The sequence below is a fragment of the Leisingera sp. M523 genome (genome assembly GCF_025141335.1).
GTDB lineage: Bacteria > Pseudomonadota > Alphaproteobacteria > Rhodobacterales > Rhodobacteraceae > Leisingera.
The window spans coordinates 606,397-835,368 of the sequence record NZ_CP081036.1; the positions used below are offsets into that span (position 1 = coordinate 606,397).

The window sequence follows — 228,972 nt, forward strand, 5'->3', positions numbered from 1 at the left end:
CTGTCCGGGATTATCCTGCCGTTTCAGCCAGGCCTGTTCCCGCTCCGAGCAGATTGCAGGCAGCAGTTCGTCCTTCAGCGGCGTGTCCTCTTCCACGTCGATCCCCAGACCCTGAACGTCGCCCTCATGGGCCAGCACGGCCATGGCGCAGCTCTTGGTATGGGTGATTGAACCAACCAGCCCCTTGGGCCAGACCGGTGCCCGGTCGCGGCCCACGGGCACAGGAGCAGGCGCCAGCCCAAGCTGCTGCATCGCCTGATGCGCGGCACTGCGGCCCGCGGCAAATTCGGTGCGCCGTTTGGCGACCGCATTCGGCGACAGCCCCGCGGCTTCCTCTGCCAGCGGTGCGGGCGGGGCAGCCAGCGGATCCGCCCCGGCCAGCGCCACATCGGCGGCAAAAAGCGGCCGGACCAGTGCCAGCCGCTCTGCCAGTTTGTTTTCGGCTTCTGTCATCCGGTCCTTGCTCTGCGGTTTGCACGCATGGCCCGCCGTTTCGACATGGTGCCGGCGCGGTCGGGTCCTTCGCTGTCCTGCGGCTGTTGTTCCGCATTTGCAGGTGTGCCTGCAAGCCCTTCGATATGGGCCGCCAGACCGGCCAGCGTCGGGAAGCGGAAGATATCCGTGATCGACAGGCTCGCAGTCCCCAGTGCCTCGCCCAGTTCGTCGCGCAATTCCCGGTGCGCCTGCACCGCCAGCAGCGAATGGCCGCCAAGCGCAAAGAAGTTGTCCTGCGCACCAATGCCGCTGATGCCCAGAATGCGGCTCCAGACGGTTGCGATCCTGGCTTGCGCGCCTGCATCCAGCGCAACAACCGCAGGGGCATCGGCCCGTGCCGGCTGCGGGTCAGGCAGCGCGTTGCGGTCGATTTTCTTGTTTGGTGTCAGCGGGAAGGCCTCCAGCGTGACGATCCGCGCGGGGACCATCGCCTCGGCCAGTCTGGCCGCCAAAGCTTGTTTCACAAGGTTCTCGTCAACAGGTGCAGCGGCGGTGACATAACCTGTCAGTTGCTCGCTGCCGGCATCGCCGCGCGGCACTACTACAGCCCCCGTCACACCGGGGAAGGCGGCCATTGCGGCTTCGATCTCGCCCAGCTCAATCCGCTGGCCGCGGATCTTAACCTGATGGTCGGTGCGGCCCAGAAAGGCCAGCGTGCCGCCTGCTGTCCAGCGCACCAGATCCCCGGTGCGGTAAAGCGGGGTATCAGCGAACGCTGTGTTTACGAACCGTTCAGAGGTCAGCTCTTCCCGCTGCCAGTAGCCGACTGTGACACCCGCGCCACCGATATACAATTCACCGGGCGTCCCCGCGGGGACAGGCATCTGTTTTTCGTCCAGAACGTAAACCTGCGTATTGGCAATCGGCGTGCCGATCCCGGTTGTCCCCGCCGGGACAGCCGTGACTTTCTCCACCGTCGACCAGATCGTCGTCTCGGTCGGGCCGTACATGTTGTGGATCTCCGCGCAGGTTGCCTCGCGCAGCGCTTGCACCAGATCCCCGGGCAGCGCCTCGCCCCCCACCAGCAGATGCTGCAATTGTGCCAAACAGGTGCCGGCGTCTTTATCCGCGGCAATCATCCGTGCCATCGACGGGGTGCACTGCATATGGCTGACGCCGTGGCGTACAATCTGTGCAGCCAGCGAGAAGTCATCCGCCGCCAGCTCCTGCGGTGCGTTGGACAGGCGCAGCACTTCGGCCAGCGGCCTTAGCCCCTCCAGTACCACATCCGGTGCGATGCCATAGTCGATCAGGCAGGCAATCTCATCCACACCGATGCGCTTCAGCTGCTCGACCCGCTGGCAGGCGTCTTGAATGGTGCCGAACAGGCCGGAGTCCTCAAAATACCGCTCGAAAGCGAAGTCGAGGATCGCTTCCAGCTCCTCCTCCGACAGCGATCCCAGATCCATCTCGAACGGGTTCTTTACACCTTCGGGTTTCTTGAAGGCCGGGAAGGCCCAGGCATATTGCTTGATCAGCCCGGCGGCCGAGCGCAGGTAGTTCTTCATCGGCTCGCGCGCCACTTGGCGGGCTTCCTCGCGGGTGGCTGCCAGATAGCTGTGCAGCATCAGGGTGACCTTGAAATCCGCAGGGTTATGGCCGACATCGCGCAAAGCGTCATGATAGATACGGATTTTGCCCGCGACCTCGTCGATGCTTTGGCCCAAGAGATGGGTCAGCACGTTTGCCCCGATCGCCCCGGCCTCGCGCCAGGTCTCGGGGTTGCCCGCGGTGGTGACCCAGACCGGCAGTTCGGCTGAGACTGGACGGGGCTGGGTGACCACGCGATGATCGCTGCCATCCTTGCGGGCAAAGGCAACCTCCTCGCCGCGCCAGAGTTTGCGCACGGTTTCAATGCTCTCAAACAAGGCAGGTTTGTTTGCAGGCGGCGTGTTTTCGGGCCGCAGGATAAAATCATCCGGCTGCCAGCCTGAGGCAAAGCCGATCCCGGCGCGGCCTGCTGTCAGGTTGTCGATCACCGCCCATTCCTCGGCGATCCGCGCGGAATGGTGCAAGGGGGCCACACAGGAGCCGGCCCGCACGCCGATGTTTTGCGTCACCGCTGCCACCGCAGCACCCGTTACCGACGGGTTCGGATAGGGGCCGCCAAAAGCGTGGAAATGCCGTTCCGGCGTCCAGACCGCGTTGAAACCGTGGCTATCGGCAAACTTGGCGCCTTCCAGCAGCAGGTGGTATTTCTGCGGCCCCGGCCCATCATCATTGCCCCAGTAGAACAGGTTGAAATCCATCTTGCGGTCGCTGAGGGCCACAGGCCCCTTGGACAGTTCCAGCCGGCTTTCGTCGCTGGACAAGACCAGCTTCAGCCCGCGCGACAGGGTCCAGAACAGCTCCAGCACCGAGATGTCAAAGCTAAGGCTGGTCACCGCCAGCCAGGCATCGCCGGGCTGATGCGGGATGCGCTGATCCATGCCAGCAAAGAAGTTCGCGACATTGGCATGGGTGACCATCACCCCCTTGGGCAGGCCGGTGGAACCGGAGGTATAGGTCAGATAGGCCAGATCACTGCTGGCCGCACCGCCATTGATGGTATCTTCGGCTGTCCCCGCGGGGACGGTTTCGATTTCCAGCACTTGCGCGGCTGAGGCGGGCAGGGCGCTGGCCAGTGCGGATTGCGTCACGATCACCTGCGCCTGGCTGTCGCTGATATAGTGCGCAATCCGGTCTGCAGGATAGGCCGGGTCGAGCGGCACAAAGGCGCCGCCGGCCTTCATCACGCCCAAGGCGGCAAACACCAGCTCGGGCGCGCGGCGGATATGGATGCCTGCATGTGCACCCGGTTTCACGCCCATTTCACGCAGGCGTGCGGCCACGGCATTGGCGCGGGCGTTGACCTCGGCATAGGTGAAGCTTTGGTCCTCGAACACCAGTGCAGCGGCGTCCGGGGTGCTGGCTGCCTGGGCCTCGAAAGCGGCGTGAATGGTCAGATCTGCGGAATAGTCCGCGGCGGTCTGATTCCAATCCTCCAGCAGCAGCTTGCGCTCGGCTTCGGGCAGGATGGGGAGGGTTGCGACCTCTTGGTCCGCGTCACCGGCGAGGGCGCCCAGCACCAGTGCCAGCCGCGCGGCCAGCAATTCTGCGGTCTGTTCGTCCAGCTGGGCGTTGTCCGTGTGCAGCGCCAGTGCGCCATCGCAGAAAACGACGGTGGCGGCGCAGCCTGAAACCGGGCCGTCCCAGTCCAGAGACAGGCCTATGGCTGGTTGGGAAAAGGAAGAAATTTCCGGTGCGCGCGCGACCAAGTCCTCGGCAAAACCGCCGTATTTCCGTGCTTTTTCAATGCCCTGAATTGCTTTCGCCTGGAGGCCGGACACGGTCTGTTCCCGCCGCGCCTGCAGCGGAACCCAATCGGATATCAGCCCTGGAACCGCGTTCATACCGGCGATGGACAGCGCCACATCAGCGGATTTCTCGCCGCTGCTGAGCAAGGCCCAGATCAGCACCCCGGCGGCGGCCTGTTCTTCGCTGAGGGGGGCAGGCATGGCGATCTTCCGGCGGGTTATCCCTGCGCCGCCGGTATCTGTGGCAAGCGGTACCTGGACTGGCTGCATCGCGGCAAGCGCCTTGCGCCAGTGGCTTTCGCCGCCCTGCGCAGCGGCCATCTGAGCGGTGAGGGTCCCGGCGTCCTCCCCGGACAGCGCCGGCAGCACATCGCCGGCTTTGACCAGCCCGGTTGCGTCCAGCGGTTTGCCTGCCGGCGTGGTCAGCCGCGACAGCATCAGCGCGCCGTCCGCGGTGGCGATTGTCACGCTGTCTTTGCGGACGTCAAGCACTGTGCCGGGGGCGCCGGAGCCTACTGCTGGTTCCGCGGCCCCGGTGAGAGCGACCTGCCCGCCAATCCGCAATTTGGCGGCGCACAGCGGGTTCCAGTATCCGCCGGTGTCCAAGGCACGGACCAGCCGCGCCAGTTCGGCGGCGGGGCGGGAGACGTCCAGCAGCCCCCCTGCGGCGGGGCGGTCGGATTTGGCGAACACGCGGCGCTGGCTCAGGTCTTGAGGCTGGCGGTTCAGATCGCCGGTTTCCAGCTGCGCCATCACCTCGCCAAAGCTGTCCATCGCGGCGGCGTAGCATTTGGAATTCAGGCTGAACGCGGTTTCATCCGCCGCCACATCGAACAGCCGCTGGGCCAGGATGTCGCCCTCATCGACGCCGCTGTCCATCAGGTGCCAGGTGATGCCATGCTGTGTTTCGCCATTGATCAGTGCCCAGTTCGGGGTGTTAAGGCCCGCGTAATGGGGCAGGGGGCCGTCGTGAAAGTTCACCGCGCCTTTGGCGGCCTGCGCCAGAACCTTGTCAGGGATCACTGTCAGGTTGGCGATTGACAGCAGCCAGTCGAACCCGCCTTGCAGCTGCTGCTGGGTGTCCAGCAGGGGCAGGCCCTTGCCATCGGCCCAGCTGCCGATATCGGGGTCTTGCGACACCACGGCCCGGATCTGATGGCCGCGTGCCAGCAGCGCCTCGGCGCAGCCGATCAGAAGGGATTCATTGCCAATCAGGGCACATGTGAAGGACGTCATTTCTGCTCCTTTGCGATCGGAGAGGGCGCGCGTGTTTCTTTTGATGGGTTTGGCCGCGGTGCAAATGCCGCACGCAGGCTGTACAGGACCAGATCGCGCAGGAAATGCGGCGGATCCGCCTGTGGTTTATCCGAGGTCAGGCGGCGCAACCCATAGATCAGGCTGCCGGTGATCCGTGCCAGCGTGGCGGCGGCGGCGTAGGCATGCCCGTGGTGTTTCACGAAGTAATGCCGCCGCGAGTCGAACCAGTATTGCGGCGTGCGCTGCCAGGCCTTCATGCCGGTGGACGCCGACCCCACGTGGGCGATTTCGCTGGTTGGCACATAGTGGGTGCGCCAGCCCGCACGGGCGGCGCGGCGGCAGAGGTCGGTTTCCTCAAAATACAGAAAGAAGGTCTCGTCGAAACCGCCAACGGCCTCGATGACTTCGCGGCGGATCATCAGGCTGGCGCCGGCGGTCCAGTCAACCTGCAGCTCGTCCTGCGGCATGTCCATGGCGACCACCCAGGGTTTCAGCAGCCGGGTGAAAATGCCGGTGCGCACGCTGGCCTCGAACTCACCCGCTATGGAGGGGAAGCGGAAGGCGGTGCGATGCGGCACACCGTCGGTGCCGCGCACGTATGAGCCTGCCAGACCGGCGCCGGGACGCTCCAGCAGGAAGTCGCGCAGGGTACGGATGGTGCTGCCCTGCACAAAGGCGTCGGAGTTCAGCAGGTAGTAGAATTCCGGCGCGCTGCCGTCCGATAGGCCGGTCTTCAGCCCCAGGTTCATGCCCGCACCAAAGCCGCCGTTCACTGGCGAGGCGATTACCCGGAGCCGTCCGCTGCCAAGCCAGCCGCGTTTGTCTGCTTCGGCGCGGATCTGATCATAGGAGCCGTCGCCGGATCCATTGTCGATGATCAGCAGCCCGCCCGGCAAGTCCTCCATTTCGCGCAGTGCGGCCTCGGCGGCCTGCAGGGTCATCTCCGGCGTGCGGTAGTTGAGGAGGATGGTGAGGATGCGTTGCGGGTTCATGGGCGTCACTCCGCGGCCGTGGCATAGCGGGGCCGGCCTGCCGCCGCATCGGCGGCGTCGAGCCGGGCTTTGACGCCGGCGGCCAGCACGCTGACATTCGGCACCAGAACCATGCTGTCGTGATCGCCCGGCACTTCGGCCACCTCTGTTTGCGCAGCCCATCGGGTCCAGTCGTTGTCATCAAACACATATTCGCGCGCGGTGCTGACCCAATTGCCGCCGCTGACCTGCCATTTGCGGTCCAGCGGCGGGCGGAACAGGGTGAACGGGCCGGTCCATGGGCGCAGGGGGTAGGTTTCAACGGCGGTGCGGAAGGCCAGCTCAATCTTGCGGTTGTTGAATTCGGGCAGGGTGCCGGTCTCAACCGGGGCGGCGCGGCGTTTCTCAACCTCCCAGGCGATGCGGTTTCTAGCCCATTCGCCAATGTAGACGGCCCCTTTGCTGCGCAGTTCTGCCAGTTTGATCAGTGCCTTGTCGCGGCGGCTGATCGGCGGGCGGACGGGCAGGGGCGTATCCAGCAGGATCAGCGCGGCGGTTTCCTGGCCCTGATCCTTCAACTGCTGTGCCATCTCATAGGCGGTGATGCCGCCGCCGGAAAAGCCGCCCAGAAGATAGGGGCCCTCGGGCTGGATCCGGCGGATTTCATCCAGACAGCTTCGGGCTGCGTCCTCAATCCGGCTGTGCGGGGCGTCATTGCCGACCAGCCCTTTGGCCTGCAGTCCATAGACCGGGCGGTCCTTCCCCACGAGCAGGGCCAGTTGGCGCAGGTTCAGAACGTTGCCGAACATTCCCGCCACCAGGAAGAACGGCCGCCGCCCGGTACCGTCGCCCGGATGCAGCGGCACCAGATGGGTGAAGGATGGCGTGTCCTCTGCAGCTGCGGCAGGTGCTCCTGGTTCCGCAGCAACGCCGCCGCCGGTGCGGTCTATGATCCGTTCTGCCAGCGCGGCGACGCTGGGGGCCTCGAACAGCACCGACAGGGGGAATTCCACACCAAAGCCGCGCTTCACCTGGGCAAACAGCCGCACCGCAATCAGGGAATGGCCGCCGAGGTCAAAGAAACTGTCCTCGATCCCCACTTGCGACACCCCAAGGAGGGCGGCAAAGAGGCCGGCCAGTTCCTCCTCTACCGGGTTGCGGGGGGCGGCATAATCAGTATCCAATTGCGGGCGTTCAAACGTCTGCGCCTCCTGGGCGGGGGCGGCTGTCTGCCCTGCCTGTGCGATCAGTGCGGGCAGGTCCAGAGAGGATACCACCACCTGCGGCAGACCGGTGGCTAGGGCGCGGGCCAGCGCCTCGCCGCCTTCTGCGGATTTGATGCCGTTGGCGATGTTCAGCTGCAGGCGCCGTTCCTCGAGAGACAGGGGATGCGTGCCGGCGGCAGGTTCCAGGCCCAGCTCTGCGGCGGTGGCGTCGGCTTGCCCTTCGGCTGCTGCGGCGTCGAACCCGCCGGTCAGGCGCTGCATCCGGAAGCCTTCGATCCGGACCAGCACAGTGCCGTTCGGATCGGTCAGCGTGATATCAAAACCGGCAGAGCTGCCATCCGGCGCATCCGCCAGCCGCACATGGCTGCAGATGCTGGAGGTGAGCGGGGCAAAGATCCGGATCAGGTGGTAGGACACCGGCACCCAAAGCGCGCTGGCGTCATAACCGGGGATCAGACCCATCGCCCAGCCGGTGGCCAGGTCCAGCAGGCCGGGATGCAGCAGACAGCCGTCCTGCGCCGCGATGTCCGGCAGTGAGAGAGTGGCGAGGCCTTCGCCATTGCCCAGTGCCGCGCACCTTAGCACATGCCAGCGCGGACCAAAGCGCAGATGCGCCTCCTGCGCGGAGCGCAAGCGCCCGTTGATTGGCGCCTGCTCCTCCGGGCATCGGGTGAAAATCTTCTGGAGGTTGAGTGCGACGGGGCGTTCTGCCGCCGCCGCTGAGGCCAGCATAGCCTGACAATTTAGAGAGTAACCATTTGTACATGCCGAGTAAACAAACAGTTCATAACCATTTTCATTAGCTTCGAGTTTTACCGCAAGCTTTGCCGGGGCTTCATTTTCTGCAACCAGGGGGCGCATGAAGTACAGGTCGCGGATTTCAACCGGCCCTTCAAAACCGGTTTCTGATAGCGCTTCTGCCGCCATTTCGATGTAGCCGGTGCCGGGCACCAGGGCGGTGCCATCGGCGGTCCGGTGTTCGTCCAGCAGCCAATCAGCGGTTTCAAAGCGCGGTGTGAAGATGCGGTTGCCAGCCGTGTCATTGCCGCATTGCTGTAACAGCGGCTGGGGACAGGGGGCCATCGTGCCGGCAGCGGTGGCGCCGTTGCGGCTGGCCATGGCGTCGGCGGCCATGCCGGTATCGGACCAGACACCCCAATCGACGGCCATCACACGGGTAAGGCCGCCGGTGCGGTGCTTGGCCCAGGCGTTGAGGAATTCATTGGCGGCAATGTAATCCACTTGGCCCGCAGGCCGGGTCACGGCGGAGGAGGAGGAAAACAATATCATCAGCTCCAGGCTGCCATCGGGGAAGACCGCATCAAGCGCGCGCAGCCCGCTGACCTTGGGGGCCAGCACCAGGGCAATCTGGTTCTCGTCTTTGGCCAGCAGCGGGCCGTCATCGATGACACCGGCGCCGTGGATCACGCCGGTGACGGGACCAAAGGCAGCTTCGCCTTGCGCGCGGGCGCGGCGCAGCTCGCCGCTGTTGCAGACGTCGGCGGCCAGCGGCAGGATCCGGCCCTTGCCGGTCTCCTCAAGCGCCATCACCGCGCGGATGCGCAAAGCGGTGCGGTTGGCCGGGCTGTGGCTGCGCAAGTAGCGCTCCCAGGCGGCGCGCGGGGGCAGTCCTTCGCGGGAGATCAGCGAGATTTTGGCGCCGTATTCGCGCATCAGATGGCCTGCGATGGTCAGGCCGATACCGCCATAGCCGCCGGTTATCAGGTAATGGCCGCCCTGTTTGAACGGCGGCGTTTCCGGCGCGGGCAGCGGCAGCGGGCGCCACGTGAGTTCATACCGCTTTTCACCGCGCCAGGCGGCGGAGGTATTCGCGGGGTCCGCCATCAGCTCTTCCAGCAGGCGCGGGGTAATGTCTGCTTGTGCCGGTTTGCGGCGTGCAAACAGCGCCTTGGGCGGCTTTGGCAGTTCGATGTCGATGGCGGCGCAGGTAACGCCGGGCAGTTCACGCGGGATCACCCCCAGCGGCCCCGCGATCATCGCCTTTTCGGGATAGGGCAGCGCTTCGCTGCGGACCTGTGCTGCGCCGGTGGTGAAGACGTTGATATGCAGTGGGCCGGGCAGATCGGCATTACCCAGTTCCTGCGCCAATGCGGTGAGGGAGTGAAAGCCCATCTCCAGATTGCGGTCAAAGAAGGAGGAGCCGGGGCGATAGGTTTCTTCCCCGGTCACCAGCCAGAAATGGGCGATGCGGTCCGGCAGCAGCCCGGCGCCTGCCAAGTCTGCCAGCAATGCGCCATAGGCGGCGCGGCCCTGTTCCGGCGGCAGGATGTATGAGGCCGGGGACAGTTGCGCATAAGTGTCGCCAGCGCGGACGCGGGTGACGCTGTGGCCTGCGGCCTGCAGCTGGTCTGCCGCACGGGTGGCGTGGCCTGTTTCATCCTCGAAAATCAGCCAGTTGTGCGGTGCCTGGTCCAGTTCATGTTCCACGTCCAGGGTGCAATCGGCGAACCTGGGCCGCCAAGCGGGGCGGTAGCCCCAATCGGCCAGATCTTCATGCCGGGCCGGGGGCGTGTCTTCTTCAACCGCAGGCTTGCCGGGTTCGATGAAATAGCGGCTGCGCTGAAAGGCGTAACCGGGCAGGGGCAGGCGGTTGCGCCGTGCCTCGCCCCAGATCTGCTGCCAGTCGGCCTCAACCCCGCAGGCCCAAAGCTGGCCGATGACGCCGAAGAAGTAGCTGTCATCCATCACGTCCTGATCCGGGTGGCGCAGCGAGCTGAGCACCTGGCCCGGCTGCACGGCAGGCGACATTTGCGCCAGCGCGCTGAGGGCTTTGCCGGGGCCGGCCTCAAGGAACACACGGTTCGGGGTTTTGGCGAGGGTTTCAATGCAATCGGCATAGCGCACGGTGTTGCGCAACTGGCCAACCCAGTAATCGGCGCTGGTGGCCTGTTCCGCAGTCAGCGCAGCACCGGTGCGGTTGGAGATCACCGGCAGGTTCGGCGCCGACAGGGTCAGCGAGCGGATGAAATCGCCATATTGCTGCAGGATTCCGTCCAGCATGCGCGAATGGGCGGCAATGTCGATTGGGATGCGCTGGTGTTCGACCTCGCGCGCGGTCAGGTCGGCGGACAACCGGTCCAGCGCGTCTTGCGGGCCGGAAACGGCAGTCAGCGCGGGCGCGTTGACGCTGGCAATGTCCAGATCATCGCCGATGATCGCCTCAACCTCGGCCAGCGGCAGGGCGATAGACAGCATGCCGCCCGCGGGAACGGTATCAAACAGCCGTCCGCGCAGCAGGACCAGATCAATGCAATCCTCGAAACGCATAACGCCGGCCAGGCAGGCGGCAGTGTTTTCGCCCATCGAATGGCCCGCAAGTGCTGCCGGTTTGACGCCCCAGCTGATCCACAGCTGCGCCAGCGCGTATTCGACGATCATGATCAGCGGCAGCTGAACAGAGGGCCGCTGCAGCTGGGCGTTGGCGGCATCTTCCGCGCCCTCTTCGGGCAGCCAGATGGCGCGGATGTCGTAATCCAGGTTCTGTTGCAAGTGGTCCAGCCCGCGGTCCATCCAATCGGCAAAGACCGGCTCGGTCTCGTACAGGTCGCGGGCCATGCCGGCATATTGCGCGCCGCCGCCGGGGAACAGGAAGACCACCTCGGGCGCGTCGCCGAGGCGGTCATGGGTGAAGACCTTGCGCGGGTCGTTTTCCGTCAGAAGATCAGCCGCTTCGGCGGCGGTTTCCGCCACTAGAACGCGGCGTTTGGCAAAGCCGCGGCGGCCTTCTTTCAGCGTATAGGCCACGTCGGCCAGATCGGCCTCGGGGTTGGCGTGGAGATACTCGGCGAGTGTCTGGGTATTAGCGTCCAGCGCGGCCTTTGACTGTCCTGAGATGCACAAGATCTGGAACGGAAAATCGCTTTCTTCCGAGGCTGCGCGATCTGGCGCTTCCTCCAGGATCACATGGGCGTTGGTGCCGCCGACGCCGAGCGAGTTGATGCCGGCGCGGCGCGGCCCCTTGTGGGGCTGCCACGGCGTGAGGGCGGCGTTCACGCGGAACGGCGAGCTGTCGAAATCTATTGCCGGGTTCGGCGTCTCAAACCCCAAAGAGGGCGGGATTTCCCTGTGGTGCAGCGCCAGGGCCGTTTTAGTCAGGCTGGCAACCCCCGCTGCGGTGTCCAGATGGCCAATGTTGGTCTTGACCGAGCCGATGCGGCAATAGCCGTTGTCCGGCGTGGTGGCGCGGTAGGCGTCGGTCAGGGCTGTGACCTCAATCGGGTCGCCCAGATAGGTGCCGGTGCCGTGGCATTCGACGTAATCTATGGTCTCCGCCGGGGTGCCTGCGGCCTGCAGTGCGGCCTGTACCGCCGCCGACTGGCCGCCGACCGAGGGCGCCAGGTAGCCGGCCTTGTCTGCACCGTCGTTATTGATGGCGGAGCCTTTGATGACAGCCCAGATGTGGTCGCCGTCGGCGATGGCATCCTCCAGCCGCCGCAACGCCACGGCACCGGCGCCAGAGCCGAATACGGTGCCTTGCGCCCGGTGATCAAAGGCATGGCAATGGCCGTCCGGGGACAGGATTTCGTTTTCCTTGTACAGGTAGCCGCGGCCCTGCGGCAGCTCGATGGTGACACCGCCTGCCAGCGCCATATCGCATTCGCCTTCCCGCAGGGCTTTGCAGGCGTAATGCACCGCAACCAGCGAGGTGGAGCAGGCGGTCTGCACGTTGACCGAGGGCCCGTGCAGGTCGAACACATGGCTGACGCGGGTCGATAGGAAGTCTTTGTCGTTGCCGGTATGGCGCAGCAGGAACATGCCCACATCGTCCACAAGGGCCGGGTTTGAGCAGATGTTGAAGTAGAAATAGCTGCCCATGCCGCAGCCTGCATAAACGCCGATGGGGCCAGCGATGCTTTCGGGTGGGTGGCCCGCGTTTTCCATCGCACCCCAGGCCACTTCCAGGAATTTGCGGTGCTGGGGGTCGAGGATGGCGGCTTCCTTGGGGCTGAAGCCAAAGAACTCGGCGTCGAATTCATCAAACCCCCGCAGCCGGGCTGAGGCAGGCACATAGTCCGGGTCGGCCAGCACAGACGCCCGTTCGCCGTTTGCCAGCAGGGTGTCGCGGTCCAGAACTTCAATCGATTCAATGCCGTCGCGCAGGTTCTGCCAGAAAGCGTCAGCAGAATTTGCGCCGGGGACTGTCACTGACAACCCGACAATTGCTATATCTCCGGCAGCGCCCCCCGCTGCGGGTTTCCCATCCTGCATCGCCAATACCTGACCCACTGGCCCCTTAAAAACAGTCCGGCACAACGATGCCAGACTGCTTTGCAGAGCTGGCAAGTGCCCGCCGGACGGGTTGGTTTATGGTGCCGGAGTTCTCCCCGGCGGGTTATCCCGGCCTTGCAGCACCAGATCCCCATCTGTGCTGCAACCCGGAGTCAATCATTTCATTTTCGTCAATCCATAGGGCCAGCCTGTGGACGCAATGTGTTGAATTGGGCCTGAAAAGCGGAAAGATTGCGGCATCACAGAATACTTCGCTTCTCCGGCCCGGCGGTGTCAGGCATCAGCGCTTGCGCCCCGCCGAACAGGGCAGGTTTCCTGCTGAACAGGTTCGGGTAGAGCAACCGCTCAGCGTAGCCCAGCACCGAGCCGGCGCACATCCAGGTGATCGGGATCAGAGTCGCGTTGAGCAGCATATCCACCATGGTTGCGGCCAGGATGAGGGCAATCGGCGCGGCAAACGGCGAGACACTGCCCTGCGGCGCGTGCCGCGCGGCCTGTGCCAGCAGAACCAGCGGCGCTGCCAGCAAGCCCATCTCAGCGATGTATCCGAGCCAGCCGAAGGTGCCGAACACAATGATCCAGCGCCCGTCCGGGATTGACAGGATCTGCCCGGTCTCGGCGTGGCGCACCAGGTTGCGGCCCCAGCCGCCCCAGCCGAACCAGGGTTTTTCCGCAGCCTGCGCCAGCAGCTGTGTCTCGTTCTCAAACCGGTAGTTCAGCGATTGCGCGCGTTCGGCGCTGATTGCCTCGGCCTGCGCCACCAGCGCTTCGGTCGGCACCAGCCCGGTGTTGCGCAGCATCGGATAGACCACTGCGATCAGCGCCAGCAGCAGCGCGGCCCGCAGCTGCCAGCGCAGGGGCGCCAGCGCCACCACAGGCGTGAAGGCCAGCGCATAGGCCAGCGAGGCGAGGCTCTTGCAGAGTACCAGAACGGTAAACAGATATACCGCAGCCAGGATCAGGCGAAGCCTTTGGCCGGTTGCGGCCGTGCGGGCCAGGGCTGTGGCGGCCAGCAGCGCCGACAGCATGAAAAACGCCAGCCACAGCGCATGCGGCAGGAATACGATGGGGCGGAAGCCGCCCTGGCGGATCATCTGGCTGAAATCATGCTGGAAGAAGCCGTAGATCCAGACGTTCATCTGCGGGCTGAGCCGGATTTCAATCAGCGACGGGACGGTATAGGCTAGCCCGCCGATCATCAGCGCCAGCAGCAGCTCGCGCTGCGCTTCGGGGGTAGAGAGGTAACGCCGCGCCAGCAGAAAAGGTATCAGCACGATCATCTGGTTGATGATCACGGATCCCAGGTCGCGCCAGCGCAGTCCCGGCAGCTGATCGGTCAGAAATATGATCGGATCGGAATTGGCGATCCTGCGGAACAGGATCGGCTCGCCATTGGTCAGCACTGTGGGGATGACGCCGAACACAAACAAAAGCGCCAGAACCCGCACCGCAGGATGGCGCGGCAGCAGCGGCACCGGCCTGTGCAGCAGCAGCAGGCACAACAGGAACGCCACCACCGAAGGAATGGCGAATTTGTCCATATCCGGCACCAGCGGCAGGTCGAACTCGGCCAGCGGCGGCAGCAGCAGATAGCCTGCGATGATGCACCACAGGATTGCCCGCTCCAGCGGCAGGCGCCGGAACAGGACCAGGCTGGCCAGCGGCCAAGCCAGCAGCATCAGATAGGCCAAAGCGTTGGGCAAAGCCTTCGTGCCCCCTCAATTCCCCGGATTTGCATCAAAGTTTACCGGTTGCGGACGTCCCTGTCCCGCGGATTTGCAAGAAGAGGTAAACAGCGTGCAGCTTTGCCACGCTCAGGGAGCAGCGGATGCGGGTCTGCTGGCCTGGCCGCCGTGCCGGCGGTATGAGGAGATGGCATTGTCGTTGGAGGCTGCATTGTATTTCGAATTTCACGGCCGCCGGGTTGCGGTGACCATGCCGGCGCGTTCCATGCTTGAAGCCGAGGTCCGGGCCCGGTTCAAGGCCTCGCAGGGGTTTGCCTTGGCCACGGTAAATCTGGACCACCTGGTCAAGATGGCGGAGTCTCCGGGCTTTCTGGCGGCCTATCAGGCGCAGGACCTGGTTGTTGCAGACGGGCGTCCGGTTGTCTGGCTGTCGCGGCTTGCCCGCCGCCCGGTGGAATTGATGCCCGGCTCGGACATGGTGCTGCCGCTGTGCCGCCTGGCGGCAGAGGCCGGGGTTCCGGTGGCCCTCGTGGGCAGCACGGATGCGGCGCTGCAGGACGCCGAGGCCGCTTTGCTGGCACAGGTGCCGGGACTGGACATTGCCTGGGTCCATGCGCCATCAGGCGGGTTTGACCCGGACGGGCCAGAAGCGGATCAGATCCTGCACCGCCTGGAAGGGACCGGCGTTGCATTGTGCTTCCTGGCGCTGGGCGCGCCAAAGCAGGAACGGTTTGCCCAACGCGGCCGCCGGATGTCGCCGCGCACGGGGTTTGCCTCGATCGGAGCTGGGCTGGATTTTCTTGGCGGCCATCAGAAGCGGGCGCCCGCCTGGGTGCGGGCGGTGGCGATGGAGTGGCTGTGGCGGGCGTTGTCCAGCCCGGCGCGGCTGCTGCCGCGCTATGCCAAATGCCTGATGATCCTGCCTGGCCAGATGCTCAGGGCTTGGCGCATCCGGGCGCGGTGACGGGCGGCAATGCCCAGCCTTTTGGCGAGGCTATGCCGCGTACTCAGGGAAGATTAAGGGCCAGATGAGGACTGGATCCATTATTCTTCTGGCCGTAAATATCCTGGGGTGAATTGGCCGCGAGGCGAAGAGGGGCAAAGCCCCAGCCGGCGCTACTTATACTCGAGAATGCCGCGAGCCCTGCCATGCCAGCGGCGCCAGTAGAACTCCACAGCGCCGGCAGCTTCGGCGAATTTTCCGATGACGGCAAACAGCGCCTGCGTGTTTCCCATGCGACGAGCCAGGCGCAGAAACTGCGCCGGGTAGATCAGTATAGCAATCATCAAGAACGGGTTCATCAGACCAGCCAGGATGATACCCGCCGGCAGTGCCGCCCCCCAGAACAGCGCGCGGCGGGTTTCGGCGGCCCAATGGCGTTCCGGTCCCGCCCCATGCAAGGCGGCGCCCTCGGCGAATGCATGGCCGGCCCGGCGGCTGCGCCGCCACCACTGGCCAAAGTGCTGCATCTGCGCGTCATGCAGGGTCATCTCCGCATCGATCCGCCAGATCCGCCACCCGTCCCGCCGCAGCCGCAGGCACAGTTCCGGCTCTTCCCCGGCGATCAGGCTGCCGCGGTATCCGCCCGCCGCACGGACCGCCGCAACCCGCATCAGCGCGTCGCCGCCGCAGGCCTTGGCTTCGCCCAGGGGGGTGTCCCATTCCGCATCGCACAGCCGATTGTAGACCGAGGCATCGGGGAACCGCTCCCGCCGCCGCCCGCAAACCACGGCCGCCTGGGGATGCGCCTGCAGGAACGCTGCTGCAGTGGTGATCCAATCCGTGTCCACCTCGCAATCGCCGTCCACGAACTGCACGCAGCCGGCTCTCTCACCCAAAACTGCCAGCCCGGCATTGCGCGCACGCGCCGCCGTGAACGGCTGGGACAGGTCCAGATCAACCACTTCGGCGCCCAGTGCCCGGGCTGCAGCTGCCGAGCCGTCGCTGGAGCCGCTGTCCACATAGATCAGCGGCTGCGCCTGGCCTTGCAAGGAGCGCAGGCAGCGGATCAGGCGCTCGCCCTCATTGCGGCCTATGACCACCGCAGCGACGGAGGGCGCAGTCATGCGCTGCCGCCCGCCAGAAAGGCGCTGTAGTCAGCCGTCCGGCGCAGGAACCCGCGCTGCTGGAGGGTTTCGATACCGGCGTCTTGCAGGGCTGCATCCGACCACAGGCTCAGGTCAGGCCGGGCCTGAAGAGCACCGTAACGCAGCCTGTCTTCGCCATGTTCGGACCGGGCCTCGGCCTGGGTTTGCATATCGCGCGCCAGGCTATCGCCGGCAAATTTGTAATGGCGGATCAGCCCGTCCATATCCGCCAGCCGCACACCGGCGGAGAGATGCGGATGCACTGCCGCTTGCACACCCGGCCCGTTGAAGATCAGCGGGTGCTTGCTTAGACAGCAATTCTCGCCAAAAACCTTACCGCGCACGCCGCCGTACAGCATCTTTGCACCGCCCGGCGGCAGGCGGTTCTGGCGCAGATAATAGGCCAGCCCCGTGTCCTTAGACCCGTAGTCCACCGCCCGCACCGCACTGATGTCGGCATAGCGGAAGGCGTCCACAGCCTCAGCGTAGCTGAGACCGCAGGCTGCCGCCAGCGGGCCTTTGGGGAACATTTCCAGCATTTGCGCCTGCAAGGCGGTATAGTTTTGCGATGCCATGTAGCGGGTCAAACCGGCCAGCCCCGCGGTGCTGCTGCCTTCGAAATCAAACAGCTCGTCCATATCGGCAAACAGGCACCAGCGGTCCCGGCCATAGCGGTTGGCGGCATATGCGCGGAAGGTGTTCTCGTATTCCAGCCAGGGCATGGCCGAGCGCAGCACCGCCGTGTCCGGTTCCTGCCGGATGCGGTTCAGCGTGCCATCGGTTGAGCCATTGTCGAAGAACACAAAAGCCGAGACGCCCAGCCGCCGGTAGTGCTCAAAGAACACATCAAGGTAAAAGGCGCCGTTGCGCACCAGGGCGATCAGCACCACCTGATCCGCTGCGGCAAAGCGGCGGGCGGGCCCATGCAGATGGCGCAGCGACGCGCGGAACCTTGCGGCATGTGCCATGCGCCCGCTGCGGGCTGCCAGCCTTTGACCGAATGATCTTTGCACAATGCGTTCCATGTTGCGGTTGCCTGGAATTTTCCTGTCAAAGTGCAGACTTCCGCCGATGGCTGCAAGCACTGCGGGTGCGCTCAATTGCAATTGCGGCGGGATTGCTGCAGTCTTGATTGTACGAAATTGATCAGAAAAGGACCGCGGCAGATGGCGGCTGAGCTGACCGTTTTGGCTGGCGATGTTGGTGGCAGCCGGACCCGGCTGGCTTTGGCGGCCCCTGGCATCGGGGTCACAGCATTGCAGAGCTTCGCCAATAGCAGTTTCGCCAGTTTGGAAGATGTGCTGAAGGCCTATTGCGCGCAGCCGGGGTTTCCGCCCCTGCAGGGGGCTTGCCTGGCGGTGGCAGGTCCGGTCCGGGAGGGGCAGTTTCACCTCAGCAACAGCAATTGGCAGGGCGATGCAGGCAGCATAGCCGTCGCATTGCAACTGCCAGCAAGTGCCAAGGCCAATGTAATCAACGATCTTGCAGCCCAGTGCCATGCCTTGCCTGCGCTGATCCCGGGACAGCTGTCCTGTCTGCACCCGGGGCGGCATAGCGGCGGCCAGGCACTGGTTGCCGGCATCGGTACCGGGTTCAATGTCTCAGCCGCGCTGAACGGCGAGGTGCTGGCAGCCGAACTTGGCCGCGCCAGCCTGCCGCAAACCGTGCATCGCCGCCTGCAGGGGGTGCTGGGCCATGAGCCAGAGAATGCGGCCAGCACCGAAATGCTGTTCTCGGGTGCTGGTCTGGTGCGGTTTCATCAAGCCCTGACCGGCTCGGCAGCCAGCAGTGCCGAGGGGGTTGTGGCCGCCTGTCTGGCAAGCCCGGACTCGCCCGAGGCACAGACGGTCTGCGAATGGGCGCATTTACTGGGTCTGATGGCGCGCGAGCTGACAGCGGCCTACCTGCCGGCGCAGGGTCTGTTCTTTGCCGGAAGCGTCGCGCGCGGTGTGCTGAACTCCCCCGCGCGGCCGCATTTCCTGGAGAGCTATACGGCGCCGGGCGGCCAGCTGGGGGCTGTCTGTGCCGGTACGCCGTTGTGGCTGATCACGGATGATGCTGCGGGTGTCGGCGGGGCTGCGCGGGTGGCGCTGGCCGCCGCCGGGGCAGACGTGTGAAACACGCCGCCGGGCCATCCGTCAGTAGTCGCGTTTGAAGAACAGGCCAAATCCGGTTTCGCCCTCGCTGTCCACCGTGCCTTGCACCGTCAGGCTGTCCGTCATGTCGAGGTTAATGCTCAGCTCGCTGTCGCCGCGGGTGTTGACGTTGAAATCGGTATAGACGTTTTCCGCCACATAGCCGCCGAGGCCCAGCTGCCCGGACCCCAGATTGTCGGCGCCGATATCGACGTCATCCGCACCGGTAGCATTGCGCAGCTTGTTTTGCGCACTGCCGCCGCGACCGCTGAGGGTCAGCGCTGACCCCGCCAGACGCGCCAGCGCCAGCGGCGAGATGTCCTGGATATTGTCGCCGAACAGCAGCAGCGCCAGGGCTTCCTCGCTGGGGCGGGGCGGGTCCGAGGTGACCTTGATCTCGGGCGCGTCGACCCGGCCCGAGATTTCCAGCGTTGCGGTGCCTTGATCCGTGGCCGCCGAGGATTTGAACTCCAGATAGGGTTTCAGATCCCCCAGCAGGGTGATCCGGCCTTCATCCAGCTCCAGCCGCCGCCCCAGAATATCAAAGGTGCCGCGGATCAGGCTGATCTGGCCGGAGGGCGACAGCCGTGCGGTGGTGCCGCGCAGGCGGATCTCGCCGCCCAATTCCGAGCGCAACCCGCGGCCGCGGGCAAAGATCCTGGAGGGCGCGCTGATCAGAATGTCCAGCTCGGTTCTGCCGGAGCCGCCGCCGCCGCCGCTGCTGCCGGTCAGCCCGGCGCGGGCCAGGGTCTGGCGCACATCGCGCGGTGCCCCCCTATTGCGAATTGGCGGGATCGGCGCCGCTGAGACCGAACCGCCGGCGGTGTTCAGGTTGATATTGGTCTCGCCCACATCGATCCGCCCCTCGATCCGGTTGTTGCCCGCCATCGCACCTGACATCGCCAGGCTGCCGTTCAGCAGGGTTTCGTAAGACAGGTGGTCGGTCACCACCACATCGCCGATGGCAATCTGCAGGTTGCCGTTGAACGGGGGCAGCAGCCCGACCGGCCCGCTGATCCGCACCGTGCCGCCGTCACGCGGGCGGGCCGAGACCTGCAGCTGCGCGCTGGAGCGGGCGATGGAAACAGTGGCGTTGATATCGTCCACCCGCTGTGCTGCCGCCGGAATGGCCAGCGAGGCGCCGGGCACCGAGATGGTGCCGCTCACGCCGTCCAATGCCGGAGTGCCTTTCAGCGCAAGGTCAAAGTTTGCTGGACCCTGCAACAGGTTGGGAGAGATGAACGGGTTAAGCCCCTCCAGCCGCAGCGTGCCCTTGGCGGTCACATCTGCGGTGCCCTTGGCCTCGCTCCAGCTGCCGGCAACGCGGCTGTCGATGCCTGCGGGGCCGCTGGCGGTGCTGTCGATGGTCCAGGTGCCGTCCCGCCGCGCCGCGGTGCCCTTGGCAGCGAGGCGGCCGGGCAGGTCAGGGACCAGCCGCTGCAGCTGGCCGATCGCCGCATCAAAGCGCAGATCTGTGCTGCCGTTGTTTTCCATAAAGCGGCCCTCGATATCCGCGGTGATGGCGGCAGGACCTGCAGCCTGACCCGCAATCTGCCATTCCCCGTTGCGGCGCGCGGCGGTGCCTTGGGCGGTCAGCTTGCCCGCCAGCTGCGGCACAAACCGCTCCAGCTCGTTCAGGGCGGCGGCAAAGGTGAAATCGGCATCGCCTTCCAGCGTGACGGAGCCATCCAGTTTGGCGCTGGAGGTATGCGGCCCTTTCAGCTCTGCCACCCCATCCAGGGTATCGCCATTGCGGATGAGGGTGGTGGCCAGCTCCAGCGCGCCGGGCGTTTGCGGCAGCAGCACCTCCAGCCGGTTCAGCCTGGCGGTGATCTCCATCCGCCCGGCATCGCTGTTGAGCGTGCCTGCGGCGCTGGCCAGCAGCGCGCTGCCCGCCAGCTCAAAGCGGTCGATTGCGATGCCGTTCTCATCCCGCGCCGCCTTCAGCGCCAGCGTGGTTGTGCCCTTCAGCAGCTCATCAGCCTGGGCAATGCCTGCCGACAGGTCCTGCGCCCGCATCGACAGATCGGTGTTAAACGCCCCCGAAAGAGGCGTGAAGGAACCTTTGACCTTGGCCTGCACCGCGCCGCCCAGCGGGCGCCCGGCCAGATCGGAAAACCGGGCCAGATCAGCCAGGCCCGCAGTCAGGTCGGCACTGACTTTCAGGCCGTCTTCCAACCCGTCAAAACCCACATCCCCCGCGGCCTGATAGTCGCTGCCCCGCAGTTCCATATCCGTGATCTGCAGCGCGCCGGGGCCTTCGGTGCTGAGCGTGCCTTCAAAGCGGATTTCATTGCCGGTGGCCTTGGCCAGTGCCGGATCACGCGGCTGTAAACCGCTGAGGCCGGCAGTCAGCCGTCCCTTCAGTGCAAAGCCGGTGCTTTGGTCCAGCGTGCCCTGTCCGGAAATCTCGGCCCGGCCCACCAGGGCGCCGGGGTGGCTTAGCTGGTCCAGCACCCCGTCCAGGGTCCAGTTGCCCCCGGCGGTCTTTTTCAGTTGCAGGTCTGCCGCCGCCAGCGTCGTCAGCCCGCCGCCAAAGGGCAGGGTGACAGCTGCCTGGCCGGCAGGCGCGGTGATGGCGGTTTTCAGATTTGCAGTGTCCAGCTTGCCGCGCGCATCCAGCGCCGCGGCGCCGGTGACCTGCAGCGCATTGGTGCGCAAGGCCAGCGTGTCCAGCGCCACCGCGCCGCTGCCTGCGCGCGTGCCCTTTACATTGAGCCGCAGACCAGGGCCAAAGAACGGCCGGTGCACCGGCGGCAGCAGTACGTCGATATTGCCGCCCAGGTCGGCAGAGAAGCCGATATCGCGCGGCGCTTCGGGTGCGGCGTCGGCGGGCAGAGGCACAGCCGCCAGCACCACCTGGCCTGTCAGCCGCTCTGCGCCATTGGTGCTGAACCGGATATCGGCGGTGAAATCACTGACCGGGCCGCTGCCTTGGGCAGTCAATTGCAACTCGGGGCTGCCCGGCAGATCCAGGCTGCGCGAAATCAGACCGCCCGGGCTTTCCTCCACTGCCAGATCCAGGGTGATTTGCCGGGTTTCATTGGCATACCCTGCCTCCAGCCGGAAATGATCGCCGGGTTTGTCCAGCCGGGTTGCCGCCAGCTTGGTATCCAGCGTCCCGTCCGCCAGCATCAGCGAGCCTTCGACCGACAGGCTGGCCGCCGAACCGGCCAGGTCCTCGCCCAGTTCGATCCGGGCTGCCTTGATCTGGCCCAGCTGAATTGCTACCGGCAGCTCCGGCAGCGCAAAGGGCGTGGCCTCTGGCTCCGGCAATTCCGGATCCGGCGGCAGCGGTTTGGGCGCGCGCGCCACTTCGATGCGCTCCGCCGACAGCTCATTGACAGAAAACCGCCCGCTTAACAGCGCCAGCCGGTTCCAGTCCAGTTCGGCGCCCTCAACGGTCAGCCAGATACCGTCTTCATCCGCCACAGTGATCCGCTTGATCTTGGCCTGCGAGGAAAACGCGCCCTCAAGACCTGTCACGCTGATATAGCGGCTGTCGCCGGACAGGGTGTCCTCCAGGAAATCGACCAGCAGCCCGCCGGCATCCTCCGTCGTGGTGTCCTGCGCCGCTGCCGGTGCAACCGTCAGCCCAAGGGCCAGGGCAAGGCCAAGAAACTGTCTCAAAACGCTTGTCCGATCCCGATATAGAATTGCAGCCCGTCCTCGGACCCGCCGTCCACCGGATAGGCGAGGTCAAGCCGGATCGGGCCGATGCCCGCAACATCATAACGCAGGCCAAAGCCAGCCCCGGCGTGGCGCGCGGATGAGCCGGAAACAAAACTGTCTGCATCGACAAATCCAAGGTCGTAAAACCCGACCAGCGAGATCTTGTCGGTGACTTTGCCCCGCACCTCGCCCGAGAGGGCCAGAAAACCGCGCCCGCCGGCGGTGCCGCCATTGGCAGGCACGCCCAGCGACTGGAATTCATGCCCGCGCACCGATCCGGCGCCGCCGGAAAAGAACAGCAGGGTGGGGGCGGTCCCGCTCAAGGACGGTCCGATCACCGATCCCATCTGCAGCCGCCCGGCCAGCACGATCCGGTCATCGGCGCCCAGCCCGTAATAGGCGCGCCCGTCAGCTTTGATTTGCAGACCAGAGTCGTTGCCGTCAATGCCGATGAAGGGGGTTGCGCCGCCCTGCAGGAAATAGCCGCTGGCCGGGTTCACCCGGCTGTCGCGGCCATCGTACTCCGCCCGGATCCGGCCTGCCAGGTATTTGAAACGCCGCTTGCCGAATACATCCTCTGCCAGGATGGAGGTCACGCCCAAGGCGGCCTCGGCATAGAAATGGTCCGAAAACGTCCGCCGCACACCGATGGCGCCCAGCAGCTGGGTGGCGCTGTAGTGTTCCTCGTCCAGCCGTTCGGCCTCGGCCAGATAGAAGATACTGTCATCCGGCCCCAGTGCTGCAGGCCGGTCCAGACGCACCGCAATGCGTCCGTCAATGTCATTGCTGCTGCCGATACCGCTGAGCCGTGCCTCGATCCGCAGCTTTTCCGCGGCACCGAACAGGTTCCTGTGCATCCAGCTGCCCGACAGTTCAATTCCGTCGGAGGAGCTGATCTCGGCCCCGAAAGTCAAACGGCGCGGCGGCAGATCCTCGACCCGAGCCACAAAATCCAAGGTGCCGTCCGCGTTCGGCTGCTCGGCCTCGCGCAGGACCAGGGTGGAAAACGTGCCGGTGCGGCGCAGCCGGGTCGCGGATTTGGAGACCAGATCGGGGTGGAACGCGTCGCCTTCCGGGAAACCTGCGATCCGGCGTATGGCGTCCTCGCGGACGTTGGTGTCGCCGGTGATCCGCAACTGCCCGAACCGCAGCTGCGGCCCCGGCGCCAGCCGGAGTTCTGCATCCAGCCGGGCTTGCACATGGTTGGCGGTGATCTTCTGGTCCGCCACCGTTGCCTTGGCGTGGCCGCTGCGGCGCCAGGCCCGCACGCCGGCAATTGCCGCGTCGCGGATCGCGCCGGTGCTGGCGGGCTGGCCAGGGGCAAAGCCCGCAGGGATCTCCACGTCACTGGATTGCGGCAGCGGCGCCAGCTCTGCCGTGCCAAAGCTGAACCGCGGGCCGGGCTGCACGGTGATTTCCACCTTGCTGACGTTCTTTGGCGGGTTCAGCGGCTGGATCCGCGCCGCCTCGCGCCCGTCCAGGCGGATATTCACCACCGGCGAAAAATGGCCCGCATCATACAGCACCTGCACCAGAGTGCGGTAATCCGACAAAGCTGCCGCCAGCAGCTCCTGCACATTGGTTTCGCCGCTGGCGGCCACCGAAGACGAGGCGCCGCGCAGCCGCCCGGCCAGGGCTTCATCCGCTCCGGGCGCCTGCAACGTGGCCTCGGCGCCAAAGGCGGCAGGCGGCAGAAAGGTCAGTAGGCTGAAGGCAATGGTGCTCGCCAATAGTCGCGGGCGGAAAGGAAAATTCATGTCTGCTCCCGGCGGCGGGCGGAAAATCGGCCTCTAAGCCCGGCAGGGCCGCAGGCGGCTGGGTCAAAGCCTAACACGGGAAATTTGCAGGATGGAACCTGTAAAGCAGCAGCTTTCCGCCGGGATTCGGTCTCCACCGGCCGGCAGCGGATTGCCGCGCATGGCGGCGGCTGGCAGGCGGCGGCACTGGAGGAAGAGTGCAAAGCCGCGGGCACAATCCTGCCGGTTTGGCGTGTGCGCGGTAAAATTGGCTGCAAAGGTGGTTGGAAACCGAAAAAGAAACTGTACTATTCAGTTCAGCTCCGGCAGTTGAAGCTGCCGGAGCTGGCACTGGTTAACAAAGCTACTTCGAGTAAACGTCAGACGCAGCCACCACTCACATGCAGCCTAGTCTGACGGGAATGATATCACGCGGAATTTTACTGTCCAGATAATTGTCGGATTGATAATTTTCGCGTGGTGTCATCTAATGCTGGCAGATTAAATGCTGCTGAAGCAGCAGCTTGTGTTCCCCGGAGGTACAATTGTGGATCGGTTAAAGTCAATTTTTGAACTTCGGGATATGCTCCATAAGATGGAACGCGACCTTGGCCTGGACCGGTTGAACAGGGCCGAACGGGATGTGCTGCTGGCCGCGCATGCGCTGACCAGCGTGCCAGGCGCCCCGGTTCAGTCCGAGCAAATCCGCAGCCACCGGCTGGTGACGGAAATTGCCCAGGCGACTTTTCACCGGACACTGAAGTCGCTGCTGGCCTTAGGATTGCTGGAGCGGGCGGGCGGCAGCAAGGCCAAGCATTACGTGGTTTGCTTTGATCCCGCCGCAAGGTGATCGCAGCCTGTCAGGCGTCGAACATCCGATTGCAGCTTCTCTGCACGCTGTCTAAACGGGCGGCATGATACGAGTATTGCAGTTCCTGCCCGGGTTTCAGAGTTTTGCGGTGATCGCCGCGGCTTATGTCATTTGCCATGGTCTGACGGCCTGGGCCGTCACGCCGGTGCAGAATCTGTTCCTGCCGGAGATCACCGTCTTTGCCAGCCTGATCTACCTGCCGCACGGGGTGCGGGTGCTGAGCGTCTGGCTGTTCGGCTGGAGAGCGGTTCTGCCTCTTGCCAGTGGTGCGTTTCTGTCTGAGCTGATGTTCACGTCATCCAATGTTCAGCAGCTAATGGAGCCGGTGCTGCTGGAATCCATCGCTGTCGGCGCCTTTGCCGCATTTGCGGGTTTTAAAATCGCATGGCTATTCGGCTGGGATCTTTCTGCCGGCCAAGCGCGCCGGATTGCCTGGACCGGGTTGCTGGCCGTGGGGGCGCTGGCCTCTGTCATCAATTCGCTGGGGCAATCGGTGGTGTTTTCCGGTCTGATCTTTCCCAGTGATCAGCTGCCGGTCATGGCTGTTTATGCAGCTGGCGATCTGATCGGTCTTGCGGTCTGCATGGTTGCGCTGATGCTGATTTTCCGCTGGATCCGGCTGTCTGGAGCAGGGCGGAAACCGCAGGAATAGCCAAGCCCGCCAGCGGCGGGCTTGCAAACCGGTCTTCGGACAAGGGCGGATCTTATCCCGCCATCAGCCTGGCTACATCCAGCATCCGGGCCGAAAAGCCCCATTCATTGTCATACCAGCCGAACACCCGCGCCTGATGCTCGCCGGCCATGCGGGTTTCGGGCCCGGCAATCACCAGCGATTCAGGCCGCGCCCGCAGGTCCGAGGAGACCAGCGGCATATCGGTCCAGCCCAGCACTTTGGATGCTGCCACGCCTTCGCGCAGGGCGGCAGTGAACGCGTCTTCGCTCATCGGGGTTTTCAGCTGCGCCACCAGGTCCACGGCGGAAACGCTGGCCGTCGGCACCCGCACCGCGGCACCGCTGACCCGGCCTTTCAGATGCGGCAGCACCTCGTCGATCAGATGCATCGCCGAGGTCGTTGTTGGGACCATTGATTGCGCGCCGCCGCGCGAACGGGCAAAATCACCGCGCGGCGCATCCACCATCGGCTGCGAGTTGGTGTAGCAGTGGATCGTGGTCATATGTGCCGTATCGATGCCGGCGATCTGGTCCAGCAGCTTGACCAGCGGAGTGAGCCCATTGGTGGTGCAGGAGGCGTTGGAGACGATGCGCGCATCGCCCAGCTGCTCTTCGTTGGCGCCCAGCACCACGGTCAGCTCGGCGGCGGGGGAGGGGCCGGAGATCAGCACCTTGGACGCACCTGCCTTGATGCCGCGCTCGGCCACATCAGACGTCCGCGCAATGCCGGTGCATTCCAGCACCAGATCAACGCCTGACAGGTCCACCGATGTCAGATCCGGCGCATGGCTGACGGGGATCGAGCGCCCCATCACCTGCAGCGCTCCGCTGCCATGCTCCACCGGATGGGCAAAGGGGCCGAAGGTGCTGTCGTACTGGAACAGATAGGCGCACATGTCCAAGGGTGCGATATCGTTGATCCGCACCACGTCGATGCCGTCTCCGCGCGGGGTCGTCAGAATCTGGCGCAGGATGGCGCGGCCAATGCGGCCGAATCCGTTGATTGCAAGTCTCATGCGCAATCTATGGCAGGCGCGCCGGGGCCGCTCAATCCATGGCCTCCCGGAAAATGATCACATTTCCCAAGAGGATGTTTCAGAAATACGCCGCAAAACTGCAGGGCCGTCAGCCATGCCCCTATTTGCGGCAGATCACATGGGCGTAATAGGTGCTGTTGATGCTGCGCACCATCGTGTCCATGTTGACGCTGCAACCGGTGGCGGTGCGCAGGGCCTGCACTGCCTGGCGTGCAGTCAGCACCGCAGGCGGGCGGAACGGCAAATGCTCCAGATTCATCCGCGTGGCGCTGTAGCGGCCCGGTGTGTCCGCGACCGGGAAAACCGCCCAATCGCGGCCCAGAACGGTGACCATGGTGCCTTCGGCGTCCGTGGCCGATGCAGCCGGGGCAAGCGCGGCGCACAGGGCCGCTGCCAAAACAGTCTGTTTGATCATCAAAATGCTCCTGCGGAAATATCTTGCTTCAGCCTAGCAAGGGCGGCGTGCAATGCAAAGCAGGCTTTCCCGCAAGGCGGGGTTACAGGTGGTCCACGGCCTCGGCCTGGCGCAGCTCTGCGGCGCAGAGCTGCAACCCGCGCAAAAGACGCTCGGCGTCCGCCTCCGGCTGCAGCCCGCGCGGTGCTGAACAGCCCGCAACTATCGGCGTCTGGCCGGGCCGCGAGACGGGCACGGCGTAACCGGTGATCCCGGCCTCGAATTCGCCGCTGGTGAGGCAATAGCCCTGCGTGCGGGCCTCACCCACGCAGTCCAGAATGCGGCCGGGGTCGGTGAGCGAGGCCTCGGTGTGGCGCGGGATTTCGGTTGCGGCCAGCACCGCAGCCGCCGCGGCCTCCGGCAGTCCGGCCAGCAGCATCCGCCCCAGGCTGGTATGGGCCAGCGGAATATGGGAACCAGCAGTGAATCCATAAGTTATATGGCCATGCTCGACGGTGGATTGCGCCAGCAGCAGCACCCGGCCCTGATCCAGCATTGCCAGCGTCACCTCGATCTCCATTTGCCGGGCGTGGCGGTTCAGAACCGGCTGCACCCGGCGCCCGAACTGATTGGCCTGCAGGAAACCGCCCGCCAGCGCCAGCACCCGCGGGGTCAATGACAGCATCCGCCCGTCCTGGCGCAGATAGCCTGCCTGCACCAGCGTCAGCGCGCCGCGCCGGGCAGTGGCCCGGTCCTGGCCGGTGCGCCGGGCGATCTCGGCCAGGGTCATGCTGGGGGAGGCCGCGTCAAACACCGCCAGAACTGCCAGCCCTTTGGCAAAGCTCGACGAAATATTCCTGTCCTGTTCAACTGCTGTCATCTGAAACCGCTGTCCTGATCTTGAATGGCACCGCCCGGGGCAGTGGCTTTGTGCGAATATTCGACACAATGTTCGCCCTGCGAATGCTGTCAAGGCGCAAAACCCCCGCAATATCCGGATTGCGCACCGGGTTGCGTCAAAATCTGCCGTGGACTGGACGCCGGGGTATTTCCGGTGCAATTTCAAGCAGCTCGCTACCCAGGAGGCCGCCCATGGCACAAGACTTCACATCCGGCAAACTGGCCCGCCTGGGGCTGCTGTCGTCCGAAGATTGCCGCAAGGCAGCCGAGATCACCTCCCGCGCGCAGTTCGACGGGATAGAAACCGTGCGGGTGCTGTTCCCCGACCAGCACGGGATCCTGCGCGGCAAGACAATGATGGCCGAGGCCTTTGCCAGCGTCTTTGACCGCGGACTCAACATGCCGGCGACCTTGCTGCTGAAAGACACGTCCCACCGCAATGCCTTTCCGGTCTGGGACGGCGGCACCGGCCTGTCCGGCCCGATGCAGGGCGCCGGCGACGTGCTGCTGGTGCCGCGCCCCGAGACCTTTCGCGCGTTGCCCTGGTCCGGCCATTCCGCCTGGATCTTCTGCACGCCGGTCTATCCGGATGGCAGCCCGGTCCCGTTTGCGTCCTGCGGCGTGCTGCAGCGGGCAGTCGATGCGCTGGAGGTGCAAGGGATGGCAGCCATCTTTGGCTTGGAGGTGGAATTCCACATTTTCGAGCTGGCGGACAAGGCATTGGCCCATGAACAGGCCACTTGCCCCGGCGCGCCGGTTCAAACCCGCAACCTGACGCAAGGGTATCAGTACCTGAGCGAAACCCGCTATGGCGAAGCGGAGGGGGTGCTGGACCTGTTGCGCCGCAACGCCCAGAAACTGGGGCTGGTGGTGCGCTCGGTGGAAATTGAAATGGGGCCCAGCCAGGTTGAATTCACCTTTGCACCGGATGGCGCCATGGCCCAGGCCGACGCGATGGTGATGTTCCGCACCATGGTCAAGGAGGTCTGCGCCCGCAACGGGCTGCACGCCAGCTTCATGGCCAAACCGCGGCTGGCGGGTGCCATGGCCAACGGCTGGCACGTGCATCAGTCGCTGCTGGATCCGGCCTCGGGGCGCAATCTGTTCATGCCGGAAACCGCCGGGCTGCTGTCTCCGCCTGCCAGTGCCTGGATAGCGGGGCAGCTGAAATACGCCCCTGAGACCTCACTGCTGATCGCGCCGACGGTGAACAGCTACAAACGCTATCTGCCGTTCCAGCTGGCCCCGAACCGCATCGGCTGGGGCGAAGACAACCGCGGCGCCATGCTGCGGGCGCTGATGCAGCCGGGCGATACCGCCAGCCGGATCGAGAACCGCGCGCCGGACAGCACTGCCAATCCTTATTACGCGCTGGCCGCCCAGATCATCGCAGGCATGGCCGGCATCAAAGAAGGGCTGGAGGCGCCCAAGCCCACAGTGTCGCCCTACAGCGAAGACGCGGAGCGCCTGCCGCGTTCGCTGGGCCAGGCACTGGAGGGGTTCGGCGGCTCGCAGATGTGCCGTGCAGCGCTGGGGGAAGAGGCCGTCAGCTATTTCCTGCAGCTCAAGCAGTTCGAATGGGAACGTTACCTGGACACAGTCAGCGAATGGGAGCAGGCGGAGTATTTCAATCTGTTCTGACCGAACAGGACGTTCGAGGCCTGTGCCCATAAAAATGCAAGACCCCCATAATTTGCCATCTTGATCGGAGACCGGCACCGTTGTTAGCGTATACCCGCGCATGCAGGGCCCGGCAGGACCGGCTTTCTTCTTCCCGCGGTATCCGTTACGGCGGCACAACCCGCACTAAGTACCAACCCGCACTGAAAACCCAAGCCTCTTCCAAGGGAATAAACGATGATGAAATACACCGAAGAACACGAGTGGCTGCTGCCCGAAGACGATCTGATCACCGTTGGCATCACCGCCCATGCCGCCGAACAGCTGGGCGAAGTCGTCTTTGTGGAGCTGCCGGAAGTGGGCACCGAGGTCTCCAAGGATGAAGAAATCGTGGTGATTGAATCGGTCAAAGCCGCCTCCGACATCCTGTCGCCGCTGGACGGTGAAGTGGTCGAGGTGAACGAGGCGCTGACCGATGATCCCGGCAAGGTGAACGAAGACCCCGAGGGCGGCGCCTGGTTTTTCAAGCTGAAGCCCTCGGACTTGTCACCGATGGACGACTACATGGATGAAGCCGGCTACAAGAAGTTTATCGGCTGATCCCCTGCGGCCCCGTTTGGGGCCGCTTTGGAATCCCGGTGCGGGTTCCCGGAAGGGAGCAAAGCGCAGCCTCAAACAAACAAGGATGGAACGTTGCTGCCTGTGATAGGGGCGCGTACCTGGCGGTTTTGCGTCTGTTCAGGGCCTTTTTCGACTTTGCTGGAGGGGCAGGCTATCCACGCCCAATCAGCAGGTGCCTGCTAGGAGGCCTCTTCACGAACTCGTCTTCAATCCAGCGAAGAACGCGCCTTTGCCCGCCAAAGGCAACCATTTCTGCCGCTTCATCAAAACTCACCCAGCAGTAATCACTGTGTTCGTGGTTCAAGGTTACTCTCGCGGTGTTTTCGATGAAGCCGGCAAAGACCGGAGCGAGCGTTATGCTATCCCTGTCCGCTTCATAGAATTGCTCGCAGGTATCAGCTGAATACAAGGCAGTAGGCTTCAGGCCAGTCTCTTCTTCAAGCTCGCGCAAAGCGGCCTGCCAAGCGGTTTCCCCCTCTTCAATGCTTCCTGCTACCTGGCACCACTCGCCGGCCAGCGTCTGGGTGCGTTTGAGCAGAAGCACCTCATGCCGGACATTGGTTTTCCTGATGGCGACAAGGGAGACAAGGAACGCGCGTATTGGAATTTCCGGCATGATCAATCTCCTTCCAAGTACAGTACCGTTTCGGATTTCAGGTGATCACGGACAAAGTTGCCAAGGCCGGGTTTGCCCCGCTCAGCTGACTTTGCGGGGATGCGCCTAAGTCTGAACACCGGGAGTTTGCTCCGCTGGACTTAGCGGAGCGGATACTTCTTCAGCGCCACCGTCTGAAAAGACTGTGCAGGGTGCCAGGATCAGTACCCGCGCTGCCGGTCCACTTCGTGCAGCAGCTCTTCGCCGGCTTCCAGCCGCCGGTAGTTCTCCACCACATCCCGCAGCGCATCACCCAGATGCCAGCCTGACACATGCGGGGTGACCGTGACCTGCGGATGCGTCCACAGCAGGCTATCTGCGGGCAACGGTTCTTTGCTGACCACATCCAGCACCGCATGGCCCGGCGTGCCCTTGTCTAGCGCTTCCAGCAAGGCAGCTTCATCGACCAGATCGCCGCGGCCTGCGTTGATCAGCGTCGCGCCCGGTTTCATTGCGGCCAGCATTCCCGCATCCATCAGCCCGCGGGTGGCCGGGGTGGACGGCAGGATCGCGCAGACATAGTCGCATATCCCCAGCATCTGCGGCAGCGCCTCTGCGCCATGGCGGCAGTCCACACCGTCGATCTCCTTGGGGGAACGGCTCCAGCCCAACACCCGGAACCGCATGTCGCGCATCAGCCGCGCGGTCATGCCGCCGATATGGCCAAGCCCCAGCACGCCTACGGTGGTTTCCGCCGGGCGCCCCGGCGCCCGCGGCTCCCAGGCGCTGCGGGATTGTGATGCTGCGTGCGTGGCCATGTTGCGCTGGCCGCGCAGCACATAAGCCAGGCAGTAATCTGCAATCTCATAGGCCGGCTCTTGCGGCTTCAGGCGGGTCACACGCACTTGCGGAGCGACGCTGGGGTGCGCCACGATGCTGTCCACACCGGCGCCCAGTTTCTGCACCAGCTGCAGGTTCGGCAGCTGCGCGGCCAGATCGCCCTTCAGTGCAGAGACCGCCAGCATGGTGATGTCTTCCAGATTGCCGGGGTCGGAAACGGGCCGGATGTCGGCCCCGGGGGCAACCGAGCGAAGCTCATCTGCCAGCTGTTCCTCGGTGTACCAGCCGTCGTGGCCGATGCTGATCAGCAATGCCATGCGCGTTCTCCCTGTCCGCGACCCATTTGCCGGACTAAGCCACGGTTCAGGACCAAGGGAAAGCGGTATTTGCCGCAGGTATTCCGGCAGCGCCGCGGCGCGTCAGTCCAGCCGCCGCACCAGAATCTGGTTGCCGTCGCCGCGTTTGGTCTCAAACAGTTTCAGCGAGGCAATCAGGTCGCTCAGCTTGCGTTTGCCATAGCTGCGGGTGTCAAAATCCGGCGCGGCTGCGGTAATGTACTGGCCGATCTGGCCCAGCGTGAACCATTCGTCATCCTGGTCGATCGCATCCATCGCCCGGACCACCAGCTTGGTCGGATCCGCCAGTTCCGCCGGAGCATTTCCGTTGCCAGCGCCGTCTTCTTTCTTAGGCTTCGGCTTCGGTTTGCCCGGCTCTTCCAGCAGGTTTTCCACATAGATGAACCGTTTGCAGGCCTGAACAAAGGCCGCCGGTGTCTTGCGCATGCCCATGCCGAAGACATCCACGCCTTGTTCGCGGATGCGGCTGGCCAGCCGGGTGAAATCGCTGTCCGATGAAATCAGCACAAAGCCGTCGAACCGGCCCGAGTGCAAAATATCCATCGCGTCGATCACCAGCGCGATGTCCGAGGCATTCTTGCCGGTGGTGTTGGCAAATTGCTGATGCGGCACAATCGCCAGGGCTGCCAGCTTCTCCTTGTTCCACCCCTGCGGGCTGCCGCCGGCAAAATCGCCATAGATGCGGCGAATGCTGGCCTCGCCAAAGGAGGCGATCTCCTCGAACATTGCCTCGGCGAACTTGGCCGAGATGTTGTCGGCGTCGATCAGGACGGCCAGAAGCGGCGGTTTGGTTGGGTTTGCCATTGCGGATGTCTGCCTGTGTGTTTTGCGGGCGGACCGCCAGCGATTGAGCTGCCGAAAGGCCCTGATGGGTGGGTTGCGCCGATTATGCGGTGTGCCCGCGGTTATGCAAGCGGGCTGCGGCTGCTGCTTTCAGCGGGTTCAGTCAATGCCCGGGGCGCGCAGGAGTTGCCCGTCCCCGGCGGCGGTTCAGGCAAAAGGGTCTTCCGGGTATCCCACCCGCGCCAGATAGAGCCCGTGACCTGGGCAAACCGGACCGCAGGCGGCGCGGTCACAGGCCTCCAGCGCGGCCTTCACATCCGCAGTCTCCCAGGCCCCTGCGCCGACCCGTTCGAGTGTGCCGACAAAGCTGCGGACCTGATTGTGCAGGAAGCTGCGGGCGCGGACGTGGAAATGGATCTCCGGCCCCGAGAACCCCTGTACGGGTTCCACCGTCAGCTCATCCAGCGTCTTTACCGGGCTTGCCGCCTGGCAGATTGACGACCGGAAGGTGGTGAAATCATGGTTGCCGATCAGATGGCTGGCGGCTTCCTGCATGGCGCCTGCGTCCAGATCATGGCTCAGCTGCCAGACCTGGCCCGCCTCATGGGTGGCCGGCGCACGGCGGATCAGGATGCGGAACAGATATTGCCGTTCAACGGCCGAGAACCGCGCGTGCCAGTCGCCGTCCACCCGGGCGCAGTCCACAATCGCCACCGGGTCTGGCTTCAGATGGTAATTCAGCGCCTCCGACAGGCGGAACGGATCCCAGTCCTTGGCCAAGTCGCAATGGGCCACCTGTCCCAGCCCATGCACGCCGGTGTCGGTGCGCCCGGCGGCAGCAATCGTATGCTCCCCCGGCTCCAGCCGCGCCAGCGCAGCCTCGATCGCGCCCTGCACCGAGGGCTGGTCCTTCTGCCTTTGCCAGCCGGCAAAAGGCTTCCCGTGATATTCGACTTTCAAAGCAAAACGCGGCATGGACGGGCACCTAGCAACAGGGCCGGGCCGGGGCAAGCCCCGTGTGCGCTCTGGTATCTCAGCAACATGCTGCCTATCTTGACAGCAGCAAGAACAGAGCAGGATCAGGGCCTTGGTGATAACCTCCCTCGCTGATGGGGTGATGAGCAGTGTGGAACGTGCCGCCAGCGGTGTTTCTGCGGCGCTGTTCGACCGGCCCTTGCGGCTGGGCGTGACGGGACTGGCACGCTCCGGCAAGACCGTGTTCATCACCTCGCTGGTCGCCAACCTGATGGACCGGGGCCGGATGCTGCAACTGGGTGCCGCGCGTGAGGGGCGGATTGAGGCTGCATTTCTGCAGCCCCAGCCTGACGACACCGTGCCGCGGTTTGACTATGAAAACCACCTTGCGGCGCTGACCGGGCCGTCACCCCATTGGCCGGACAGCACAAGGGCGGTGTCTGAACTTCGTCTCAGTTTGAAGGTGCGGCCCGCCGGCCTGCTGTCGGGGCTGCAGGGGCCGCGCACGCTGCATTTGGACATTGTCGACTACCCGGGCGAATGGCTGTTGGATCTGGCGCTGCTGGATAAATCCTACGGCGAATGGTCTGCCGATGTCCTTTCCCGCATTGCCTGCCGCCCGCAGGCACAGGGGTTTCTGGCGGAGAAATCAAAGGCTGCCCCCGCGGGAACACATGACGAACCGCAGGCCCAGGCGTTGGCCGCCGCCTTCACGCAATATCTGGCCGCCGCCCGCGCCGCCGGATTCTATGACTGCACCCCGGGCCGCTTCCTGCTGCCTGGCGACCTTGAGGGCTCGCCGGTGCTGACATTTGCGCCGCTGCCGCCTGAGGCCAGCCCGCCGCGCGGCAGCCTGTGGCGCGAGATGGAGCGGCGGTATGAGGCCTATAAATCCAAGGTCGTCAAACCCTTCTTCCGCGACCACTTTGCCCGCATCGATCGCCAGGTGGTGCTGGTGGATGCGCTGTCAGCGATTCATTCCGGTCCGCAGGCGGTAGAGGATCTGCGCCTTGCGATGGCGGACATCCTCAGCACGTTCAAGCCAGGCCGCAATCATTTCCTGACCCGGCTTCTGGGTGGCAAGCGGGTGGAGAAGATCCTTTTTGCTGCCACCAAGGCCGATCACCTGCATCACGCCCAGCACCCGCAAATGACCGCCATCATCGAGGCGCTGACCCGCGAAGCGCAGGACCGCGCCCGCTTTGCCGGCGCCGCAACCGCGGCGCTGGCGCTGGCTTCCTTGCGCACCACAACCGAAGAGATGCGCGCCCACAACGGAACTGATCTGCCCTGCGTCCGCGGAACCTTGCTGAAGAGCGGCAAGCAGGCGGCGTTCTATCCCGGCGCCTTGCCCGAAGATCCTGCCCAGCTGCTCACCCCGGCGCGGCAAGGGGCTGAAAAATGGCTAAAAGGCGACTATCAGGCGATGGGTTTTGCGCCCGCACCGCTTACCCTGAAGCACGGCAGCGGCCCGCCGCATATCCGGCTGGACCGCGCCGCTGAATTTCTGATCGGAGACGCCCTGTGACACTCTCCTTGCGCCCTGCAAACCCTCTGGACGCCGGAACCGCCGGCGCGATCCTCTACCGCTTCCAGCAGGGTACGGAATGGATGCCTGAACTCTATACCTGGGCCGAGGCGATTGCCTTCTGCGGTGTCATGATTGACCGCGGCTGGGTTACAGTGGCTGTGCGGGGGGGGCGCGTGCAGGGCTTTCTGGCGCGTGACGGCGCGGAGGTCTGCGCACTTTACCTGGCGCCCGGCGCCTGCGGGCAGGGGGCGGGCAAAGCGCTGCTGGACGCAGCCAAGGACGCCATGCCGCGGCTGACACTGCGGACCTTCGCAGCCAATGAAATGGCGCAGCGGTTCTACCGGCGCGAGGGCTTTGCCGAGACGGGCCGCGGTGACGGCACAGACAATGAGGAAGGCTTGCCCGACATCGCCTATGAATGGCGCAGCCACCTGGAGGCGGTGGCATGAGCAAGAAGCCGGTTCTGTTCGACCTTGAGGACGAGACGGATGGACCTTCCGTAACTGAGGCGCCGCCGGTGCCCGAGCCGCAACCCGCCGCACCCCAGCCGTCAGCGATGGAGCAGACGGCCCGGATTGCCGCCCGCCGCCCGTCGCGGCTGGCCCGCTGGTTCTGGGCGCTGCTGGCTGCGGTCATTGGCGCCATCGCCTCGGTCGCGGCCTGGGATTTTGCGGCCGGGCTGATTGCACGGGTTCCGCTGCTGGGCTGGGCCGTAAGTGCCGGGCTGGCACTTCTGCTGCTGCTGGCCCTCGCGATGGCCCTGCAGGAACTGGCGGCGCTGTCCCGGCTGCGGCGCGTCGATGCCTTGCGCCATCAGGCAGAGGAGGCCGCAGACCTGGCCGCGGCCCGCGCCTTTACGGCGCGGCTGGAAAGCTTCTACAAGACCCGCGAGGATCTCGGCTGGCATCAGGCGCGGCTGGCTGAGCGCAAGGCAGAAGTCATGGACGCCGATGCCCTGCTGATGCTGGCCGAGGAAGAGCTGCTGGTGCCGCTGGACGTGCTGGCCCTGCGCGAGGTCGAGGCCGCGGCCCGGCAGGTTGCCGCGGTGACGGCGCTGGTGCCGATAGCACTGGCGGATATTCTGACCGCGCTGGTCTCCTCCCTGCGGATGATCCGCCGGGTGGCAGGGATTTATGGCGGCCGGCCCGGCTTCTTCAGCTCCTGGCGGCTGACCCGCGCGGTGCTGGCGCATCTGGCCGCCACCGGCGCGGTGGCGGCGGGTGATGACCTCTTGGAGCCGGTGCTGGGCGGATCGGTGCTGTCGAAGCTCTCCCGCCGCTTCGGCGAGGGGCTGGTCAATGGCGCGTTGTCAGCGCGGGTCGGCATAGCTGCAATGGAGGTCTGCCGCCCGATGCCGTTTTCACCGCAGCACAGGCCTGGGACGCGCAGGGTGATACAGCGGGCGCTGACCGGCCTGTTTTCCAAGGATAAGTAACGCGCTTCCAGGCTCATGCGCAGCATGAGCCATGCCCAAGGCTGCAAAGGTGTTCTGGCAAGGCCAGGACACCGGCAGGCACGGGAGCGCCCCGCTGGCGGTGCTCAGAACAGTTTCGGCGGCTGATCTGCCGGCTGGCGCATCGCCACGATGCCGGTGCGGAACCCTTCGCCGATCCGGTCGGCCAGGGCACCCCATTGCAGCGCAGTGCGCTCCGGCAGTTCGGCCCGCAGCACCTCGTGAAACAGGCCCAGCCACAGCGGGAAATGTTCTGCTTTCACATCTGGCCGTGAGACATGCACCCGCATCGGATTGCCGCTGTAGCTCCGCTCCCGCAGAATCGCATTGCGCCAGAAGCCCGCAATCTTTTCCTCATGCTCCACCCAATCGGCGACATGTGCGGCAAAGACCGGCCCCAGCACCTCATGGGTCCGCACGCGGGTGTAGAAAACGGCCACCACGCGCGAAATTTCCTCAGCGGTGATGTCAAACCGCGCGAGCGGGTTTGCGGTATCTGCGTCGGTCATTTCGGGCTCCTTTGACTGGCCGCGCAGATACCGGATTATGCAACTGGCTGCAAATTCCTGGCTGTTAATGAAGGCTTAACGACTTGTTAGCCTTTTAATTGAGATAAGGCGTGGCAGTACTAATTAAGGTTGAACTATGACTCTTGGAATTTCTCTGCAAGGAACCAGCGGTGCAGACACCCTGAACGGCACTTCTGACGATGATACGCTGATTGGTCTCGCAGGCGATGATCTGCTCGACGGCGCTGGCGGGAACGATTCACTGGAAGGTGGCAACGGGAATGACACACTCAGCGGTAGCGGCGGGAACGACACGCTTGACGGCCACTATGGCGATGATGTTCTGAGCGGCGGCAGTGGCAATGATTTGTTGGAAGGCGGCAATGACGATGACTCGCTCGACGGAGGTGCGGGCGATGACACACTGTGGGGCGGCTATGACAATGACACGCTGATTGGCGGCGCTGGCGATGACTCGTTGAGAGGCAACGAAGATAAGGACTGGCTGGAAGGCGGCCAAGGCATCGATACGTTGGAAGGTGGCGCTGGGAACGATACCATTGCCCTGTATTCCGACGATGAAGGTGGAGATTGGCTAAATGACTCAGTCGACGGCGGCGGTGGGTCGGATGTGCTGTTACTGGAGAGAAGAGGTTCCGACATCCGCCTTGGCACTGGTTTTAGTTTCAAGAGCGTTGGGGTTATCGATACTGCCGACAATGAGATTTTCCTGCAGGGCGGCGGGGACTATTCGTTTGCTCGTGTGACGTTCAAAGATGGTGATGACGTGGTTGATGGCCGGCTCACCGTCTCCGGAAGCAGCAATACGACGGTCACCGGCACTGGTTTCAACGACTCGGTCACTGGCGGCGGCGGTAACGATTCACTGCTTGGTGGCAAGGGGCATGACACGCTTAGCGGTAGCGGCGGGAACGACACTCTTAACGGCCACTATGGCGATGATGTTCTGAACGGCGGCAATGGAAATGACTTTTTAGATGGAGACTATGGCGACGATTCGCTTGATGGCGGTGCGGGCAATGACACGCTGCTGGCAGGCGATGACAATGACACGCTGGTTGGCGGCGAGGGCGATGACTCGCTTGCTGGAGACTATGGCAAGGACCAGCTGGAAGGGGGGGCAGGCGACGACTATCTGAATGGCGGACCCGGTAACGATACCATCATCTTGAATTCCGATGATGAGAATGGTGCTTGGCTAAACGACACAGTCGACGGCGGTAGCGGCTCAGATATTCTGCTGCTGGTTGAAGTAAGCGGTTACGACATCCGCCTTGGCACTGGTTTTGATCTCAAGAGCGTTGGTGTTGTCGATGCCGCTGACAAAGAGATTTTCCTGCAGGGCGGCGGGGACTATTCGTTTGCTGGTGTGACGTTCAAAGATGGTGATGCAGTAGTTGATGGCCGGCTCACCGTTTCGGGCAGTGGCAGCACAATGGTCTTTGGTACCGGAAACGACGATGTGATCACTGGCGCTGGCGGCAACGATACCATTGAAGGCAACACTGGTGATGACACTCTCAGCGGTAAGGGCGGGGACGACACTTTGACCGGCCACTATGGCGACGACGTGTTGAACGGCGGCAATGGAGATGATTCACTGGATGGCGGCTATCATCACGACTTGCTGACTGGCGGGGACGGTGATGACACGCTGTTTGGAAGTTACGGCAAGGACACATTGATTGGCGGTGCGGGACATGACGACCTGAACGGCAGTAATGATATGGACACGCTGGACGGCGGCATCGGCAACGACACGCTGAAGGGCGGGCCTGGCAGCGATACGTTTATTTTCCACGCATCTATGGACAATGACGTCATTACGGATTTCGGTAACGGTGGAGACAAGCTGTCTTTTGACAAAGCGGCCTTTGATGTCGAGACCGCCAATGACATAATCGCAATGGGTGTATCGATGCCGAACGGTAGCACGATTTTTGATTTCGGCGGAGGAAATACTCTCACTGTCTACGGGCACAATGTGGATAGCGGAGATATTTTGCTGTTCTGAGGAGGCTCTGCTTTCTGAGTGCGATGATGCATGTTGCAGGGAGCTTTTTTGATTGAAATCATGGGTGCCGTTCGCTTAGGCGGCGCCCATTCCTGTTTTGCTATCCATCTGCCGCTTTACCCTCCAGCGGGACCATCCTATAAGGCGTTCATGTCCCTATTCGCGGTCATCATTATTCGAATTATATCCCCGGCGCTCTGAAAGCATCGAGCCGCCGGGCAAAGGCGCTTGAGCCATCGCGCCGAAACGAATATCCCGATTTCCAGCCTTGATCATCCAAAGGACGCCCCAGATGTGCGCCGACACGCCCCAGACGCCTGACTACAAAGACACCCTGAACCTGCCGAAAACCGATTTTCCGATGCGCGCAGGCCTGCCCAAGCGCGAGCCTTCATGGCTGGAGCGCTGGGCGCAGATCGGGGTCTATGACCGCTTGCGTGACAAGGCCGCCGCAGCCAAGGGCAGTGACACCGAGCGCCAGCCCTTCACCCTGCATGACGGCCCGCCCTATGCCAACGGCCACCTGCACATCGGCCACGCGCTGAACAAGACCATCAAGGACATGATCGTGCGCTCGCATCAGATGATGGGATTTGACGCGCGCTATGTGCCGGGCTGGGACTGCCACGGTCTGCCGATCGAGTGGAAGATCGAGGAGCAGTACCGCAAGAAGGGCAAGAACAAGGATGCGGTGCCGGTGGTTGAATTCCGCCAGGAATGCCGCGCCTTTGCCGATGCTTGGGTGGATATCCAGCGCGAGGAATTCAAGCGCCTGGGCATCACCGGCAACTGGGATGATCCGTATCTGACCATGAACTACCACGCCGAAGCGGTGATCGCGGATGAGTTCATGAAATTCTTGATGAACGGCACGCTGTATCAGGGCTCGAAACCCGTGATGTGGTCGCCGGTCGAGAAAACCGCACTGGCCGAGGCCGAGGTGGAATACCACGACAAGGAAAGCTTCACCATCTGGGTGAAGTTCAAGGTGGCAGAGCCTGCTGATCACAAACTGGCCGGCGCCAATGTCGTGATCTGGACCACCACGCCCTGGACCATGCCATCGAACAAGGCCGTGGTTTACGGTGAAGAGATCGCCTATGGCCTCTATGAAGTCACCGGCACTCCGGATGAGTGCTGGGCTGCTGCGGGCGAGAAATACATTCTGGCCGACAATCTGGCGGCAGATGTGTTCAAACGCGCGCGCCTGGCTGAGGATCAGTACACCCGCGTCTCTGATGTTCCGGCCTCTGATCTGGCGGGCATCGGCCTGACCCACCCGCTGCACGGCGCCGAAGGCTCCAACGGCGAATGGGACGATATCCGCGACTTCCGCGCCGCTGATTTTGTGACCGATACCGAAGGCACCGGCTTTGTTCATTGCGCGCCGTCGCACGGGATGGAGGAATTCGAGCTTTACCGCGATCTCGGCATGCTGGAACAGGTGATCACCTATAACGTGATGGACGATGGCGGCTTCCGCGCCGATCTGCCATTCTTTGGCGGCAAATACATCCTGAACCGCAAGGGCGGCGAGGGTGATGCCAACAAGGCGGTGATCGACAAGCTGACCGAGGTTGGCGGCCTGCTGGCGCGCGGCAAGATCAAGCACAGCTACCCGCATTCCTGGCGCTCCAAGGCGCCGATCATCTACCGCAACACGCCGCAGTGGTTTGCCAGCGTTGACCGCAAAATGGACGACGGCATGGACCAGATGGGCGATACCATCCGCGAACGAGCGCTGCGCTCGATCGACGAGCTGGTGAAATGGTACCCGCAAACGGGGCGCAACCGTCTGCATTCGATGATCGAAAGCCGCCCCGACTGGGTGCTGAGCCGCCAGCGCGCCTGGGGCGTGCCGCTGACCTGCTTCACCAAAAAGGGTGCGCTGCCGACCGACGCGGACTTCCTGCTGCGCAATGACGAGGTGAACAAGCGCATCGTGGCGGAGTTCGACGCGCATGGTGCGGATGTCTGGTACCAGGACGGCTTCAAGGCCAAGGTGCTGGACGGTATCGTTGATGCAGACGCCTATGATCAGGTGTTTGACGTGCTGGATGTATGGTTCGATAGTGGTTCGACCCACGCCTTTGTGCTACGCGACCGTGAGGACGGCACCGAAGACGGCATTGCCGACGTCTATATGGAAGGCACCGACCAGCACCGCGGCTGGTTCCACTCGTCCCTGCTACAGGCCTGCGGCACCAAGGGCCGCGCGCCGTACCGCAACGTGGTGACTCACGGGTTCACGCTGGACGAGAAGGGCATGAAGATGTCCAAGTCGCTGGGCAACACCATCGTGCCGGAAAAGATCGTGCAGCAGTACGGCGCCGATATCCTGCGCCTGTGGGTGGCCCAGACCGACTATACTTCGGACCAGCGGATCGGGCCGGAAATCCTGAAGGGCACTGCCGACAGCTACCGCCGCCTGCGCAACACCATGCGCTTCCTGCTGGGCAGCTTGAGTGATTTTACCGAGGAACAGCGCGTGGAGCCGGCGGATATGCCGGAGCTGGAGCAGTGGGTGCTGCACCGGCTGGCCGAACTCGACCACAAGGTGCGCACCGGCTATCAGACGTTTGATTTCCAGGGCGTGTTCTCGGCGGTGTTCAACTTTGCCACGGTGGATCTGTCGGCCTTCTATTTCGACGTCCGCAAGGATGCGCTCTATTGCGATGGCGACACCCTGAACGCCCGCGCCGCGCGCACGGTGCTGGATATCCTGTTCCACCGGCTGACCACATGGCTGGCACCGGTCCTGGTGTTCACCATGGAAGAGGTCTGGCTGGAGAAATACCCGGGCGAGGGCAGCTCAATCCATCTGCAGGACATTCCCAACACCCCCGCTGACTGGCTGAATGAGCCGCTGGCGGCGAAATGGTCCAAGATCCGCCAGGCCCGCCGGGTGGTGACGGCAGCGCTTGAAGTGCAGCGCACCGACAAGGTGATCGGTGCCTCGCTTGAGGCCGCCCCGGTGGTGCACGTGCGCGACGGCGAGGCGCTGGAGGCGCTGAAATCGGTGAACTTTGCCGATATCTGCATTACCTCGGACATCATGCTGACCAATGATCCGGCCCCGGCCGAAGCCTTCCGTATGCCCGAGGTTGACGGTGTTTCGGTGGTGTTTGAAAAAGCCGACGGCGGCAAGTGCCAGCGTTGCTGGAAGATCCTGCCGGATGTGGGCAATCACGTCCATGACGGTGTTTGCGGCCGCTGCGATAGCGCGCTGGGATAACCCGGCTTTCAGCTCTGGCTTGTGTGTGGCGCCCGGCTTAATTGCCGGGCGTTCTCATTTTTGCGCTATTGTTGCGGGATTTCCTGCACTTTTTCCGGGTGCGGCCTTGTGTATTGGCAAATTGAATTCCTCTAGATGTTGACCGGTTTTCTACAATTGGTTAAGAATTCGTTAATTCCATGTAGGTTTTCAGCCGACTTAAAAATATGGCATGGGGCAGGGGGGCAGTTTATTATGCTGAAGCGGAAAGCGGACGCGCAACCGGCAGGTGAGCCGGGCAAGCCGCGCAGTGCATCTATCCGGATTGACGGGGTATCGGCCCCAAAGAATATGAAAATCGGGCTGGTCGCGGACAGCTCCGGGTCTAAACCGGAACCCGCGGCAGCAATTGCAAAGCCTGCCGCGCCCAAAACCGCTGCTGTCAAAACGGCCAAATCCGCCAAGGCAGCGAAACCTGCCAGTGCCGCATCGGATCAACGGAAAGTTGTGCCAGGCCCGCAACCCTTTGCACCGGTACCCGCGGACGGTGGCAGTGCGCTGCCAAAGCTGGGCCTTGCGGCAGCCGGCTTGGCGGTGGCGGCGGCGATGCTTTTGTATTTCCAATTCAGCGGCGGAACCCCGGCTGAAACGGCTGAGCAGGCCAGCCTGCAAGCGGCGGCAGAAGCGGAGCCCTCTGCCGGTGGCGTGCAGCCGGCCGGTGCCGCTGCGGCGGGGGGGCTGCAGAAGGACGGTGCCGGCGGCGAAGACGCCATGGTCGCCCGCATCACTGCCGGAACCCTGGCCGCGCTGCGCAGCAAACAGGCAAATCCGGAAAGCCTGAACCAGGCGGCAGCTGCGGCCCCGGCGGCAGGAACTGCGCTCTACAAGATGGTGCTGACCGCCGCGGCCCAGGGCCAGTCCGAAGCCTATATCGACCAGCTGGTGAACGGCGCTTATGAGCGCAAGGAAATCACCGTGCCCGCCAGCCTGATCGGGGCTGACGGGCGGGTTGATACGGCGACGCTGCTGGCCTTGTTTGTCGGCAACTGATCTTTTTGCTCCGGCGGCTGCGCCGGGGCCGTTCCCGTTTGCCCCTTGGGCGCGCTGCCGGTGCAGGCCGGGGACCTCTCATAACAACCAGAACAACGGGCGCTGCAGACCGGAACCGGCTGCGGTGCAGACTATTTCCCGGGGGGACTATGAAGACATACATTGCAGCCGCTGCCATGGGCCTGTTTGCCTTTGCAGCCAATTCTGCTGCGGCCGAGACTTGCGGCGGGGTCTATTCCGTGCAGCCGGGCGACAGCCTGTCGGTGATCGCTGACAAGCTGTATAAGGATGCGGGCAAATGGAGCGCGATCCACAGCCGCAACATTGATACCATCGGCCCCAAGCCCAGTGCCCTGCGCGTCGGCATGAAGCTGTCGCTGGCCTGCCTTGAGGGCCTGCCCCTGGGTCTGGAAGGCGGCAAGGAAATCTCTGCCAGCGTGCCTGTGGCTGCCAAACCGGTGCAGATCGCCTCAGGCAGCGCCGAGGTGCGACACCGCATCAACCTGCTGACTGCGGATGACTTTGCCCCCTTTACCGGCAAGGACCTGCACAACGGCGGCATGATGACCGATGTGCTGAACGCGGCAATGCGCCATGCCAATCCAGAGCAGGGATACGCCGTTCATTGGGTCGACCTGTGGACGGCGCATGAAGAGCCGCTGCTGTCCAATGCGCTGCTGGACGCGGGCTTCCCCTGGTACAAGCCGGATTGCGGAAACAACCCCGAAGAACCGCGCTGCAAGAACTTCCTGTTCTCGGACCCGCTGTTCGAAGTGCTGGTGCTGATGTTCACCGACAAGGCGCGGCCTCTGACCTTCACCAAGGACGAAGACCTGTTCGGCAAGACATTCTGCCGCCCGCAGGGCTATGAGACCTATCTGTTCGAACAGCAGGGCCGCCACTGGCTGCGCGACGGCAAGATTGAGGTGGTGCAGCCGCTGACCACAGCCGAATGCTACGAGATGGTGCTGGCGGGCAAGGCGGATGCGGTCGTGATGAACGAATTCACCGGCCGCGCGCAGATCAAGGAGCTGGGCCTGTCGGACCGCTTTGACGCGGTGCCCGAACCGATCTCGATCCAGGCGCTGCACGTGATCGTCCACAAGACCCACCCCCAGGCACAGCAGCTGATGCAGATGGTCAACGCGTCGCTGCAGGGTATCCGCGAGGACGGCACCTATCAGGCGATCATCGAAGACCACATGGCCCGGGTCTGGGCCGGATTTTGAGGGGGAAGAGCATGCTGAACAGCTTCTGCCGCCGCTTGCTGGGCTTAGGCGCGCTGCTGGGGCTGCTGCCCTCGGCGGCCCTGGCGATCTGCGATGTGGACTATGTCGTGCAGCCGGGGGACAACCTGTTTTCGATCGCCGAGACCCATTACGGCGACCGCGAACGCTGGACCATGATTTACTACCGCAACCAGGATGTTCTTGTCGGCTCGTCGGTGGTGCCGGGCCGCAAGCTGCAGATCCCCTGCATCAAACAGGCGACCGCCCCGGACGCCACCCCGCTGCGCAGGCAGGAGGCCGAGATGACGCTGCTGACCGGCGGTGGCTATGCGCCCTTTACCGACCGCAGCCTGCCGGGCCAGGGCATGGTGACCGAGCTGGTCAATGCGGCGCTGGAGCTGGCGCCTTCGCCGGTGTCCTACGCGATCAACTGGGAGGACGACTGGTCCAAGCATCTGTTTCCGATGCTGGACCAAAAGGAGTTCGATATGGGCTTCCCTTGGTTCAAGCCTGATTGCGCGGCCGAGCCGGACAATGAGCGCTGCGTGAACTTCCACTTTTCCGAACCGGTGATGGCGCTGCCGATCATGCTGTTTGTGCGGGTTGAGGACCAGTTCGCCTATGCAGACGACAAGGACATCGAGGGCAAGACCCTGTGCCGTCCCAAGGGCTATTTCACCCACGACTTGAACCGGCAGGGGCGCCGCTGGCTGGATGACGGCAAAATCACCCTGGTGCAGCCGCAATCACCGGCCGACTGTTTCCGCATGGTGTCCGAGGGGCAGGTGGATGCGGTGGCGGTGAACCTGTTCCTGGGCGCCAGCACGATTGTCCGGGAAGGTCTGCGCGACACTGTGCTGCCGCTGGAAAAACCGCTCTCCGAAGAAGGTCTGCACGTGGTGATTTCCAAGCGTCACTGGCGCGGCACGTCGCATCTGTACCGGATCAACGCAGGCCTTAAAAAGCTCCGTGACAGCGGCCGCTTCGAGGAAATCATGTCACGCCATCTGGAACTGTTCTGGGCTCAGCTGCAGTAATTTCAGGCCGCCATGCCGACACGGACCTGGCGGCCTCATAGCCATGATAGGCAGCTTCGGATCCCGCCTCGGGATGCGGGTCTTGCCCCGCACGTTGCAGCAGCAAATGGGCAGCCAGAACGTCGTTTTCCTGAAACAGGGCCGGTATCCGGCCTGTATCGCGCTGATTTCCTCCCGCCCGGATACGGCGGCTGCCCTGATCGCCGGGCGGATCTTGCGAATGGCCGTCCGGGTGCCGCTCACGCGGACTGGTGCTGGCAGATTCGCTGCGCTCCGGATCGTCCGAGCGGACAACCGGGCGGGCGGTCAAAAGACCGCGGTTCGGTTTGGCAGGATTAACCCGTCCTGATACTGGTATAAACATTGAGCGGAACCTTCGCGGTGGCTGAGAACCGGTCTTGCAGAAAAGTTAACATAGCGTGTTTAACACAGGGTTAATGCAGTCCGCAGCGCATCGGCAGAACGGATCAGCCGGTGATGCGCCGGGCTTTGGCATACTGGTTTTCCGCCTCCAGGGCACTGACCGGCTTGGGGCCGGCCTGGCAGCCGCTGGCCAGATCCAGGAAATAGGCGGCCATGTCGATACCATTCATCTGCCTGAGGTCCAGCGCCGCGGTGCGGGCTGCTGCGCGGGCAGGGCCGACGTACTGGGCTGTCAGGGCATCCGGGCGTTCACCGCTCAGCGCCTGTTCCCGGGCAGCGGCCCGGGCGAGCCCTTGGGCAGTGCCCTCGATCAGCGGTGCATCCGCCGGCTGGCCGCCTGCTTGCGCGATTGCGGGCTGGCGCTGATAGGCGGCCTGCATCTGTTTCATGCTGTTGTACAGGCTGGCGGTGCTGGAAACTGCAGTAATCATCTTGCTGACCTTTAGGATCGTTCTTGATACTCACTTTATTATAATTTGATGCAATGTGGCGGCGAAACCTTAACACTGGTTAACATGGTGTTAATGCGGCGCTGCGGGGGTGCGGCCGGCGGGGCGGAGACGCGCTTGCCTCTGATGCCATTCCTGCAGAAGATGCACAGGCAGAAGACGCTCCGGGGAGGACCCATGATTTCAGCAAGCCTTGATACACCCGTGGGTGCGCTCAGCGTGACAGAGCGGGACGGCGCCATTGTGCGCCTTGCCTGGTCAGCTCAGGCGGACGGGCAGTCGGCGCTTTTGGACCGCGCGCTGGCGCAGTTGCGTGCCTACTTTTCCGGTGAACTGACGGCCTTCGATCTGCCGTTGTTTGTAGAGGGCTCGGACTTTCAGCGCGCGGTCTGTGATGCGATGCTGGCAATCCCGCTTGGCGAAACCCGCACTTATGGAGAAATCGCCAAGGATCTCGGCGCCCCGCCGCAGCCGGTTGGCAATGCTTGCGGCGCCAATCCGATCCCGGTGATCATTCCCTGCCACCGGGTGCTGAGCGCCACGGGACTGGGCGGCTTTTCGGGCCAGGGCGGGGTAGAAACCAAAGTCGCGCTTTTGAAACATGAAGGCGCTGCGGGCCTGCTGATCTGAACGCAGGGTCCGGCCTGCAGCGCCCCTCTGTCAGCTACGCATCAAACCGCTGTGGATTTGCGCCGCCGTTCCGGCACGATCTGCTGGGCAATGCCGACAAACAGCAGATAGACCGACGTCACCACCAACCCCCAATGCGCCCAGCTGGCGGGGTGGAAGTCAACCCAGGCGGCCCAGCCGGCAAAGAAGGTCCAGGCCAGCGCCATGGGCAATGACACCTTGCGCCAGCGCGCGGTGCGCACCGGGTGAATGAACTTCAGCGGCAGGAACATGGCGGCGGACAGCAGGGTCACCAGCACCAGGATGGTCCAATGGCTCGGCTCCAGCGCAAAGATCACCAGCACCAGCATGTTCCAGCAGCCGGGAAAGCCGGCAAAGGAATTGTCCTTGGTCTTCATCCTTGTGTCAGCAAAATACATCGCGCTGCCAAAGGTGATGACGATGATGGCAAACCAGCCGGTCCATCCTGCCATCAATCCCGATTGGAACAGCGCAAAGGCCGGAATGAAAACATAGGTCAGGTAGTCGATGATCAGATCCAGCAGCACCCCGTCGAATTCCGGCGAGTAGCGTTTGACATGGTAATGCCGGGCCAGCGGGCCGTCGACGCCGTCAACGGCAAATGCAATCACCAGCCAGACAAACATCAGGCTCCACTTGCCGTCCGCCGCTGCCAGCATCGCCAGCATGGCGAACACGGCACCGGTTGCAGTCAGCAGATGAACGGAGAGGGCGCGGATCTGAGGTGTCATGCGCCCCTGATGGCGAATTTGGCCGAATCCCGCAAGCATTCAATGCAGCTTTGGGCGGAAATCCGTACCGTTGGAGAACTGGATGCGGGCCATGCGCTGGCCAAAGGGGGCTGGCGCTGTGATGTCAGGCGAGGAAAAGGGGGCTTTGGAAGGCATATCGCGGGCCCGCTCCCAGGGGTGCGTCCCGGGCGGCGGGGCAGGGGCCGCAGGGGCGCCATCGGCAAACAAGGCTGAATAGCCGTTACAGGTCATAGCAGAATCCTTTCTGGATCGGTTTCTGCCATCAAGCCCGCGGCGCCTTAACAGCAGCTTTCCCGCCGCCGTGAAAATAGAGCGCATTTTAGCGAAAGCACATGCGCGGCCGCGCTAGCCGCAGCAGTTACCGCCTGTCTGTACCGGCGGGCAAGGAATGCTGCCATAGGAGCAGAAAACGCAGCAATCCCCATGTTTTGGCCGCAGCAGGGCGCTGCAGGCCGGGCATTCATGAAACCATTGGCAGGCGTCTTGCGGCATCTCTTCTGCGGCCTCATGCCCGCAAGCAGGGCAGGTAAGAACACTGGTCAGGACGGGTTTTGCGGGGTCAGTTGCAGACATTCGGCAGGCCTCCCTGGCTTCAGCAAAACCCAGCCAGGACCTGGGGTCAAGTCATGCCTTGGGGTGGGTCCGCATGTAGACGTCCATCAGATGCGTGGTGTCCACCGCCGTATAGGCCTGAGTGGTCGACAGGGACGCGTGCCCCAGCAACTCCTGAATGGCCCGCAAATCGCCGCCGGCCTCCAGCAGGTGGGTGGCAAAGCTGTGGCGCAGCGCGTGCGGTGTTGCCGTCGCGGGCAGCCCCAGCTGGGCGCGGGTCCGGGCCATCACCCCTTGGATCTGGCGCGGGTTCAGCGCGCCGCCCCGCACACCGCGGAACAGGGGCGCTTGCGCCTCCTGCGGATGCGGGCAGAGCGCAAGGTAGCGGTCCACCGAGTCGCGTGCTGCTGGCAGAACCGGCACAATCCGCTCCTTTTTACCCTTGCCCAGAATACGCAGCACCGGCGGCAGCGGCGCGTCGGAACCCGTCAGGTTCAGTGCTTCTGAGATCCGCAACCCGCAGCCGTAAAGCAGCGTCACCACCGCCACGTCGCGGGCTGCAACCCAATCGGTCTGCGATTGCAGCTCCACCGTTTCCAGCACTGCCTTGGCGGCATCCGGCGCCAGCGGGCGGGGCAGTTTCTTTTGGAATTTCGGCGCCCTGGCAGAAAGCACTGCGGCAGGCTCAAACCCTTCGCGCTCCGCCAGCCAGCGGTAAAAGGTTTTCACTGCCGATAGCTTGCGCGCCAGCGAGCGGGCACCGGTGCCCGAACCGCGCTCCGAGGCCATCCAGGCACGCATATCGGCAGTGGTGATCCGTGCCAGCGCACCCAGCCCTTGCGGGCCGCCGGAGTGTCCGGTCATGAAGGCCAGGAAAACGCTGACATCGCTGCGGTAGGCAGCCAGCGTGTTGGCCGAGGCAGCCTCCAGCCCGCCCAAGCGCTCCAGCCAGAGCTGCAGGGCATCGCGGCAGGCCGGGGAGATCAATGTCATGACAGCCAGCAGCGCATCGCGCGTTCAAAGACGCCGGCAAAGAAAGCGAGCAGATCGGTGCCCTGCATCGGCGAGAACTGATGCGGATCTTCGGAGCCCATCACCAGCATGCCGGGCAGGCGGCCTTCGCCCAGATCCAGCATCAGGCAGGCCTCGGAGCGGATCCATTCGGCTTTTGCCCCATAAACACGCGGGCTGCCGCCCTGGGTCTGGCGCAGGGTCACAATGCGCTGGCTGACGGGCTGGCCGGCATAGCTTTCGGTAAAACCGGGGCCTGACAGCTTCAGGGCACCGGACTTGCGTTCAATCTCGGCACCGCCGGGCTGGGCGGTCTCAAGCACCAGCGCCAGGGACTGCACGCGCAGGATCTCCGGCATATCCTGTTCCAGGCAGGCCAGAAAGCCGGCAAAGTCCTGCGGTTCCAGCAGCCGCAGCACGGCGCGGTGGATCAGGTTGGTGCCGGCCAGATTGTCATAGGCCGCGGCAATCACCGAGCGGTGGGTATCCTCCAGCCGGTCGAGCCGCGCCGCCATCCGCTCCATCGCGATGCCGCGCAGATCAACAACGTTGGAGCCCATTGCCCGCTCATTGGCGGCGACAAGGGCATTCATCAGGTGCTGGTCTTGCAGCACGGCGTCGGGTTTGGCGAGGATCGCCTCGCGCAACTGGGTTTCCAGGTTGGCTGAACTGCTCATGTCAATAACTCTTGCGGATCCGGACCTCTGACGGGTTTGGTGACGTGTATAGCATGGGAACCGGGCTTTGCTGCGGAAAAATGCAGATGCAGCGGAAATTGCAGCGGCGGCGCTGCTCCCGCCCGCCGGCAGTGCATTGGCATGCACAGCGTCCGTTGGGCGGGGCGCCGGGCAGAGTGCCCGGCGCGGCGGCGTGAAACGCCGCTGCAGCGCGCCGCAGGCGCGCTGCCGGGCCCAAGACCCCATGCGGTCCGGCGTCAGCCGGGGAGTGCGGGGACGCGGGAGTGCTTCGCTGCGGTTATGAAGGCGCAGGTAAAAACACTGTAAAAAAGTTCGCAAAGAAAAAGGCGCCTCGATCAGGGGCGCCTTTCCCGGTCCTGGATCCGCTAAACGGGATCAGAGGATCTTGATCTCCGCCGCCTTGATATCGGCCAGGAACGCATCCAGGCCTTTGTCGGTCAGCGGGTGGTTCACCATCGACTTAATCACCGCCGGCGGCGCGGTAATCACATCGGCGCCGATGCGGGCCGAGTCCAGCACGTGGTTCACCGAACGGATCGAGGCGGCCAGGATCTGGGTTTCAAAGCCATAGTTGTCATAGATGGTGCGGATGTCTTCGATCACTTCCATACCGTCCAGGTTGATATCATCCAGACGCCCGATGAAGGGAGAGATGAAGGTGGCACCCGCCTTGGCCGCCAGCAGCGCCTGATTGGCAGAGAAGCACAGGGTCACGTTCACCATGTGGCCGTCGCCGGACAGGGTTTTGCAGGCTTTCAGGCCATCCCAGGTCAGCGGCACCTTGACGGCGATATTTTCGGCGATCTCCACCAGCTTGCGGCCTTCGGCGATCATCGTCTCGGCATCGGTTGCGGTGACTTCTGCCGATACCGGGCCGTCGACCAGGTTGCAGATTTCCTTGGTCACTTCGATGATGTCGCGGCCGGATTTCTTGATCAGCGACGGGTTGGTGGTGACACCGTCCACCATGCCCAGATCGTTCAGCTCGGCAATCGCGTCGATCTCGGCGGTATCTACGAAGAATTTCATGGGGCAGTCCTTTGGATGGGTTGGCCTCTGTCGCTTCTGCCTTTACCTCATGGGATTACGGGCGGCAACATGGGCAGCAGCATGAGCGGGCAGGAGTTCTTTCAGGCAGGCGAACGGGTCGGGGTGCTGACCACGCAACCCCTTGACCGGCTTTTGGATTACCGCGCCCCGGAGGGCGGCTGTTACTTAGGCGCCTATGTCGAGGTGCCGCTGGGGCCGCGCAAGGTTCTGGGCGTGGTCTGGGGGCCGGGTGCGGGCGATTTCGATTCGGCCAAACTGCGTGCGGTGATCCGGGTTCTGGATGTGGCCCCGATGCGGACCGAGATGCGCCAGTTTTTGGGCAAGGCCGCCGACTACACGCTGACGCCCATGCCCGCCATGCTGCGGCTGGCGACCCGGGCGCCGGGGCTGTCCGATCCGCCCTCAATGCGCAAGATCCTGCGCCGGGGCGAGGGCATGCCCGACCGGATGACCGAGGCCCGAACAAGGGTGCTGGAGGTGCTGGAGGAGTATGGCGGCCTCGCCTTCACCCCGCGCGAGCTGGCGGATATGGCCGATGTGACGCCCTCGGTGGTGAAAGGGCTGGTAAAGCAGGGCGCCCTGCGCGAGGAGGAGGCGCCGCGTGACACGCCTTATCCGCTGCTGGACCCGGAGCTGCCCGGCAAACAGCTGACCGAAGATCAGGCAAGTGCCGCCGCCGCTTTGGCCGAAGGCGTCCACAGCGGGCGCTACGGCACCACGCTGCTGAAGGGCGTCACCGGTTCCGGCAAGACCGAGGTATATTTGGAAGCGGTCGCCGCCGCCCTGCGCGCCGGGCGGCAGGCGCTGGTGCTGCTGCCGGAGATCGCGCTGACAGCCGAATTCCTGACCCGGGTGGAGGCGCGGTTCGGGGCCAATCCTGCCGAATGGCATTCCGGCGCCACCATGACCGAACGCCGCCGGGTGTGGAAAATGGTCGGGCAGGGGGCGGCGCAGCTGGTGATCGGCGCGCGTTCGGCCCTGTTCCTGCCGTTCCGTGACCTCGGCCTGATCATCGTCGATGAGGAGCACGATACATCCTACAAACAGGAAGACGGGGTGCTTTATAACGCCCGCGATATGGCGGTGCTGCGGGCGGCGATGTGCTCGGCGCAGGTGGTGCTGGCCTCCGCCACACCGAGCCTGGAAAGCTGGGTCAACGCCGAAGCCGGGAAATACAAACGCTTGGATCTGACGGCTCGCTTTGGTGCCGCGGTGCTGCCGGAGATGCGCAGCGTCGATATGCGGTCCGAGGATCTGCTGCCCTCCACCTGGATCTCGCCCACTCTGAAACAGGCGATGAAGCTGCGGATGGAACGGGGCGAACAGTCGCTCTTGTTCCTGAACCGCCGCGGCTTTGCGCCTGTCACCATCTGCCGCGCCTGCGGCGCCCAGGTGGCCTGCGATCATTGCGACGCGCGGATGGTGGAGCACCGTTTTATGAAGCGGCTGATGTGCCACCAGTGCGGCGAGACCAAGCCGGTGCCGGAGGCCTGCCCGTCCTGCGAGGTGGAGGGCAAGATGGCGCCTGTCGGCCCTGGCATTGAACGGCTGGCGGAGGAAGCCACTGCCCTGTTCCCCGAGGCCCGGATCGCGGTTCTCAGCTCCGACCTCTTCGGCTCCGCCCGTGCCCTGAAGAGCCGGATCGAGGAAATTGCGAAGGGGGAGGCGGACATAATCCTCGGCACCCAGCTGGTGGCTAAGGGACACAACTTCCCAATGTTGACACTCGTGGGGGTGATTGACGCCGACCTGGGCCTGCAAGGTTCTGACCTGCGTGCGGCCGAACGCACCTTTCAGCTGATGCGCCAGGTGGCGGGCCGGGCCGGGCGGGCAGAGCGGCCCGGCGAAGCATTGATGCAGACCTTTCAGCCTGAACATCCGGTGATCCGGGCAATCCTGTCGGGGGACGAGGAGAGCTTCTGGAAGGCCGAGGCTGCTGAGCGCCAGGCCGCCGGCGTGCCGCCTTACGGGCGGATGGCGGGCATCATTCTGTCGGGGCCGGACCTGGCAGCAGTCTTTGATCTGGGCAATGCGATGGCCCGCAACGACGGTCCGTTGCGCCAGATCGGTGCCCAGGTCTTCGGCCCGGCCCCAGCGCCCATCGCCCGCGTCCGCGGCCGCCACCGGGTACGGCTGCTGATCAAGGCGGCAAAGGGCGTGCCGTTGCAAGCGGCGATCGCCCGCTGGACCGCGCCCTTGCGTCTCAAAGGGGACTTGCGCCTGAGCATTGATATTGATCCTCAGAGTTTCTTTTGATGCCGGAATGAAGGGGGCTCTGCCCCCGGCCTGCGGCCTCCCCCGGGATACTTGGGGCCAGATGAATAACGGATCCCTTCTTCATCTGGCTGAAAATATCCCGGAGCGCGAGGCAGAGCCTAGCATCTATCGTTTGATCAAACCCGCAGGCTTTCGGCGTGATCTCTGGTCAGCATGCTGGTAGCGACCGCCCCGGCCCACATGCAGAACAGCGCGGCCCAGGCGGTGCCAGTGAAAATCGAACCGCCGGTGACGCCTGCTCCGATCGCGCAGCCGCCGGCCAGCATGCCGCCAAAGCCCATCAAAGCCGCGCCAATCATTGCCTTGCGCATGGTGGAGGGGCTGTCAAAAGCCTGCAACTTCATTTCTCCGGCCAGCGCAGCGGCCAGCATTGCGCCGATGAACACGCCGGGAACCAGGCCGATGTCAAACTCGAGAACCGCATTCCGGTCGAGGAAGAACATCAATGTGCGCGCTGATGGTCCGGTGAAGGTGGCGCTCTCGATTTGCACCGGATCAAAGCTGACCTGACTGAGCGCATAAGTCAGCGCCCACCCCAGCGCGACAGCAAACCCAACGCCGGAGGCAAAGACCAGTCTTGCCGCGCCGATCCGGTTGCGCTGCGCTAGCACCAGCGCCAGGGCGGCGGTGGCTAGGCCCAGTACCAGCCCGCCCGCCTTCGGCAGCCCAAGCGCGGCCAGGAGATCCAGATTGCGCCCGCCTTCGGTAATCCAGAGCCCGGCAAGCCAGTCCCGGGCAGGTGACAGCAGGCCGGACAGGCTGATCTGCGCGACGACGGCAAAGATCAGCCCCGACACAACCGAGCGCAGGTTGCCGGTGGCTGCCAGCACCAGTAGCCGCCCCGAGCAGCCGCGCGCCAGCACCATGCCGCCGCCGAACATCAGCCCGCCCAGGATGGCGCCGGACCAGCTGCCGGGCACCGCCATCATCCGGGCATCGGCGCTGTCCATCAGGTCAAGCATCTGCGCCGCCTGCACCCAGACAACCGCCGTGGAGAAGGTCAGCAGCCAAACCGCAACCTTGTCCCCCAGGCGGCCGCTGGCGAATTCCACCGTAGCTGCCCGCAGGCAGAAGCGCGATCTTTGCGCCGCCACCCCGAAGACAGCGCCGGTCAGAAGCCCGAACAACGCGGCGGCAGGGGCCTCGCCGATATGTTCAACCAGAGGAACCAGATCCATCACATATCTCCCATTCACGAATGGTAATATGTTTATGCGGCCACCTCTGCATTGATGCAGATCAGATGTGCATTGGCCGCTGCCCTCTCGCCAAATCCCGTTGGGGGGCGTAGATGCTGGTTATGTTCAAGCCCATGCCCCTGCTTGAGGCGCAAAGCCTCCCCTTCTGGCGCCGTCCAACGGTGCTGCTGTTTGTGATGGCGCTGGCGATGCCGATCGCCTTTAACGCCTGGAGCGCATTGCTCAACAATTTCGTAATCGAGGCAGCGCAATTCGACGGCGCCGATATTGGCCTGTTGCACACGGTGCGGGAGATCCCGGGTTTCCTGGCCGTCGGCGTGATTGCGGTGATCCTGTTTGTGCGCGAGCAGGTGCTGGGGCTGATTTCGCTTGCCTTGCTGGGAGTGGCCACGGCTGTCACCGCTTGGTTCCCGTCGCTGGGCGGGCTGCTGATGGTGACGCTGCTCAGCTCCATCGGCTTTCATTATTATGAGACGGTGAACCAGTCGCTGCAGCTGCAGTGGCTGTCCAAGGAGAAAGCGCCGCAGACGCTGGGATGGCTGGTGGCTGCGGGATCAGCGGCAACGCTGGTGGTCTATGGCCTCATCGTGCTGACCTGGGACCGGTTTGATCTGGCCTATAACACCGTGTTTCTGGCTGCAGGCGGGGCAACGGCGCTGATCGCCGTGTTTGCACTGTTTGCCTATCCGCAGTTTGATGCGCCGCACCCGCAGACCAAGAAGCTGATCCTGCGCAAACGCTACTGGTTGTACTACGCGCTGCAGTTCATGGCCGGCGCACGGCGGCAGATCTTTGTGGTTTTTGCAGGCTTCATGATGGTCGAAAAATTCGGCTTTGATGTGCATGAGCTGACCGGGCTTTACCTGATCAATCTGGTGATCAACATCGTCTTGGCGCCAATGCTGGGCAAGGCAGTGGCCATGTTCGGCGAACGGCGCACGCTGATCTTTGAATATGCCGGATTGGCAATTGTCTTTGCGGCCTATGGCGGGATCTACTGGTTCGGCTGGGGCGTGGCTGTTGCGGCGGTGCTCTACGTGATCGACCATGTGCTGTTTGCCTTGGCGCTGGCGCTGAAAACCTATTTCCAGAAAATCGCCGATCCCGGGGATATTGCACCGACCGCAGCGGTGGCCTTTACCATTAACCATATTGCAGCGGTGTTTCTGCCGGTGCTGCTGGGTCTTTTGTGGGTATTGTCGCCCGGAATGGTCTTTGTCCTGGCGGCGGCCATGGCGCTGGTGTCGCTGTCCCTGTCGCTGCTGATCCCGCGCCATCCGGAACCTGGCAATGAGACCATCTTCAGCAAATACGCAAGCCCGGCGCCGGCGGAATAGTCCTGCAGCCCCGTGGCGCCAGCCGCGGGGCGGGCGCCCGCGCACACAGTGAGCGCGGGCGCTGCCTGGCCTGCGGCCAGGCCGGGGTGCTTGACGCGGGCGGCGCGGCGACCTAGGCGCTGGGCAACAGTTTCAGGAGAGACGCCATGCCCACATTCACTGCCCTCACCACGCTCACCGGAAAAACCCAGGCCGAAGCGCTGGGCGAAGCCATGGAACGCCTGACCCCGGAACCCAGCGGCGTGGGCGTCTTTGAGATGGAGGACGGCTCGGGCCTGTGGGAAGTGGGCGGCTACTTTACCGATGCTCCGGATGCAGCGGGCCTTGCCCTGCTGGCCTCGATGCATGAAGCCAAACCCTTTGTCGTTTCGGAACTGCCGGAAACCGACTGGGTCGCCCATGTGCGCCGCGAACTGGCGCCGGTCGAAGCGGGCCGCTTTTTTGTCTATGGCTCGCATGACGCGGACAAGCTGCCTGCGGACCGGATCCCGCTGCTGATCGAGGCGGCGATGGCCTTTGGCACCGGTCACCACGGCACCACGCTGGGCTGCCTCAAGGCGCTGGATCATCTGCTGGATCAGGGCTTTCATGGCGAAAAAGTGGCCGACATCGGCTGCGGCACCGCGGTGCTGGCAATGGCGGCAGCCCGGGTCTGGGACGGCACCATTCTGGCCAGTGATATCGACCAGGTTGCAGTTGAAGTCGCCGAAGCAAATCTTAAGGCCAATGGCATGGAAGGCCAGGTTGCCTGTGTGGAAGCCGCCGGTTTTGATCACCCGGATCTGCAGGCGCAGGCGCCGTTCGACCTCATCTTCGCCAATATTCTGAAGGGCCCTCTGGTGGCTTTGGCGCCGGATGTCGCTGCGAATCTGCGCCCCGGCGGCTATGCGATTCTCTCGGGCATCCTGAATGAGCAGGCCGAAGACGTGGTTAACGTTTATGCGCAGAACGGCATCAATCCCGAGCGCCGGGATGAAATTGGTGAATGGACAACGTTACTTCTCCGTAAAGCGGGCTGATTGACTTAACTTTGCGGCGAATTTGAATGGTTTGCCGCATTTTCGCCCCAATTCGAGCCAAAGATGGGCCATCCGCTGGTGGGGGCCAGTTCGGAGGCTCGTAATGGGCGAACATCGTGATCAGTTCCAGGCGCGTTTGAAGCATATCAACCGCAAACATGAAGCTCTGTCCGCGGGCTATTCCGCAAGGCTGCGGCCGGACGGGCTGCTGGTGGTAAAGCCGCAGCGGCTGCAATCCCGGATTTCAGGACGCTCGCTGATTTTCTTCGCGGCGGCGTTTTTGCTGTTCAAGGGCTTCCTGATGGCCGCGCTTGGCTTTGGCAGCTATGATGCGCGGGTGCAGACACTGGCCGGCGGCAGCGGCATTGAACGCGCGGGCGCCTTCCTGATGCAGGCAGACCCGGTATCAGTCTTCCTGGCCCGGAAAATCGGACCCGTTCTGCGCTGACAGCAATGCCAGCAAAGGACCAAAAGGCCGCTGGCAGGGGGAGCCGGCGGCCTTTTTGTTCGGCGCGGCCCTGCCGCGCAACCCGGCAACAAAAAACGCCGCGGCCCTGTAAGGTCCGCGGCGTTTCCCTAGTCGCCCCGAGGGAGGAGGCAGGGCGTTAAAAGGGTGTCTCAGAAAACAGTTTTGCCGGTTGCAACGGTCTCGATGTCGCCGCGCGACATGCCGATGTCGGCCAGCTCGCGGTCGGACAGGCCCGACAGGGCGTTGCGGGTTGCACGGGCGTCATTCCAGGCAGCAAACATGCCGGTTGCGGTTGCAACCAGTGCGCCGAAGCGGCCAAACAGGCCGGTGTAACCATAGGTGGTGCGGGTGGTGTCAAATGCGGCCATATCCGTGTCCTCTGATCTGGTATTGGCTTCGTCGCGATGTTGCGATGGCGGGCATCTAGTGAGGAAAATCCAACCCGGCAAGATCCGAAATTGCATGCGTCATATGCACGGTGCGCATAGCTTTGCGCCTTAGTAACAAGGGCGGTTTGCCTGCGCACTGCTTTTGCCGGGAAATGTCGTTCCGCCTATTGCGGAAGGTCGGTTTCAGGACAGGATTTGTCTCCTTGGCGGCGGGCAGCGCGTAGGGAAAGCAATTGGACATGTTCGCGTTTTGTGCTAATCGTTGGAAAAATAATTGCAAAGAGCAGACGGGGACCGGGCACATCATGCGGATTCTGGGAATTGATCCGGGGCTGCGCACCCTTGGATGGGGGGTCATCGAATCAAATGGCCCGCGGCTGAGCCATGTTGCCAACGGCCATTGCTGTTCGGATGGCGATGATCTGGGTGAGCGTCTGCTGTCGCTGCACAATCAGGTCACCGAGATCATTGAAGCCTATGCCCCGGATCAGGCCGCGATCGAACAGACCTTTGTGAACAAGGACGGTGCCGGCACCCTGAAACTGGGCCAGGCGCGCGGCGTGGCGCTGCTGACGCTCGCCAAGGCTGGCTTGCCGGTGGGTGAATATGCCCCCAACCGGGTCAAAAAGACCGTGGTGGGCGTGGGGCACGCCGAAAAGGAGCAGGTCATGCATATGGTCAAACTGCAGCTGCCCGGCTGTGCGCCCAAAGGTGCCGATGCAGCGGATGCACTGGCGATTGCTATCTGCCATGCCTTTTACGGCGGTACGCAGCAGCGGCAGCTGAGGGAGAAACGCGCATGACCGGAGAATTGGCATGATTGGCAAGCTGACAGGACGGCTCGACTACCGGGCGCAGGACCATGTGCTGATCGACGTGCGCGGCGTCGGCTATATTGTCTATTGCTCCGACCGCACCATGGCGGCGCTGCCGGGCACGGGCGAGGCGGTCGCGCTTTATACCGAGATGGTGGTGCGCGAAGACCTGATGCAGCTTTATGGTTTCACCTCTTTGGTGGAGAAGGAATGGCACCGGCTGCTGACGTCGGTGCAGGGGGTGGGGGCCAAGGTCTCGCTGGCCATTCTTGGCGCACTGGGGCCGGATGGCGTGAGCCGTGCGATTGCTTTGGGCGATTGGGCCTCGGTTAAGGCGGCCAAGGGCGTCGGCCCCAAGACCGCGCAGCGCATCGTGCTGGACCTCAAGGACAAGGCGCCGGGTGTGATGGCCATGGGGGGCGCTGTGGCGGATGCGATGGACGGCCCCGGACTGGAGGTGGTCGAGGACGCCGGGCCGGCACCTGCTGCCAGGCCGGCCCGCAAGGCGCCGCCAAAGAAACCCACGGGTGCCGCTGCTGCCTCTGCCGGGGCGCTGTCGGCTTTGGGCAATCTGGGCTATGGTCCCTCGGACGCCGCTGCTGCGGTGGCCGAGGCTGCGGCCACCTATCCGGATGCGGATGAGGCCGAGCTGATCCGCGCGGCGCTGCGGCTGCTGGCGCCGAAGGGGTGAAGATGAAACACCAAGGGCAGCGCCCGACCCTGGGTGGGTGCGAAGCGCCCTCCCGTCAAACCAAAGGTTTGCCTTCGGCAAAACGGGAGGGCCGGGCGCTGCCCGGCCTTCAGCCGGGCGGGACATATCAGAGAGACCCGTACCATGATTGACGCCGACCCTGCCCTGCGCCCTGAGCCGCTGCCGGAAGACAGTGCTGCGGACAACGACCGCGCTCTGCGCCCGCAGGGGCTTGGCGAGTTCATCGGCCAGGCCGAAGCCCGCGCCAACCTGAAGGTCTTTATTGAATCCGCCCGCCGCCGCGGCGAGGCGATGGACCACACGCTGTTTCACGGCCCTCCCGGTCTTGGCAAGACCACTCTGGCCCAGATTATCGCCCGTGAACTGGGGGTGAATTTCCGCATGACCTCCGGCCCGGTTCTGGCCAAGGCCGGCGACCTGGCAGCGATCCTTACAAATCTTGAAGCCAGCGACGTGCTGTTCATCGACGAAATCCACCGGCTGAACCCGGCGGTGGAGGAAGTGCTTTATCCGGCGATGGAGGATTTCGAGCTGGATCTGGTGATCGGCGAAGGCCCCGCGGCGCGCACCGTGCGGATCGAGTTGCAGCCCTTTACCCTGGTCGGGGCCACCACCCGGATGGGCCTGCTGACCACACCGCTGCGCGACCGCTTCGGCATCCCGACCCGGCTGCAGTTCTATACCATTGACGAGCTGTTCGAGATTGTCCGCCGCAATGCCCGCAAGCTGGGTGCGCCTGCGGATGATGCTGGCGCCCGCGAGATCGCGCGGCGCGCCCGCGGCACCCCCAGGATCGCCGGCCGGCTCTTGCGCCGCGTTGTGGACTTTGCGGTTGTGGAGGGCGATGGCACGATCTCCCGCGAATTGGCCGATGGCGCGCTGACCCGGCTGGGGGTGGATCAGCTGGGGCTGGATGGCGCCGACCGGCGGTATCTGACCCTGCTGGCCGAGAATTACGGCGGCGGACCGGTGGGGATCGAGACAATCTCGGCCGCCTTGTCCGAGAGCCGCGACGCGCTGGAGGAGGTGATAGAGCCCTACCTTTTGCAGCAGGGCCTGATCCAGCGCACCCCGCGCGGGCGGATGCTGGCGCAAAAGGCCTGGACCCACCTGGGGATGGCGCCGCCGCGCTCCCGGAACGATCTGTTCGGGTAGGCAGCGGGAAAACCACTATAAGTTGTGTCAGCCTAGCTTTCCAAATGTTTCGCGCGCGAAACATTGTGTCAGGAGTGATGACCTATTCTGCTGATGCCGGGCGAGCCGGGTAGAGGCGCTGCTGCGATGCGCGGGCGGGGCGCCGCGCGGCCGCGCGGCGCTGCCTCCGGCGGGAGTATTTCCACCCAGAAAGAAGCTGTGCCGCATCCGCTTGCGATGATGCGGGATGCGCCGCGCCAGCGGTGCCCGGCCCAAGGCTGTTTGCGGCGGCCTGGCGCAGCCAGGGGGCCGGACAGGCGCGGGAGCCTCCCCCTTGCCGCCGCGCGGCACAGACGGCATAGACAGGGCAGGATCAAGGAGACGCATATGACCGCCCAGCTGCCAGACCTGACGCCCGAACAGATCGAAGCCCTGTTCACCCGCCAAGACGGCTCATACGCTTGTGCCCGCTGGGGCCGGCCGGTGGCGCCGATCGTCTTCGGGGTTCAGGACGAGACACTGAAAACCGTTAAGGGAGCGCTGGAAGCGGTGATGACGCTGGCAGGACATCAGATGGCCGAGACCGACCCTGAGCTGGGCTCGAATCTGATGTTCTTCTTTTTCCTGGACTGGGACGAACTGCTGGAAGTGCCTGATCTGGACCGGCTGATCCCCGGGCTTGCGCCGCTGGTGGCACGGCTGAAGGCGGCGGAGGCCAGCCAGTACCGGGCGTTCCGGTTTGACGATCAGGGCGGCATCAAGGCGGCGTTTGTGTTCCTGCGGATGCAGGGGGCGATGGCGCAGATGCCCGCCGAAACGCTGGCGCTCACCCAGGCGGTGCAGGTGGCGCTGATGTGGGGTGATGCGGCCTTTGCTGAAACCTCCCCCTTGGCGGTGCTGCCGGAGACCGGCGCCACCATTCTGCGCCCCGAAATTGCAGGGATCATAGCGGCAGCCTATGACCGGATGATGCCGGTGGCCGCGGACGACAAGTCCCACGCCCTGCGCTTGTTTGCACGGTTGCAAGCGCCGGCGGCGGGGCAACCGCAGTCCTGATGCGGTCTTTCGCGGGCTTGCCGCTGCCTGATGCAGCCCGGATTGCGCTGGAGCGTGTGCAGGAAGAGCTGCCCGCAGGGCGGCCGGTAGCTGCAGAGAATATGCATCTGACGCTGGCCTTTCTGGATGATCAGCCGGAACAGATGCTGCAAGCCCTGCATCAGGACCTCGCAGGCATCCGCGCGCCGGTTCTGACCCTCAGCATTCAGGGGCTGGAGACCTTTGGCGGCAGGCAGCCGCGGGTGCTGGCTGCGGTGGTGCAAAAGACACCGGAGCTAAGCCGCCTGCGGAACCAAGTGCGCAGTGCCTGTCAGGCGGCGGGAATTGCTTTGGCGCGGGAACGGTTCCGCCCGCATGTGACGCTGGCCCGGTTCCCGCGGTATCTGCAGCCGGGGCAGCTGGAGAAGATCGCCGGTTTCCTGCAAGCGGCGGCGGGGTTCCGGCTGCAGGCCGATGCGGACTGTTTTGCACTTTACCAGTCCACGCTGGCCCCCGAAGGCGCGCGCTATGATGTCCTGGCGGAATACCCGCTGGAGGGCTGAGGCGCTTGCAGCGGCCCGGCCCCAGCCATAGATTGCCCGCCAAACCACAGGAGCGCAGAGCATGATCCACGAATTCCCGGTGCGGGTCTACTACGAGGACACCGACATGGGCGGGATCGTCTATCACGCCAACTACCTGCGTTTTATTGAACGTGCGCGCAGCGACTGGGTGCGCGGCATTGGTGTCGATCAGAACGCCATGCGCGAGGCCGGGCGGATCTATGTTGTGCGCCGGATTGAGGCGGATTACCTGGCGCCCGCCAAATTCGACGAGGAACTGCTGGTCACTACCGCGCTGCACAATGTGACACCGGCCCGGATGGTGCTGATGCAAGAGGTCACGCGCGGCGGCCAGCCGCTGTTCCGGGCCCAGGTCACCATCGTCTGCATCACCACAGGCGGCCGGCCTGCGCGGCTTCCGGCAGAGATTCGCGCATTGCGGTAACATTTGGCGCAGTGGCGCCTGTTTTAATGGCCTTTGACATTGAACTGGGCTAGCCTTTGGCCAAATAAGGCCGGAGAAACGGCCGGGAAATCGTAGAGCAGGCGAATGGAAGCAGAAACTCTGGCGCTGGCGCAGGAGATTGATTTCTCCATGTGGGGCCTTTTCGCGCGGGCCACCGTAACCGTGAAACTGGTGATGCTGATGCTGATCGGGGCTTCGGTCTGGTCGTGGGGCATCATCGTTCAGAAGACCATCAACTACCGCAAGGCGCGCGGCGAGGCGGATGCCTTTGACCGGGCCTTCTGGTCCGGCAATCCGCTGGATGAGCTGTTCGACCAGGTCGGGGCAAGGCCGCCGGGTCAGGCGGCCCGGATCTTTTCCGCGGGCATGACTGAATGGCGGCGCAGCCACCGCAGCGACGGCGGGCTGATCCCTGGCGCGCAGGCACGCATCGACCGGTCGATGGATGTGGCCATCGCCAAGGAGACCGAAGGGCTGCAAAGCGGCTTGTCGATCCTGGCCACCGTCGGCTCCACCGCGCCGTTTGTGGGTCTGTTCGGTACTGTCTGGGGCATCATGACCGCCTTTATCGAGATTGCAGAACAGCAGAACACCAACCTTGCCGTGGTGGCGCCCGGCATTGCCGAGGCGCTGATGGCGACCGGGCTGGGTCTGCTGGCGGCAATTCCGGCGGTGGTTTTCTATAATAAGCTTAGCGCTGACAGCGATCGCATCATTGGCGGCTACGAGGGCTTTGCCGATGAGTTCGCCACCATCCTCAGCCGCCAGTTGGATTCCTGAGCTATGGGCGCCGCAGTCCAGCAGCCTTCAGGAGGCAGCAACCGCCGCCGCGGACGCCGCCGCGGACGCGGCAGGGTGATGTCGGAAATCAATGTCACGCCTTTTGTGGATGTGATGCTGGTGCTGCTGATTATCTTTATGGTGGCGGCACCGCTGATGACGGTCGGCGTGCCGGTAGAGCTGCCCAAGACCGCAGCGGGCGCCTTGCCCGGCGATGAGGAAGAGCCGCTGACCGTCACGATGACCGCCGAGGGCGGGGTGGAGATCCAGACCACGCCGGTTTCGCGCGATGAACTGGTGCCCAAGCTGCGGGCGATTGCGGCCGAGCGCAGCTCGGACCGGGTGTTCCTGCGGGCCGACGGACGCATCGCCTATGCGGAGGTCATGCAGGTGATGGGCGCGCTGAACGCAGGCGGGTTTTCCAATGTTGGGCTGGTGACGGACACCGGCGGCCCGGCCCTGGACGGGCAGCCGTCTGAGGGCGCAGGGCAATAAGCGGGGACGCGGGCGGTGCAGACCGGAACCAGGATCTCTCTTGCCGGACACGGGCTGTTGATGGGGTGGGTTGTCTTTGGCGCCTGGTTCCCCTCCGAACCGTTGCCGTCCCGGGTGCAGCAGGTGGCGCTGATATCGGCAGAGCAGTTTGAAAAGCTCAGCCAGCAGCGCCAGGCGCCGCAAGTTGCCCCTGAACCTGCACCGTTGAATGAACCGGCCGAAGTGCAGCCCGCACCGGAGCCCGCGCCGCAGCCGGACCCGGAACCTGAAACTGTCCAGCCCGAACCGGTCACGCCGCCGGCGCCGGATCCGCAGGTGACAGAGATCCCCGAGCCGCAGCCCGAGCCGGATGTGCCGGACACGCCGCCTGCAGCGGCTGAGGAGCCGGAGATAGCTGCACTGGTGCCGCAGGTGCGCCCTGAAACTGCGCCTCGCCCGGTGGAGCGTGTCGCGCCTGAGCCTGTTGCGCCGCCAGAACCGGACACCAGGGTTGACGATACTGCCCAGCCGGAAGTGGCACCGGAGGAGGGCGCCGAGACCGAGCAGGAGGTGCAGGAGGCCACCGCGCCCGAGGCCGCCAGCGACCGGATCGTGACCGAAGAAAACGAAGGCGAGGACGTTGCAGCCTCTGCTGCGCCAGAGGTCTCGGTGCGGCCCAGGACACGGCCGGCCCGGCCGCAGCCGCAACCGGAAGAGGCCGTGGAAGCAGCCCAGCCGACCGAGCAAGCGCAGCCGGAGCCGGAGACGGAGACGGCGGATACACCCTCCGCAGTGGAAGATGCCTTGGCGGAAGCCCTGGCAGGCGGCGCCGATGTCGAAGCGCCGGAACCATCCGGCCCGCCGCTGACACTGGGCGAAAAGGATGCCCTGCGGGTTGCGGTCTCGCAGTGCTGGAACGTGGGGTCGCTGTCGACGGACGCGCTGAACACCACGGTGGTGGTGACGGTGTCGCTGGCGCAGGACGGCAAGCCGGACAGCGGCAGCATCCGGATGCTGTCAAGCACTGGAGGGTCGTCATCGGCGGCACAACAGGCCTTTGGGGCCGCCCGGCGGGCAATAATCCGCTGCGGAGCCAAGGGGTTTCAGCTTCCCCCTGAAAAATACGCGCAATGGCGTGATATTGAGATGACATTCAATCCTGAAAGGATGCGGATCAAATGAGGAAAATTCTGGCAGCTCTGCTGATCGGGGCTTCGGCACTGGCCGGGGCGGGCGCCGTTGCGGCGCAGACCGGCCCGCTCCGCATCGAGATCGATCAGGGTGTGATTGAGCCGTTGCCCTATGCGGTGCCGGATTTTGTGCCCGAGACCCCTTCGGCTGCGGAGCATGCGGCGCAGATCGCGCGGGTGGTGGCGGAAGATCTCAGCGGTACCGGATTGTTCCGCGAAGTGCCCGCCAGCGCCCATATCTCCAAGGTGACCGGCTTTGACAATCCGGTGAAATATGCCGACTGGAAGGCGGTGAACGCGCAGGCGCTGATCACTGGTGCTGTCAGCGTCACCGGCAACCGGCTGACGGTGCGGTTCCGCGGCTATGACGTGTTTGCGGAAAAGGAACTGGAAAGCGCGCTGCAATTCTCCGGCACTACCGGCGGCTGGCGGCGGATGGCGCATAAGGTGGCTGATGCCATCTACAGCGAAATCACCGGCGAGAGCGGCTATTTCGACAGCCGGGTGGTCTATGTCTCCGAAAGCGGCCCCAAGAACGACCGCCGCAAACGGCTGGCGATCATGGATTACGACGGCGCCAATGTGCAGTATCTGACCAACAGTGCGTCTCTTGTGCTGGCACCGCGGTTCTCGCCCACTGGCGACCGGGTGCTGTACACCAGCTATGAAAGCGGCTTTCCGCAGATCCATGTGCTGGACGTCGGCCAAGTGCAGCGCAAGATCCTGTCCAGCGGCGACGGCATCATGAGCTTTGCGCCGCGGTTTGCGCCGGATGGGCGCACGGTGGTCTACTCGCAGACCCAGGGCGGCAACACCGATCTGTTCTCGATGGATATCGGGACCGGGGGCAAGACCCGGCTGACCTCGGCGCCCTCGATCGAGACGGCGCCGTCGTTTTCGCCGGACGGGTCGCAGGTTGTTTTTGAAAGCGACCGCTCCGGCAGCCAGCAGCTCTATGTGATGCCCGCAAGCGGTGGCGAGGCGCGCCGGATCAGCTTTGGCCAGGGGCGCTATGGCACCCCGGTGTGGTCGCCGCGCGGCGACATGATTGCCTTTACCAAACAGAACAAGGGCCGGTTCCATATCGGCGTGATGCGCACCGACGGCAGCGAGGAGCGCTTGCTGACCGCCTCGTTCCTGGACGAGGGGCCGACATGGGCGCCAAACGGCCGGGTGATCATGTTCACCCGTGAAAGCCAGGGCAGCACCGGGCGGGCGTTGCTCTATTCGGTGGACATTACAGGGCGCAATCTGAAGCCGGTAAGGACGCCGGACGGTGCCTCGGACCCGGCCTGGTCTCCGCTGCAGCAGTAAATGGGCCGTTAAGGCGGGGATACCCGCATAGTACCACCCCCGGGCTTATGCTAGTTTCGGGTTAAGAAACGCAAAGGGATAGGCAGACGATATGAGCGGTTTGAAATTGGCAATGGCGGCGGTGGCCGTGCTGGGGCTGACAGCCTGCAGCAGCAACCCATGGAACGACGATTTGAATGGCAGCGGGGCCGGGGCAGGCGGTGCAGGCGCCGGTGCAGGCGCGCTGGATCCGGCCAGCCCGGCCTATTTCCAGCAGACCGTAGGCGACCGGGTGCTGTTTGCAATCGACCAGTCCACCCTGTCGCCTGCGGCCCAGGCAACGCTGCAAGGCCAGTCGCAGTGGCTGGCCCGGAACGCCGATTATGTGGTCACCATCGAAGGCCACGCGGACGAGCAGGGCACCCGCGAATACAACCTTGGCCTGGGTGCGAAACGCGCCAATGCCGCCCGCGAATACCTGATGTCCCAAGGTGTCGCCGGCAGCCGCATCAAGGTGGTAAGCTTCGGCAAGGAACGCCCGCTGGAAATCTGTTCGGACGAGGTCTGCTATTCCAAGAACCGCCGCGCGGTGACGGTGCTGGCAGGCGGGTTGACGGGGTAACGCCATGAAATCTTTGCGCATTGCGCTTTTGGCCTCTGCCCTGCTGCTGCCGCTGCCGCTGGCGGCGCAGAATCAGCAGACCCTCGCCGATATCCGCCAGGAGCTGACCGTTCTGCATGTCGAGATTCAGCGGCTGAAGCGGGAACTGTCGACCACTGGCGCGCCCTCGGCGGATCTATCCGGCAATACCGTTCTGGACCGGGTCGGGGCGATTGAAAGCGAGCTGCAGCGGCTGACCCTGCAGACCGAGGAGATGAACCACCGGATCGACCGGATTGTCAGCGATGGCACCAACCGGATCGGCGATCTGGAATTCCGGCTGGTCGAGCTGGAAGGCGGCGATATCGGCGCCCTGGGCGAGACAACCACGCTGGGCGGCGGCGAGCTGCCGGTTGCCGGTGCAGGCGCCATTGAGGCGGAGGGCGCGGGCGGCCCGGCAGCAGGTGAGCTGGCAATCGGCGAGCAGGCCGATTTCGATGCCGCCGGAAAACTGCTGTCCGAGGGGCTTTACCAGGATGCGGCGGAGAAATTCGCGGCCTTCAATCAGGTCTACCCGGGCAGCCCGCTGGCGCCGGCCGCCGAATTCAGCCGCGGCAAGGCGCTGGATGGTCTCGGTGACACCCGCGAGGCCGCGCGGGCCTATCTGGCGGCGTTCTCCGGCAATTCCGCCGGGCCGGTGGCCCCCAAGGCGCTGTTTGAGCTGGGCGCGGCACTGGGCCGCCTTGGCCAGACCGATCAGGCCTGCGTGACGCTGACCGAGGTCGGCGTGCGCTTTCCGGGTGCGGCAGAAGAGGCCGGGGCCGCGGCGGAAATGGCCAAGCTGGGCTGTTCTTGACGGGCGCGCGGCAGAATATCCTGCCCCTGGTGCGGAGCCAGTTCCGCTCCGCCCTTCCTGACCGGCTGGGAATCGCTGTCTCGGGCGGCGGTGATTCTATGGCGCTGCTGCATCTGCTGCACGACTGTTTCGCCGGCGGCGAGGTCGTGTTGTTTGCCGCCACTGTTGATCACGGGCTGCGTCCGGAAGCAGCAGCAGAGGCCGAAGCCGCGGGGGCGGCAGCAGCCCGGCTTGGCATCAGCCATGAGGTGCTGCGCTGGGAAGACGGGCCGCAGAACGGCAATCTGCAGAATCAGGCCCGCGAGGCGCGCTATGATCTGCTGACCGGCTGGGCACGGCGCCACGGCATTCCGGTGCTGGCACTGGGCCACACCGCAGATGATCAGGCTGAAACGGTTCTGATGCGGATGGCGCGTGCCTCTGGTGTGACCGGGCTGTCGGGGATGGCAGAGCGGCGCACGCACAACGGCGTGACGCTGCTGCGGCCGCTGCTGGATGTAACCCGTTGCGAATTGCGGGACTATCTGGAAAGCTGCGGCATTGCATGGTCCGAAGACCCGAGCAACGAGGATACCAGATTCGAACGGGTCCGGGTGCGCCGGGCGCTGCAGGAACTGGCGCCGCTGGGCCTGACCCCTGCGGTTTTTGCCAAGATTGCCCGCAACATGGCCAAGGCCCGTGAAGCGCTGGACTGGTATGTGTTCCTGGCCGCCCGCGACTTGGCGCATGTGCAGGCGGGCGCTGTTGCCCTGTGTCAGCGCAAATTCCGCACTTTGCCCAGTGAAATCAGCCACCGGCTGCTGGTGCGCTCCATTCAGTGGATTTCCGGCACTGCTTACCCGCCGCGCCGTGTGCCGATGGAAAAAGCCGTTCTGGCGGCCCGCAACGGCGGATCGGCCACATTGGCGGGCTGCCGTCTGGTCACCACCAGCAAACAGATATGGATCTGCCGCGAATATAATTCCGTGCGCGGCGAGGTCTCTCTGCCCGGGCAGGCCTGGGACGGCAGGTGGAAGGTTTATGGCGGCGACGCAAAGGGTTGCGAGATTCGCGCGCTAGGCCAAAAGGGTCTGCAGCTATGCCCGGACTGGCGTGCTGCAGGGATGCCGGGCGCCGTGCTGCAGGCCACTCCTGCAGTGTGGCGGGGCGGGGAATTGGCGGCTGCACCAGCGGCTGGATTCGCCAATGGCTGGTCGGCGGAAACGGCAGGAACCGAAGAAGAGTTCTTTGCATCCCTTTTATCGCATTGAACCTGCTCGAATGATCCTTATTTTAAGCACAACGCAGGCGGCCCGTGTGGCGCGCCTATCTGATAGGGAGAACTTTCCTTGGGCAACGCTCGCAATATCGCCTTCTGGGTTGTTCTGTTTCTGCTGATTCTGGCGCTGTTCAATTTGTTCAGCGGTTCCGGCAGCACGATGCAGAGCCGTGAACGCACTTTCTCGGACTTCGTCAGCTCGGTTGAGACCGGCAAGGTCAGCACCGTCACTCTGGACGGGGAACAGGTGCGCTACACCACGACCGATGGGCAGAACTATGTCACCATCAAACCGGCCGATGCCGAAGTCACCGCACTTCTGATCGACAAGAACATTCCGGTGCGCGCCGAAAAACAGCAGCAGTCGGGCTTTCAGTCCTTCCTGATCACGCTGCTGCCTTTCATTCTGCTGATTGGCGTCTGGATCTATTTCATGAACCGGATGCAGGGCGGCGGCAAAGGCGGCGCCATGGGATTCGGCAAGTCCAAGGCCAAGATGCTGACCGAAAAGCATGGCCGGGTGACCTTTGACGATGTGGCCGGCATTGATGAAGCCAAGGAAGAGCTGGAAGAGATCGTCGAATTCCTGCGCAACCCGCAGAAATTTTCGCGCCTGGGCGGCAAGATCCCCAAGGGTGCGTTGCTGGTGGGCCCTCCGGGTACTGGTAAAACGCTGCTGGCGCGCGCGATTGCGGGCGAGGCGGGCGTGCCGTTCTTCACCATCTCTGGCTCCGACTTTGTCGAAATGTTCGTGGGCGTCGGTGCCTCCCGTGTGCGCGATATGTTCGAGCAGGCGAAGAAAAACGCGCCCTGCATTGTTTTCATCGACGAGATCGACGCCGTCGGCCGCCATCGTGGCGCCGGTTATGGCGGCGGCAATGATGAGCGTGAGCAGACGCTGAACCAGCTGCTGGTTGAGATGGATGGTTTTGAGGCCAACGAGGGCGTGATCATCCTGGCGGCGACCAACCGCAAGGACGTTCTGGATCCCGCACTTCTGCGTCCGGGCCGCTTTGACCGCAACGTGACCGTCGGCAACCCCGACATCAAAGGCCGCGAAAAGATCCTGGGTGTGCATGCCCGCAAGACGCCGCTTGGTCCCGACGTTGATCTGCGCATCATCGCCCGTGGTACGCCCGGTTTCTCGGGTGCGGATCTGGCCAACCTGGTCAATGAGGCGGCGCTGATGGCGGCCCGCGTCGGACGCCGCTTTGTCACCATGGAAGATTTCGAATCGGCCAAGGACAAGGTGATGATGGGAGCCGAGCGCCGCTCGATGGTGCTGACCCAGGATCAGAAGGAAAAGACCGCCTATCACGAAGCCGGCCATGCGGTTGTCGGCCATATACTGCCGGAATGCGATCCGGTTTATAAGGCGACAATCATTCCGCGCGGCGGCGCGCTGGGGATGGTGGTGTCCTTGCCCGAAATGGACCGGCTGAACTGGCACCGTGACGAATGCCAGCAAAAACTGGCCATGACGATGGCAGGCAAAGCGGCTGAAGTGATCAAATACGGCGAGGACCATGTGTCGAACGGTCCGGCCGGCGACATCCAGCAGGCCAGCCAATTGGCCCGCGCCATGGTGATGCGCTGGGGCATGTCCGACAAGGTCGGCAATATCGACTATGCCGAAGCGCATGAGGGCTATTCGGGCAACACTGCCGGCTTCTCGGTCTCCGCAAATACCAAGGAGATGATCGAGGAAGAGGTGAAGAGCTTCATCCAGGCCGGTTATGACCGCGCGTTCCAGATTCTGACAGACCATCATGAAGAGTGGGAACGTCTGGCGCAGGGACTCCTGGAATACGAGACGCTGACCGGTGAAGAGATCAAGCGCGTCATGAATGGCGAGCCGCCGCAAGCCGGCGATGACGAAGATGGCGGCGAGGATGAGGGCAATGCCTCGGTCACCGCAATCCCCAAGGCCAAGCCGAAAAAATCCCCGCCGGAAGGCGGCATGGAGCCTGAGCCGACGGCGTAAGGATCCTAACCTGAAAATGAAATGTCCCGGAAACCAGCTGCGGTTTCCGGGACATTTGTTTTTGGGACGAGTGGCGGGGGCCGCGGCGGGCAGCAAAGCTGCCCGCCGCGGCCCCCGCCCGGATCGGATCGCCATTGCGATCCGATCCTTTGGACGGCTGTGCGATTTCTTCATACGGAAACAAAGGGGTATCAGGCATTTTCGCGCTGGCAACCATTGTCAAAGCGTGTAGCCTTCGCCGGGATTGATCAAACTTCAGCAGGAGAAACAGGCAATGCCGGTATTGCGGGACAGCGGATTCAAAGGGGAAATCACCTGGCTGGGCATGGTTCCGGCTGGCGATAGTCTGCGGGCGGAACCGGTCGGCCAGTTGCAGCTTGGGTTTTCCGGCATTGCCGGTGAACGCCACGAGGGGGAGAACCGCGCCTCCTGCGTGCGGGTCCGCAATCTCTATCCTGAAGGCACCGAGATCCGCAATGTCCGCCAGTTGACGATCCTGTCCGAGGAAGAGCTGGCTGTGATTGCCGCGGACATGGGAATGGAGCGGGTCGACCCGGCCCATCTGGGCGCCACTATCATCCTGCGCGGCATCCCGGACTTTACCTTTGTGCCGCCTGGTTCCCGGCTGCAGGGACCGGACGGGGTGACCTTGACTGTCGATATGGAAAACCGGCCTTGCGTGCTGCCAGGGCGGGAGATTGAAAAAGATCACAGCGGATGTGGCGCCCGGTTCAAGCCTGCCGCAAAGAACCGCCGGGGAATCACGGCCTGGGTTGAACGGCCGGGAAGTGTGAACCTGGGCGGCGAATTCGCCCTCTTTGTGCCGGATCAACGCGTCTGGGCGCCATGAATCCCTTCCTTAAAGGGAAAGCGTTTCCTTTAAGGAACCTCTGCAGGGCCTGCGAAAGACCTCACGCCGCTTCGAGGCAGGATAATGTCGGAAATCACGCGCGTGTTTTGCCGCATATTGGCTAAGTCTATCGCGAAACCGGCATCTCTGTGCCGGCGATTGTATGCAAACTCAGCAGGAACCTTGCCATGAGCTACAAGAGTGACATCGAGATTGCGCGTGAAGCGCAGAAGAAGCCGATCCAGGAGATTGGTGCGAAGATCGGGATTTCCAGCGACGATCTGCTGCCCTACGGCCACGACAAGGCAAAGGTGTCCCAGTCGTTCATCAACTCGGTTCAGTCCAAGGAAGACGGCAAGCTGATCCTGGTGACCGCGATCAACCCGACACCGGCGGGCGAAGGCAAGACCACCACCACCGTGGGTCTGGGCGACGGCCTGAACCGGATCGGCAAGAACGCGATGATCTGTATCCGCGAGGCGTCCTTGGGTCCGAACTTCGGCATGAAGGGCGGCGCGGCAGGCGGCGGTTACGCGCAAGTGGTGCCGATGGAGGAAATGAACCTCCACTTCACCGGCGATTTCCACGCCATCACCTCGGCGCATTCGCTGCTGTCGGCGATGATCGACAACCACATCTACTGGGGCAATGAATGCGACATCGACACCCGCCGCGTCGCCTGGCGCCGGGTTGTGGACATGAACGACCGCGCCCTGCGCACCATCACCGCGTCCCTGGGCGGCGTCTCCAACGGTTTCCCGCGCGAAGCCGGTTTTGACATCACCGTGGCCTCCGAAGTGATGGCGATCCTGTGCCTCGCGAACGATCTGAAGGACCTGGAAAAGCGCCTGGGCGACATCATAGTGGCCTACCGCCGCGACAAGACCCCGGTCTACTGCCGTGACATCAAGGCCGAAGGCGCGATGACCGTGCTGCTGAAGGACGCGATGCAGCCGAACCTGGTGCAGACCCTGGAAAACAACCCGGCGTTTGTGCACGGCGGCCCGTTTGCCAACATCGCTCACGGCTGTAACTCGGTTATTGCAACCAAGACCGCGCTGAAAGTCGCCGACTATGTGGTGACCGAGGCAGGCTTTGGTGCGGATCTTGGTGCCGAGAAGTTCATGAACATCAAATGCCGCAAGGCAGGCATCGCACCGTCCGCGGTTGTGCTGGTTGCCACCGTGCGCGCGATGAAGATGAACGGCGGCGTCGCCAAGGCTGACCTGGGTGCTGAGAACGTCGAGGCTGTGAACAACGGCTGCGCCAACCTCGGCCGCCACATCGAGAACATCAAATCCTTTGGTGTGCCGGTTGTCGTCGCGATCAACCACTTTGTCACCGACACCGATGCCGAAGTGGACGCCGTCAAAGCCTACGCCGCCACCCATGGCGTCGAGGCGGTGCTGTCGCGCCACTGGGAGCTGGGCTCGGAAGGCTCCGCGCCGCTGGCCGAGAAAGTGGTTGAGATCGTCGATGCGGGCCAGGCCAACTTTGCGCCGATCTACCCGGACGAGATGTCGCTGTTCGACAAGATCGACACCATTGCCAAGCGCATCTACCGCGCCGACGAGGTGCTGGCCGACAACAAGATCCGCAACCAGCTGAAGGAATGGGAAGACGCAGGCTACGGCAATCTGCCGGTCTGCATGGCGAAAACCCAGTATTCCTTCTCGACCGACCCGTCGTTGCGCGGTGCGCCCACCGGCCATTCGGTGCCGGTGCGTGAGGTCCGCCTGTCGGCCGGTGCCGGCTTCATCGTGGCGGTCTGCGGCGAGATCATGACGATGCCGGGCCTGCCGCGCAAACCGGCCTCGGAAACCATCCGCCTGAATGACGACGGCCAGATCGAAGGCTTGTTCTAAACGGCGATATGCGGCACTCACGGCCCGGGACCCATCCCGGGCCGTGAGAGTTTTAAGACATGAGCACACGCACCCCGCCAGATGCCTGCAGCGATATGGCCAGCCTCCGGCTTCAGATCGACCATCTGGACCGGGAGCTGGTGGCGCTGCTGGCCGTGCGGGCTGGATACATCGACCGGGCGATCGCGCTGAAGCAGGCAAACGGCTGGCCGGCGCGGATCCCGGACCGGGTTGAGGAAGTGGTGCTGAATGCCCGCGCCGCGGCTGAGGCCCAGGGGCTGGACCCCGATCTGGCTGAGCGCCTGTGGCGGCAGCTGGTGGAGTGGTCGATTGCCCGCGAGGCGCGGGTGATCCGTGAGGAGTGATGCTGAGCAGGGCACCTGCGGCTCGGGCATCGCGACCGCTAAAGAGGAATAGGGCAGGCATCCGGGCGGAGGCCCGCGCCTGCGGCAAAGAGGAAGAGATCAAATGGCAGCAACTCTGATTGACGGCAAGGCCTTTGCGGCCAAGGTGCGCGGCCAGGTGGCCGAACACGTGGCGCGGCTGAAAGAGGAAAACGGCATCACCCCGGGCCTCGCCGTGGTTCTGGTCGGCGAAGACCCGGCCTCTCAGGTCTATGTGCGCTCCAAGGGCAAGCAGACCGTTGAGGCCGGCATGAACTCCTATGAGCACAAGCTGGATGCGGACACCTCGGAAGCGGACCTGCTGGCCGTGGTCGAGCAGCTGAACAACGACGCTTCGGTGCATGGCATCCTGGTGCAGCTGCCGCTGCCCAAGCACATGAACGAAGACCTGGTGATCAACTCGATCGCGCCGGAAAAGGACGTCGACGGGTTCCACATCTCCAACGTCGGCCTTCTGGGCACCGGCCAGAAATCGATGGTGCCCTGCACGCCCTTGGGCTGCCTGATGATGCTGCGCGAGCACCACGGCTCGCTGTCGGGCATGGATGCGGTTGTCATTGGCCGCTCCAACATCGTCGGCAAGCCGATGGCGCAGCTTCTCTTGGGCGACAGCTGCACCGTGACCATCGCGCATTCGCGCACCAAGGACCTGCCCGAGGTGGTGCGGCGCGCCGACATCGTTGTGGCCGCCGTGGGCCGCCCGGAAATGGTGCCGGGCGACTGGATCAAGGAAGGCGCCACCGTGATTGACGTGGGCATCAACCGGATTGATGCGCCCGAAAAAGGGGAAGGCAAGATGAAGCTGGTCGGCGACGTCGACTTTGCGAGTGCCGCCGAGCGCGCCGGCGCCATCACCCCGGTTCCGGGCGGTGTCGGCCCGATGACGATTGCCTGCCTGCTCGCGAACACCGTCACCGCCTGCTGCCGCGCCAACGGTCTGAAAGAGCCCGAAGGCCTGACCGCCTGAGGCAGCGCAGAACGCTGAAACCTGTACCAAACATCTCCCGCCGGACGCCTCCGGCGGGAGTATTTTTGAAAAGATGAAGGGGTGGGGTTCAGGAAGAGACTGGCACCATGGTGCCTTGCAGGATGGCAATCAGCTTTTTGTCTTCTCCTGAAACGGCGTGGACATCTGCGGTGACAATGACCAGACGGCGGCCGGGTTTGATGACTTTGCCGGTCGCGCGCAGGTAGTCTCCGGCACCCGGCGCCAGCAGGTTGATCTTCATCTCAGCTGTCATCACTTCGCTGTCTTCCGGCATTTTTGTCAGCGCCGCATATCCGGCAGCGGTGTCGCCGATGGCAAAGCTCAGCGCCGCATGGGCCGCATCGTGCTGCTGGCGGCTGCCGGGCAGGATCGGCGCAGTGATCACCACTACGCCATCCGAGACGCTTTGGATGTTTGCGCCCAGGGTTTGCATCATGCTTTGCTTGGCGAAACTGCTGCGGATGCGGTGTTCCATTTTGAGTGTCCTTCTTTTGCTGAGGTCAAGCATAGAAGAGAACGGGCGGCCCTATGGCGGTGACGCTGCGCCACTTAGCGGGGCATCGGTACCGGCAGGGCTTGCGGACCGGTCAGAATGGCCAAGGCATTCGGCGCCATCAAGGATGCAAGCGCCGGATCGGTGCTGCGCAACCCGCCGGTATAGGTGCCGAAGGCCGGCAGGATCAGGCGGGAGGCGTCCAGCAGGAAACAGGGGCGTGAATTGCTGCGGACGCGGGCCTTGGGATGGTAGTGGCCGGAGATTTCCGCCGTTGCCGGCGGATTAGCAATGTGGCGGAAGGTGAGGGGGCCAACCCGCAAATCCGCCAAATGCTCCCCGCCAAGACCGGTTGGGGCGGGGTCGTGGTTGCCCTCGATCCAGATCCAGCGGCGGTTTTGCATCAGGTCTTGGGTTTGGCGTCTTTCCGGGGCCGGCAATGCTGTGGCTGCGGTATCATCGTCGAAGCTGTCGCCGAGGCAAACCACAGTTGCCGGGTTGAGGTCTGCGACCAGTCTCTCAAGGCGGTTGAGTGTGTCACGGCCTTCGTAAGGGGGCAGGGCACTGCCGCCGCGCCTCGCATGGCGTGCGGATTTTCCAAGATGCAGGTCGGAGACGCAAAGCAGCCGGTGGTCCGCCCACCAGAGCGCGCCGGAGCCGAGCGCGGTCAGGCGGGCGCCGGCGAGGTTGAAATCAAATCCGTTCATGCTGTGGTCTTAGACGCGCTGGCCGAACAGGCAAGTGCTATTGCGCCAGCCGGTCCAGTCCGGATAGCCGCATCAGCGCTTCGGCCTCGCGTTGCAGCAGCTTTTCCTGCGCTGCGCCTTTGACCGGAACCTTGCCAGCCTCCAGCAAAAGCGGCGCTGCAAGCGGTGAGATCCGGTCCAGCCGCCGCAGGGTGATCCGGCCATTGATCCGTTCCAGCATCTGCTCAACGCGGCCAAAATCCACCAGCCCGCGCAGGGCTTCGTCGCGGGTGATGCCCATCAGCAGGTGGCCCGGGTCGTATTTCCTGAGCGTGTCATAGAGGATGTCGGAGGAGAATGTTGCTTGGCGCCCGTTCTGGCGTTGCCCGGGTGTGTTGCGTTCAATCAGCCCGGCAATGGTCGCCGCGCCGCGGAAGGCGCGTTTCATTACTGCGTTGCCGGCCAGCCAGCCGTCCAGCCCCTCGCGCAGGGCAGTGACATCGAACAGCGGGGCCGGGTCGGTCAGCGGCTCCAGCCCCCAGATCAAGGTGGCGTAGTCGGTCGAGACAAAGCCAAGCGGATCAAGGCCAAGCTCCTCCATCCGCTTGGTTAGAAGCAGTCCCAGCGTTTGCTGTGCGTTACGGCCGGCAAAGCCGTAAATGCAGGCATGCTCGCGCCCGTCGCGGGGGAAGCTTTCGATCAGCAGCGACCCGGCGCGGGGAAGGTCCGAGACGTCGCGCTGCAGTTCCAGCCATTCGGCGGTGTGGCGGGGCAGATCTGGCCAGCTGTCCTGACTGAACATCTCCAGGATGCGCGCGCTGAGCTGAGTGGAGGTGGCGAATTTGGTGCCGGAGAACACTGCGATCTTCGGTTTCCTGCCGGGGGTGCGGGTGACCTCGACGGTCATTTCGCGCAACCCCTCGTATCGCACGGTCCGGCCGCCGATCAGGAAGGTGTCGCCGGGGGTGAGGGTGGCGGCAAAGGCTTCCTCGATCTCGCCCAGGGGCTTGCCGCCGCGGCTGCGCTTCAGGCGCACCTTGACGAGGTCGGCGTCCTGGATGGTGCCCAGGTTCATGCGGATGCGTTGGGCGGCGCGCGGATCGCGCAGCTGCCATTTGCCGTCCGGGCGTTGCAACAGGCGCTGCCACTGGTCGTAAGCTTTCAGCGCGTAGCCGCCGGTGGCACAGAAATCCAGACAGGCATCGAAACCGGCGCGGGTGAGGGCGGCATAGGCGCCGGCGCTGGTTACTTCGGTGTAGAGTTTATCTGCATCAAACGGCCCGGCGCAGGCTGCAATCAGGATGTGCTGGCAAAGAACGTCGCGGGGACCGGGGCCGCGCGCCTCGCCATCCAGATCGCCTGCACGGACAGCGTCCAGCGCGGCACGGCATTCCACCACTTCAAACCGGTTGGCGGGCACCAGAAGCGCCTTGGACGGCGCGTTGTAGCGGTGGTTGGCGCGGCCGATGCGCTGGACCAGGCGTTTCACGTTCTTCGGTGCGCCGATCTGGATCACCAGGTCCACATCGCCCCAGTCAATGCCGAGGTTCAGTGAACCGGTGCAGACAATGGCGCGCAGCTCGCCGCGGACCATGGCGGCTTCGACCCGTTTGCGCTGGCCCCGGTCGAGGGAGCCGTGATGGATCCCGATCGGCAGCGCATCGTCATTGGCGAGCCAGAGATTGCGAAAGAAAATCTCGGCCTGGGCGCGGGTGTTGTGAAATATCAGCGTGGTTTTATGCGCCTGGATCTGTTCCATCACCGCCGCGATGGCATAGGCCGCGCCTCCGCCGGCCCAGGGTGGCGCTTCTGCGGTTTCCAGCATCCGGATGTCCGGGGCGGGGCCGGGGTCTGCCTGCACGATTTTGCAGGGGGCCGGGTGGCAGGCCAGATAGCTGGCAATGGCCTGCGGGTCGTCCACGGTTGCTGACAGGCCCACCCGGCGCAGATCAGGGCAGAGCGTTTGCAGCCGCGCCAGGGCCAGCATCAGCTGGTCGCCTCGTTTGCTTTCGGCCAGCGCATGGATCTCGTCCACCACCACCCGCTTCAGCCCTTTGAAAGTGCGGGCCGCATCCTCGTAGGAGGTGAGCAGCGCCAGGCTTTCCGGTGTGGTCAGCAGGATATGCGGCGGATCGGCGCGCTGGCGCCGTTTGCGGGAGGATGGCGTGTCGCCGGTGCGGTCGTCAATGCGGATGGGCAGGCCCATATCCTCGACCGGGGCGCGCAGGTTGCGCTTGATGTCTGCAGCAAGGGCCTTGAGCGGTGAAATATAGAGGGTGTGCAGGCCGTCATGAGGGCTTTCTGCCAGATCGGCGAGGGTGGGCAGAAAGCCGGCCATGGTCTTGCCGCCGCCGGTGGGGGCGATCAGCAGGGCTGCCGGATCCCCGGCACAGTCCAGCATGGAGTGCTGGTGCGGGTGGATGGACCAGCCGCGGGCGGTAAACCAGCCTAGAATGACCTTAGGAAGTTCGCTCATCCCTTCCTTTTAGGGGAAGGCCCAAAACTTTTCGAAAAGTTTTGCAAGAGTTTTCGAAAACTCTTGCTGCCGCCTGTCTGCCGGCGGGGATCACTTCACGATCTCTTCGTCCTTGACGAACATGTTAGCCCAGGCGCGGTCGATCAGCTCGGGGGACATCTGATAGGGGATGCCCTCAAATTCGCAGATCGCGATGATCTGGTCGATCAGAAACACCGGCTGGTAGTTCGCATAAACGTTATCGATCGACGGGTATTTCTTTTTCAGCAAGTGCACCAATGCGCCTTCGTCCAGCGGCATGCCTTTCTTGCGGGCCACCATGGCAAAGATCTTGAGGTAGTTTTCCTGGTCCGGGCCGTCGATTTTGATCTTGAAAAAGATCCGGCGCAGGGCGGCTTGGTCAAAAATCTTGTTCGGGTGGAAGTTGGTGGAGAAGATCACCAGCGTGTCAAAGGGTACTTCGAACTTCTCGCCGGACTGCAATGCCAGGATGTCCTTGCTTTCCTCCAGCGGCACAATCCAGCGGTTGACCAGCGACTGCGGCGGTTCCGCCTGGCGGCCAAGGTCGTCGACGATGAAAATGCCGCCGGTGGATTTCAATTGCAGCGGTGCCTGATAGGTGCGCGCGGTCGGGTTATAGACCAGATCCAGCATGTCCAGCGACAGCTCGCCCCCGGTGATCACGGTGGGGCGCTGGCACATGACATAGCGTTCGTCGAAACGGCGGCGGCGGCGCAGGGCGTTGGGGTCTTCGGGTTCCTGCGCGACTTCGGTGTGGACAATCGGGTCATAGACCGTGATCACCTGGCCCGAATATTCAATGGCGCGCGGCACATAGACGTGATCCCCCAAGGCGTCGCGGATGCCGTTGGAAATTGAAGACTTACCGTTGCCCGGCGGGCCGTACATCAGGATCGAGCGGCCCGCGCTTACAGCTGGGCCAAGATGGTCCAGCAGGCTGTTTGGCAGGATCAGATGCCCCATGGCATTGGTCAGCTGGTCGCGGGACACTTGGATGTTGCGGATCGATTGGCGTTTCACCTGCGCGCGATAGACGTCCAGCGGCACCGGCATGGCGCCGAAGTACTCCGACTGGCTGAGCGCATCCAGCGCCCGTGATTTACCCGCATCGGTCAGCTGGTAGCCCATTTCGTTGCCGCTGTTGGCGTTGAGCGTGCCGGTGGCCTCCAGCAGCTTTTGCTCGCGGGCGATATCCACCAGTTCCTGGGTGACGGCGCCGGGCAGGCAGATTGCCTCGGCGATTTCGGTGACGTTCTCGACGTTTTTGCGGAAGATGGTCTTCAGCAGGATGTCCCGCATCATCACCAGCGGCAGCTGCATCTGCGCCAGCCCTTTGGGGGCGGGCGGGGCCGTCACGGTGAGGTTCTGCATGTTCATGGCGGTGCCTGTCCCTGAGATCGGATCCGTGCCCCGGCAGCCGGGGCGTTCAAGGAAACAGACTATTCAGGACTGTGGCAACAGCGGGGCAGAGCTGCAGCAATTCCGCGGAGGCGGCGGATTTCCAGCGAAGTTTTTGCAGCGGATGCAGTCAGCTGCCAAAGCGCGCTGCCAGCACCAGGTAGAGGGCCAGGGTGCCGCCCAGGCACAGGCCCATCGGGAAGCTTTTGCCGGTGTCCCAGCTTTGCCATTGCGGCGCCAGCCGGCGCAGGGGGGTGTATTTTGCGATCCGGTGGGCGGTGAAACCCGCCAGCAGGGTGGCCGCAAAGATGATCATCAACAGCCGCAGGTCGCCAAGCGCAAAGAAAGGGGCGGCGGCACCTGCAAATTTGGCGTCGCCCGCGCCGACAGCACCGGCTGCATAGAACAAGTAGCCCAGGCCGATGCCGACCGGCAGGTGCAGCAGATGCCAGCCGTAGTCTGTCCAGCTGGGCATCAGCACCGCTCCTGCAACCACATAAATCACGGCTAGCAAATCGACGGCCCAGTTGGGAATGCGCATGCCGCGCAGATCCGTCAGCGCGACTGTGTAGCACAGTGGCAGCACAAAGGGCAGGAACCACAGGGCAGCATGGGCCGGGAACTGCATGGATCAGCCGTTCTCCAGGGCCGCCAGCGAGCGCGAGGCTTCCTCAAAGTGCTGCGGGTGGGTGTCAATCGCTTCGCGCAGCAGATTCTCGCCGGTCTTGACGTCGCCTTGCTTGACTGCCGACAGCGCCAGCGTGTGCAGCAGCAGTGCGCGTTCAGTCTGATCCATCGGGATCACCGGCAGGGTGTAATTGCGTTGCGCGCCGCGGGCCAGAACCAGGTTGTTCTTGGCTGTGAACAGGCGTTGATCCTGGCGGATTGCTTCGCCGAACAACCGCTCAGAGCCGGCGAAATCGCCGCGGGTCAGCTTGGAATAGCCCCAATTGTTCATCACTTTTGCTGGTTTTGTCGTCAATCCAACTGCGATTTCATAAAAGCTGTCGGCGCGTTTCCAATCTTTGGCGGCATCAGCCACAACTGCCTCCAGGCGGTAGCGCTCATAGGTCTCATGGGTTGGGGGAACCCTGTCCAGTTCTGCCTTGGCCGCGTCCCATTCGCCGCTGCGCACAAGCGCGCCTGCAAGCTGAACATGATCCTCGCTTGTGGCGCCCTTCATCGAGACAACTTTTTTCCAGGCGGTGGTGCCTTCGGTGGTGCGCTTGGCGCGGATCAGCGAATAGGCTAGCCCGCGTTGCAGTTCAATCCGGTCCGGGCTGCTCTTCAGCGTCCGCTGGAAATGGGCAACCGCCTCGTTCGGGTCGGCGACCGAGAGCATGACGTCATTCAGATTGCTCTCGTCGATGACATTCACTTCCTGAAAGGCCCGTTCCACGGTTTCATCGGCTTTCTCTGCGCAGGCCGACAAAAGCAGCGCCCCTGCCAGAGAAGCGGATAGGAAATACTGCTGGCGCATTGGTGCGTCCTTTTTACTGCTCTGCCTCTGTCATGGTGCTTGGCTTATCAGGTAGCTGCCGCCGCCTTGCCGCACCAATTTATAATCTTGATTTTGAGGGTCAGTATGCGCAGGATTTTCAAGCTTTGCGAGAGCAAGGCGTAAATTATCGCGGATTGCGTCACTTTCGCCATTGTCAAGCGCATAGGCGCGCTGGAACACTTGCACCGCTTCGGCGGTTTTGCCGCGCTCCATCAGCACGACGCCCAGGTTGTTCATCGGTTCCGGCCAGGTGCCGTCCGCATCCACCGCCTGGCGCAGCAGTTCTTCTGCCTGGCCAAGCCGCCTGAGGCCCAGTTTGGCACTGCCCATGCCGGACAGAACCTCTGGCGTCAGCCCGTGGTCAAGGGCAGCGCGGGTGAAGGCGTCCAGTGCCAGTTCATGCTGGCCCGCTGCCATCAGCCGGTGGCCGACCACCAGCCCGTCCTCGGCCTGCTGGCGGTGATTGCCGCCTGGCGCCCAAGGGCTGCCCTTGTCCTGTTTCAGCCCGCCCGGCGCGCAGGCCGCCGCCAGCGCAACAACGCTGGCGGCGGCAATAGCACGGCAGGGACGGCCCGGCCCGGCCCGTCCTGATGAGTTCATGTTCGGTTGCCTCAGTTGCCCATGTTCATGATGCCCTGCACCGACGGGCCGACCAGAATGATCAGCAGCGGCGGGACTGTCAGGCCCATTGTGGCAAGGGTCATCTTCACGGGCAACTTGTTTGCGGCCTCTTCCGCGCGCATCACACGCTTGTCGCGCATTTCCCCGGCATAAACCCGCAAGGCGTCCGCGATCGAGGTGCCGAAGCTGGCGGACTGGATCATCACAGTCACAAAGGAGGAGACATCCTGCACCCCGCAGCGGGTGGCCATGTCCCGCAGGACCTTGTCTTTTTCCTTGCCCGCCTTCATCTCTTGCGCGACAACTTCGAATTCTTCCGCCAGATCCGGGAAAGAGGCGTGGAGCTCCTTGGCAACGCGGACAATCGCCTGGTCCAGCGACTGGCCGGCTTCGACACAGACCAGCATCATGTCCAGCGCATCCGGGAAGCCTTCGGTGATCTTTTGCTTGCGCTCTTCAATCCGGCGGGTGATCCAGTATTTCGGCAGCAAATAGCCGGCCGCGCCAGGCCCGATGATGCGGATCGCCATTTGCTGGCTGTCATAATCGATATCGGCCTTCAGCACATAGACAAAGAACAGCCCGGCCACGAGGCCCAGGATGCCCAGAGCAAACTGCAGGAAATGGAACAGGCGCACCGAGTCCTTGGAGTGATACCCCGCCTGGCGCAGCTTCAGTTCCATCGCTGACAGTTCGTCTTCGTTTTGCGGTTCCAGAAAACCTGCGAATTTTTGCAGCTGCTCGTTGCGGTCGGCCTGGCGCAACCGCTGCTTTTGCGGTTTGTTCCGGGTTTCAGGCGCCATGTTCTTTTGCAGCTTCTTCAGCGGATCTTCGGGCTGGTTCAGCAGCAGCGGAACCGCCAGCAGGATCATGAACAGCCCGGCAATGCCAAGCGCCAGGAGCGGGCCGAACTCGCCGAATTGCGATGTCAGGTAATCGTTTATTCCGGTCAGAAATTCCACGGTCCCCTCCTTACACTTTGATGTTGGTCAGCACGCGCATGACGATCAGGTTGGCAGTCAGCATCACACCCACCGCAAAACAGGCGGGGATGAACCAGGGATGGTCCAGCACGCCGTCATAATAATTGGGATCCTTGACCAGGATCCCGATCAGGCAGAACAGCGGGAAACCCGACAGGAATTTGCCCGACCACTGCGCCTCGGCGGTGATCGCCTTGACCCTGCGGAACAGCCGGAAGCGGGCGCGGATCACCTTGGCCAGACCGGCCAGAACTTCGGCCAGGTTGCCGCCCGATTGCTGCTGGATGGTGACGGCAACGGCCAGAAAGCGCATGTCCTGCATGTCCAGCCGCTCCGCCATTTCCTTGAGCGATTCGCCGACATCGCGGCCATAAGCGCATTCATCTGAGATGATGCCGAATTCGGTCGCCAGGGGGTCTTCAACCTCATTTGCGACGATCTGCACAGCCGAGGTGAACGGATGGCCGACGCGTAAGCTGCGCACCATCAATTCCACCGCATCCGGCAGCTGTTCTTCGATCATGGCCATCCGCTTGGCGGCTTTCTTGTTGACCCAGAAGAACACCGCACCAACGCCGATGATGACGGATCCCAGGATCCGGACGGGCAGGGGGGCCGAAGTACCGATGCTGAGGCCGGCAAAGGCCACGGCAGCAAGGGCGGCCATAATCAGGATCAGCTGCTTGGGCGAAAAGGCAATCGCCGCTTTCTGCGCCCGCTCCGACAGCAGTGAATAGAGCGGGATAGACTGCGATTTGGCGTGCTGGCCCAGCTCCTTGCGCAGCTGCTCCAGCACCTGTTCGCGGTTTCCGCCCTTCTCCATCATCTCCAGCCGGCGGTTCACCTTGCTGTTGAGGCTGATGGACTTGCCGAAGGTGAACAGATACAGGCCTTCGACCAGGGCCAGAACCCCGAAGAAAATCAAGCCGTAGATAAGCGGTTCGGCACTCAGTTGCATCAGCGTGCCTCCATCACGGTGGGTTCATAGATCGACGGCGGCAGATCAAAGCCCCAAAGGCGGAAGCGCTCAGAGTAATGGCTGCGCACCCCGGTGGCGGTGAAATGACCGATAATCTTGTTGTCCGGCGTCAGCCCGACCCGCTGGAAGCGGAAGATTTCCTGCATCGAGATCACGTCGCCCTCCATGCCGGTGATTTCCGTGATGGAGGTCATCCGGCGGGAACCGTCCTGCAGACGCGAGGCTTGCACAATGAGGTTCACAGCCGAGGAGATCTGGCTGCGCACCGCTTTGAGCGGCATTTCAATACCTGCCATCGCAATCATGTTTTCCAGGCGTGAAATCCCGTCGCGGGCCGAGTTGGCATGGATCGTGGTCATCGAGCCGTCATGGCCGGTATTCATCGCCTGCAGCATGTCGATGACTTCCTCGCCGCGGGTCTCGCCGACGATGATGCGGTCAGGGCGCATCCGCAGAGCGTTCTTCAGACAGTCGCGAGGGGAGACTTCGCCCTTGCCTTCAACATTGGGCGGGCGGCTTTCCATCCGTCCCACATGGGTCTGCTGCAGCTGCAGTTCCGCGGTATCCTCGATCGTCAGGATCCGCTCGGAATTGTCGATGAAGCTGGACAGCGCATTCAGCGTGGTGGTTTTACCCGAACCGGTACCGCCCGAGACGATGACATTCAGCCGGGTCGAAACTGCGGCCTGCAGAAAGGCGGCCATCTCCTCGGTGAAAGCGCCGAAATTCACCAGGTCGTCGATGCCCAGCTTATCTTTTTTGAATTTCCGGATCGACACCAGCGAGCCATCCACCGCAACCGGCGGCACCATCGCGTTGAAACGCGAGCCATCGGCGAGGCGGGCGTCCACATAGGGGTTGCTTTCATCAACACGGCGGCCCACAGCCGAGACGATCTTGTCGATGATCCGCATCAGATGCTTCTCATCCTTGAAGGTGATGTCGCTGATCTGCAGTTTGCCATCACGTTCAATAAAGATCTGCTGCGGGCCGTTCACCAGGATATCGCTGACCGTGTCGTCCTGCAGCAGCGCCTCAAGCGGGCCAAGGCCGGTGACCTCGTCATACAGCTCCTTGTTCAGCTGCTGGCGGTCCTCGCGGTTCAGAACAATGCCTTTTTCCGCCAGAATCTCGGTTGCAATCGTGGCGATCTCAGATCGCAGCTCTGCCTCGCCTGCGCGTTCCAGCGCGGCCAGGTTCAGGTTCTCCAAAAGCTCCCGGTGCAACTGGATCTTAATCTCGCCCAAACGCTCCTTGCGCTTGCGGTCCTTATCCATCGGCTGCGCCTCGGCGGCTTTGCGCTGGACCGGCCGCCGCAGACTGGCAGCTGGCGCGGCAGCAGCCGCCGCGACCGCAACCGGCTCAGACGCAGGCGCGGCAGGTTTGGCCGCTTGCTTTTTGTACTTGGAAAACATCAACTCACCCCCGGTTCAGCCGCTTAGGCGGCTTCGGCTTCACTTCGGCCTAATGCGTGCAGCGAGGCTGCAAGCTTGGCGATTTCTTTGCGCAAGGGATTCTTCGCTGCCGAAACGGCCAGCGGCAGCCCGTGGTCGCAGCTCTGCAGAACCTGCTTGCCGCCATCGGGCAGCTGCAGGTCGATGGAGATGCTTAGGGATTCGGCCATCCGTTTGACCCGGCTTTTGCCGGCAAGATCGGTGAACTTCGGTGCCCGGTTCAGGGCAAAGCGCAGTTTTTCGAACGGCAGGTCCTCGGACTGCAGCGCCCGTTTCATGCGCAGCGCGTTCTGTGCCGAACGCATGTCCAGTTCGATCATCGCGAAATAAACATGCGCCATGTTCAGCACGGTTTCAGACCATTGCACCAGCGTATGGGGCATGTCGACAACAACAAAGTCGAAGTGGCTACGCGCCATCCCGATCACCCGTGTGATATCCTCGGGCGACAGCAGATCCAGCGGCACCAGTTCGGACGGGGCCGTCAGAACCTGCAGCTTTTCCTGAAACGGCAGCAGCGCCTGGCCAAACAGATCCGCGTCCATGCTTTCAGTTTCGCTGAGCATTTCCATCACCACCTCGCGGCGGGGCAGGTCAAGGTAGGTCGAGACCGAACCGTGCTGCAGATCCAGATCCAGCAGGCACACGCTGGGCTCGTCATGTTCGCTGAGCGCTGCAAGCTCCCAGGCCAGGTTGACAGCCATGGTGGTCGATCCGGTGCCGCCTGCCAGCCCGTGGCAGACAATCACCGCGCCTTCGCGCTGGCTGCCGGACTGCAGCTGATGCGGGTTCTGCGCAACCTCCGGTTCCGGCGCCTGCAGCCGTTCGATGGCAGCCTGCAGTTCCTGTTCCGGCAGCGGGTAGGGCACAAATTCGTCCGCGCCCTGGCGCAGCAGCGTATGTAGTGCCGCCGGGGTCACGTCCTCGGCGATCAGGATCACCTTGATGCCGCGCGACTTCGCCTGGCTGATAATCTCTCCCATCAGCGGCAGATCGCCCTCATCGGCGCTGTCGATGGCCAGGGCCACAAACTGCAGCGGCTCTGCTTCGGTCTGGCCAAAGAAAGCCAGCGCTTCGGTAAAGCCCAGATCGCCCCAGGCCTCTCCCAGGACGGCTTCCATGTCTTCGATAAGGAGGTCGAAATTCTGCACGTCCCGGCTGATCGTGCAGGCAACAATCGCAGGTGTGTCTGTTTGCGGTATTCCGCTGCTCATCGCCATCATCCTTGTTCACGTGGGCAGACCGGGCTTTGGGCACAGTCCGCCTCTTGGAAACAATGTCGGTGGCAATCTAGGCGATATTGGGGCCAAAAATCCCCAAATCTGGGGAATTGTTACTACTTCGTAACCAGCTGGCCGCGTCCTCTGCCTACTGCAGCGTGCGCTCCAGCGACTGCTGTTCGGTCAAGGTGGTGCCCGGAATCGCGCTTTCCAGATATTCGCGATAGATAATCTGGGCGTATTTCCCGTCCAGCACCGTCGGGTGGCGCTTAAGGAAACCGCTGACCTCGGTCACCGTCCGGCGGTTGCGGCGTTCGCGCTCAGGTGTCGGGACCAGCGGCTGGGTTTCGCCGTGCGAGACCACTGCTTCCAGTCGGCTGCGGCTGATGCCGCGGGAAACCAGATAGTTCACAGCCGCGCGGGCCCGGCGCAAGCCGAGGGATTTGTTATAGCCGTTGCTGCCGACCGCGTCGGTGTGGCCGAAGACGCGGAATCGCACCTCGGGGAATTGCTTGATCCAGACTGCCTGGCGGTCCAGAACCGACCGCGCGGTCTGATCCAGCCGGGCGCTGTCAAAATCGAAGTTGATCGTCGTGGGCACTTCTTTGGCGAACCGGCCGGCCAATTGGATGGCAAAGCTGCGTTCACCGCTCATAACTGCCGCATTGCTGAGGGTCGCCTCGCCAAAGTCGCCTGAGCGGTTCAGCTCGCGGCCGGCCTCCCGTTCGCAGGCGGCTGCGGCCAGAAGAATGCCGAAAATTGCAGCGGTTCTGATCATCTTTGCCACTCCCTATCAGTCCAGCACGTAGCCGTAAGAGCCGTTGAAATCCTGCTTGGCCACTTCAGCCGCCGGTCCGTTTTTGGTGCGGGAGGTGCGCCCGAACAGAAACAGATCCTTTTCGCTTGGCGGCGCCACCCGGTCGGTCGGCAGGGTCAGCGCCTCGCCGCGGGTCGGAGTCACCAGGTGGGCGCTGACGATAATCACCAGCTCGGTCTGTTCGCGCTGGTAATCGGCGCTGCGGAACAGCGCGCCCAGCACCGGCACGTCGCCAAGCCAGGGCAGCTGTGAAGAGTTGTCGAGAAATTCATCACGGATCAGCCCGGCGATGGCAAAGCTCTCGCCGTCGCGCATTTCCACCGTGGTCGAGGTCTCGCGCCGCGTGAAGGCGTCGATGGTCAGGCCGCTCAGCTCCAGCGCATTGGAAGGGTCGATGGCCGACACAGCAGCATTCAGTTCAAGATTGATTAGATCGCCGTCGATCACCCTAGGAATGAAATTCAGCTCAATCCCGAAGGGTTTGAATTCAACAGTGATGACGCCGCCTTCCTGAGCAATCGGAACCGGGTATTCGCCGCCAGCCAGGAATTTCGCCTCCTGCCCTGACAGGGCGGAAAGGTTGGGCTCTGCCAGGGTGCGGACTACGCCCTTTTGCTCCAGTGCTTCGAGCAGCAGGCTGACCTGGACTGACCCCGCGTTGAAGCCGAACAGGAAGGCGCCGGTGTTCTCGTTGGCGGCAGGGATGTTGCCGGCCAGCGAGTTGGCCAGCGCGCCGGATGTGTTCAACGTGTTGATGCCGCCGGTGCGGCCATTGCCGGTGCCGCCGTTAAAGCCCAGCGAGGCGCTCAGCGACTTTGAGACTGAACGCTGCATTTCGGCAAAGCGGACCTTAAGCATGACCTGCTGCACACCGCCGACCGACATCAGATTGCTGACCCGCTCCGGCGCATAGCGTTCGGCCAGGTCCAGCGCCCGCTGCAGCCGCACTGCGCTGGACACGGTGCCGGACAAAACGATGCCGTCGTTGGCGGTGCGGACTTCAATTTTTTCATTAGGCAGGATCTGGCGCAGACGTTCCTTGAATTCGGTCACATCCGCGGCCACCCGCACGTCCACATTGGTGATCAGCCGGCCGGAACCATCAAGCAGCGTCAGCGTGGTCAGGCCGGGCGACTTGCCCAGCACATAGATCGTGCGGTCGGACAGGGAGGAAATATCTGCAATGCCGGGGTTGGCGATGCTGAGCTCAGCAAAAGGGGTTTCGCTTTCCACCACCACGGCGCGGTTCATCGGCACGTCCAGTCGTGAAACCGTGCCTTTTTTCACCACCCGCAAGGATTGCGCTGATGCCCCATCTGTCTGTGGCATACCAATAAGCGATAGACCCACAAGGGCCGCCGCTACGAACCGTCCAATTGCCATGTGACCTGCCTTTCCGATCACGCCTCAAAATCCGGGTCTTTTTGCCCGCTCTTTCGGGCACTGTGGTGCAGATCCCGAATTATTGCAAGAATCAATGGCTTCTGGGGTGTTCCTGTCTGCGGGCCATTGTGGGGCCTGCGCAACAGGCAAAACAGCCGCCCTTTGCTGAAAAAGGACGGCTGAACCTGTTAACGGTCCGCGCGGAAATGAAATTCCTAGTTGGTGCAGGGGATTGGAATTTCCACAACCTCAGCGCCGCGGCGGGTGCGGATGGTGCAGACTTTTTCCTTTTCCACTTCTTGCGGCGCTTCCAATGCCCCCAGGCCCAGCAGGCTGCGCTGGTCCACTTCGACAAACGAAGCAATGGTGTCATCCCCGGCGCCGACCAGGGCCAGCGACAGCCGCCCGGTGGTTTGCGCCTGTGCCAGTGCGGCGACCTGCCTGGGGTGGGCCGCAACGGTGACGGTGCGGGCAATGACGGCTTCGTTGATGTCGCCGCCGGCGCTTTGATCGACGGCCACCAGTTCGACATTGGTCTGGATCAGGCGGGTGACCTCACCGCGGTTGCCGGCCGATCCCGGCATCATACCGGTCCAATAGACGTCCACTTTGTCGCCAGGCCGCAGGAAACCCGAAACACCTGAGGAGACATCGACCTTGATTGCAAAGGCGCGCATACCGCGCTGCAACCGCGATGTGATGCCGGCGTCTTCGCCAGGTGCCGTGACCTTGAGGGCCATAATGGCCTCATCTGTTTCCATGGCGCGCAGAACCACTCTCAGCTGATCACCGGCATGCGGCGGAAACAGCTCTTCATGGGTGATATAGGCACCTTCGGGAATGGCATCTTCGGGCCAGCGCACAGTGCGCACTGCGTCCTGGGACAGCCGCTCGCCGTATTTCAAGGGTTTGGTGGCGACAAAAACATCCACCAGCGGTACCGCTTCGGCGCGGGCTGCGCGTTCGCGCGCCAGTTCATTCTGATAGGCCGAGATATAGTTTTTTGCCATCATGACGGCGCCGCCCGCGAGGGCCACACCGACAATCAGCACCAGTCCGAAAACTGCACGCATTGTGTTACCTCTCATAGATGTCAGCCGGCGCCCCGCGGGGCGGAACCGGCTGCTGGATCACTCGAACCGCGGCGGCAATTGATGGTGTCCGCCAAGCCTCAGCCAAAGTTCCAATTGCTCATATAGTCTGCCAGCCCCTGGGCCAGGCCAAGCGCGCCGTCTTGCGTCATCCCGGCAATCAATACGGCCAGCCCGATTGCGGCGGCGGCTAGGATAACCCAGTCAACGGTTACCGCTCCGTCGTCACTGGCAATGAATGACCATAGTTTCTTCATGTTGCGGACCTCGCTGCCCAAAGGGATTCAAGGGATAGGATCGCCTGCTGAAAGCAATCCCGTGTTAGTATCATTAAGCTTCATGAATGGGGCGTTAATGGGGCGTAATCCGTGCTTTTTGCCTAACAACCTATTAATGTGAGAGGTAAGGAAGGAAGCACTTTTTGGCGCAGGGTTTGTCTCGAATCCCACTTCCCAAGCTCATATTAATCGGTTGATTTCGCCAGAAAACTTTACGCGGGACCAGCCTCATTGCAGAAGTGCCGAATGAAAGGGCCACCCTCCGAAGAGAGTGGCCCGAATTACTGTGCTGCGGTGCGGATTGGATGCCACCGCCTGCGATCAGGTCGGCTTCTTGCCTTTCAGGTAGGAGCCGGTGTCGCTTGCCAGGGTGGACGCGCCATCCTGAACAGCGGTGTAGACCACGCCGCCCAGTGCGGCGACAGCTGCGGTCAGTACGACCCAGTCAACGGTCACGGCGCCGGATTCGTCTTTGCGGAAGTCTTTGCGGAAGCTTTTGAAAAACTTGATCATGGTTCGGTCCCTCCAAAGGATCTCTGAATTAATGCTGTCCCGCCGTTTTGCCAGGGCCTGCTCTCTCACCTGCTTGGCCACTGACCGGCTTGGATGAATACATATAGCCAGCGGAGCATGGCAGGATTGGGGCGAGAATTCGGAATTGGCTGCCTAATTTTAACTTTTTGGCAAGAAACTGCATGTGTCGGAAAGGGCGTCTTCTACAGCTAAGCGGAAAGAATATTGCGGGGTTGGCGGATCTTCCCGCGTGCCGGGGCTTTCACGGTTCCAGCCGGTTGAAAATGCAGGTCCGGACTTTCCCGCAGTGGAGCGGAAACGGAATAGGCCGCCCTCCGAAGAGAGCGGCCCGAATTGCGGTGTCGCGATGCGGTATATACGCCGCCGCCGCCGGCAATTAGGTCGGTTTTTTGGTCTTCAGGTAGGAACCGGTGTCGCTCGACAAGGTGGAAGCGCCATCCTGCACAGCGGTGTAAACCACGCCGCCCAGTGCGGCGACAGCTGCGGTCAGCACGACCCAGTCAACGGTCACAGCACCGGATTCGTCTTTGCGGAAGTCTTTGCGGAAGCTTTTGAAAAACTTGATCATGGTTCGGTCCCTCCAAAGGATCTCTGAATGTGTAATCCCGCCATCTCGCCAGGGTCTGCTCTCTCACCTGCTCGACCACTGTCCGGCTTGGATGAATACATATAGCCAGTGCAGCGTGGCAGGATTTGGGCTGAAACCCGGAAATAGCTGCCCAATTTTTACTTTTCGGCAATAACTTGTGCATCCACCTGTTTTTGCGGCATTAATTTTTTGTTACTTCACCGTGCCCCGTGATATTTCAGCGCCAGTCCGGGGCAAATAAGGCGGTTGCGCCAGATTCCGGGGCAGGAATACTGGCCTTCGGGCGTCAATTTTCACAGATTGGAACGAACTGAAACCGCAGGCAGGCAGGGCAATGTCATTCGGGAACACTGTATTGGCGCTGGCAGCCTGTGCCATGCCACTGGCTGCAGTGGCTGAGGAGGTGCAGCCCCGGCCTTTTCCGCAGTTCGAGGCAAAACGCATCAAGCCGCCGGCGTCCGGCACAGGCAAGCGCATTACCATACAGATTGAGCCGGAGCCTGAGCCAGCCCCCCCGGCGCCTGCGTTGAAAACAGCTGCAGACAGCAGCGCAAAGCCGGCCGGCCGTTATGGCTGGTTCTGGGAAAAGGTTGCCTTTGGATTAGAGGGATCGGGGCCGGGGCGTCTGGATGACGCTCTGCAGGCCTTGAGCGGAGCCAAAGGCCTGGCGGCCCCGCGGTTGCAACTGATGCAGGATATTGTGCAGGAACGCGGGGTGCAGATCCTGACCGAAAGCCTGGGCACCGAGGTGTCGCCGGCCTTGGTCCTGGCAGTGATCGCGGTCGAATCCGCCGGCAAGCCTGATGCGGTCAGCGCTGCCGGGGCGCAGGGGCTGATGCAGCTGATGCCTGATACTGCCAAACGTTTCGGGGTGAGTGACGCGCTGGAGGCGCGGCAGAACATTGCCGGCGGTATTCAGTATCTCGACTGGCTGATGGGGGAATTCGGCGGCGATCCGATTTTGGTGCTGGCTGGCTATAATGCCGGCGAAGGGGCCGTGCGCTCGCACCAGGGGGTGCCGCCCTTTGCCGAGACACGCGACTATGTGCCCAAGGTTCTGGCCGCCTATCAGGTGGCGCGCGGCCTATGTATGACACCGCCGCAGTTTTTGTCCGACGGATGCGTTTTCAGGCTGGGCAAGTAAGGCGCGGTCAGCTGTCTTTCAGATAAGGCTGCAACAGTATCCGCGCGGTTTGCAGCGCGTCCTCTGCCGGGGCAGGGGTGACTGACATGGCGGCCAGGACAGTGGCACCTTCTTTCAGCATCAATAGCTGCCGGGCCAATGCTGCGGGATCAGGCGCCCCGGCCGATTGGGCCAGCGCAGTGAAATGGTCCAGCAGCATCTGCTTATGTTCACTGGACTGCTGGTACACCGGATGCGCATGGTCCTGGAATTCAGAGCTGGCCTTTACAAACATGCAGCCGGCAAACCCGGGCATGCCGAACCACTCTCCCAGAGCGGTGAAAACAGCGATCAGCTGGCCCGCCGGTGTGTCCGACAGGGCTTCCATACGGCCATAGAGCCAGTTGCGGAAGTTCTCGTCCCGCAGCTGCAGAACAGCACTGATCAGGTCATCCTTGGTGCGGAAATGCTTGTACATGGAGGTTTTTGAGACGCCGGTTTCCTTGACCAGCGTGTCCATTCCCGTCGCGTGAAATCCGCTGCGGTAAAACACGTCCAGGGCTTTGCGGACCAATTCGTCTCGTTTGTTCGGGCGCATGATTCATCTCTATGTGTACCGGTCTGTTCATATTGGCGGAGGAAGGGGCAGGCAACTCAAATCAGTTTAACAAGCGAAAGCAGGGCATAACCGGAGTTCTGCGAGCCTGCCCAGTGACCTGCCCAGCGGCCTGTCCGCAACGTCTTGAAATGGTGTGTTTTCTACAAAGTTTTTGTTCTTTTCCTGCCGCCGCCGCTATGGTGCAGGAATTGACAGGATTGAGCCGCATCATTTGGCTTTGAGAAATTGGAGACAGGAATTGGAATTGGAATTGGGAATTGATCCGGCGGCGCTTGCCGCGGGTTCGCAAGAGGCCACCAGCACCTTTGCAATGCTCGGCCTGATCGCTTTTACCGGGATTTTCGGGCGGATGGTGTTTGTCGCCTTTGCTCCGGGGCTTGCAAAGGTCAACCCGTTCCGGAATTTCTCGGGCCTGGGTTTTGTGCTGCTGGCCGCGGGCCTGTTTGCAGGTGCTTTGTATGTTTCGGGCAAGCAGACCAAGGCGATCGTGCTGTTCAACCGGCATCTGGTGGATCCGGTCATCGTTACCATGCTTGGCCGCGACAGCTGTGACCCGGCCAGGGGCAGTTATTGCGTGGTGGTGTTCGAAGACGGCCGGGAGAAGATCGTCAATTGGTACGATAAGCGCGTTTACATGTATGAAATCGTCAACCCGCCCGAAGGCGCCATCTGGCACACCCAACGGCCTCGCGCACGGCCCGGGCCCGCTGCCGGAGTGTGACTGCAAACCGGATTTGCAATGAAAAGGCCCGCCGGAAACCGGCGGGCCCTGATTGTCAGATCTGATCCGGGATCAGTCCACCAGGGTGGCCTGGGTCGCGCTGCGGATCTCGTCTTCGCTGACACCATCCGCCAACTCAACGATCTTCAGACCGCCGTCGACGACGTCCAGAACGCCCAGATTGGTGATGATCCGGTCGACCACGCCCTTGCCGGTCAGCGGCAGGGTGCAATCCTTCAGAACCTTGCTGTCGCCGTGTTTGTTGGTGTGATCCATCACGACCACCACACGACCGACACCCGCGACCAGATCCATGGCGCCGCCCATGCCCTTGACCAGCTTGCCGGGGATCATCCAATTTGCCAGATCGCCGTTCTCGGCTACTTCCATCGCACCCAGGATCGCCATGGCGATCTTGCCGCCGCGGATCATCGCAAACGACTGCGCCGAGTCGAAATAGGCGGTCTGCGGCAGTTCGGTGATGGTCTGCTTGCCCGCGTTGATCAGGTCGGCATCCTCTTCGCCCTCATAGGGGAAGGGGCCCATGCCCAGCATGCCGTTCTCCGATTGCAGGGTCACTTCCACACCTTCGGGGATGTAGTTGGAAACCAGCGTCGGAATGCCGATGCCGAGGTTCACATACCAGCCGTCCTGCAGCTCTTGCGCGGCGCGTGCCGCCATCTGATTACGATCCCAGGGCATTATGCTTCCTCCCGCTTGCGCACGGTGCGCTGTTCGATGCGTTTCTCGTGCTGGCCTTGGATGATGCGGTGCACATAAATGCCGGGCAGGTGGATGGAATCCGGGTCCAGCGAGCCGGTCGGCACGATCTCCTCGACCTCGACCACGCAGACCTTGCCGCAGGTGGCAGCAGGCGCATTGAAGTTGCGGGCGGTCTTGCGGAACACCAGGTTGCCGGTCTCATCCGCCTTCCAGGCCTTTACGATGGCGAGGTCGGCAAAGATGCCTTCTTCCATGATGTAGTCCTCCATGGCGCCGTCTGCACCGGTGGGGAACTGCTTTTCAAACTTGCCGTCGGCAATCACTGTACCCACGCCGGTCTTGGTGAAGAAGCCAGGAATGCCTGCGCCGCCCGCGCGCATGCGTTCAGCCAGGGTGCCCTGCGGATTGAATTCCAGTTCCAGCTCGCCGCTCAGGTACTGGCGCATGAATTCCGCGTTTTCGCCCACATAGGACGAGATCATCTTTTTCACTTGCCGGGTCTGCAGCAGGATGCCAATGCCGAAATCATCGACGCCGGCGTTGTTGGAGGCAAAGGTCAAATCCTTGGTGCCTGCATCCTTGATCGCCTGCAGCAGCAGTTCGGGGATGCCGCAGAGGCCGAAACCGCCCGCAGCGATGTACATGCCGTCGTGAAGCAGCCCGTCGAGCGCTTCAGCAGCGTTGGAATATACCTTCTTCATGGAGTTCTCCCAGTATGCCGGTTGCGGGATTTCTGGCTGCCTGCTGGAGCAGAGTCAATGAATACGGAGACGGGCACGTATTTCTACGGAGAACAGAAAGGGCAAGGCTCCCGCGCCTTCCTGGAGCATTTGCCTTCGGCAGATGCTCCATTAGCCTTGGGCGTGGCGCCGCTTTGCGGCGCAAAAGAAAGCTTTGCTGAGAAGCCAATAAGGTCAGCTTTGCCCTTATTGGGCCTTCGCGGGAGTGAAACTGTTCTGCGCCGCGCCAAGGTCAAGCCGCTGACGCAGCGGCAGGGCCGCCCTTGACGCAGCGCAGAACAGAGAAGGACGCGCGCAGGACATGACCCGCGCCGCGTTAGCGGCGCCGGGCCCAACGGTGAGGGCGCATGCCAATGCGCCTGGAACCGGCGGGAGCACCCCGCCCAAGTCCACGCCGCCGGTTGTCAATCTTTCGCTGCGGCCTTCTTAGGGGCTGCCTTTTTCTTGGCTGCGGGCTGTTTGGCCGCTGCCTTCTTCTTGCCGCCCTTTGCGGATTTTTCCGCAATCAGCTCCATCGCCATTTCCATGGTCACGTCCTTGGGTTCCACGTCCTTGGGCAGGGTGGCATTGACCTTTTCCCATTTGACGTAAGGCCCGTAGCGGCCGTCCATGATGTTGATGGCGCCACCGCTGTCGGGGTGATCCCCCAGCTCCTTCAGCGGTTTGGCAGCAGCCCGGCTGCCGCGGCGGCCCGGATTGGCGCGCTTTTCCGCCAGCAGTTCCACCGCCCGGTTCATGCCGATTTCAAAGACGTCGTTGGGGTCCTTGAGGTTGGCGTAGACAGGTTTTTCCTCTTCGGGCAGCTGGTGCATCAAATAGGGGCCGAAGCGGCCGAAGTTGGAGGCAATCACACCGCCTTCAGGGTGGTCGCCGATCTGGCGCGGCAGGCTGAGCAGGGTCAGCGCCTTTGCCAGGTCCATATCGTCCTTGCTCCAGCCCTTGGGCAGGCTGGCGCGCGGCGGCTTCTTGTTTTCGGGTGTTGCTTCTCCACGCTGAACATAGGGGCCAAAGCGGCCGGCCTTCAGGTGGATCTCATCTTCGCCTTCCATCCCCAGCAGCCGCTCGTCGCCATCAGCGCCTTCGCCGGCGATGGGTCGGGTGTAGGTGCATTCCGGGTAATTGCCGCAGCCGACAAAGCCGCCGGTGCGCGAGGTTTTCAGATGCAGCTGTCCCGCCCCGCATTTGGGGCAGACGCGCGGGTCGGTGCCGTCTTCGCGCGGTGGATAAAGCTGCGGTGCCAGAGCGTCATCCAGCACATCCAGCACTTCGGTGATCCGCAACTCGGAGGTTTCCGAAATGGCAGCCGAGAAATCGCGCCAGAACTTGCCCAGCAGTTCCTTATAGTCGCCGTTGCCGGCACTGACGTCATCCAGCTCTTCCTCCAGATTGGCGGTGAATTCATAGCCGACGTATTTGCGGAAGAAATTCAGCAGGAAGATCGTAACGATCCGGCCTTTGTCCTCGGGGAACAGGCGGTTCTTGTCCTTGCGGACGTATTCGCGGTCCTGGATTGTGGTGATCACGGAGGCATAGGTCGAGGGGCGGCCGATGCCCAGCTCTTCCATCCGCTTGACCAGTGTCGCCTCGGTATAGCGCGGTGGCGGCTGGGTATGGTGCTGCAGCGCCAGCACAGCGCCGTCTTCAGAGAGCACGGATGCCTCTTTGCCGGCCTTGTCAGCCTGCGCGGCCAGCGAAGATGCAAATTTCAGCGCTTCGCCCTGCATGATCTGCGGCAGGCGCTTGTCATCTTCGTCGGCGACATCATCGCGGCCTTCTTCATAAACCCGCATGAAACCGTCAAACAGCATCACCTGGCCGGTGGCGCGCAGCACCACCTGTTTGTCATCCGAGCCGATGTCGACAGTGGTGCGTTCCAGACGGGCACCTTCCATCTGGCACGACAGGGTGCGCTTCCAGATCAGGTCATAGAGCTTGCGCTGATCGTCGTCCGTGACTTTCAGACTGGCCGCATCGCGGCTCATATCCGTCGGGCGGATACATTCGTGCGCCTCCTGGGCGTTCTTCGCCTTGTTCTTGTAGATCCGCGGGGAGGAGGGCACATATTCAGCGCCATAGCGGGTTTCGATCTCGGCACGCGCGGCCTGCACTGCCTCGGGCGCCATGTCGATGCCATCGGTCCGCATATAGGTGATGTGGCCGGCCTCATACAGGCGCTGCGCGGCGTTCATGGTCTGGCGCGCGCCCATGCCGAATTTGCGGCTGGCTTCCTGCTGCAGGGTCGAGGTCATGAACGGGGCAGAGGGGTTGCGGGAAGCGGGTTTTGCTTCGACCGACAGCACCGACAGCTGGCGCGAGGCCACGGCCTGCACCGCCAGTTCGGCAGCGGTGGACGTCTTCAGGCTGTATTTGTCCAGCTTGTCGCCGCCCAGCACCGTCAGGCGGGCTTCGAACTCCTGGCCGCGCGGGGTCGCCATCTGGGCGCGCACGGACCAGTATTCCTGGGCGTTGAAGGCTTCGATCTCCATCTCGCGCTCGACGATCAGGCGCAGGCAGACGGATTGCACCCGGCCCGCGGACCGCGCACCCGGCAGCTTGCGCCACAGTACCGGCGACAGGTTGAAACCCACCAGATAGTCCAGCGCGCGGCGGGCCAGATAGGCCTCGACCAGCGGCATGTCGACCTGGCGCGGGTTCTGCATCGCTTCGGTCACCGCTTCTTTGGTGATCGCGTTGAATGTCACCCGGCTGACCGGCGTGTCCTTCTTGATCGAGCGCCGTTTGGTCAACGCCTCCTGCAGGTGCCAGCTGATCGCCTCGCCCTCGCGGTCGGGGTCGGTAGCGAGAATCAGCGCATTGTCCTCTTTCAGCGCGTCGGCAATCGCCTTGACGTGCTTGCGGGAATCATTGCCGACCTCCCAGGTCATGTCGAAATCAGCGTCAGTGTCGACCGAACCATCCTTGGCTGGCAGGTCGCGCACATGCCCGTAAGACGCCAGAACCGTATAGTTGGAGCCAAGATATTTGTTGATTGTCTTTGCTTTGGCCGGGGATTCGACAACGACTACTGGCATAAATTCTGTAACCTCTTCGGACCGCTTCTGCGGGTTCTATGGCGGGGCAGGATGTGGGGCGCAAGGGGAGATTGTCAATCCAGGTGCATTCGACGCGGCGGGAAACGGGCCTTTTACGGTGGTATTCCGACGGTTCGCGGCAGCCTGTTCCTGCTGTCCGGCGCGGCAGGCAGGGGCAAGGCAAGGCGCGCAGGGTCAGTCTTCATTTTCCGGAAAGGCCTTGGACAGCAACCCGCCCGGTTGGCGCCGGATCGCGCCTTCCAGCTCCAGATCCGTCAGCGCCGGGGCCAGCAGCTGCGGCGGCAAGGAAAGTTCGCGCAGCAGGTCGGACTCAGATGTGGGGGAGGGTCCGAGCCGGCCGAGGATCTGCTGATGCAGGGCGTTGGTCTGCGCAAGGCTGCGCCGTTCGGGCGGCTGCTGCGGCAGGCCGGCCAGGGCCAGCTGCGGGCTGCCGGTTGCCGGCGCCTGTTCCTGTGACAGGTCTTGCGGCGGCAGCGCCTCCAGCACGTCGGCGGCACTGCGGACCAGCAGGGCGCCGTCGCGTATCAGCCTGTTGCAGCCGGAACTGCGGGCATCAAAGGGATGACCGGGCACCGCCAGAACCTCGCGGCCGTAGTCCAGCGCGTCGCGGGCAGTGATCAGGCTGCCGGATTTGGCGGCCGCCTCCACCACCACAACGGCGCGGGACATGCCGGCAATGATCCGGTTGCGTTTGGGGAAGTCGCGGGCCTGCGGTGTCTTGCCCATCGGCTGCTCTGACAGGCGCAGCCCGGTACCGGCTATGTCTTCGGCAAGCCGGGCGTTTTCTGCCGGATAGATCACATCGGCGCCGCCCGCCAGAATGGCAATTGTTCCTGTTTGCAGCGCTGATTGATGCGCGGCGGTGTCGATGCCGCGGGCCATGCCGGAGACAACAGTATAGCCGGCGTCGCCCAAGTTTTGCGCCAGCGATCTGGCCATGCGCAACCCCAGCGAAGACGCGTTGCGGGCGCCGACCATGGAAATCAACGGACGCCGCAATGCCGCAAGGTCGCCAATGGCCCACAACAGCGGCGGTGCATCTTTCAGGCTGCGGAGGAGCTCAGGGTATTCCGGGTCGGAAAAGCACAAAAGCCGCGCTTTGGCGGCTTTTGCGGTCCTAATTTCAGCGTCTACCGCCTTGGCGGGGCATGTTTCATACCCTTTGATACCTGCGGAACGTGCCACTTCGGGCAACGCATCCAGCGCGTTCTGCGCTGAACCATATTCGGCGAGCAGCCGGTGAAAGGTCACCGGGCCGACCCGTTTAGAGCGCAAAAGGCGAAGCCAGGAAAACCGGGTATCTTCCGTGGTGGGTGGGAGTGGGGGGTGAGTGGAAGAAAGTGTTTCTTCGGTCATCCGCAGCTCCGCCTGTTTGCAGAACCAGAATTAACCTTAAGGGGGTTAACAGGTGGTGAACGCTGGAGGGTTTTCGGCCAATTCCCCGAAAATTTTCTTAAGTAGCCGGAAAACGGGGGAAATTACCTTTCGCTCACAGTTCGAACGGGGAGGCATTGCCGTAATCCGGGCCGGCAACACTGGCGGGCGGCCCGGATTTTTGCGGTCAAAACATGGTTTTACCGTGAATTTGCGCTGCCTCAGGCCGCTGACCCGCCCACCGTCAGGCCGCCCATCAGCACAGAGGGCTGGCCGACGCCGACCGGCACCCATTGGCCCGCCTTGCCGCAATTGCCCATGCCGGGGTCCAGCGCCATGTCGTTGCCAAGCCCGCGAATCTGTTTCAGCGCGGTGGCGCCGTCGCCGATCAGCGTGGCGCCCTTAACCGGCGCGCCGACCTTGCCGTCTTTCACCCTGTAAGCCTCGGTGCAGGAGAACACGAACTTGCCATTTGTAATATCCACCTGGCCGCCGCCGAATCCCACGGCCCAGATGCCGTCCTTGATGCCTGCGACCAGATCACCGGGATCGGCCTCGCCGCCCAGCATATAGGTATTGGTCATCCGCGGCATCGGCGCATGGGCGTAGCTTTGACGCCGCCCGTTGCCGGTGGGGGAAACCCCCATCAGCCGTGCATTCTGGCGGTCCTGCATGAAGCCCACCAGAACACCATCCTCGATCAGCGTGGTTTTCTGGCTCGGCGTGCCTTCGTCATCCACGGTGATTGATCCGCGCCGGTCGGGAATGGTGCCATCGTCCAGTACCGTAACGCCCTTGGCGGCGATCTGCTGGCCCATCAGCCCGGCAAACGCGGAGGAACCCTTGCGGTTGAAGTCGCCCTCCAGCCCGTGGCCGATCGCCTCGTGCAGCAGGATGCCGGGCCAGCCGGGGCCAAGCACCACATCCATCTCGCCCGCAGGGGCAGGGACCGCATCCAGGTTCACCAGCGCAATCCGCAATGCCTCCTGTACCTGGGCCTGCCAATGTTCAGGATCGACCAGCCCGTCCAGCCCCAGCCGCCCGCCGCCGCCGGCCGAGCCGCCTTCGCGGCGGCCGTCCTTTTCGACGATCACCGACACGTTGAACCGCGCCATCGGGCGGATGTCGCGCACACGCGTTCCGTCAGCGCGCAGGATCTCCACTTCCTGCAGCGAGGCGGCCAACGATGCAGACACTTGCACCACGCGCTGGTCCAAGCCGCGCGCATAGGCGTCAACCTCACGCAGGGTTTCTACCTTCACCGGGAACGGCATGGCGCTGATCGGGTCGGCATCGGTGTACAGCTTGGCATTGGTCGCCTGCGGCGCATCCGAATAGGTGCCGCCGCCGGTTCCCACTGCCAGCTTGGCGGTCTCTGCCGCCCGCTTCAGTGACGCAATGGAGACATCGGTAGAATGCGCATATCCTGCCACATCGCCGTTCACAGCCCGCAGGCCAAAGCCCTCGGAGGCGTCATAGCTGGCACTGCGCAGCCGCCCGTCATCAAAGGACAGCGCTTCGGATTTGCGGCGCTCTGCAAAGATCTCGCCATCCTCTGCACCATTCAGCGCATCGCGCAAGCTGGCGAGGGCCTCATCCTCGGGGAGCGCGGTTTCAAAGGGACGGAAGGCTGGGTTTTCCATGGCACGGTCCTCGGATTTTTTTGATCTAAATCAAGAAAGCGACGGTTTGACGCTTGGCTGCCTCTTTATCTGTGTCCCCGAATATGATTTTAACCAGCGTCAAAGACAACGGGGCAGGTGCGTTTTGTGGGAATCAATGATTCCCCCCGCATTTCGTGCTGCCGCAGGAACAATGCGATCAACCGATCAGGACAGAACATGAAAAACGCTTTGATGCTTTCGGGCCTTTTCGCCGGCCTTTCAAGCCTTCCGGCAATGGCGCAAGAAGGTCTGAAAACCATTGGCAAGCCGGTTGACGGCGGCCTGAACTTCCAGCCGGCGGCGACCTCGCTGGCGGATGGCTTGCAGAAACTGGATTACATGATCCTGGTGATCATTACCGTGATCTGTGTTTTTGTTGCCGGCCTGATGCTGTACGCCATTGTCCGCTTTAACAAGCGCGCCAACCCGACGCCGGCCAAGTTCACCCACCACACCCCGGTTGAAATCGCCTGGACCATTATCCCGATCCTGGTGCTGGTGTTCATCGGTTCCTTCTCGCTGCCGCAGCTGTTTGCCCAGCAGGAAATCCCCAAGGCCGACATCACCATCAAGGTGACGGGTTACCAGTGGTACTGGGGCTATGAATACACCGACCACGAATTCGGTTTTGAGAGCTTCCTGCTGCCCAAGGACCAGCTGGCTGCAAACGGCTATGCCGAGGACGAGTGGCTGCTGGCCACCGACACGGCTGTTGTGGTGCCGTCGGGCAAAACCGTTGTGATGCAGGTGACTGCGGCTGACGTGATCCATTCCTGGACCATTCCCGCATTCGGCGTGAAACAGGACGCGGTTCCCGGCCGTCTGGCAGAGCTGTGGTTCAACGTCGATGAAGGCAAGGAAGGCATCTACTTCGGCCAGTGCTCCGAGCTGTGCGGCAAGGACCACGCCTATATGCCGATCACCGTCAAGGTTGTGACCCAGGCGGAATATGACGCCTGGCTGGAAGGCGCCAAGGAAGAATACGCGGGCCTGCCGCAGGCCTATCAGGTCGCCTCCAACTGAGACCTGGCCATACGGAGCTTGAGAGCGCTTCGTGTGGTATAGTCAAAAGATCAGGGTGCGCAGCAATGCGCACCTATTGCCGCCAAAGGACCCAAGATGAGCGACGCAAGCATCAACGCAAGCCGTGCATATGAAGACGAGGCCAGTTTCGGCGATTATTTCGCGCTGCTGAAGCCCCGTGTCATGTCGCTGGTGGTGTTCACCGCTTTGGTCGGGCTGCTGGCCGCGCCTGTCTCCGTGCATCCGGTTATCGGCTTCTGCGCCATCCTGTTCATCGCTATTGGCGGCGGTGCGTCCGGTGCGCTCAACATGTGGTGGGACGCTGACATCGACAAGGTGATGAAGCGCACCAAGACCCGCCCGATCCCGTCCGGCAAGGTGGAGCCGGGCGAGGCTTTGGCGCTGGGTCTGGCGCTGTCAGGCCTGTCAGTGATCATGCTGGCGCTGGCGGCGAATGTCTTTGCCGGCGCCTTCCTGGCTTTCACCATCTTCTTTTACGTGGTGGTCTACACCATGTGGCTGAAACGCGCGACGCCGCAGAACATTGTGATCGGCGGTGCTGCGGGGGCCTTCCCGCCGGTGATCGGCTGGATTGCCGCCACTGGCACCATGTCGGTTGAGCCTTGGCTGATGTTCCTGCTGACGTTCATGTGGACGCCGCCGCATTTCTGGGCGCTGGCGCTGTTCATGCGCTCGGACTATGACGATGCCGGCGTGCCGATGCTGACCGTGACTCACGGCCGCCGCGCCACCCGTGTCCATATTCTGGTATACACAGTCCTGTTGGCGGTGCTGGCGATTGGCACCGCGTTCTCCGGCATCGGCGGCCCGCTGTATCTGGCCGCAGCGCTGGTCATGAACGCGCTGTTCCTGCATGGCGCCTGGAAGATCACCCGCCGCGATGAGGACGATTCCGAGAACGACAACTTCAAGGTGGAGCGCAGCTTCTTCAAACTGTCGCTGCTCTATCTGTTCCTGCATTTCGGTGCGATCCTGGCGGAAGCTTTGCTGAAGCCCTACGGCCTGGGAGGCTGGTAAGATGGCATTGCGAAAACAGCATGAGATCCACAAACGCCGCTCCGGCCTGAACAAAGGCGTTGGCATCCTGCTGGGCGCCTTTGTGGTGCTGGTGATGGCGCTGACCATGGCCAAGGTGACCTCGGCCACTTTCAAATTCCCGGACGCCCAGGGAGAGCAGAACTGATGGCGTTGCAGGGGCCGCAGAAAACTGTTGTCCAGCTGGTGGGCGTTGTCGTCCTGATGAGCGGCCTGTCCTGGGCCTCGGTCCCGTTTTATGACTGGTTCTGCCGGGTCACTGGTTTTGGCGGCGTTACCGGCGTTGCCAGCACCGGTTCGGACACGATTGTGGATCAGACCATCACAGTGCGCTTTGACGGCTCAAAACAGCGCGGCATGCCGTGGGAGTTCAAACCGTCCCAGCGCGAGATGGAGATCAAGCTGGGGGAAACCGGACTGGCCTTTTACGAGGCCTACAACCCGACCGACCGCCCCGTGGCAGGGCAGGCGTCCTACAATGTGACGCCCTATCAGGCCGGCGGGTTTTTTGAAAAAATAGACTGCTTCTGCTTTACCGAGCAGGTGCTTCAGCCGGGGGAACGGGTGCAGATGCCCGTGACCTTCTTTGTCGATCCCGAAATCCTTGACGACCGGGACGCAAAATACGTGCATACGATCACGCTTTCGTACACGTTTCATGAAATCGATCTGCCCGAGGGCTTTGCTGCTCTCGACACCGGGAATAACACCGGGGCAGGGGCAACCACGAATTAGGCCGCTTTGGTGAGGGACACTTGAATGGCGCACGCTAAAAATCACGATTATCATATTCTGCCGCCGTCGATCTGGCCGCTGGCCGCATCGCTGGGCACTTTTGTCATGCTGGTCGGCGCGGTCTTCTGGATGAAGGGCATCACTGCCTGGGCATTCTGGATCGGCCTGGTTGCAGTTCTCTACTCGGCCTTCGCCTGGTGGTCCGAAGTTGTCGCCGAAAGCAAGGCCGGCGATCACACCACTGTGGTGCGGATCGGCTTGCGTTATGGCTTCATCCTGTTTGTGATGTCCGAGGTGATGTTCTTCTTCGCCTGGTTCTGGTCATTCTTCAAACATGCCATCTACCCGATGGAGACCTATATCGGCACCGAGTACCTGAAGCCGGAGATCGTTGCCGTCGACCCGTTCCACCTGCCGCTGATCAACACGCTGCTGCTGCTGCTGTCGGGCTGCGCCGTGACCTGGGCGCACCATGCGCTGGTGCACAACAACGACCGCAAGGCACTGGTGCAGGGCCTGGCCATCGGCATTGCCTTCGGCATCCTCTTCACCGCGCTGCAGGGCTACGAATACTACCACCTGCTGCACGAAGGCTGGCAGTTCGGCGGCGATGAGTTCTATTCGAACTTCTTCATGGCAACCGGCTTCCACGGCTTCCACGTTGTGATCGGCACCATCTTCCTGACCGTCTGCTTGATCCGCGCGATGAAGGGCGACTTCACCCCGGAACAGCACGTCGGCTTCGAGGCCGCTGCCTGGTACTGGCACTTTGTGGACGTCGTTTGGCTGTTCCTGTTTGTCGCTGTCTACATCTGGGGCACTTCCGGCCTCTAATCGGCGGCCTGTAACGGGCGGTTTGTAACGGTTACATGTTTGCGGTTCCAAAAGCCGCAGACAGACCTTAATGAGCAAGGCGCGCAGGGCATCACGCTCTGCGCGCCTTTACTGTTGAAGCGGAGCGGCCCGGATGCGGCATGTCGGTTTTTTGGTGGTGGTCAGCGGTCTGGGAATCGCGATCCTGCTGGGCCTTGGCACCTGGCAGCTGCAGCGGCTGGCGTGGAAAGAGCAGGTCATCGAGGATATAATCTTCCGGCTGGCCGGATTGCCTGAACCCTTGCCAGCCTCCCCCAACGCGGCAGAGCACAAGTACCAAGCCGTGGATCTGTTCGGGACAATCTCGGGTGCCGAGCTGCACGTTTTGGTCAGCTCCAAGGAAACCGGTACCGGCTTCCGGATCATTCAGGCCCTGACGGAAGACAAGACAGGCCGCCGTATCCTGCTGGAACGCGGTTTCGTGCCCGAGGCAGCAAAGAACGCCAAGCGCGGCACCGGCCCGGTCTATGCCGCCGGCAACCTGCACTGGCCGGTTGAGCGCGACAGTTTTACCCCGCAGAATGACCCGGCCGGCAATTTCTGGTACGCGCGCGATCTGGCCGAGATGGCCGCCACCCTGAAGACAGAACCGGTCCTGGTGATCTCACGCGAGCCTCTCGGGGAAAATGTCCGGCCGATGGGGATCAGCACCAGCACCATCCCAAACAACCACTTGCAATATGCGATCACCTGGTTTTCGCTGGCCTTCATCTGGGCTGCGATGACTGTCTATTTCCTGCGGCGCAACCGCGCCAATTCCTAGAGAGCCAAGGCGATGAAATATATCTCGACCCGGGGCCAAGCGCCCGAGCTGACCTTTGAAGACGCGATGCTGACCGGGCTTGCCCGCGACGGCGGTCTCTATGTGCCGGCCGAAATTCCGCAGATGTCCCAGGATGACATCGCCGCACTGGCCGGTCTCTCCTATGAGGAAACCGCCTTCCGCGTGATGCGGCCTTTCCTGGGGGACTGTTTCACCGACGAGGAGTTCCGCGCCATCATCGCCCGCGCCTACGCGGGCTTTGGCCATGCCGCCCGCGCACCGCTGAAACAGCTGGCGCCGAACCATTTCCTGCTGGAGCTGTTCCACGGCCCGACGCTGGCGTTCAAGGATTTTGCCATGCAGCTGATCGGCCAGCTGTTCCAGTCGGCACTGGAACGCCGCGGCGACCGGGTGACCATTGCAGGCGCCACTTCGGGCGATACCGGCTCGGCGGCGATGGAGGCGTTCCGCGGTCTCAGCAACGTCGATGTGTTCATCCTCTATCCGCATGGCCGCGTATCGGAGGTGCAGCGCCGCCAGATGACCACGCCGCAGGATGCCAACGTCCACGCGCTGGCTGTCGATGGCGATTTTGACGATTGCCAGGCCCGCGTAAAGGACATGTTCAACGACTTCGATTTCCGCGACGGCGTGAAACTGGCCGGCGTGAACTCGATCAACATCGCCCGCGTGCTGGCACAAGTGGTCTATTACTTCTCAGCCGCCGTCAGCCTTGGCGCGCCGGGCCGCAAGGTCAGCTTCACCGTGCCCACCGGCAATTTCGGCGACATCTTTGCAGGCTTTATCGCCAAGCAGATGGGCCTGCCGATCGACCAGCTGGTCGTCGCCACCAACCAGAACGATATCCTGCACCGCTGCCTGTCAGGGCAGGGCTATTACAAGGGCGATACCGCTCCCTCGATCTCACCCTCGATGGACATCCAGGTGTCGTCCAACTTCGAGCGCGCGTTGTTCTACGCCTACGGCCAGGACAGCAAGGCGGTGGCGCTGTTGATGGATGAGCTGAAGAACGGCGGCTTTGACGTCTCCCAAGGCGCGATGCAGGCGCTGAGCGAGACCTACGTCTCGGGCCGCACCTCCGAGGAGGAGACCTTGGCGACCATCAAGTCCGAGCTGGCCGCGTCAGGCGAACTGCTGTGCCCGCACGGCGCCGTCGGGGTGAAGGTCGCAAATGAGCACCGCCAGGCCGACGTGCCGATGATCACGCTGGCCACTGCGCACCCGGCGAAATTCCCGGCAGCGGTCGAAGATGCCAGCGGTATCCATCCGCCTCTTCCCCCGCGCATGGGCGACCTGTATGACAGGCCGGAACGGGTGACCCGGATCGCCAACGATCTGGCCGCCCTCGAGGATCACATCAGAAAGAATATCGCGAATTGACAGTTCAGCAGCACACACTCGCCAACGGGTTCCGCATCGTCTCCGAACACATGCCAGGACTGGAATCCGCGGCGGTCGGGATCTGGGTCAATGCCGGCGGCCGCCACGAGCGGCTTGAGCAGAACGGCATCGCCCATTTCCTGGAGCATATGGCCTTTAAGGGCACCAAGACCCGCTCGGCCCTGCAAATCGCCGAGGAGATCGAGGATGTGGGCGGCTATATCAACGCCTACACATCGCGCGAGGTGACGGCCTATTACGCCCGCGTTCTTAAGGGGGACGTGCCGCTGGCCGTGGATGTGATCGGGGACATCCTGCTGAATCCGGTGTTTGATGCCCGCGAGATCGAGATCGAGCGCGGCGTGATCCTGCAGGAAATCGGCCAATCGCTGGACACGCCGGACGATGTGATCTTTGACTGGTTGCAGGAGGAAAGCTACCGCGGCCAGCCCTTGGGCCGCACCATCCTGGGCCCGGCAGAGCGTGTCAGCAGCTTCAACCGCGAAGATCTGCAGAGTTTCGTGGCTGAACATTACGGCCCCGGCCAGATGATCCTGGCGGCAGCTGGCGGTGTGGATCACGAAATGCTGGTGAAACTGGCTGAGCGGCTGTTCGGCCACATGGAAGCCAAGCCCGATTTCACCGCTGAAGGCGCGCGGTTCACCGGCGGCGAGGCGCGGCAGGTCAAGGATCTGGAGCAGGCGCATTTCGCGCTGGCTTTTGAAGGCCCCAGCTATCGCGACCAGTCGATGTATACCTCGCAGATCTACGCCAGCGCGCTTGGCGGCGGCATGTCCTCGCGGCTGTTCCAGGAGGTGCGCGAAAAGCGCGGTCTGTGCTACACGATCTTTGCGCAGGCCGGGTCTTATGCCGATACCGGCGCAATGACGGTTTACGCCGGCACCTCTGGCGAACAGCTGGAGGAACTGGCAGGGATCACCATCGACGAGATGAAACGCGCCGCCGACGACATGTCCGAGGCCGAGGTAGAACGCGCCCGCGCCCAGATGAAGGCCGGGATGCTGATGGGGCTGGAAAGCCCGTCGAACCGGGCGGAACGTCTGGCGCGGCTGGTGCAAATCTGGGGCAAGGTTCCGTCGCTGGAGCACACGGTTGAGCGGATTGAGGCTGTGACCACCAAGGATGTGCGCAGCATGGCCGAGGAGATGGCGGTTTCCGCACCGGCGGCTCTTGCGCTTTATGGCCCGGTTGCAGACGCTCCGGCGCTGGAGAGGCTGCAGGAGAGGCGCGCCGCCTGATGCTGCTGAACCGCCGAAAGGTCCGCATTGAAACCGAGCGCCTGACCCTCAGGCCGCCGGTGCATGCGGATTTTCACGGCTGGGCGGCGCTGCGGCTGCAGAGCCAGCCCTATCTGACGCCGTGGGAACCCAGCTGGGCGGCGGACCACCTCAGCCGTAAGTCGTTCACCAACCGGGTCTATTGGGCCCGCCGCTCGGTGGCTGGGGGCACGGCGCTGCCGCTGTTCCTGATCCGGCGGTCCGACAATATGCTGCTGGGCGCGATCACGCTTGACAATATCCGCCGCGGGCCGGCCCAGGCGGGAACACTGGGGTACTGGACCGGGTTGCCCTTTGCCCGCCACGGCTACATGCGCGAGGCGATCGGCGCGGTGGTGCATCACGCCTTCAGCAAACTGGATCTCAGCCGGATTGAGGCTGCATGCTTGCCGGAAAACCAGGCTTCCCGCGGGCTGCTGGAGAAATCCGGCTTCAAATACGAAGGCGTCGCCCAGTCCTATTTGCAGATCAACGGCCGCTGGCGGACCCATGTTCTGTACGCTTCGCTGCGGCACGACCGGCGCGGCAAAACCCTGACGGGCCAGGCATGACCGCAGGCGCACAGGCAGCCGGGAACTCCCGCCCGTCGCAGGTGCATTGAAATGCACCGCTTCCGTTGGGGGTAGCGCCGCACCTGCGGTGCGGCGCTACCCGGCCTCGCGGCCGGAAAGAGTTCTGCGGCCTGCCGTGGCCGCGCCGGGCCGCAGGCCCGGCGCCACGCCCAACTGAGAGGCAGAATTTTCAATTCTGCTGGAACAGGCGGGAGCGCGCCCGGCGCAATTTTCCGCCCCGGGGGCTGACAACTGCGGTTTGCGCCCTAGAACCTGCCTCATGCGCGGCTTTTGCTGTCTCCTTTGGCTGATCCTCTGTGCCACTGCCCTCCAGGCCCAGGAGCGGCGGGCCAGCCATTGTATCGCGCTGGCCGGGGCAACCCCTGGCCTGGAGTATCTGCACCAAGCCGGCTGGCAGGATCCTGTTGCCCGGGACAGCGTGCAGATCCGCTTTATCGCGCATGCTTCCTTCCTGCTGCGCACCGAAGGCGGTCTGAATGTGGTCACCGATTTCACCGGCTTCACCGGCGCTGCGCCGCTGATCCCGGATGTGGTCACCATGAACCACGCCCATGAAACCCATTGGACGGCGCATCCCGACCCAGCCATTCCCCATGTGCTGGAGGGCTGGGCGGCGTCCGGGGCAGGTGCCGAGCATCACCTTGATCTGGGAGAGATGCTGATCCGCAACGTCTCCACTGACATCCGCAACATGTTCGGCGGAGTCGAGAAGCGGGGCAATTCGATCTTCGTTTTTGAGGCGGCTGGCCTCTGCATCGGCCATCTGGGCCATCTTCACCACGTGCCGACCCCGGAACAATATGCGGCGCTGGGGCGGCTGGATGTGGTGATGGCGGCAGTGGATGGCGGCATAACCCTGCCGCTGGATCAGATGCTGGAGGTACTGGGGCGGTTGCGTTCCTCGGTCATTATCCCGATGCATTGGTTCAGCGACGCATCTCTGCAGCGCTTCCTGGCCCGGATCGGCCCTGAGTTTGATGTCGTGAATGAAGGCAATAGCGCCCTTACGGTCTCCCTGCGCGGCCTGCCCGGCCGCCCGACGATCCATGTGCTGCAGCCGAAGTACCTGGCTGAAGAAGAGTGACCTGCCTTGCCAGCCGGTGCCGCTTCCGGCATGGATAAGGCATGATGCTGAACCCCGCAGATACTGCCTTTGCCAACCATCTCTCGAACCTGCTGCCGGAAGGCGTGCTGCGGCCGCCAGAGCCGCGATATCTGGAGGAGCCGCGCGGCCGCTACCAGGGGCAGGCAGGGGTGCTGGCCTTGCCGCAGACGGTGGAGCAGGTCTCACGGCTGATCCGCGAGGCCAATGCCGCCCGGGTGCCGGTTGTGCCCTATGGCGGCGGCACCAGCCTGGTCGGCGGTCAGGTGATGCCGGACGGCCCGGCGCCGCTGGTGCTGTCGCTGGAACGGATGAAGGCAATCCGGTCGGTCCACCCGCAGGAAAATGTCCTGATTGCCGAAGCAGGCGCCATTCTGGCGGATGTCCAGGCAGCGGCGGAAGGGGCGGGGCGGCTGTTTCCCCTGTCGCTGGCGGCAGAGGGATCAGCCAGGATCGGCGGCAACCTTTCGACCAATGCCGGCGGCGTCAACGTGCTGCGCTATGGCAATGCACGCGACCTCTGCCTGGGGTTGGAGGCGGTGCTGCCCTCGGGTGACATCTGGCGCGGGCTGTCGCGTTTGCGCAAAGACAACACCGGTTATGACCTGAAAAACCTGCTGATCGGAGCCGAGGGCACGCTGGGGGTGATCACTGCCGCCGCGCTGAAGCTGTCGCCGATCCCTGTCACGCAGGGAACCGCGCTGTTCACTGTGAAGGACCCTGCTGCTGCCATTGCGCTGCTGGCTCTGGCCCGCGATCACGCCGGCGAAACCGTCAGTGCTTTTGAACTGATCCACTGGCAGGGTCTGGCGTTTCTGGCGGAGGCTCTGCCGGAGATCCGCCAGCCGTTTGACGAGGCACCCGAGTGGTGCGTGCTGATCGAATTGGGCTTGCCGCAGGGCGTGGTTGCTGAGGACACCCTGGCAGAGTTGTTCGAAGCCGCAGAGGCGGCAGGACTGGTTACGGATGGCGTGATTGCCCAGTCCGGGTCTCAGCGGCAGGCGCTGTGGGCAGTACGCGAGAATATTCCGCTGGCCAACAAGGCAATCGGGTCGGTTTCCAGCCACGACATCTCGGTGCCGATCTCGGATATTCCCGCCTTCATCGAACGGGGCAGAGAGGTGGTCGCAGGTCTTGGTGATTTCCGCATCAACTGCTTTGGCCATCTGGGGGACGGCAACCTGCATTACAATGTGTTCCCGCCAAAGGGGCAGTCCCGCGATCAGTTCAGGCACATGCGTGAAGCAGTGAAAACGGCGGTGCATGATCTGGTTCATGCCTTTGGCGGCTCATTCAGTGCTGAGCACGGGGTCGGGCGGATGAAAACGGGCGACCTGGAACGCTATGGCGATCCGGCCAAGCTGGCGGCCATGCGGGCAATCAAACAGGCGCTTGACCCCAACGGCATCATGAATCCTGGCGCGGTGCTGAAGTGGCGCATTCCGGATTTTGGGACACGCAGGGCTCCCTTTTAAAAAAAGTTGGAGCCCTGCCGGCCGGCAAGCTATGAACCAGACCGGCGAATGCCCGGTCTGGTTCAAATCTATCCGCAGTTTTTCATCAAATAGACCCGATGTTTCGAGTTTTCCAGCACAGCCTCTTCACCAGGGATTTAACCGATGATGCCTATGAAGTTTTTTCCTTCTCCCTGAACCTCCTGAAGCGACACCAGATCACTTGAAGTAAAGACAGTTTCCCACCCCGCCGAAGGCAGGATGAAAGTCTTGAGCTTCGGACTGAATGACAACTCAACTCGTCGTTCGACAGTTTGAGGAAGCGGAATTGGGCGAAGATCGAGACCTTCGGTGATTTCGGCCAGCGAATCCCATGAGCGCAAATTGTAGCGCCCCGCCATCTTGCGCAAGAATGGTTTTCGATCACCTTCGGGCGTAAGTTTGGCAAGATCCCGTAAGGTTTCTCCGTCAAATGCTGCAAATCCGCCGGCACGGCTAGCGATTGTTGTTTGAGATGGGACATGAAAGAGGGTGCTTGGACGTGGCACAGTGCCGGAAAGGCGAGGTTGAGCCTGAAAGCCTGGAACACGCGCGGGTGCGTCAGGAGTCAATTCCCAAAGACCCGGCCCACCTGGTAAGGCTTCGGCTGCTCAATCCACTTGCTCGTAAGTGGTTCTCCAGGCCACAGCAGTATTTTTCCTGATGGCGGGTGTAGAACGGCATCGCCGGCGAATTGGTAATCCAAGGCGGGTGGGGCATCGTCCTTATCGAACCAGCCGACCATCACCCGGTTTTCGAGCATCACCCATATCTCCCCGGTTTCCTCTTCGGAATGAACTTTGAAGATGGAAAAGGGTGATTGGGAATGGTGTCAAATGACCACTGGGATCCTGATTAAAGACAGGAGCCATTGTGCCGGTGCAAAACTGAGACAGGAGCGCATAGCCGGATGTTTGTGTCTGGCCGGGCGCGTGCGCTGGCGCCTTGAAGGTATCGAAAGCTGTTTTGAATGCCGTTGCTCTGCGAGAGTTTTCAGGTTCCGAGGCTTTTTTACCGAAATGCATGACATGCCATTCGAAGTGGTCTTTTTCGACCCAATCTCGGAAAACATGCGGCACGGCCCGAACCATGGATGCTTCTTGTTCACCGCAATTGCCAGGCGCTTGGCTGGCAGTAAATCACACGGACATGCCATGTGGGCTGCCTTGGTGTATGTTGGCTTCACCACAGCTCCATTAAAGCTCCCGCGGGAATCGCGGTTCGTTTCCTGAAAGCTGAAGTATCCATTACGCGGAGTATTGATGTGCGCAGAGTATTGATGATTTTCCGATGCTTGTTTGCATTGGCAATCTCATTCAGGGCTTCCTGCGGAAGCTGGGCCGGTCCTTGGGCTGGGTATGCCTTGTTGTGTCTTTGGCTGAAGACACGCCAATAGCTTTCTACCTGCGAAGGATAGTTGGATGAAGTCAGGCGCAACGCCGTAGTTCCCGCAATCGGGATCGCCACAACAGTTCAGGTTGATTGTATCCCCGATTTCGGGGTGGATTTGAGGAAGAGACAGTTCAGGCAGGGACTTTACAGCGACGCAGCCTTTCCTTCTGTTTTGTTTGGTCAAGCCGCCCTCCGTCAGGCAGGGCTCATATTGGCCAAATCTTCCAAAACCGAAGACTTCAGTGCATTTTTTTGAAAAGTGTGGCCCCGGGACTTTTCTCCCCGGCAGCAATCAATCTGCTATCAGAAACGATTGTTCAATATCAAACGCCCGCCGAGAGAAAACTCGGCAGGCGTTGCTTTTGTGTCCCAATGTCAGGAATGCGCCAGTGCTGAAGGCCGGCTGACCCGTCCGGGCATTCCCAAGATCTCCCGCAGCCGCATCAGCCTGGCTGCGCCGGACCGCCTGGCGGCTTTGGGCCCGGCGCCGCGCATCCGCGCGGCGTGCCCTTTCAGGCCCTTCAGGGCCGGAAAGGGCTATGCCCAACGGGAAGAGCCGTTCGCAAGAATGGCGTTTGACCGGCGGGAGCGCCCGGCCCGGACGTTGTCCTTACAGTGCTCAGAGGCCGTCGAATTCGCACAGCACATGCACATCCATGCCCATGCTCTCCAACAGCTTGCGGCCACCCAGTTCCGGCAGATCCACGATGAAGGAGCAAGAGACAATCTCGCCGCCCAGCCGCTCGATCAGCTTGATGCCCGCGCCCGCAGTGCCGCCGGTGGCCAAGAGGTCATCAACCACCAGAATCTTCTCGCCCGGCTTGATAGCGTCGTCGTGGATTTCGACAATCGCCTCGCCGTATTCCAGCTTGTACTCTTCGCTGATGGTGGTGCCGGGCAGCTTGCCTTTCTTGCGGACCGGCACAAAGCCGACGCTCAGCTGATGCGCAATGGCGCCGCCCAGGATAAAACCGCGTGCTTCAAGCCCCACCACTTTGTCGATCCGTTCGCCGGCATAGGGATGCAGCATCTGGTCAATCGCCATGCGGAACCCGCGCGGATCGGCAAACAGCGTGGTTACATCGCGGAACAGGATCCCTTCATGCGGGAAATCAACGATGGTGCGGATGTAATCCTGGACGGCGGGCTTCTTGGGCATCGGCTTGGTTCCCCTTGGCACAACTGAGACAGCAGCCCGGCTGCGTTACCAGGCCATGGGCGGTTTGGCCGATGCAGCGCTGTCATGCAAGGGGGAAGCACGAACAGGCGCTTCGGGGCTGCCGCGGGAGGCCTGCTGGCACTGGCCGCGGGCGGGGCAGCGGCGCCGGGAGAGGTCACCGGGGAAAACGGGTGCTCCAGCGCATCAGCGCTTCCAGCGGTCCGTTTCTCGCAAAGATGTTCCAAACCCAGACCAGCACCATCGACAGGGCGCAGAAGCCAAGCGAGTAGCCGAAGATCCGGGAGGTGCCGAGCGAACCGTCCAGCTGGCCCATGGCTTCCAATGTGCCCATGCCCAACAGGATATGCGCCGCATAGAGGCTCAGCGCTTGCCGCCCTGGTGCTGCCAGCCATTCCCCCAGTCCAGCCTTGTCCAGCGCCGGGCCGATCGCCAGCATCAGCCCGGTCACGGCCACCGCGGTGCCGGAGGCTGCGATAATGTAGAACGGGCCAGGGGGAATGGCGCTGGTGCCGAAGAGTTCGGCCAGCTCCGGATCCTGCAGCAGTATCCCGGGCAGGGCGCCCAGCACTGCCGCTGCCACACCCCAGAGGACCATGCGGGTCTGCACCCGGCGGCTGGCCAGATCCAGGCGGCCGATCCACATGCCCAGAAACAGGAAAGCGGCCCAAGGAAACACCGGATGCCAGCCATTGAAGAAGGAATGGCGCAGAAAGCCTTCCAGCGTCCAGAATTCCGCGTAGGTCAATGTGTCCCAGTTCCAATGCGCCTCGTAATCCAGCAACAGCAGCCCTGCCAGCCCGACCGCCAGCGTGCCCGCAGCGGCCCAAAGCAGCGTCCGGCTGGAGGCCGTCAGGAACGGCAGCGCCACCAGGAAATACAGCGCATAGAAGTGCAGGATGTCGGCATCGAATATGGTCAGGTTTAACAGGCCGATCACAAACAGGAACACAGCGCGCCGGAACATCGTTGACCGGTCCGGCTTGCCCAGCGATACCCCGATCCCCGCCAGCATCACAAACAGCGCGGCTGCGCGGCCCTCCAGGCTGTTGGTGAACAGAGAGATTGCATCGGTTCCCGGCGCCACCTGCGCTGCAATGCGGAAATTAACCAGAACCATGCCGCAAAAGGCAAGGAAGCGGGCGATGTCCAATCCGTGAAGGCGCATGAAAGAGATCCTGAAATCAGCAACGTCAAAGCAAGGTCTGCTGCACGATAAAGGCATGCAGCCCGGCAAAGAAAAGAGGCGGCCCTGCAAAGACCGCCCCGATAGTTCAAAACTGTTGCAGCCTTGGATCAGCCCAGAACCCGGCCCGCCACAGCGTCCAGCTTGGCCAGCAGAGCAGGATCGCGTTTCCCGGGTGCAGTCATGATCGCATATTCCAGCGCTTTGTCGCAGCCATGCGGGCAAGCCGCACGATCCTGACCCAGCAGACCGGGCAGGCGGCGGACCAGTTCGCGGGCATTGGCAGAGTTGCCCTGCAATGTTGCAATGATATCAGTGATTTCCACAGCGCCGTGCTCCGGATGCCAGCTGTCGTAGTCAGTGACCATTGCAACGGAAGCGTAGCATAGCTCTGCCTCGCGGGCGAGTTTGGCCTCGGGCATGTTGGTCATGCCAATGACGTCGCAGCCCCATTGCGCGCGGTACATCTTGCTTTCCGCCATGGACGAAAACTGCGGCCCCTCCATGCACAGGTAGGTGCCGCCGCGGTGGATGTTGATGCCCGCATCCTTGCCCGCTGCTTCGGCCGCGTCCGAGAGCCGCTCGCAGGTCGGATGCGCCACGCTCACATGGGCCACGCAGCCGGTCCCGAAGAAGCTTTTCTCGCGCGCGAAGGTCCGGTCAATGAACTGATCCACAACAACAAAATCGCCCGGCGCCATTTCCTCGCGGAACGACCCGCAGGCAGAGACCGAGAACACATCCGTCACCCCCAGCCGTTTCAGCGCGTCGATATTGGCGCGGTAGGGAACTTCGGTCGGGGAATGCACATGGCCGCGGCCGTGGCGCGGCAGGAAGGCCATTTTGACGCCGTCCAGAGAGCCGGTCAGGATCTGATCCGATGGCGCCCCCCAAGGTGTTTCGACCGAGACCCACCCGGCGCCTTCCAGCCCGTCGATCTCATAAATGCCGGAGCCGCCGATCACGGCGATCATGGTTTCACGGGGTTCTGATGCGGTCACGTGCTGCCCTCCTGATGCTGTTGTCTTGGATATGCACAAGCGGAGCCGGATTTTGCAAGAGCAAGGTGATCAACAGGGGGCGGCAGCTGTGCACCCCCTATGCACCGGGTGTGTGCCGATGGCGCGGGAGCCTCCGGCGGGAGTATTTTTGCAAAGATGAAACAGCGGGCGCTATTCGCGCCGTATAATCCCGGCAAGCGTTGCGGCGCAGGCAGCACTTGAAGAGGGACCAAGCGAACGCCCAAATCATAACAAGCGCTAAAGTTAAGCGTCAGCCCTTTTGACCAAATGTTTCGCGCGCGAAACATTGCGGCAGGGGAGCTGACCTAATTGCGGCATTGCAGCGCTGAACCTCAATCACAGGAAAGCCAAATGGCCGGCTCCGGCCCGCGGCGCGGTTGTGGTGGTGTCCGGCAGGCAAAGACGAAAAACCCGCCATATGGCGGGTTCTCCGGTTTCGCATATCCCGGGCTCAGCTTTCGTAGTCGGGCAGGGCTTTCAGCTCGTCTTCGGTCATCGAGATATAGACGCGCAGATCCGAGCTGTCGTCGGCACGCAGGATGTCGATCTTCGACAGTTCCAGCTCAACCGGTTTCTCGCCCAGGCCGAGGAAACCGCCGACGTCGATAACGGCGGCCTTGACCTCGCCGGCATCAGTCAGCAGCAGTTCGGACACTTCGCCGATCCACTCGTCATTGGAGTCATAGGCCGCTGCACCAGTCAGCTTCTCGGCGGTCAGATCGGTCTCTTCCGCAGTCATGTAGCCGTCGCGCTCTACCGGCACCCGGGGCTGCATGGCCGCTGTGGCTTCAGCGTCGGTCATATGTTCAGCGGACCCGGTTTCTGCGGTGCCGGTTACCTCAGCCTCTGCTCCAACCTCTGCTTCGGCTGCGGCATCTGCGGCTTCTTCAGCTGCGGCTTCAGCTTCAGCGGCCACTTCGCCCGCTTCCTCGGCAACCGTATCGGCGGCCCCTTCAGCCGCAGCCCCGGCTTCTGCAGCAATCTCTGCGCCTTGTTCGGAGATTGCCTCGGCAGCCTCTTCGGTGGCCGTCTCGGATGCGAAGGCAGGGAAAGTTGTCACGGCGGCCAGCGCCGTGGAAAGTAGCAGCTTTTTCATGACCATTCTTCCTTAATCTAAGTGGTTCGTGGGTGAGCACTCGATGGAAAAACGCCTGGCAGGGGTGTTCGGTTCCCATAGGGCTGCGAAAAACCGCTGGAGGCGCCTCAGGTCCGGGCAAAGGGCAGAGCCCAGGCATTGCGCCGGTGCCGCGAATACCCCGCACCCTTGCCCCATTGGCGTATTTCCGCTAGGGGCGGGCTGCGGACACTCCCCTTTCAAGTACAGGTACACCCAATGAGACGCGCAGCCATGGCTTTGCTGGCCAAGCAGATTTCCCCGCCCAACCTCTCCATCATGCAGGACGAGGGCTTTACCGTGGCCCGCGTGCGCACCGAATTGCTGTCCGGCCTTACCGTGGCGCTGGCGCTTGTGCCCGAAGCGGTGGCCTTTGCCTTTGTCGCGGGGGTGCATCCGCTGGTCGGGCTTTATGCGGCCTTTATGGTGGGGCTGATCACCGCGGTGTTCGGCGGCCGGCCTGGAATGATCTCGGGTGCGACGGGCGCGCTGGCGGTGGTGATGGTGGCACTGGTGGCGCAGCACGGGGTCGAGTATCTGTTTGCCACAGTGGTCTTGATGGGGATTTTGCAGATCATCGCGGGGGTGATGCATTGGGGCAAGTTCATCCGCCTGGTGCCGCATCCGGTGATGCTGGGCTTTGTGAACGGTCTGGCGATTGTGATCTTCCTGGCGCAGCTGACCCAGTTCAAGGACCCGGAGAACACCGAAGCCTGGCTGGGGAATGCGCAGCTGGTGATGATGCTGGGGCTGGTGGGGCTGACCATGCTGATCATCTGGGGCACGCCCAAGATCACCGCGATCATTCCGGCACCGCTGGCCGGGATTGGCATTGTGGCAGGTCTGGTGATTGCCTTTGGGATCAATGTGCCGACCGTTGGCGACATGGCCTCGATCAAGGGCGGGTTCCCGTCCTTCCATAATCCGTTTGGCACCGGCGAGGGGCTGTATGGCACTGCCTTGGCACCGTTCACGCTGGAGACGCTTTGGATCATCCTGCCGTATGCGGTGATCCTGGCGGCGATCGGCCTGATTGAAAGCCTGCTGACGCTGAATCTGGTGGGCGAGATCACCGGCAAGCGCGGCGGTGCCAGCCAAGAGTGTATCGCGCAGGGCGCGTCGAATGTGGTGACTGGTTTCTTTGGCGGCATGGGAGGCTGCGCGATGATCGGCCAGTCAATGATCAACGTGAAATCCGGCGGCCGGACGCGGATTGCGGGCATTACTGCGGCGCTGTTTCTGCTGGCGTTCATCGTTGTGGCCTCGCCGCTGATCGAGCAGATCCCGCTGGCGGCCCTTGTCGGTGTGATGTTCATGGTGGTGATCGGCACCTTCGCCTGGAACAGCTTCAAGGTGATGACCAAAGTGCCGCTGATGGATGCCTTTGTCATTGTGCTGGTGACCGTGGTGACGGTGATGACCGACCTTGCGATTGCGGTGGTTGTCGGTGTGATCGTCTCGGCGCTGGCCTATGCCTGGAACAACGCGCGCCGTATCCATGCCTATACCCGCGAGTCCGAAAGCGACAAAGGCGCCAAGGTTTATGAGATCGAAGGCCCGCTGTTCTTTGGCTCCACCGATGGCTTCATCGAGCTGTTCGATGTGGCAGGCGACCCGGATCATGTGATTGTGGACTTTGCCCGCAGCCGGGTGGTCGACCAATCAGCCTTGCAGGCAATCGAGGCGCTGGCGGGCAAGTATGAGGCCGAGGGTAAATCTTTGGTGCTGCGGCATCTGAGCCGGGATTGCCACCAACTGCTGACCAAGGCGGGGCATCTGATGGTCGATAGCGATGACGACCCGGACTATGAGATTGCGGTGGACTACTCGGTCAAAACCGGGGTCCTGGGCGGCCATTGACGCCTGATCGTGTGAAAGAGAAACCCGCGGGTTTTGCGAGCCGCGGGTTTTTTTTGAAAGGGGCTCTGGCTCACCATACCAGCAAACGCTGGTCCGGATCCCCCATCCCCTGATCCTTGCCTGCCGCGCGGTCCGCACCGAGCCAAGGAAAATAGCCGTCTCCCCGCGGGGCGCGGGGCCCCTCGGCGATTTTCCTTGTCCCGGCGCCGCCCGCGCGGCTGTCCGGTCTCAGGCGACGGCGGCTCCGGACCAGCAATTACTTGGGGCAGGCTTAGTCGGGGGCGAGGGTTTCCAGCATGTCGAGATCGCCGGACAGCAGTGCGGGTTCGGCGCGGCTGATCAGCTCTGCCGGCCAGTCCCACCATTTGAGCGCCAGCAGGCGGGCGATCTGCGGCTTGGAAAAGCGGTAGCTGTGAACGGTGCCGGGATTGCCGGTAACGATGGCATAAGGCGGCACCGTGCCGCGCACCGCTGCTCCGGCGCCGATGATGGCACCGTCGCCGATGCGGGCGCCGGGCAGGATCAGCGCGCCATAACCGATCCAGACATCGTTGCCTACAACCGTATCGCGGGTGTCGGGCTGAAAACCGGCCATCTGGCTGGGATCGAACACCTGGAAGGGATAGCAGCTAAGGCCTTCCTGCGCGTGATTGGCCGAGGAGGTGATGAACCGCGCGCCGTGGGCGATCTGGCAGAAGCGGCCGATCACCAGCCGCTCGCGTGCGCCGGGGAACAGGTAGGGCGCCAGGTGCTGCGCCCAGTTTTCCGGCGGATCGAAGTCGGAGGCATAGGAGTAATCACCAGCCTTGATGTTGGGGTGGTCCAATACCTGGCTGAGCATCACAGTGCCCGCGTGCGGGGTGCCGCCGGGCAGGATGATCGGGTTGCGTTTGCGCGGATCGGGAAGCGGCATGGCGGGCCTCAGTCGTCGGGACGGGTGAGCGGGAACAGCTCGCGCACCACTGAATAGTCGCGGTAGCCGAGGCGGGCCAGCGGCTGGAAGGCGGTCACGTCAAAAGTGCCGTCGCGCAGGCAGTCGTCGCGCAGATGCACGCCGGTCACCTCGCCGAAGACCACTTTGTTTGCCTCGCCCGGCAGGGTGACGATCCGGGTCAGCCGGCATTCCAGCGCGGCCGGCGCATTGGCGACGCGGGAACAGGCGATGGTTTCGCAGCCTGTGGCTTCAAGCCCTGCATGGGCGAATTCGTCCGCCTCCTTGGGCAGCGCGGCGGAGCTGGCGTTCATTGCGTCCCGCAGCGCATAAGACACCACATTGACGCAGAACACGCCGGTTTCCTCGATATTGGCAACGCTGTCCTTGGTGCCCTCTTGGTCGGGCTTGCTGCTGGTGGAGGCAAACATCACCTGCGGCGGACTGTAGGCCACTGCGTTGAAAAAGGAATAAGGCGCCAGATTGTTCACCCCGTCGGCGGAACGCGAGGAGATCCAGCCGATTGGCCGCGGTGTGACGATGGCATTAAACGGGTTGTGGGGCAGGCCGTGGCCGTCCTCGGGTCGGTAGAACATTCTTGCTTCCTGCTTAGGGGATTTCAGGGGCTTAGGTGTTTGCCCAAGGCTTACGCCCGTGTTAGGCCGAATGCCAGCCTGCAGGGGGAAAATGCGGAGGCCGGAACAGGGACATGGCGGCGTGATCGAATTGATGGCAGAGCAGCCGGAAGACCGATGGGAGGTTGAGGCGCTGTATGACCTGTGCTTTGCGCCGGGCCGCGAGGCGTTGTCGTCCTACCGGTTGCGCGACGGGGTGCCGCCGGTTGCGGGTCTCAGCGAGGTGGCGCGCGACAGTGACGGCATCCTGGCCGCAGCCATCCGGTATTGGCCGGTTCTGATTGGCACGGCGCCTGCGCTGCTGCTGGGGCCGGTTGCGGTGCACCCGACACGGCAGGGCGAGGGGCTGGGCGGGTCTTTGATTCGCGACAGCGTCGCCAAGGCAGAGGAAACCGGATGGGCACGGGTGATGCTGGTGGGCGATGCGCCCTATTACCGGCGCTTTGGTTTTACGAAACTGACCGGGGTTGAAATGCCGCCGCCGACCAACCCGGACCGGGTGCTGGGGCTGGCGCTGCAAGAGGCAGCCTGGGACGGCATCCAGGGGCAGGTGCGCCGCTGGCAGGGTTGAATTCCCGCTCTTGGCTGCCGATCTTTAAGAAAGGCAGAGGAGGCGCTTGTGGCGGACGTTCTATCAACAGCACGGGTATTTACCCCGCAGGATATTGAAGCTGAACTGGAGGCGCTGGCACAGCGCCACCGGGCGGCGGGCGGCTTTGGCGTGGACCTTTTGAACCGGCTGGGCGGCAGCGGCGAAAGCCTGCTGGAGCGGCTGCCTGCACCGGTGCAGGCCGGGCTGACAGGCGCCACGGAAACCGCTCTCAGGCTTGCCATGAAGGGGGCCAGCCAGTCACGCCGCCTGGTGGCGGATCAGAAACCGGGCGTCGACCGGATGGTGAGCGCCGCCATGGGCGCTGCGGGCGGCGCCGCAGGCCTGCCGGGCGCATTGGTGGAGCTGCCTGCGACAACAGCGTTTTTGCTCCGGACCATCCAGGGCGCCGCAGCTGCGGAAGGGTTCGACCCGGAGGCCGACAGCGTGCGTTTTGATTGCATTCAGGTGTTTGCAGCGGCTGGCCCATTGGCCGAAGATGACGGTGCGGATTTGGGCTTTGTCTCGGTGCGGCTGGGGCTGCCGGGGGGCCTGCACAAGCTGATTGCCCAGGTGGCGCCCAAGCTGGGTGCAGTGCTGGGGCAAAAGCTGGCAGCCCAGGCGGTGCCGATCGCCGGGGCCGTGGCCGGAGCCGCGGTGAATTACGTCTTTGCGGGCTATTACCGCGAGATGGCGCATGTGCATTTCGGGCTTCGGCGGCTGGCGGTGGAGGCCGATGTGCCGCAGGAGGAGCTGGCCGCAAAGCTGCGGCAGCGGCTGCAGAGCCCAGGTGCGGCACAGTAGATACAACAGACCTCTTGCACTTGCCGGGGAGGGAGATTTAATCAACCCTTCCTGCTAAGAGGGAAAGCATGATTCAATACAGCCTCAAATGCACCGATGGCCACAGTTTCGACAGCTGGTTCCAATCGGCGGCGGCCTTTGACAAACTGGCAGCGGCCGGTCTGGTGTCCTGTGCTGTCTGCGGCGGTGCGCAGGTGGAGAAGGCGATTATGGCGCCACGGGTCCGCCCCGGGCGCAAGGCGGTGTCTGCCGTCGGGGAACCGGAACCGCAGGCCGCTGCGCCCGCCGCTCCAGCTGCGGTTCCCGCAGCGGCGGCTGCAGCCCCTGCAGGGCCCGGCATGCTGAGCCGCCCCGCGGGCGAGGTGGAACAGGCCATCGCAGAGCTGCGCAAGAAGGTCGAGGCAAACTCCGATTACGTCGGCGGGAATTTTGTTCAGGAGGCACGGGCAATGCACCTGGGCGACGCGCCGGAGCGGGCGATCCATGGCGAGGCCAAGCTGGAAGATGCGCGGGAGCTGATTGAGGAAGGCGTGCCGGTGATGCCGCTGCCTTTCCGTTCAGGCCGGAAATCAAACTGACGCAAATCGAACTGAAGGGCAGAGCAAAGATGCATGCAGTTGTAACAGGAACCAGCCGCGGCATTGGCAAGGAGCTGGTGAAACGGCTGCAGGAAGCGGGCTATGAGGTGACAGGCACCTCGCGCGATCACTCCTCCGGGGTGAAACTGGATGTCTCCGATCCCGGCCAGCAGGCGCGTTTCGCCGCCCAGATCAAGAACCGTCCGGTGGATCTGCTGGTGTGCAACGCCGGGGTCTACATCGACAAGTCGATGGGGCTGGAGGATTACTCGGCGGAGGTCTGGGCCAAAACCCTGGCCGCCAATGTGACCGGCGTGTTTTTGACGGTGCAGGCAATGCTGCCCAATTTGCGGCTGGCCCAAGAGCCCAAGATCGCGATCCTGTCTTCGCAGATGGCCAGCCAGTCGCGGGCGCCGGGGGGCAGCTATGCCTATCGCGCTTCCAAGGCGGCGGCGCTGAATATCGGGCGCAATCTGGCCACCGATCTGCAGCCGGAAGGGATCTCTGTGGGGATTTACCACCCCGGCTGGGTGCGTACCGATATGGGCGGCTATGAAGGCGATATCACGGTGGAAGAGTCCGTTGCCGGGCTGATCAATGAATTCGCAGTGCTGAACCTCGACACCACTGGCTGTTTCCACACTTGGGACGGCCGTATTCAACCTTACTGACTTTACTGCCGCACAGAAGGCTGAAGCTCCCGCGCCCGCAGAGGCCTGGCTGCGCCAGCCCTGCTTGCAGGCTTGGGCCGGGCGCCGCGCGGATGCGCGGCGCAGCACCGTGCACTGGCACGGTGCTATGCCCAACGGGCATCGGGCCTGCCAAGGCCCGCTGCCGGGCGGGAGTGCCTGCCAGTGCTCAAGCTGCTGCGCTTTGAAGGTACAGCTTACATGAAAAAACCGGCGCAGAATCTGCGCCGGTTTTTGTCTTGCCGGTCAGGTCTGCCGCGAGTGACGGCCAGCCGGTCACTCCCAGCAGCTGACCAGCACGGTCATGCCGGACGCCAGCCGGGTTATTGCCGCATTGGGCAGGCTGCCTGCCGAGGCGCTCTGTGCTGCCGGGGTCATACCTGCGGTGTTCAACGCGCTGCGGATGGCTTCGGCGTTAACGGCAAAGCTGACGCCTTCGGGCAGTTGTTTGCCTTCGATTGTGCGCGGCAGCAGCATGCCCAGAACGGCGCCGCTGCTGTCCAGAACCGGACCGCCCGCGTCGCCGGGCTGTGCCGCCAGTTCCAGCCGGGCAACGCCGGTGTTGCCATCCAGGCTTTTGACGTCTGCGACTTTGCCCCAGGTCAGGCTTGGTGCGCCCAGCACGCCTTCATAGGAGAAGCCGGAAACAGCGATCTCAGACTGCAGCCGCGGCGAGGCGGCGCTGAGTTCACCAACCGCGGCAGGCGCCAGCGCTTGGACGGGGCGCAGGATGGCGATGCCGTCTGCGGTGTTGTTGGCCGCTACTTCGGCCCTGTAGCCGTGGTCCAATGTGATGCGGGTACAGCCCGCCACCACGTCGGATGTGGTCAGCACGCTGCCGTCGCCATCGACAAAGAAGCCGGAGCGCGACAGTTTCGGCTTGCGGATTTCCAGGCCGGAAACCAGGTCGATGTTCTGCACCGCATCGCCGCCGGCTGCCGGGTCCAGAACGCCGTCGAGTCGGGTGAAGCTGGCTTGCATTGCGGCCAGAACGCGGGTGCGGCGGTCCTCGTCGCCGGCCGGCCAGATCAGGGTAAAGCCCTTCACCTCACCGTTTTTCAGGCTGGCTTGGGTGAAGGAGACGATCTTGCTGTTGCGGCCTTCGATGGTGAAGCTGTCCTTGCCGCGCTGGCGCGGGCCTTCCAGCGGCACAATCGCCAGCGTCTGCATAATGTCATAAAGGCCGAACAGAGTGCGTTTGTCGCCGGGCTGGCTGATCAGCAGCACCTCCGCGCCCAGGCTGCCCTTGGCAGCGTAATGGGCAAAGGGCGATTCATAGCGGTCGAACGCGACCTCATCCGCAGGGATCTGCAGGGCGATGCCGGCCTTGGCGTCTTCCACCCGGGCCATGCCGACCGAGATCAGCGGCGCGTTGTATTCATCCATCAGCACCTGGCGCTGGGCGGTGGTCAGAACGCCAGTGGGTTCAAAGCCGCGGGCCGTCTGCCAATCGCTCATCGAGCCGCGGGTGCCGCGGCCAAAGGCGCCGTCGATGGACGAGCTGTAGAAGCCTGCGGCCTTCAGTGCGACCTGCAGCTCCATCCGCTGCTCACGCGACAGCGCGCGTTCGCTGCGCCGCGCCTCGGCGGGGGTCTCATCCGGCAGGTTCGACTGCACGGCTGCCTGCTGCTGCGGTGCCGGGTCTTCTGCTGCAGGCGCCGCCGGTGCAGGGGCAGGCGCCGGTTGCGCCGGGGCGGTTGCATCTGCCGCCACCGGGTAGAACTGGCTGCGCAGGTTGCGGCGGAACGCGATGAAGCTGTCGCGCGGGATCTGGTTTTCGGCGCGGTAGACTTGCAGCACCCGTTCGGCGTCTTCGCGGGCGTAGGGGCCGATCATCACCCCGTACCAGCCACCGCCAAGCGCATAACCGGAGACGTCGGGCAGGCGGGCAGCATAGGTGCGGGCCTCGGTTTCGGCCTCGCGCAGGGAGGGGCGGGCGGCGATCTGGATCCACACCGCATCGCGGCTGCTTTGCGCCGAAACCGGCGCGGTGAACGCAATGGCCAGCGCAATCAGCGGCAGCGCCAGAGCGGCAAACAGTTTTTTCATTGTCAGGGCCTCGTATCCCGGAAGATCTCTTATTCTTTGCCGCGGAGGTTAAGCATTTTGGCACGGCAAAGGGAACTCCTCATCGCAGGGGGAATTCCCGCCCCGTTGCCGCATTCCCGCACTTTTGTTGCCGATGCGCTGCACAGCGCAGGGCAGCCGCCGCGGTGTAAGCACCCGCAGGGCGTTGACCCTGCCCATTGCCTTGCATAGGAAGATCCCCGCAATTGCTGCCCCAGCTGCCCCAAAAGGGATACGAGATGACCCAGACCAACGGCGCGCCGCGCTCCTTCCAAGAGATTATCCTGAGGCTTCAGAATTACTGGGCCGCCAAAGGCTGCGCGGTGATGCAGCCCTATGACATGGAAGTCGGCGCCGGCACCTTTCATCCGGCGACCACGCTGCGCTCGCTGGGGTCCAAAGCCTGGGCCGCGGCTTATGTGCAGCCCTCGCGCCGCCCCACGGACGGGCGCTATGGTGAAAACCCGAACCGGCTGCAGCATTATTACCAGTACCAGGTGCTGATCAAACCCTCGCCGCCGAACCTGCAAGAGCTGTATCTGGGCAGTCTTGAGGCGATCGGCGTCGATATGGTGATGCATGACATCCGCTTTGTCGAGGACGACTGGGAAAGCCCGACGCTGGGCGCCTGGGGCCTGGGCTGGGAAGTCTGGTGCGACGGCATGGAAGTTTCCCAGTTCACCTATTTCCAGCAGGTCGGCGGCCATGACTGCCATCCGGTGTCGGGTGAGCTGACCTATGGGCTGGAGCGTCTGGCGATGTATGTGCTGGGTGTCGATCATGTGATGGACATGCCCTACAACGACCCGGATGCGCTGATCCCGCTGACCTATGGCGATGTGTTCAAGCAGACCGAGGAAGAATACGCCCGCTGGAATTTTGACGTGGCCAACACCGAAGTGCTGCTGCGCCATTTCGAGGAGGCCGAGGCCGAATGTGCCGCCATCCTGGCGCAGGAACATGATGATCCCAAGACCGGCAAGCGCATCATCATGGCGCATCCCGCCTATGACCAGTGCATCAAGGCCAGCCACATCTTCAACCTGCTGGACGCCCGCGGGGTGATTTCTGTCACCGAGCGCCAGGCCTATATCGGCCGGGTCCGGGCGCTGGCCAAGCAATGTGCCGACGCCTTTGTGCTGACTGACGCCGGCGGGTATACCGCCGAAAGTGCAGCCTGAGCAGAGTAGGGCGCGTTATGGGAAAGTTTCTGGCATTGATCCTGATCCTGTCAGCGCTCGCCGCTGGCGGGGCAATGTATTACCTTCAGGTCTACGGGTTTTATGAGGACGTGAAACTGCAGCCGGGCCGCGACGTGATGCTTGTGCCGCTGGGCGGCGGCGAGGCGCAGCCGGTCGCCTATTCAGAGTTTGAGGCAATTGACGCCGGCAGTTCGCCGATCCGCTACCGCGCGTGTTTCCGCACCAAGGTGACGCCGGATGCACTGGCGCAGCTGTTCACCCTGACGGACAAGCTGGAACCGCGCAACGCGCCGGGCTGGTTTGAGTGTTTTGATGCGGCTGCCATCGGCGAACAGCTGGCGGATGGCACAGCCAAATCCTTTCTGTCGGTCAAGAACATCTCCTTTGGTGTCGACCGGGTTGTTGCCGTCACTGACGATGGCCGCGGTTATGTCTGGCATGAGCTGAATGACTGCGGCCAGAAAGCCTATGACGGCACCGTGGTGGGCGAGGAATGCCCGGCCCGGCCGGCAACAGGCGAATAACCGGAACGTTAAGAGGCAAATCCCGCGGGGGGCTATGGAAACCCATATCACCATACCTGACTTCATCTCGGTAACGCTGGGGTTTGCGGTCTTTCTGCTGGGAGCGCGCCTGAATGCCAAGGTTGCAGCGCTGCGCCGGTTCAACATCCCGGAACCGGTGACCGGCGGGCTGGCGGCGTCGGTTGCGGTGCTTCTTGTCTACAGCCTGACCGGCCTGCAAATCGAGTTCGAGATGCAGAGCCGCGACTACCTGCTGGTGCTGTTCTTTGCCGGTATCGGCCTTAACGCGCGGCTTTCCGACCTGGTTGCCGGCGGCAGGCCGCTGGTTATCCTGCTGGTGCTGACCCTGCTGGCCATTCTGGCCCAGAACGTGATCGGCGCCGCCGGGGCCGTGCTGTTCGGATATCCGGTTCAGGCAGGCGTTCTGTTCGGGTCGGCGGCGCTGATCGGCGGGCATGGAACGGCCATTGCCTGGGCGCCCGATGTGGCTGCCGCGGCAGGGTTGGACGGTGCCGCTGAATTGGGCGTGGCGGTTGCAACATTGGGTCTGGTGCTGGCAGCACTGGTGGGCGGGCCGGTTGCCCGCCACCTGATCAACCGGAATGGGCTGACGCCTGCACGCCCGGAGGAGGAACAGACAGTCGGCCTTGGGCATGACGAGGCGGAGACAGCAACTGTCGGCCACCTCGATCTGATGCGGGTGATGCTGTACCTGAACCTTGCCATAATCCTGGGATATGCCGCCTCGATCAGCCTGGACGCTGCGGGGGTGAAGCTGCCGCTGTTTGTGCCCTGCCTGATCGCGGGCATTCTGCTGGCCAACCTGCGCAGCCTGATTGCGCCCGCTGCGGACCCTGTCGCCCGCACCCCGGCGCTTGCTCTGATCTCGGAGTTCTCGTTGGGGGCCTTTCTGGCCCTGTCGCTGATGGCCCTGCAGCTGTGGACCATCGCGGGGCTGGGATTGGCCATTGCCGTTATCATGCTGGCGCAGACGCTGTTCACGGTGGCCTTTGTGCTGTTTGTGCTGTTCCCGCTGCTGGGACGCGGTTACCGGGCTGCGGTGCTGGCCGCCGGGTTCGGCGGCTTTGCGCTGGGCGCCACCCCCACTGCCATCGCCAATATGACCGCTGTGACCAAACGCTACGGGCCGTCGCCTATTGCCTTTGTTGTGCTCCCCCTTGTATCCGCCTTCTTTGTTGATATCGCCAATGCCATCGTCATCCAGGCGATCGTGAATTTCTGAGGACCCCCGATGCCCGATCTGCTGATTGAACTCTTTTCCGAAGAAATCCCGGCCCGCATGCAGGCGCGTGCCGCCGAGGATCTGAAGAAACGCGTGACCGATGGCCTGGTCGAGGCGGGTCTGACTTATGCCGGTGCCGCAGCGCTGTCGACACCGCGCCGCCTGACGCTGGCGGTTGACGGTCTTTTGGCGGAAAGCCCCACCATCCGCGAAGAACGCAAAGGCCCCAAGGTCGGCGCGCCCGACAAGGCAATCGACGGCTTCCTACGCGGCGCAGGCCTGACCCGCGATCAGCTGGAAGAGCGCGAGACCCCCAAGGGTGCGGTCTATTTCGCCCTGATCGAAAAGCCGGGGCGTGCGGCAGCAGAGATCATTGCCGAGGTGCTGGAAACCACCATCCGCACCTTCCCCTGGCCCAAATCCATGCGCTGGGGCGCCGGAACTTTGCGCTGGGTGCGCCCCTTGCATTCAATCCTGTGTATCCTGTCGGATGAGGCAGGCGCGGCCGTGGTGGATCTGGACATTGACGGTATCAAATCCGGCAACACAACTCGCGGCCACCGCTTCATGGCGCCGGACCAGATCACCGTCACCGGTTTTGACGACTACGCCGCCAAGCTGAAGCGCGCGCATGTGGTGCTGGACCCCCGCGAACGGGCCGAGGCGATCTGGCAGGAGGCCACCAATCAGGCCTTTGCCAGCGGCCTGGAAGTGGTCAAAGACAAGGGCCTTCTGGCCGAGGTCGCGGGTCTGGTGGAATGCCCGGTGGTGCTGATGGGCGCCATCGACGCCGAATTCCTGGAGCTGCCGGCCGAAGTGCTGCAGACGTCCATGAAGGAGCATCAGAAGTTCTTCTCGGTCAAAAACCCCAAGACCGGGCGGATCGAGAAATTCATCACCGTTGCCAACCGCGAGACCGCGGACAATGGCGCCACCATCCTGGCGGGCAATCAAAAGGTGCTGTCGGCGCGTCTGGCGGATGCCAAGTTCTTCTGGGAGAACGACCTGCGCACCGCCAAGTCCGAGGCCGGCATGGGGTCCTGGGTGGAGAACCTCGGCAACGTGACATTTCACAACAAACTGGGCACCCAGGCGGCGCGGATTGACCGCATCGCCGCGCTGGCCCGCGAGATCGCGCCGGTTGTCGGCGCCAATGCCGATCTGGCAGAGCAGGCGGCGCGGGTGGCCAAGGCCGACCTCAGCTCTGAAATGGTTTATGAATTCCCGGAGCTGCAGGGCCTGATGGGCCGCTACTATGCGCAGGCCGCCGGCCTGCCACAGGAAGTTGCGAACGCCTGCGAGCAGCATTATTCGCCGCTGGGGCCGGGCGATGATGTCCCGTCGGAGCCTGTTTCGGTTGCCGTTGCGCTGGCCGACAAGCTGGACACGCTGACCGGATTCTGGGCGATTGATGAAAAGCCCACCGGGTCGAAAGACCCCTTTGCCCTGCGCCGCGCCGCGCTGGGGACTATTCGTCTAATTGTCGAAAACAACCGGGCATTAAAGTTACTTGGGCTGGTAGAAACGGAATTTGAGAAGTTCTTACAGAACTACTTCTGGGGAACAAAATTTGAAGTCGTGTTAAACGCTCAAAGTAGTAGCGTAAATTTGTCTGCTTCTGTTGAACTCGCTCTTCAGGATTTGAAAGAGAAGGCTCTTCCCAAGAGGGCTTTTGAAATCGCAAAAGCTGAGACAAATAAAGAAGAGGCCGATCTTTGCGCTGATTTCTTCTTGGTCGCTCAGGGCCTGCGGAGTAACAGCGTGACTGTGGCTGAATTCGTGCTGGGAAGAAGTATTCCCCTTGTCTCGGATGATTTGCAGTATGTTGGCATGGCAATGGTTTGCGCTGCAAAAGAGTTTGCCAATAACCTCCTCTCTTTCTTCCACGACCGCCTCAAGGTCTTCCTGCGCGATCAGGGCATCCGCCACGATGTGATCGACGCCTGCATTGCGATGGACGGCAATGACGACCTGACCCTGCTGGTGAAACGCGCCCGCGCGCTCGAAGACTTCATGAAGACCGAGGACGGCACCAACCTGCTGCAGGGCTTCAAACGCGCCAACAACATCCTGTCCCAGGCCGAGGAAAAAGACGGCGTCGAATACTCCTATGGCGCCGACCGCAAATTTGCCGAGGACGACACCGAAAAGGCACTGTTCGACGCGCTGGAGGCAGGCGGGGCGGCGATCTCTCCGGCCATCGAGGCCGAAGATTTCGCGGCGGCCATGCGGGGCATGGCCGCCCTGCGCGCGCCGATCGATGCGTTTTTTGAGGCAGTGCAGGTGAATGTGGACAGCGAAGTGGTCCGCCGCAACCGCCTGAACCTGCTGAGCCAGATCCGCCAGGTCTGCGGCCAGGTTGCTGACCTCACCAAGGTGGAAGGCTGAGCACCAGCCGGCTGCTTCTTTCTGGTCCAAAATACCCGCCCCGCAGGGTCCGGCCTTTCCGCAAGGGAAGGCCGGTTTTCTTTTGCAGAACCGCGCTCAGTTGCCGGAGGGCGGTTACAAGCCCCTTGCGCGATCATGTCTTGTCCTTATGGTGACTTGCAAAGGAGACGTGCTGCAGTGCAGAAAGATTTCGAACAGATCCCGCCGGCTTCCCTGATCACCGCGACCGCACCGATTGCCGCCACCACCCATGGCGGGCGGGCGAAATGCCTGCAGCGGCTGGAGCGGCTGGACCTGCCGGTGCCGCGCACAGTGGCGCTGTCTTTTGATGCGGTGCATTCCATTGCCGAAGGCCAGATGCCGGATCTGACAGCAGTGCTGAGCGAATTCGACCCGGAGGCGCTGCTGTGCGTGCGCCCGTCTTCCGAGGATCCGGATTGGGGCGGACCGGGCGCGATCCTGAACATCGGCATGAATGACGCGCGTTACGTGGACCTTTGCGACAGTCTGGGCCGCGAGGCCGCCGCGGCTTTGTTCCTGCGCTTTGTGCAATCTTATGCAGTGCATGTGGCGCGGTTGGACCCGGATGTCTTCGACGATGTCGAGGATGGCGGCCCGGACGCGCTGAGCGAGATCCTGCATGCTTACGAGGCGGAAACGGATGAGCCTTTCCCGCAGGATCCGGGCGAACAGCTGGCGGCGGTGCTGCGGTCGATGGCGCGGGCCTGGGAAGGCACCTCGGCGCGGCTCTTGCGCCAGGCCAAGGGCGCACCTGCTGATGCAGGCCTGGGGCTGGTGGTGCAGGAAATGATCCCCGGTGTCGGCCAGGGCGAATGCGGCTCCGGCGTGCTGCAGCTGGTGAATTCGACCACCGGCAGTCCGCGGCTGACCGGACGCTACCTGAGCCAAAGCCAGGGGCGCGATGCGCTGGGGGCAGGGGCCAAGGCGCTGTATCTGGCCAGGGATACGCGCGGGCTGTCGCTGGAGGAGCTGGCGCCGGAGGCTTTTGCGGACATTCAATCCCATGCCGCGCTGATGCGTGAGAAGCTGCGTGAGGAAATGCAGCTGGAGTTTGTCATTGAGAACGGGCGCGTGCATATCCTCGACGGGGTGCGGGTGGTGCGCTCGGCGCAGGCTGCGGTGCGGATCGCTGTAGCGCTGGCCGAAGACGGCATTATCCCGCAGGAAGAGGCGCTGATGCGGGTGGATGCGCATATCCTGAATGAGATGCTGCACCGCCAGGTGGCGCCGGATGCGGAACGGGATGTGATTGGCAGCGGCATCGCCGCCAGCCCGGGGGCTGCCACGGGCAAGCTGGTCTTTACCGCCGCCGGGGCGCAGGCCAGCGCGTCCCGCGGGGAGCCTTGCATTCTGGTGCGCCGGGAAACCTCTCCTGAAGACGTGCGCGGAATGCATGCCGCTGCCGGGGTGCTGACCGAAAAGGGCGGCATGACCAGCCACGCTGCGGTGATCGGCCGCGGGCTGGGGCTGCCGTGTATTGTCGGCGCCCTGAACATGAAATTCCACAGCAAGCGCAAGATGCTGGAGGCGGCGGATGGCCGGGTATTCCGGGCCGGTGACATCATCACGATCGACGGCAGCAGCGGCCATGTGCTGGCGGGCCAGCCGGCGATGCTGGAGGCGGCCCAGGACGGGGCGCTGCAAACCTTGCTGGCCTGGGCGGACGAGGCCCGCGACATTGGCATTCGCGCCAATGCTGATACGCCGGAAGATGCTGAAACGGCACGGAAGTTCAATGCGCAGGGCATTGGTCTCTGCCGCACGGAACACATGTTCTTTGAGCCCGGCCGCCTGACGGTGATGCGGGAGATGATTTTTGCCGAGACGCCGTCAGGGCGGGCTGCGGTGCTGGAGCGGCTGCTGCCGATGCAGCGTGACGACTTCCGCGAACTGTTTCGGATCATGGAGGGGATGCCGGTCTGCATCCGCCTGTTCGACCCGCCGTTGCATGAATTCCTGCCTGCGACCAAAACCGGTCAGCGGGAATTGTCCGAGGCACTGGGTATCCCGGTCAGCGATGTCACCCGCCGGGTCGAGGAAATGGGCGAATACAACCCCATGCTGGGCCTGCGCGGTGTGCGGCTGGGGGTCACGGTTCCGGAAATCTATGACATGCAGGCGCGGGCGATCTTTGAAGCCACATTGGAGGCATCGAAATGGGGCGAGCCTGTGGTGCCAGAGATCATGATCCCGCTAGTGTCAGCCAAGCGCGAGGTGGAGCTGGTCAAGGCCCGCATCGATGCGGTGGCCGCGGCGGTCAAGGCAGAGCGCGGCGAGGACTTTACCTACCGTCTGGGCGTCATGGTGGAAACACCGCGCGCGGCGCTCAGGGCGGGCGAGATTTCACCGCATACCGCGTTCCTCAGCTTTGGCACCAATGACCTCACCCAGATGACCTATGGGCTGTCGCGTGATGATGCCGGGCGGTTCATGTCGGACTATGTGAACCAGGGGGTCTTTCCCGAGGATCCGTTCCATGTGCTGGACACCGACGGAGTGGGGGAGCTGCTGAAACTGGGCGTTCAGCGCGGCCGGGCGGAAAACAGCGCCATCACTTTGTCGATCTGCGGCGAGCATGGCGGCAACCCCGAATCGATAGCCTTTTGCCGTGATGCGGGCTTTGATTACGTTTCATGTTCCCCGTTCCGGGTCCCGGTTGCGCGTTTGGCCGCAGCCCAGCTGGCAATTTCCGGAAAGACCGGACAGACGGCGCCAACATACACAAAATATTAAGAAAAATTGGGCCATCCAGCAGCCGCCGATGTAACACCGGCGGTGTGCATGTGTTCCCCATAAGTGCGGTTGCAGCCCGAACGCTGGACGTTTCGGGTCTTTTACCTTAAGGGATGCGACCGCATGTGCCGGGGGAACCGGGCACAAGCTGCTAGGACGGGGGAACCCTGAATGAAATTGTTGACTATGATTGCCGTGATGGCTGCCACCATCGCGATGGGTAAGAGTGTTGCTGCCGAAACCGGTCTGGGTACGCTGATCGAGCGTGAACAGGCCAGTTTGAGTGCAGTGCCTGCGCGGAAGTTCAGCGGGTTTTTCGGGATCCGCAACAACGCGTTCAAGAGCCGCAAGGCGCGGCCGCAGATCGAATACAGCAAGGCGTGGCTGGATGCCCAGCCGAAAGCTGCCGGCGGCGAGCAATTCGCCTGTCTGGCCGAAGCGCTGTATTTCGAGGCCCGCGGTGAAACCGTAAAAGGCCAGTTCGCAGTGGCCGAAGTGATCCTGAACCGGGTCAAGAGCGCGCAATTCCCGAATTCGCTTTGCGGTGTGATCAAGCAGGGAACCGGGCGCAAGTACCAGTGCCAGTTCACCTATACCTGCGATGGCCACAAGGAAGTGATCAACGAAAAGAAGGCGTATCAGCGGGTGGCCAAGGTGGCACGCGCCGCGCTGAACGGGCTGAAGTCAGAGCTGACCGGCGGTGCGACCTACTATCATACCACCGCGGTCCGGCCGCGCTGGAGCCGCACCTTCACAAACACAGCGCGCATCGGTGTGCATCTGTTCTACCGTGACGAACGTTACCGGACGGCGCTGAGCAACTGACCGCCTGAAGGCGCCACGCCAGTGCCGCTTTCGGCTACTGGCGTGGCGTTTGCGGGCCTGTTATGACGGCGTTGAAATACTATTGTTGGGTCCCATTACCTGACACTGCCAGCCAAAGGCCCGTTTTCCCATGCCCTCTGAAATCCGCCTTGCCTTTGCGCACCCGTCCGAGCGTTCTGTGGCCACTGCCGCGCCCGGACCGCTGGACCGCATTTCCCTGCGGGACCACACTGTCGAGGTAGAGATCGGTGCCTTCCAGGCCGAGCGCGGCTCGACCCAGCGGATCAGCTTCAATGTGGTGGTCGAAATTGCGCCGTTGCCCAAGGACCTGGATGACGATGTCGACCGGATTCTGTCTTATGACAAGCTGACCGAGGCGATTGCCCATGAGCTGGCGGCCGAGCGGCTGAACCTTTTGGAGACCCTGGCCGAACGGGTGGCCGAGCGAATTCTGCTGGAGCATCAGGCGGTGCGCGCCTTTGTGCGGATCGAAAAACTGGACCGCGGGCCCGGTGCGCTGGGCGTCGAAGTGGTGCGCTCCAAGGATCAGATCACCCATCCGGTGGACGAGGAAGAGCGCCCGCATCCGCGGCTGATGTATCTGTCTAACGAAGCAATCGACAGCGGCAACCTGACCGCCTGGATCGACCAGATGGAATGCCGCCGGCGGCCGCTGATCCTGTGCGTTGGCGCCCACCTGCTGGAGGTCCCCACCACCGGTCACAAATGGACACAGCGCCGGATCGATCTGCTGGCAATCGAACAGAACGCCTGGCGCCTTGCCGCCAAGGATGACCGTTGCGTGGTGGTTTCGACCCGGACCGAGCTGGACTGGGCGATCAAGAACCGCCAGATCTGCGTCTGGGCGCCGTCCAAGATCGTGCTGGACGCGGTGGAAGGCCCCTCGGCGCCGCCGTCGAACTCGGTTGCGCTGGCGGCCTGGTTTGCGGCGACCTTTGAGGCGGGTGAAATGATTGTGCTTGGCGGGGATTTGCCTGATAATCCCGGTGTCCCCTTGCGGGCCGTCAGCGTGGAGCAAACACAACTGTGATATATTACCGGCCATTGGTTCAGCATGGCGAGGCGCGCCCCGAAGGTGCGGTCCCGCTGGCAGGCAGTGCCCTGTGGTTTACCGAGGTTGAAATCCTGAGCCGCGACGCACCGCCGCGGATCGCACCGGCAGGGCTGGTGCCCGAGAAGGAACGCCGCCGCTTAAGCGCGCGGCGTGCGTCGATTGCCGGGCTGGATATGACCCAGCCGCAGATCATGGGCATCCTGAATGCGACCCCGGACAGTTTTTCGGACGGCGGACGGCATTCCGGTGTCGAGGCCGGCAAGGCGGCAGCCCTGCGGATGGTGGAGGAGGGCGCCACTATCATTGACGTCGGCGGCGAATCCACCCGCCCGGGCGCCGAAGAGGTTTCCGAGGCCGAAGAGATAGACCGCACCGCGCCGGTAATCGCAGCAATCCGGGCGGCCAGCCCGGTGCCGGTCTCCATTGATACCCGCAAGGCCACCGTGGGCATGGAAGCGATGGAGGCGGGGGCAAACCTGCTGAACGACGTCTCAGGCTTCACATTCGATCCGGCGCTGGCACCGTTGGCAGCCCAGGCCAGCGTGCCGGTCTGTATCATGCATGCGCAGGGCGATCCTGCCACCATGCAACAGGACCCGCATTACGCCAATGTGCTGCTGGACGTTTATGACTTCCTGAGCGATCAGATCGACCGGCTGGAGGCCATCGGGGTGATCCGCGAACAGATCGTGATTGATCCCGGCATCGGTTTTGGCAAGACGCAGGCGCATAATCTGACGCTGCTGCGCAATCTCAGCCTGTTCCACGGGCTTGGCTGCCCTATTTTGCTGGGCGTTTCCCGCAAGGGGTTCATCGGTAAAATCGGCAAGGAGCCGCGCGCGGATGCCCGCGCGCCTGGCTCAATCGCAGTGGGGCTTGCGGCGTTGGGGCAAGGCGTGCAATTCCTGCGGGTGCATGACGTTGCTGAAACGGTTCAGGCGCTGCGACTTTGGCAGGCCGTCCGCTGAGGCTTTTGGCAGGAAAAGCATAATGCGTAAACTCTTTGGCACTGATGGCGTGCGCGGCACTGCCAATACCCATCCCATGACCGCCGAGATGGCGCTGCGCATCGGCGCCGCAGTCGGGCGTTACTTCCGGCGCGACGGGTCTGGCGTGCACCGGGTGGTGATCGGCAAGGACACAAGGCTGTCCGGCTATATGTTTGAAAACGCACTAACGGCCGGGCTGACCTCGACCGGTATGAATGTGCTGCTGCTGGGGCCGGTGCCGACGCCCGCAGTGGGGCTGATGACGCGGTCGATGCGGGCCGACTTGGGGGTGATGATCTCGGCCAGTCACAACCCATCCGAGGATAACGGCATCAAGTTCTTCGGCCCCGACGGGTTCAAACTGTCGGACAGCGCCGAGATGGAGATCGAAGCCCTTATCGATGCGGGGGTCGAAGCCGCGCAGGCTGCCAATATCGGCCGCGCCAAGCGGATTGACGATGCCCGGTTTCGTTATGGCGAGCGGGTCAAAAGCTCGCTGCCGCGCAATCTTGGCTTGAACGGGCTGAAAGTGGTAATCGATTGCGCCAATGGTGCAGCCCACCGGGCGGCGCCCGAGGTCCTGTGGGAGCTGGGCGCCGAGGTCATCCCGGTTGGCGTCTCGCCGGATGGTTTGAACATCAATCGCGGCTGCGGTTCAACCCAGCCGCAAACCGCCGCTGAGGCGGTCGTGGCGCATGGCGCCCATGCCGGTATTTGCCTGGATGGCGATGCCGACCGGGTGATCGTGATTGACGAGACTGGCACCGTGGCCGATGGCGATCAGCTGATGGCCTTGCTGGCCACCCGCTGGGCGGAGCAGGGCCAGCTGGCAGGCGGCGCGCTGGTCGCGACGGTGATGTCGAACCTCGGGCTGGAACGGCATCTGGAAAGCAAGGGGCTGGGGCTGGAGCGCACTGCCGTCGGCGACCGCTATGTGGTGGAGCGGATGCGCGAGGGCGGCTTTAACCTGGGCGGTGAGCAGTCGGGCCACATCGTGATGAGCGATTACGCCACCACCGGCGACGGGTTGATGGCGGGGCTGCATTTCCTGGCTGAGATGGTGCAGACTGGCAAATTGGCGTCTGAGCTGGCGCATCAGTTCCAGACCGTGCCGCAGCGGCTGCGCAATGTGCGCTTCCAGTCCGGCCAGGCGCCATTGGACGATGAGCGCGTGCAGGAGGCGATTGCCGCTGCTGAGAAAGCACTGACCGGTCAGGGGCGGCTGCTGATCCGCAAGTCCGGAACCGAACCTCTGGTGCGGGTAATGGCGGAATGCGAGGACGCGGGGCTGATGGCGCTGGCAGTTGACAGCGTGGTGGCTGCGGTTGAGGCCGCCGTCGCAGAGTAACTTGGCTGGGGGCGCTTAGCCGCCTTTGGTGAACAGGCGGCTTAGCTTGCCGAACTGGCTGAGGCCGAGACCGCCCAGGATCATCCCCATTGCCAGCAGCATCGAGGGCGGCAGATCCTCACCCAGGAAGACAGCACCCAGCACCACGGCCCAGACCGGCACCTGATAGTTGGTCAAGGTCATGAAGGTTGGTCCCGCTTCCCGAACCACGATGACGCGCAGCAGGTTGGCAGCAGCAGTAGGGATCAGGCCGAGGATGGCGGCAATTGCCAGTGTCTTTGTGTCCGGCATCACCGGCGGGCCTTCGGCGGCCCAGGCCGCCGGGAAGATGATGAAACAGCCGATCACCAGAAAGATTGCTGCCAACCCGACCGGATCGGCGGGCGGCAGGCGGCGGGTCAGGATCGAGCTGACCGAGTAACAGGCCGCCGCCGACAGGCAGGCGGCGCGGCCATAGGGTTCCAGCGCGGCGCCGCTGGTTTCAAACGCCTTGCCTCCGATCAGCAGGGCAACACCGGCAAACCCGATGCTGAAGCCAATCAGGCGGCGCAGGGTCATCTGCTCACCCGGCACAAAGAAATGCGCCAGCGGCAGCACCATCAACGGGATCGCCGCCATGCTGACGCCGGTAAAACCCGAGGAGACATGCTGCTGCCCCCAGGAGATCATCATGAAAGGCAGGGCGGTGCTAAGGATGCCGATGAGGATCAGCGAGGGCCAGTTGGCCTTGCCCCGGAACAGCTTGAACCCGCGCCAGCCCCAAACGGCGCACAGGAGCAGCGCGGCAAATCCGATCCGGCTGGCCGCCAGCCAGAACGGGGTGATGCCGTCCAGTGCCAGCTTGATCAGCAGAAAGGTCGCGCCCCAAACCAAACCAAGGGCGGCGATCATCATCCAATAACGCGGGGCGATGCCGGGCATGGGGTTCTCCTGCGGTTTACAGGGCGAAAAGACTCCGCCGGGCGGACGGGGTCAATGGCAATTGCTTTGTTATCGATCGAAGTGTTTTTAACCCTAGACCGCGCGCAGGCGGCGGTTGCGGCTAAGGAGCAGCCCGCCGAGGATCAAAGCCAAAGCTGCAAACAGCTGCGGCGGCAGTGTTTCTCCCAGCAGGGCGGCGCCAAAGATCACCGACCAGACCGGCACCTGATAGTTCACGGTGGACAGGAATGCAGGACCTGCACTGCGGGCGACCTGGACCAGCAGCACCTGCGCCAGCGCCGTGGGCAGCAGGCCGAGGTAGATGACGGCGCCCAGCGGCAGCGCGGCGGGCAGTTCCGGCACGCCTTCGGCCCAGAGGGCTGCCGGGGTCATCATAGCAGCACCGCACAGCAGCGCCGCGGCAGAGAGCGACAGCATGTTCACTTGCGGGCAGAGCCGGGTGATAATCGAACCGATGGCATAACACAGCGACGCGCCGAGGCAGGCGAGGCGGGCCAGCGATTCAAAATCGCTGCCGGCAGAGCGGAAGGCATCGAGCCCGATCAGCACCACCACACCGGCAAAACCGATCAGGAAGCTGATGGTGCGGCGCAGGGTCATATGCTCGCCCGGCACCAGCAGATGCGCCAGCGGCAGCACAAACAGCGGTACGACGGCCATGCAGACTCCGGCAAAGCCGCTGGCCACATAAGTCTGCCCCCAGCTGAGCAGGGTGAACGGCAGGGCGTTGGTGAAGAACCCCATGCCAATGGCGCAGGCCCAGATGATGCGGCCATCCCGCGTGCGCAGGGAGGGCAAGCCGATCCCCATAGCAGAAATCACTGCCAGCAGGCAAAGCGCGCCGATCGAGATCCGCAGCGCGGCGATGGTCATTGGCGGAAAGCCTCTGAGAGCCAGCGACACCGCCATGAAGGACGCACCCCAGATCACTCCGAGGAACAGAAGTTTGGCCCAATTGGCGGCGCCGGGGGAGTCTGGCATGGAAATGTCTCAATGTCTCGGAGCAAAAAGGGCGCCCCAAAATGGAGCGCCCTGCAGAGGTAAGGTCAGCGGAAATGTCCGCGGGCGCCTTAGTTCTTCTCTTTGTCGACCATCTTGCCGGCCGAGATCCACGGCATCATGCCGCGCAGCTTGGCGCCGGTTGCCTCGATCGCGTGCTCGTCGTTGGCACGGCGGGACGCTTTGATGGTCGGCTGGCCAACCGCGTTTTCCAGCATGAAGTCGCGGACGAATTTACCCTGCTGGATGTCGTTCAGGACTTCCTTCATGCGGGCTTTGGTTTCGTCGTACTTCAGGATGCGCGGGCCGGTGACGTACTGGCCGTACTCGGCGGTGTTGGAGATCGAGTAGTCCATGTTAGCGATGCCGCCTTCATAGATCAGGTCGACGATCAGCTTCACTTCGTGCAGGCACTCGAAATAGGCCATTTCCGGCGCGTAGCCAGCTTCGACCAGGGTCTCGAAACCGCAGCGGATCAGCTCTACCAGGCCGCCGCACAGAACTGCCTGTTCACCGAACAGGTCGGTTTCGCATTCTTCACGGAAGTTGGTCTCGATGATGCCCGAGCGGCCGCCGCCGATGGCGGAGCAATAGGACAGGCCGGTTTCCAGCGCTTTGCCGGTGGCGTCATTGTGAACCGCAACCAGGCAGGGCACGCCGCCGCCTTTGGTGTATTCGCCGCGCACGGTGTGGCCGGGGCCTTTGGGCGCCATCATGATGACGTCGACGCCTTCTTTCGGCTCAATCAGGCCGAAGTGCACGTTCAGGCCGTGGGCAAACGCGATGGCGGCACCCGGACGGATGTTGTCGTGGACGTATTTCTTGTAGGTCTCAGCCTGCAGTTCGTCGGGCATGGTGAACATGATCACGTCGCACCAAGCGGCCGCTTCTGCGATGCCCATGACCTTCAGGCCTTCGCCTTCGGCTTTCTTGGCCGAGGGGGAGCCTTCGCGCAGCGCAACGACAAGGTTCTTGGCGCCGCTGTCGCGCAGGTTCAGCGCGTGAGCGTGGCCCTGGGAGCCATAGCCCAGGATGGCCACTTTTTTGTCCTTGATCAGGTTCACATCGCAATCGCGGTCGTAATAAACGCGCATGATCCACGTCCTTTCCATTGGTGTTTGAGGGTATCATAAGGAAGTGAGCGGGGAAGGCGATTGCCGTTCCGTATGAATTTGGCGGATTATTTGCCATAGTTATTCGCTATTTTCCATGATAGTGACAAATTCATGCTTGATGATCTTGACCGGCGCATTCTCCGCCATCTGCAAAGCGAGCCGGGGCAACCGATTCCGGATCTGGCCGAACGGCTGGGTATGACGGCCTCGCGCTTGTCGCGGCGGCTGGAGAAGCTGCGCGAGGGCGGTGTGATCCTGGGCCAGCGGGCGATAATCGACTGGCGCGCACTAGGCTACACGGTGGAGGTGTCGCTGCGGGTGACGCTGGACAAGACCAACCCGCGCGCCTTTGATGAATTCATTGAATCCGCCCGCGGCATTGCTGAGGTGATCGAGATCCAGACCTTTCTGGGCCAGGTCGATGTGCGGCTTTCGGTGATCGCGCGGGACATGCCGCATTACCAGCAGATCTACCGCGCCGCCATTCTGAACCTGCCGCATATCACCGACATCGAGGCACTGATGCATGTGGCGCGGATCAAATCGGACGAAGTGCTGCCGGTATGAACACGCTGGACGATCTTGACTTTGCCCTGCTGCGGGCGCTGTCAGAAGATGCGACGCTGTCCGCAGGGGCGCTGGGGCGGCAGCTGGGCCTCAGCCAGCCCGCCAGCTGGCGGCGGATCAAGCGGCTGCAGGAGGCGGGGATCATCGCGGGCCGCAGGCTGGATCTCGACAAGGAGAAGCTGGGATTTGGCGTTACCGTTTTCCTTGGTGTGAAACTGGCCACCAAGGGAAGGGTCAGCCTGGAGGATTTCGAACGCGCAGTTTCCGCCATTCCAGAAGTACAGACGGTGGAGCATGTGCTGGGCATGTATGACTACCGCTTGCGGGTGACAGCGCGGGACATCTCGGATTTCGAACGGGTACTGCGCCGCCGGGTGATGACCCTGCCGGGGGTGGGCAATGTCGAGGCCAACGTGCTGCTGAGCGAGGAGCGCAGGCCGGGGCCGCTGGGGTGAGTCTGTGCACCTTTGTTGCCGATCCGAAACCCGCTTGGCGCAAATGCGGGTGATTTCTGTCGTGACTGGGCTGTCTTTTCCTTTCCGTTTCGCCAGTATCCCCCTTCGGAGAACGGCGGCGGTGCTGTATGCCACGGTAGGCTTTGCCAAACCGCGCGGCACCGGCTAGCCGTTAATTGAGGAATATCAACGGAGGCCCAGATGGCACTGCTCGATACCGTGGACCCGCAGGGTCTGGATGAATTCTCGGTGGTTTTCACCGACCGCTCGCTCAATCACATGTCCAAGACCTTTCAGACCGTGATGCTGGACATCAACGGGATGCTGAAAGAGGTCTATAACGCCGAAGCCGTGGCGCTGGTGCCGGGCGGCGGCACCTATGCGATGGAGGCGGTTGCTCGCCAGTTCGCCCGCGGTTCCGACGCGCTGGTGGTGCGGAACGGCTGGTTCTCCTACCGCTGGAGCCAGATTTTCGAGACGGGCGGGTTTACCGCGTCCTCGACCGTGATGAAGGCGCGCCGCACCGGCAATGAGAGTGCCTCGCCCTTTGAGCCTGCACCGATTGCGGATGTGGTGGCGGCGATCAAGGAACAGAAGCCGGATATCGTCTTTGCCCCGCATGTGGAAACCGCTGCGGGGGTGATCCTGCCCGACGAATATGTGACCGCCATGGCCGCGGCTGCGCATGAGGTTGGCGCGCTGGTGGTGCTGGACTGCATTGCCTCGGGCTGCGCCTGGGTCGACATGAAGGCAACCGGCGTCGACGTGCTGATCTCCGCGCCGCAGAAGGGCTGGAGCGCGTCGCCCTCTGCCGGTCTGGTGATGTTCTCGGACCGTGCGCTGGCGCGGCTGGAGGAGACCACTTCGGACAGCTTTGCCATCAACCTGAAGCAGTGGCGCACCATCATGAAGGCCTATGAGGACGGCGGCCACGCCTATCATGCCACCATGCCGACGGACGCGCTGAAGGATTTCCGGGATACCATGCTGGAGACCAAGGAATACGGGTTCGGTAAACTGCGCGATGCGCAGTGGGCGCTGGGCAATGGCGTGCGGGCTATGCTGAAGGAGAAGGGCATCACCTCCGTGGCGGCGGATGGTTTTGGCGCGCCGGGCGTGGTGGTCAGTTATACCAGCGAACCGGATGTGCAGAACGGCAAGAAGTTCCTGGCGCTGGGCACCCAGATCGCGGCCGGCGTTCCGCTGCAATGCGATGAGCCTGCGGATTTCCGCACCTTCCGGCTGGGTCTGTTCGGCCTGGATAAACTCTATGATGTGGATGCTACTATCGCGCGGCTGAAATCGGTCGTGGATCAGGTGCTTTAGCGCAAAATCCGGACTGGGCTGCGCAAGGGAATATTGCTTGTGCGGCCCAGCCCATGGCGCAGGGTGAGCCAGATCACCCCAAGGCTGATGGCCAGCCAAATTCCTCCCCACAGCATGGTTGCGCCGCCGAATTCCTCGGCCATCATCCGCGCGTCGGAGCGCAGGTAGGAGCGCGCAATCGTGTCGTCCCAGATGTCGAGCGGCGCATAGATCATGCTGCTGACCGCGATCACCCGCAGGATCATGTCATTGATATTCAGGCTTAGATACCGGGATGCCGCCAGCATCAGTGCGCCGGTGGCGAGAGTGAAGCCAAGCGCAAACACGTCGCGCGCGTAGAAGGTTGCCACCGTCAGCGTGATGGCGCCGAAGACGGCGAGCACCCTGCGATCCCAGTCGGTGCGCAGGGCAATCACGAACAGGGCAGAGCCGATCAGCAGCGAGCCGGTATAGCCTGCCGTGAGCGTCAGAAAGCGGCTGCCGCCACGAGAGACCACCCTGCCGCCCTCATTGGGATCGATGGTGAGGCTGACCACGTCGCCGCCGGTGAGCAGGGTTGCTGCTGCGTGTGACAGTTCGTGCAAAAAGACGGTCAGGATGCGCAGGGGTACCAGTGCCGGGGTTTGCCAGAGGATGGCAATCGCCAGGGTCAGGCAGAAGAGCTGCCAGTGGCCTTTCAGAAAGCGTCCGGCAGCCCGCATGTTATTTCACACCAAGCCCCATCTGCATCAGCGTCTTGCGCACTGGTGCCAGCGAGTAAAGCGCGTTGAGGCCGAATGCGCGCAGGTCGCGCAGGGGGCGCGGCGCCAGCATCGAGGTGCGGTTCAAAAGGTCGATGCCTTTCACCCGCAGCATGATCTCATTGTGGCGCGCCTTGTGGTAGGCGGACAGCATCTGCGCATCGCCCAGGCCTTCGCGGCGGGCCTCCGCCAGTTCCAGCAGGCTGCGCAGATCGCCCAGCGACATGTTAAGGCCTTGCGCGCCGATCGGCGGCACCACATGGGCGGCTTCGGCCATCAGCGCCAGCCGTTCGCCATTCAGCCGCTCTGCCGACTGGCTGATGATCGGCCAGATGGTGCGGCGCGAGGCCAGTTTCAGATCGCCGAACAAACCGCAGCTGCGTTCCGTCATGGCGGCCTCAAAGGCGGCTGGCTCCAGGTTTAAGAGGTCCTGCGCCTTGGGGCCGCGCTCCATCCAGACAATCGCGGAGGACGGCTGGCTCTGGTAGTCGGGCAGGGGTACCAGAGTGAACGGCCCGCCGGAGCGGTGGATCTCGGTTGAGACATTTTCATGCGGCACCACATGGGTGACGGCAAAGGCCAGCGCCTTTTGCCCGTAGCGGGTTGTCTTGACCGGAATGCCCGCCGCCTCGCGCATCGGCGAGTTGCGGCCGTCGCAAGCCACCACCATTTTTGCGGTCACTTGGCTGCCATCGCTGAGGGTGACGCGTGCCTCATCGGTGCGGGTAAACAGGCCGGTGGTGCCGGTGCCAAAGCGCAAATCGACATTGGGCAGCTCTGCCAGCCGGGCTATCATCTCGCGCCGCAACAGCCAATTGGGCAGGTTCCAGCCAAATGGCTGGCCGGAGATATCGGCGGCGTTGAAATCCTTGACCACCCGCGGTTCGGGCCGCGCACCGCCGGCATCGACGATGCGCATGACCTGCAACGGCGCGGCGTGATCCGCCAGCCGCGCCCAGATCCCGCAGCGCTCCAGCAGCGCCTGGGCGGGCTGCAGAAACGCGGTGGTGCGCAGGTCGGAGCCTTCGGCGTCGCGCTCGGTCACCGGCGGGGCGGGATCGGCGCAGATCACACTGAAACCGCTGGACGCAAAAGCGGCGGCCGCGGTCAGACCCGCAATGCCGCCGCCGGAAATCAGGATATCGCAGGTATCGGCCATCGTATCAGCCCTCCGTTCTGGCGCCAGAAATAGGCCCGGACAGCGGGGGAAGACAAGCCGATAGCGGCAGATAGGGCGCTTAGCCGCGGGTGATGGAGATCAGCAGTGTGAACACCACCGGCACCATGCAGACCGCCGGGATGTACAGACCGGGAATGCCGAACAGCAGGATCGAACAGCCCCAAAGGCTGACCAGCGTTGCAATGGCGTAATAGAGATTTTCATCCGGGCCGTAAGCGACCTCTTTGATCATCCGTCCCAGCAGCGGCACGGCAAACAGCATGCGCTGCATCAGGGTCAGGCGTTCGGGAAGGGCATATGCGCTCATCGGTCGGGCTCCAAGCATTCGGTTTCGGGGCGCATATAGGGAGGAAAACATGCGGCAAACAGGTATATTTTGCCGCAGTTGCAAAGATTTGCCGGTGTGCAGTTGTACACATCCCTGGAGGCGGCAAAAGATCTCGGAATGCGCCGCCTGCAGAGACAGGACCTCAGGCCAGAGCAGCCAGAAAACCCGTCAAATCTTCCGAATGGTGATGAATGTGCGCGGCCCTGACCGGTTCCGGCGCCACATGCACCGTGCGCATTCCCATCTGGTGCGGGGCGGCAAGGTTGCGGGCGTCATCCTCGAACATTGCCGCCTGGTCCGGGGTTACGCCGGCGCGGGCAAAGACCCGGTCAAAGGCGCGCCGTTCCGGCTTGGGGTGGTAATCCGCGTGTTCCACGCCATAGACGCCGTCAAACAGCCCCGACAGCCCGCGCGCGGCCAGAACCCGCTCGGCATATGGAGCGGTACCATTGGTATAAACGAACTTTTGGCCAGGCAGATTGCGGATGTTCGCAGCCAGGCCAGCGTCCTTTTCAAGAGGCTCCATCGAGATGTCATGCACCGCCACCAGATAGGGTTCCGGATCCAGATCATGCTCGCGCATCAGCCCGGCCAATGTGGTGCCGTGTTCGCGCCAGTAATGGCTGCGCAGGTGGTCGGCCTTGGCCTTATCCACGCCTAGGGCTGCCATCACATAGGCCGTCATCTTGACCTCAATCTGGTCAAACAGCCGTGCTGACGGCGGATACAGGGTGTTGTCGAGATCGAACACCCATTGGGTGACATGGGAAAAGGATTGCTTGGGCATGGTGCCGGATTACGGGGCGGATGCCGCTATTGCAATCAAAAGCGCATTTTGACTGCGGGTTTTCAGCGCTTTAGCGCCATCAGGGTTGATTGCTGCCCGCTGCGCTGTAGAGATTGGCAAACCGGAAATGACAGGAAGACCCATGAGCCAGAGCCGCAGCAACCAGAAAGATGCCTATGCGTTGATCCTCGAGGCGATCGACGTTGGCGTTTACAAGCCCGGCGACCGGCTGGTGGAGAGCGATCTTGCCGAACGCTTTGGCGTCTCGCGCACTCCGATCCGCGAGGCGCTGCAGCGGCTGGAGACGCAATCGCTGCTGGAGCGTGACGGGCGGTCGCTGATTGTTGCCTCGCTCGACCACAACCAGATGGCCGAGCTGTATGTGGTCCGGCGCGAGCTGGAAGGGCTGGCAGCACAGCTGGCGGCGCGCCATGCCACCGAAGAAGAGATCAAGGTGCTGAAAGAAATGGTCGAGGCCGACGACCAGTTGATCAGTGATCCATTGGCGCTGTCCAAGGCTAACCGCCGGTTCCATGAACAGATCCATTTGGCGTCGCACAACCGCTATCTGGTGCAGCAGCTGGACCTGGTGCACCGGACCATGGCGCTGATGGCGACGACCTCTCTGGCCGCCGAGGGCCGCAGCGAGATTGCCCAGTCCGAGCACAAGGGTATCGTTGATGCAATCGGCCGCCGCGACGAGGCAGCAGCGGGCGAGGCGCTGAAGGAACATATCTCGATTGCTTTCATGACCCGGCTGAAGCAGGACGCCAGCGGGCGGGGATAAACCGCCAGCCCCAAAGCCATGCACCGCGGCATTTGGATGCGGGTTTGATGCCATGCGCCGTCTTGTCCCAGAAAAACGGCCGGACGAGCAGCTCATGCGCTGCTTTGGTGACAGCAATGGCGCCCATCGGATAGTAGAGGATCATCGCAGGCGCCCAGGCCGCCAGCCAGGGCCGACCCATGGCAAAGGCGGCGGTGACGCTGATGACCAGTCCCAGCAACTCGAAAAACACCAGCGCCGCGGCCGCCAGCGACAGCAGCAGCGGCGAAGCCGTGCCGGCGCTGGGGTGCGGCAGGCCAAGCGCTATCAGCCAGAACGACCACAATACCGGCGCAAACAGGAACTGCCCGATGGTGCCCAGAAAGAACGCCTGAAACCCTAGGAACCGTTTCCAGCCAAGGTCACCCAGCAGCCGCAGCGGCTGGCGCATATGCACCAGATAGGTCACCATGAACCCTTTCAGCCAGCGCGAGCGTTGCTTGACCCAGGGCCAGGGACGGCAGTTGGCTTCTTCAAACGTGGTGCTGGGCAGCATTCCGGTGCGGTAGCCGGCGCGGTAGAGCCGGACACCCAGATCCGCATCCTCGGTGACGTTATGGGCATCCCAGCCGCCCAGCTCCTCCAGCACCTTGCGGCGGATGAACATTGTTGTGCCGCCCAGCGGCACCACCAGGCCAAGCCGGGAAATTCCGTGCAGAACGATGCGGAACCAGCTGGCGTATTCCAGCGTGAAGCAGCGGGAAATCCAATTGGTGGCGGGGTTGTAGTAGTCAAGAACACCTTGAAAACAGGCCGTGTTTCTGCCGGCGCGGGCAAAGGCTTGCGCCACCCGGTCCAGCTGATCCGCCTGCGGCGCATCCTCGGCGTCCCAGACACCGATGATGTCGCCACGGCAGAAGTTCAACGCATAGTTCAGCGCCCGCGGCTTGGTGGTCAGCCCGCCAAAGGCCGGAACCTCAACCACCCGGATCCAAGGCGGCAGGCGGGTGGCTGCAAGGGCTGCCCGGGTGACGGCGTCATGTTCCTCCAGCACCAGGATCACATCGGTCAGGGCCGGCGGGTAGCTGAGCTTGCGGATGCGGGTAAGCAGTGCACGGCTGATCTCGGCCTCCTGGTAAAGCGGCACCAGGATTGAGATGACGGGCCGGCTGCCCAAGCCGATTTGACAGGCCAGGGGCAGTCGCGCCGGAGGCCGGCAGCGGGTCCGGCCGGACCAATAGGCTGCAAGCCCGCAAAGCTTCAGCATGGTGAACAGCAGCACCGACAGTAGCGCCAGCAGGCTGAGAGCGGTGAAGACCGCCGCAGGGGCGGTCCAGCCAAGGTAAAGCGCGGGCAGGGCACAGACTGTCAGCAATGCGCGGCCCCTTGCAGGCTGCAGGCTGCGGCAACTTTGCCGCGAATTCACGCTGCAGCAGGCCTGGCGCACCAGGGCGGGGCTGAAATGCGCGGTCAGCAAAGCGGTGATCTGCGCTTCGCAGGCCAGCACCGGCGTGATGCAGCCAAAACTGTCCTGCAGTTCGCCGCGCAACATCTCGAACTGGTCCGGGTGGGCAATGGCAACAGTGACGGTTTGGCCGAATTGCATCCACGGAAGCGCAGAGTGGCGGAGCCAGAACTGGGCGGGTTTACGGGCCAGCAGCCGGGGATTGACGACCTGGCCGCTTAGGTCGGCGCGCTGCATCCGGTATTGCCGGGCCAGCGTGTCCTGGACCTGGTCTTCACTGGCCAGCCCCTCGGCCACCAGCACCCGCCCAAGGGCGGCCTTCTGGTGCTGGCGCAGCACCAGCGCCTTCATCATGCTGCGGCCATTTACCGGCGGCGGCAGCGCCGGAGAATACTCCCCGGCGGGCCGCGGCGGGCGGAACTGCCGCAGCGGCTGAGACACAAAACCCATCGCCACCCCGTAACAAAAACACCTGAGGGCTTCAGGCTGGCGGCGGGGGTTTAAGAATTGGTAAATGCGACGTTAACCATGCCGCCGGGCGGCATGGTTAACAGCTTTTTTACGCAGATTTGCGCGCGGCCATCGCCTCGGCAAAGCGTTCGAACAGATAAAAGCTGTCCTGCGGGCCGGGGCTTGCCTCGGGGTGGTGCTGCACCGAATAGACCGGGCGGCCGGAAATGCGGATACCGCAGTTGGAGCCGTCAAACAGCGAAACATGGGTTTCTTCCACGCCTTCCGGCAGGGTCTGCGCATCCACCGCAAAGCCGTGGTTCATCGAGGTGATCTCAACCTTGCCGGTGGAATGCTCCTTAACCGGGTGGTTGGCGCCGTGGTGGCCGTGGTTCATCTTGACGGTGTTGGCGCCAAGCGCCAGTGCCAGCATCTGGTGGCCCAGGCAAATACCGAAAACCGGCAATTCTGTCTTCAAGACGTCCTGGATCATGGGCACAGCATATTCACCTGTAGCGGCGGGGTCGCCAGGGCCGTTGGACAGGAACACCCCGTCGGGGTTATGCGCCAGCACTTCCTCGGCGGTGGCGGTGGCGGGCAGCACAGTGACGTCGCATCCCGCGCTGGCCAGGCAGCGCAGGATGTTGCGCTTGGCGCCGTAATCAATGGCCACAACCTTATGCGCAGGCGCTTCCTGGCGGGCATAGCCGTCCGGCCAGGCCCAACGCATTTCGTCCCAGCGGTAGCTTTGCGCGCAGGACACGTCCTTGGCCAGATCCATGCCTTCAAGGCCCGGCCATTCGCGGGCCTTGGCAACCAGCGCCTCGACATCGAAATTGCCGTCGGGGTCGTGTGCCAGGGCGACATGCGGTGCGCCCTGCTGACGGATCGCGCGGGTCAGGCGGCGGGTGTCGATACCGCCGATGGCAATGCGGCCGGTGCGGGTCAGCCAGGATTTCAGCTCTTCCGTGGCACGCCAGTTGGAGGCCAGGGTCGGGTCCCACTTCACCACCATTCCGGCCGCGACGGGATCGTCGGTCTCGTCATCTTCGGGCGTCACGCCTGTGTTGCCGATATGCGGGAAGGTAAAGGTGACGATCTGGCCGGCGTAAGAGGGATCGGTCATGATCTCCTGATAGCCGGTCATTGCGGTGTTGAAGCAGAGCTCGGCCACGGTGTCGCCGGTGGCGCCGAAACCGGTGCCGTAAAAGACGGTGCCATCTGCGAGCGCCAGGCATGCGGTGGGCTTGGACGGGGCGGAAGCGGCCATTGCGCGAGTCTCCATGCGGTGAAATTCATCGGCTTGTAAGGGGAGCGCCCAAGCGGGTCAAGCCTGCAGCGGCGGGCAGGCTGACGCGGGGTCTGGAATAGGAAATTTATAGTAAACTTGCACAGCGGGTGCAGAATGGATAACCATCGGTGTCCGGCAACCATGGGATGCTTACTACGATGGATACGCGCACACAGGTCAATCAGGCCTTGAAGCAAGCGATGAAAGACAAGGCAGCGGAGCGGCTGTGTACGCTGCGGCTGATCAACGCGGCGATCAAGGACCGGGAAATCGCCGCCCGCGCCGATGGTGAAGAGGGCGGTATCGGTGAAGGGGAAATCCTTGCCATCCTGGGAAAGATGACCAAGCAGCGCAACGAAAGCGCGCGCGCCTATGAAGAAGGCGGGCGGCTGGACCTTGCGGAGCGGGAACTGGGCGAAATCTCCATCATCGAGGAATTCCTGCCGCAGCAGCTGAGCGACGAGGAAGCCGGCGAGGCGATCACTGCGGCGGTGGCGGAAACCGGCGCCGAATCGATTCGCGACATGGGCAAGGTGATGGGTGCACTGAAGGCGAAATACACCGGCCAAATGGATTTCGGCAAAGCCGGGCCCATGGTCAAGGACCAGCTTTGCAGCAAAGGCGGCTGCTGATCCCGCGCCCTGCTGATCGGCAGTCTGGCAGGTCTTAGTTGAACGGGATCTCCAGGAACGGCGGGTAGGCCGCTTCGATTACGCTGTTTACTGCCTGCCCCTGATGACGTTCCAGAACTGGCATGGCGATCGCCTGCGCAAGCAGGCGGCGCTCGTTGAACGGGTTAATCATCGTCAAATGGTGGTAGCCGGTGAAATACGGGCCTTGGAAATTAGGTTGTGAGAACTCCAGCCAGGCCCAATCGTAGACCTTGGGCCGGGCATTTGATGGCAGCGTGTCATACCAGCGTATGTAGTCGTCCTGCCACTTGCGGATCGCCTTGCGGGGGCCCAGCGAAGCCGAGACGCCCAGGCGTCGGATAGCATGTTTCATATGCAGCGGCTCGCCAATCTTGTCACGCCGCCACTGGGTGGCGCGCAGAAGCTCAAGATTGTTGCCACGCAGGATCAGGTGGTCACGCGGGTAATCATGGATCATGGGCAGCGCCGCAAGCTCGCCCCGGAACCCCGACCACCCCATTTTCAGACGCATGTCCTTTAGCAGGGCGTGACTGTGGGGCTGTTTGAAATATTGGGTCAAGGGCAAGTCAACTGAGGCCAGGATCCTTTGAGCGGCTTTGGCATCCTTGCGTGATGGGTTGTGAAACCTGTGGCAAACGAACTGCCGGATCTGCTGAGCCGCGGGCAGGGCGGCGGCCAGTAGTATGCGGGAGTCACGGCCTCCGGTGACGGGCAGTGCACAATCATGCCTGGCAGCAAGCGCGGCAATATTGGCCGCAAGGCCAGCTGAGATTTCGGCGGCGGTTGCGCCGATCCCGCTCGGCGGAAGGTCCAGCTGCATATCTGGGTATGGCCAATGGCGGTGCAGTGAAAAATCTGTCAGATCCACATAGTGATTGGCCACGGCGCGGCGCACATTGCGGTCAAGACTGCGCTGAAAGCTCATATTCTCCCGTCCGGCCAGAACCGCACGTATATTGATGTCTGGATCCGGTTCGATGTTCCTGTCCAGAATCAGCCCAAGCGAACTGGCAAGTTTCTGCTCTGCGGAATCATAGAGCATTGGAAGGTCGAAAACCGGATCGCCATAGACGCGCGACAGGTCCTGGGTCAGAACAACAGCAAGGTAACGGCCGCCAAGCTCTGTAATTTCCCGATCGACGCAATGCGCGAAATCCGGGCTGGTGGCCGCCGCTGGCAGGAGCAGAGCATCCTGAACCAATGTACCGCCCGGTTTCCATGCATGGCCGAGCAGCAGGCCGCAATTGTATCCGGTGCTATCCAGTATCGGACGGATCTTCAGCGCCGTACCATGGTGCAATGTTCAGCCCTGCAGGCTGGTCTTTTTCCAGCCGGGATAGGTTCGCCCGGCGTCACGGCTGAGAAAATATTGCGCGCGGAACAGTTCTTTGAAATCCCGCTGTTGCCGGGCGCATTTGCGTTCTGCCAGAGAGTGTTCGGTCATGTGCGAAAAGGGCCTGTTTCAAAATAGCTTGCCAGATTTCTGGCCCGTTTCAGAGAAGATGACAAGCGGCGAAGAATTATCGCAGCCGGGCGCGTGAAGGTAAGCGGTACTTTGGCAGATGTGTTTGTCTTCTGGCTGCGCGTGCGGTCACCGGGGCGGCAAGGGCGCTTCAGTGCCGTGGATGGCGGAACTTAGTTCATCAAACAGCGCAATTCTCTCCTCTTCTGAGAGGAACGCTCCGATCTCCACTTCGCGGCCGCCGCCCTGCAGGGTGACATAATGCGGCACCGGGCCGTCGTGGTGGTGCATCCCGACGCGGGTCCAGTAGCGGTTGCAGCGCCAGCTTTGACGGCCGCCATCGGGATTGATCCGCTCCAGACGGGCCTCTTCTTTCCCGATGGTCAGCACCTCCAGGATCTGGTGGTCATGGCGGTTGCGGTCCAGCGCCCATTTCATGCCGAACAGGGCCAGCAGCAGGAACGGCAGCAGTCCCCACAGCAGGAACGATCCCAGCACAGGGATCAGCGGCACGCAGATCAGTGCCGCAGTCAAGCCAAGGAACCGCACATAGCCCTGCGGTGGCAGCGATTGATGCGGCCAGAGGTGCAGCTCGCGTACGGCGTCTTGCTGCGGTCGGGTCCAGTTGTAGGGCATCTGTTCAACGCCTGCTGCGCAAAGTGGGTTCTTCATAAATGATGTGCCGGAAAGTCCGGATTTCCACTGCGGGTTATTACCGCGGGGCGCGCGCATGAAAAAGGCCCCGGAGCATCTGCGCCGGGGCCTTTTTTTGATGTCAGGGTCTCAGCCGCTTAGTGCGAATGCGAGCGGTCCCAGTCTTCCTGCTTGGGCAGGATTTCAAAGGTGTGCTCGGGCGGCGGACAGGGCAGGGTCCACTCCAGGGTATCCGCGTATTCGTTCCAGTAGTTGTTCTGGGTGATGCGGGCGCCGCGCAGCAGCGAATAGATCACCACGCCGAAGAACAGCAGGAAGGATGCAAAGGACAGGAACGCGCCATAGGACGAGATCTTGTTCCAGTAGGCGAAGCCTTCCGGATAGTCGATGTAGCGGCGCGGCATGCCCTGGCGGCCCAGGAAGTGCTGCGGGAAGAACGTCAGGTTGGCGCCGATGAAGAACATCCAGAAATGGATCTGGGCGCCCAGCTCGTTATACTGACGGCCGGTCATCTTGCCGAAGTAGAAGTAGATGCCCGAGAAGATCGCAAAGACAGCGCCCAAGCTCATCACATAGTGGAAGTGCGCAACCACATAATAGGTGTCGTGATAGGCGCGGTCCACGGAGGCCTGCGACAGAACCACACCGGTCACACCGCCGACGGTGAACAGGAACAGGAAGCCGAAGGCGAACATCATCGGGGCTTTGAACTCGATTGAGCCGCCCCACATGGTGGCAATCCAGCTAAACACCTTCACGCCCGTAGGCACCGCGATCACCATGGTGGCCAGCATAAAGTAGGCCTGCTGGTTCAGCGACATGCCGACAGTGTACATATGGTGCGCCCAGACGACAAAGCCCAGCACGCCGATTGCGATGATTGCCCAGACCATCGGCAGGTAGCCGAAGACAGGCTTGCGCGCGAAGGTGGCGATGACGTGGGAGATGATGCCAAAGCCCGGCAGGATCACGATGTAGACTTCGGGGTGGCCGAAGAACCACAGGATGTGCTGGTACAGGATCGGGTCGCCGCCGCCGGCTGCATCAAAGAAGGTGAAGCCGAAGTTGCGGTCCATCAGCAGCATGGTGATGGCGCCGGCCAGAACCGGCAAGCTCAGCAGGATCAGCCAGGAGGTGACGAAGATCGACCAGGAGAACAGCGGCACCTTGAACAGGGTCATGCCGGGGGCGCGCATGTTCAGGAAGGTGGTGATCATGTTGATCGCACCCAGGATCGACGACGCACCCGAGACGTGCACGGCGAAGATCGCCAGATCCATCGAGTAGCCGCCTTCGTTCACCGACAGCGGCGGGTACAGAACCCAGCCGACACCGGAGCCCAGCTGGTCATTGCCGCCCGGGGAGACAACCGAGAGGACCGCCAGCGAGGTGCCTGCGACATACATCCAGAAGCTGAGGTTGTTCATCCGCGGGAACGCCATGTCCGGCGCGCCGATCTGCAGCGGCATGAAATAGTTGCCGAAACCGCCGAACAGCGCCGGAATCACCACGAAGAACATCATCAGGATGCCGTGGGCGGTGATCATCACGTTCCAGAGATGGCCGTTCGGGGTGCATTCCGCAGAGGCGTCTGCGAACATGCGCGCGCCCTCGAGGCACATGTACTGAACGCCGGGATCCATCAGCTCAAGCCGCATGTAGACGGTGAAGATGACAGAGATGAGACCTGCAAACGCCGAAACGATGAGGTAGAGAATGCCGATGTCTTTATGGTTCGTGCTCATGAACCAGCGGGTAAAAAAGCCCCGCTCGTCCTCGTGGCCGTGACCATGAATGGCTGCGTCTGCCATTATGTGCCTCCTGCTGCATAACGAAAGGCCCCCGGAGACGGACTCCGGGCGGCCTGGATTCCTTGGAGTATTAGAATGGCGTGCCGGGGCCTTCAATGGCGGAGTTTGATCTGGATCAAGATTTATTGCCGCAGGGGCTTGAATGCCAGGCAAAGCTGCATCGCCCCGGAGTGCTTGACCTGGCCGCACGGCGCGCGCACAACCGGAACAATGCCAAAATCAGGAGGCCGGACGCATGCCCGCTTATGATCCCGATAATATCTTTGCCAAGCTGTTGCGCGGTGAGATTCCCTCGGCCCGTGTCTATGAAGATGACGATACGCTGGCCTTCATGGATATCATGCCGCGCAGCGACGGGCATCTTCTGGTGATCCCGAAAACCCCGTGCCGCAACCTGCTGGACGCCAGCCCTGCGCAGATGGCAGCGGTGATGCAGACGGTGCAGAAACTGTCGCATGCGGTGATCAGGGCCTTTGGCGCGGACGGGGTGACCGTGCAGCAGTTCAACGAGGCCGCGGGCGGGCAGGAAGTGTTTCACCTGCATATGCATGTGCTGCCGCGCAAAGAGGGCGACCGGCTGCGCCCGCCGGGAACGATGGGGGATCAGGCGCTGATCCAGGCGCAGGCGGAACAGATCCGCGCAGCACTCGCCGGACATTGATGCAGGCTTGGCGGCAGGACCTTTGAGAAAATGAAATCACCTCTGTAATTAGAGCGGTGATTTCAATGTGAATTTGTGCATTCGAAATAAATGTTGAATTTTAGTTGAATTTGATCATAGCTGTTTCGCAAATTAGTTGTAGGTCAAAGAGGGCGCCCGCGCCCAAGTGTATGGGAACCCAAGAATTGGGTGGACCGGCACGGTATGCCAGCCCGGATTGGGGCGGCATCAGCCGGGAATTTTCAGTTGCCAGGCTGACAGCCTGAAACATGCGGGCAAAACGCCCGTGCCGGAACGTATGCTTGCAGGGCGCGCCGTCGCATTGACGCGGAAAGCAGTATTGGAGGGAGCGAAGTGACGCTCTTGTGCCGCGCGCAGACCTTGTCGCAGGACCAGGTTGTTGCCGCAATTTATGAAACGATGATCCGGGCGGAGCAATTCGACCGGTTTTCTGCTGGTCCGCCAACCGGGAGGGACGCCGGAGAGGGCAATGGACGCTGGCGCGCCTTTGGGCAGCCCAGGCCCGTGCCGGCACTCAAGGCGCATTTCTCGCGGGCGGCACAGATCCAGGAACAGCAGTGGGAGCGGTCAGGGCGGCCGCACCCCGGTGAATACTCGGGCGAGTGCTGCCGCTTCTGGCTGTTGGCTGGTGGCGGCTCCGAGGGGCGCCTGCTGAATGCGTCGCAGCGCGCTGCCCGGCAGCTTGTCAGCGGCGGCGATCTTGCCGCAGCCATGGGGCTGACGCGGGCCGCAACAGACCGGTGGAGCATCTTTCTGGAGCAGGTGCGCGAGGGGGAGTTTTCCTGGCAGGACGTTCTGCTTCTCGGCACCGGCCGCCCGGGCGAGCGGTTTTTATGCCGCCCCGTCCGGCTGGAGGGGGCAGGCGGCCCTGCCGCGGCCGTCATGGCAGAGCGGCTGGATTGCGAATGGAGCGCAGAGGCCGCAGGCCCCGTGGCGTCTGCTTTCGGACTGCAGAAATCTGATCTTGACCCGCTGAAGACGGTGATGAGCGGCGCCGGCGGCCGGGTGGCAGCGGAGCTGGAACAGATTGCAGCAAGGGCCGGAGCGCCGGGGACAGCCGAGTTGATCCGGCTGGCCGCATTCCTGATCAACGAGCATGTGCGGGACATGAAAATTGCCCGGGGTGAGCTGCTGCCGCCTTCTGAGGAGATTGAGGACAAAACCGGGCGGCGCAGCCAGTTTTTCCGGTTTGGTGCGGAAACCGGACAGCCGGTTATTTTTGTGCACGGGGTGCTGGACGGGATCGTACCGCTGCAGCGCCTGCAGCCGCAGCTTAGGACCCTGGGGTTCCGGGTCTATGCGCCGATGCGCGCGGGCTACGGCGGCTCGGCGCCGCTGCAGCGGGGGCAGGACCCGGCGGATGCCTTTGTGCAACAGCTGGATGCGCTGATCACCCGCGAAAATCTGCAAAGACCGGTATTGCTCAGCCACCGTGGCGGCGCGTTGTACGGCTGCGCGGCGGCCAACCGGCTGCACAGCAGGATCTCCGGGCTGGTGGCTGTCGCCTCGAATTGTACAATTACCTCGCCGCGGCAGTTCTCCGGACTTAGCGGTTATGCCTGGCTGGTTGCCTTTTCCGCCGCCCGTGCCCGCTGGATGCTGCCGGTGCTGATGAAGGCCTGGTCAGGCGCCTTGCACTGGTACGGGCACAAGGCGCTGCTGAAGTTTCAGACTGCGCGCAACAGCCGGGAAAGGGCCATGCTGGATCAGCTGGACCTGCTGCCGCTGCTTAAGCAAAGCCAGCTGCTGTTCCGGCAGCAGGGCGGTGCCGGCTTTCTGGCAGATGTGCAGATGATTCGGCAGGGGACGCAGAAGATGGCGCTGAAACAGCGTACGCGGGCGGTTTTTGTGCATGGCGGCGAGGACCACGTCGCGCCGCTGTCCGATATCCGCGATACTTTCGGCGGTCAGCAAAACGCTCAGCTCTGTGTCAGCCAGGAGGCGGGAGCGCTGCTGTTTTACATCCTTCCGGAACTGGTGCTGACAGCGCTGCAGGACTGCGTTTCGGCGGCGCAGGGCAAGGGTTAGCCGCCAAACACATGTTCAAAGCTGCGCTTCAGGGCAACGTCCACATCCGCCATGGTGACCGGCAATCCCAGGTCCACCAGGCTGGTCACCCCGTATTCGGTGATGCCGCAGGGCACGATGCCGGTGAAATGCTCCAGCTCCGGCTCGACGTTGATCGAGATGCCGTGGAAGCTGACCCATTTACGCAGGCGGATGCCGATGGCGGCGATCTTGTCCTCGGCCATGCCGCCCGCCGCGGTTTGCGGCTTGTCCGGGCGTTCGACCCAGACGCCGACCCGGCCGTCGCGGATATGGCCCTTGATGTTGAACTCATCCAATGCGGCGATCACCCAGCTTTCCAGCTGCTGCACGAACCGGCGCACGTCATGGCCGCGCGCGCCCACATTCAGCATCACATAGACCACCCGCTGGCCCGGCCCGTGATAGGTGTACTGGCCGCCGCGTTTGCTGTCATAGACCGGGAAACGGTCCGGATCGGTCAGATCCTCGCGCTTGGCTGAGGTGCCGGCGGTGTAAAGCGGCGGATGTTCGACCAGCCAGATGCATTCTTCCGCGGTGCCCGCAGCGATTAAGGCCGCGCGCTCCTCCATGAAGGCAACCGCTTGATCATATTCAACAAGACCGTCCGATGCGATCCATTCAACCATGGTTTCTGCCGTCCTTTTCCGTCCCGCCTTGGAGGCCCGCCGGTAAAGAGGTCGTAAAATCCCTAGGTGGCAGCCCTGACAGTGGGGTATCCTGATTCCATTGTTAGTATCCATAGGGGGCGAGTATCATGCTTTCCAAGCCGCTTAAGCCGGCATTGACGGCCGCTTTTCTGGCAACGTCATTCACCAGCCCTGCGACTGCGAGCGATTTGGGCGCCGCAATTGTCGGAGGGGTGATTGGCGGTGTTATTGTCAATGAAGTTCACAGGAATAAACAACGCCAGCGCCGCGCCACCACCTACCGCCGGGCGCCGGCAAGTTCCGCAACCAGGGCGCAAAACCGTGAAACCCAGGTTGCCTTGAATTACTTCGGTTTCCATTCCGGCACGCCGGACGGGGTGCTGGGCAGGCGGTCCCGCGCGGCCGTTTCCCAGTATCAGGTTCACATGGGCTATCCGGCCACCGGCTATCTGGCCCCGTATGAACGCAATTTCCTGGTCAGTTCCTACAGCCGGGCGCAAATCGGTGGCCCGCAGGTGATCAAGGCGATGCAAGGCCCCAACGGAGTGCGGGGATTGCTGCACAGCTGGCGGGATGAAGCCGCGGGTGTCCGGACCGCAGGGAGCGGCTATGGCGGCTACGGCGGGTTGCCGCCCGAAGTCAGCCAAGCGGTGGATGAGATCGCCGCCAGCTCCGAGCCGACCGGGGAACAGCTGCTGCAGCGCACCGGCTTTATGCAGCTGGCGGATCTGAACGGCGATGGCCGGAACGATTATGTGCTCGACACTTCGGTCTCCGGCTCCTCCTTCTGGTGCGGTGCTTCGAATTGCTCGGTGATGGTGTTTGCCTCCACCCCGCAAGGCTATCAGCGCAATGACTTCTTGGCGCGCGGCGTGACACCCGCCAGTTTTGCCTGCCATCAGGGCACCTGCAGGATGGCGGATACGGGAGAAACCGCTCCGGTCCAAGCGGCGCAGCAAAACCGCAGCACAGTGACAGCCTTTGCCGGGCAGGAAAGCGCCTCGCTGGGCGGCATCACCCTGTTTGACCAGCCGGCGCAAAGCGCCTCGCTCACCAGCTATTGCAGCAAGGTCAGCCTGCTGACCAGCTCCAACGGCGGCTTCATGACGGCGGCAAGCATGACTGATCCGGAGCTGGCGCTGGGCGAACAATTCTGTCTGGCCCGCACCTATGCCATCAATGCGGGCGAGACCCGGGCCGGCAAGGTTCAGAGTGTTTCGCAAGCACAGATCGACAGCCAATGCGATGCATTCGGCCCGGCTGTGCAGCCTTTCCTGGCCAAGCTGGGAACCGCGGGCAGCGGCGAAGTGATGGGTGATGTGCAGAAGTTCGTGCTGCAATCCGGCATGTCGCTGGAGCAGCTGGCCAATACCGCCGGGATCTGCCTGTTCTCCGGCTACCGCCGCGATGACATGGACGTGGCGCTGGGTGCTGCGCTGATCCTGACCGGCACCGGCCAGCGTCCCTATGCTGAGCTGATCGGCCACCATCTGGCGCTTGGCTTTGGCGCGCCGGTTACGGCAGAGCGGGCGCAGGACTGGTACGGCATGGCCGTGATCTCGCTGGAAGGCGGCGCGACACCTGTCTTTGCCCCCGGACAGCCTGAGCGGGCAGAGCTGATCAAGACAGCTTCGGCCAAGCTGGCAGGCGGCCGGGTGCAGCCGGTGCAGGCCTCCGGCAGTACGGCCCTGCCGTCGTTCTCCACTGACTGACCGCTGTTTGCCGCAGCTGTTGAATGCAAGTGGCCGGCAGAATTGCCGGCCACTTTTTTGCGTAGAATTTCTTTACTGCCAGTACCCTGGGGCGTCCTGGCAGCTGTGGCCGGGTTTTTCCATTAAATGCTGGATTTCTGCCTTTGACACCGCGCGGTCTTGAATGCAATTGATGCAATCAAAAAGTGCATTGTCTTAGGGGTTGTTTATGCGATTCAAGCTGCTTTCCAAATTCATTATCTGTTCTTCGCTGGCGTTGACGCCGGCTGCCCGTGTTTCTGCTGATGCGGGCGACTTTGCTGCCGGTGCCATCCTTGGCGGTATCATCGGCGGCGCTCTGTCCAAGAATCAGCGGCGCTCGGGGGGCAAGGCGCCCCGGCGTTCCCGGCTGCCGTCCACGCAGGAAGGCCGCCAAATTCAGGAATCGCTGAATTACTTCGGCTTCCCTGCAGGCGCAGTTGACGGGCAGCTGGGCCGTAAAACGCGCGAGGCTGTTTCCACCTATCAGGCTTACCTTGGCTATCCGGTCAGCGGGCAGCTGAATGATTTCGAGAAAGATCTGCTGATCCATTCCTTTCAGCGGGCGCAAACCAGCGGCTATCTCGCCAGCCAGCAAGCGATGGCACATCCCGACGGGCCGCGCGGGCTGCTGAAGATCTACCTGGCCGAGCGGATGGCGCCGCAACCTCAGCCGCAGCAGCCCTATGGCCTGCCCCAGGCCACCATGGCCGGGAACAGCACCGGCACCTATGGCGTGCCGCAGCAGTACGGGCAGAGCGCGCAGCAGCAATACGGCCAGCAACAGATGGGGTTTGCAGCCACCGCCCAGACATACGGAATTCCGCAGCAGCCTCAGTTTCAGGGCCTGCAAGGGCAGTTCGTGCCGCGGTCACAAGTGCAAGGCCAATTTGTGCCGCAAGGCCAGCAGCAGGGCCAGTTCGTGCAGCAGGGGCAGGTAATGGCCGCTGCACAGGGGCAGGCGCTGATCCAGAACGGCGCGGTTGTCCAGAACAGCGGCACCGCAGCAACACCGGTCCTGTTGCCGCAAAACGATAGTGCCGCACCGCTGATCAGCCGCCGCGCATTGGTGATCGGTGTCGACGGCTATCAGAACCTCGCCGCCTTGCAAAAGGCGCGCAATGATGCCCTGGCGGTCAGCAATACGCTTGGGGCGCTCGGATTTGAGGTGACCACGCTGTACGACGCAGGCCGCCGCGACATTAACAGCGCGGTCTCGGCCTTTGCCAACCAGATCAAGCCGGGGGATGAAGTTCTGTTCTACTTTGCCGGCCACGGGGTTGAGGTCGACGGGCGCAATTACTTGCTGCCTTCCGATGTGCCGATGGTGAATTTCGGCGATGAGAGCTTCCTGACCGGGGAAAGCATTGCCGCTGACCGGGTGCTTGGCACCTTTCAGCGCAAGGGCGCGCGATCTACGATCATGATCCTGGACGCCTGCCGCAACAATCCGTTCCCGAAGGACGGCCAGCGTTCGGTCGGCGGCACCCGCGGCCTGGTGCGGATGGAGCCGCCGGAGGGCGCCTTTATTCTGTATTCCGCCGGGGCAGGGCAAACCGCGCTGGACCGGCTGTCGGACAATGACGCCAATCCGAATTCGGTGTTCACCCGCGCGCTGCTGTCGCGCCTGAACCAGCCGGGCATGACGCTGCACCAGCTGGCCAAACAGGTGCGCCGGGATGTGCAGGATCTGGCCGCCACCGTGAATCACAATCAGTTCCCGGCTTATTATGACCAGATGTCGGGCGAGATGGTGCTGCGCCGCCAGCTGGCAGCCCAGGGCAACTGAGGCTGCTCCCAAGGGGTGCTGAGAAACCGGAGGCAGCCGGATACCCGGCTGTTTTCCAACGCTTATGCTGCGCGGCCTGCCGGGGTGCATATTCTGTTCAAAAAAGATGATTTTCAGCTTCACATCGCATCCGGGCTAGTCTATACGCCTCGACACCAAGCCTAAGACAGTGCGGTCGTGGCGGAATTGGTAGACGCGCAGCGTTGAGGTCGCTGTTCCTTAACCGGAGTGGAAGTTCGAGTCTTCTCGACCGCACCATTTTATATTCAGACGTAAAAAATCCTAAAAACTCAAATATTACAGACACTTGCGGAGTTCGAAATCCGTTTTGGCGGTCATAGGCCAAGGGTGCTTTGAATGCCGTTTTGAGGATGGTTTTCTTCACTGCTAGTGGCCCTTTATCGTATATATTCCAAGGGTTTGACAGGAAGTCTCGCAAAAGTTCGAAAATCTGACCCATGCTCGCTTTCGGTTTGGTGTTTTGCGTGATTTTGTCACTCAGGCGCAGCTTGTCTTCATCCAGCTTTGCAATCTTGGTTTCGAGTGCTGCGATGACCTTTGGGTTAGATGTTTCGACCAATCTCTCCACTATGGTGTCCTGCTGCTTGTCCAGCTCAGTGATTTTGCGTTTCAGAGCAGTTTTGGCCTGTTTGGTTTGTTCATCGCGCTGGCTTGATGCGTCGTTCAGCATCGACATCGCCACTGGGAGAACATTTTCAGTTGGCGTCATGGCGCTCAGAACTTCTTGAAATCCAGCTTCAACTTTCTCAGCGCGGATATTCTTGCGGTACTCAGAGCAATCACGTGTCTGGCACCAGAAGTAGGGATATCGCTTGCTGGCCTTGTTGCACAAATCGGGTGAGGGATTCACTGCGTGAATCCAGCGTGGTAGCTGGGATGCATGAGCAGTTGGGCCGCTACGAGATACAAGACCACGAACTGGTCGTCTTACAATGAAGCACTGAAGCAACGCGGATCTCTGACCATCTGGTTTGATCCGAGGATGATCTGGACGCCGCCGCCGACTGGCAAGCGCGGTCGCCGGTGCCAATTCAGCAACGCCGCGATCCAAACCTGTCTAACCCTGAAAGTACTGTTCGGGTTGCTACTGAGGCAGACGACGGGCTTCGTGCAAAGCCTTCTGCGGCTGGTCGGTCTGGACTGGGCCGTGCCGGACTTCAGCACCCTGTGCCGTCGGCAGCGGAAGCGGAACGTGAGTATCCCGTTCCGCGGTGGCGCGGGCCCGCTGAACCTTCTGATCCCCTCTCGTGACATCACTGCGTGATGCACTGCCGGGCAGCGGACAGCACCGGCATCAAGGCCGAAGGCGAAGGTGAGTGGAGTGCGGAGGATCAGAAAACAGTCCGGGGGACTGTTTTCCCGACAAACGCGCAAGCACGGAGGCCCCAAGCGGCGCCTCTGGCGCAAGATGCATATCGGAATCGATGAGGAAACGCTGGAAGTCCGGGCCATCGAGGTCACCGGCAGCAACATCGATGATGCTGCAGGTTTCTCGGACGCCATCATCGACGCGTACAGTCGGGAGTGTCTTGCCATCCGTGTGGATCGCAAGCTGAACTCAGGCACCGTCATCGATGTCTTGAGCGGCCTGTTCATTCTGCGCGGGGTGCCGTCGTTCATTCGTTCAGACAACGGTCCGGAGTTTGTTGCTCAGGCCGTCCAGAACTGGACCAAGGCTGTTGGCGCGAAGACCGCATACATCGAACCAGGGTCTCCATGGGGGAACGGATATTGCGAGAGCTTCAACGCACGGTTCAGGGACGAGTTCTTGAACGGCGATATCTTCTACAGCCTGCGCGAGGCGCAAATCCTCATCGAAGAATGGAGGAAACACGACAACACCAAACGCCCTCATAGTGCTCTGGGCTATCGCCCACCGGCGCCAATCGCTGCCCGGCAGTTGATTGCAGAGCAATCAATGAAAGGGGCGCAAAGTGCATCTTGCGATGGATGCTGCCACGTCTGACATCCGTGCTGTCCCTTGTCCGGCAGGCGAATTGCAAAGCAAATTTGAGGAGAGGGAATTCACCCCCAGCCACGACGGCCCCTCTCGTGGTTATGCTGCGAAAACCACTGCCGGGCAGTGGACAGCCCGGTCCTGCCGGAACTGCTCGATCAGAGTCCGAAGGACGAAGAGATCAGCAGCGTGACCGCAGACGGAGCCTATGACACGCGCCGTTGCCACTCCGCCTTGATCGAGCGTGGGGCCGCCCCGATTATCCCTATCCGCAAGAATGGCTAGCCGTGGAAAGAAAACTGCCCGGCGGCACAGGTCAGAAACGAAACCTTGCGCGCCACCCGGCACTACGGCCGGGCCTTCCGGAAGCGCTGGACGGGATACCACGCCCGGAGCCGGGTCGAGGCAAAGATGCGCTGCTTGAAGGCATTCGGCGAGCGCATAGCCGCAAGAGATCCTGACCGCCAAGCCACCGGAATCCACATCCGCATCGCACTCGGTACCGCCGAGATCGTCCGCGTCGCCTAAGTTCAGAGGGGAAAGGGGGAGCCAGGCCTCAAGAGGGAGTTCTGCAAAACGCCCCTAAAGGGGTCCGAACCGGCCATTTCATTGATTGCCAGTGCCAGTTGTCACTTTTGGAAAGGGTTTTGTCCCATCTGGACGTGGAATCCTTCTCAATCTACACGTAGTTGGCGTGAAGGAACCCAAATTCGGAGCAGCAAAATGACCTATCAGGCGCCGGTTCGCGATATCATGTTCAATATCGAGCATTTGTCTGACTGGCCCGGGGTTGCATCTCTGGCGGCTTATGCCGGGATCGAAACCGGGGATGTCCAGGCTGCGCTGGAAGGGTTCGGGCGCTTTTGCTCGGACGTGGTTGCTCCGCTTTCTGGCTCCGGAGACGACACCGGTGCGCGGTTCGACGGTGAAAATGTCGTGATGCCCGAGCCATACCTGCAGGCTTATGCACAATACGCCGGGATGGGCTGGCAAAGCCTGCCGCACCCGGAGGAGTTTGGCGGGATGGGGTTGCCGCGGGCCGCAGGGGCCGCCGCGACTGAGATTCTGAACGCAGCGGATATGAGTTTCGGGCTGTGCCCGCTTTTAACCGACGGGGCGGTTGAGGCGCTGTTGCTTACCGGCTCCGGCGCGCAGAAAAAGCGATACCTCGAGCCGATGATTTCCGGCCGATGGTCCGGCACCATGAACCTGACAGAACCCCAGGCGGGCAGTGATCTGGGGCGCGTGCGGTGCAAGGCGGAACCGGGTGCGGATGGTGCGTATTCGATCAGCGGAACAAAGATTTTCATCACCTATGGCGCGCACAGCCTGACCGAAAACATCGTTCATCTTGTTTTGGCGAGAACGCCTGATGCCCCGGCCGGCCCAAAGGGGCTGAGCCTGTTCATTGTGCCCAAATTCCTGATCCAAGAAGACGGATCGCTTGGCCGGCACAATACCGTCCAATGTGTCAGTATTGAGCATAAATTGGGCGTCAGGGCGAGCCCGACCGCGGTTCTGGAATTTGACGGCGCCACCGGTTTTCTGGTGGGAGAGGAAAACCGGGGCCTTGAATATATGTTCGTGATGATGCGGGCCGCCCGGTTTTCTGTGGGCGTGCAGGGGGTTGCCGTATCGGAACGCGCGTATCAGCACGCCTTGCGCTATGCGCAGGAGCGGGTGCAGAGCCGCCCGGTTGACGGCAGCTCCAAGGAGGCTGTGCCGATCCTTCAGCATCCGGATGTGCGGCGATTGCTGCTGCGGATGCGGGCCTTGGTCGAAGGCGGGCGGGCTTTGGCGATGGCCACTGCAGGATGGCTTGATCTGGCGCAGCACGCCGAGGTCGAACAGGCCCGCGAGGCGTCGGAGATGGCCGAATTTCTGGTGCCGCTGGTCAAAGGGTACTGCACGGAACGGTCTGTGGAGGTCACCTCAATGGGCCTGCAGGTTCATGGCGGCATGGGGTTCATCGAAGAAACCGGGGTTGCGCAATTTTACCGGGATGCCAGGATCCTGCCGATCTACGAGGGCACGACGGCGATCCAGGCCAATGATCTGCTGGGCCGTAAAGTGCTGCGGGACGGTGGCAAGACCGCCCGCCGCTTTGCCGGCCTGATCCTGTCGGTTGAGGCGGACTTGCGCAAGGGCAGCGCGAAGGCGCAGCTGGTTGCAGACCGGCTGGGGCAGGCGCGCCGCGCGTTTGAGGCCAGCCTTGCCTGGCTTCTGGAGACCGCGCCCAACGACCCCAATGCGGCCTATGCCGGCGGTGTTCCCTTTCTGATGCTGGCAGGCAATCTTGCCTCGGGCTGGCAGCTGGGCAGGTCGGTCCTTGTTGCTGAATCCAAGCTGGAGCAGGGCGAAGACACAGCCTTTATGACGCAGAAAATCGCTACCGCAGTGTTTTACGCACAGCATATTCTTGTGGAATGCGGAACCGAAAGCGCCCGGATCATCGACGGCAGCAAAAGCCTGTTCGATGCCGGTTTCGAAATCTGAACAATGGAAATTCCCGGCCTGGACAGGGGCCGGACAGTAAGGAAAAGGCCAGAACAATGTCGCAAGCTGCCAGTTCGCAAACCTATGAAAAGCTCGCCATCGAACAGCGGGACAATGGTGTCTTTATTGTCTCGCTCAACCGGCCGTCCAAGCGAAATGCGCTGGATGCCGCCACGATTGAGGAACTCATCTGCTTTTTCAGCGGTGCGCATCGCAATGGCGTAAAGGCAGTGGTGCTGGCAGGCGCGGGCGACCATTTCTGTGCTGGCCTTGATCTGGTGGAGCACTGGAAGGAAGACCGCAGCCCGGATGACTTCATGCATGTCTGCCTGCGCTGGCACGAGGCCTTTAACAAGATGGAATACGGCGGGGTTCCGATCATTGCTGCCCTTCAGGGGGCGGTTGTCGGCGGCGGGCTGGAATTGGCCAGCGCGGCCCATGTCCGGGTGATGGATCAGACCACTTATTTTGCGCTTCCCGAAGGCCAGCGCGGCATTTTTACCGGCGGCGGCGCCACCATCCGGGTGTCCGACATGATCGGCAAATACCGGATGATTGACATGATCCTGACGGGCCGGGTGTATCAGGGGCAGGAAGCGGTCGATCTGGGGCTGGCGCAATACATTACCGAAGGGTCCAGTTTCGACAAAGCGGTCGAGCTTGCCGATAAGGTCGCGCAAAACCTGCCGCTGACCAACTATGCCATCTGTTCGGCGATCAGCCATTTGAACAACATGTCGGGCATGGATGCGGCTTATGCCGAAGCCGTCGTGGCCGGCGTTGTGAACACGCAGCCGGCGGCGCGTGAACGGCTGGAGGCCTTTGCCAACAAAACCGCAGCCCGCGTGCGGCCCAACAGCTAGGCCGCGTAAACCAGCCGTCAGGCCGTGGCTTTGCACATGGCCTGACGCCGCCGCAGAGTGGCGGGCAGGGAAGGCGGACCCTGTATGCGGTGCAGATTGCTTATGCTTTGTGATAGTCCACATCTTGACATAACCGGTTTTGTAGTTATTTTGACGTCATGACAATATCAAGCCACAACGCCCGCGCCCTTGCTGCCCTTGGCCACGATGCCCGTCTGGCCATCTTCCGCCTGCTGGTCAAAGCAGGCGAGGACGGGCTGCGGGTCGGCGAGATTGCCGAACATTTGGGTTTGGCGCCCTCCACGCTGGCACATCATCTGTCGGCATTGGTGGATGCCAGGCTGGTTGTGCAGGAAAAGCGCGGGCGTGAAGTGTTCAACCGGGTTGATTACCCCGTCATGCTGGGCGTGGTGAATTTCCTGACATCCGAATGCTGCACGGGCGTGACCCTGTCTGCCAAGGAGGAGGTCGCATGAGGTGAACAGTTCTTTTCTGCGATCTGAAAAAACTATAAAACCGGTGATATGAAAATGGCAAACGCAACAAACATTCCCCCAAGACCAGGCGCATCCGTCTGGCGGTTCTTCCAGCAGCAGCGGGTCTGGTTCGCCTCCGCCGCAATCCTGCTGCTGCTGGCCATTTTTGATCCGGCGCAATCTGCAGGCAATGCTGTCTTTGCCGGGGCCGCGCTGGCGCATACGGCACCTTATCTGCTGTTCTCCATTGCCATCGCGGCCTGGGCTGGCGCTACTGGCGCGGACAATCTGGTTGCCAAGGCTTTTACCGGTAAACCGCTTCTGATGATTGCGCTCGGCGCTCTGGCGGGCGGGTTGTCGCCGTTCTGCTCCTGCGGGGTGATCCCGCTTATTGCGGCACTTCTGTCGATGGGGGTGCCGTTGTCCGCCGTCATGGCGTTCTGGCTGGCGTCGCCGATCATGGATCCCTCGATGTTCTTTCTGACCGCCGGAGTTTTGGGTGTTGAATTCGCGGTGGCCAAAACCGCAGCCGCAGTGGGCCTTGGCATTTTTGGCGGCTTGGTTGTCCATTTGCTGAACCAGAGCGGTGCCTTGAAGGATGCGTTGCGTGACGGTGTCGGAAACGGCGGCTGCGGCGGAGCAAAGCTGCGCGCGCCCAAGCCGGTGGTCTGGACATTCTGGACTGAGGCTGAGCGCCGGGCAAAATTTGCCGCAACTGCCTGGACCACTACGATGTTCCTGGCCAAATGGCTGCTGCTGGCCTTTATTCTGGAAAGCCTGATGCTGGCTTGGATCCCGGCGGAAACAGTGACCTCCGCCCTGGGCGGTGAAGGGCTGCTGCCGATCATTACAGCAACGCTGGTTGGTGTCCCGGACTATCTGAACGGTTATGCGGCGCTGCCGCTGGTCGGCGGGCTGATCGAGCAGGGTATGGCACCAGGGGCAGGCCTTGCCTTTCTGGTGGCCGGCGGCGTGACCTCGATCCCCGCAGCTATGGCCGTGTGGGCGCTGGCACGTCCGCAAGTCTTTGCGCTGTACCTTGGCCTATCGCTCAGCGGAGCTTTTTCCGCGGGGCTGCTGTTCCAGCTCTGGCACGCAGTCTGATCCTGCCAGCCGGGGGATGTGCCAGTGTCCTGGGGTGTCCCGGCGAAACCAGCGCGGACGGGCGGGGCAGTAACCCAGTGGTTTCGCCCCGCCCAGGCGTGCCGCCTCAGGCCTTCACCCGGCTCATCGACGGGTCGTAGAGCGGGCTGAGCTGCACCTTGCAGGGCACTCTCTCAGTTGCGACTTCCAGTTCGTAGTCCCCGCTCAGCACATATTCTGCATCAACGCCATCTGAGTTGCGGATATAGCCGTAGCCAATGGATTGCCCCACCGTGTAGCCATAGCCGCCCGAGCTGAGCCAGCCGACGCGCTGGCCATTCCGGTAGATGGTTTCGCGGCCTAACAGCACCACACCGGGATCAGCGGTAAAGCAGGCGAGCATCTTCTTCACACCCTTGGCCTTTTGCGCTTCGGCGGCGGCACGGCCCTTGAAGGGCATGTCCTGCTTCAGCTTCACTGCCCAGCCCAGCCCGGCTTCAAACGGGGTGTGGTCCGGCCCGATATCAGCTCCCCATGCGCGGTAGCCTTTTTCCAGGCGCAGGGACTCAATAGCGCGGTAACCGGCGTTGATCAGCCCCTGCGGAAGCCCGGCTTCCATCAGCGCATTGTAGACGGTCTGGGCGTATTCCACCGGCAGGTGCAGCTCCCAGCCCAGCTCACCCACATAGGTGACGCGCAGCGCCTGAACCGGGCAGCCCGCAATGCCGATGGTGCGGATAGTGCCGAACTTGAAGCCGTCGTTTGATACATCGTCGCGGGTGACAGCGGACAGGATATCGCGCGCCTTCGGCCCCATCAGTGACAGCACCGCGTTCGATGAGGTGATGTCGAACAGCTGGCAGTTCATGCCGTCGGGAATGTTGCGGCGGATCCAGTCGAAATCATGGGTGGCATAGCCGGTGCCGGTGACAATGTAGAGCTCGTCATGCGCCACCCGGCCCACGGTCAGATCGCATTCGATGCCGCCTTTGTTGTTCAGCATCTGGGTGTAGATCAGCGCGCCCACCGGCTTGTCCACGTTATTGGCGCAGATCCAGTTCATCGCGGCCAGCGCATCCGGGCCTTTCAGCGCGAATTTGGCGAATGATGTCTGGTCGAACAGCACCGCGGCTTCGCGCACGGCCTTATGTTCGCGGCCCACCGCCTCGAACCAGTTCTGGCGGCCAAAGCTGTAGACGTCCTTGGGCGTTTCCCCTTTGGCGGTATCGGCGAACCAGTTGGGGCGCTCCCAGCCGAGTTTTTCGCCGAAGCAGGCACTCTGGCGTTTGAGCGTGTCGTAAAGCGGCGACTTGCGGCAGGGGCGGCCGGAGTCGTGTTCCTCATGCGGCCAGGCCATGGTGTAGTGCTTGCCGTAAGCCTCGACCGTGCGGGTGCGGACCCAGTCGGTGTCGAAATGCGGGCGGCCAAAGCGGCGGATATCGGCGGACCACAGGTCGAACGGCGGCTCGCCGTTCTTCACCCATTCCGCCAGCGCCATGCCTGCACCGCCGCCCGCGGCGATGCCGAAGGCGTTGAAGCCCGCGCCGACAAAGAAGTTCTGCAGCTCCGGCGCCTCGCCGATGATGAAGTTACCGTCGGGGGTAAAGCTTTCCGGCCCGTTGGTCAGGGTCTTGATACCGGCATGCTCCAGCGCCGGGACCCGGCCAAGCGCCTGTTCCATCAGCTGTTCGAAATGGTCGAAATTGCTGTCCAGCAGCGTGTAGTGGAAGCCCTGGGGGATGCCGTCCCTCGCCCAGGGGATCGGGTTCGGCTCGTAGCCGCCCATCACCAGCCCGCCGACTTCTTCCTTGTAATAGGTCAGCCGGTCCGGGTCGCGCAGGGTGGGCAGGTTGGACGGCACGCCCTCGAACGGCTCGGTCACCATATACTGGTGTTCCATCGGCACCAGCGGCACGTTGACACCAAACCGCTTGGCAAAGGTACGGGTCCATTGGCCGGCGCAGCAGATCACCTTTTCACACTCAATCCGGCCATGTTCGGTGATCACGGCGCGGATTTTGCCGTCCTTGATCTCGATATCGGTGACCTTGGTGTCCTCAAATATCTTCGCCCCGGCCATCCGCGCGCCTTTGGCCAGCGCCTGGGTGATGTCGGACGGGTTGGCCTGGCCGTCGGTGGGCATGAAGGCGGCGCCGATCACGTCGGAGATATCCATCAGCGGCCACAAGTCCAGCGCCTCCTTGGGGGTCAGCAGCTCCATCTCCAGACCAAAGGAATGCGCGGTGGTGGCCTGACGCTTCACTTCGGTCCAGCGTTCCTCGTTGCAGGCCAACCGCAACCCGCCGTTCATCTTCCAACCGGTGCCCAGGCCGGTTTCCTCCTCAATCTTGTTGTAAAGGTCGACCGAATAGCCCAAGAGCTGGGTGATATTGGCGTTTGAGCGCAGCTGCCCGACCAGCCCGGCAGCGTGGAAGGTGGTGCCTGAGGTCAGCTTTTTCCGCTCCAGCAGAACGGTATCCGTCCAGCCCAGTTTGGCCAAGTGATAGGCTGTTGAGCAGCCGATGATGCCGCCGCCGATGATGACTGCCTTGGCAGTTGAGGGGAGTTCGGTCATGTCAGTCCTCAGGTGTTTTGAAAGTCGTCAAGTGCGGCACGGAAGCGCGCGAGATTCCCGGCGGTGTAGGCCGCATAGTCAAAGTCGATTTCGGAAGTGATTTCCGAGACCATGCTCCACATGGTCTCCCGCAGCAGCGAGGCGCATTTCATGGCGCTGTAGCGGTGCAGCAGCGCGTCCGTCACCGGTGCTTCGAAATAGGTTTCCAGCAGCCATTGTTCCTGTTGCTGCGACAGCCCGTTGTTAGAGGCGAGCCCGCCCAGATCGAACAGCGGCGAATTGAAACCGGCATAGTCATAGTCGATCAGCCAAAGCCGCTGTCCGTCGTCCAGAAAATTGCCGCAGAGCAGGTCGTTATGGCCAAAGACGATGTCAAAGGGGCCGGCGGCCTGTTCCAGGCCATTGCCGATGCCAGCCAGTTCTGTCGCCAGCGGCGCATGCGGGCTGTTCTGGTCCTGCAGCGTCGCGGCATAATCGCGGATCACATGAAAGACCCAGAACACCAGTGCCGGGCCGCGCAAGTGCCGGGGCACATCGCGGTGGCAGGATTTCACCAGCTCCAGCACCCGCGGCAGCATAGCCGGGCCGCGCACGTCCGCTTCAGTCAGGGTGCGGCTTTCGATGAACTCCAGCACCGTCAGGCCGTCTTGGGTGTGCACCACCGCGGGCGACAGGCCGGCGGCATGGGCTGCACGGCTGGCCGCCAGCTCATTAAAGCGCATCACCTGATGCAGCGGGATGTCATCGCCCGCGCGCACCACATATTTGCCGGCACTGTCCTCGACCAGGCAATTCACATTGGTGATACCGCCGTCGAGCGGCTTGACGTCTATTTCACCTTGCCAGATCGGCAGGGCGCGGATGCGGTTCAGCAGATCGGATTGGCTCATGCTCAGCTCTCCAGTCCAAAGCGGATGCGGGCGCCGCGGGCACCGGCATTGACCAGCCGGTCGGCGATGATGGCGATAAAGGCGATGGCAAGACCTGCCACCAGGCCGCGGCCGGTGTCGGCCTTGGTCAGCGCAATGTAAACTTCCTGGCCCAGGTCGCGGGTGCCGACCAGCGCGGTGATCACCAGCATCGACAGCGCCAGCATGATGGTCTGATTGATGCCCAGCAGGATCTCCGGCAGCGCCAACGGCAGGCGCACCAGGCGCAGAAGCTGCCATTTGGTGCAGCCCGAGACCTGCCCCGCCTCGATCAGCTCGCCGCTGACGCTGCGCATGCCGTGGGCCGCATAGCGGACTGCCGGTGCCAGCGCATAGAGCACAATGGCAATCAGCGCGGTGAAATCGCCGACCCGGAACAGCATCACCACCGGGATCAGGTAAACAAAGCTGGGCAGTGTCTGCAGCGTGTCGATCAGCAGGTTGATGGCGATGCCTGCGCGCCGGTTGAGCGCCGCCAGAACCCCCAGCGGCACACCGATCAGCGTGGCCAGGATAACCGAGGCACCGCAAAGATAGACCGTCACCATTGCCTTGGCCCACAGGCCGCTGACCACGATCAGCAGCGACAGCCCGCCGCACAGCAGCGCGAGCCCGAAGCCGCCCGCGCGCCAGCCGAGCAGCGTCAGCATGGCGATGGCCCAGGGCCAGGGAAGGCCCAGCAGGATCTTCTTGATCGGCAGCATGAACCAGTGGAGGAAGAACACCTTCACGGCCTCAAACATGTCGAAGTAATTCACATTCAGGTATTTAACCGTGTCGTTCCAAAAGTCGCCGGTGGTGATGGTCTGGCCGGCCGGATAGTCCAGCAGCAACGGCGAGAAGCGGCCAAGAACCCAGGTGACCGCCAGCAGGGACAGCACCAGCACCGTGCGCTTGTGCCGGGCAGCGAAGGTTCCGGGCGGCGTGTGGTGAACCTGGCCCATCCGCTCTGCCAATGCCTGGCTCAGCCGGTCCACGGCGACGGCCAGCACCACAATGGCAATGCCTGCCTCAAAACCGGCGCCGATATCCAGACGGCGCAGCGCGGCCAGCACGTCGAAGCCTAGCCCTCCCGCGCCGATCATCGAGGCGATGATCACCATGTTCAGCGACAGCATGATGACCTGATTGACGCCCACCATCAGGCTTTGGCTGGCCGAGGGCACCAGCACCCGCCACATCAGCTGGCGTTGTGTCGTGCCTGCCATGCGGCCGAAGTCGAGGATCTCCGGGTCCACCGCCTTCAGCGCCATAATGGTGATGCGGATCATCGGCGGGGTGGCATAGATTATGGTGGCAACCAGCGCCGAAACCGGGCCAAAGCCGAACATGAACAGGATCGGCACCAGATAGGCGAAGATCGGAATGGTCTGCATCAGGTCCAGAACAGGCGACAGGATGCGCTCGCCCAGCGGATGGCGGTAAGCCCAAATGCCTGCCAGCAGCCCGCCGACCGCACCGATCGGCACCGCGATAACCACCGAGGCCAGCGTCACCATGGCACTGTCCCACTGCCCGAATACGGCAAGGTAGGCAAAACAGGCCCCGACCAGCGCCGCCAGCCCCCAGCTGCGGCAGTAATGCCCCAGCGCAACAGCTGCGGCGGTGACGGCAATCCAGCTGATGGCAGGTAGCAAGATCTGCTGGTCCGGGCCGGAACCCAATAGAAACCCATGCGCCAGCAGGCTCAGCATCAGCTCGTACGGCTGTTCGATCAGCCAGGCGAGGGCGCGGGTGGCATCTGTAAAAGACACCGGGCCGATGGCCGCGTCTTCGACCAGCCAGGTCATGCCTGCGGAGATATGGGTTTTGAACGGGATCACCCATCCGGAGGGCCATTTGATCAGCCAGCGTGCATCCAGCGCCTTGGCCAGGTCGCGGCCGAACCAGCCCAACAGGATCGTGGCCATCACTAGCCCCCAGGCAGTGGCAGCCTGTGCCGACAGGCGCGGCTTCATGCTGCGTCCCCCGTTCCAAACAGCACCCGGGCTACGGCCTGGCGGCCGATACTGCCGACGATCCGGCCGCTGCCGTCACTGACGGGGCGCGGCGTGTCCGCTGCGATAATCTGTTCGGCCACGTCTGATACCCGCGCTGATTGCAGCACCGGGTCGCCTTCGCCGCCGGTGCCGGGGGTCATGATGCCGCCCACCGTCAGCACTTTGGAGCGCGGGATGTGGCGGGTGAATTCAGCGACATAATCCGTGGCCGGGTTCAGCACCAGTTCCTCGGGCGTGGCTATCTGGATGATTTCACCGTCCTTCATGATGGCGATACGGTCGGCCAGGCGCACGGCTTCCTCAAAGTCGTGGGTGATAAACACGATGGTTTTGTGCAAGCGGGCTTGCAGGCGCAGGAACTCGTCCTGCATCTCGCGGCGGATCAGCGGGTCTAGCGCCGAGAACGGTTCGTCCAGAAACCACAGATCCGGTTCCGTCACCAGCGAGCGGGCGATGCCGACGCGCTGCTGCTGGCCGCCGGACAGCTCGCGCGGGTAATAATCCTCGCGGCCCTTGAGGCCGACCAGCTCCACCACCTCGCGGGCCTTGGCCTCAGCCTCGGCTTTGGGGGCGGCCTGAACTGTCAGCGGGAACTTCACGTTCTGCAGGACGGTCAGATGCGGCAGCAGGGCAAAGTGCTGGAACACCATGCCCATCTTGTGGCGGCGGATTTCGATCATTTCACGCGCGCTGGCGGTCAGCAGATCCACGCCGTCAAACAGCACCTGGCCGCCGGTCGGCTCGATCAGCCGCGACAGGCAGCGCACCAGAGTGGATTTGCCGGACCCGGACAGCCCCATGATGATAAATATCTCGCCTTCGGCAATGTCGATGCGGGCATCGCGCACAGCACCGATAATACCCGCCTTGCGGATCTCCGCGCCGCTGGGGGACGGGTTGCCGTTCAAAAACGCCGTGGTATTGGCGCCATACAGCTTCCAGATATTGCGGCAGGAGAGTTTGGTCTTGGGGGTCATCAATGCGGTTCCTGAACCGGTCCGCGGAATGCGGCCGGGTTGATTGACGGGGCAGGGGAAAAGGCCGGGGCTGCCTGAGAGCGTGCAGCAGCCCCGGGGAGTGAGATCAGTTGCTGATCCAACCGGACCAGCGGTCCTTGTTTGCGGCCATCCAATCCGACACCACTGTATCGATATCAACGCCGTCCAGATCAGCCTTGCCGACCATGGCGCTCATCTCTTCGTTGGTAATCTGGTAGGACTGCACGATCTGATAGGCGCCCGGCCATTTTTCCGGCAGCCCTGCCCAAGCGGCTTTCCAGATCGGGCCGCGCGGTTTGCCGCAATCATAGGCCAGATCCGGGTTCACCCCCGCCGCAGGATCGGTGTAGCATTCCGCGGAATAGGGCGGGAACTCCACGAATTCACCGTCGTATTTGGCCGGCGCCCAGTGCGGCACATATACCCACAGGACAATCGGGTCCTGGCGCTGATAGGCGGATTCAAGTTCGGCAAACAGTGCGGCGTCGGTGCCTGCGTGAACCACTTCAAATTCCAGCTCCAGCGCCTCGACGCGTTCTTCGTCAAAACCGCCCCAGGTGACTGGGCCGCCGACATAGCGCCCGTAGGGAGAGGTTTCCGCCGTTGCGAATTCCTCGGCACAGTCCTTCAGCGCCTGCCAGTCGGGCAGGCCGGGGCAGCGGTCTTTCATATAGGCGGGGTACCACCATTCCTCGATCGCCATCAGTCCGGTTTCGCCGGCATTGACAACTTTGCCCGAGGCTGTCGCGTCGTCCAGCGCCTCGCGCCCGGTGGTCTCCCAGATTTCCATCGCCAGATGCAGATCGCCGGTCTTCAGCCCGGCAAACTGCGCGATATAGTCTGCCTGGACATATTCGATGTTATACCCTGCCTCCTGCAGGATGCTGCCCATGATCTTGGTGTTGATCAACTGGCCGGACCAGTCGTGCAAAGTCAGTTTGATCGGGTCGGAGGACTCGGCGGCCCAGGCGGATGAAGCGGAAACGGCGGCTGTCAGCGCCACGGCTCCCAAAGCGTTGAAGTTTCTCAGCATAAGGAATTCCCTGATATGTGGCATTTTGTGCGATTCTTGGCGTCGCCTGTTATGATGGTGCGGCGATTGTGCCGATCAGTCAATAAAAAACCACAATAAACCACAATTCCTTCGAGGAAAGCGGGTTTTGAGGCGGACAGGCGCGGTATCCGAGGGTTCATGTGTTGTTTTTTGTGGCTTTCTGGCGTAGCAACACAACAGGAGGCCCAATGACCAAAAGCCGCAAAACCACCAATCAGCGCGAAGAAGAAATCCTGCGGGCGCTGCAACAGGCAGGCGGGTCCTGCCGGGTCAGCTATCTGGCCGGCAGGCTGGGCGTGTCCAATGAAACCATCCGGCGCAATATCCGCACGCTGGAGGATGCCCAGGCGGTCCGCAAGGTGCACGGCGGGGTGCATCTGGTTGAAGATGTGAACGAGCTGCCGCTGCAAAGCCGGATGGACACACACGCCTCAGAAAAGCAGCGTCTGGCCATCGAGGTTGCCAAGACCATCAGCGACGGGGATTCGGTCTTTTTGGATGTCGGCTCCACCACCGCCTATGTAGCGCAGGAGCTGCGGCAGCGGTCAAACCTCTTTGTGGTGACCAATTCCGTGCTGGTGGCCCATGCGCTGGCCTCGCGCAACAACAACCGGGTGTTTCTGGCGGGCGGCGAGCTGCGCCCGCATGACGGCGGTGCCTTCGGGGCCGAAGCGCTGGATCTGGTGCGGCGGCTGAACGTGCAGTTTGCCATCTTTTCGGCCGGGGCGATCAATGCCGAACTGGGCTTCATGCTGCATGATCTCGAAGAGGCTAACCTGGCCCGTGTCGCGGCGGCCAATGCGCAGGTCCGGATTGTTGTGGCCGATCATGACAAGTTCAACAAGCGCGCACCGGTGTCGGTCGGCAAGGATACAAAATTCGAGGTCTTCTATACGGACGCACAGCCGCCGCAGGCCATCAAGGACATGCTCAAGGCGATGGATACTGATCTGATCGTGGTCGAATAACCGGGCAGGGCCGTCATCCGGACAAGACGCGGCCCAGTTGCTCTGGCTGCGCCCGGTTTGCAGAATTCCCTCTGCATCAAAACTTTTTCTTGCCGCAACGAAAGGGATGCGCTACCCGCGCATTACCGGTCCCGAAAGGGCTAAGAGGGAATCCGCGGTGCCTGCCGGCGCCAAACGGAACTGCCCCCGCAACTGTAGGCGGCGAGAGCTGTGCCATGACGTCACTGGGCCAAAACGGTCCGGGAAGACGGCACAGTCATTGACCCGCCAGTCAGGAGACCTGCCGGTGAAAACCGAAAGACACCGGGCGGGGTTGTCCGGGGAGGTTGCCGGTAAGATGCGCCGCCGTTTTCCGGTGCCGCAAGCGGGGGCCAGACCCTCAGCCTTACCGGTCAATGCCCTTTCACCCGTTCTCCGGTCATTGACACATGGAGATCGAATATCATGTTTTTGCGTTCCGGCCTGATCGGCCTTTCCTTCATCGCTGCCGCACAGGCTGCGGCGGCCAGCGAAACCTTTCCGCTGACCATAGAAAACTGCGGCCAGTCGGTCACCTTCGAGGCGCCGGCAGCGTCTTCGGTAACGGTTGGCCAGGCGGCGACCGAAGTGCTTTACGCGCTGGGGCTGGGCGATAAGGTGCTGGGCACCTCGGTCTGGTTCAACGACGTGCTGCCCGAATACGCAGACATGAATGCCAAGATCGACCGTCTGGCCGACAACGACCCAAGCTTTGAAAGCGTGGTCGCCAAACGCCCCGGTCTGGTGGCAGCGCAGTACGAATGGCACGTCGGCCCGGAAGGCGTCGTTGCCAAGCGCGAGCAGTTTCATGACCTCGGCATTCCGACCTATGTGATGCCCGCCGATTGCGTCGGCAAAGACAACACCACCGGCGGCGACGGCACCCGCACGCAGATGTTCACCACCGGCAGCCTGTATCAGGGGATCGAGGAACTGGCGGCGATTTTTGGCGAGGCTGAAAAGGGCGCCGAACTGGTCGCCGATTACAAGGCGCGCGAGGCTGCGGCGGTTGCCAAGGCGCAGCAGGTCGCGCTGGAAGATGCCTCTGCCGTGTTCTGGTTCTCGTCGCCTGAGATGGAAAGCGACCCGTTTGTGGCCGGCCAGAAGGGCGCGCCGGGTTACATGATGCAGCAGCTGGGCCTGCGTAATGTCGTTGAGACCGACGAGGAATGGCCAACGGTCGGCTGGGAGACCATCGCCAAGGCCAATCCGACGGTGATTGTGATTGCCCGCATGGACCGCCGCCGCTTTGCCGCGGATGACTATGAAAAGAAGCTGGACTTCCTGCGCAATGATCCGGTGGCGAGCCAGATGGATGCAGTCAAGAACAACCGCATCGTTGTGATGGACGCCCAGGCGATGGATGCCACCATCCGTGCCATTCCGGCGCTGGAGGATCTGGCTGCTGAACTCAGCGTGATCGGCACCAGCCAGTGAGTGCAGCCGCTGCAATCACATGGCAGGGCGTCAAGGGCGCGTGCCTGGCCTTGCCGGTGCTGATTGCGGCGGTTCTGGCAGGCGCAATGATCGGGGAAACGGCGCTTGCGCCTGACCTTGTGCTGTCGGTTCTGGCCAATAAGCTGGCCGGGGCAGCGCTGCCGGTTGATCCGATAGATCAAGGCATTATCTGGAGCTACCGGCTGCCGCGGGCGCTGGTGGCGGGGGCCTGCGGGGCGGCGCTGGCGGTGGCGGGCGTGGTGCTGCAGGCGTTGCTGCGCAATGCGCTGGCAGATCCCTATATCCTGGGCATTTCCGCCGGCGCCTCGACCGGGGCGGTTGCGGTGACCATTGCAGGGCTTGGCGGCGGTGCGCTGTCGTTGTCCTTTGGCGCTTTTAACGGCGCGCTGCTGGCCTTTGGCTTTGTTGCCGTGCTGGCCCGGGCCGCCGGGGCCGGCGGCAGCCGCGCTGCGGCAGCGCAAATTGTGCTGGCCGGCATTGCAGGCTCGCAGCTGTTCAACGCGCTGACTGCTTTTATCATCGCCAAATCCGCCAACGCCGATCAGGCCCGCGGCATCATGTTCTGGCTGATGGGCAATATGGGCGGCGTGCGCTGGCCGGATGTGTGGCTGGCAGTGCCGCTGGCGCTGGCGGGCTGGGTCGTCTGCCGGTTCCATGCGCGGGCGCTGGATGCCTTTACCTTTGGCACCGATTCAGCAGCCTCGCTGGGCATTCCGGTGCGGCGGGTGCAAGTTATCCTGATCTTTGCCACCGCGCTGACCACAGCGGTGATGGTGTCCATCGTTGGCTCGATCGGCTTTGTCGGCCTGGTGATCCCGCATGCGGCGCGGTTCCTGGTTGGTCCCGGGCATCGCAGGCTGATGCCGGCCGCGGCGCTGACCGGGGCGGTGTTCCTGATTGGCGCAGACATCGTGTCCCGGATCATAATCCCTGGCCAGGTGCTGCCCATCGGCGTTGTCACAGCCCTGATCGGGGCGCCGTCCTTTGCGGTGATCCTGGTGCGCGGAAGAAGGGCTGCGCGATGAAGATCGAAGCCCGCAGCCTGTCTTACTCCATCCGCGGCAAGCTGCTGTTGTCTGATGTCTCATTGACGGTGCAGCCGGGTGAGACCCTGGCGCTGGTCGGTCCGAACGGGTCCGGGAAATCCACGCTGATGCGGCTGCTGGCGGGGTTGGCACGCCCATCGCATGGCGAGGTTCTGCTGGCGGAAAAACCCTTGGCACAGCTAACCCGCAGAGAGGTCGCCCAGCGGACCGCGATTGTCGAACAGCAGGCCGATACTGCCGAGCGCATCACCGCACGGTCGGTGGTGGAACTGGGGCGGACGCCCTGGCTGTCAGCGTTAAGACCCTGGAGCGGCGAAGACGGCCTGCATGTTGAAAACGCACTGAGGACAGTGGAAATGGAGGGCTTTTCCAGCCGCGAATGGGCCACATTGTCCGGCGGCGAACAGCAGCGGCTGCACATCGCCCGCGCCCTTGCGCAGCGGCCCGGGCTGCTGCTGCTGGACGAACCGACAAACCACTTGGATATCCATCACCAGCTGTCGATCCTGAATTGCATCCGGAACCTGAAGGTGACCACCGTCGTGGCACTGCACGATCTGAATCAGGCGCTGATGTGCGACCGGGTGGCGGTGCTGTCGGGCGGACGCCTGGTGGCGCTGGGCACCCCGCAGAAAGCACTGAACCCGGATACGGTATCGGAAATTTTCGGGATCAAGGCCCGCTGGATCCGTGACGCGGACGGGGCAGAACCGTTTTTGTCCTTTCATCTGGCGTGAGCGGTTGCGATGCCGCACTCCCGCCCGTTGCCGGATCTCCTGACGGAGACCCCGCGCCCGTTGGGCCCGGCGCCGCGCTGCCGCGCGGCGGACCGGTCAGCACTGCTGACCGGATGTTTCGCGCGCGAAACATTGAGGCAGAAAAACTGACCTTCTTATCATCTTGCGGGCGAGGGATGTTGGGGAGTTCAGCTGTTGGTGATCTCCCCAAGGATTTTGTTGCGCTGGATCTTTCCTGACGGCCCTTTGGGCAGGTCCGGCAGGATGTGGATCTCGTCCGGCGATTTGAACCGGCCCAGTACGGACTGGCAGATTTCGATCAGCTCCAGCGGTGTCAGGGTGGAGCCGTCGCGGATTTTGACCGCGGCCTCGACCGTTTCACCGTAGCTTTTGCAGGGGCGGGCAAAAGCGGCGGCCTCGATCACGTCGGGGTGCGAATAAAGCGCCTCGTCAATCTCGCGCGGTGCGATGTTTTCGCCGCCTTTGATGATCAGCTCTTTCAAGCGGCCAGTCACGAAGACATAGCCGTCTCCGTCGATGCGCCCCAGATCACCGGTCCGCAGCCAGCCGTCCGCGGTGAAGGTGCCCGCCGTGGCCTCCGGGTTGTTCAGGTATTCCAGCATCACGTTGGGGCCGCGCACGGCCAGTTCGCCCTCGGTGCCATCGGTGACCGGCTGCTGGTTTGCATCCAGGACGGCGATGCCGTTGCCATAGGCGATGCCGGGGGAGCCGATCTTGCGGGTGCCTGGAGGCAGGGGATTGGACAGGATCTGCGCGGCGGTTTCCGTCAGGCCCATGGTCTCGATGATGGGGATGCCGAACCGGTCCTCAAACGCGCGCTGCACGTCCGGAGCCAGCGCCGAAGACGCGGAGCGGCCAAAGCGCAGGCGCGCCCTGGTGCTGTCAACGGGATCAAGCTCTGAGTGCAGCAGATGCGATATGATGGTCGGCACCACCGAAAACCACGTGGCCTTGGACCAGCCCGCATGCGCCCAGAAGCGGCTGGCCGAGAAACGCTCGCACATGGCCAGCGAGCCGCCGGAAATCAGCGTGCCCATCACCGTCACGCACAACCCGTTGATATGGTAGACTGGCAGCACGCACAGACCGCGGTCCTGCGGTGTCAGCTCATGCGCGATGGCCGTGGTCCAGCCGCCGGCCAGCAGGCTGGCGTGGCTGTGCACCACCCCCTTGGGCTGCCCGGTGGTGCCGGAGGTATACATCAGCAAAGCGTGGTCACCGGCAGAGAGCGGGTGCAGCTCTGCCGGTGGCCCGCCAGTTACTGCCTGCCTGTCCAATGGGGAGAGGATGGACAGGTCGGCAGTCTGCGCGAACAGGTCTGTCTGGCTGTCATGCACAAAGGCAAAGCGGGCGCCGCTGTGCTGCAGGGCGTAGGCGACGGCGCTGTTGCCCGCGACCAGGTTAATCATGGTGGCGCGGAAGCCGCCGTAGAGCACCCCGAACAGGCATTCGAGGGCCTCGCGCCCGTTTGGATGCAGGATGGCGATGCTCTCGCCCTTGGCGATGCCCATCGCGGTCAGCGAACGGGCGATGGCCTCAGCCGTGCTGTGCAGTTCTTGCCAGCTGAGATCCGGCGCGCCATCGGGGAAGACAAAACCGGTGCCGCCGTCCTTGGCGCGTTTGTCCAGCCAGTCGCGGATGGTTCCTTTGGGCGGTTCCATCATTGGCCCGCCTCCGCCCAATAGCTGGCAAAGATGTCGTCCAATGCCGGTTCGCGAGGTGCGATTTCGCGCACGATCTTGGTGGTTTGCACGAAATGCCGCCAATGGAGGTTGGTGTCGATCGAATTGCCGCCCCAGCTGCCGCATCCCATCGACAGCGAAAACGGCATCCCATTGGTGAATGCGCCGCCGGTGGCAAAAGTATGGGCCTGATTGACGATCACCCGGCAGGCGGGCATCTCGCGACCCAACTCAATGGCGCGGGTGTCCTGGCTTGTGTGGATGCCGATGGAATGGCCGCCGCCCTGGTGATCCAGAATCCGGGCGGCGATGGCTTTGGCATCCGCGAAATCGGCGGCGCGGTAGACCGCCAGAATGCGGCTCAGCTTTTCGCCGGACAGCGGGTGATCCGGGCCGATGCCCTTGGTCTCCACCGCCAGGAATTTGGTGCCTTCCGGGACCTGGCCGGCCATGTCCAGTGCCGCCAGCATCTTGTCCGCGTCCTGTGCAATGACTTCGCGGTTCAGGTGGCCGTCGGGCCAAAGTTTGGCGATGATGCCGTCTGAGTCAGCCTCGGAGATCAGCGCGCCGCCTTCCTGGGCCAATGCGGCGATAAACCGGTCGTAAACAGCGTCCACCACCACAACCGAATTCTCCGAGGAGCAGGAGGTGGCGTTATCGAACGTCTTGGAGGCGGTGATCTTTGCTGCCGCGCTAGCCAGATCAGCGGTCTCGTCCACGATCACCGACACATTGCCGGCCCCCACGGCCACGGCAGGGGTGCCGCAGGACTGGGCGCGGTGGACGTTGTTCTGGCTGCCGGTGCAGATTACCCGGTCGGCGGTCTCCATCAGCGCCTGGGTCTTGGCCTTGGAGCCGGGTGCAGGGATCATCTGCACCAGATCCGGGTCCAGCCCGAGCTTGGCGAATTCGGCGTGAATATAGGAGAGCAGCAATTCGCAGGAGGCGACGCCCTTGGGCGAGGGGGCCACGACAATGGCATTGCCGCCTTTCAGCGCGTTGATGATGTTGTTGGCAGGCGTCGCTGCCGGGTTTGTCGAGGGAACCACGGCGCCGATCACGCCGATGGGGCGCATGATCTCGGTGATGCCGGTCGCGGGATCATCGCTGATGATGCCCTGGGTCTGAACGCCTGCAATGTCGCGGAGCAGGCCCAGGGTTTTGCGGTGGTTCTTGGTGATCTTGTCAGGCACGTTGCCCAGGCCGGTGGATTCAACGGCAAGCTTGGCCAGGGACCGGTTGCGGGCGGGTTCCATGATAGCCCAGCCTGCCGCCAAGGCTGCCTTGTCATACAGCGCCTGGCTGCCGCGGGCCTCGAATGCCTTTTGTGCGGTGCGTGCGCGCGCCACGATCTGTTCCACCTCGGCGATGCCAGAGGCGAGTGCGTCCTGAGCGGTCATGTCTTTCCTCGATTGATTGTCCGGGGCAGGGGCGCTGCCCCGGAGGGTTTCGGCCTGGGGGCGCGGGATCAGAGCCCGGCCAGAAGTTCCTTGAGCGTCTGTTCGCGGGCGGCCCACATCGCCTTGACCTCCTCACGGGTCATGATGTGCATGGGCGAGCCGCCGGCCTGCATCTTCTTGGCCACGCGGGGGTTCGCGAACATCTCGGGCACGGTAGCGGCGAGTTCGTCGATCACCTCTTGCGGGGTGCCTTTGGGCACCATCACACCGCGGAAATTGACCGAGGAATTGTCGACGTCCAGCCCCTGCTCCTGCATGGTGGGCACGTCAGGCAGGAACTCCGAGCGCTGCAGGTCCGCCACGCCAAGAATCCTTACGTTGCCCGCCTCCTGCGCACGGAAGGCGTCAGACAGGTTGTTTACCCCGCCCATGACCTCACCGGCGATAACGGCCTTCATCGCTGCGGCACCGCCGCCCTTGGTCGGGATATAGGCCATTTTGACCCCAGCGGCCTTTTCGATCTGCAGCGCGGCGATGTGGTGGCCCACAAACAGGCCCGCGCCGGAGAAGGTCAGCTTGCCTGGGTTTTCCGTGGCATGGGCAACCACATCTGCCATCGAGGTGAAGGGGCTGTCGGCGGCGACAACAAACACAGCCGGGTCGGCGCCCCAGTTGGCGATAGGTTCAAAGCTGTCGGAGGAATACTGCACGCCGCCCTTGATCGACTGGGCGATGAAGTGGGGCACGTTGTAGGCGGCCAGCGTGTAGCCATCCGGATCCGCTTGCGTCGCAAACCAGTTCCAGCCAACACGGCCACCGGCACCCGGCTTGTTGATGATGGCGATGGGCATCCCCAGCGCATCTTCGTTACCCGCGGTCATGGTCACGATGCGGGCCTGAAAATCAGTTGCACCGCCTGCGCCGTAAGAGACCATCATCATGATCGGGCGTTCCGGGTAATCCTCGGCCAAGGCGGCTCCGCCCAGGCCCATCAGCGCCATGGCAGCGCCTGTAATCAGTTTCTTCATTTTCTTCTCCTCCCTTATGATTTCGCTTACATTTCCGGGCCGCGTTCAAACGGTCAGAACAGAATTTCACGTGGCGTGTAGACGCTCAGCAGCAGCGCAAAGAGCCCGTACATCACGGCAACAAAACAGGCGGTGATCAGGGCGCGTTTGCCCCAGGTTCTGGCTTCGGAATGGGGCGCCGGATCGTAAATCGACAGCAGAATGAAAAAGGCGATGGCGGTGGCGGTATAGAACCCCAGTGTCTTGGCAGCCCAGAAGACATAGATCAGCATCACCGCCAGCCCTGGCACCATTTGTATGAACATGCTGCGGGACACGCCCGAGCCGACTTTGCTGAGGCCCAGGACAGCCTTGCCGAATGTCCAGCCGGCCAGCACCACAAACACCGAGGCAATCAGGCGCGGGAACAGGAAAGCCTCGGCAGGGGCCTGCGTGTAGCTGATCCAGGCGACCCAGATGCCGACCGCAAGGACCAGGCCGGAGCCGAAAATATGCTGAGACCGGTTCATGCCTGTGCCTCCTCTTTGGTGGTGTAGCGGCGGCTACGCAGCTCCATCCAGGCTGAATAGGCGACGGAGGCAACAACCACGGCGATCAGGAAGATGTTCAGCCCGCCGGACAGGAAGTAGCTGGCGCGCCCCACTGTGGCGTCGGCGATCATGCCGCCCTGGATAAAGTTGGATTCCGCGATCGGACCCAGGATCAGCCCCAGCACCAGCGGTGCGGCGGAAAAGCCGAACCGTTCCAGAAAATACATGCCGATGCCCAGGCAGGCCATCACATAGACGTCGCCCATCGAGCTTTGCACCGAGTAGGCGCCGAAGACCGATAGCGCCAGCACGATGGCAGCCATCACCGATTGCGGCACCTGGGCAACGCGGGCGGCGAGACCCGCCACGTAAAGGCCGAAGAGGCACATCAGAACCTGGCCCACCAGCATCGAATTGATGAAGGTCCAGGCCACATCCGGGTGATTGTCGAACAGATCGGACCCCGGAAAGATACCGTGGATCAGCAACCCGCCCAGCAGTACCGCGGCGGTGGGGCTGCCGGGGATTGACAGGGTCAGCAGCGGCACCAGCGAAGGGCCGACCATGGCGTTGTTGGCAGCTTCCGCGGCGATCACGCCTTCACTGTGGCCCTTGCCGAATTTTTCCTTCTCGGAGGAGAACTTCTTGGTCTGGTCATAGGCTACCAGTCCAGCGATCTGGCCGCCCACACCAGGGATCAGGCCAATGATCGAACCGGTGATGGTGCCGATGCCCAGGGCCAGGGGACGGCGGAGCAGTTCCTTGGTTGCGTCCAGAACCGAGTGTTTTTGCACCTCGATCACTTCGGCGCCTGATGTGCGGCGGCCCTTGGCGAACATGGTCAGAACCTGCGGGATGGCAAACAGGCCGATGAGGGCCGCGATGATGTTGATGCCGCCGCCAAGGGACGGGTGGAAGATAAAGCGCTGGGCGCCCATGATGTCGTCAAAGCCGATGGTTGCCAGCCACAACCCGATGCAGCCTGACAGCAACCCCTTAACCACCGAGGCGGAATCGAGCGAGCCGATGACCGTGACGCCCAGGATCGCCAGCCAGAACAGATGCGAGGGGCCAAAGGCCAGCGCCCATTCGGCCAGCAGCGGGGTCAGGAAGATCAGCAGCAGCACGCCGAAAATACCGCCGACGGCAGAGGCGAGGAAGGACAGCTGCAGCGCCTTGGCGCCCTGGCCTTGCTTGGCCATCTGGTGGCCGTCCAGCGTGGTGGCGATATTGGCCGGCGCGCCGGGGATCTTCAGCAGGATGGCGCTGACGGCGCCGCCTGCAACAGTGGAGGTATAGGCCGCCCCCAGAAGGATCAGACCCTGCACGGCCTCCAGATGAAAGGTGAAGGGGATCAGCAGCGCCACTGCCATTGTGGGGGAAAGCCCCGGGGTTGCGCCCAGGATAAGCCCGCCGATCGTGCCGCCCAGAAGCAACAGAAAGGACAGCGGCGAGAAGACGTCTCCGAAGTAAAATATGAAGTCCATTCAGGGCCTCCCAACCCGGCTGATCCCGTTTTCACGTTTCTTGACAATTCAGGTTAGGCCATGAAAATAGTATTGCAAACGTTTTCATAAATGTATCGCGGGAGGGGTTTTTTGGCTTCAAAACAAAGGGGTAACGTCGATATCGTCGCGGTGGCCAAGGCTGCCAAAGTGTCTCCCTCCACGGTGTCGCGCACCTTTAATCACCCCGATCTGGTCAGCCCGGCGACTCGCAAGAAGATCAACCGCGCAGTGCAGAAGCTTGGTTATATCCGCAACCGTGCGGCGCAGACGATGCACGGTAAGCGTTCATCCACTATCGGCCTGGTTGTGCCAACAATCAACCATGCGATTTTTGCCGAGGTGATCCAGGCGTTTTCGGATGCCATCGGCAAAGAGGGGTTCAGCTTGCTGCTGGCCTCGCACGGGTATGATCTGGAGCGCGAGTACGCGATGGTGCGCAAGTTTCTGGAGCACCGGGTCGACGGGGTGGCGCTGATCGGGCTGGAGCATTCGCAGGCCACCGCCCGGCTGATCGCGCAGCAGGAAACTCCGGCGATGGCGATCTGGAATTATGCCGAAGATGCGGAACTGCCATGTGTCGGGGCCGACAACTGGCAGGCAGGCCGGATGGCAGCGGCGCATCTGCTGGAACTAGGGCATCGGGACATCGGTCTGATCTTTCCTGACACCCAGGGCAATGACCGGGCGCGGCACCGGCTGTCGGCGGTGCTGGAAACCCTTGAAGCTGCGGGCATCACCGTGCCGCAGGACAGAAAATCCGAGGCGCCTTACAGTGTCGCGCAGGCCAAGCAGGCGGCCTTGGATCTGCTTGCCGGCCCGTCCCGTCCGACGGCGCTGTTGTGCGGCAATGACGTGATTGCCCAGGGCGCGCTGTACGGGGCGCAGAAACGCGGGCTGAAGGTGCCTGAGGAGCTGTCGGTGATGGGGATCGGCGATTTCAAAGGCTCGGCTGATATTGAACCCGGCCTGTCAACGGTCCGGATCCCGGCAGAGGCGATCGGGACACTCGCGGGTGCGCAGTTTACCCGTTTTATCACATCCGATGCGCCGGAACCTTTCAGGCTGTGCTGTGAGCTGGAGCGGGTTATCCGGGGAACCACCGGGCCGGCCTAAGCAATTGCTCTAACCGGGCAGGTCGCTGGACAGGTCGCAGGATTGGATGAACGCACTGCATTCCGCGGTAAGCGCGGCAAAGCGGGAGCGGTCGCGCTGATACAGATAAACTTCGCGCCTGTCCGGCAGGTCGGCAATCGGGCGGAACACCGTGGTTTCCGGCATGAAACGGGCCACGGTTTGCGGCAGAACCGTGACCCATTTTCCGGTGCGCACCATGGTGATCAGTGAATGGGTGTTGTGGATGGTCACATCCGCGCCGCTGCTGGCCTCGACAAAGCGCTCATTGCGGATCAGGTCACACAGCGCATTGCGGACAAATCCCGCGCCGGTGACATCCGCAATGGAGGGCGGGCTGTCTTGCCGAAACAGCGGGTGCCCGGCAGAGCAGACCAGTCCGAAACGGTCCTCGAACAGCGGCACTGCCCTGACCCCGTTCAGCGGGTGATAGCCCGAGGCGATGCCGATATCCGCCTTGCCCTCGGCCAGCGCATCCAGCACCTGCTGGGTGTCGGTATCGCGCAGTTCAACCTTAAGCCCGGGGTAGCGGGCGGTCATATGCTCCAGCACCGGCGGGAACACCAGCGCCGCAACTGAAGGCACCGAGACGATGCGGATCAGCCCGTGAATGGCCTCTGCTGCCATTTCGATGCTTCGCACGGTCTGGTCGAACTGGCGCACTTGTTTCTGGGCCAGTTCAAACACCTGCTCTCCCAATGATGACAGTTGGTTCTTGCGCTCGCCTTCGAACAGCTTTTTGCCCAGATGGTCCTCCATTTGCTTGAGGGTCATGGAGACAGCTGACTGGGTCCGACCCAGACGATTGGCCGCCTCTGACAGGTTGCCGGTCTGCGCCACCGTGCAAAACGCACGCAGCATTTCGATTTTTAAAGCCATGATTTCAGAAATTCTGTAGTTACGTTCAGTTAATTGAGTTTGACTGATGCCGGTGCCGAAGTCCATCCTGCTGTAAACCTGAAATTCAGCATCTGGGGCTTCTCCGTGACCAAATTGAACCTGATTGCCGGCGAATGGCTGGCTGGCGAAAGCGAAATCGAAAACCGCAACCCTTCGGATCTGAGCGATCTGGTCGGCATGTTTGCCCAGGCAAGCGCCGATCAGCTGGAGGCAACGCTGGACCAGGCGCAAGTTGCGCAAGCCGAGTGGGAAGCCTATGGCATGGAGCGCAAGCAGGCGGTGCTGATGAACATCGGCAACGAGCTGATGTCCCGCGCCGAGGAGCTGGGCACCCTGCTGTCCCGCGAAGAAGGCAAGCCGTTTGCTGAAGGCAAGGGCGAAGTCTACCGTGCCGGTCAGTTCTTCACCTATTACGCCGCTGAATGCCTGCGTCAGCTGGGCGAAAATGCCGATTCTGTACGTCCCGGCGTTGAAATCGACGTGCGCCGCGAAGCGGTTGGCACCGTTGCCATCATCAGCCCCTGGAATTTCCCGACCGCAACCGCGTCGTGGAAAATTGCGCCGGCGCTGTGCTATGGCAACGCCGTAGTTTGGAAACCTGCCAACATCACACCGGCATCGGCTGTTGCACTGACAGAAATCATCAACCGTCAGGACATCCCCAAGGGTCTGTTCTCGCTGGTCATGGGCTCGGGCCGCTCGATCGGTCAGCGCTTGGTGGAAAGCCCCAAGGTCAACGCCATTTCCTTTACCGGTTCGGTTCCGGTTGGCAAAGGCATCGCCTCCGCAGCCATCCAGAACCTGACCAAAGTGCAGATGGAGATGGGGTCCAAAAACGCGCTGGCGGTTATGGATGACGCAGATATCGATCTGGCTGTGACCCTCGCGCTTGGCGGTGCCTTTGGCAGCACCGGTCAGAAGTGCACCGCGTCGTCGCGTCTGGTTGTGCATGCTTCGGTTCACGATGAATTTGTCGAAAAACTGGTCGCGGGCGCCAGCGCCTACAAGGTTGGCCACGCCCTGGAAGAAGGCACGCAAATTGGCCCCGTTGTCAGCGAGCAGCAGCTGAACGAGAACCTGGCCTATGTCGATCTGGGCAAAACCGAAGGCGCCGAACTCGCCTGCGGCGGCCAGCGGCTGGAGATGCCGCACGAGGGCTATTACATGTCCCCCGGCGTTTTCCTGAACACCAACAACCAGATGCGCATCAACCGCGAGGAAATGTTCGCGCCGCTGACCAGCGTGATCAAGGTTGGCAGCTATGACGAAGCGCTGAGCGTGGTGAACGACACTAACTTCGGCCTGACCTCGGGCATTGTTACCCAGTCGCTGGCCCGCGCCACCCATTTCCGCCGCAACGCCCGCACCGGTGTTGTCACCGTCAACCTGCCGACCGCAGGCACCGACTACCACGTGCCGTTCGGCGGCCGCGGCGACAGCTCTTATGGCCCGCGCGAGCAGGGCAAGGCAGCGGCGGAGTTCTATACCACCGTCAAGACCGCCTACATCAGCGCCGGCAATCCGGTCTGATTAAACGACTCTGGCAGCGCCGTGCAGCCGGCCTGCCAGTTTATGGACGCGCCCGTTCTGCCTCACGTGGGGCGGGCGCATACTGCCCGCCGCAAGGGGCCGGGCGATGGTTTTTGAAATTCGAGGTGCTTGAATGACTGGATACCGTATCGATTGCCTGCAATATGCCAACTGGTCGGAGAAGATATTCCGCCAGCTGCGCGAGGGCGGCGTGGACGCGATCCAAGTCACCATTGCCTATCACGAGAACTTCCGCGAAACGGTTCTGAACTTTGAGAAGTGGAACCGCTGGTTCGAGCAGTATCCGGACCTGATCATGAAGGGGCAGTGGGCCTCTGACATCGACAAGGCCCGCGAAACCGGCCGCACCGCGGTATTCTTCGGCTTCCAGAATCCCTCGCCGATGGAAGACGACATCGGCCTGGTCGAGATCCTGCACACCCTGGGCGCGCGGTTCATGCAGCTCACCTATAACAACCAGTCGCTGCTGGCGACCGGCTGTTACGAGGCCGAGGATCCCGGCATCACCCGGATGGGCAAACAGGTCATCAAGGAGATGAACCGCGTCGGACTGGTCGTGGACATGAGCCATTCCGCCGACCGTTCCACCATCGAGGCGGCGGAGATTTCCACCCGCCCGATCGCCATCACCCATGCCAACCCGTATGAGTGGTCGCCGGCCCTGCGCAACAAAAAGGATGACGTCATCCGCGCGGTCACAGGCCACGGCGGCATGCTGGGCTTTTCGGTCTATCCGCATCACCTGAAGGACAAGGGCGCCTGCACCCTGCAAAGCTTCTGCGAAATGATTGCCCGCACCGCCGACAAATACGGGGTGGCACACCTCGGCATCGGCACCGACCTGTGCCAGGATCAGCCCGACAGCGTGGTTGAGTGGATGCGCGTCGGCCGCTGGAGCAAAGAAATCGACTACGGCGAAGGATCAGCCGCCGCTCCGGGATTCCCGGAAATGCCAAGCTGGTTCAAGGACAACCGCGACTTTGGAAACATCGAAGAGGGCCTTCGCGCGACGGGCATGAACGATGATGAGGTCAGCGGCATCATGGGCGGGAACTGGCACCGGTTCTTTGCCGAAAACTTTGGCCCCAAAGGATAACCTAAATGGAAACAACCGCGCAGACATCAATATCATTACGGGACCCGGCGCAGGTCATGCGCCTTAGCCGTCTCGGTTCTTTGCACCAGTGCCGTCTCAGCTTCATGCGGATTCTGACACGGCGCATGGCCCGCGAAAACTGGAGCTTTTCGCGCCCCAAGTTTGATATTGATGAAAACGGGGTCGGCGTTGCGGTCTTTTCCGCAACCGGCCCTGCGCGGACCTATTCTCTAATAGCCTTTGCACATGATCTGCCGCCTGAAATGCGGTCGGATCGTGTGATTGCAACTGCGTGGGATGCCACCTTTGCCCTGTTCGATGGTGTCCCGACGGACGAAGACATCGAACGTCTTTCGAAAAATGTCCCCTATCAGGAAGCCGGCCGGGTCAGCGAGCGCGAGATTTCGGTATCGCGCGCAAACCGGTCCGTGCGCCTGTGGGAACATGTGGTTTCCGCCCTGTCCGAAGGCCGCCAGCCGGATGCTGCCCAGCTTGATGCCGTCGGCTATCTGATGCGGACCACAGCCGTTTACGGATCGGGAAAACTGGGTGCTGCGGACCGCGAGATGATCGCAAAACGCCCCGAATTCCAGGTTCCTTTTCAGGCCGAGATGCTATCGGTTTTCCTGACCCGCTGGTTTGTGCGCGATCTGGTGCAGCATATGGCAGACCTGCGCGCCAAGGCGGCAGGCCGAACAGCAGCACAGCTGGCCCCGGAACTGGCCCGGTCGCTGGGGATCGGCAATTCAACCGGTCTGGGCATGGCGCCGTTCCTGCTGAACCATCCGGTTCTGTTCAACAACTGGATCGCCGCCCGCGAGGATGCAATCCGTACCGTCCGCAGTCTGGACAGCGCATCGGAGGACGAAATCGCTCTGTTCCTGCGGCTTTTGCAGCGCAGCAAAAAGAATGTTGACCTGTGGCAGTCCGAGCATGAGATCCAGGTGCGCAAACTGGCCGGGCTGCGGAACGACCTGGAACAGATCGACGCCTATCTGAGCACTCCGCAGGTGCTAAGCGGTCCCCAGCCCTGGGATCAGATGCACCGCTGGGCCGAAGAAACACTGTCTCTGGAAGGCCAGGAATGGCTGGCCTCAATGATGCTGGAACCCTATGGCAGCCTGATTGACGAGTTGAGCGACGGCATGGCGGCAGACAATACGCCGACGTTCCGGATTGCCGGTGCGATGACCATTGACGAACTGCGCGGGCTTCTGACGCGGATTTATGAATGGGCGATCGGTACAGACTGGCAGAAACGGGAAAACCGGGCCCGCGCCTGGTATGTGTCCGAAGAAAAGCTGGAACCGCGCCTGGGCGAACGGTTTGAGGAGCCGGTGGAGGAATACGAGCAGCCGCTGGCGCCTGGCCGGGATGCTGCGGCGCTGTTCAATGCGCTGGCGCATTGGCAGGGGGAGATCCGCGTCGCCGAGTTCCTGCTGCGCCATCCTGAATACCGTCATACGGTGCGCCGGGCGCAGATCGCGGGCCGCGCACCTTATGCCGAGATCCGTGACAACACGATCTCGCACGACGTTCTGCCGATTGACATGCTGCGTTGCAAACTCGCCTTCTTTGGCGCCACGCAGTTTGATCCCCGCTCTGACCGCTGGGTGCGGATCTGCATGTATGGCAACGCACCCTACCCGCAGGAGCTTTCGCAGGAGAACGCTGAATTCTGGGTCTACCCCAGACTGGAAGAGGGCGCACTGGCATGAACCATTCCCTGAATGAAATCGAAGCAATGTGCAAACGCGCTGCACGTGGCGCCGGCCTTCCCTGGGGATTGGCCGAGGAGGCTGCAAAAGGCACGCGCTGGCTCTCTTCCTTTGGCTTTCCGGGGGCGGAGCTGCTGGCTGCGCTGCTGGAGATGAACGACCGTTTGCCGCCCGCGGATCTGGCGCCCTTGGCACTGACAGGCGTGTGGAGCGCCCCGTCGGGGCGGATGAGCCCGCTGATTGCCGGCGCCGCCCTAAGCGACTGCGCGGTACAGCTGATGGATGCGGGCCGGATCGAAATGGAGCGTGTTTGCGTGCCGTTGCTGCTGGTTCCCTTTGCTGCAGGGGCTGCGTTGCGGCTGGAAACTCCGGTCGCTGTTGAATGGGCGGGTGTCTACCTTGCAACAGATGGCCGCCAGCTGTGCGCGCGGGGCGCTCCCGACGCCTACACAGCGATGCTTGCCGACAAGGTCGCTTTCACCACTCCGGCTGAAATGACCGACCGCCGGGAGCCGGTTTTGCGCGGCAGCGCTCCGGCCGAGGCCTGGGACCGCCTTGGCGTTCTTGCCCACCGCACTTATGCGCCCGCCACCGAAGCTTCGCGATTGCGCGGCGCCGGTGCCGGGCTGTCTGACAACGACTGAAGAGGCGTCGCTATGACCGAAACCAAAACCCTGACCCTTGCCGAGATCGAGGATCTGTCCTTCCGCGCCCTGGTGGCGGCGGGCACATCCGAGGCCAACGCCCGCCCGCTGGCTGTTGCCACCGCAGCAACCGAAGCGGATGGCGTCGCCAGCCATGGCTTGGCCTATATCCCGATCTATGCCGAGCATGTTCAATGCGGCAAGGTGGACGGGCAGGCGGTTCCGGCTCTGGCGCGTCCGCGTCCCGGCGTGGTGGCGGTGGATGCTGCCACCGGCTTTGCCCATTCCGCGATTGACATGGGGTTCGAGGCGCTGATCCCGGCTGCCCGCGAGCAGGGGGTCGCGGTTCTGGCGATCCGCAACAGCTATAACTGCGGCGTGCTGGGCTATCACACCGCCCGTCTGGCCCGCGCCGGACTGGTGGGGCTGGGCTTTACCAATGCGCCCGCCTCCATCGCGCCTTCGGGCGGTAAGAAACCTGTTGTCGGCACCAATCCGTTCTCAGTCGCGGTGCCGGGTGAAGACGGTGAGCCGGAACTGCTGATCGACCAAAGCGCCAGCACCATCGCCAAAAGCGAAGTGATGAAACACGCCCGCGAAGGCAAGGAGATCCCGCTGGGCTGGGCGCTGGACGCCGACGGCAATCCGACCTCCGACCCGGATGCGGGCCTTAAGGGGTCAATGGCGCCGTCGGGCGGTTACAAAGGCGTCAGTGTTGCGCTGCTGACCGAGATCATGGCCGCAGCCCTGACCGGTGCGACCCTTGGTATCAACGCCTCGCCGTTTTCCGGCACTGCAGGCGGGCCGCCTAAAACCGGCCAAATGTTCATCGCAATCGACCCGGTTGCCACCTCAAATGACAGTTTTCGATCCGGAATGGTCGGAATCGTAGAAGCAGTACGTGCGCAGACTGGCGCACATCTGCCGGGCGACGGGCGCCGCGGCAAGCGGATCAAGGCCCGGACAGATGGCGTCGCAGTCAGCGTAGCAACGCTGAACAGGATCAAAGCCCTGATGGGCTGACGCCAGACTCCGGCGGTTGCGCGAACCGCCGGAAAATCCGCACTTCGGTGCGGCACGTGCGAAACGGGAGGAAACGCATGTCAATTAAACAACCTTTCACCGATCTGGAGATTAACACCTCCGACGGTGGCTTCTATAAGGGGCACAGTCTTGAGATCGCCTTGCTCAGCAAGGGGATCATGGTCGCTTTGGTTCTCTGGGCGCTGGTCTGGCCGGCCAACGCCACCGGCGTTCTGGGCAGCCTGAACGGGCGCATTCTGGAAGACTTCAACGCCTTCTACATCGTCATTGTCGGCTTCTTCGCCTTTTTCCTGTTTGTGGTCGCCGCATTGCCGCAAACCGGTAAGCGGATCATGGGGACGCCGGGCGAGCAAAAGGAGTTCTCGGATTTTTCCTGGTTCTCGATGATGTTCGGTGCCGGTCTGGGCGTCGGCCTGATGGTTTTTGCCACCGCTGAGCCGCTTGGCCTTTGGGGTTCCAACCCGGAAGTGCTGGCGCAGAACGTGGTTCCGAACACCGAAGAAGCCATTCAGTCCGGCTTCCGCTACACGTTCCTGCATTACGGCTTCCATGCCTGGGCGATCTATGTGGTGACGGGTCTGTCGCTGGCCTATTACGCCTACACCCGTGATATGCCGCTGACCATCCGCACCGCACTGACTCCGCTGTTCGGCAAGCTGATGAACGGCATTGCGGGCCATGTGGTTGACGTGCTGGGCGTGGTTGCAACCATCCTGGGTGTGTCTGTGACCATCGGTTTCGGTGTCAGCCAGTTTGTTGACGGCGTCTATGCCATCACCGGCATGGAATGGATGATGGACATGAGCGGCGACGCGCCGGCACCCGGCACTGTTGGCCTGCTGTCAGGTCTCTTTGCCATCATGGGCCTGTCGATCATCTCGGCTGTGTCCGGCGTGGGCCGCGGCGTGAAGTACCTGTCCAACCTGAACCTGGTTTTGTCGTTCATCCTGCTGCTGACCTTCGTGGTCTTCGGCTCCTTCATGTTTGCAATGACGACCTATGCGACGGCCTTTGTGGACTACATCCTGCATTTCGCTTCGCTGAGCTTCGGTCCCTACACCCCGCAGCCTGCGGCTGATTTTGCGGCGGCACTGCCTGCAGAGGCTGCCCCGTATGCGGATGCGCTGCGCGGCGGTGCGACCAATGCCTGGGGCTCCTTCGACGGCTTCAAATCGGGTCTGGAAGGCGAAGCGGCTGCCCTGTCCGACGACGTTCTGTCGGCGGCCTATGCCGCGGGTGAACCGCAGCGCCAATTCGGCTGGCAGTCAGCCTGGACCACGTTCTACTGGGCCTGGTGGATTGCGTTCTCGCCCTTCGTCGGCCTGTTCCTGGCACGCATTTCCCGCGGCCGTTCGGTGCGTGAATTCATCATCGGCTGCGTGTTTGCACCGGCGATGGTCTGCTTTGCCTGGATGGCTATTCTGGGCGGCACCGCGATCGACCTGGAACTCAGCGGTGCGGCAGAAGGCGCCATCATCGGCGCGTCGAACACGGCCAAGCTGTTTGTGACCTTGCAAAGCATGATCGACGGCGGCCTGCTGTCGGGCATCACCATCATGTGTGTTGTGCTGATCATGACCTTCCTGGTTACCTCGGCGGACTCCGGCATCCTGGTGATGAACACCATCATGTCCGGCGGTGATCAGAACATCGGCAACAAGCACAAGATCGTTTGGGGCCTGATCCTGACCGCTGTGATCGGCACCCTGCTGTTCGCAGGCAAGCAGAACGGCGGAGCCGATCCGATGGAGGCGCTGAAAAGCGCGATGATCATCGGCGCGCTGCCTTTCACCATGGTGATGGGCCTGATGTGCGTGTCGCTGGCCAAGGCGCTGTACCGTGACGGTCTGCGCGAAAAGGCTGGGGAAAGTGCACCTGCTGAATAAGCAACACCTCCGGGCTGCTTATACCAGAGCGGCCCGGTAAACAGATCAGCCGCCTATTCAGGCGGCAACAGGGCCGGCGGGAGAGATCCCTCCGGCCCTTTTTATTTGGGGCTAGCCGGATCCCGGCTGGCTGCGGCTTCCCGTTTGAACCACTTCAGCATCCGCTCCAGCGCGCTGCCGCCGCTTTCGCGGTACTGCAGAAAGTAGCTGTGCGGCCTGTCCGACACCGCAGGCCCCAGCCGCAGCACCTCGCCGGCTGCTAGGGCCTGATCGGCAATCCCCGCCCAGCCCAGCCCAATGCCTTCACCGCGCCGTACCGACTGCAGCAGGAACGGATAGGCGTCGAATTCCGCGGCGGTGCCGAAGTGCGGCGCCTGCAGCCCTGCATGGGAAAACCAGCCATCCCAGGTCAGAAAGCCAGAGGTTCCGGTGTCAAAATGCAAAAACAGATCCGGCGCGAGTTGTGCAATGCTGTTCTCTGCCTCTGGGTAGGTTTCCAGAAAACCGGGGCTGCAAATCGGAAAGGTTTCTGCTGGGATTAGCGGAAAATACGGCCGGTCCGGCATCCGCGACGGATCCCAGACAACTGCTGCATCCAGGCGGCTAAGGTCAATGTCGCCCAGCTGGTCCGTGGTCACTACCCGCACCCGGCCGCCGCCCAGATAAGCACGCAAGGCAGAGAAACGAGGCATTAGCCATTGATCGGCAAAGCCGAAGGTGCAGGCGAGTGTCACCTCATCCGTGTCCGGAGCAGCCAGAACCTCGCTCCAGGCCTGATCCACATGACCCAGCCCCAGCGCCACCGCATCGGCCAGCCGGGCGGCATTGGCAGTCGGGGTGATCCGGTTGTTGTTGCGCTCGAACAGCGGCTGCCGCAGGCGCTCCTCCAAAGTGGAGATATGGCGCGAGACCGCAGGCTGGCTGAGGCCCAGCTCAGCCGCGGCGCGGGACAGGCTGGCATGGCGCACCGCCACTTCCAGCACCAAGAGGGCGTTCAGCGAACCGGCGGTGGGGCGTATTGAGCGTTCCATAGGAAATTGTTAGGGAGAGCATGCTTTTTTGGCCAGTGGATATTGCGGGACCTGAAGATAATCTGTTGCGGATTGAACTTTGAACCGACAACAGGCGAGACCTCTTCATGCCGCAGCGCCCCCTTTCCCACATTCGCATTCTTGACTTCGGCCACTACCTGGCCGGCCCCCTGACCGGCATGATGCTGGCCGATATGGGGGCTGAGGTGATCCGCATCACCCCGCCCGGCGGCACCGGCTTTGACGGTGCTGCGTTTGACATGCTGTCGCGGGGCAAGCAGGTGCTGGAACTGGACCTGAAATCCGATGAAGGCCGCGCTGCCGCAATTGGGCTGGCCAAACGTGCCGATGCGGTGATCGAAAACTTCCGCCCCGGGGTGATGGGCCGGCTGGGCCTGGGGCCGGAGGCCTTGCGCGCGGCCAACGATCAGCTGGTCTATCTGTCGATGCCGGGCTTTGCCTCCACTGACGCTGATCTCGCGGACCTGCCCGCCTGGGAGGCGGTGATTGCCGCCTATACCGGCCAATTCACCGACATGGGGCTGAACCGCCGCCTGATGGGCATCAACCCGTCTTTTTCGCCGCTGGCGCTGGCTTCGGCTTATGGGGCCAGCTTTGGCGCCATGTCGGTGCTGTTTGCGCTGAACGCGCGGGCACAGAACGGCGGCGACCATATCGAGGTGCCGCTGGCCGCCGCCCTGCTGGAGGGGCTGGTCTATAACTGCGAGCAGATCGAGGACTACCCCGAGCGCTATAAATCCCCGCGCGAGGTGGAGCTGGACCGGCGCGAAGCCGAAGGCCTGCCGATGAACCTGAAGTTCGAGGAGCTGTCGGAGTTCCTCGACCCGTTCTACCGCACCTACACCTGCGCTGATGGGCGCGGTTTCTATGTGGTGGCCGGCTCGGTCGCCACCCACCCGCGGCGGGTGCTGGAGACCCTTGGGCTGAAGGATCTGGCGGACGGGTTGCCGGATTTCTCCGCCTATCTGGACACCAAGGACTGGCCCGCGGAATGGTCAATGCGCAATTATCCGGTAGGGCCGTCCGACCGGGCGCGGGTGTCCTCGGCGATGAAGGCCGCCTTCCTGACCAAACCATCGTATGAGTGGGAGGATTTGTTCGGCGCCGCCAAGGCCCCCGCCACCGCGCAGCGTTTCACCAAGGAATGGCTGGACGACCCGCATGCGCTGGCCTCGGGCCTGGTGCTGCAGGTAGCGGATGCCAAGCACGGCGCGATGCGGCAGATGGGCAATGTGGCCTGGCTGGCAGGCGACGCTGGCGCAGCACATAAGGTGAGCGCCGTCAAAGCCGATCTGACGGGGCTTCTGGCGGAGCCGGAGCGCAGCACTGGCGGCGGTCATGAAGGCAAAGGATGGCTCGACGGGTTGAGGGTCGTCGACCTTACCAATGTGATCGCCGGGCCGACCATCGGATCAACCCTGGCGCGGTTCGGCGCCGAGGTGAAGCTGGTGCAGCCGGTGGATCCGTCGGTGGATCCCTGGAACACCGTTGTCTTTGGCATCCACGCGCAGCGCGGCAAGGAGAGCATCCTGCTGAACCTGCGCACGGACGCGGGGCAGGACGCATTGGCCAAGCTGATTGCTGGCGCTGATGTGATCACCATGAATGGCACGGACGAGCAGCGGGACAAGCTGGGACTGTCTCCGGCGCGGCTGGCCGCAATCAACCCGCGCCTGATCCTGGTGCAGCTGGATGCCTTTGGCGGGCCTATGCGCGGGCCGAAGTCGGATCACCTGGGCTATGACGACCTGGCGCAGGCGGCAACCGGCGTGATGCTGCGCTTTGGCGGCGGCCTGGACACGCCCGAGGAGCACGCCCATTTCGGCACCATCGACGTGCTGACCGGTTTTTGCGCCTGTGTGGCTCTGGGAGGCGCTCTGCTGCGGCTTAAGGAAACCGGCAAAGGCGGGGTGGCGCGGGCCTCGCTGGCGGCGGCGGGCAATCTGATCCAGGCGCAGTTCATGTACACCCACGCGGGCAGGGCACCGTTTGACGAACCCTCAGGCCGCGAGGCCCTGGGCTGGGGGCCGTTCTACCATTGCTATCAGGCCGCGGACGGCTGGTTCTTCTTTGCGGCGCCGAGTGAGCGCGGCGCCGCGCTGGCGCGGGTGGCAGAGCTGGCAGACCTGGCCGCGCTGCCGGAGGATCAGTTGCACCGCGCCCTGTCCCTGCGGTTCAGCACCCAGCCGCTTGCCCATTGGCGTGCGGCTTTTGCCGGAACTTCTTCCACGGCGGTGCCGCTGTCGTCGCTGCACGAAACCCGCGATGCGGCGCTGCAGCTGGAAAGCGCCGGCAATATCGACCTGAAACAAGCAACGTTCCGGGTGATCCGCCACGACCGGCACCCGATGGGCCGCTGGTGCGATCTGGTGGCGCCGAATGCGGTGCGCCCGCAAGCAGGCCGGATCACCATCCCGGGGCCCGCGCCGAAATACGGTGCGCACACCGGAACCATCCTGGAGCGGTTGGGTTACCCGCCGGAACAGGCTGAGGCGATGATTGCCAGCGGTGCTGCGGGTGAGGCCTGGTCGGAAAAATACTTGCCGGAATAGGTCTTGGATCTGCGTCTTTGCGGAGTAGGGGCGCCTGTTTGTCTTTGCCGGGAAATGCGGGGAATTGGAAATTACCTGCCGCAAAAGGCGTAAAACTTCCGGATTCTGGATTAATTTGTGAAACCGTCATATAGTGGCATCTCATGCCAAATGAACCTGTGTGCCGGACGGTCGGAAATGTCCGGGCAGCGGGGAAAGGGGGCGGGATGCTGATTGCGGTCGTGCTTGTGCTGATCGTGGCGGGGTCTGTTGCGTTCCATCTGTTAAGCCCGTGGTGGTGGACGCCGATCGCGTCGAATTGGGACTATATCGACGATACGCTGGTTATAACTTTCTGGATCACCGGCGCGGTGTTTGCCGCGGTGGTCTTGTTCACGGCTTATTGCGTCTGGAAATTCCGCCACCGGCCCGGGCACAAGGCGGAATTCGACCCGGAAAACAAACGGCTGGAGCTGTGGCTGACCGGGGTGACCGCTGTGGGAGTGGCGGCGATGCTGGTGCCGGGGCTGTTTGTGTGGAAGCAGTTCGTCACCGTGCCTGAAGACGCCACTGAACTTGAGGTCTTCGGCCAGCAGTGGAGCTGGGCCTACCGGCTGCCCGGCGCTGACGGGGTGCTGGGCACCGCCGATGCGGAATGGGTGAACGGGGAAAACCCTTTGGGTGTCAATCCGCATGACCGCTTTGGCAAGGATGACCTTATAGTCGAGGGCGGTGAGGTGTATCTGCCGGTGGATAAGCCGGTGAAGCTGCTGCTGCGCTCGATCGATGTGCTGCACAATTTCTACGTGCCTGAATTCCGCGCCAAGATGGACATGGTGCCTGGCATGGTCACCTATATCTGGCTCATCCCCACCCGCACCGGCACCTTTGAAGTGTTATGCGCCGAGTACTGCGGCACCGCCCATCCCTTCATGCGCGGCTATGTGAGCGTAGTGGAGGCGGAGGAATACCAGGAGTGGCTGCAGGAGCAGCTGACTTTTGAAGAATATGCCAATGGGGGCTCTGAAACCGGAGCCGGAACCAGGCTCGCACGGCGCTGAGGGGGCGGGCGCAATGCGCCCCCATGTGAGGAAGGCCGGGCGATACATCTGAATTGGATGGAGTTCTGCAATGACCGACTACTTGCCTGAACCGGACAGCAATCTGCCGCCGCGCGAAGTGGCCGATGTGATGCCGCCGCATGCGCACAGCTGGATCGGCAAATACGTCTTCTCGCAGGATGCCAAATACATCGCCATCCAATACTCCGGCACCGCCATTGCAATTGGCATGGTGGCGCTGGTGCTGTCGTGGCTAATGCGGCTGCAGCTGGGCTTTCCCGGCACTTTCGACTTCATCACGGCCGAGGCCTATTACCAGTTTGTCACCATGCACGGGATGATCATGGTGGTCTATCTGCTGACTGCGATCTTCCTGGGGGGCTTCGGCAATTACCTGATCCCGCTGATGGTCGGTGCGCGCGATATGGTGTTTCCCTTCGTCAATATGCTCAGCTTCTGGATCTACCTGCTGGCGGTTCTGGTGCTGGTGGCCAGCTTCTTTGTTCCTGGCGGCCCCACTGGCGCAGGCTGGACGCTGTACCCGCCGCAGGCGGTGCTGTCCGGCACCCCGGGCGGCGCGCAGGGCGGGATCATCCTGATGCTGCTGTCGCTGATCCTGTTCATCATCGGCTTCACCATGGGCGGGCTGAACTATGCCGTCACCGTGCTGCAGGCCCGCACCCGCGGCATGACAATGATGCGGCTGCCGCTGACGGTCTGGGGGATCTTCACCGCCACGGTGATGGCGCTGCTGGCGTTTCCAGCGCTGTTTGTGGCCTGCGTGATGATGCTGTTCGACCGGCTGCTGGGCACTTCTTTCTTCATGCCGACGCTGGTGGAACTGGGTGAAAAGCTCAGCTATGGCGGCGGCAGCCCGATTGCGTTTCAGCATCTGTTCTGGTTTTTCGGCCACCCCGAAGTCTACATCGTGGCACTGCCCGCCTTCGGCATCGTCTCCGATCTGATTGCCGTGCATGCGCGCAAGACCGTGTTCGGGTACCGGATGATGGTTTGGGCGATCGTGATCATCGGCGCGCTCAGCTTTATTGTCTGGGCACACCATATGTATGTCTCCGGCATGCACCCATGGTTCGGCTTTTTCTTTGCCACCACCACGCTGATCATCGCCATTCCCACCGCGATCAAGGTCTACAACTGGGTGCTGACCTTGTGGAAGGGCGATATCCACCTGACCATCCCGATGCTGTTTGCGCTGGGCTTTATCGTCACCTTCGTGAACGGCGGGCTGACGGGGCTGTTCCTGGGCAATGTGGTGGTTGATGTGCCGCTGTCGGACACGATGTTTGTGGTCGCCCATTTCCACATGGTGATGGGGGTGGCGCCGATCATGGTGATCTTTGGCGCGATCTATCACTGGTATCCGCTGATGACCGGCCGGCTGCTGAACAACGCCATGGGGCAGATCCATTTCTGGGTCACCTTCATTGGCGCTTATGCGATCTTCTTCCCGATGCATTATGTCGGACTTGTCGGCGTGCCGCGCCGCTATTTTGAGCTTGGCGAGCCGGAGTTCCTCACCGCGCCGGTGGAAGGGCTGAATGCCTTCATTTCATCGGCGGCGCTGATAGTCGGCGCGGCGCAGCTGCTGTTCCTGTTCAATATCCTCTGGAGCCTGCGCCACGGGCGCCGATCAGGCGGCAATCCCTGGCGGGCGACCTCGCTGGAGTGGCAAACACCTGAAATCCCGCCCCGGCACGGCAATTGGGACGAGCTGCCCAATGTCTACCGCTGGGCCTATGATTACAGCGTGCCCGGCGCGGCTGAGGATTACGTCGCGCAGACTGACCCTTGGGTGCCGGACGGGCAGGGGCGGCGGCTGTGACTGTCATCCTCGCCTTTCTGGCGCTGGTGGCGCTGGCTGCGGGGCTGTGGCTGTCGCAGCAGCATCTGGCCGCCAAGCCCTGGCTGGAAACCGGGATTGCGCCCTTGGCGGGTCACGGTCCGGGCCGCGCACCGGGTTTCATCTTCATAGCGGTCTTTGTAACGGTGATCGGCGGGCTGTTTGCAATGCTGGGCAGCGCCTTTGTCATGCAGATCGAAGAAACCCCGTGGGAGCTGGTGCCGCTGCCGGGTCGGGTCTGGCTGAACACGGTTTTGCTGCTGCTGGCCAGCCTGTGTCTGCAATTTGTGGTGATGTCCGCACGGGCAGGCACGCAGCGCTGGCTGCGCGGCAGCCTGATTGCAGCAAGCATCGCCACACTCGCCTTTCTGGCCGGCCAGATGCAGGTGTGGATCACCTTGACCGATGGCGGCTACCGGCTGGATGGCACTCCGGCGGCGAGTTTCTTCTATCTGATCACCGGCTTGCATGGGCTGCACATGCTGGGCGGTATCATTGCGCTGGCGGTGGTTTGCCTGCGCCATGCCGGGACCGGAACCGGATCAGGGGACGTCAAGACGCTGCTGCCGGGTGTGCGGCTTTGCGCGCTCTATTGGCACGCGCTGCTGGCGTTCTGGCTGATGCTGTTTGCGCTGTTGCAGGGCTGGGGCAATGCGTTTCTGGCGCTTTGCCGCGCGGCTGTGAGTTGAGGAGGGAGACAGATGGAACACCCATTGCAAGGCCAGGACCAGACGCTGCAGCAACAGGGACATAGCGGCTTTGCCGCCGATTGGGGGTCGGACCAGCGCGCCTTCAAGAAGGTCTCCTGGGGCAAGGCGATGATGTGGATCCTGCTGCTGAGCGATACCTTCGTCTTTGCCTGCTTCCTTGTTGCCTACCTGAATGCCCGCAACTCCACCACCGTTGAATGGCCTAACGCCAGCGAGGTTTTTGCCCTGCATATCGGCGGCGCCAACCTGCCGCTGATCCTGATTGCCATCATGACCTTTGTGCTGATCTCTTCCTCCGGCACCATGGCGATGGCGGTGAACTGCGCCTACCGCAAGGCGCGCAAGGCCACCGCTGTGCTGATGCTGGCCACTGCCGCGCTGGGCGCCGCCTTTGTCGGCATGCAGGCGTTTGAATGGTCCAAGCTGATTTCTGAGGGCGTGCGCCCCTGGGGCAACCCTTGGGGGGCCGAGCAATTCGGCGCCAGTTTCTTTATGATCACCGGCTTTCACGGCACCCATGTCACCATTGGAGTGATCTTTCTGGTGATCGTCGCCCGCCGGGTCTGGCGCGGTGATTTCGACCGCAACCAGCGCAGCTGGATGTCGGCGGGCAACGGCGACTATGAGGCGGTGGAGATCATGGGGCTTTACTGGCACTTCGTCGACCTGGTCTGGGTCTTTATCTTTGCATTCTTCTATCTGTGGTAGGGGGCCGATATGACAGATTCACCGCAAACCGCCGAGGCGGCGGAGATGGCGCATGACGAGGGGCAGCAGCATCCGCTAAAGCTCTATTTTTCAGTCTGGATACTGCTGTTCGTGCTTAGCGCGGCGTCTTACTGGGTCGATTACGCCCAGTTGCAGGGGCTGTTGCGCTGGAGCCTGATCCTGATCTTCATGACGCTGAAGGCGGGGCTGATCATTGCCGTCTTCATGCATATGGCCTGGGAGCGGCTGGCGCTGATTTATGCGGTTCTGCTGCCGCCCCTGGCGATGATCGGGCTGCTGGCAATCCTGATCATCGAGTCGGATTACACGGCAGAAACACGGGTGATCGAATTCGGCCAGGGAAGTGCAGCAATCGAATAATCCTATCGCCCGGCTGAAGGCCGGGCAGCGCCTGACCTTCGCCTTGTATCTCAAAGGCCGCAATGAAAAAGGCGCCCCGGTTTCCCGAAGCGCCTTCTTTTCAAGTAAGGTGCTGCTTACGCCGCCAGATCAAACCGGTCTGCGTTCATCACCTTGACCCAGGCCGCCACAAAGTTCCGCACAAACGCCGCTTCGCCATCTGCCTGCGCATAGATTTCGGCTAAGGCCCGCAGCTGCGAGTTGGAGCCGAACACCAGATCCGCCCGGGTGCCGGTCCACTTCACCGCTTCGCTGGCCCGGTCACGGCCCTCATAGGTGCCGTCGTCCGCCGGCTTCCACTCCACACCCGCATCGGTGATATTTGCGAAGAAGTCGGTGCTCAGCACGCCCACCCGGTCGGTGAACACGCCATGTTTGGAACCGCCATGGTTCGCACCCAGGACCCGCAGACCGCCAACCAGCGCAGTCATTTCCGGCGCGCCAAGGGTCAAAAGCTGCGCCCGGTCCACCAGCATCTTCTCAGCCGGAACGCTATAGGCGGCCTTCTGGTAGTTGCGGAAACCATCGGCCTCCGGTTCCAGCACCGCAAAGCCTTCGGCGTCGGTCTGCTCCTGGGACGCGTCCGTCCGGCCCGGTGTGAACGGCACCGAAACCGGGTGGCCTGCAGCCTTGGCGGCTTCCTCAACACCGGCGCAGCCCGCCAGCACGATAAGATCCGCCATCGAGATTTTCTTGCCGCCAGCAGCGCTTGCGTTGAAACTGGATTGGATGCCTTCCAGGATGTTAAGCACCTTGGCCAGTTGCTCCGGCTGGTTCACCTCCCAATCCTTTTGAGGTGCCAGACGGATACGGCCGCCGTTGGCCCCGCCCCGCATGTCCGAACCGCGGAAGGTCGAGGCCGAAGCCCAGGCGGTCGAGACCAGCTCGGAAACCGAAAGCCCGGTTGCCAGGATTGTGGCCTTCAGCTGCGAGGTGTCCTGTTCGTCCACCAGCGCATGATCCACTGCCGGGAGCGGATCCTGCCAGATCAGATCCTCGGCAGGCACATCCGCGCCCAGATAGCGCGACTTCGGTCCCATGTCGCGGTGGCACAGCTTGAACCAGGCGCGGGCAAAGGCATCGGCGAATTTCTCCGGGTTGGCATGGAAGTCGCGCGAGATCTTCTCGTAGACCGGGTCCATCCGCAGCGACATATCCGCGGTGGTCATCATCGGCGCATGGCGCTTGCTCGGGTCATGCGCGTCCACCACCATATGCTCCGGTGCCACGTCCTGCGCGTGCCATTGCTGCGCACCTGCGGGGCTTTTCTCCAGCTTCCACTCATAGCCGAACAGCACGTCGAAATAGCCCATGTCCCAGGTTGTCGGGTTCGGCTTCCAGGCGCCCTCGATACCCGAGGTCGTAGTGTCGCCGCCCTTGCCGGAGCCATGCGCATTGATCCAGCCAAGGCCCATCTGCTCCATCGCGCCGGCTTCAGGTTCAGCCCCAACCAGCTCAGGATCGCCGGCACCATGCGCCTTGCCAAAGGTATGGCCGCCCGCAACCAGCGCCACGGTTTCCTCGTCGTTCATCCCCATGCGGGCAAAGGTGTCCCGCACATCCAGCCCCGAGGCGACAGGGTCCGGGTTGCCGTTCGGCCCCTCGGGGTTCACATAGATCAGGCCCATCTGCACAGCGGCCAGCGGGTTCTCCAGGTCACGGTCGCCGGAATAACGCTTGTCGCCCAGCCACTCGGTCTCGGTGCCCCAATAGATGTCTTCCTCCGGCGCCCAAATATCCTCGCGGCCGCCGCCAAAGCCGAATACCGGGCCGCCCATCGATTCAATGGCACAGTTGCCTGCCAGGATTATCAGATCGCCCCACGAAATGCTGTTGCCGTACTTCTGCTTGATCGGCCACAGCAGGCGGCGCGCCTTGTCCAGGTTGCCGTTATCCGGCCAGGAGTTCACCGGCGCAAACCGTTGGTTGGCGGTGCCGCCGCCGCCGCGCCCGTCCGCGGTGCGGTAGGTGCCTGCGCTGTGCCAGGCCATGCGGATAAACAGCCCGCCGTAATGGCCATAGTCCGCTGGCCACCAGTCCTGGCTGTCGGTCATCAGCGCAAACAGATCCTTCTTCACCGCTTCCAGGTCCAGCTTGTTGAAGGCCTCGGCATAGCTGAAATCAGCCCCCATCGGGTTCGACTTGGGCGAATGCTGATGCAGGATCTTCAGGTTCAGCTGGTTCGGCCACCAATCCTGGTTCGAGGTGCCGCCGGCATCGGTATTCAGCGCCGCGCCGTGCATCACCGGGCATTTTCCTGCGGGGGTGTTTCCGTCCATATTCTTCTCCGATCGTGGCTTCAAATAGTTGAACTGCGTCGTGGCAGAAATGTTCCCGGATCAGTCCAGCAGCGCAGGCACCGCCTGAAAATGCACTGGGGGCAAAAAACTGCTGTTGCCGGGAGTCCCTGTTGTTCTGCAGAGGAGGCTAGCAGGGAAATCCCATTGGATTAAGTTGCATTTATTCATCGCAGTGATAATGAAATCCTATGATGAACGTGACTCTCCGTCAGATGCGCTATTTTGAGGCGCTGGCCCAGCACCGCCATTTCGGCCGTGCGGCAGGTGCCTGCGCAGTTTCCCAGCCCGCTTTGTCGGTTCAGATCAAGGAGCTGGAGGAAGCGCTGGGGGTGCAGCTGGTCGAGCGCGGCGCCCGCCAGGTGCGGCTCACCAGCCTGGGTGAAGACCTGGCAGGCCGGGTGCGCGGTATTTTGCGATCAGTTGATGAGCTGGGCGAGCTGGCGCGGGCGTCCCGGGAGGGGCTGGCCGGGCGGCTGCGGATCGGGGTGATTCCCACCATTGCGCCCTATTTGCTGCCGTCGATCGTCGGGAACCTGACCCGGCAATACCCGGAGGCTGACATCCGAGTGCGCGAAACCGTGACCCCAAGGCTGCTGGAAGAACTGGGAGAGGGCCGGCTGGACACGGCGATTGTGGCGCTGCCGGTTTCGGAACCGGCCTTTGAGGAGGTGGCGCTGTTCGAAGAGGATTTTGTGCTGGTGCGCCCCGGCGAGGACACCGGCAAACCGGTTCCCGGTCCCGATGGTTTGCGCGAAATGCGTCTGCTGCTGCTGGAGGAAGGGCATTGTTTCCGCGATCAGGCGCTGTCGTTCTGCAACATGCAGTCGGCAGCCCCGCGCGAACTGCTGGATGGCAGCTCGCTGTCGACCCTAGTGCAGATGGTCAGCGCCGGAATCGGCGTCACGCTGATTCCCGAAATGGCCGTCCCGGTCGAGACCCGCTCGGCTGTTGTCTCGGTCGCGCGCTTCCGGGACCCTCAGCCGGCCCGCACCATTGGCATGATCTGGCGCCGTAGCAACCCGCTTGCGCGGCAGCTGCTGCAGGTGGCAGAAGTGGTTCGGCAGGCTGCGCAGACCCTGCGTTCCAGCTATAGTCCGTTGAGTTGAAATGGATTTGTTTAGTATCTGTGGACAATCATCCGCCCTGTTTTCCAGCGATTGAGTGCCGCCAAAACCGCTGCAACCGCATGAAGATTGATGCCTAAAGGGCACGCTCACAACCATTTTATGGCATTGCAGTTTCGGGCCGGAAGGTGCGTTGTTAAGCTTTCGTTAATAAAAAACGAATTTAGGCAGGCATACAGGCAGATGAAAACGGGCTTTCGTGGCACGTTTGTTGTTTCCTGGTCGCAAACCGAGATTGACGGCCTACCGGCCGCACCGGTTGACGCTCTTGATGTAGGGGCGGCTTGGTCTTGGCATGGCGATGCTGTGCGGGTGGACGGGCCGGCAGAGCTGTTGCGGCTGGACATGGCAAATGGCGAGGCAGATTTGCGCCGCCGGGCGGCACGGTCGGTGCGCCGGCTGGTAGGTGCGGCTGTTCAAAACCGGACCGATGTCGATTCGGTCAAGGTGGACGAGCCGCTGATGGACAGCAGCTTTGTTGTGACCAACGGCGTGCAAAGTTTCACCGTGACTCTCATAGAGGTGGGGCCGGGCCAGCGCCCGCTTTTGATGTTCGTCGACGAGCTGCCGCCGCGCGGTGCTGATCTGTGGGTGGTGCATCATTCGCTGGGAACGGTCAGCGCCGATCGTCCGCAGGGCGAAACCGGTGTGATCTGCTTTACCCCGGGCACTTTGATCGCAACACCCGGCGGCCCGAAGCGGGTTGAGCGGCTGCGCGAGGGCGAAAAGGTGCAGACCCGCGACAATGGCGCCCAGGAAATCCTCTGGATCGGCTCCCGCCGGATCAGCGGCGCACGATTGTTTGTGATGCCGCGGCTGCGCCCGATCCGCATTCACGCCGGGGCCTTGGGTATCGACCGCCCAGAGCGGGAGCTGCTGGTCTCGCCGGATCACCGGATGCTGCTGCGCGGCGACCGGGTGCGGGCGCTGTTCAACACGCCCGAAGTTCTGGTGGCGGCAGGCGATCTGGTCAACGGCCGTACAATCCTGCCCGACGCCTCGGTGCGGCAGGCGACCTATATCCATATCATGCTGGCTAATCACCAGGTGCTTTGGGCCAACGGGGTTGAGACCGAAAGCTTCCACCCCTCCAATGCATCCCTGACAGCGCTCAGCGACAGCGACCGGTCGCGGCTGTTCCATCTGCAGCCCGGACTGGAGCGAAATCCGCTGGGTTATGGCACGTATGCGCGCCGCAACCTCAATGCATCCGAGGCTGCGATTCTGGGCCACGAGGCGGCCTGATCCGTTACCCGAACGCTGCCAGGCGTCCGGGCTCTTGCTGATTTCGCGGATTTCCCTGCGAAACCTGGCTGGCCGATGTTGACTCTGTCCCATCCCCCTATATAAGCGCGGCTTCATTGGTGTTGGCGGCCCTCGCAAGGGGATGCCTGTCATGCCCGGATCCTGGATCCGGAGCAAGAGGACAACGCCCTTCGATTGTTGCAGGTGCTCCTGGAACTGGTGAACACGGACGGTGCAGTGGCGTATGCGATTGCTGCCCGAAAAGTGGGAACCGGTTTTCGGAAACAGCTGCAATGCCACTAAAGAAGGAGATCAGCCGTGACCAAACGCACGTCTGCCAAGTACAAAATCGACCGCCGCATGGGCGAAAACATCTGGGGCCGTCCGAAGTCCCCGGTCAACCGCCGCGACTATGGCCCCGGCCAGCACGGTCAGCGCCGCAAGGGCAAACTGTCCGACTTCGGCATCCAGCTGCGCGCCAAGCAGAAGCTCAAGGGCTACTACGGCGACCTGACCGAAAAGCAGTTCCGCCGCATCTACGGCGAAGCCGTGCGTGTGAACGGCGACACCGGTGAAAACCTGATCGGCCTGCTCGAGCGCCGCCTGGACGCCGTTGTTTACCGCGCCAAGTTTGTGGCAACCGTCTTTGCGGCCCGCCAGTTCGTGAACCACGGCCACGTGACCGTGAACGGCAAGCGCGTCAACATCCCGTCCTACCGCGTGAAAGAGGGCGACGTGATCGAAGTCCGCGACAAGTCCAAGCAGATGGTTGCCGTTCTGGAAGCCACCCAGCTGGCCGAGCGCGACGTTCCCGATTACATCGAGGCCGACCACTCCAAGCTGAAGGCAACTTTCGTGCGCACCCCCGGCCTGGGCGACGTGCCGTACCCGGTTCTTATGGAACCGAACCTGGTTGTGGAATTCTACGCCAAGAACTAAGCCTGCTGCCATCACGGCACATGGCGAAAGGGCTGTCCTGCGGGGCAGCCCTTTTTCGTTTACAGTATCTCCGGGGCCGTATTGGCAAAACCCGGTAGCCCTGCGCTCCGCCTGCCACTATCCTGCCTGTAAAACGACAGGGAGTGAGTGATGAAAACCTATCTGAAGGCTGCCGCCGCGATTGCAGTCCTGACCGCCGCCTCCGCAGGCGCTGCGCCGCTGAAGCTGGTCCCGGCAGACCCGCAGCCCTCCGGCGTCAAGCCGGGTTTGTCGGTGGTCTACGCCTATCCGCATGATGTGAAATCTCTGGTTGAGGCCTCCTCGGCGCTGAAAATCTCCAGCGAGCGGGGCCAGCCCATCGCGGGTCTCGACAACCGTGACACGGAGGAGGGGCAGAACACGCTCACTTCCAAACGGGCGCTGAATGTCGTGGCCCGGATCACTGGCTATGTGAAGATTGACCAGCCCGGCATCCACAATATCGACTTTCTCACCAATGACGGGCTGCGCGCCAGGGTCGGCGGCCAGGTGGTGGGCGAATACGATGGCCGCCAGTCCTGCGACAGCACCATCCTGACAGAAGTAGAGGTGCCGTCAGCGGGCTGGTATCCGGTTGATATCCTTTACTTCCAGCGCCTCGGCACTGCCTGTCTGCATATGCGCATGGGGCCGGACGGCAAGCGCCCGAAATGGATGAAGAACAGCGCCTTTGGGCATTGATCAGTCCGGCAGGGCTTCTTTCTGGGCGAAAATACCCCGGGGGAAGCCCGCAGGGCTGGGGGCAGCGCCCCCCCCCTTTCCCAACCCGCCGGGCTACAGCGGCAACGGGCGCCCCTCGGCGATGGCTTCCATCGCGAAGTAAGACGTCACGCTGTCCAGCTCCACCCCCGAGATCAGCCGCTGATAGACCTTGTCATAACTGGCCATGTCCTCGGTCACCACTTTCAGCTGGTAGTCGTAATCACCGCCAATGCGGTGGAAATCCACCACCTCTGGGATCGTCAGCACATGGCGGCGGAATTTCAGCAGCCAATCCGCCGAATGATGCCGGGTACGCAGCAGCACAAAAACCACCAGATCCAGCCCCAGCTGCTTGCGGTCGAGCCGTGCAGTCGAGCCCTTCAGCAGCCCGCTGTCGTTCAACGCTTTCAGCCGCCGCCAGCAAGCGTTCTGCGACAGGCCCACCTGATCGGCCAGCTCCCGTTGCGACAGGCTGGCATCCTGTTGCAGCGCGCGTAGAATGCTTCGGTCAATTTGATCGGCTGTTTTGCTCATATGAAGATCATATGACACAATGATTGTTTTATCCACTCAGTATTTGCCAAAGTTTTTGCGCATGGAAGCGTTCATCTTGATTGCGAAAGATAACGGAGGCGCGACATGACCCTGGCAGTATTCAAACACACAATCCGGCAGGCCGCTCAAAACGGCGCCTTGGGCCGCAGCGTGATCGGCGACGGGGTGATGATTCCCGGCCTCGATGGCGAGGTGCCGCTGGTCTATGCCGACTACGTCGCCTCCGGCCGGGCGCTGCGCCAGGTCGAGGATTTTGTGGCAGGCCAGGTGCTGCCCTTCTATGCCAACTCCCATACCGAGGCGTCTTATTGCGGCACGCAGATGACCCGCCTGCGCCGCGAGGCCCGGGCTGAGATCGCCCGCATGACCGGCGCCACTGGGGATGATGCGGTGATTTTCACCGGATCGGGCGCCACCGCGGGTCTCAACCGGCTGGTCAGCCTGTTCGGCGTGAACGAGGCTGTCCGGCCGGTTGTCTTCATCGGCCCCTATGAGCATCACTCCAACATCCTGCCCTGGCGCGAAAGCAAGGCGGAGGTGGTGGAAATCCCCGAGGCCGCCGAGGGCGGTGTGGATCTGGCAGTTCTAGAACTCGCCCTGAAGCAGCACGCCGGCAGCGATCTGAAGATCGGCAGCTTCTCGGCGGCTTCCAACGTCACCGGCATCGTGACCGATCCTGACCCTATCAGCCGTCTGCTGCATGCGCACGGCGCACTGGCGGTCTGGGACTATGCCGGCGGCGGCCCGTATCTGCCAATCGACATGGGGCAGGGCGGGGCGGCACGTAAGGATGCCGTGGTGGTCTCGCCGCACAAGTTTCCGGGCGGACCCGGTGCTTCGGGTGTGCTGGTGGTCAACTCAGGCGCGGTGCGCCGCCGCTGCCCGTCCTGGCCGGGCGGGGGGACTGTCAGTTTTGTGTCCCCATGGCAGCACGAATACAGCCTGGACCTGGCAACCCGCGAAGAAGCCGGCACACCGAATGTGATCGGCGACATCCGCGCAGCCCTGGTATTTCTGGTGAAAGAGGCGGTCGGCCAGGAGCAGATCGAAGCCCGTGAAGCCAGGTTTGCAGACATGGCCTGGGCGGGCTGGTCCGGCAATCCGCACCTGCAGATCCTGGGCCACCGCGATGCGCACCGGCTGCCGATCTTCTCCTTTCTGGTTTCGGACGGGGCCGGTAATCCGGTGCATCAGCAGCTGTTCACCCGCATGCTAAGCGACGTCTACGGCATCCAGGCCCGCGGCGGCTGCGCCTGTGCGGGGCCTTATGCACACCGGTTGCTGGGCATTGGCCGACCGGAGTCGGAACGGCTGTTTGCCGACTTGAAGGCAGGCGAGGAAATGAAAAAGCCCGGCTGGGTCCGGCTCAACTTCTCATATCTGATGGAGGAGGAGACCGCGCAATACGTCATCGATTGCGTCAACGATCTGACCCGAAGGGCAGGAGGGCTTGCGGCCCGTTACAATGTCGATCCGGAAACCGCGCGGTTCAAGGCGCTGGTCGCCTAGACGCAAACAAACCGGGTGCTTTCCCGGGGCTGGGAAGCACCTCACATACACGTGATATGTAGGTATCGAACCCCTGTATTTAAAGGGGGAAAATACAGGTCAAATCCCCCGCGACGGCGCGAAGGGGTGCGTGGCACGCTCTAACTGTATTTTATTGATTGGAGCACTGTTATGGCCCTTAAGCTTTCCGCCCCTGTTGGTGACAAGAAACGGATCACCAAACCGGACCCCAAGACTGGCGAGAGCAAATTCAAGCCGGTCAAGAATGCCCCCGCAGATGTCGAGCTGGTCCGCCTGATGCTTAAGGCAAACGGCTATTCCATTGAGGTCAGCACCAAATGCGACGCCGGGCTGATCAACACGATCAAGGATTTTCAGAAAAAGAAGCTGGGTTTCAAGAAGCCTGACGGCATTGTCGACCCCGGCATGCGGACCTGGAACGCAGGCCTGCCGAAACTGGCGGCACAGCATTCTGCCGACACCAAAGTGGAGCGGATTGAAGTTGTCGAGAACGGCAAGACCAAGCTGATCACCGTGGCCGAGTTTGAAGCCGGGCAGGAGGAGCTGCGGCGCAAGCTTCTGGCCAAGGCCAACATGATGTACGGTCAGGCGGAATCGTGGGTTGATTTCTGCAACGAGGTGGAAAGCACCCGCCAAGGGAACGACACCTTCCTGAACGCATTGACGGAATTTGCCGTCAGCGTTGTCAACGACAAGACCGATCCGCCCTGGACCCCGATCCTGAATGCCCGCTCTGAATCCAGCCTGCTGAAAACGCTGACGACCAAGAAGAAGCCTGACTGGAAAAAGGTGTACAAACAGGACGTTAAAGCATCTAAAGCCTATAACACCGGCGGCAAGGCGTTTAAGAAATTCATTGACCAGCGGATCGCAACTGCCGGCGGAATTGTCTGGAAGCTGGAAATCGTGCGCGAAGTGTCTTTTGCCGTGGTCGAAACCTATATGACCGCCCGTCTGGTGGCGACCAAGGGCATGTCCCCGGCCAAGGCCCACGCCATTGCCGCCGCCAGCACCGAGGCGCTGAAATCCAGCGCCGGCCAGCTGGGTGAGCATCTGGCGGGCAACAAGGTGACCTGGGATGGCGCCGCCAAGAAGGTCTTCATCGACAGCTTCATCGCCGGGCTTGCGGGTGCTGCTGGCGGCAAACTGACCTCCAAACTGTCGGCAGGGCTCGCCGATGATCTGGCCAAAGCCGCAGCCTCGAAACTCTCACGCGAGTTTCCCAAAAAGGCAGTGAAAGTTTTCTTTGAGAAGTTCCTGAAATCCAAGGCCGGCGAGGCGATGGTGACCGAGGCGCTGAAGGAAACCATCGGTCTGGCCAAGCCCCTGATCGAAAAGGGCCGCCCGCCGAACACCAAGGAGATCAAGGAAAGCATCGCTAAGATCCTGACCGCGGGCATCATGTCGGCGGGCGCAGGCAAAGCGCTGGACAAATTCTCTTCCGGTTTCACCGGCGCTGCTGAAAAGTTCCTCAAGACCAAACTGGCACCTGCCGCCATGGAAGGCGCGGTCAAGAAAGACCTGATTGCCAAATACGGCACCAAAGCGACCGAGGATTTCATCAAGCTGCACGGCGACGCCATTTATGGCGAGATTGCCAAGCAGATCAGCGGCAAGTCGTTCAGCAAATACGCAGGCGAGGTTCTGATCAGCTCGGACGGGTCGCAATCGGCCTCGACCATGCAGAAACAGGCCAATGAGGCGATGCGCAAGGACATGGAACTGCGCAAGCAGATCCAGAAAATCATCATGGCCGAAGCCAAACGCAAGATGCCCAAGTCGGCAGCGGCGCATTAACGCCGGCTGCACCGTCATTGGGGGCTGCTGCTCGGGGGGGCGGCAGCAATGGGGAAGCGTCATCTTGGTGCTTCCCCACCAGCCTTTGGGCCGCTAGAACGGGCAGGAATTAAGGAGCCCGTATTATGACTCAACTCACACCGCAGCCCGGTATCATGGACATCGCTCTTTATCAGGGCGGGGCTGCTCATGTGAATGGGGTGAGCAATGTTGTGAAGCTCTCCTCGAACGAAAACCCGCTGGGCCCCAGCCCGCGCGCCATCCAGGCGATGCAGGATGCGGCGGCCAATATGCACCGCTATCCAAGTTCGGACCACGCGGCGCTGCGGCAGGCAATCGGCGAGGTTCACGGGCTGGAGCCGGAGCAGATCATCTGCGGTGCCGGCAGTGATGAAATTATTACATTCCTGTGCCAGGCCTATGCCGGTCCGGGCGATGAGGTGCTGTACACCGAACACGGCTTTGCCATGTACCGCATCAGCGCACTGGCTGCCGGTGCGACGCCGGTGGAGGTAAAGGAACGCGAGCGGGTCACCGATGTAGACGCTCTGCTGGCGGGCTGCACCGACCGGACCAGGCTGGTCTTCATTGCGAACCCGAACAACCCCACCGGCACCATGATCAGCGAAGGGGAAGTGGCCCGGCTGGCCGATGGCATCCCGGCGGGGGCTATCTTGGTGCTGGACGGCGCCTATGCTGAATATGTCGAAGGCTTCGATGCTGGGGCTGCCATTGCCAACGCGCGCAGCAACGTCTTCATGACGCGCACTTTCTCCAAGATCTACGGTCTGGGCGGTGCGCGGATCGGCTGGGGCTATGGCCCGCGGGAGATCGTCGGCGTGCTGAACCGGGTGCGTGGCCCTTTCAACGTCTCCAGCACAGCGCTGGCCGGGGCCGAGGCCTCGGTTCGGGATGCGGACTATGTGGACAACTGCCGGACCATGAACGCCAAATGGCGCTCTTGGCTGGCAAATGCTCTCGCTGAACTCGGCGTGCCCTCGGACGTCTCCAGCACCAATTTCATCCTGGCCCGCTTTGCCAGCCAGGCCGAAGCCGAGGCCTGCGACAGTTTTCTGCAGTCGCAGGGGCTGATCGTGCGCCGGGTGGCGGGATACAACCTGCCGAACGCACTGCGCATCACCATCGGCGACGAAGATGCCTGCCGCCGCGTGGCACAAGGGGTGAAAGCATTCAAAGAGGGGCAGGCATGAGCAGTCAGGACAACAGGCAGGTTTACGGGCGCGTTGCGCTGATCGGGCTGGGCCTGATTGCGTCCTCGATGTACTGGGCGATGAAACGCGCAGGGCTGGCGGGCGAGGTCACAGGGTATGCCCGCAGCCTCGAGACCCGCGCAACCGCCCGCAGGATCGGCCTGTGCGACAGGGTCTGCGACAGCGCGCAGGAGGCCGTGAAAGATGCCGATCTGGTGGTGCTCTGCGTTCCCGTTGGCGCCATGGGTCCGGTGATGGAAGACATCGCCCCGCTGCTGAAACCCGGCGCCACGGTGTCGGACGTGGGCTCGGTCAAACGCCATGTGATCGACGCCGTGCTGCCCCATATCCCCCAAGGTGTGCATTTCGTGCCCGCCCACCCGCTGGCCGGGACTGAACATTCCGGCCCGGAATCCGGTTTTGCTGAGCTGTTCGACAACCGCTGGTCGCTGCTGGTGCCGGTCGAGGGCACCGATGCCGCAGCCACCGCCCGCCTGCGCGCGCTATGGGAGGGGATGGGCGCCAATGTTGATGAGATGGACGCCGACCACCACGACCTGGTGCTGGCCGTCACCTCGCACACGCCGCACCTGATTGCCTACACCATGGTGGGTGTCGCCGACGACCTGCGCCGGGTGACCGACAGCGAGGTGATCAAGTATTCCGCCGCTGGTTTCCGCGACTTCACCCGCATCGCGGCCTCGGATCCGACCATGTGGCGCGATGTGTTTCTGACCAACAAGGACGCCACGCTGGAAATCCTGGGCCGGTTCACCGAGGAGCTGTTTGCCCTGCAGCGCGCCATCCGCACCGGCGACGGCGACCATCTGCACGATTACTTCACCCGCACCCGCGCCATCCGCCGCGGCATCATCGAGGCCGGCCAGGACACTGATGCGCCGGACTTTGGCCGGGGGCAAAAGAAATGATCCGCGCGGGCGCCCTGCTGCTGGCAACGATGCTTGGCGGTGCCGCGCTGGCCGCTGCACCGGAAACCTCGCTTGCGCCGCCTGCGCGCCCGCAGGCTGATGCGGGCTTAACTGATGCGGGCTTAGAGGTAGCTGGCATAGTCAATTCGCCGGAATTACGCCCGGTTTCACGCCCGCAATCGGAACAGATCCTGGCAGCAGCAGCCCGCCCCGCAGATCTGCCGCTGCTGGGGCCGGGATCATCTCTACTGCCTTTTGCACGGCCGGACAGCCTGGCAGAGAAGGTGCTGTTCAAGCGCCGCAAGCGGCGCAAGGGATCGGTCTGCGGCGATATTGATATCCAGGGCGACAGCGTTGGCCACGTCTCGGGCACGCTGCCCGGCTGCGGCGCCAAGGATGCGGTGCGGGTGCGCGAGATTGCCGGGGTGCGGCTCAGCCAGGCCTCGCTGATGACCTGCAACACCGCGCGGGCGCTGAAAACCTGGATCAACCGCGAGGTCGAAACCGCCTTTGGCCGCCGTAACAAGGTGGTCTCCCTGCGCGTTGCCGCGCATTATGCGTGCCGAACCCGCAACAACCGCCCCGGTGCCAAGATTTCGGAACATGGTAAAGGGCGGGCCATCGATATCTCCGGTTTCACCCTGGCCAGCGGCGAGACGGTGACGGTGCTGAAAGGCTGGCAGAACCGCAAGACCCGCAAGACGCTGAAAAAGCTCTGGCGCGCAGCCTGCGGACCCTTCGGCACCGTTCTGGGGCCAGAGGCCGACCGCTATCACCGCGACCATTTCCACCTGGATGTCGCGCGCCACCGCGGCGGTTCGTATTGCCGCTAGCGGTGTGCTCCCGCGCCTGAAAGTGCCCAGGGGCACATTACAGCCTTGGGCCGGGCGCGCTGCGCGCGCAAAAAAGTCTTGCTGAGAAACGCTTCAGGGGCTGGTTTTCCCTTTGCCTGTAGTTGGCCAACGGCGCGGCCCGTGACAGGCGGATTCGCGGTCAGCGGATGATCAGCCGCGGGGCGCGGCCCAGGGGCAGGGGGCCAAGTGTCACATAGCCGCCGGTGAACCCCAGCGTGATGTCCAGGTTCCGCGGGTTGCCGCTTGTTTCTGCCAGGAGGCTCAGCACCCGCTCGACAGAGCTGCGCAGGCTGGGAGGCAGCGCGCCGCTGCGTTCCGCCATCAGCACCAGCCCGCGCCAGTTTTCCGCCTGCAGCGTAATCCCGCCCTCCGGCAGGCCCTGCGCGTCCACTGCCAGCGTCCCGGCGGCTTTCAGCCGCAGATCGCCCCAGCGGGCTTCGGCCAGTTTCAGATCGATCCGGCGCGGCTGCGGCCGTTGCTGTTCCAGTGCGGCCCGGTCCCAGGGCGCGTCAAACTCAACCGTCAGCTCCAATGCCAGCGTGTCGAACCGTTCCGGCAGCGCCGAACTGGCCGCCAGCAGCCGCCGCCAGGCGGCGCGGGGGGCAAACTCAGCGGCTTCTGCCGTAATCCGGTAGATCGCAGGCCTGTCAGACTGCACCATGCGCAGGTCCAATGACGCGCCGCTCAGCACCGTCTCGCCGCTTCGGGCGATCTGCCAGGGGCCCGAGATCAGCGCCAGTTCTTCCAATTCCAGCGCCGCGCCCGGCGCCAGATGCAGGCTGGCCTGCAGATCCTGGGCCGTGATCACTGCGGTCTGGTCGAAATAGGATAGCCGCTGGGCCGAGGCAGGGAAGTGCAGGTCCAGCTTGCCCGGCCAGACAGCAGGGCTTGCCAGATCCAGCCAGTCCGCCCGCCAGGCGGTGCCGGTGCCGGGATCAGCCAGCGCCGGGCGGCTGATCCGGGTCATATGGCGGATAGGGTAGCCGCTGGTTTCAAGTGCAGAAAATTCCGCCTGCCAGCCCCGCCGCTCTTGCTCGGCAAACCAGGCCGCGATGCCGCTGCGCAGCCCCCAGGCCGCCGCCGCCCAATACAGGCTCCACACCATCAGGGCGGCAATCAGCAGTTTTGCCAGGCGCATCGGTTAGCCTCTTTTGTCCGGATCAGGATTGCTGTTTATAGAGGGGGAGCAGAAAGGGCCAGACAACATGACCATGTGGGTTTTCGGATACGGATCGCTTCTTTGGAACCCCGGCTTCCCGGTGGCGCGGCGCGAGGTGGCGGTGCTGCATGGCTATGCGCGGTCGTTTTGCATGACCTCGATCCATCACCGCGGCACCGAGGACCACCCGGGTCTGGTGCTGGCGCTGGACGAAACCGAAGGGGCCAACTGCAAAGGGCTGGCGCTGTCGGTCGAAGCCGGCCACGAGGAGCAGACGCTGGCAAAGCTGCGCGAGCGCGAGCTGATTTCCTCTGCCTACTTGGAGCGTGACCTGGAAGTGGAACTGACGGACGGCAGCCTTGTCACCGCCGTCACCTATGTGATCGACCCGCATCATGTGCAATATTGCGGCGGTCTTAGCCTGGAAAAACAGGCGCAGATGATCGCTCATGCGGTGGGCGGGCGCGGACCCAACACCGAATACCTCTATAACACTGCTGAGCATCTGGCGGAGATCGGCCTGCATGACAGCGACTTGGACTGGCTGGCGGGCCGGGTGCGGGACATCACCGCATAAAGCCTTGGCGCTTTTGACACTTTGCTTATAGGCTGCGAACCAAATACGAGCAGTCAACGTGTCAGGAGCCAACCAATATGGCGCAGCCAGACCGCAAAACCCGGCCGCAGTTTTCCCAGCCGGTGCGGCAGATCATCATGATGCTGATCGCATTGGGGCTGTCAGCCTTTGGCGCCTTTGTCGCCTTGCCGCGGGTGCTGCCGGTATTTGAGGCCAACCCTTGGCTGAACGGCTTTATCGTCTTTGTCTTTGTGATCGGGGTGCTGGCCTGTTTCTGGCAGGTTGTGCAGCTCATCGGTTCGGTGCGCTGGATTGAACGCTTTGCATTCGGCGACACTTCGGATGAGCGCCGGACGCCGTCAATGCTGGCGCCCTTGGCCTCGCTGCTGCGCTCGCGCGGGGCGCGGATGCAGCTGGGATCGGCCTCGACACAGTCCATTCTGGACTCTGTCGCCAACCGTATAGATGAAGACCGGGAAATTACCCGGTATATCGTCAACCTGCTGATTTTCCTTGGCCTTCTGGGCACCTTCTATGGTCTGGCCACCACGGTTCCTGCCGTGGTCGATACCATCCGCAGCCTGGCCCCGCAGGAAGGCGAAGAGGGGCTTTCTGTCTTCAATCGCCTGATGACGGGCCTTGAGGCGCAGCTGGGCGGCATGGGTGTCGCCTTTGCCTCATCCCTGCTTGGCCTGGCCGGCTCGCTGATCGTCGGCCTGCTGGAACTGTTTGCGGGCCATGGCCAAAACCGGTTCTACCGCGAGCTGGAGGAATGGTTGTCTTCGATCACCCGGGTCAGCTTCTCCTCGGGCGACGATGGTGCCGGCGACAGCGGTGTCGTCTCCCAAGTGCTCGACAACATGGCCGAGCAGATGGACGCGCTGCAGATGATGTTTGCCGAAACCTCCGAAGGCCGCGCCGCGGTGGATCAAAAACTGGGCGATCTGGTGGAAACCATTCAGGAGATGAACCGCCGCCAGGAGCAGACCGGCACCGTCACCGCAGCACTTGACCGGGTGGCCGTCGGGCAGGAAGCCCTGACCGAGATCCTGCGCGCCCATAGCGAACAGGGCGGTATCGACGCCGAAAGCCGGATGCGGCTGCGCTCGATCGACGTGCAGATGCTGCGCATCCTCGAGGAAATCTCGGCCGGCCGCCAGGAAAGCCTGAGCGAGCTGCGCAAGGACATTGACCTGTTGGTCAGGGCCTTCGCCCGCCCGCGCGGCTTGTCCCGCGGCGGTGGTGCGGGCTGGGACGCGGGGGAGTAACCGATGGCTCTTTCCCGGCGCACAGGGCAGCGGTTCCAGGCCTCGATCTGGCCAGGGTTTGTCGATGCGATGACCGGGCTTCTCTTGGTGCTGATGTTTGTTCTGACCATCTTTATGGTGGTGCAATTTGTCCTGCGCGAGACGATTACCGGCCAGGAAAGCCAGCTGGATGAGCTGTCTGCCGAGGTGAGCGCGCTGGCCTCAGCCCTGGGGCTGGAGGAGCGCGAGAACAATCAGCTGAACGCCCGGCTTGGGGCGCTGGCTTCGACCCTTAATACTGCAGAACAGGATCTGGACCAGGCGCGCAGCCTGATAACCTCCCTGACTGCGGACCGTGACCGGCAGGCAGGTGAACTGGCCGCAGCCGCCAGCCGGATCACCAGTTTTGAGGCACAGGTGGCGGCCCTGATCGCCAGCCGCGACGCCGCCCGGACGCGGGTCGCGGATCTGAGCGCAGAACGCGCAGACCTGGAGGCTGCGCGCGCAGAACTGCTGAGCGAACAGGAGGCACTGAACCTGGCCCTGTCGCAAGCCCGCGGCGAGATTGATCTGCAGGCGGAGGCCGCCCGGCTGGCGGCGGCACAGCGCGAGGCGATGGAAGCACTGATCGCCAGCCTTGAGTCCGAGGGCAGCGAGCAATCAACCCGGATTTCCGAATTGCAGGATCAGCTGGGCGCTGAAGAAGCCGCCCGTCTGGTTGAGGCCGCTGCCGCCGAATCCCTGCGGGACCGGCTGCAGAATGCCGACGCCGAACTCACCGCAATGACATTGGCCTTGGAGGCGCAACGCCAGGAGGCGGAGGATACGCTGACCCTGCTGGCCGCCGCTGAAACCGCTAGGACACAGCTGGACGCGCAGCTGTCTGAATTGGAGACCACCCGCGCCGGATCTGATGCAGAGGCTGGAAAGCTGGCGGCAGAACTGGCCGAAGCCAAGGCCGCTTTGGCTGCTGCAGAGATCCAAGCCGGGGAGCTGGACATTCTGCGTCAGCGGTTGCTTGCGGCAGTCACCGCACAGCAGAGAGCAGAGGGCAGCGCCACTGAGCAATTGAGCCTGGCTGAAGAACGAGCAGCCCTATTGGCGCAGGCGCGTTCGGCCTTGTCTGAGGAACAGGCCATTTCCGAAGAGGCCCGCCGTGAAACCGCGCTGCTGAACCAGCAGGTGGCGGCCCTGCGTGAACAGCTGGGCGGCCTGCAAGCCATTCTGGACGACTATCAGGGCCGGGATGCCGCCCAGCAGGTGCAGTTGCAGAACCTGGGCCAGGATCTGAACGCTGCACTGGCCCGTGCCGCCTCGGAAGAACGCAAGCGGCGGCTGCTGGAAGAGCAGGAGCGCAAGCGGCTGGCAGCCGAAGCCGCGGCCCTTGCCAGCAAGGCGCAGGATCTGGAACGTTACCGTTCGGAGTTCTTTGGCCGGTTGCGGGATTTGCTGGGCACCCAGGAGGGTGTGCGCATTCAGGGCGACCGCTTTGTCTTTGCCTCAGAGGTGCTGTTTGCACCGGGCAGCGCCACTCTTTCACCTGCGGGGCGGGTCGAAATTGCCAAGGTGGTTTCAATTCTGCAAAGCGTCGTGGCAGCGATCCCGCAGGAGATAAACTGGATCATCCGGGTGGATGGCCATACCGACACTTCGCCGTTGCTGGGACATCCGAAATTCATTGACAATTGGGAGCTTAGCCAGGGCCGGGCGCTTTCGGTGGTGCGTTACATGGTCGAGGCGCTTGGGGTGCCGCCGTCGCGGCTGGCGGCCAATGGGTTTGGTGAATATCAGCCGGTGAACCCGGCGGACACAGCCCAAGCGCGCGCCCAGAACCGGCGGATTGAACTGAAGTTCACTGAAAAATAGGCGAATACGCAGTTGATGAGGAGGAGTACGTGCTGCGCCAGGTGCAGCCGGCAAGCTGTGCGTTTTGCCGGCCTTTCGGTGGCCTGCAGGGTGCAACCCGCTTCACTAATGGAGACAAGCTACTAGTTACGCACGGGTTGCGGCCCCGCCGGGCAGCAGGGCCCCCTTAAATCTATTGCAAATTCGGGAGTTATCAAATCCCGGCGCCGGAAAAGGCAGCACACATGCCGTCGCAGGATCCGCAGGCGACACCTCCCGCCCGGCCCTGGCTGCCCCGAGGGCAGCCGTGCCCGTTGGGCCCGGCAGCGGCCAGGGCTTGTGCCCCAGCCGCTGCCGCCGCGTAACTGGAGATGGCCTGATACTTTGAACCCGGTCACCATGAATCGAAAAGCTGTAAGGCGGGCTACTGGGAGGCGGGGTCTTCCGGCGATGCGATCACCATGCTGCGGGAAAAGCTGTCAACCGGCCGGCCGTCCCGCAACAGGCGGGCCGTGCCGGTATAGGTGCCTTTCGGCCATTGCCCGCCGCGCAGGCGGCGGCCGGCAGCGCGGAAAAACTGGGCCTGATTTTTGTTCAGCCCATCGCTGTGGGAGATAAGTTCACCGCCGGGGCCTGTCACAGTCAGCTCAAGCTGGTCGCTTGCCAGACCGCCAAACGCGTAGGCCCAAAATACAAACGCAGGCGCATCTGCAGCCAGCGGTGCGGCGTCCGCGGTGCCCGCCTTGATCGCACTGTATTCAGGGACTGCCGCGCTGAAACCGGCCCCCAGCACACCGCCTGGCTGATAGGCCGGCGGATCCGCCCAGAGTGTCTTACCGGCAGGGGTGCCGCAGCTTTCAAGGCTTTCCGGCGCAAAAGGATCCACCACCGCGCCATCCTTGCGCACAGACAAATGCAGGTGCGGGAACTGGGTCTTGCCGGAAAGCCCGGCCTCGCCCAGGATATCGCCGGGCTTGACCTTCATGCCGCTTTCCACCCGGAGCGAGCCGCGCTTCATGTGGCAGTACTGGGTTTCCCATCCGTTGCCGTGGCGCAGGACCACCCCGTTGCCGCATTCCTTACCGTCGATCTCTGCGGCATTATCATCGGTGGCATATTGGTCCGCCATGCCGTTGCGGGTTCCAAGGACAATACCGGCGGCCGCGGCACGCACCGCGACGCCGGCCTGCATGTCCGACAAATAGGGCAGGGCGATATCCGTTCCCTTGTGGCCATCATAACTCAGCGTGCCGCAGGTGAAATCCGTGGCACCAGGACCGGGATCGTGGTCGACGAACTGCTGAATGTGGCAGGTGTCGCCCAGGGTACAGTCCAGCGGGAACTGCAAAAGAAAATCGCCCGCCGCGGCGGGCGCGGCGAGCGATATTGCGGTTATCAGCGCGGCAGCGCGCATCAGTCTGCTGTCAGCAGTGGCGGCTTGTCGCCGGAAATCCGCGGCTTGCTTGGCCCTTCCAGGCGCAGCTCCAGTTTGCCGTCCTTGATCCCGACCTTGACGATACCGCCTTTGGTCAGCTTACCGAACAACAGTTCTTCGGCCAGCGGCTTTTTGATGTGCTCCTGGATCACCCGGCCCAGAGGGCGCGCGCCCATCCGGTCGTCGTAGCCCTTGTCGGCCAGCCATTCCGCCGCCTTGCGGGTCAGCTCGATCGAGACATTGCGGTCCATCAGCTGGGCTTCCAGCTGCAGCACGAACTTCTCGACCACCTGCAGGATCACCTCCTTGCCGAGCGGCGCGAAGGAGATCACCGCATCCAGGCGGTTGCGGAATTCCGGGGTGAAGGTGCGCTCAATCGCGGCGGTGTCTTCACCCTCGCGGCGGTCGCGGCCAAAGCCGATGGCGGCCTTTGCCTGTTCCGACGCGCCGGCGTTGGAAGTCATGATCAGCACCACGTTGCGGAAATTCACCGTGCGGCCATTGTGGTCGGTCAGCTGGCCGTTATCCATCACCTGCAAGAGGATGTTGTAGACGTCCGGATGCGCCTTTTCCATCTCGTCAAGCAGCAGCACGCAGTGCGGGTGCTGGTCGACGCCATCGGTCAACAGGCCGCCCTGGTCAAAGCCGACATAGCCCGGAGGCGCGCCGATCAGGCGGGAGACCGCGTGTTTCTCCATGTATTCGGACATGTCAAACCGCAGCAGTTCCACCCCAAGCGTATCCGCCAGCTGTTTCGCCACCTCCGTCTTGCCGACGCCGGTGGGGCCAGCAAACAGGTAGTTGCCGATCGGCTTTTCCGGCTCCCGCAGGCCTGCACGGGCCAGTTTGATCGCACTGGACAGGGCAGTAATGGCATCGTCCTGGCCGAAGACCACGCGTTTCAGCGATTTCTCCAGGTCTTTCAGCACTTCGGCATCGTCTTTCGACACGCTTTTCGGCGGGATGCGGGCGATCTTGGCAACCACGGCCTCGATCTCCTTGACACCAATGGTCTTGCGGCGTTTGGATTCAATCACCAAATGCTGCGCGGCGCCAGCCTCGTCAATCACGTCGATGGCCTTGTCCGGCAGCTTGCGGTCGTTGATGTAACGGGCTGACAGCTCCACCGCAGTCTTGATGGCGTCACCGGTGAACTTGATGCCGTGATGTTCCTCAAAATAGGGTTTCAGTCCCTTCAGGATCTCGATGGAATCTTCCACCGTCGGCTCGTTCACGTCGATTTTCTGGAACCGGCGGGCCAGCGCGCGGTCCTTCTCGAAATGCTGGCGGAACTCCTTGTAGGTCGTGGAGCCCATGGTGCGCAGCTTGCCGCCTTGCAGCGCGGGTTTCAGCAGGTTGGAGGCATCCATGGCGCCGCCAGAGGTTGCTCCGGCCCCGATCACGGTGTGGATTTCGTCGATGAACAGCACCGCGTCCGGGTGGTCTTCCAGCTCGGTGACCACGGCCTTCAGACGTTCCTCAAAATCACCGCGGTAGCGGGTTCCGGCCAGCAGCGCGCCCATGTCGAGCGAATAAATGGTGGTCTGCGACAGGATTTCCGGGGTTTCACCGGACACGATCCTGCGCGCAAGCCCCTCGGCAATTGCGGTTTTGCCAACGCCGGGGTCGCCCACCAAGAGCGGGTTGTTCTTGCGGCGGCGGCACAGCACCTGGATGCAGCGCTCCACCTCATGGTCGCGGCCGATCAGCGGGTCGATCTCGCCCTCGCGGGATCTGGCATTGAGGTCCACGCAGTATTTCGCCAGTGCGCTTTCCTTCTTTTCGCCCTCAGGCGCGGCCGTGATACTGTCTTCTTCCTGCTCGGTTGCGCCGGTGACCGGGCGGGGTTCCCCAAAGGCCGGGTCCTTGGCCACGCCATGGGCGATAAAGTTCACCGCGTCATAGCGGGTCATTTCCTGATCCTGCAGGAAATAGGCCGCGTCGCTTTCGCGTTCCGCAAAGATCGCCACCAGCACATTGGCGCCTGTCACTTCGGTGCGGCCCGAGCTTTGCACATGGATTGCGGCCCGTTGAATGACCCGCTGGAAGGCGGCGGTCGGCACCGCCTCGGATCCGTCGATGTCGGTGACCAGATTGGCAAGATCCTCATCCACGAACTCCACCAGCGAGGATCGCAATTCGGTCAGATCGACACTGCAGGCGCGCATCACACGGGCCGCGTCGGGCTCGTCGATCAGGGCCAGAAGCAGATGTTCCAGGGTTGCGAATTCATGACGGCGTTCATTCGCCAGCGCCAGCGCTGCGTGAATGGCCTGTTCCAGGGTGCTCGAGAATGAAGGCACGGGCGTGCTCCTCTGATCTTGGGTTGGCCGGATGGGGCGGTATTAACCAACCCCGCAGTTCAACCATGTGCTTATAAGGTTAGAGTTTGGTTGATAGCGCGCCAGCTTCAAGGGCTTTTCTTCATTTTGGGGTCACAATTATTTTCTCCCTGTTGCGCCCCGATACCCTTGATTTGGTCAAAAATTGTCTTTGCGCCGGCGAATTTCGGCAAAAACCTCAGCGTCTTCAGCACCTTCCATGTGAAGGTGCGCTTTCACGGCACTGTCACCGGCGCGCAGGAACGGATTGGTGTCAAGTTCCAGCTGCAAGGATGACGGAACCGTAGGAATGCCGTCGTTCCGGGCCTTTGCGATATCACGTATACGCGCCTGCAACGCCGGGTTGCCGGGGTCGGCGGTGACAGCAAAGGCACCGTTGGACTGGGTGTATTCATGTCCTGAATAAACGATAGTGTGCGGCGGCAGCGCGGCAAGCCGCGACAGGCTGGCCCACATCTGCTGCGGGCTGCCCTCGAACAGCCGCCCGCACCCCAGCGCCATCAGGCTGTCAGCGGTGAATACGGCATTTGAACCGGGCAGATAAAAGGCAATATGGCCAACGGTGTGGCCCGAGACATCCATCACCTGCACCTGTTCGCCCAGCAGTGTGAAGCTGCCGCCGTCCTCGACAGCCATATCCAGATCCGGCAGCCGGTGGGCGTCGGCTGCAGCGCCGATCACCTTGGCGCCATAGGCCTCCTGCAGGTCGGCTACACCGTCGATATGGTCCCAGTGGTGATGGGTCAGCAGGATCCAGTCCAGCCCCCACCCTCGCGCCGACAGTGCTTCCTTGATGGCACCGGCCTCGGGCGCATCCACCAGCGCGGTTTCACCCGAAGCGGGATTGCGGATCAAAAAGGCATAATTATCCGACAGGCAGGGCAGGGTGATGATCTCAAGAGGCATGGTCATTCGCCTTTACATTGCTAAACTGCGCCCAGATTGGCCGAAGCAGCAGGCACCCGCAATGCATCTTGATGTTCAGGATCTCAGGAACTTTTATTACCGCAGCACTCTGGGGCGTGCGGCGCAAGCGTCGATCCGCGGCCGTCTGTTGGACATCTGGCCAGGGACCGAGGGGCTGACGGTGGCGGGTTTTGGTTTCGCCGCACCGCTGCTGCGTCCCTACCTGCCCGAGGCGCGCCGGGTGATGGCGCTGATGCCGGGGCCGCAGGGAGTCATGCAATGGCCCGCGGGGCTGCCCAATGTCTCGGTCCTGTGCGAGGAGACCAGCTGGCCTGTCGATACCGGCAGGATCGACAGGCTGGTAGTGATGCATGGTCTGGAGACCTCGGAGCGGCCGGCAAAGCTGCTGGAAGAATGCTGGCGGGTGCTGGGCCCCGGCGGGCGGGCCATTTTCGTCGTGCCAAACCGGGCAGGGCTTTGGGCGCGGTCGGATCTGACCCCGTTCGGCTTTGGCCGCCCGTACACCCTGCGCCAGCTCGAAGGCCAGCTGCGCGAGCACCAATTCGCCATCGAACAGCACACCGCGGCGCTGTACCGGCTGCCCAGCCACAAACGGTTCTGGCTGAAATCCGGGGCGATGCTGGAAAAAATGGGCCGCAAACTGCCTGCGATGCTGGCCGGCGGCGTGTTCATGGTCGAAGTCAGCAAGCAGACCCACACGCAGCGCGGCCAGATGGTCGGCACCAAGGTCCGCAGCCGGATCCGGGTGCTCGAAGGCCTGTCCAACCCGATGCCGGAACCGGCCTGACGCGTCCGGGGCTGATCCGGCCCGTCTGCGGCTGATTTCGATTCCCTGAAACT

The 228,972-nt window shown here is 62.8% G+C and carries 198 protein-coding genes, 1 tRNA gene, 2 pseudogenes and 1 riboswitch (1 of these 202 only partly in view); of the genes and pseudogenes, 112 read left to right on the forward strand and 89 right to left on the reverse strand.

Annotated features, from left to right (window positions below; all coding sequences use genetic code 11):
• The 5 genes from K3557_RS02915 to K3557_RS02935 form a co-directional block, all read right to left on the reverse strand.
• Positions 1-453 carry the 5' portion of a 4'-phosphopantetheinyl transferase gene (locus K3557_RS02915; RefSeq protein ID WP_259997559.1) on the reverse strand. Its footprint begins 237 nt before the window's first position, so the window shows 453 of its 690 coding nt (coding positions 1-453); it begins with the start codon at positions 451-453; the stop codon falls past the left edge of the window.
• On the reverse strand, positions 450-5,027 hold the full coding sequence (locus K3557_RS02920) for a MupA/Atu3671 family FMN-dependent luciferase-like monooxygenase (protein WP_259997560.1): 4,578 nt from the start codon (positions 5,025-5,027) through the stop codon (positions 450-452). Before K3557_RS02920 ends, K3557_RS02915 begins: the two co-directional genes overlap by 4 nt.
• The gene (locus K3557_RS02925; protein ID WP_259997561.1) at positions 5,024-6,040 is read right to left on the reverse strand and encodes a glycosyltransferase family 2 protein; all 1,017 of its coding nucleotides are present in this window, start codon (positions 6,038-6,040) and stop codon (positions 5,024-5,026) included. Before K3557_RS02925 ends, K3557_RS02920 begins: the two co-directional genes overlap by 4 nt.
• Before the next feature lie 5 nt (positions 6,041-6,045).
• A complete protein-coding gene (locus tag K3557_RS02930; protein ID WP_259999529.1) occupies positions 6,046-12,474 on the reverse strand; it encodes a type I polyketide synthase in 6,429 nt (2,142 codons plus the stop codon).
• A 260-nt stretch (positions 12,475-12,734) separates the two neighbouring features.
• Entirely contained in the window at positions 12,735-14,198 is a 1,464-nt protein-coding gene (locus tag K3557_RS02935; RefSeq protein WP_259997562.1) for a hypothetical protein, read from the reverse strand.
• Positions 14,199-14,391: 193 nt separating this feature from the next.
• Between K3557_RS02935 and K3557_RS02940 the strand changes: the two genes are divergently transcribed.
• Complete coding sequence (locus K3557_RS02940) at positions 14,392-15,144, forward strand: WecB/TagA/CpsF family glycosyltransferase (RefSeq protein ID WP_259999531.1); 753 nt, start codon at positions 14,392-14,394, stop codon at positions 15,142-15,144.
• A 152-nt stretch (positions 15,145-15,296) separates the two neighbouring features.
• Here K3557_RS02940 and K3557_RS02945 read toward each other — a convergent pair whose 3' ends face one another.
• Both K3557_RS02945 and K3557_RS02950 read right to left on the reverse strand, forming a co-directional pair.
• Positions 15,297-16,247 carry a glycosyltransferase family 2 protein gene (locus tag K3557_RS02945; RefSeq protein WP_259997563.1) on the reverse strand — a complete coding sequence of 317 codons (951 nt, stop codon included), beginning with the start codon at positions 16,245-16,247 and terminating at the stop codon, positions 15,297-15,299.
• A complete protein-coding gene (locus K3557_RS02950; RefSeq protein ID WP_259997564.1) occupies positions 16,244-17,236 on the reverse strand; it encodes a glycosyltransferase family 2 protein in 993 nt (330 codons plus the stop codon). Before K3557_RS02950 ends, K3557_RS02945 begins: the two co-directional genes overlap by 4 nt.
• A gap of 198 nt (positions 17,237-17,434) precedes the next feature.
• Between K3557_RS02950 and K3557_RS02955 the strand changes: the two genes are divergently transcribed.
• The gene (locus K3557_RS02955) at positions 17,435-18,385 is read left to right on the forward strand and encodes a glucokinase (RefSeq protein WP_259997565.1); all 951 of its coding nucleotides are present in this window, start codon (positions 17,435-17,437) and stop codon (positions 18,383-18,385) included.
• A gap of 21 nt (positions 18,386-18,406) precedes the next feature.
• Here K3557_RS02955 and K3557_RS02960 read toward each other — a convergent pair whose 3' ends face one another.
• Together K3557_RS02960 and K3557_RS02965 are read right to left on the reverse strand one after the other, a co-directional pair.
• Positions 18,407-22,033 (reverse strand): translocation/assembly module TamB domain-containing protein, encoded by a 3,627-nt coding sequence (locus tag K3557_RS02960; protein ID WP_259997566.1) that lies wholly within the window; start codon positions 22,031-22,033, stop codon positions 18,407-18,409.
• The gene (locus K3557_RS02965) at positions 22,030-23,832 is read right to left on the reverse strand and encodes an autotransporter assembly complex family protein (RefSeq protein ID WP_259997567.1); all 1,803 of its coding nucleotides are present in this window, start codon (positions 23,830-23,832) and stop codon (positions 22,030-22,032) included. Before K3557_RS02965 ends, K3557_RS02960 begins: the two co-directional genes overlap by 4 nt.
• Before the next feature lie 574 nt (positions 23,833-24,406).
• Between K3557_RS02965 and K3557_RS02970 the strand changes: the two genes are divergently transcribed.
• A complete protein-coding gene (locus K3557_RS02970; RefSeq protein ID WP_259997568.1) occupies positions 24,407-24,661 on the forward strand; it encodes a hypothetical protein in 255 nt (84 codons plus the stop codon).
• 64 nt (positions 24,662-24,725) lie between these two features.
• The gene (locus K3557_RS02975; protein ID WP_259997569.1) at positions 24,726-25,334 is read left to right on the forward strand and encodes a hypothetical protein; all 609 of its coding nucleotides are present in this window, start codon (positions 24,726-24,728) and stop codon (positions 25,332-25,334) included.
• Between the two features lie 52 nt (positions 25,335-25,386).
• On the opposite strand, the gene K3557_RS02980 is transcribed toward K3557_RS02975, so the two are convergent.
• The 3 genes from K3557_RS02980 to K3557_RS02990 form a co-directional block, all read right to left on the reverse strand.
• Positions 25,387-26,370, reverse strand: coding sequence for a type I glyceraldehyde-3-phosphate dehydrogenase (locus K3557_RS02980; protein WP_259997570.1), 984 nt, complete (start codon positions 26,368-26,370; stop codon positions 25,387-25,389).
• Positions 26,371-26,491: 121 nt separating this feature from the next.
• Positions 26,492-26,806 (reverse strand): hypothetical protein, encoded by a 315-nt coding sequence (locus K3557_RS02985; RefSeq protein WP_259997572.1) that lies wholly within the window; start codon positions 26,804-26,806, stop codon positions 26,492-26,494.
• An 82-nt stretch (positions 26,807-26,888) separates the two neighbouring features.
• Complete coding sequence (locus tag K3557_RS02990; protein ID WP_259986731.1) at positions 26,889-27,665, reverse strand: IclR family transcriptional regulator C-terminal domain-containing protein; 777 nt, start codon at positions 27,663-27,665, stop codon at positions 26,889-26,891.
• Between the two features lie 212 nt (positions 27,666-27,877).
• Between K3557_RS02990 and K3557_RS02995 the strand changes: the two genes are divergently transcribed.
• Together K3557_RS02995 and gcvH are read left to right on the forward strand one after the other, a co-directional pair.
• Positions 27,878-29,326, forward strand: coding sequence for a glutamine synthetase family protein (locus K3557_RS02995; protein WP_259997574.1), 1,449 nt, complete (start codon positions 27,878-27,880; stop codon positions 29,324-29,326).
• 219 nt (positions 29,327-29,545) lie between these two features.
• Positions 29,546-29,905, forward strand: a complete 360-nt coding sequence (gene gcvH, locus K3557_RS03000; RefSeq protein WP_134831259.1) for a glycine cleavage system protein GcvH — start codon at positions 29,546-29,548, stop codon at positions 29,903-29,905.
• A gap of 172 nt (positions 29,906-30,077) precedes the next feature.
• Here the strand turns inward: gcvH and K3557_RS03005 are convergent, their stop codons facing one another.
• The 4 genes from K3557_RS03005 to truA all read right to left on the reverse strand — a co-directional run bounded on the left by K3557_RS03005 (position 30,078) and on the right by truA (position 33,475).
• Entirely contained in the window at positions 30,078-30,542 is a 465-nt protein-coding gene (locus tag K3557_RS03005; protein WP_259986729.1) for an NUDIX pyrophosphatase, read from the reverse strand.
• A gap of 200 nt (positions 30,543-30,742) precedes the next feature.
• Positions 30,743-31,678: a glyoxylate/hydroxypyruvate reductase A gene (locus K3557_RS03010; protein ID WP_259997575.1), complete on the reverse strand. Its 936-nt coding sequence runs from the start codon at positions 31,676-31,678 to the stop codon at positions 30,743-30,745.
• Positions 31,679-31,780: 102 nt separating this feature from the next.
• Complete coding sequence (locus K3557_RS03015) at positions 31,781-32,521, reverse strand: NYN domain-containing protein (protein WP_259986727.1); 741 nt, start codon at positions 32,519-32,521, stop codon at positions 31,781-31,783.
• Between the two features lie 186 nt (positions 32,522-32,707).
• Positions 32,708-33,475, reverse strand: a complete 768-nt coding sequence (gene truA / locus K3557_RS03020; RefSeq protein ID WP_259997577.1) for a tRNA pseudouridine(38-40) synthase TruA — start codon at positions 33,473-33,475, stop codon at positions 32,708-32,710.
• Between the two features lie 112 nt (positions 33,476-33,587).
• On the opposite strand from truA, the gene K3557_RS03025 reads away from it, so the two are divergent.
• Genes K3557_RS03025 through K3557_RS03035 form a run of 3 tightly spaced genes read left to right on the forward strand, consistent with a single transcriptional unit; the run spans position 33,588 to position 36,441 of the window.
• A complete protein-coding gene (locus tag K3557_RS03025; protein WP_259997579.1) occupies positions 33,588-35,003 on the forward strand; it encodes a YcjX family protein in 1,416 nt (471 codons plus the stop codon).
• A complete protein-coding gene (locus K3557_RS03030; RefSeq protein WP_259997581.1) occupies positions 35,000-35,455 on the forward strand; it encodes a GNAT family N-acetyltransferase in 456 nt (151 codons plus the stop codon). The genes K3557_RS03025 and K3557_RS03030 overlap by 4 nt, the downstream gene beginning before the upstream one ends.
• Positions 35,452-36,441 (forward strand): YcjF family protein, encoded by a 990-nt coding sequence (locus K3557_RS03035; RefSeq protein ID WP_259997583.1) that lies wholly within the window; start codon positions 35,452-35,454, stop codon positions 36,439-36,441. Before K3557_RS03030 ends, K3557_RS03035 begins: the two co-directional genes overlap by 4 nt.
• A 104-nt stretch (positions 36,442-36,545) precedes the next feature.
• Here K3557_RS03035 and K3557_RS03040 read toward each other — a convergent pair whose 3' ends face one another.
• A complete protein-coding gene (locus tag K3557_RS03040; protein WP_259997585.1) occupies positions 36,546-36,968 on the reverse strand; it encodes a group III truncated hemoglobin in 423 nt (140 codons plus the stop codon).
• A gap of 136 nt (positions 36,969-37,104) precedes the next feature.
• Between K3557_RS03040 and K3557_RS03045 the strand changes: the two genes are divergently transcribed.
• From K3557_RS03045 to K3557_RS03070, 6 genes are all read left to right on the forward strand, one after another.
• Entirely contained in the window at positions 37,105-39,003 is a 1,899-nt protein-coding gene (locus tag K3557_RS03045) for a calcium-binding protein (RefSeq protein ID WP_259997587.1), read from the forward strand.
• 292 nt (positions 39,004-39,295) lie between these two features.
• Positions 39,296-42,238, forward strand: coding sequence for an isoleucine--tRNA ligase (gene ileS / locus K3557_RS03050; protein WP_259997589.1), 2,943 nt, complete (start codon positions 39,296-39,298; stop codon positions 42,236-42,238).
• A 234-nt stretch (positions 42,239-42,472) separates the two neighbouring features.
• Positions 42,473-43,267, forward strand: coding sequence for a hypothetical protein (locus tag K3557_RS03055; RefSeq protein WP_259997591.1), 795 nt, complete (start codon positions 42,473-42,475; stop codon positions 43,265-43,267).
• A 149-nt stretch (positions 43,268-43,416) separates the two neighbouring features.
• Positions 43,417-44,496, forward strand: a complete 1,080-nt coding sequence (locus K3557_RS03060) for a transporter substrate-binding domain-containing protein (RefSeq protein ID WP_259997593.1) — start codon at positions 43,417-43,419, stop codon at positions 44,494-44,496.
• Positions 44,497-44,507: 11 nt separating this feature from the next.
• Positions 44,508-45,533 carry a transporter substrate-binding domain-containing protein gene (locus tag K3557_RS03065; RefSeq protein WP_259997594.1) on the forward strand — a complete coding sequence of 342 codons (1,026 nt, stop codon included), beginning with the start codon at positions 44,508-44,510 and terminating at the stop codon, positions 45,531-45,533.
• A 106-nt stretch (positions 45,534-45,639) separates the two neighbouring features.
• Complete coding sequence (locus tag K3557_RS03070) at positions 45,640-45,882, forward strand: hypothetical protein (RefSeq protein ID WP_259997595.1); 243 nt, start codon at positions 45,640-45,642, stop codon at positions 45,880-45,882.
• 118 nt (positions 45,883-46,000) lie between these two features.
• Here K3557_RS03070 and K3557_RS03075 read toward each other — a convergent pair whose 3' ends face one another.
• Entirely contained in the window at positions 46,001-46,387 is a 387-nt protein-coding gene (locus tag K3557_RS03075) for a hypothetical protein (protein ID WP_259997596.1), read from the reverse strand.
• Positions 46,388-46,582: 195 nt separating this feature from the next.
• Between K3557_RS03075 and K3557_RS03080 the strand changes: the two genes are divergently transcribed.
• Positions 46,583-47,035 carry a methylated-DNA--[protein]-cysteine S-methyltransferase gene (locus K3557_RS03080; RefSeq protein ID WP_259986714.1) on the forward strand — a complete coding sequence of 151 codons (453 nt, stop codon included), beginning with the start codon at positions 46,583-46,585 and terminating at the stop codon, positions 47,033-47,035.
• 41 nt (positions 47,036-47,076) lie between these two features.
• Here K3557_RS03080 and K3557_RS03085 read toward each other — a convergent pair whose 3' ends face one another.
• The 6 genes from K3557_RS03085 to fsa form a co-directional block, all read right to left on the reverse strand.
• Positions 47,077-47,787 (reverse strand): phosphatidylcholine/phosphatidylserine synthase, encoded by a 711-nt coding sequence (locus K3557_RS03085; protein WP_129371769.1) that lies wholly within the window; start codon positions 47,785-47,787, stop codon positions 47,077-47,079.
• Positions 47,788-47,826: 39 nt separating this feature from the next.
• Positions 47,827-48,039: a hypothetical protein gene (locus tag K3557_RS03090; RefSeq protein ID WP_259997597.1), complete on the reverse strand. Its 213-nt coding sequence runs from the start codon at positions 48,037-48,039 to the stop codon at positions 47,827-47,829.
• A gap of 114 nt (positions 48,040-48,153) precedes the next feature.
• Complete coding sequence (locus tag K3557_RS03095) at positions 48,154-48,381, reverse strand: GDCCVxC domain-containing (seleno)protein (protein WP_259997598.1); 228 nt, start codon at positions 48,379-48,381, stop codon at positions 48,154-48,156.
• A 51-nt stretch (positions 48,382-48,432) separates the two neighbouring features.
• Positions 48,433-49,353 carry a tyrosine recombinase XerC gene (locus tag K3557_RS03100; protein WP_259997599.1) on the reverse strand — a complete coding sequence of 307 codons (921 nt, stop codon included), beginning with the start codon at positions 49,351-49,353 and terminating at the stop codon, positions 48,433-48,435.
• Positions 49,350-50,048: a DUF484 family protein gene (locus tag K3557_RS03105; RefSeq protein ID WP_259997600.1), complete on the reverse strand. Its 699-nt coding sequence runs from the start codon at positions 50,046-50,048 to the stop codon at positions 49,350-49,352. Before K3557_RS03105 ends, K3557_RS03100 begins: the two co-directional genes overlap by 4 nt.
• Positions 50,049-50,444: 396 nt before the next feature.
• Positions 50,445-51,098 carry a fructose-6-phosphate aldolase gene (fsa, locus tag K3557_RS03110; protein ID WP_259986709.1) on the reverse strand — a complete coding sequence of 218 codons (654 nt, stop codon included), beginning with the start codon at positions 51,096-51,098 and terminating at the stop codon, positions 50,445-50,447.
• A gap of 81 nt (positions 51,099-51,179) precedes the next feature.
• On the opposite strand from fsa, the gene K3557_RS03115 reads away from it, so the two are divergent.
• The gene (locus tag K3557_RS03115) at positions 51,180-53,375 is read left to right on the forward strand and encodes a primosomal protein N' (RefSeq protein WP_259997601.1); all 2,196 of its coding nucleotides are present in this window, start codon (positions 51,180-51,182) and stop codon (positions 53,373-53,375) included.
• A gap of 137 nt (positions 53,376-53,512) precedes the next feature.
• Here the strand turns inward: K3557_RS03115 and K3557_RS03120 are convergent, their stop codons facing one another.
• Positions 53,513-54,574 (reverse strand): YeeE/YedE family protein, encoded by a 1,062-nt coding sequence (locus K3557_RS03120; protein ID WP_259997602.1) that lies wholly within the window; start codon positions 54,572-54,574, stop codon positions 53,513-53,515.
• Positions 54,575-54,696: 122 nt separating this feature from the next.
• Here K3557_RS03120 and K3557_RS03125 point away from each other — a divergent pair, with 122 nt between their 5' ends.
• The 3 genes from K3557_RS03125 to K3557_RS03135 all read left to right on the forward strand — a co-directional run bounded on the left by K3557_RS03125 (position 54,697) and on the right by K3557_RS03135 (position 57,399).
• Positions 54,697-55,932 carry an MFS transporter gene (locus tag K3557_RS03125; RefSeq protein ID WP_259999533.1) on the forward strand — a complete coding sequence of 412 codons (1,236 nt, stop codon included), beginning with the start codon at positions 54,697-54,699 and terminating at the stop codon, positions 55,930-55,932.
• 146 nt (positions 55,933-56,078) lie between these two features.
• On the forward strand, positions 56,079-56,951 hold the full coding sequence (locus K3557_RS03130; RefSeq protein ID WP_129371760.1) for a 50S ribosomal protein L11 methyltransferase: 873 nt from the start codon (positions 56,079-56,081) through the stop codon (positions 56,949-56,951).
• Positions 56,952-57,054: 103 nt separating this feature from the next.
• Positions 57,055-57,399, forward strand: a complete 345-nt coding sequence (locus tag K3557_RS03135) for a hypothetical protein (protein WP_259997603.1) — start codon at positions 57,055-57,057, stop codon at positions 57,397-57,399.
• 170 nt (positions 57,400-57,569) lie between these two features.
• On the opposite strand, the gene K3557_RS03140 is transcribed toward K3557_RS03135, so the two are convergent.
• A complete protein-coding gene (locus K3557_RS03140) occupies positions 57,570-57,788 on the reverse strand; it encodes a DUF1127 domain-containing protein (protein ID WP_259997604.1) in 219 nt (72 codons plus the stop codon).
• A gap of 326 nt (positions 57,789-58,114) precedes the next feature.
• Here K3557_RS03140 and ruvC point away from each other — a divergent pair, with 326 nt between their 5' ends.
• The 18 genes from ruvC to folD all read left to right on the forward strand — a co-directional run bounded on the left by ruvC (position 58,115) and on the right by folD (position 75,056).
• Positions 58,115-58,612, forward strand: a complete 498-nt coding sequence (gene ruvC / locus K3557_RS03145) for a crossover junction endodeoxyribonuclease RuvC (protein WP_259997605.1) — start codon at positions 58,115-58,117, stop codon at positions 58,610-58,612.
• 13 nt (positions 58,613-58,625) lie between these two features.
• Positions 58,626-59,315: a Holliday junction branch migration protein RuvA gene (ruvA, locus tag K3557_RS03150; RefSeq protein ID WP_259997606.1), complete on the forward strand. Its 690-nt coding sequence runs from the start codon at positions 58,626-58,628 to the stop codon at positions 59,313-59,315.
• Positions 59,316-59,459: 144 nt separating this feature from the next.
• Entirely contained in the window at positions 59,460-60,491 is a 1,032-nt protein-coding gene (ruvB, locus tag K3557_RS03155) for a Holliday junction branch migration DNA helicase RuvB (protein WP_259997607.1), read from the forward strand.
• Between the two features lie 366 nt (positions 60,492-60,857).
• Positions 60,858-61,526 (forward strand): hypothetical protein, encoded by a 669-nt coding sequence (locus K3557_RS03160; RefSeq protein WP_259997609.1) that lies wholly within the window; start codon positions 60,858-60,860, stop codon positions 61,524-61,526.
• The gene (thpR, locus tag K3557_RS03165; RefSeq protein WP_259997611.1) at positions 61,526-62,068 is read left to right on the forward strand and encodes an RNA 2',3'-cyclic phosphodiesterase; all 543 of its coding nucleotides are present in this window, start codon (positions 61,526-61,528) and stop codon (positions 62,066-62,068) included. Before K3557_RS03160 ends, thpR begins: the two co-directional genes overlap by 1 nt.
• Before the next feature lie 61 nt (positions 62,069-62,129).
• Entirely contained in the window at positions 62,130-62,513 is a 384-nt protein-coding gene (ybgC, locus tag K3557_RS03170) for a tol-pal system-associated acyl-CoA thioesterase (protein WP_259986699.1), read from the forward strand.
• A 105-nt stretch (positions 62,514-62,618) separates the two neighbouring features.
• Positions 62,619-63,314: a protein TolQ gene (tolQ, locus tag K3557_RS03175; RefSeq protein WP_259986698.1), complete on the forward strand. Its 696-nt coding sequence runs from the start codon at positions 62,619-62,621 to the stop codon at positions 63,312-63,314.
• Positions 63,315-63,317: 3 nt separating this feature from the next.
• Positions 63,318-63,809, forward strand: a complete 492-nt coding sequence (gene tolR / locus K3557_RS03180) for a protein TolR (RefSeq protein WP_259997612.1) — start codon at positions 63,318-63,320, stop codon at positions 63,807-63,809.
• Positions 63,810-63,824: 15 nt separating this feature from the next.
• Positions 63,825-64,970 carry an energy transducer TonB gene (locus K3557_RS03185; protein ID WP_259997614.1) on the forward strand — a complete coding sequence of 382 codons (1,146 nt, stop codon included), beginning with the start codon at positions 63,825-63,827 and terminating at the stop codon, positions 64,968-64,970.
• A complete protein-coding gene (tolB, locus tag K3557_RS03190; protein WP_259997615.1) occupies positions 64,967-66,292 on the forward strand; it encodes a Tol-Pal system beta propeller repeat protein TolB in 1,326 nt (441 codons plus the stop codon). The genes K3557_RS03185 and tolB overlap by 4 nt, the downstream gene beginning before the upstream one ends.
• A gap of 91 nt (positions 66,293-66,383) precedes the next feature.
• Positions 66,384-66,893 carry a peptidoglycan-associated lipoprotein Pal gene (gene pal, locus K3557_RS03195; RefSeq protein ID WP_259997616.1) on the forward strand — a complete coding sequence of 170 codons (510 nt, stop codon included), beginning with the start codon at positions 66,384-66,386 and terminating at the stop codon, positions 66,891-66,893.
• A gap of 4 nt (positions 66,894-66,897) precedes the next feature.
• A complete protein-coding gene (ybgF, locus tag K3557_RS03200; protein ID WP_259997617.1) occupies positions 66,898-67,728 on the forward strand; it encodes a tol-pal system protein YbgF in 831 nt (276 codons plus the stop codon).
• 98 nt (positions 67,729-67,826) lie between these two features.
• Positions 67,827-68,978 (forward strand): tRNA lysidine(34) synthetase TilS, encoded by a 1,152-nt coding sequence (gene tilS, locus K3557_RS03205; protein WP_259997618.1) that lies wholly within the window; start codon positions 67,827-67,829, stop codon positions 68,976-68,978.
• Positions 68,979-69,056: 78 nt separating this feature from the next.
• Positions 69,057-70,970 (forward strand): ATP-dependent zinc metalloprotease FtsH, encoded by a 1,914-nt coding sequence (gene ftsH, locus K3557_RS03210; protein WP_259986693.1) that lies wholly within the window; start codon positions 69,057-69,059, stop codon positions 70,968-70,970.
• Between the two features lie 274 nt (positions 70,971-71,244).
• A complete protein-coding gene (locus K3557_RS03215; RefSeq protein WP_259997619.1) occupies positions 71,245-71,820 on the forward strand; it encodes an MOSC domain-containing protein in 576 nt (191 codons plus the stop codon).
• A 188-nt stretch (positions 71,821-72,008) separates the two neighbouring features.
• Positions 72,009-73,685 (forward strand): formate--tetrahydrofolate ligase, encoded by a 1,677-nt coding sequence (locus K3557_RS03220; protein ID WP_259997620.1) that lies wholly within the window; start codon positions 72,009-72,011, stop codon positions 73,683-73,685.
• A gap of 59 nt (positions 73,686-73,744) precedes the next feature.
• Positions 73,745-74,050 (forward strand): chorismate mutase, encoded by a 306-nt coding sequence (locus K3557_RS03225; RefSeq protein ID WP_259997621.1) that lies wholly within the window; start codon positions 73,745-73,747, stop codon positions 74,048-74,050.
• A gap of 103 nt (positions 74,051-74,153) precedes the next feature.
• Positions 74,154-75,056, forward strand: coding sequence for a bifunctional methylenetetrahydrofolate dehydrogenase/methenyltetrahydrofolate cyclohydrolase FolD (folD, locus tag K3557_RS03230; RefSeq protein WP_259997622.1), 903 nt, complete (start codon positions 74,154-74,156; stop codon positions 75,054-75,056).
• 88 nt (positions 75,057-75,144) lie between these two features.
• Here the strand turns inward: folD and K3557_RS03235 are convergent, their stop codons facing one another.
• The 17 genes from K3557_RS03235 to K3557_RS03315 form a co-directional block, all read right to left on the reverse strand.
• Entirely contained in the window at positions 75,145-75,552 is a 408-nt protein-coding gene (locus tag K3557_RS03235) for a PaaI family thioesterase (protein WP_259997624.1), read from the reverse strand.
• Between the two features lie 74 nt (positions 75,553-75,626).
• On the reverse strand, positions 75,627-76,277 hold the full coding sequence (gene pdeM / locus K3557_RS03240) for a ligase-associated DNA damage response endonuclease PdeM (RefSeq protein WP_259997626.1): 651 nt from the start codon (positions 76,275-76,277) through the stop codon (positions 75,627-75,629).
• 37 nt (positions 76,278-76,314) lie between these two features.
• Positions 76,315-78,732: a ligase-associated DNA damage response DEXH box helicase gene (locus tag K3557_RS03245; protein ID WP_259997628.1), complete on the reverse strand. Its 2,418-nt coding sequence runs from the start codon at positions 78,730-78,732 to the stop codon at positions 76,315-76,317.
• A 90-nt stretch (positions 78,733-78,822) separates the two neighbouring features.
• Entirely contained in the window at positions 78,823-80,130 is a 1,308-nt protein-coding gene (locus K3557_RS03250; RefSeq protein ID WP_259997630.1) for an ATPase, read from the reverse strand.
• A gap of 151 nt (positions 80,131-80,281) precedes the next feature.
• A complete protein-coding gene (locus K3557_RS03255) occupies positions 80,282-80,779 on the reverse strand; it encodes a prepilin peptidase (RefSeq protein ID WP_259997632.1) in 498 nt (165 codons plus the stop codon).
• A gap of 3 nt (positions 80,780-80,782) precedes the next feature.
• On the reverse strand, positions 80,783-81,631 hold the full coding sequence (locus tag K3557_RS03260) for a lipopolysaccharide assembly protein LapB (RefSeq protein WP_259986683.1): 849 nt from the start codon (positions 81,629-81,631) through the stop codon (positions 80,783-80,785).
• A 30-nt stretch (positions 81,632-81,661) separates the two neighbouring features.
• The gene (locus K3557_RS03265; protein WP_259997633.1) at positions 81,662-82,252 is read right to left on the reverse strand and encodes a tetratricopeptide repeat protein; all 591 of its coding nucleotides are present in this window, start codon (positions 82,250-82,252) and stop codon (positions 81,662-81,664) included.
• Between the two features lie 11 nt (positions 82,253-82,263).
• Positions 82,264-83,235: a type II secretion system F family protein gene (locus tag K3557_RS03270; protein ID WP_259986681.1), complete on the reverse strand. Its 972-nt coding sequence runs from the start codon at positions 83,233-83,235 to the stop codon at positions 82,264-82,266.
• A gap of 10 nt (positions 83,236-83,245) precedes the next feature.
• A complete protein-coding gene (locus K3557_RS03275; protein ID WP_259986680.1) occupies positions 83,246-84,214 on the reverse strand; it encodes a type II secretion system F family protein in 969 nt (322 codons plus the stop codon).
• A complete protein-coding gene (locus K3557_RS03280; RefSeq protein ID WP_259986679.1) occupies positions 84,214-85,650 on the reverse strand; it encodes a CpaF family protein in 1,437 nt (478 codons plus the stop codon). Before K3557_RS03280 ends, K3557_RS03275 begins: the two co-directional genes overlap by 1 nt.
• Before the next feature lie 23 nt (positions 85,651-85,673).
• Entirely contained in the window at positions 85,674-86,903 is a 1,230-nt protein-coding gene (locus K3557_RS03285) for an AAA family ATPase (RefSeq protein ID WP_259997635.1), read from the reverse strand.
• A gap of 154 nt (positions 86,904-87,057) precedes the next feature.
• Positions 87,058-87,687 carry an OmpA family protein gene (locus K3557_RS03290; RefSeq protein ID WP_259997637.1) on the reverse strand — a complete coding sequence of 210 codons (630 nt, stop codon included), beginning with the start codon at positions 87,685-87,687 and terminating at the stop codon, positions 87,058-87,060.
• Positions 87,688-87,702: 15 nt separating this feature from the next.
• Complete coding sequence (locus tag K3557_RS03295) at positions 87,703-89,109, reverse strand: type II and III secretion system protein family protein (protein ID WP_259997639.1); 1,407 nt, start codon at positions 89,107-89,109, stop codon at positions 87,703-87,705.
• A 215-nt stretch (positions 89,110-89,324) separates the two neighbouring features.
• Positions 89,325-90,182 (reverse strand): Flp pilus assembly protein CpaB, encoded by an 858-nt coding sequence (gene cpaB / locus K3557_RS03300; RefSeq protein WP_259997641.1) that lies wholly within the window; start codon positions 90,180-90,182, stop codon positions 89,325-89,327.
• A gap of 98 nt (positions 90,183-90,280) precedes the next feature.
• Positions 90,281-90,457, reverse strand: a complete 177-nt coding sequence (locus tag K3557_RS03305) for a hypothetical protein (RefSeq protein ID WP_259986674.1) — start codon at positions 90,455-90,457, stop codon at positions 90,281-90,283.
• Positions 90,458-90,799: 342 nt separating this feature from the next.
• A complete protein-coding gene (locus K3557_RS03310) occupies positions 90,800-90,991 on the reverse strand; it encodes a Flp family type IVb pilin (protein ID WP_129371726.1) in 192 nt (63 codons plus the stop codon).
• A gap of 397 nt (positions 90,992-91,388) precedes the next feature.
• On the reverse strand, positions 91,389-91,580 hold the full coding sequence (locus tag K3557_RS03315) for a Flp family type IVb pilin (protein ID WP_129371725.1): 192 nt from the start codon (positions 91,578-91,580) through the stop codon (positions 91,389-91,391).
• 355 nt (positions 91,581-91,935) lie between these two features.
• Here K3557_RS03315 and K3557_RS03320 point away from each other — a divergent pair, with 355 nt between their 5' ends.
• The gene (locus K3557_RS03320) at positions 91,936-92,745 is read left to right on the forward strand and encodes a lytic transglycosylase domain-containing protein (protein ID WP_259997643.1); all 810 of its coding nucleotides are present in this window, start codon (positions 91,936-91,938) and stop codon (positions 92,743-92,745) included.
• Between the two features lie 7 nt (positions 92,746-92,752).
• Here the strand turns inward: K3557_RS03320 and K3557_RS03325 are convergent, their stop codons facing one another.
• Entirely contained in the window at positions 92,753-93,322 is a 570-nt protein-coding gene (locus K3557_RS03325) for a TetR/AcrR family transcriptional regulator (protein WP_259997645.1), read from the reverse strand.
• A gap of 259 nt (positions 93,323-93,581) precedes the next feature.
• On the opposite strand from K3557_RS03325, the gene K3557_RS03330 reads away from it, so the two are divergent.
• A complete protein-coding gene (locus tag K3557_RS03330; protein ID WP_259997647.1) occupies positions 93,582-94,064 on the forward strand; it encodes a hypothetical protein in 483 nt (160 codons plus the stop codon).
• A 72-nt stretch (positions 94,065-94,136) separates the two neighbouring features.
• Here K3557_RS03330 and K3557_RS03335 read toward each other — a convergent pair whose 3' ends face one another.
• The 5 genes from K3557_RS03335 to tldD form a co-directional block, all read right to left on the reverse strand.
• Positions 94,137-94,766 (reverse strand): CoA transferase subunit B, encoded by a 630-nt coding sequence (locus tag K3557_RS03335; protein ID WP_259997649.1) that lies wholly within the window; start codon positions 94,764-94,766, stop codon positions 94,137-94,139.
• Positions 94,766-95,488, reverse strand: coding sequence for a CoA transferase subunit A (locus K3557_RS03340; RefSeq protein ID WP_129371720.1), 723 nt, complete (start codon positions 95,486-95,488; stop codon positions 94,766-94,768). The genes K3557_RS03335 and K3557_RS03340 overlap by 1 nt, the downstream gene beginning before the upstream one ends.
• A 443-nt stretch (positions 95,489-95,931) precedes the next feature.
• Positions 95,932-98,559, reverse strand: coding sequence for a type I DNA topoisomerase (gene topA, locus K3557_RS03345; RefSeq protein ID WP_259997651.1), 2,628 nt, complete (start codon positions 98,557-98,559; stop codon positions 95,932-95,934).
• A gap of 195 nt (positions 98,560-98,754) precedes the next feature.
• Positions 98,755-99,936 carry a DNA-processing protein DprA gene (gene dprA, locus K3557_RS03350; protein ID WP_259997653.1) on the reverse strand — a complete coding sequence of 394 codons (1,182 nt, stop codon included), beginning with the start codon at positions 99,934-99,936 and terminating at the stop codon, positions 98,755-98,757.
• 239 nt (positions 99,937-100,175) lie between these two features.
• Positions 100,176-101,597 (reverse strand): metalloprotease TldD, encoded by a 1,422-nt coding sequence (tldD, locus tag K3557_RS03355; RefSeq protein WP_259997655.1) that lies wholly within the window; start codon positions 101,595-101,597, stop codon positions 100,176-100,178.
• 198 nt (positions 101,598-101,795) lie between these two features.
• Between tldD and coxB the strand changes: the two genes are divergently transcribed.
• The 11 genes from coxB (at position 101,796) to K3557_RS03410 (ending at position 111,916) form a co-directional block, all read left to right on the forward strand.
• Entirely contained in the window at positions 101,796-102,641 is an 846-nt protein-coding gene (coxB, locus tag K3557_RS03360) for a cytochrome c oxidase subunit II (protein WP_259986662.1), read from the forward strand.
• Positions 102,642-102,737: 96 nt separating this feature from the next.
• Positions 102,738-103,679, forward strand: coding sequence for a heme o synthase (gene cyoE / locus K3557_RS03365; protein WP_259997657.1), 942 nt, complete (start codon positions 102,738-102,740; stop codon positions 103,677-103,679).
• Position 103,680: 1 nt separating this feature from the next.
• Complete coding sequence (locus K3557_RS03370; protein WP_259986640.1) at positions 103,681-103,845, forward strand: cytochrome C oxidase assembly protein; 165 nt, start codon at positions 103,681-103,683, stop codon at positions 103,843-103,845.
• On the forward strand, positions 103,845-104,432 hold the full coding sequence (locus K3557_RS03375) for a cytochrome c oxidase assembly protein (RefSeq protein ID WP_259997659.1): 588 nt from the start codon (positions 103,845-103,847) through the stop codon (positions 104,430-104,432). The genes K3557_RS03370 and K3557_RS03375 overlap by 1 nt, the downstream gene beginning before the upstream one ends.
• A gap of 24 nt (positions 104,433-104,456) precedes the next feature.
• A complete protein-coding gene (locus tag K3557_RS03380) occupies positions 104,457-105,266 on the forward strand; it encodes a cytochrome c oxidase subunit 3 (protein WP_259997661.1) in 810 nt (269 codons plus the stop codon).
• A 133-nt stretch (positions 105,267-105,399) separates the two neighbouring features.
• Positions 105,400-106,068 (forward strand): SURF1 family protein, encoded by a 669-nt coding sequence (locus K3557_RS03385; RefSeq protein WP_259997663.1) that lies wholly within the window; start codon positions 105,400-105,402, stop codon positions 106,066-106,068.
• Positions 106,069-106,080: 12 nt separating this feature from the next.
• Positions 106,081-107,469 carry a threonine synthase gene (gene thrC / locus K3557_RS03390; protein ID WP_259997665.1) on the forward strand — a complete coding sequence of 463 codons (1,389 nt, stop codon included), beginning with the start codon at positions 106,081-106,083 and terminating at the stop codon, positions 107,467-107,469.
• Positions 107,466-108,728, forward strand: coding sequence for a pitrilysin family protein (locus K3557_RS03395; protein WP_259997667.1), 1,263 nt, complete (start codon positions 107,466-107,468; stop codon positions 108,726-108,728). Before thrC ends, K3557_RS03395 begins: the two co-directional genes overlap by 4 nt.
• Positions 108,728-109,318: a GNAT family N-acetyltransferase gene (locus tag K3557_RS03400; RefSeq protein WP_259986621.1), complete on the forward strand. Its 591-nt coding sequence runs from the start codon at positions 108,728-108,730 to the stop codon at positions 109,316-109,318. Before K3557_RS03395 ends, K3557_RS03400 begins: the two co-directional genes overlap by 1 nt.
• A 280-nt stretch (positions 109,319-109,598) precedes the next feature.
• Positions 109,599-110,423 carry an MBL fold metallo-hydrolase gene (locus K3557_RS03405; protein WP_259997669.1) on the forward strand — a complete coding sequence of 275 codons (825 nt, stop codon included), beginning with the start codon at positions 109,599-109,601 and terminating at the stop codon, positions 110,421-110,423.
• Positions 110,424-110,464: 41 nt separating this feature from the next.
• A complete protein-coding gene (locus tag K3557_RS03410; RefSeq protein ID WP_259997671.1) occupies positions 110,465-111,916 on the forward strand; it encodes an FAD-binding oxidoreductase in 1,452 nt (483 codons plus the stop codon).
• Positions 111,917-112,053: 137 nt separating this feature from the next.
• Here the strand turns inward: K3557_RS03410 and K3557_RS03415 are convergent, their stop codons facing one another.
• The 6 genes from K3557_RS03415 to K3557_RS03440 all read right to left on the reverse strand — a co-directional run bounded on the left by K3557_RS03415 (position 112,054) and on the right by K3557_RS03440 (position 117,807).
• On the reverse strand, positions 112,054-112,443 hold the full coding sequence (locus K3557_RS03415; protein WP_259997673.1) for a hypothetical protein: 390 nt from the start codon (positions 112,441-112,443) through the stop codon (positions 112,054-112,056).
• 59 nt (positions 112,444-112,502) lie between these two features.
• A complete protein-coding gene (locus K3557_RS03420) occupies positions 112,503-112,700 on the reverse strand; it encodes a hypothetical protein (protein WP_259997675.1) in 198 nt (65 codons plus the stop codon).
• Between the two features lie 1,245 nt (positions 112,701-113,945).
• The gene (locus K3557_RS03425; protein WP_129371704.1) at positions 113,946-114,485 is read right to left on the reverse strand and encodes an adenine phosphoribosyltransferase; all 540 of its coding nucleotides are present in this window, start codon (positions 114,483-114,485) and stop codon (positions 113,946-113,948) included.
• A gap of 175 nt (positions 114,486-114,660) precedes the next feature.
• Entirely contained in the window at positions 114,661-115,671 is a 1,011-nt protein-coding gene (locus K3557_RS03430) for a DUF418 domain-containing protein (RefSeq protein WP_259997677.1), read from the reverse strand.
• A gap of 128 nt (positions 115,672-115,799) precedes the next feature.
• Positions 115,800-116,663 (reverse strand): S-methyl-5'-thioadenosine phosphorylase, encoded by an 864-nt coding sequence (locus tag K3557_RS03435; protein WP_259999535.1) that lies wholly within the window; start codon positions 116,661-116,663, stop codon positions 115,800-115,802.
• A 499-nt stretch (positions 116,664-117,162) separates the two neighbouring features.
• A complete protein-coding gene (locus K3557_RS03440) occupies positions 117,163-117,807 on the reverse strand; it encodes a PRC-barrel domain-containing protein (RefSeq protein WP_259997679.1) in 645 nt (214 codons plus the stop codon).
• A 237-nt stretch (positions 117,808-118,044) separates the two neighbouring features.
• Here K3557_RS03440 and K3557_RS03445 point away from each other — a divergent pair, with 237 nt between their 5' ends.
• Positions 118,045-119,685, forward strand: a complete 1,641-nt coding sequence (locus tag K3557_RS03445) for a SulP family inorganic anion transporter (protein WP_259997680.1) — start codon at positions 118,045-118,047, stop codon at positions 119,683-119,685.
• A 271-nt stretch (positions 119,686-119,956) separates the two neighbouring features.
• Here the strand turns inward: K3557_RS03445 and K3557_RS03450 are convergent, their stop codons facing one another.
• Together K3557_RS03450 and K3557_RS03455 are read right to left on the reverse strand one after the other, a co-directional pair.
• Positions 119,957-120,598 (reverse strand): CatB-related O-acetyltransferase, encoded by a 642-nt coding sequence (locus tag K3557_RS03450; protein WP_259997681.1) that lies wholly within the window; start codon positions 120,596-120,598, stop codon positions 119,957-119,959.
• Positions 120,599-120,606: 8 nt separating this feature from the next.
• Positions 120,607-121,212, reverse strand: coding sequence for a flavin reductase family protein (locus tag K3557_RS03455; RefSeq protein ID WP_259997682.1), 606 nt, complete (start codon positions 121,210-121,212; stop codon positions 120,607-120,609).
• Between the two features lie 91 nt (positions 121,213-121,303).
• Between K3557_RS03455 and K3557_RS03460 the strand changes: the two genes are divergently transcribed.
• From K3557_RS03460 to K3557_RS03475, 4 genes are all read left to right on the forward strand, one after another.
• The gene (locus tag K3557_RS03460) at positions 121,304-121,822 is read left to right on the forward strand and encodes a GNAT family N-acetyltransferase (RefSeq protein ID WP_409201197.1); all 519 of its coding nucleotides are present in this window, start codon (positions 121,304-121,306) and stop codon (positions 121,820-121,822) included.
• Between the two features lie 48 nt (positions 121,823-121,870).
• A complete protein-coding gene (locus K3557_RS03465) occupies positions 121,871-122,644 on the forward strand; it encodes an EcsC family protein (protein WP_259997683.1) in 774 nt (257 codons plus the stop codon).
• Positions 122,645-122,712: 68 nt separating this feature from the next.
• Positions 122,713-123,222: a DUF1178 family protein gene (locus K3557_RS03470; protein ID WP_259986604.1), complete on the forward strand. Its 510-nt coding sequence runs from the start codon at positions 122,713-122,715 to the stop codon at positions 123,220-123,222.
• Positions 123,223-123,251: 29 nt separating this feature from the next.
• The gene (locus K3557_RS03475) at positions 123,252-123,893 is read left to right on the forward strand and encodes an SDR family oxidoreductase (RefSeq protein WP_259986602.1); all 642 of its coding nucleotides are present in this window, start codon (positions 123,252-123,254) and stop codon (positions 123,891-123,893) included.
• 294 nt (positions 123,894-124,187) lie between these two features.
• On the opposite strand, the gene K3557_RS03480 is transcribed toward K3557_RS03475, so the two are convergent.
• Entirely contained in the window at positions 124,188-125,960 is a 1,773-nt protein-coding gene (locus K3557_RS03480; protein WP_259997684.1) for a trypsin-like peptidase domain-containing protein, read from the reverse strand.
• 257 nt (positions 125,961-126,217) lie between these two features.
• Between K3557_RS03480 and K3557_RS03485 the strand changes: the two genes are divergently transcribed.
• The 9 genes from K3557_RS03485 to glmM all read left to right on the forward strand — a co-directional run bounded on the left by K3557_RS03485 (position 126,218) and on the right by glmM (position 138,326).
• Positions 126,218-127,159 (forward strand): glycine--tRNA ligase subunit alpha, encoded by a 942-nt coding sequence (locus tag K3557_RS03485; protein WP_259997685.1) that lies wholly within the window; start codon positions 126,218-126,220, stop codon positions 127,157-127,159.
• A 17-nt stretch (positions 127,160-127,176) separates the two neighbouring features.
• Complete coding sequence (locus tag K3557_RS03490; protein ID WP_259997686.1) at positions 127,177-127,704, forward strand: DUF6446 family protein; 528 nt, start codon at positions 127,177-127,179, stop codon at positions 127,702-127,704.
• A gap of 34 nt (positions 127,705-127,738) precedes the next feature.
• Positions 127,739-128,947: a sodium/glutamate symporter gene (gene gltS, locus K3557_RS03495; RefSeq protein WP_259997687.1), complete on the forward strand. Its 1,209-nt coding sequence runs from the start codon at positions 127,739-127,741 to the stop codon at positions 128,945-128,947.
• A 9-nt stretch (positions 128,948-128,956) separates the two neighbouring features.
• Positions 128,957-131,335 (forward strand): glycine--tRNA ligase subunit beta, encoded by a 2,379-nt coding sequence (gene glyS / locus K3557_RS03500; RefSeq protein WP_259997689.1) that lies wholly within the window; start codon positions 128,957-128,959, stop codon positions 131,333-131,335.
• 135 nt (positions 131,336-131,470) lie between these two features.
• Complete coding sequence (locus K3557_RS03505; RefSeq protein WP_259986573.1) at positions 131,471-134,089, forward strand: pyruvate, phosphate dikinase; 2,619 nt, start codon at positions 131,471-131,473, stop codon at positions 134,087-134,089.
• Positions 134,090-134,260: 171 nt separating this feature from the next.
• The gene (locus K3557_RS03510; protein ID WP_259986571.1) at positions 134,261-134,914 is read left to right on the forward strand and encodes a cell wall hydrolase; all 654 of its coding nucleotides are present in this window, start codon (positions 134,261-134,263) and stop codon (positions 134,912-134,914) included.
• A 130-nt stretch (positions 134,915-135,044) separates the two neighbouring features.
• Positions 135,045-135,965 (forward strand): dihydroneopterin aldolase, encoded by a 921-nt coding sequence (locus K3557_RS03515; RefSeq protein WP_259997691.1) that lies wholly within the window; start codon positions 135,045-135,047, stop codon positions 135,963-135,965.
• Positions 135,962-136,957, forward strand: a complete 996-nt coding sequence (gene folP, locus K3557_RS03520; protein ID WP_259986559.1) for a dihydropteroate synthase — start codon at positions 135,962-135,964, stop codon at positions 136,955-136,957. Before K3557_RS03515 ends, folP begins: the two co-directional genes overlap by 4 nt.
• A gap of 22 nt (positions 136,958-136,979) precedes the next feature.
• Positions 136,980-138,326: a phosphoglucosamine mutase gene (glmM, locus tag K3557_RS03525; protein ID WP_259986557.1), complete on the forward strand. Its 1,347-nt coding sequence runs from the start codon at positions 136,980-136,982 to the stop codon at positions 138,324-138,326.
• 15 nt (positions 138,327-138,341) lie between these two features.
• Here glmM and K3557_RS03530 read toward each other — a convergent pair whose 3' ends face one another.
• From K3557_RS03530 to ilvC, 3 genes are all read right to left on the reverse strand, one after another.
• Positions 138,342-139,247, reverse strand: coding sequence for a DMT family transporter (locus K3557_RS03530; protein ID WP_259997693.1), 906 nt, complete (start codon positions 139,245-139,247; stop codon positions 138,342-138,344).
• Positions 139,248-139,340: 93 nt separating this feature from the next.
• Positions 139,341-140,249 carry a DMT family transporter gene (locus K3557_RS03535; RefSeq protein WP_259997696.1) on the reverse strand — a complete coding sequence of 303 codons (909 nt, stop codon included), beginning with the start codon at positions 140,247-140,249 and terminating at the stop codon, positions 139,341-139,343.
• 89 nt (positions 140,250-140,338) lie between these two features.
• Positions 140,339-141,361, reverse strand: coding sequence for a ketol-acid reductoisomerase (gene ilvC / locus K3557_RS03540; RefSeq protein WP_024090926.1), 1,023 nt, complete (start codon positions 141,359-141,361; stop codon positions 140,339-140,341).
• Between the two features lie 132 nt (positions 141,362-141,493).
• Between ilvC and K3557_RS03545 the strand changes: the two genes are divergently transcribed.
• The 3 genes from K3557_RS03545 to K3557_RS03555 all read left to right on the forward strand — a co-directional run bounded on the left by K3557_RS03545 (position 141,494) and on the right by K3557_RS03555 (position 143,730).
• Positions 141,494-141,949: an Lrp/AsnC family transcriptional regulator gene (locus tag K3557_RS03545; RefSeq protein WP_259997700.1), complete on the forward strand. Its 456-nt coding sequence runs from the start codon at positions 141,494-141,496 to the stop codon at positions 141,947-141,949.
• On the forward strand, positions 141,946-142,404 hold the full coding sequence (locus K3557_RS03550; protein WP_259997702.1) for an Lrp/AsnC family transcriptional regulator: 459 nt from the start codon (positions 141,946-141,948) through the stop codon (positions 142,402-142,404). The genes K3557_RS03545 and K3557_RS03550 overlap by 4 nt, the downstream gene beginning before the upstream one ends.
• Positions 142,405-142,605: 201 nt before the next feature.
• Positions 142,606-143,730: an aminotransferase class V-fold PLP-dependent enzyme gene (locus K3557_RS03555; protein ID WP_259997704.1), complete on the forward strand. Its 1,125-nt coding sequence runs from the start codon at positions 142,606-142,608 to the stop codon at positions 143,728-143,730.
• Here K3557_RS03555 and K3557_RS03560 read toward each other — a convergent pair.
• From K3557_RS03560 to K3557_RS03575, 4 genes are all read right to left on the reverse strand, one after another.
• Complete coding sequence (locus tag K3557_RS03560; RefSeq protein WP_259997706.1) at positions 143,727-144,431, reverse strand: M50 family metallopeptidase; 705 nt, start codon at positions 144,429-144,431, stop codon at positions 143,727-143,729. The genes K3557_RS03555 and K3557_RS03560 overlap by 4 nt on opposite strands.
• 1 nt (position 144,432) lies before the next feature.
• The gene (locus tag K3557_RS03565; protein WP_259997708.1) at positions 144,433-145,629 is read right to left on the reverse strand and encodes a UbiH/UbiF family hydroxylase; all 1,197 of its coding nucleotides are present in this window, start codon (positions 145,627-145,629) and stop codon (positions 144,433-144,435) included.
• 79 nt (positions 145,630-145,708) lie between these two features.
• Entirely contained in the window at positions 145,709-145,957 is a 249-nt protein-coding gene (locus K3557_RS03570; protein ID WP_237455677.1) for a hypothetical protein, read from the reverse strand.
• 163 nt (positions 145,958-146,120) lie between these two features.
• On the reverse strand, positions 146,121-146,765 hold the full coding sequence (locus K3557_RS03575) for a pyrimidine 5'-nucleotidase (RefSeq protein WP_259986523.1): 645 nt from the start codon (positions 146,763-146,765) through the stop codon (positions 146,121-146,123).
• A gap of 142 nt (positions 146,766-146,907) precedes the next feature.
• Between K3557_RS03575 and K3557_RS03580 the strand changes: the two genes are divergently transcribed.
• Positions 146,908-147,552, forward strand: a complete 645-nt coding sequence (locus tag K3557_RS03580) for a GntR family transcriptional regulator (protein ID WP_259986515.1) — start codon at positions 146,908-146,910, stop codon at positions 147,550-147,552.
• Here K3557_RS03580 and K3557_RS03585 read toward each other — a convergent pair.
• Together K3557_RS03585 and carA are read right to left on the reverse strand one after the other, a co-directional pair.
• Complete coding sequence (locus K3557_RS03585) at positions 147,512-149,446, reverse strand: glycosyltransferase (RefSeq protein ID WP_259997711.1); 1,935 nt, start codon at positions 149,444-149,446, stop codon at positions 147,512-147,514. The two genes, K3557_RS03580 and K3557_RS03585, sit on opposite strands and share 41 nt — an antisense overlap.
• A 109-nt stretch (positions 149,447-149,555) precedes the next feature.
• Positions 149,556-150,716, reverse strand: a complete 1,161-nt coding sequence (gene carA, locus K3557_RS03590; protein ID WP_259997713.1) for a glutamine-hydrolyzing carbamoyl-phosphate synthase small subunit — start codon at positions 150,714-150,716, stop codon at positions 149,556-149,558.
• A 179-nt stretch (positions 150,717-150,895) separates the two neighbouring features.
• Here carA and K3557_RS03595 point away from each other — a divergent pair, with 179 nt between their 5' ends.
• The gene (locus tag K3557_RS03595) at positions 150,896-151,369 is read left to right on the forward strand and encodes a GatB/YqeY domain-containing protein (protein ID WP_259997715.1); all 474 of its coding nucleotides are present in this window, start codon (positions 150,896-150,898) and stop codon (positions 151,367-151,369) included.
• A 34-nt stretch (positions 151,370-151,403) separates the two neighbouring features.
• Here the strand turns inward: K3557_RS03595 and K3557_RS03600 are convergent, their stop codons facing one another.
• Complete coding sequence (locus K3557_RS03600; protein ID WP_259997717.1) at positions 151,404-152,273, reverse strand: hypothetical protein; 870 nt, start codon at positions 152,271-152,273, stop codon at positions 151,404-151,406.
• Here K3557_RS03600 and K3557_RS03605 point away from each other — a divergent pair.
• Entirely contained in the window at positions 152,262-152,861 is a 600-nt protein-coding gene (locus tag K3557_RS03605; protein WP_259997719.1) for a hypothetical protein, read from the forward strand. The genes K3557_RS03600 and K3557_RS03605 overlap by 12 nt on opposite strands.
• 120 nt (positions 152,862-152,981) lie before the next feature.
• Here K3557_RS03605 and K3557_RS03610 read toward each other — a convergent pair whose 3' ends face one another.
• Positions 152,982-153,488, reverse strand: coding sequence for a DUF2244 domain-containing protein (locus K3557_RS03610; protein ID WP_259999539.1), 507 nt, complete (start codon positions 153,486-153,488; stop codon positions 152,982-152,984).
• Positions 153,489-153,643: 155 nt separating this feature from the next.
• The gene (locus K3557_RS03615; RefSeq protein WP_259986487.1) at positions 153,644-155,317 is read right to left on the reverse strand and encodes a cytochrome c oxidase subunit 1; all 1,674 of its coding nucleotides are present in this window, start codon (positions 155,315-155,317) and stop codon (positions 153,644-153,646) included.
• Positions 155,318-155,552: 235 nt separating this feature from the next.
• Here K3557_RS03615 and K3557_RS03620 point away from each other — a divergent pair, with 235 nt between their 5' ends.
• Together K3557_RS03620 and K3557_RS03625 are read left to right on the forward strand one after the other, a co-directional pair.
• Positions 155,553-155,978, forward strand: a complete 426-nt coding sequence (locus K3557_RS03620) for an HIT family protein (protein WP_027259802.1) — start codon at positions 155,553-155,555, stop codon at positions 155,976-155,978.
• A 354-nt stretch (positions 155,979-156,332) separates the two neighbouring features.
• Positions 156,333-158,027, forward strand: coding sequence for an alpha/beta hydrolase (locus K3557_RS03625; protein WP_259997722.1), 1,695 nt, complete (start codon positions 156,333-156,335; stop codon positions 158,025-158,027).
• On the opposite strand, the gene lipB is transcribed toward K3557_RS03625, so the two are convergent.
• A complete protein-coding gene (gene lipB, locus K3557_RS03630; RefSeq protein WP_259986481.1) occupies positions 158,024-158,674 on the reverse strand; it encodes a lipoyl(octanoyl) transferase LipB in 651 nt (216 codons plus the stop codon). The genes K3557_RS03625 and lipB overlap by 4 nt on opposite strands.
• A 128-nt stretch (positions 158,675-158,802) precedes the next feature.
• Between lipB and K3557_RS03635 the strand changes: the two genes are divergently transcribed.
• From K3557_RS03635 to K3557_RS03680, 9 genes and pseudogenes are all read left to right on the forward strand, one after another.
• A complete protein-coding gene (locus K3557_RS03635) occupies positions 158,803-160,407 on the forward strand; it encodes a peptidoglycan-binding domain-containing protein (protein WP_259997724.1) in 1,605 nt (534 codons plus the stop codon).
• A 208-nt stretch (positions 160,408-160,615) separates the two neighbouring features.
• Entirely contained in the window at positions 160,616-162,214 is a 1,599-nt protein-coding gene (locus K3557_RS03640) for a caspase family protein (protein WP_259997726.1), read from the forward strand.
• A 171-nt stretch (positions 162,215-162,385) separates the two neighbouring features.
• A tRNA-Leu gene (locus tag K3557_RS03645) sits at positions 162,386-162,472 on the forward strand.
• A gap of 643 nt (positions 162,473-163,115) precedes the next feature.
• Positions 163,116-164,201 (forward strand): annotated as a pseudogene (locus tag K3557_RS20560) (IS5 family transposase).
• Positions 164,164-164,720: pseudogene (locus K3557_RS03660) on the forward strand (transposase); the annotation flags it as partial. The pseudogenes K3557_RS20560 and K3557_RS03660, both read left to right, overlap by 38 nt.
• Positions 164,721-164,915: 195 nt before the next feature.
• Positions 164,916-166,688: an acyl-CoA dehydrogenase gene (locus K3557_RS03665; RefSeq protein WP_259997728.1), complete on the forward strand. Its 1,773-nt coding sequence runs from the start codon at positions 164,916-164,918 to the stop codon at positions 166,686-166,688.
• A gap of 56 nt (positions 166,689-166,744) precedes the next feature.
• A complete protein-coding gene (gene dmdD / locus K3557_RS03670; protein WP_129370120.1) occupies positions 166,745-167,551 on the forward strand; it encodes a methylthioacryloyl-CoA hydratase in 807 nt (268 codons plus the stop codon).
• Between the two features lie 158 nt (positions 167,552-167,709).
• Positions 167,710-168,027, forward strand: a complete 318-nt coding sequence (locus K3557_RS03675; RefSeq protein ID WP_259997730.1) for a helix-turn-helix transcriptional regulator — start codon at positions 167,710-167,712, stop codon at positions 168,025-168,027.
• Positions 168,028-168,081: 54 nt separating this feature from the next.
• Positions 168,082-169,131, forward strand: a complete 1,050-nt coding sequence (locus tag K3557_RS03680) for a permease (protein ID WP_409201198.1) — start codon at positions 168,082-168,084, stop codon at positions 169,129-169,131.
• A 106-nt stretch (positions 169,132-169,237) separates the two neighbouring features.
• On the opposite strand, the gene K3557_RS03685 is transcribed toward K3557_RS03680, so the two are convergent.
• The 5 genes from K3557_RS03685 to K3557_RS03705 all read right to left on the reverse strand — a co-directional run bounded on the left by K3557_RS03685 (position 169,238) and on the right by K3557_RS03705 (position 176,645).
• On the reverse strand, positions 169,238-171,685 hold the full coding sequence (locus tag K3557_RS03685) for an FAD-dependent oxidoreductase (RefSeq protein WP_259997733.1): 2,448 nt from the start codon (positions 171,683-171,685) through the stop codon (positions 169,238-169,240).
• Positions 171,686-171,693: 8 nt separating this feature from the next.
• Positions 171,694-172,575, reverse strand: a complete 882-nt coding sequence (locus K3557_RS03690) for a phosphotransferase (protein WP_259997735.1) — start codon at positions 172,573-172,575, stop codon at positions 171,694-171,696.
• 2 nt (positions 172,576-172,577) lie between these two features.
• The gene (locus tag K3557_RS03695) at positions 172,578-174,572 is read right to left on the reverse strand and encodes a proline/glycine betaine ABC transporter permease (RefSeq protein ID WP_259997737.1); all 1,995 of its coding nucleotides are present in this window, start codon (positions 174,570-174,572) and stop codon (positions 172,578-172,580) included.
• Positions 174,569-175,591, reverse strand: a complete 1,023-nt coding sequence (locus K3557_RS03700) for a glycine betaine/L-proline ABC transporter ATP-binding protein (protein ID WP_259997739.1) — start codon at positions 175,589-175,591, stop codon at positions 174,569-174,571. Before K3557_RS03700 ends, K3557_RS03695 begins: the two co-directional genes overlap by 4 nt.
• A 106-nt stretch (positions 175,592-175,697) precedes the next feature.
• The gene (locus K3557_RS03705; RefSeq protein WP_259997741.1) at positions 175,698-176,645 is read right to left on the reverse strand and encodes an ABC transporter substrate-binding protein; all 948 of its coding nucleotides are present in this window, start codon (positions 176,643-176,645) and stop codon (positions 175,698-175,700) included.
• Between the two features lie 209 nt (positions 176,646-176,854).
• Here K3557_RS03705 and K3557_RS03710 point away from each other — a divergent pair, with 209 nt between their 5' ends.
• The 4 genes from K3557_RS03710 to K3557_RS03725 all read left to right on the forward strand — a co-directional run bounded on the left by K3557_RS03710 (position 176,855) and on the right by K3557_RS03725 (position 180,893).
• A complete protein-coding gene (locus K3557_RS03710; RefSeq protein ID WP_259997743.1) occupies positions 176,855-177,634 on the forward strand; it encodes a DeoR/GlpR family DNA-binding transcription regulator in 780 nt (259 codons plus the stop codon).
• A 109-nt stretch (positions 177,635-177,743) separates the two neighbouring features.
• Positions 177,744-177,937: riboswitch (cobalamin riboswitch) on the forward strand.
• Between the two features lie 141 nt (positions 177,938-178,078).
• Positions 178,079-179,089 carry an ABC transporter substrate-binding protein gene (locus K3557_RS03715; protein WP_259997745.1) on the forward strand — a complete coding sequence of 337 codons (1,011 nt, stop codon included), beginning with the start codon at positions 178,079-178,081 and terminating at the stop codon, positions 179,087-179,089.
• Positions 179,086-180,135: an iron ABC transporter permease gene (locus tag K3557_RS03720; RefSeq protein ID WP_259997746.1), complete on the forward strand. Its 1,050-nt coding sequence runs from the start codon at positions 179,086-179,088 to the stop codon at positions 180,133-180,135. The genes K3557_RS03715 and K3557_RS03720 overlap by 4 nt, the downstream gene beginning before the upstream one ends.
• Entirely contained in the window at positions 180,132-180,893 is a 762-nt protein-coding gene (locus K3557_RS03725) for an ABC transporter ATP-binding protein (RefSeq protein WP_259997748.1), read from the forward strand. The genes K3557_RS03720 and K3557_RS03725 overlap by 4 nt, the downstream gene beginning before the upstream one ends.
• A 188-nt stretch (positions 180,894-181,081) precedes the next feature.
• Here the strand turns inward: K3557_RS03725 and K3557_RS03730 are convergent, their stop codons facing one another.
• The 5 genes from K3557_RS03730 to K3557_RS03750 form a co-directional block, all read right to left on the reverse strand.
• Entirely contained in the window at positions 181,082-182,578 is a 1,497-nt protein-coding gene (locus K3557_RS03730; protein WP_259997750.1) for a class I adenylate-forming enzyme family protein, read from the reverse strand.
• On the reverse strand, positions 182,575-183,996 hold the full coding sequence (sauS, locus tag K3557_RS03735) for an acylating sulfoacetaldehyde dehydrogenase (RefSeq protein WP_259997752.1): 1,422 nt from the start codon (positions 183,994-183,996) through the stop codon (positions 182,575-182,577). Before sauS ends, K3557_RS03730 begins: the two co-directional genes overlap by 4 nt.
• 68 nt (positions 183,997-184,064) lie before the next feature.
• On the reverse strand, positions 184,065-185,024 hold the full coding sequence (locus tag K3557_RS03740; protein ID WP_259997754.1) for a tripartite tricarboxylate transporter substrate binding protein: 960 nt from the start codon (positions 185,022-185,024) through the stop codon (positions 184,065-184,067).
• A gap of 53 nt (positions 185,025-185,077) precedes the next feature.
• Positions 185,078-185,533 carry a tripartite tricarboxylate transporter TctB family protein gene (locus K3557_RS03745; RefSeq protein WP_259997755.1) on the reverse strand — a complete coding sequence of 152 codons (456 nt, stop codon included), beginning with the start codon at positions 185,531-185,533 and terminating at the stop codon, positions 185,078-185,080.
• Positions 185,530-187,041 carry a tripartite tricarboxylate transporter permease gene (locus tag K3557_RS03750; RefSeq protein WP_259997757.1) on the reverse strand — a complete coding sequence of 504 codons (1,512 nt, stop codon included), beginning with the start codon at positions 187,039-187,041 and terminating at the stop codon, positions 185,530-185,532. Before K3557_RS03750 ends, K3557_RS03745 begins: the two co-directional genes overlap by 4 nt.
• Before the next feature lie 111 nt (positions 187,042-187,152).
• On the opposite strand from K3557_RS03750, the gene K3557_RS03755 reads away from it, so the two are divergent.
• The gene (locus tag K3557_RS03755) at positions 187,153-188,175 is read left to right on the forward strand and encodes a LacI family DNA-binding transcriptional regulator (RefSeq protein ID WP_259997759.1); all 1,023 of its coding nucleotides are present in this window, start codon (positions 187,153-187,155) and stop codon (positions 188,173-188,175) included.
• Between the two features lie 9 nt (positions 188,176-188,184).
• Here K3557_RS03755 and K3557_RS03760 read toward each other — a convergent pair whose 3' ends face one another.
• Positions 188,185-189,072, reverse strand: coding sequence for a LysR family transcriptional regulator (locus K3557_RS03760; protein WP_259990762.1), 888 nt, complete (start codon positions 189,070-189,072; stop codon positions 188,185-188,187).
• A 105-nt stretch (positions 189,073-189,177) separates the two neighbouring features.
• Between K3557_RS03760 and K3557_RS03765 the strand changes: the two genes are divergently transcribed.
• The 6 genes from K3557_RS03765 (at position 189,178) to K3557_RS03790 (ending at position 197,032) form a co-directional block, all read left to right on the forward strand.
• Positions 189,178-190,623 (forward strand): aldehyde dehydrogenase family protein, encoded by a 1,446-nt coding sequence (locus K3557_RS03765; protein WP_259990764.1) that lies wholly within the window; start codon positions 189,178-189,180, stop codon positions 190,621-190,623.
• A 133-nt stretch (positions 190,624-190,756) separates the two neighbouring features.
• The gene (locus K3557_RS03770; RefSeq protein WP_259997762.1) at positions 190,757-191,740 is read left to right on the forward strand and encodes a dipeptidase; all 984 of its coding nucleotides are present in this window, start codon (positions 190,757-190,759) and stop codon (positions 191,738-191,740) included.
• A gap of 5 nt (positions 191,741-191,745) precedes the next feature.
• Positions 191,746-193,458, forward strand: a complete 1,713-nt coding sequence (locus tag K3557_RS03775) for a hypothetical protein (RefSeq protein ID WP_259990768.1) — start codon at positions 191,746-191,748, stop codon at positions 193,456-193,458.
• A complete protein-coding gene (locus K3557_RS03780) occupies positions 193,455-194,102 on the forward strand; it encodes a DUF3726 domain-containing protein (RefSeq protein ID WP_259997764.1) in 648 nt (215 codons plus the stop codon). Before K3557_RS03775 ends, K3557_RS03780 begins: the two co-directional genes overlap by 4 nt.
• Positions 194,103-194,114: 12 nt before the next feature.
• Complete coding sequence (locus K3557_RS03785; protein ID WP_259997765.1) at positions 194,115-195,125, forward strand: Ldh family oxidoreductase; 1,011 nt, start codon at positions 194,115-194,117, stop codon at positions 195,123-195,125.
• A gap of 77 nt (positions 195,126-195,202) precedes the next feature.
• Positions 195,203-197,032: a BCCT family transporter gene (locus K3557_RS03790; protein ID WP_259990774.1), complete on the forward strand. Its 1,830-nt coding sequence runs from the start codon at positions 195,203-195,205 to the stop codon at positions 197,030-197,032.
• Between the two features lie 101 nt (positions 197,033-197,133).
• Here K3557_RS03790 and K3557_RS20450 read toward each other — a convergent pair whose 3' ends face one another.
• Positions 197,134-198,063: a LysR family transcriptional regulator gene (locus tag K3557_RS20450; RefSeq protein ID WP_311198488.1), complete on the reverse strand. Its 930-nt coding sequence runs from the start codon at positions 198,061-198,063 to the stop codon at positions 197,134-197,136.
• Between the two features lie 107 nt (positions 198,064-198,170).
• On the opposite strand from K3557_RS20450, the gene K3557_RS03805 reads away from it, so the two are divergent.
• From K3557_RS03805 to K3557_RS03830, 6 genes are all read left to right on the forward strand, one after another.
• Positions 198,171-200,636 carry a CoA transferase gene (locus K3557_RS03805; RefSeq protein ID WP_259997767.1) on the forward strand — a complete coding sequence of 822 codons (2,466 nt, stop codon included), beginning with the start codon at positions 198,171-198,173 and terminating at the stop codon, positions 200,634-200,636.
• Positions 200,637-200,842: 206 nt separating this feature from the next.
• Positions 200,843-201,676 carry a cytochrome c oxidase subunit II gene (locus tag K3557_RS03810; RefSeq protein ID WP_259990777.1) on the forward strand — a complete coding sequence of 278 codons (834 nt, stop codon included), beginning with the start codon at positions 200,843-200,845 and terminating at the stop codon, positions 201,674-201,676.
• A 70-nt stretch (positions 201,677-201,746) separates the two neighbouring features.
• A complete protein-coding gene (locus tag K3557_RS03815; RefSeq protein ID WP_259997768.1) occupies positions 201,747-203,519 on the forward strand; it encodes a cbb3-type cytochrome c oxidase subunit I in 1,773 nt (590 codons plus the stop codon).
• Positions 203,516-204,226, forward strand: a complete 711-nt coding sequence (locus tag K3557_RS03820; RefSeq protein WP_259990781.1) for a cytochrome c oxidase subunit 3 — start codon at positions 203,516-203,518, stop codon at positions 204,224-204,226. Before K3557_RS03815 ends, K3557_RS03820 begins: the two co-directional genes overlap by 4 nt.
• Before the next feature lie 12 nt (positions 204,227-204,238).
• A complete protein-coding gene (locus K3557_RS03825; protein WP_259990783.1) occupies positions 204,239-204,955 on the forward strand; it encodes a heme-copper oxidase subunit III family protein in 717 nt (238 codons plus the stop codon).
• Positions 204,956-204,964: 9 nt separating this feature from the next.
• The gene (locus K3557_RS03830; RefSeq protein ID WP_259997770.1) at positions 204,965-205,336 is read left to right on the forward strand and encodes a cytochrome C oxidase subunit IV family protein; all 372 of its coding nucleotides are present in this window, start codon (positions 204,965-204,967) and stop codon (positions 205,334-205,336) included.
• Positions 205,337-205,452: 116 nt separating this feature from the next.
• On the opposite strand, the gene katG is transcribed toward K3557_RS03830, so the two are convergent.
• The gene (gene katG, locus K3557_RS03835; protein ID WP_259997772.1) at positions 205,453-207,654 is read right to left on the reverse strand and encodes a catalase/peroxidase HPI; all 2,202 of its coding nucleotides are present in this window, start codon (positions 207,652-207,654) and stop codon (positions 205,453-205,455) included.
• A gap of 209 nt (positions 207,655-207,863) precedes the next feature.
• Between katG and K3557_RS03840 the strand changes: the two genes are divergently transcribed.
• From K3557_RS03840 to K3557_RS03855, 4 genes are all read left to right on the forward strand, one after another.
• Entirely contained in the window at positions 207,864-208,781 is a 918-nt protein-coding gene (locus K3557_RS03840) for a LysR substrate-binding domain-containing protein (RefSeq protein WP_259997774.1), read from the forward strand.
• 201 nt (positions 208,782-208,982) lie between these two features.
• Positions 208,983-210,044, forward strand: coding sequence for a Hint domain-containing protein (locus K3557_RS03845; RefSeq protein WP_259997776.1), 1,062 nt, complete (start codon positions 208,983-208,985; stop codon positions 210,042-210,044).
• A gap of 318 nt (positions 210,045-210,362) precedes the next feature.
• Positions 210,363-210,983, forward strand: coding sequence for a 30S ribosomal protein S4 (rpsD, locus tag K3557_RS03850; RefSeq protein ID WP_027258072.1), 621 nt, complete (start codon positions 210,363-210,365; stop codon positions 210,981-210,983).
• Positions 210,984-211,133: 150 nt separating this feature from the next.
• Positions 211,134-211,703: a PA14 domain-containing protein gene (locus K3557_RS03855; protein WP_129370154.1), complete on the forward strand. Its 570-nt coding sequence runs from the start codon at positions 211,134-211,136 to the stop codon at positions 211,701-211,703.
• A gap of 93 nt (positions 211,704-211,796) precedes the next feature.
• Here K3557_RS03855 and K3557_RS03860 read toward each other — a convergent pair whose 3' ends face one another.
• The gene (locus tag K3557_RS03860) at positions 211,797-212,258 is read right to left on the reverse strand and encodes an Lrp/AsnC family transcriptional regulator (protein WP_259990794.1); all 462 of its coding nucleotides are present in this window, start codon (positions 212,256-212,258) and stop codon (positions 211,797-211,799) included.
• Positions 212,259-212,363: 105 nt separating this feature from the next.
• Here K3557_RS03860 and K3557_RS03865 point away from each other — a divergent pair, with 105 nt between their 5' ends.
• The 5 genes from K3557_RS03865 (at position 212,364) to K3557_RS03885 (ending at position 218,579) form a co-directional block, all read left to right on the forward strand.
• A complete protein-coding gene (locus K3557_RS03865; RefSeq protein ID WP_259997778.1) occupies positions 212,364-213,788 on the forward strand; it encodes an aminotransferase class V-fold PLP-dependent enzyme in 1,425 nt (474 codons plus the stop codon).
• Positions 213,789-213,959: 171 nt separating this feature from the next.
• The gene (locus tag K3557_RS03870) at positions 213,960-215,606 is read left to right on the forward strand and encodes a peptidoglycan-binding protein (RefSeq protein ID WP_259997780.1); all 1,647 of its coding nucleotides are present in this window, start codon (positions 213,960-213,962) and stop codon (positions 215,604-215,606) included.
• A gap of 125 nt (positions 215,607-215,731) precedes the next feature.
• Entirely contained in the window at positions 215,732-216,817 is a 1,086-nt protein-coding gene (hisC, locus tag K3557_RS03875) for a histidinol-phosphate transaminase (protein ID WP_259997782.1), read from the forward strand.
• On the forward strand, positions 216,814-217,746 hold the full coding sequence (locus tag K3557_RS03880; RefSeq protein WP_259997784.1) for a prephenate/arogenate dehydrogenase family protein: 933 nt from the start codon (positions 216,814-216,816) through the stop codon (positions 217,744-217,746). The genes hisC and K3557_RS03880 overlap by 4 nt, the downstream gene beginning before the upstream one ends.
• On the forward strand, positions 217,743-218,579 hold the full coding sequence (locus K3557_RS03885) for an extensin family protein (RefSeq protein ID WP_259997786.1): 837 nt from the start codon (positions 217,743-217,745) through the stop codon (positions 218,577-218,579). The genes K3557_RS03880 and K3557_RS03885 overlap by 4 nt, the downstream gene beginning before the upstream one ends.
• A 160-nt stretch (positions 218,580-218,739) precedes the next feature.
• Here K3557_RS03885 and K3557_RS03890 read toward each other — a convergent pair whose 3' ends face one another.
• On the reverse strand, positions 218,740-219,738 hold the full coding sequence (locus K3557_RS03890) for a DUF2125 domain-containing protein (protein WP_259997788.1): 999 nt from the start codon (positions 219,736-219,738) through the stop codon (positions 218,740-218,742).
• Positions 219,739-219,805: 67 nt separating this feature from the next.
• Here K3557_RS03890 and K3557_RS03895 point away from each other — a divergent pair, with 67 nt between their 5' ends.
• From K3557_RS03895 to K3557_RS03905, 3 genes are all read left to right on the forward strand, one after another.
• Positions 219,806-220,336 carry a gamma-glutamylcyclotransferase gene (locus tag K3557_RS03895; protein WP_259997790.1) on the forward strand — a complete coding sequence of 177 codons (531 nt, stop codon included), beginning with the start codon at positions 219,806-219,808 and terminating at the stop codon, positions 220,334-220,336.
• 77 nt (positions 220,337-220,413) lie between these two features.
• Complete coding sequence (locus tag K3557_RS03900; protein WP_259997793.1) at positions 220,414-221,604, forward strand: biopolymer transporter ExbB; 1,191 nt, start codon at positions 220,414-220,416, stop codon at positions 221,602-221,604.
• A gap of 3 nt (positions 221,605-221,607) precedes the next feature.
• Entirely contained in the window at positions 221,608-223,449 is a 1,842-nt protein-coding gene (locus K3557_RS03905; RefSeq protein ID WP_259997795.1) for a peptidoglycan -binding protein, read from the forward strand.
• 403 nt (positions 223,450-223,852) lie between these two features.
• Here K3557_RS03905 and K3557_RS03910 read toward each other — a convergent pair whose 3' ends face one another.
• The 3 genes from K3557_RS03910 to gloB form a co-directional block, all read right to left on the reverse strand.
• Positions 223,853-224,842 carry a M23 family metallopeptidase gene (locus tag K3557_RS03910; protein ID WP_259997797.1) on the reverse strand — a complete coding sequence of 330 codons (990 nt, stop codon included), beginning with the start codon at positions 224,840-224,842 and terminating at the stop codon, positions 223,853-223,855.
• Positions 224,842-227,166 (reverse strand): ATP-dependent Clp protease ATP-binding subunit ClpA, encoded by a 2,325-nt coding sequence (gene clpA / locus K3557_RS03915; RefSeq protein WP_259990816.1) that lies wholly within the window; start codon positions 227,164-227,166, stop codon positions 224,842-224,844. The genes K3557_RS03910 and clpA overlap by 1 nt, the downstream gene beginning before the upstream one ends.
• Positions 227,167-227,343: 177 nt before the next feature.
• On the reverse strand, positions 227,344-228,117 hold the full coding sequence (gene gloB / locus K3557_RS03920) for a hydroxyacylglutathione hydrolase (protein WP_259997799.1): 774 nt from the start codon (positions 228,115-228,117) through the stop codon (positions 227,344-227,346).
• A 55-nt stretch (positions 228,118-228,172) separates the two neighbouring features.
• Here gloB and K3557_RS03925 point away from each other — a divergent pair, with 55 nt between their 5' ends.
• Positions 228,173-228,919: a class I SAM-dependent methyltransferase gene (locus K3557_RS03925; RefSeq protein WP_259997801.1), complete on the forward strand. Its 747-nt coding sequence runs from the start codon at positions 228,173-228,175 to the stop codon at positions 228,917-228,919.
• The last annotated feature ends 53 nt before the right edge of the window (positions 228,920-228,972 follow it).

What these genes read in the sequence shown, in the direction of transcription:
- K3557_RS02920 (WP_259997560.1), bottom strand. Translation starts at nt 5,027, where the DNA reads ATGACGTCCTTCACATGTGCCCTGATTGGCAATGAATCCCTTCTGATC.
- K3557_RS02925 (WP_259997561.1), bottom strand. Translation starts at nt 6,040, where the DNA reads ATGAACCCGCAACGCATCCTCACCATCCTCCTCAACTACCGCACGCCG.
- K3557_RS02930 (WP_259999529.1), bottom strand. Translation starts at nt 12,474, where the DNA reads ATGCAGGATGGGAAACCCGCAGCGGGGGGCGCTGCCGGAGATATAGCA.
- K3557_RS02945 (WP_259997563.1), bottom strand. Translation starts at nt 16,247, where the DNA reads ATGACTGCGCCCTCCGTCGCTGCGGTGGTCATAGGCCGCAATGAGGGC.
- K3557_RS02950 (WP_259997564.1), bottom strand. Translation starts at nt 17,236, where the DNA reads ATGGCACATGCCGCAAGGTTCCGCGCGTCGCTGCGCCATCTGCATGGG.
- K3557_RS02955 (WP_259997565.1), top strand. Translation starts at nt 17,435, where the DNA reads ATGGCGGCTGAGCTGACCGTTTTGGCTGGCGATGTTGGTGGCAGCCGG.
- K3557_RS02965 (WP_259997567.1), bottom strand. Translation starts at nt 23,832, where the DNA reads ATGAATTTTCCTTTCCGCCCGCGACTATTGGCGAGCACCATTGCCTTC.
- K3557_RS02970 (WP_259997568.1), top strand. Translation starts at nt 24,407, where the DNA reads ATGGAACGCGACCTTGGCCTGGACCGGTTGAACAGGGCCGAACGGGAT.
- K3557_RS02975 (WP_259997569.1), top strand. Translation starts at nt 24,726, where the DNA reads ATGATACGAGTATTGCAGTTCCTGCCCGGGTTTCAGAGTTTTGCGGTG.
- K3557_RS02980 (WP_259997570.1), bottom strand. Translation starts at nt 26,370, where the DNA reads ATGAGACTTGCAATCAACGGATTCGGCCGCATTGGCCGCGCCATCCTG.
- K3557_RS02985 (WP_259997572.1), bottom strand. Translation starts at nt 26,806, where the DNA reads ATGATCAAACAGACTGTTTTGGCAGCGGCCCTGTGCGCCGCGCTTGCC.
- K3557_RS02990 (WP_259986731.1), bottom strand. Translation starts at nt 27,665, where the DNA reads ATGACAGCAGTTGAACAGGACAGGAATATTTCGTCGAGCTTTGCCAAA.
- K3557_RS02995 (WP_259997574.1), top strand. Translation starts at nt 27,878, where the DNA reads ATGGCACAAGACTTCACATCCGGCAAACTGGCCCGCCTGGGGCTGCTG.
- gcvH (WP_134831259.1), top strand. Translation starts at nt 29,546, where the DNA reads ATGAAATACACCGAAGAACACGAGTGGCTGCTGCCCGAAGACGATCTG.
- K3557_RS03005 (WP_259986729.1), bottom strand. Translation starts at nt 30,542, where the DNA reads ATGCCGGAAATTCCAATACGCGCGTTCCTTGTCTCCCTTGTCGCCATC.
- K3557_RS03010 (WP_259997575.1), bottom strand. Translation starts at nt 31,678, where the DNA reads ATGGCATTGCTGATCAGCATCGGCCACGACGGCTGGTACACCGAGGAA.
- K3557_RS03015 (WP_259986727.1), bottom strand. Translation starts at nt 32,521, where the DNA reads ATGGCAAACCCAACCAAACCGCCGCTTCTGGCCGTCCTGATCGACGCC.
- truA (WP_259997577.1), bottom strand. Translation starts at nt 33,475, where the DNA reads ATGCCGCGTTTTGCTTTGAAAGTCGAATATCACGGGAAGCCTTTTGCC.
- K3557_RS03035 (WP_259997583.1), top strand. Translation starts at nt 35,452, where the DNA reads ATGAGCAAGAAGCCGGTTCTGTTCGACCTTGAGGACGAGACGGATGGA.
- K3557_RS03040 (WP_259997585.1), bottom strand. Translation starts at nt 36,968, where the DNA reads ATGACCGACGCAGATACCGCAAACCCGCTCGCGCGGTTTGACATCACC.
- K3557_RS03045 (WP_259997587.1), top strand. Translation starts at nt 37,105, where the DNA reads ATGACTCTTGGAATTTCTCTGCAAGGAACCAGCGGTGCAGACACCCTG.
- ileS (WP_259997589.1), top strand. Translation starts at nt 39,296, where the DNA reads ATGTGCGCCGACACGCCCCAGACGCCTGACTACAAAGACACCCTGAAC.
- K3557_RS03055 (WP_259997591.1), top strand. Translation starts at nt 42,473, where the DNA reads ATGCTGAAGCGGAAAGCGGACGCGCAACCGGCAGGTGAGCCGGGCAAG.
- K3557_RS03060 (WP_259997593.1), top strand. Translation starts at nt 43,417, where the DNA reads ATGAAGACATACATTGCAGCCGCTGCCATGGGCCTGTTTGCCTTTGCA.
- K3557_RS03065 (WP_259997594.1), top strand. Translation starts at nt 44,508, where the DNA reads ATGCTGAACAGCTTCTGCCGCCGCTTGCTGGGCTTAGGCGCGCTGCTG.
- K3557_RS03070 (WP_259997595.1), top strand. Translation starts at nt 45,640, where the DNA reads ATGGGCAGCCAGAACGTCGTTTTCCTGAAACAGGGCCGGTATCCGGCC.
- K3557_RS03075 (WP_259997596.1), bottom strand. Translation starts at nt 46,387, where the DNA reads ATGATTACTGCAGTTTCCAGCACCGCCAGCCTGTACAACAGCATGAAA.
- K3557_RS03080 (WP_259986714.1), top strand. Translation starts at nt 46,583, where the DNA reads ATGATTTCAGCAAGCCTTGATACACCCGTGGGTGCGCTCAGCGTGACA.
- K3557_RS03085 (WP_129371769.1), bottom strand. Translation starts at nt 47,787, where the DNA reads ATGACACCTCAGATCCGCGCCCTCTCCGTTCATCTGCTGACTGCAACC.
- K3557_RS03090 (WP_259997597.1), bottom strand. Translation starts at nt 48,039, where the DNA reads ATGACCTGTAACGGCTATTCAGCCTTGTTTGCCGATGGCGCCCCTGCG.
- K3557_RS03095 (WP_259997598.1), bottom strand. Translation starts at nt 48,381, where the DNA reads ATGTCTGCAACTGACCCCGCAAAACCCGTCCTGACCAGTGTTCTTACC.
- K3557_RS03100 (WP_259997599.1), bottom strand. Translation starts at nt 49,353, where the DNA reads ATGACATTGATCTCCCCGGCCTGCCGCGATGCCCTGCAGCTCTGGCTG.
- K3557_RS03105 (WP_259997600.1), bottom strand. Translation starts at nt 50,048, where the DNA reads ATGAGCAGTTCAGCCAACCTGGAAACCCAGTTGCGCGAGGCGATCCTC.
- fsa (WP_259986709.1), bottom strand. Translation starts at nt 51,098, where the DNA reads ATGAAATTCTTCGTAGATACCGCCGAGATCGACGCGATTGCCGAGCTG.
- K3557_RS03115 (WP_259997601.1), top strand. Translation starts at nt 51,180, where the DNA reads ATGAGCGGGCAGGAGTTCTTTCAGGCAGGCGAACGGGTCGGGGTGCTG.
- K3557_RS03120 (WP_259997602.1), bottom strand. Translation starts at nt 54,574, where the DNA reads ATGGATCTGGTTCCTCTGGTTGAACATATCGGCGAGGCCCCTGCCGCC.
- K3557_RS03125 (WP_259999533.1), top strand. Translation starts at nt 54,697, where the DNA reads ATGTTCAAGCCCATGCCCCTGCTTGAGGCGCAAAGCCTCCCCTTCTGG.
- K3557_RS03130 (WP_129371760.1), top strand. Translation starts at nt 56,079, where the DNA reads ATGCCCACATTCACTGCCCTCACCACGCTCACCGGAAAAACCCAGGCC.
- K3557_RS03135 (WP_259997603.1), top strand. Translation starts at nt 57,055, where the DNA reads ATGGGCGAACATCGTGATCAGTTCCAGGCGCGTTTGAAGCATATCAAC.
- K3557_RS03140 (WP_259997604.1), bottom strand. Translation starts at nt 57,788, where the DNA reads ATGGCCGCATTTGACACCACCCGCACCACCTATGGTTACACCGGCCTG.
- ruvC (WP_259997605.1), top strand. Translation starts at nt 58,115, where the DNA reads ATGCGGATTCTGGGAATTGATCCGGGGCTGCGCACCCTTGGATGGGGG.
- ruvA (WP_259997606.1), top strand. Translation starts at nt 58,626, where the DNA reads ATGATTGGCAAGCTGACAGGACGGCTCGACTACCGGGCGCAGGACCAT.
- ruvB (WP_259997607.1), top strand. Translation starts at nt 59,460, where the DNA reads ATGATTGACGCCGACCCTGCCCTGCGCCCTGAGCCGCTGCCGGAAGAC.
- K3557_RS03160 (WP_259997609.1), top strand. Translation starts at nt 60,858, where the DNA reads ATGACCGCCCAGCTGCCAGACCTGACGCCCGAACAGATCGAAGCCCTG.
- thpR (WP_259997611.1), top strand. Translation starts at nt 61,526, where the DNA reads ATGCGGTCTTTCGCGGGCTTGCCGCTGCCTGATGCAGCCCGGATTGCG.
- ybgC (WP_259986699.1), top strand. Translation starts at nt 62,130, where the DNA reads ATGATCCACGAATTCCCGGTGCGGGTCTACTACGAGGACACCGACATG.
- tolQ (WP_259986698.1), top strand. Translation starts at nt 62,619, where the DNA reads ATGGAAGCAGAAACTCTGGCGCTGGCGCAGGAGATTGATTTCTCCATG.
- tolR (WP_259997612.1), top strand. Translation starts at nt 63,318, where the DNA reads ATGGGCGCCGCAGTCCAGCAGCCTTCAGGAGGCAGCAACCGCCGCCGC.
- tolB (WP_259997615.1), top strand. Translation starts at nt 64,967, where the DNA reads ATGAGGAAAATTCTGGCAGCTCTGCTGATCGGGGCTTCGGCACTGGCC.
- pal (WP_259997616.1), top strand. Translation starts at nt 66,384, where the DNA reads ATGAGCGGTTTGAAATTGGCAATGGCGGCGGTGGCCGTGCTGGGGCTG.
- ybgF (WP_259997617.1), top strand. Translation starts at nt 66,898, where the DNA reads ATGAAATCTTTGCGCATTGCGCTTTTGGCCTCTGCCCTGCTGCTGCCG.
- tilS (WP_259997618.1), top strand. Translation starts at nt 67,827, where the DNA reads ATGGCGCTGCTGCATCTGCTGCACGACTGTTTCGCCGGCGGCGAGGTC.
- K3557_RS03215 (WP_259997619.1), top strand. Translation starts at nt 71,245, where the DNA reads ATGCCGGTATTGCGGGACAGCGGATTCAAAGGGGAAATCACCTGGCTG.
- K3557_RS03220 (WP_259997620.1), top strand. Translation starts at nt 72,009, where the DNA reads ATGAGCTACAAGAGTGACATCGAGATTGCGCGTGAAGCGCAGAAGAAG.
- K3557_RS03225 (WP_259997621.1), top strand. Translation starts at nt 73,745, where the DNA reads ATGAGCACACGCACCCCGCCAGATGCCTGCAGCGATATGGCCAGCCTC.
- folD (WP_259997622.1), top strand. Translation starts at nt 74,154, where the DNA reads ATGGCAGCAACTCTGATTGACGGCAAGGCCTTTGCGGCCAAGGTGCGC.
- K3557_RS03235 (WP_259997624.1), bottom strand. Translation starts at nt 75,552, where the DNA reads ATGGAACACCGCATCCGCAGCAGTTTCGCCAAGCAAAGCATGATGCAA.
- pdeM (WP_259997626.1), bottom strand. Translation starts at nt 76,277, where the DNA reads ATGAACGGATTTGATTTCAACCTCGCCGGCGCCCGCCTGACCGCGCTC.
- K3557_RS03245 (WP_259997628.1), bottom strand. Translation starts at nt 78,732, where the DNA reads ATGAGCGAACTTCCTAAGGTCATTCTAGGCTGGTTTACCGCCCGCGGC.
- K3557_RS03250 (WP_259997630.1), bottom strand. Translation starts at nt 80,130, where the DNA reads ATGAACATGCAGAACCTCACCGTGACGGCCCCGCCCGCCCCCAAAGGG.
- K3557_RS03255 (WP_259997632.1), bottom strand. Translation starts at nt 80,779, where the DNA reads ATGCAGTTCCCGGCCCATGCTGCCCTGTGGTTCCTGCCCTTTGTGCTG.
- K3557_RS03260 (WP_259986683.1), bottom strand. Translation starts at nt 81,631, where the DNA reads ATGCGCCAGCAGTATTTCCTATCCGCTTCTCTGGCAGGGGCGCTGCTT.
- K3557_RS03265 (WP_259997633.1), bottom strand. Translation starts at nt 82,252, where the DNA reads ATGAACTCATCAGGACGGGCCGGGCCGGGCCGTCCCTGCCGTGCTATT.
- K3557_RS03275 (WP_259986680.1), bottom strand. Translation starts at nt 84,214, where the DNA reads ATGCAACTGAGTGCCGAACCGCTTATCTACGGCTTGATTTTCTTCGGG.
- K3557_RS03280 (WP_259986679.1), bottom strand. Translation starts at nt 85,650, where the DNA reads ATGTTTTCCAAGTACAAAAAGCAAGCGGCCAAACCTGCCGCGCCTGCG.
- K3557_RS03285 (WP_259997635.1), bottom strand. Translation starts at nt 86,903, where the DNA reads ATGAGCAGCGGAATACCGCAAACAGACACACCTGCGATTGTTGCCTGC.
- K3557_RS03290 (WP_259997637.1), bottom strand. Translation starts at nt 87,687, where the DNA reads ATGATCAGAACCGCTGCAATTTTCGGCATTCTTCTGGCCGCAGCCGCC.
- K3557_RS03295 (WP_259997639.1), bottom strand. Translation starts at nt 89,109, where the DNA reads ATGGCAATTGGACGGTTCGTAGCGGCGGCCCTTGTGGGTCTATCGCTT.
- cpaB (WP_259997641.1), bottom strand. Translation starts at nt 90,182, where the DNA reads ATGCGTGCAGTTTTCGGACTGGTGCTGATTGTCGGTGTGGCCCTCGCG.
- K3557_RS03305 (WP_259986674.1), bottom strand. Translation starts at nt 90,457, where the DNA reads ATGAAGAAACTATGGTCATTCATTGCCAGTGACGACGGAGCGGTAACC.
- K3557_RS03310 (WP_129371726.1), bottom strand. Translation starts at nt 90,991, where the DNA reads ATGATCAAGTTTTTCAAAAGCTTCCGCAAAGACTTCCGCAAAGACGAA.
- K3557_RS03315 (WP_129371725.1), bottom strand. Translation starts at nt 91,580, where the DNA reads ATGATCAAGTTTTTCAAAAGCTTCCGCAAAGACTTCCGCAAAGACGAA.
- K3557_RS03320 (WP_259997643.1), top strand. Translation starts at nt 91,936, where the DNA reads ATGTCATTCGGGAACACTGTATTGGCGCTGGCAGCCTGTGCCATGCCA.
- K3557_RS03325 (WP_259997645.1), bottom strand. Translation starts at nt 93,322, where the DNA reads ATGCGCCCGAACAAACGAGACGAATTGGTCCGCAAAGCCCTGGACGTG.
- K3557_RS03335 (WP_259997649.1), bottom strand. Translation starts at nt 94,766, where the DNA reads ATGCCCTGGGATCGTAATCAGATGGCGGCACGCGCCGCGCAAGAGCTG.
- K3557_RS03340 (WP_129371720.1), bottom strand. Translation starts at nt 95,488, where the DNA reads ATGAAGAAGGTATATTCCAACGCTGCTGAAGCGCTCGACGGGCTGCTT.
- topA (WP_259997651.1), bottom strand. Translation starts at nt 98,559, where the DNA reads ATGCCAGTAGTCGTTGTCGAATCCCCGGCCAAAGCAAAGACAATCAAC.
- dprA (WP_259997653.1), bottom strand. Translation starts at nt 99,936, where the DNA reads ATGACCGAAGAAACACTTTCTTCCACTCACCCCCCACTCCCACCCACC.
- tldD (WP_259997655.1), bottom strand. Translation starts at nt 101,597, where the DNA reads ATGGAAAACCCAGCCTTCCGTCCCTTTGAAACCGCGCTCCCCGAGGAT.
- coxB (WP_259986662.1), top strand. Translation starts at nt 101,796, where the DNA reads ATGAAAAACGCTTTGATGCTTTCGGGCCTTTTCGCCGGCCTTTCAAGC.
- cyoE (WP_259997657.1), top strand. Translation starts at nt 102,738, where the DNA reads ATGAGCGACGCAAGCATCAACGCAAGCCGTGCATATGAAGACGAGGCC.
- K3557_RS03370 (WP_259986640.1), top strand. Translation starts at nt 103,681, where the DNA reads ATGGCATTGCGAAAACAGCATGAGATCCACAAACGCCGCTCCGGCCTG.
- K3557_RS03375 (WP_259997659.1), top strand. Translation starts at nt 103,845, where the DNA reads ATGGCGTTGCAGGGGCCGCAGAAAACTGTTGTCCAGCTGGTGGGCGTT.
- K3557_RS03380 (WP_259997661.1), top strand. Translation starts at nt 104,457, where the DNA reads ATGGCGCACGCTAAAAATCACGATTATCATATTCTGCCGCCGTCGATC.
- K3557_RS03385 (WP_259997663.1), top strand. Translation starts at nt 105,400, where the DNA reads ATGCGGCATGTCGGTTTTTTGGTGGTGGTCAGCGGTCTGGGAATCGCG.
- thrC (WP_259997665.1), top strand. Translation starts at nt 106,081, where the DNA reads ATGAAATATATCTCGACCCGGGGCCAAGCGCCCGAGCTGACCTTTGAA.
- K3557_RS03400 (WP_259986621.1), top strand. Translation starts at nt 108,728, where the DNA reads ATGCTGCTGAACCGCCGAAAGGTCCGCATTGAAACCGAGCGCCTGACC.
- K3557_RS03405 (WP_259997669.1), top strand. Translation starts at nt 109,599, where the DNA reads ATGCGCGGCTTTTGCTGTCTCCTTTGGCTGATCCTCTGTGCCACTGCC.
- K3557_RS03410 (WP_259997671.1), top strand. Translation starts at nt 110,465, where the DNA reads ATGATGCTGAACCCCGCAGATACTGCCTTTGCCAACCATCTCTCGAAC.
- K3557_RS03425 (WP_129371704.1), bottom strand. Translation starts at nt 114,485, where the DNA reads ATGCCCAAGAAGCCCGCCGTCCAGGATTACATCCGCACCATCGTTGAT.
- K3557_RS03430 (WP_259997677.1), bottom strand. Translation starts at nt 115,671, where the DNA reads ATGCGCCTTCACGGATTGGACATCGCCCGCTTCCTTGCCTTTTGCGGC.
- K3557_RS03435 (WP_259999535.1), bottom strand. Translation starts at nt 116,663, where the DNA reads ATGATCGCCGTGATCGGCGGCTCCGGCATTTATGAGATCGACGGGCTG.
- K3557_RS03440 (WP_259997679.1), bottom strand. Translation starts at nt 117,807, where the DNA reads ATGAAAAAGCTGCTACTTTCCACGGCGCTGGCCGCCGTGACAACTTTC.
- K3557_RS03445 (WP_259997680.1), top strand. Translation starts at nt 118,045, where the DNA reads ATGAGACGCGCAGCCATGGCTTTGCTGGCCAAGCAGATTTCCCCGCCC.
- K3557_RS03450 (WP_259997681.1), bottom strand. Translation starts at nt 120,598, where the DNA reads ATGCCGCTTCCCGATCCGCGCAAACGCAACCCGATCATCCTGCCCGGC.
- K3557_RS03455 (WP_259997682.1), bottom strand. Translation starts at nt 121,212, where the DNA reads ATGTTCTACCGACCCGAGGACGGCCACGGCCTGCCCCACAACCCGTTT.
- K3557_RS03460 (WP_409201197.1), top strand. Translation starts at nt 121,304, where the DNA reads ATGCGGAGGCCGGAACAGGGACATGGCGGCGTGATCGAATTGATGGCA.
- K3557_RS03470 (WP_259986604.1), top strand. Translation starts at nt 122,713, where the DNA reads ATGATTCAATACAGCCTCAAATGCACCGATGGCCACAGTTTCGACAGC.
- K3557_RS03475 (WP_259986602.1), top strand. Translation starts at nt 123,252, where the DNA reads ATGCATGCAGTTGTAACAGGAACCAGCCGCGGCATTGGCAAGGAGCTG.
- K3557_RS03480 (WP_259997684.1), bottom strand. Translation starts at nt 125,960, where the DNA reads ATGAAAAAACTGTTTGCCGCTCTGGCGCTGCCGCTGATTGCGCTGGCC.
- K3557_RS03485 (WP_259997685.1), top strand. Translation starts at nt 126,218, where the DNA reads ATGACCCAGACCAACGGCGCGCCGCGCTCCTTCCAAGAGATTATCCTG.
- K3557_RS03490 (WP_259997686.1), top strand. Translation starts at nt 127,177, where the DNA reads ATGGGAAAGTTTCTGGCATTGATCCTGATCCTGTCAGCGCTCGCCGCT.
- gltS (WP_259997687.1), top strand. Translation starts at nt 127,739, where the DNA reads ATGGAAACCCATATCACCATACCTGACTTCATCTCGGTAACGCTGGGG.
- glyS (WP_259997689.1), top strand. Translation starts at nt 128,957, where the DNA reads ATGCCCGATCTGCTGATTGAACTCTTTTCCGAAGAAATCCCGGCCCGC.
- K3557_RS03505 (WP_259986573.1), top strand. Translation starts at nt 131,471, where the DNA reads ATGTCTTGTCCTTATGGTGACTTGCAAAGGAGACGTGCTGCAGTGCAG.
- K3557_RS03510 (WP_259986571.1), top strand. Translation starts at nt 134,261, where the DNA reads ATGAAATTGTTGACTATGATTGCCGTGATGGCTGCCACCATCGCGATG.
- K3557_RS03515 (WP_259997691.1), top strand. Translation starts at nt 135,045, where the DNA reads ATGCCCTCTGAAATCCGCCTTGCCTTTGCGCACCCGTCCGAGCGTTCT.
- glmM (WP_259986557.1), top strand. Translation starts at nt 136,980, where the DNA reads ATGCGTAAACTCTTTGGCACTGATGGCGTGCGCGGCACTGCCAATACC.
- K3557_RS03530 (WP_259997693.1), bottom strand. Translation starts at nt 139,247, where the DNA reads ATGCCCGGCATCGCCCCGCGTTATTGGATGATGATCGCCGCCCTTGGT.
- K3557_RS03535 (WP_259997696.1), bottom strand. Translation starts at nt 140,249, where the DNA reads ATGCCAGACTCCCCCGGCGCCGCCAATTGGGCCAAACTTCTGTTCCTC.
- ilvC (WP_024090926.1), bottom strand. Translation starts at nt 141,361, where the DNA reads ATGCGCGTTTATTACGACCGCGATTGCGATGTGAACCTGATCAAGGAC.
- K3557_RS03545 (WP_259997700.1), top strand. Translation starts at nt 141,494, where the DNA reads ATGCTTGATGATCTTGACCGGCGCATTCTCCGCCATCTGCAAAGCGAG.
- K3557_RS03550 (WP_259997702.1), top strand. Translation starts at nt 141,946, where the DNA reads ATGAACACGCTGGACGATCTTGACTTTGCCCTGCTGCGGGCGCTGTCA.
- K3557_RS03555 (WP_259997704.1), top strand. Translation starts at nt 142,606, where the DNA reads ATGGCACTGCTCGATACCGTGGACCCGCAGGGTCTGGATGAATTCTCG.
- K3557_RS03560 (WP_259997706.1), bottom strand. Translation starts at nt 144,431, where the DNA reads ATGCGGGCTGCCGGACGCTTTCTGAAAGGCCACTGGCAGCTCTTCTGC.
- K3557_RS03565 (WP_259997708.1), bottom strand. Translation starts at nt 145,629, where the DNA reads ATGGCCGATACCTGCGATATCCTGATTTCCGGCGGCGGCATTGCGGGT.
- K3557_RS03570 (WP_237455677.1), bottom strand. Translation starts at nt 145,957, where the DNA reads ATGAGCGCATATGCCCTTCCCGAACGCCTGACCCTGATGCAGCGCATG.
- K3557_RS03575 (WP_259986523.1), bottom strand. Translation starts at nt 146,765, where the DNA reads ATGCCCAAGCAATCCTTTTCCCATGTCACCCAATGGGTGTTCGATCTC.
- K3557_RS03580 (WP_259986515.1), top strand. Translation starts at nt 146,908, where the DNA reads ATGAGCCAGAGCCGCAGCAACCAGAAAGATGCCTATGCGTTGATCCTC.
- K3557_RS03585 (WP_259997711.1), bottom strand. Translation starts at nt 149,446, where the DNA reads ATGGGTTTTGTGTCTCAGCCGCTGCGGCAGTTCCGCCCGCCGCGGCCC.
- carA (WP_259997713.1), bottom strand. Translation starts at nt 150,716, where the DNA reads ATGGCCGCTTCCGCCCCGTCCAAGCCCACCGCATGCCTGGCGCTCGCA.
- K3557_RS03595 (WP_259997715.1), top strand. Translation starts at nt 150,896, where the DNA reads ATGGATACGCGCACACAGGTCAATCAGGCCTTGAAGCAAGCGATGAAA.
- K3557_RS03610 (WP_259999539.1), bottom strand. Translation starts at nt 153,488, where the DNA reads ATGCCCTACAACTGGACCCGACCGCAGCAAGACGCCGTACGCGAGCTG.
- K3557_RS03615 (WP_259986487.1), bottom strand. Translation starts at nt 155,317, where the DNA reads ATGGCAGACGCAGCCATTCATGGTCACGGCCACGAGGACGAGCGGGGC.
- K3557_RS03620 (WP_027259802.1), top strand. Translation starts at nt 155,553, where the DNA reads ATGCCCGCTTATGATCCCGATAATATCTTTGCCAAGCTGTTGCGCGGT.
- lipB (WP_259986481.1), bottom strand. Translation starts at nt 158,674, where the DNA reads ATGGTTGAATGGATCGCATCGGACGGTCTTGTTGAATATGATCAAGCG.
- K3557_RS03635 (WP_259997724.1), top strand. Translation starts at nt 158,803, where the DNA reads ATGCTTTCCAAGCCGCTTAAGCCGGCATTGACGGCCGCTTTTCTGGCA.
- K3557_RS03640 (WP_259997726.1), top strand. Translation starts at nt 160,616, where the DNA reads ATGCGATTCAAGCTGCTTTCCAAATTCATTATCTGTTCTTCGCTGGCG.
- K3557_RS03665 (WP_259997728.1), top strand. Translation starts at nt 164,916, where the DNA reads ATGACCTATCAGGCGCCGGTTCGCGATATCATGTTCAATATCGAGCAT.
- dmdD (WP_129370120.1), top strand. Translation starts at nt 166,745, where the DNA reads ATGTCGCAAGCTGCCAGTTCGCAAACCTATGAAAAGCTCGCCATCGAA.
- K3557_RS03675 (WP_259997730.1), top strand. Translation starts at nt 167,710, where the DNA reads ATGACAATATCAAGCCACAACGCCCGCGCCCTTGCTGCCCTTGGCCAC.
- K3557_RS03680 (WP_409201198.1), top strand. Translation starts at nt 168,082, where the DNA reads ATGGCAAACGCAACAAACATTCCCCCAAGACCAGGCGCATCCGTCTGG.
- K3557_RS03685 (WP_259997733.1), bottom strand. Translation starts at nt 171,685, where the DNA reads ATGACCGAACTCCCCTCAACTGCCAAGGCAGTCATCATCGGCGGCGGC.
- K3557_RS03690 (WP_259997735.1), bottom strand. Translation starts at nt 172,575, where the DNA reads ATGAGCCAATCCGATCTGCTGAACCGCATCCGCGCCCTGCCGATCTGG.
- K3557_RS03695 (WP_259997737.1), bottom strand. Translation starts at nt 174,572, where the DNA reads ATGAAGCCGCGCCTGTCGGCACAGGCTGCCACTGCCTGGGGGCTAGTG.
- K3557_RS03700 (WP_259997739.1), bottom strand. Translation starts at nt 175,591, where the DNA reads ATGACCCCCAAGACCAAACTCTCCTGCCGCAATATCTGGAAGCTGTAT.
- K3557_RS03705 (WP_259997741.1), bottom strand. Translation starts at nt 176,645, where the DNA reads ATGCTGAGAAACTTCAACGCTTTGGGAGCCGTGGCGCTGACAGCCGCC.
- K3557_RS03710 (WP_259997743.1), top strand. Translation starts at nt 176,855, where the DNA reads ATGACCAAAAGCCGCAAAACCACCAATCAGCGCGAAGAAGAAATCCTG.
- K3557_RS03715 (WP_259997745.1), top strand. Translation starts at nt 178,079, where the DNA reads ATGTTTTTGCGTTCCGGCCTGATCGGCCTTTCCTTCATCGCTGCCGCA.
- K3557_RS03725 (WP_259997748.1), top strand. Translation starts at nt 180,132, where the DNA reads ATGAAGATCGAAGCCCGCAGCCTGTCTTACTCCATCCGCGGCAAGCTG.
- K3557_RS03730 (WP_259997750.1), bottom strand. Translation starts at nt 182,578, where the DNA reads ATGATGGAACCGCCCAAAGGAACCATCCGCGACTGGCTGGACAAACGC.
- sauS (WP_259997752.1), bottom strand. Translation starts at nt 183,996, where the DNA reads ATGACCGCTCAGGACGCACTCGCCTCTGGCATCGCCGAGGTGGAACAG.
- K3557_RS03740 (WP_259997754.1), bottom strand. Translation starts at nt 185,024, where the DNA reads ATGAAGAAACTGATTACAGGCGCTGCCATGGCGCTGATGGGCCTGGGC.
- K3557_RS03745 (WP_259997755.1), bottom strand. Translation starts at nt 185,533, where the DNA reads ATGAACCGGTCTCAGCATATTTTCGGCTCCGGCCTGGTCCTTGCGGTC.
- K3557_RS03750 (WP_259997757.1), bottom strand. Translation starts at nt 187,041, where the DNA reads ATGGACTTCATATTTTACTTCGGAGACGTCTTCTCGCCGCTGTCCTTT.
- K3557_RS03760 (WP_259990762.1), bottom strand. Translation starts at nt 189,072, where the DNA reads ATGGCTTTAAAAATCGAAATGCTGCGTGCGTTTTGCACGGTGGCGCAG.
- K3557_RS03770 (WP_259997762.1), top strand. Translation starts at nt 190,757, where the DNA reads ATGACTGGATACCGTATCGATTGCCTGCAATATGCCAACTGGTCGGAG.
- K3557_RS03775 (WP_259990768.1), top strand. Translation starts at nt 191,746, where the DNA reads ATGGAAACAACCGCGCAGACATCAATATCATTACGGGACCCGGCGCAG.
- K3557_RS03780 (WP_259997764.1), top strand. Translation starts at nt 193,455, where the DNA reads ATGAACCATTCCCTGAATGAAATCGAAGCAATGTGCAAACGCGCTGCA.
- K3557_RS03785 (WP_259997765.1), top strand. Translation starts at nt 194,115, where the DNA reads ATGACCGAAACCAAAACCCTGACCCTTGCCGAGATCGAGGATCTGTCC.
- K3557_RS03790 (WP_259990774.1), top strand. Translation starts at nt 195,203, where the DNA reads ATGTCAATTAAACAACCTTTCACCGATCTGGAGATTAACACCTCCGAC.
- K3557_RS20450 (WP_311198488.1), bottom strand. Translation starts at nt 198,063, where the DNA reads ATGGAACGCTCAATACGCCCCACCGCCGGTTCGCTGAACGCCCTCTTG.
- K3557_RS03805 (WP_259997767.1), top strand. Translation starts at nt 198,171, where the DNA reads ATGCCGCAGCGCCCCCTTTCCCACATTCGCATTCTTGACTTCGGCCAC.
- K3557_RS03810 (WP_259990777.1), top strand. Translation starts at nt 200,843, where the DNA reads ATGCTGATTGCGGTCGTGCTTGTGCTGATCGTGGCGGGGTCTGTTGCG.
- K3557_RS03815 (WP_259997768.1), top strand. Translation starts at nt 201,747, where the DNA reads ATGACCGACTACTTGCCTGAACCGGACAGCAATCTGCCGCCGCGCGAA.
- K3557_RS03825 (WP_259990783.1), top strand. Translation starts at nt 204,239, where the DNA reads ATGGAACACCCATTGCAAGGCCAGGACCAGACGCTGCAGCAACAGGGA.
- K3557_RS03830 (WP_259997770.1), top strand. Translation starts at nt 204,965, where the DNA reads ATGACAGATTCACCGCAAACCGCCGAGGCGGCGGAGATGGCGCATGAC.
- katG (WP_259997772.1), bottom strand. Translation starts at nt 207,654, where the DNA reads ATGGACGGAAACACCCCCGCAGGAAAATGCCCGGTGATGCACGGCGCG.
- K3557_RS03840 (WP_259997774.1), top strand. Translation starts at nt 207,864, where the DNA reads ATGATGAACGTGACTCTCCGTCAGATGCGCTATTTTGAGGCGCTGGCC.
- K3557_RS03845 (WP_259997776.1), top strand. Translation starts at nt 208,983, where the DNA reads ATGAAAACGGGCTTTCGTGGCACGTTTGTTGTTTCCTGGTCGCAAACC.
- K3557_RS03855 (WP_129370154.1), top strand. Translation starts at nt 211,134, where the DNA reads ATGAAAACCTATCTGAAGGCTGCCGCCGCGATTGCAGTCCTGACCGCC.
- K3557_RS03860 (WP_259990794.1), bottom strand. Translation starts at nt 212,258, where the DNA reads ATGAGCAAAACAGCCGATCAAATTGACCGAAGCATTCTACGCGCGCTG.
- K3557_RS03865 (WP_259997778.1), top strand. Translation starts at nt 212,364, where the DNA reads ATGACCCTGGCAGTATTCAAACACACAATCCGGCAGGCCGCTCAAAAC.
- K3557_RS03870 (WP_259997780.1), top strand. Translation starts at nt 213,960, where the DNA reads ATGGCCCTTAAGCTTTCCGCCCCTGTTGGTGACAAGAAACGGATCACC.
- hisC (WP_259997782.1), top strand. Translation starts at nt 215,732, where the DNA reads ATGACTCAACTCACACCGCAGCCCGGTATCATGGACATCGCTCTTTAT.
- K3557_RS03880 (WP_259997784.1), top strand. Translation starts at nt 216,814, where the DNA reads ATGAGCAGTCAGGACAACAGGCAGGTTTACGGGCGCGTTGCGCTGATC.
- K3557_RS03885 (WP_259997786.1), top strand. Translation starts at nt 217,743, where the DNA reads ATGATCCGCGCGGGCGCCCTGCTGCTGGCAACGATGCTTGGCGGTGCC.
- K3557_RS03890 (WP_259997788.1), bottom strand. Translation starts at nt 219,738, where the DNA reads ATGCGCCTGGCAAAACTGCTGATTGCCGCCCTGATGGTGTGGAGCCTG.
- K3557_RS03895 (WP_259997790.1), top strand. Translation starts at nt 219,806, where the DNA reads ATGACCATGTGGGTTTTCGGATACGGATCGCTTCTTTGGAACCCCGGC.
- K3557_RS03900 (WP_259997793.1), top strand. Translation starts at nt 220,414, where the DNA reads ATGGCGCAGCCAGACCGCAAAACCCGGCCGCAGTTTTCCCAGCCGGTG.
- K3557_RS03905 (WP_259997795.1), top strand. Translation starts at nt 221,608, where the DNA reads ATGGCTCTTTCCCGGCGCACAGGGCAGCGGTTCCAGGCCTCGATCTGG.
- K3557_RS03910 (WP_259997797.1), bottom strand. Translation starts at nt 224,842, where the DNA reads ATGCGCGCTGCCGCGCTGATAACCGCAATATCGCTCGCCGCGCCCGCC.
- gloB (WP_259997799.1), bottom strand. Translation starts at nt 228,117, where the DNA reads ATGACCATGCCTCTTGAGATCATCACCCTGCCCTGCCTGTCGGATAAT.
- K3557_RS03925 (WP_259997801.1), top strand. Translation starts at nt 228,173, where the DNA reads ATGCATCTTGATGTTCAGGATCTCAGGAACTTTTATTACCGCAGCACT.